Genomic DNA, 230,686 nt, shown 5'->3' on the forward strand with positions numbered 1-230,686 from the left:
AAACTTGGTTAAGAATAATCTTATTTTCCATGATGCATGTGTACGCGAGAGAATTATGTTTCAGTTACGACCGGGTAGCCTGGCGATGGTCATTGGCGCGCAAACGCCTGCCGGGCGCTGTAATATTGGTAAATCTGTAGAGTTATTTGGCCTTTGCCAGCCAGGCGAGATGTTTCTGAACCCGGTCAATGGTGTGATGACGCGCATGCCGCAAAGCGCGAATCGTGCTTTGTGGCTGGTGACGGGTGATGTGCGGTCTTTCGATGGGCAACAAGGTTTCGCCTTTGTTCGTGCCGAACACCTGATGCCTCTCGACCCGGACAGCCTGCCTGAACATCATCGCGAGCAGGTGATTTCCTGATTTATAGCGATTCCAGCCATTCTGCCAGCACCAGCGCATGATTTTGCCTGGTGTCTTTGGCGGCATAGAGCAGGGTGAGAACACCGCTTTGACGCTTCGCATTAAGCGTTTGTCCGGCCTCTCGCTTATCCGCAAGTTCCGCAAGGTATGCTTCCCGAAACGCGGCGAAATCCAGTACATCGGCGTGAAAGGCTTTACGTAAATCGCCCGATGGGGCCAAATCCTTACACCACTCGTCATAGTTCAGATCGGTTTTTTTAACGCCGCGCGGCCACAGGCGATCGACCAAAACCCGATAGCCATCCTGTCCGCAGGCTGGATCATAGACGCGTTTACATTGAATCATCTGTCTGTTCCCTCTCTTCGATAAAGGCGACGAGTTCCGCGATCTGCTGGTGGGAAAACACGCGAATGCCGTTTGCCTCCAGCAGCGCGGCAGCAACACCCATTCCTGGACGTTGAACGCCGCTAAAAGTGCCGTCGTAAATCTGCTGGCTACCACAGGTGGGGCTGCCGTCGGTCAGTAGTGCTGCACAACAGCCTTCTGACTGTGCGGTTTTTAGGGCCAGCCAGGCGGCGAGCTGATAGTGCGCGGTGACATCCTGGCCGCTATCTTCAACAATCTGTGCTGCGCCGCCCATTACATCCTGGCCGTTGCCAGCGCGTATTTCTGCGGGTGAACGTGGAACCGGGAGCCCTGCCGCCAGTTCCGGGCAATGGATCACCAGACGCTGTTCCTCCTGTAAGTAGGCCAGCGTTTGCTGCAATGCCCCTTTTTTAGTGCCGTTATAGCGAACGTTGAACCCCATCAGGCAGGCGCTGACCAGAATTTTACTGCGCATTTTTTCTCCAGCTTCGACGCATCTGTTGCCTTAAGCACCGTTTTTATCGGAATACGGCAAAATATGCCCTGCCATTTTTAATGTGTTGTGATGTAGACGAAAGATCGCTAATGTGAGGTTCCTTATGTTATTCGTTAATTGCTCTGACATAGGGACCCCTTCATGACCCATATTCCCGTTAAAGATACCCTGCGAATTGCCCTCGTTGGTGATTACAATCACGACGTTGTCGCGCACCAGGCCATTCCGCTGGCGATCGACGATGCCGCCGCCGTCCTTGAGATTACCGCAGATTACGACTGGCTGGCGACCTCCGAGATTAAAAGCCGTGATGACCTCGTTGGCTATGATGCAATCTGGGTCGTTCCGGCAAGTCCGTATAAAAATCCCGAAGGGGCCTTTATTGCCATTCAGTATGCGCGGGAAAACGCGATACCGTTTCTTGGCACCTGCGGCGGTTTCCAGCATGCCATTATTGAGTATGCCCGCAACGTAATGGGGGTGGGCGATGCCGCGCATCAGGAAACCGACAGCGCTGGCCGGATGGTGATTGTTCCGCTGAGCTGCTCGCTGGTCGAGCAGGAGGCGGAAGTTGAATTACGCCCGAATACGCTGATTGCCCGTGCTTATGGGCGGGAGAAAATCAGTGAAGGCTACCACTGTAACTACGGTATCTCGCCTGATTTTGCGGCCGAGCTGGAGAAAAGCGATATGCGGGTCACTGGCTGGGATGAAGATGGCGAAATTCGTGCGGTTGAGCTGAGTAACCATCCATTCTTTGTCGCCACCCTTTTCCAGCATGAGCGTAATGCCCTTGCCGGACGCCCGGTTCCGCTGGTGCAGGCGATGCTGAAAGCCGCGAAAGATTGAGTCAATGAAAACAGGCCGCACAGGCCTGTTTTATTATTTATGTCGCCATTTCGCGATCGCGCCCGGCCCATGCCCCAAACAGCGCCATCACTACGGACAAGATCGCGCAGGCGATAAGCGGGATTTGCCAGGAACCGCTGGCATCGTGGATTTTCCCCATCAGCGGGGGGCCGCAAGCCGCCAGCAGATAACCTACCGACTGTGCCATCCCTGACAGTGCAGCGGCCTGATGCGCGGAGCGGGCACGCAGGCCAATAAAGGTCAGCCCAAGGATCATAGTGCCACCCGACCCAAAGCCAAACACCAGCGTCCAGACAACGGCCTGATCCGGCCAGAGCCAAAAACCGGCGGCACTCATTGCGCACAGCAGGGCAAAGAGTACGGCCAGCGCACGCTGGTCACGCAAGCGGTGCAGAATGAGCGGAACCAGAATACCCGGCGCCGCCGTGGCGAGCTGGAGCAGGCCGTGCAGAGAACCCGCACCGGACTCGCTATAGCCATGGCTGATCAGAATTGCCGGTAACCAGCCAATCACCACGTAATAAATCAGCGAGTTAATCCCTAAAAAGAGCGTTACCTGCCAGGCAAGCGCTGAACGCCAGATCCCACGACTTTGCGCCAGCGGGCTGCCTGATAAGCTGGCGGGCTTTGCGAAACGCAACTGTGGTAGCCACAGCAGCATCGCAACGAGCGGGAAGACCATAAGCATCAGCAACGCGCCGTGCCAGCCTGCACCCATCAGCGCAATCGGGACAACCAGTGCAGAACCGAGTGCCGCCGCAGCCCCCATGGTCAGCGAATACGCGCCGGTCAGTTTAGCGATCTGGCCTGCATAATCCCGTTTAATGATCCCCGGTAGCAGCACATTCCCCATCGCGATGCCGCAACCGATAATGGCGGTGCCAATAAAAAGCAGCGCCGGTGCGGGTAGAGAACGTATGGCGATGCCTGCACATATCAGCAGCATGGCGGCAAAAAGGCTACGCTCCATACCCAGGCGCCGGGCAATGCCTGCCGCCAGGGGAGACACAAGCGCAAAGGCCAGCAGCGGCAGAGTGGTGAGCATCCCGGTCTGCGCGGTGGTTAAGCCATAATCATTCCGAATGGAGTCAAGCAGCGGTGCGGCCCCGGTAAAGGTGACACGCAGAGTGGTAGCAATCATCAGGATCCCCGCCATAAGCAGTGCCCCTTGTTTGCCCCGTGAGGAAATCGTCGTGGTCATTGTATTCTCAGGATAAATAGCAGAACCCTACCATACCTGTTTTTCGCGCTGATATAATCAAGCTAAAATGACAATTTATCGCTAAAATCGGACAACATTATGCAGCACGGCCTTGGCCTGGATGGCTTTAATCCTGACAGTCAGCAAGAGGCGGCCCTGGCGTTTAGTATTACCGTCGAGGCCGATGAGCAGCGGATCCCGCGGCATCGTCACCGTAAGGGGCAGCTAATTCTGGCGCTGAGTGGGGCGATCACCAGTGAGGTGGAAAACGCTCGCTGGATGGTGCCGCCTCATCACGCTGTGTGGATACCGGGGCTTGTTGCTCACAGTAATCTCGCGACGCCGGGGGCGAAGCTGTGCTTTTTGTTTATTGAACCTGAGTGGGTCGATATGCCAGCGCAGTGCTGCACGCTGAAAATCTCCCCACTGGTGCGCGAACTGATCCTGACGCTTTCTGCGCGTAGCCATCGCGAACGCCAGCAACCGGCAACTCAGCGTCTGGTGCAGGTTTTGTTTGATGAACTGCCCCGTCAGCCGCAAATGCAACTGCAACTTCCCGTTTCCCCGCACAGTAAAATTCGCCAGATGGTTGAAACCATGGAGCAGGCACCGGCCCGCTGGCAGACGCTGGCGCAATGGGCGCAGGAGTTTGCCATGAGCGAGCGCAACCTGGCACGGCTGGTGGTGAAGGAGACGGGACTGAGTTTTCGCCGCTGGCGGCATCAGATGTTGTTGATTCTTTCCCTGCGCTTGTTGATAAGCGGCGAGTCGGTACAAAATGTCGCCCAGGCGCTGGGTTATGATTCCACCACCGCATTTATTACGATGTTTAAAAAAGGGTTAGGGCAAACTCCCGGACGTTATCTTGCATCGCTTGGCAGTACATAATTATTTTCTGCTGCCAATTCCCTTTATGCTGTGTGGTTTATGGCTGTTTTCACGGTTGGTTGGCTTAGGATAAGTGATTCATATGGCGCTGCTGTTTTTAATAACTTTTTTAGATAATAAATGCACTTTTTGATATTTGTCTGATGATTACGGTTATGTGACTTTAGCCCTGAAATTTTACTAATAACAGGGCGTAAGGATTAGCATGGCAACCACATCTTCTAAAAAAATCGGTGCGCTTACCGCACTGGCATTGCTTTCAACTTTCTCATTTGCCGCTCACGCAGACAAACTGGCCGATATTAAAGCCGCAGGTGTGGTCAAAGTGGCGACCTTTGACGCGAACCCGCCGTTTGGCGCCATCGACCCGCAGAGCCACGAAATTGTCGGCTACGATGTGGATTTCGCCAAAGCGCTGGCGAAAAGCCTCGGCGTGAAGCTGGAACTGGTAGCCACCAACCCGGCGAACCGTATTCCGCTGTTGCAGTCCGGTAAAGTGGATCTGATTGTTGCTGATATCACCATTACCCCGGAACGCGCACAGGTTATTGATTTCTCCACGCCATATTTCGTGACCGGCCAGCAGTTCCTGGTCCCTGCCAGCGCGTCCGACAAACTGGATAGTTACAGCAAAGCGCGTATCGGTGCGGTAAAAGGCACCACTGGCGAGCAGGCGCTGCATCAGCGTTTCCCTCAGTCCCGCGTGCTGGCGTATGACGATATTCCACTGGCGCTGACCGCGCTGCGTAACGGCAACGTGCAGGCGATCACGCAGGACAGCACCATCCTGGCGGGCCTGCTGGCGGAAGCGCCGGATAAAGCCAAATTCAAAATTCTGCCAGACTTGCTTTCTAAAGAGGAGATTGGCGTGGGTGTCACCAAAGGCGAAACCGCGCTGCTCAAAGCGGTGAATGATGAACTGGTGAAACTGGAGCAGAGCGGTGAAGCCGCAAAAATCTACGACGTCTGGTTTGGTCCGCAAACCAAAGCCCCGACTCCACGCAGTTTTAAAATAGAAGCGAAGTAATATGTTGGCAGGTCTCTTTTCTACCTCCGTGGCGCAAGCCCCGGAGGCTTTTCCCGTGCAAAAAGGAACGGTGGAGTTTCGCCAGGCCAGCAAAAGCTATGGCGACCACCGCGTGTTGAAGGCGATTGATTTGCAGGTTGCGGCAGGGGAAGTCATTGCCGTATGCGGGCCTTCCGGTTCTGGCAAATCGACGCTGATCCGTCTTATCAACCAACTGGAAACCCTGACCAGCGGCGAAATTCTGGTGGACGGCAAACCCACCAGCCAGCTTAAGGGGCGCGAATTGCGCAACCTGCGCCGTCAGGTCGGTTTCGTGTTCCAGCAATTTAACCTCTATGCGCATCTGAACGCGCTGGAAAATATCACCCTGGCGTTAACCCGCATTCATGGCAAGTCGGCAGCAGACGCGAAAAAAATCGCTCTGGACCTGCTGGAACGTGTTGGGTTGAGCGACAAAGCCAGCCACTACCCGGCGCAGCTTTCCGGCGGCCAGCAACAGCGGGTGGCCATCGCCCGCACCCTGGCGGCAGGGCCGCATATCATCCTGTTTGATGAACCGACATCGGCGCTCGACCCGGAGATGATTGGCGAAGTTTTGCAGGTGATGAAATCGCTGGCCCACAGCGGGATCACCTTGATCGTGGTGACCCACGAGATGCAATTTGCCCGCGAAATTGCTGACCGGGTGATATTTATCGACGGAGGGGAAATCCTCGAACAGGCCGCACCGGAGGCGTTTTTCACCGCGCCGCAGCATCCGCGCGCCCGACGCTTCCTGCAAAAAGTGCTCAATCCGCTCCATGCTGACGGCAAGGAGCTGTAATGGGGATTCATCTCGACTGGGCGGGCGTCTTTACCGGCCAACCCGCACAATGGCTCACGTCTGGCTTTCTGACCACCATCTGGGTCACGGTGGTGGGGATTATCCTTGCGACCGCCATGACGGTGTTTCTGCTGGCTCTGCGTCTGGCAGGCGGCAAGGTGGGGCGAGCGGTAGTGGCGGGATGGGTTTCGCTGTTTCGCAATACGCCGCTACTGGTGCAACTGCTGTTCTGGTATTTCGCTGCCTGGAACGTGTTGCCGCTGGCATTTCGTCAGTACGTCAACGATGACCACGCCTTTAGTATTTTACCGGGAGATGTCTGGTGGTTTACCCCGGAATTTCTCTCTTCGGCGTGGGCGCTTGGGTTATTTACGGCGGCATTTCTGGTTGAAGAGATTCAGGCCGGGCTGCATGCTGTTCCGCGTGGACAAATTGAAGCGGCAAAATCGCAGGGTTTTAGCGATCTGGCGCTGTTTCGTTGGATACTTCTGCCGCAGGGGCTGGAGAACGCCTGGCAGCCGGTGGTGGGACAGTATCTGAACCTGATGAAACTCTCATCGCTGGCGACCGGCATCGGTTTTGCGGAACTCACCTACCAGACCCGGCAAATTGAAAGCTTTAACGCCCACGCGTTGGAAGCCTTTACGGTGGGAAGTGTGCTGTATCTGGCGCTGGGGCTGCTAATGAGTCTGCTGTTTAACCTGCCGCGCGGATGGCGGGCAATGGTCCGCAAGGAGGCACACCGTGATCGATAATCTTACCGTGATTACCGATAACCTCGGTTATCTGCTGCTGGGACGCGCCGCACAGGGCGAACCGGGCGGCGTGCTGTTATCGGTACTGATGACTCTGGGGGCGGCGGTGCTGGCATTCCCCGGCGGCGTGTTGCTCGCCTGCTGCGCGTGGCGTTTTGCGGGCTGGCCGCGCAAGCTGCTCTTTCTGTGGGCCGAGTTGATTCGTGGGATCCCGCTGATTTTTGTCATCTTCTGGCTGTGGTTTTTGCTGCCGTGGCTCACTGGCGCTGACTTGCCGGGGGCGGTTACTGTCACCCTGGCGTTAGCGTGGTTTACCTCGGCATCGGTCATGTACTCGACGCTGGCGGCGCTTAACGCATTACCGAAGGGGCAATATGAGGCGGCGATAAGCGGTGGGTTTGGCAGCCTGGACATTCTGCGCCTGGTGCTGCTGCCACAGGCGTTACGTAATGCCATTCCGTCTTACATGGGGTTGCTTATTGCTCTGCTGAAAGACACCTCTCTGGCCTTTATCGTCAATGTGCCGGAGCTGACCACGGTGGCCGGGCAGGTTAATAACCGGGTACAGGTTTACCCGGCGGCCCTGTTTATCTTCACCGGTCTGGTCTATTACCTGCTGTGTACTTTACTGGAGCTTGGGGTTAAACGCTGGCAGAGGCGGCATTTACTGCCGACCAATTAACAGCGAAACCAGACCTGCCGCAATCAGTGGCCCTACCGGCACGCCCCGGAACAGGGCCACACCCAGTACGGTGCCCACCAGAAGCCCTGCGACCAGCGAGGGCTGCGCGCTCATCAGTGTCACCCCACGGCCCCCCAGCCAGGAGACAAAAACCCCCACAGCGATGGCTATCAGCGATTTCCAGTTCAGAAAAGAGCTAATCAGCGTTGATGGTGGCAATGATCCGCTGGCGATAGGCGCCATAACGCCAATGGTCAGAATGACAATACCGAGCGTTAAACCCTGCTTTTCGACCCACGGAAAGTAAGCATTGAGCGGCGTGATGCGAATTATGATCAACACCATAACGGCAACGGCGACGGTGGTGTTGTGGCTAAAGAAGCTCAGTGCCACAAGGCCAATAAGGATAAAGAGAGTGGTATCAAACATGGAGAGTGTTTCGTTCCTTGCCAATGAAAAAATAAGCCTGCTTACATTACCTTACGCGGATGCGCATTGTTAAGCAGGCTTTTTATAACGAAACACACGTTTTCAGGCGTTTGCCTTAAATACCGGACAAAAGAGCGGCAGCGTTGCTCCCTTCACGCATAAAGACCGGGATCGTCTCCAGCCCGGCATTGACGGTAATTCGCTGCTGGCCCTGATAGCGCTCGCCATTCAGATCCAGCCAGCCATGATGTCCTGGCAACCAGACTTCACGTTGGCGTTGCCCCGCGTGCAGAACAGGCGCCACCAGAATATCCTCGCCAAACAGATACTGGTCTTCCACCTGCCAGCTTTGTGGCTCATCCGGGTAGTGCCAGAACAGCGGGCGCATCAGCGGATCGCCATACTGGTGGGCATTAGCGAACAGCGCATCCACATAGGGGCGCAGTTTTTCACGCACGGACAGCCAGTGCTGCATGATGGCATAGTTCTCTTCGCCGTAGCTCCACAGCTCATTAGGCGAACCACTGTTGCATTGCGGGATGCCGTTGCGGTAGCTTTCCGGCGGCTGGATTTGCGGTTCACGGTAGCCGTGCATACGCAGTACCGGGCAAAAAACCGCCCACTGGAACCAGCGGATCAACAGTTCGTGGAAAGCCGGGTCGTTAACATTTCCGCCCTGGAAACCGCCAATATCGGTTGTCCACCAGGGGATGCCCGCCAGCCCCATATTTAACCCGGCGGCGAGCTGGTTACGAAATGCATGGAACGATGAATGCACATCGCCGGACCAGGCCAGCACACCAAAACGCTGGCTACCCGCCCAGGAGCAGCGTACAAGGTTAACGATATCGCGCTCACCGCAGGCTTGCAGACCCTCATAAAAACCCTGGGCGAAATCCCGCGGATATTGATTCCCCACCTCCAGTACAGGCCCGGCGTGGTAGCGGTAGTTGTCAAAATCGTAGGCGCGATACTCCGGTTCGGCTTCATCCAGCCAGAACAATTTAATGCCCAGATCGTAATAGTTTTTCCTCACCGTCTCCCAGACAAATTCACGCGCCTGTGGGTGGGTGGCGTCAAAGAAGGTAGTGTTGCCCATAAAATCGAGATTAACCTGCACGCCGCGATCGCTGGTGACCAGTAAACCTTTGGCTTTCATCACCGGAAAGAGTGGGCTGCGTGCTTCCACCGTTGGCCAGACGGAAACCATCAGCTCAATGCCCATCGATTTCAGCTCGTCGACCATCGCCTTCGGATCTGGCCAGTCGATGGGATCAAAACACCAGGTGCCCTGATTCGGCCAGTGGAAGAAATCGATGACCATCACCGAGAGCGGCAGATGACGACGGCGGTACTCACGGGCGACCTCCAGTACCTCCTGCTGGGTGCGATAGCGCAGTTTGCATTGCCATAGGCCGCTGGTGAATGCCGGGGCAGGCGGCGGCGTTCCGGTGGCTTTGGCGTACTGGCGGGTAAGCTGCTGGACACTGTCAGCGGCGGTGATCCAGTAATCCATCTCCTGAGTGACGCGAGCAAGCCAGGTGGTCTGGTTTTTGGCGAAGTTGGCTTCGCCAATCGCCGGGTTGTTCCATAACAGACCATAGCCGAGGCTCGACTGCATAAAAGGGACGCTGGCCTGTGAATTGCGCTGCGCCAGCTCCAGCGCACAGCCTTTCAGATCCAGCCATGGCTGCTGATATTGCCCCATGCCGTAAACACGTTCATCCGGGCGCGATTCAAAACGGACGGTCAACTGATACTTGCCGCCGGGCAGCGGTTTAAATTCACGACCATCGAGTTTCAGGGCGCTGATATATTTGTCCTGGCTTTTTTCACTGGCACCAATACCGACGGTTGAACGCTGCCGCCACATCTCCTCAAGCAACAATTCGCCATGCTGGTTGTAAAACGCCAGTTGGCCTTTCAGATTAAGCACCGCGGTGATGTTACCGTTGCGCAGCGTTAGCTGTTCCGCGCCCGCGGTTATCTGTGACTGACAGGTCTGCGGTGGCAACAGGGCGTGCAGATTGTCGCTAAAGGCCGGGGCGCAGGTGGCACGCACGCGCAGGCTGTGCTCTCCCCAGGCTTCAACGCGCAGGATCTGACGCTCAAAGCGCCATTCAATACTGTCCGGGTGTTGGATAAGTTCGCTCATGAATAACAGGTCCTTTTTACGAGAGACTATGACGGGCAAGATTGATAGATTTCATGGTGTTATCGTCGAGTTTGTACCAGCGCAGGGTGGCAAAAGCGGCCAGCGACAGCAGCCCCGGCACCACGGTGAAGAGGGCAACAATGCAGTACATTGCAACCGATGTCTGTTCTGGCGCATTGGCGACATAGCCGCTCAGCCCTAACGTCCAGCCGACAATAGCGCCGCTGATGGCCATGCCGAGTTTGAGCACGGCGAGAAAGGTCGAGAAAATCACGCCGTCCATGCGTTTACCCTGCAACCATTCCCCGTAGTCGGCGACATCCGCCATCATGACCCACATCAGCGTGGTGGTGGCCTGGTAGAGGGTAGATACCACGAAAGTCAGTGGCACCAGCACGTATATTGATTTCGGCGCGAAGAAGAGGGCGATGCTCAGTACACCGGCGAGGACAGCACAGTAACCGAACATTTGTACTTTGCTAAAGTTGCGGGTCAGGCGTTTTGCCAGCGCGCTGCCTGCTGCTTTACCCAGAATATGTGCCCCCAGCATCCACATAAAATAGCTGGCGCTGCCCAGATAATAAGTGACGAAATACATCATCGCGCCAAGGCGAATGACCCCAAAACCGATATTGGTAATCACCAGCACAGAGACCACGCGCCACTGGTCGTTTCGTAATAAATCGCGTAATTCGCCGAGATAATTGTTGTGGGTTGCAGGCGCTTTAATGCGTTCGCGGGTATTAGCAAAGCAGATCCAGAACATGACGACGGCGGCACTGGCCATTATCGCCATTGCCCAGCGATAGCCGGATAATTTATCGTCACCACCGAGATATTGCGCCAGCGGCATCATAAAGAATGTCGACATTGCACCGCCAAGGGTGGCTAAAAAGAAGCGATACGATTGCAGTGAAATACGATCTTCGTTATTGGGAGTAATGACCGCACCCATTGAACAGTAAGGGATATTGATCGCCGTATACATCAACATCATAAAGGTGTAGGTAATTGTCGCGAACACCATTTTCCCGGTCAGGGTTAAAGATTCAGGCACGGCGTAGGTTAGCAGGCAACTGATGCCAAAAGGCAAGGCCAGCCACAGCATCCACGGGCGGAATTTACCCCAGCGTGAATTTGTCCGGTCGGCAAGATAACCCATTGCCGGGTCAATAATGGCATCGGCGGTACGGGCCAGCAAAAACATGGTGCCAACAAACGCGGCGGGTAATCCAACAACGTCGGTGTAATAAAACGTCAGAAATATAATGACATTATCCAGCCCGACATGGCTGGCCATATCACCGAGTCCATAACTGATTTTCTCTTTACGGGTGATCGTTAAATTCATTGTATTCACCTGGGTTTGTAAGGTTATTTCAGAAGTGCGCTACAGAATAAGGGTGTTGCAAGAATGTATTTATAACAATTGCGAGATTTGTCATCGGAATTATGGAAACTGCTTTTCGTGATACCGGTAACAATTTATTGAGCAGGCAATGCAAACCGTTATTTGGCGCTACGTTTTTAACGTGTTGGCAAGCTGGCGGCAGGAATCGTTTCAGCGCCAGGATATTCATTTGAATAACCCGAAACTGTCATCGAATTGTCACCCAGTAACATTATGAATAAGAAAACCGGGCTAAAAAGAGGCAGGTTGAAAATGAATGATTTTATGCTGACAGATGGCGTTATCATCGCGTCGTCATTTATCGCCATCATGGTGGTGCTGGTAGTTTCTGTTCTTGCGCTGGAAAAAGCGGGCTGGCCGTAGAGAGCGCTTTAATTGTTAGCCATTACAGCCATTTGCTCTCCGGCGGCCTTGTCACGGATACATGCTTTATTGATAGGTCACCGTATATTCCACGCGTCCATTCGCCGTACCGGCATTTACGCTGCTTTCTGTCTGCACATAGCGTGCATAGAGCGGTAGGGTAAGTGTCGTTGATGCGCTATTTGGAATGCTGGTGGTCAATTGTTCGTTGAGATTGATAATCCCTGTCGTGCTTTCAGTGGTAGAAAGCTGAATGCCCACGCCTGTCGCTTTTCCTGTTTCCTCATCAATTTTCATGATCCCTTTTGTCGCATCGACCATACCATTGCGCGGCGTTAATGTCAGCGACACGGAATTAAGGGTGAGCGGGTTGGTTGTGGTAACGCCATTAATGCTGGTGCTTGAATCACCCGTGGGCATATTGCCATAGAAGCGTTGGCAACTAATTAACTGAATGCTGGCGTTTTTCCATGGGCTACCGGTACCCACGCCTTTAAAAACTTTTTTGTTATGTTCGCCCATTTGCACCGACATATTGGTGCTGAGCGGCGCGATATTGCAGGTAGGAGTGTTGACTTCAAAATTTCCGCTGACGCTGAGTTTGGCAATATAAACAAGTTGACCTGATTGCCCGGCAGCAATACGGATACTGGGTAGTTTCGTGGCGGTTATGATGCCCGCCTGTGTCACATTGGCGGTTTTGATAAACTGGAGCCCCATTTTGAATTGCATCGAGGCGGGGATGTATTGTTCCATGCCCACGCCCTCTATATGCCAAAACGGGAAAGAGGGCTCGCTGGCATAGTTGGTTAAATAACGAACACCAATGCCATCCAGATCCGTCTTATAAACATCGCTAAATCCCGGAACCAACGTACCTGGCAAAGTATCGTATAGGTACATGAGATAGAGAGAGTTGCCGGAAGTGCACTTAATATGCCAGCCAGTAGGATTGTTTGACATGTTAATATACATTTTTGAGATTTGCGCGCCGACAGGGAGATCGGGCGGGACCGAGAAAATACGTGAATCAAGTGGCGCGACAACAGAGACCGGCCCGGTCGCCATATAGTCGGGTACTGGCTCAAGCGCACATGTTGCAACAGCCTTGCCCGTAACGCTCAGCAGTAGCAGACCCACTGCGTTTAAAACTATCCTTATCCTGTACATGATGCGGTTTCCTGAAAAGAGGGGATCATGTGGGATGATGGAGCATAGGGGTCGCTAAGAATTGAAATTTTCGCCGCCGGTTGGCCGGACCTACGGTGATACAGGATAACGATAAAAATTAAAAATAAAAATTGTAATAAATCACGCCCAAAGTAATAAATCACAACGTCTCTGCATGCGCTTTGGTACGCAGCAGAGAAACGTTCTTAACCTTCGCGGTGAAAACTCACCAGTTCAGGACGAGCAATGCGCAAATAATCTTTCGTATTGAGAATTATCGACTTTTCCAGTAGTCCGGCGTTGAAGGCAATATCTTCATAACGCGTAAAAAGTAGCGGGTCGGCAACCAGCTTGAGGTCGGGATGGAAACTGAACGGCGGGATCGCACCAAATACGCAAGCCGTTAATGTTTCGACTTCGGCAGGGCTTGCCAGCGAGGCTTTACTGCCGCCAAAAAAAGAGGCCAGCCGTGCTAAATCGGCCTGCAGGTCAGCGGCAAGGATCGCCAGCACATGCATTTTCACGCCATTGCCTTTGATTTTACACACCAGCGCTTTCGCTCCCTGGCCCAGCGCTGTACCTCGAATTTCACTCACGGCTTCACATTTACCGGATGCTTCATGCTCGACGATGCGGTAGCGTGCCTGAGCATTATCAAGGGTTTCAATAAGATGTTGATGGATATTCTGACTGGCAATCTCTGACATCATCACTCCTGGAGAAACGTAATAAAAACCAAGAGTAATTCAGTTACCCGAAGATGAAAATAAAAAAGCCGCCTCAAAAACTGGCGGCTTAAAAGTACTAGCACTTTACAAACGCTTTTATGTGTACTGTTAAAAAAACGACGTTCGCAAGGAACGAAGTAAGAATCGAGTTTGTCTGGGAAGTAATATGCCATATTTGCCACGATGCAAGGGGGCAAATAGCTGCATTTTTGTACCGTAATTTGCGCGTTTGCGGCGAGGAGAAAAAAGCCAGCGCGCAGAGCACTGGCTTTTTTCTATGTTTAGTTGGAGCTGGCGTTCTGTTTGTGGAAAAGCTCGCGGAACACCGGGTAGATATCTTCCTGATCGCGGATATGCTGGATTGCGAAATTATCAAACATCGTCTGCAGATGTTCATATTCGCGCCACAGCGTCTGGTGCGCGCGGCGTGTTATCTCGATATAGCTGTAATAACGCACCACGGGCAGGATTTTCTTCGCCAGAATTTCATGACATAGTGGTGAGTCATCGGCCCAGTTATCGCCATCCGATGCCTGTGCCGCATAGATGTTCCACTGCGCCGGGTCATAACGTTCTTTGACCACTTCATCCATCAGTTTCAGCGCGCTCGAGACAATGGTACCGCCGGTCTCCTGCGAGTAGAAAAACTCATGCTCATCAACCTCTTTCGCCTGGGTGTGGTGACGGATATAGACCACTTCTACGTTTTTATAGGTTCTGCTCAGGAACAGATAGAGCAGGATATAAAAGCGCTTCGCCATGTCTTTTGTCGACTGATCCATTGAACCAGATACGTCCATCAGACAGAACATTACCGCCTGGCTTGAAGGCTCCGGGCGTTTTTCATAATTTTTGTAGCGTAAATCGAAGGTGTCGATAAAGGGGACACGTTCGATTTTCGCGCGCAGTTCGGCAATTTCCTTACGCAGACGCTCTTCTTCCAGCAACTGGGCCGGTTCGCTTTTGGCGACAATGTCCAGGTCACTTTCGAGTTCACGTAGCTGACGACGCTTGCCTGCTGTCATCGCGGTACGGCGCGCCAGCGAGTTTTGTAGTGAACGCACTACGCTAATATTGGCGGGAACACCGTTTGCCGTGTAGCCGGCTCGGTGAGTCTTAAATTCATTGAGCTGACGCTGCTGGTTCTTTTTCAGGTTTGGCAGCGCCAAATCCTCGAACAGCAGATCGAGATATTCATCTTTTGAAATCTGGAAAACGAATTCATCCTGGCCTTCGCCGTCAGCGCTGGCTTCGCCCTGACCGCTGCCACCACCGCCACCGCCCCCCTGAGGACGCTCGATGCGGTCGTTTTGCACAAAATGGTCGTTACCCGGATGGACGCGATGGCGCAGACCGCCGCGTCCCTGATGAAACATCGGTTCGCTGATGTCCTCGTTCGGGATGGAGACGGACTCACCATTCTCCACGTCGGTGACCGAGCGTTTATTGATGGCCTCGGAGATCGACTGTTTTATTTGCGCTTTATAACGGCGTAAAAATCGCTGGCGGTTAACCGTGCTCTTGTTTTTACCGTTAAGACGCCGGTCTATGAACCAGGTCATAAGTCCCTCCCGTACTGCATTTGCCAACTCTATCCATTGTACTTCGTGCCGCCGGTATTGGCTGCTTTCGCTCCACAACGTAGTGACCCTGCCAGTATGTCATGAGCCGCCCGCTTGCCATCTGCCTGCGCCGCGAAAAACGAGGATACGCACAGATTGTTCAGGCCCGGTCAGCGCTGCGCTGCCGGGCCATTTTGGCATTATGATGATTTACGTACACGCAGATACCATTCACACAGCAGGCGAACCTGTTTGCGGGTGTATCCTTTCTCCATCATACGATCGACAAAGTCATCGTGTTTTTTCTGTTCGTCGGTTGAGGTTTTGGCGTTAAACGAAATAACAGGCAGCAACTCTTCGGTATTCGAGAACATTTTTTTCTCGATAACCGTGCGCAGTTTTTCGTAGCTGGTCCAGTTCGGGTTACGGCCGCTATTGTTAGCACGGGCACGCAGCACGAAGTTGACAATCTCGTTACGAAAATCTTTCGGGTTACTGATCCCGGCCGGTTTTTCAATTTTTTCCAGTTCAGCATTCAGCGATTCACGGTCAAACAACTGACCGGTATCCGGATCGCGGTATTCCTGATCCTGAATCCAGAAATCTGCATACGTGACATAACGGTCGAAAATATTCTGTCCGTATTCAGAGTAGGATTCCAGGTAGGCCGTCTGGATCTCTTTGCCAATAAATTCAGCATATTTCGGGATCAGGTAGCCTTTGAGGAATTCCAGATAACGCTCTGCCAGCTCTTGCGGGAACTGCTCACGTTCAATCTGCTGTTCCAGTACATAAAAGAGATGTACCGGGTTAGCGGCGACTTCGGCATGATCGAAGTTAAACACACGTGAGAGGATCTTAAAGGCAAAACGCGTCGACAGACCGTTCATCCCTTCATCCACCCCCGCGTAATCGCGATACTCCTGATAGGACTTCGCTTTCGGGTCCGTATCTTTCAGGCTTTCACCGTCGTAGACACGCATTTTCGAGTAGATGCTGGAGTTTTCCGGCTCTTTCAGGCGCGACAAAATCGAGAAGCGGGCCAGTGTTTCCAGCGTACCCGGAGCGCATGGCGCATGGGTCAACTCACTGTGGTTAAGCAGTTTTTCGTAAATTTTGATCTCTTCGGAGATCCGCAAGCAATAAGGCACTTTGACGATATAGACACGGTCAAGGAACGCCTCATTGTTTTTGTTATTACGGAAAGTGACCCACTCTGATTCGTTTGAGTGCGCAAGAATGATGCCGTTAAAGGGCAGGGCGGAAATACCTTCGGTCCCGTTGTAGTTGCCTTCCTGGGTCGCGGTCAGCAATGGGTGCAACACTTTAATAGGCGCTTTGAACATCTCAACGAATTCCATGATGCCCTGGTTCGCGCGGCACAGTGCGCCGGAGTAGCCATAGGCATCGGGATCGTTTTGTGCGTGGTTTTCCAGTTTACGGATGTCCACTTTACCCACCAGAGCAGAGATGTCCTGGTTGTTCTCATCGCCTGGTTCTGTTTTCGCGATGGCGATTTGTTCAAGTACGGATGGCCAGACTTTGACCACGCGGAATTTGCTGATGTCACCGCCAAAATCATGCAGACGTTTAGCCGCCCACGGCGACATGATGGTACCGAGATAACGACGCGGAACATTATATTCCTTTTCCAGAATCTGCGCGTCTTCCTGCGGATTGAACAGACACAGCGGATGGTCGTTTACCGGGCTGCGTTCGCCATTGGCGCTCAGCACGTAAATCGGTACCCGCTGCATTAAGGATTTCAGGCGTTCGGCAAGCGAGGATTTACCACCACCGACCGGACCGAGCAGATAAAGGATCTGTTTCTTCTCTTCCAGCCCCTGGGCGGCATGTTTGAGATAAGACACAATTTGCTCGATTGCTTCTTCCATGCCATAGAACTCTTCAAACGCCGGGTAGCGTCCGATAACCCGGTTCGAAAAGAGACGGGAAAGCCGTGGCTCCTGGGCAGTATCCACCATCACTGGCTCACCAATGGCCATCAGTAGCCTTTCTGCCGCGTTAGCGTAGGCACTGCGGTCTTGCCGACAGATGGTAAGAAATTCCTGCAGTGTGAACTCTTCGTCCTTGGCAGCTTCATAGCGCTGGCGGTAGTGATCGAATATATTCATGGCATGCCGTCCTTTCGTTTTTTAGCACAGGTAAAGAGCCGTTCATATGAATAGTAGAGGCTCCCGGAAGCGTTAACTGAACGACGCTAAGAGTCATACAGCAACCCTCATGCCAGGTTGCATGTTATTAACAATATGCGGGTTCGTTAAATCATCTTCTTAATTTAAGCGTAGATGGCATTTGCAAAACTTGCATGCCGCCTAAAACTAATTTCAATGACATATCAATAACTCATCCATAAATGCTTTCTTTTGTGATAAGCCTTCCACTCTCAAATCACAGCGGCTTCATAAAACAGTAAGCCCCCTGTCATATACAGACCACAGGCTATAGGGTTTAGTTTTGTAATGGTTAAGTAAAAAAATTTGGGTAGACTGTTCTGGACGGTTAAACTTCACTCCGCCGATTATTGACTACAGGAATTAATGGACTGTGATGAAACTCAAACTCCTGGCACTGGGCGTGCTGATCGCTTCTTCTACTTTTACTGCCAATGCCGAAAGCAACTTCTCCCTGGGCGCGGGCGTGGGCGTTGTAGAAACTCCGTATAAACAGTACGACAATAAAACCTATCCGATCCCGGTTATCACCTATGAAAGTGATGACTTCTGGTTCCGTGGTTTAGGCGGCGGCTACTACCTGTGGAATGATCCGGCCGACCAACTCTCCATCTTTGCCGCATATTCGCCCTGGAGCTTTAAGCCGGGTGACAGTGACAATAATCAACTGCGTCAGTTGAATAAACGTAAGTCAACCGCAGTGGCGGGGCTTTCGTATATTCATAACACCGAATACGGTTTCCTGCGTACGTCTCTGGCTGGTGATGTGCTGGACAACAGTAATGGTGTGACATGGGATCTGGCCTGGCTGTATCGCTATACCAATGGTGGCCTGACGCTGACGCCGGGTATCGGGGTTGAATGGAGCAGCGACAATCAAAACGAATACTATTATGGCGTCTCGCGCGAAGAGTCACGTCGCAGCGGCCTTAATAGCTATGATCCGGACAATAGCTGGAGCCCTTATCTGGAACTTACCGCCAGCTATCGTCTGAACGACAACTGGAGCGTTTACGGCACGGGCCGTTACACTCACCTGTCTGATGAAATTAAAGACAGTCCGATGGTGGATAAATCCTGGGCCGGATTGTTATCGGCAGGGGTAACGTATCGTTTCTGATTGTGCTTTTTTATAGTGCAATCTGTGCATTAAAACAGGGCCATTGGCCCTGTTTTGCTTTACGGTGGTGCATTTAGCGCAGGAGGATGATATGGCAGAGAGAAATGTGGTCTTCGCGGGCGAGGTGACACTGCCTGCTATTGGGCAGGGTACCTGGTATATGGGGGAGAATGACCGCCAGCGCAGTAAAGAGGTGGATGCACTACGGGCGGGCATTGATGCCGGGCTTACGCTTATCGATACGGCGGAAATGTATGCAGATGGCGGTGCAGAAGAGGTGGTCGGTGATGCACTGCGGGGGGGATTACGCGATAAAGTCTACCTGGTGTCGAAAGTGTATCCGTGGAATGCCGGCGGTAAAAAAGCAATTGCGGCTTGTGAGGCGAGTCTGCGCCGTCTGAAAACCGATTATCTCGATCTCTATCTGCTGCACTGGCGGGGAAATTTTTCGCTGACTGAAACGGTGGAGGTGATGGAGAGCCTGATTGCGCAGGGCAAAATTCGCCGCTGGGGTGTGTCGAACCTCGATTATGCCGATATGCAGGAACTCTGGCGGGTGCAGGGTGGCAAAGCCTGCGTGACCGATCAGGTGCTCTATCATTTGGGTTCGCGCGGTATCGAATATGACCTGCTGCCCTGGTGCCAACAACAACAGATGCCGGTGATGGCTTACTGCCCACTGGCGCAGGCCGGGCGTCTGCGTGATGGATTGCTGAATAACAGCGTAGTGACGGATATTGCTCGAGCCCATAACGCGACGGCGGCACAAATTCTGCTGGCCTGGGTTATTAGTCACGAGGGGGTGATGGCTATTCCAAAAGCGGCCACTGTGGCGCATGCCCAGGAAAATGCCGCTGCGTTGAACATTACGCTGAGCGCAGAGGATCTGGCGCGGCTGGATAACGCGTTTCCGGCACCGGGGCGTAAAACACCCCTGGATGTGGTGTAGCGCGTCGCGCATAAGATGCGGATGCTGTTACCCGGATAAGTCGGGGATAGCCCGGGAACACGGCTTACCCGGGCTATCACAATCAGCGTTTAACCACGCGGATCGTCTGCGCCAGGCGAGACGGTTTTTCTTCGGTAGTTTTTTGCGGCGCGGTCGCGCAGGCTGATTCAACACAAACAAATGTTTTATAACCATCATCCGGCATGTCGGTCATGCTGGCGGAGAGCGCCGGACCCGGGTTCCATGCGACAACGTTAGTATGATGGTGATGGATCACTTCAATGGTGCGGTTCAGCGCACTGTCATGGATTACACTGCAGGCTTCCGGATTCAGATAGACGCGATCGGTACGATCCGGGAATGTCTGTACGCCATCGGTCAGTGCATCTTCTTGCGCGTTGTTCACTTTATCAATGAAACGATCGCCCAGACCGCTGACTTTCACCGCATGGATATCGCCGACGTTGAAATAGGTATGCAGAGCTGAGGTGGTTTCGAAATCGCCGTGCGCTTCCAGTTCGATTTCGCAGGTTTTACCCAATTTATAGCGGGCAAACAGCGTGAAATCATGCGGCCAGTATTGGCGGGACGCTTCGCTGCTGTGCAGCTCAAATGTCAGCACAACACCTTTATCATCTTCATTATGCGCTTTCAGTGTCCATGCCAGGTTACGGGCGAAACCGTGAGCAGGCAGACCCTGCTGTGCAGCCGGGCCAAACCATGGCCAGCAGATCGGTACGCCGCCGCGCAACGCCACGCCGTTTTTAAACGGCGTGTTGCCGCTCAACCACAGCGCTTCGTCTTCACCCTGCGGTTTCCAGGAGAGCAGATGTGCGCCCTGCAGAGCAAAAGAAGCTTTAACTTGTGGGTGATCGATAACGATAACGTCCAGTTCGTCCATCAGACGGCGAGAGAGGGCGGAGGAAATTTGTTCAACAACCGGGAGAGCAAAAATTTTGTTTATCATGGTGCAATCCTTCGTTTAGCGAGACACAAAATCATGAAAGCTGCATCGGGACGGCAAGTCTGAGGAGTGCCGGGAGCACAGAGAATTCTGTGGACAGCACCCGCGAGCAGCGCCAGTAAGGAAGCAGCTTTCAGGATGACGCGAAACATAAAAAAAGGCGACCGAAGTCGCCTTTATAGATCAATGTCTCATCTCAACTTATTTGGAGATGTGAGCGATCAGGTCCAGAACTTTGTTAGAGTAACCGGTTTCGTTGTCGTACCAGGATACCAGTTTCACGAAGTTGTCGTTCAGTGCGATACCTGCTTTAGCATCGAACACAGAAGTGCAAACTTCACCGTTGAAATCGGTAGATACAACGTCGTCTTCGGTGTAACCCAGAACGCCTTTCATTGCGCCTTCAGAAGCCGCTTTGATTGCTTTCTTGATTTCTTCGTAAGACGCTGCTTTTTCCAGACGAACGGTCAGGTCAACAACAGATACGTTCGGAGTCGGAACGCGGAACGCCATACCAGTCAGTTTGCCATTCAGTTCTGGCAGTACTTTACCTACAGCTTTAGCTGCACCGGTAGAGGACGGGATGATGTTCTGGGATGCGCCACGACCGCCGCGCCAGTCTTTATGAGACGGGCCATCAACGGTTTTCTGAGTTGCAGTGGTCGCGTGAACAGTGGTCATCAGACCTTCGATGATGCCGAAGTTGTCGTTGATAACTTTTGCCAGCGGTGCCAGGCAGTTGGTGGTGCAGGATGCGTTAGAAACGATGTCCTGGCCTTCGTATTTGTCAAAGTTAGCGCCTTTAACAAACATCGGGGTGTTGTCTTTGGAAGGACCAGTCAGAACAACTTTTTTCGCGCCAGCAGTGATGTGTTTACGCGCGGTTTCGTCGGTCAGGAAGATACCGGTAGCTTCTGCTACAACGTCAACACCGATTTCGTTCCATTTCAGGTTAGCCGGATCTTTTTCAGCAGTAACACGGATGGTTTTGCCGTTAACAACCAGATGGCCGTCTTTGACTTCTACGGTACCGTTGAAACGGCCGTGAGTAGAGTCATATTTCAGCATGTAAGCCATGTATTCTGCGTCTAACAGATCGTTGATACCAACGATTTCGATGTCAGAACGTTCCTGAGCAGCACGGAAAACAATGCGACCGATACGGCCAAAACCGTTGATACCTACTTTGATAGTCATATATTCCACCAGCTATTTGTTAGTGAATAAAAGGTTGGCTGTAAAATTACAAAAACCTTACGCAGCGTCAAGCGGAATCGTGTCAATCATTGCGACAAATCAATCCTCCGCATAACCTTTGTTCGACTGACTCGTCTCACTCTTCCTATGAGCATGCTCCCCATATGGGGACGCCGCCCCGAATTTTAAAGGTCATGCAGGATAAAAATGTGAGAGTGATCACAATTACCCGCCCGGGGATTCGCAGCAAGTAAGTTTAGATCAAAAGTTATCACTTCATTGTTAATGTTTTGTTAGAATCGAAGTGAAGTTGTACGAATTCTTACCGCGAGATGTGAGCTTATGACGACGAAATCCTCTCAGGATGACCTGAAAAAAAATCTGACGGAGATGCAGTTCTACGTGACACAGGATCACGGTACCGAGCCGCCTTTCACAGGCCGTCTTTTACACAACAAACGTGAAGGCGTGTATCACTGTCTGGTTTGCGACGCTCCCCTGTTTCATTCGCAGACCAAGTATGATTCAGGCTGCGGCTGGCCGAGCTTTTTTGAGCCAGTAAGTGAAGAGTCCATTCGCTATATAAACGATTACTCGCACGGTATGCAGCGCGTTGAAATTCGTTGCGGTAATTGTGACGCGCATCTGGGACATGTTTTCCCGGATGGTCCACAACCGACCGGTGAACGTTATTGCGTGAATTCTGCCTCGTTGAGTTTTACCGACGATGAAAACGGCGATCGGACTCTGGGGTGAGGAATCGATTCAGCTATTATTCCAGTGGGGTTAATTTAGCATGGATTTCGAACAAGTCATTAACAGCATGACGCCGGACATCTATCAGCGTCTGGTTACCGCTGTTGAGTTGGGTAAGTGGCCGGATGGCGTTGCACTGACACCGGAACAAAAAGAGAACAGCCTGCAACTGGTCATGTTATGGCAGGCCCGCCATAACACCGACGCGCAGCACATGACCATCGACACGCAAGGACAGATGGTGATGAAAAGCAAGCAGCAATTGAAAGAAGACTTTGGCATTACGCCTAAGCCAATTGCGACGCTGAAAATGCAATGATTCGCAAGATCCCGGCTACGTTTTCCTGCCAGTAGCCGGGTTGAAGTCGGCGGCCCGCAAAAGCCTTATTACCTATGGGTTTCCTGCCAGTCGGCCAGCGTATAGAGCGTTGCCCCTTCGGCGGCCATCTCCATAAAGGCGTGGGCGCTGTCTTGCGCACTGATGTTCACCCCACGACAGCCGTCGGTAATGACGTTGACGCGATAGCCCAGTTTCAGCGCATCCAGGACAGTGAATTTCACGCAATAGTCGGTGGCAAGCCCCATGATGGTTAACTCAGCAATGTCGTGCTGACGCAACCAGTCATCGAGTTCGGTTTTCTGCCGATGCCCGTTATCAAAAAAAGCGCTGTAGCTGTCGATAGCCGGGTTTTGTCCCTTGTGGAACACGGCGTCGATGGCTGAGGCTTTCAACAGGGGATGCAACGCCGCGCCTTCACTGTGCTGTACGCAATGGTCCGGCCAGAAGGTTTGCGCCAGGCCATCAAGCACACCTTGTGAAAAGGGCGCAACCTGGTGCTGACTGGCGAAACTGCCATGGTTAGCCGGATGCCAGTCCTGGGTCGCCAGTACAGGTTCGCCGCGTGCCTGGCACCAGTCGATCAGCGTGTTCGCCACATCGACAGTGCTGTCGCCTTCCGCCGCAGCCAGCGCGCCGCCTGCACAGAAATCATTTTGCAGGTCGACCAGAAGCAAAGCGCGTTGTTTCATCGGCTTTTCCTTATTCGTCTGCGGTGAGCTCACCGCGCAGGTTTTGCGTCATGGCGCTGCGAATCGCCGCGGCGTCCAAATCCTGACTCAACAGATAATGCAGTTTAGTCAGCGTGGCTTCTACTGTCATATCCGCCCCGCCAATCACGCCCGCATGCGCCAGTGCGTTACCGGTGGCGTAGCCGCCCATATTGACCTTACCCGACATACACTGTGTCAGGTTGACCACCACAATGCCGCGAGCGCTGGCTTCCTGTAACTCTTTGAGAAACTCCCCGTTTTGTGGCGCATTGCCTACGCCATAAGAGCGCAAAATCAGCGCTTTCACGGGCTGGCGCAGAAAGTTTCTTACCACGTCTGCCGAGATACCCGGATAGATCGTCACCACGCCAATCGGTTGTGGGGTGATCGGATGAACAACCAGCTCGCCGTTACCGTGCGGCGCAGGCGGGGTATTAAGGCGGCGAATATGTATTCCCGCTTCCAGCAGCGGCGACAGGTTCGGTGAGGCAAAGGCGTCAAAGCCGTCCGCATGTGCTTTAGTGGTGCGATTACCGCGATAGAGGCGGTTGTTAAAGAACAGCGTCACTTCGTTAATCGGGAAGTTGGCCGCCACGTACAGCGAATTGAGCAAATTGATCTGTCCGTCGGAACGCAGCTCTGCCAGCGGGATTTGCGAGCCTGTGACGATAACCGGCTTACTCAAATTTTCCAGCATAAACGACAACGCCGAGGCGGTATATGCCATGGTGTCGGTGCCGTGCAGGATCACAAAGCCATCATAATCCTCGTAGTGGGCTTTGATATCGTCAGCAATATGCTGCCAGTCTTCCGGCGTCATATCGGAGGAGTCCATCAACGGATCATATTCGTGGATGGTGAAATCAGGCATTTCAGGGCGATGGAATTCAGGCATCAACGCCAGTTGACGCTGCAGGTGACCGGAGACGGGAACGTAGCCGTGTTCGGAACGTTGCATACCGATGGTACCGCCAGTGTAGGCAACATAAATCGATTTTTTTTGCATGATTGAAAATGTGTTGTTACAGAGTGGGGGGGATTATATACGCAGTGAATGAATGATACAGCGAAAGCGCAAAGAAAAGGCGGAGCCAGCGTGATGCCGATCTCCGCCTGAATACAAAACGTGCAGTTCGTTAGCGAATGTTGGCGCAGGTCAGGCAAAACGCGTAACGGTTTTGCGGATCGTTAAACGCCGCCAGTTTGTCTGTTTCAGCTTTGACCTGAACTGCCGCATTGGCCAGCGGCGCGGGCAGATATGCCTGCAATGCCTGTGGCAACATGGCGCGTACGGAACCTGACATGCTATCCATCACGCGATCAAAGAATGACGGTTCATCCTGATACCAATCCACATGCCACTGTTTGAGTTTCGCCAGCTCAGCCGCTTTGTTTAGCGCATCGTCGAAATCACCCAGCCCGTCGACCAGCCCGTTGGCTTTCGCATCCTGACCAGTCCAGACATGGCCCTGTGCGATTTTATCAATCTGCTCCGGCGTGCTGTTACGCGACTGAGCGACCAGCGTGATAAAGCGTTTATAGCCGTTCTCAATGCTGATCTGCATCATCTGCTGAACTTCCGGCGGCAGCGCTTTGGTCACGCTGACATCCGCCAGCGGAGACGTTGCCACGCCGTCGGTATGCACGCCAATGCTGTCGAGGCTGTTTTCCAGCGTATTGATGACGCCGAAAATACCAATCGATCCGGTCAGGGTGCTGGCATTCGCCACGATGTAATTCGCAGGCGTTGAGATCCAGTAACCACCGGATGCCGCCATACCGCCCATCGAGACCACGACCGGCTTGCCTGCCGCACGGGCCGCGGCCAGTTCAGAACGGATCACTTCCGAGGCGCTGACGCTGCCGCCAGGGCTGTTAACACGCAGCACAATGGCTTTCACTTTCGGATCCAGACGCGCGTCGCGGATCTGCGACGCAGTGGTATCGCCACCCACGTTCCCCGGGGTTTCGTTACCGTCCATGATCGCGCCGTTCGCAAAGACCACGGCTACGGCGTCGCCCATATCGCTCGGTTTTTTCAGCTGATAATCGTAATAGCTGATGGCGCGGAAATTCTTGTCTTTGTCATCCCAGCCAAACTGTTTGGTCAGCGCTTTTTCCGCATCGGCGCTGGAGCCCAGCTCGTCCACCAGTTTGTTATCCAGCGCGTACTTCGCCGTATCGCCATCTACTTTACGCAGACCGTCCAGCACGCCTTGTGCGCCAGGGAAAATCTGTTGCGCGGTAACCTGACGGTTTGCGGCAATGGTGTTGAGATAATTTTGCCAAAGTTCGCCCACCCAGCGGCTATCGGCATCGCGCGCAGCCGGAGACATGTCGTCGCGGATAAACGGTTCAACGGCGGATTTATAGGTGCCGACGCGGAACACATGGGTGCTGACTTTCAGCTTGTCGAGCAGGGATTTGTAATACAGGCCGTTGGTGGCGAAGCCATGCAGATCAACCACCCCTTGCGGAGAGAGCCAAATTTTATTGGCGAAGCTCGCGAGATAATACTGCCCCTGGCTGTAGTTATCGCCTACCGCATAAACCGGCTTACCGCTATCGCGGAACTCGCGCAGTGCCTTACCGATATACTGCATTGACGGTTGATCCGCCCCGGCAAAGTTTTTCAGATCGAGCACAATCCCGGTGATATTCCGGTCTGATTGCGCCTGACGAATGGTGTCGACGATGTCGAACAGCGAGTTTTCCTGCAGGCGGTCAGAGCTTGCGCCAAAGAACTGACGACCCAGCGCGCCGAGTCGGTTACTGGCGGAGGGTTTATCCACGACCACGCCGGTAATATCCATCAACAACGCACCCCGGCTGGCATGTTCTGCTTTGCTGTCGCTAAACTGCATCCACAGGCCCACGCCGACCAGTACCAATAAAATAAAGAACAAATTGAGCACCAGATTGCGGATAAAGTTCAGCAATCGCCATGTCCACTTAAAAAAAACGGCAATAAAGCGCCAAAGGGTTCGCATGTATTCTCCCTGGTTAGTAACGTTTGCCGCTGCCCTGAGCAGCAAGTGTGGTTATCCTAATTAGCCGGGCTCCTGTTGTCAGCAGGAATCGCTGCCGGTGCTGTAACAAAATCTACGCACGTGTTAATTTTAGGAACAAATTTCAATACAGGAGTTTAACTAATGGATGCACTTGAACTGCTCGTCAACCGCCGTAGTGCTTCCCGGTTGGCTGAACCGGCACCGACAGGCGAACAACTGGACAATATTATCCGTGCGGGGATGCGCGCGCCGGACCATGGTACGCTACAGCCGTGGCAATTTTTCATTATTGAAGGCGAAGGTCTGGCCCGCTTTGGCAAGACGCTGGAGCAGGGTGCTGTCAGCGTCGGGCTGGACGAAAAAGCGGTAGAAAAAGCCCGGACTTCACCGTCGCGCGCGCCGATGATTATCGCCGTGGTGGCGAAGTGTGAAGAGAATCCGAAAGTGCCGCAGTGGGAGCAACTGCTCTCGGCAGGCTGCGCCGTGATGGCGATGCAGATGGCGGCGCTGGCACAGGGTTTCAACGGGATCTGGCGTACCGGTCCATTGACCGATAGTCCGGTTGTCCGCGACGCGCTGAACTGCCGCGCGCAGGATAAAGTCGTTGGTTTCTTATACCTTGGCACCCCGCAACTCAAAGCCTCTACGACCATTAGCACACCGGATACCACGCCTTTCGTCCGTTATTTCTGATACTTGCCGGTAAAACTGTCTGGATTGTGAGCGAACCGCCGCAATTCGGACAGTCACGCTTATCATGCAACGTTTTGGGCGTTACCATAGCCGGATTGTCCTGACAGGAGTTGTCCATGAACGAACAAGGTATTCGTCTGACGCAATACAGCCACGGAGCGGGTTGTGGTTGTAAAATTTCCCCTAAAGTGCTCGATACTATCCTGCATAGCGAGCAAGCGAAGTTTATCGACCCGAACCTGCTTGTGGGGAACGAAACCCGTGATGACGCGGCGGTCTACGATCTCGGCAACGGCACCAGCGTTATCAGCACAACCGACTTTTTTATGCCCATTGTCGACAATCCTTTCGACTTTGGTCGTATCGCTGCCACTAACGCGATTAGCGATATTTTCGCCATGGGCGGCAAACCGATCATGGCGATTGCAATTTTAGGCTGGCCTGTCAACAAACTGGCGCCGGAGATTGCCCGTGAAGTGGTTGAGGGGGGGCGCCATGCCTGCCGCCTGGCGGGTATTGCTCTGGCGGGCGGGCACTCTATTGATGCACCGGAACCCATTTTCGGGCTGGCGGTGACGGGCGTTGTGCCAACCGATCGCATCAAGAAAAACAGTACCGCGCAGGCGGGCTGCCGTCTCTTCCTGACCAAACCGCTGGGCATTGGTGTGCTGACGACCGCCGAGAAAAAATCGCTGTTAAAACCCGAACACATTGGGCTGGCAACGGACGTGATGTGCCAGATGAACCTGGCCGGAGCCGCGTTTGCGGGCATCAGTGGCGTGAAGGCGATGACCGATGTCACCGGTTTTGGTCTGCTGGGGCACCTGAGTGAAATGTGCCAGGGTGCCGGCGTGCAGGCGCAAATCTGGTATCAGGATGTGCCGAAATTACCCGGTGTTGAAGAGTATATTGCGCTTGGCGCAGTACCGGGCGGCACCCAGCGTAATTTCGCCAGCTACGGTCATTTGATGGGCGAGATGCCGGATGCGGAGCGCGATTTGCTCTGCGACCCGCAAACTTCTGGTGGCCTGTTACTGGCAGTGAGCCCCGAAGCCGAAGGCGACGTTTACGCCACGGCGGCAGAATATGGTATTACCCTTGCGGCGGTGGGTGAGCTGGTTAGCGCACGCGCAGGGCGTCCGATGATTGAGATCCGTTAAGCCAATGCGGTTGTTTATTGCCGAAAAACCCAGTCTGGGCCGCGCCATTGCGGATGTGCTACCCAAGCCACATCGCAAAGGCGACGGCTATATTGAATGTGGCAACGGGCAGGTGGTGACCTGGTGTATCGGTCACCTGCTGGAGCAGGCACAGCCGGATGTCTACGACAGCAGGTATGCGCGCTGGAATCTGGCGGATCTGCCGATCGTGCCCGAAAAATGGCGGCTGCAACCGCGTCCTTCCGTGACCAAACAGATTAATGTGATCAAGCGGCTGCTCGCCGAAGCGACGGAAGTCGTGCACGCGGGTGACCCGGACAGAGAAGGGCAGTTGCTGGTTGATGAGGTGCTTGATTACCTCGAACTGTCGCCGCAAAAGCGTCAGCAGGTCCAGCGCTGCCTGATTAACGATCTTAACCCCCAGGCGGTGGAGCGGGCGATCTCACGCCTGCGCGCCAACAGTGAGTTTATTCCTCTGTGCGTCTCTGCACTGGCCCGTGCACGCGCCGACTGGCTGTACGGCATCAATATGACACGCGCCTATACGTTGCTTGGGCGTAATGCCGGGTATCAGGGGGTACTTTCCGTTGGACGCGTACAGACGCCGGTCCTTGGGCTGGTGGTGCGCCGCGACGAAGAGATCGAGAACTTCGTGGCAAAAGATTTTTTCGAAGTGAAGGCGCACATTGTCACCCCGGCCGGAGAGCGGTTTACCGCCCTGTGGCAGCCGAGCGATGCCTGTGAGCCTTATCAGGATGAAGAAGGGCGCTTGCTGCACCGTCCACTGGCCGAGCATGTGGTCGCTCGTATTACCGGGCAACCGGCGAACGTTACCGCGTATAACGATAAGCGGGAATCGGAGCCGGCGCCGTTACCTTTCTCGCTTTCGGCACTGCAAATTGAAGCCGCGAAACGCTATGGTCTGAGCGCGCAGAACGTACTCGACATCTGCCAGAAGCTCTATGAAACCCACAAGCTGATTACCTATCCGCGCTCGGACTGTCGCTATTTGCCGGAAGAACATTATGCCGGGCGTCATGCGGTGATGAACGCAATTGGTGCCCATGCGCCGGATCTTCTGCCGCAGCCCGTGGTGAATGCCGATTTGCGTAACCGCTGCTGGGATGACAAAAAGGTGGATGCCCACCACGCCATTATTCCCACCGCGCGCAGTACAAAGGTGAACCTGAGCGAAGGTGAAGCCAACGTCTACAATCTGATTGCGCGTCAGTACCTGATGCAGTTTTGCCCCGATGCAGTGTTCCGTAAATGCCAGATCGACCTGGATATTGCCAACGGCAAATTTATCGCCAAAGCGCGTTTCCTTGCCGAAGCGGGCTGGCGCACGTTGCTGGGTGCCAAAGAGCGCGACGAAGAAAACGACGGCACGCCGCTGCCGGTCGTGGCGAAAGGCGACGAACTCCTGTGTGAAAAAGGTGAGGTCGTGGAGCGTCAGACGCAACCGCCGCGCCATTTCACCGATGCGACACTGCTGTCGGCGATGACCGGTATTGCCCGCTTTGTGCAGGATAAAGATCTGAAAAAGATCCTGCGTGCGACAGACGGTCTGGGCACTGAAGCCACCCGCGCCGGGATTATCGAACTGCTGTTTAAGCGTGGTTTTCTCAGTAAGAAAGGGCGTTATATCCTTTCGACCGACGCCGGACGCGCGTTGATCCATTCTCTGCCGGAGATGGCTGCCAGGCCGGATATGACCGCGCACTGGGAGTCTGTGCTGACGCAAATCAGCGAGAAGCAGTGTCGTTACCAGGACTTTATGCAGCCGCTGGTTGGCACCTTGCATGAGTTGATTCATCAGGCGCGCAATACGCCAGTGCAGCGGTTTCGGGGAATCAGCGCTCCGGCAGGTGAGAAGAAAAAAACAGCGGGTAAACGCACAACGCGCAAGCCACGTAAAGACGACCCGACACCTCCACAGCCTGCTGCCTGAGGCTCGTTTAGCGGTAAGACATCAGCAAATGCATAAGAAGAGGGGCAGTCACGGTAGAATCACCGTGATTTTGCCCAAAGATGACGTTAACTTGCACAATTCGTAAAAAGACGTGATGGTGTCGTCTTCCTGTCACAGCTAAACGGGATTATTATGCGCGCGAACACAGACCATTGAGTTGCAGGACTGGAAAATGAGCGAGCAAAAAGCAATAGAAAAAAGCGAAGTACGTATCCCCGCCACTGTGCGCAACGCGCATTCCGATCGCAATGAAAAAATGTTCAACGAGCTTACCGCGGATGAGCAAATCGCGATCATTCTTAAACGTCACAGGGAAATTGTCTCATCGCTGGTGGTTAACTGAACGCCTGATGAGATTGCCCGGCGGCTTTGCGCTTACCGGGCATGGAACATGCTAGCCGGGTCGACGCAGCGCCGCCCGGCAAAATGACTTAGATAAGCCCCTGACCGATCATCGCATCCGCCACTTTCACGAAGCCCGCAATGTTTGCGCCACGGACATAGTTAGTCTGCTTCGCTTCGCCGCCATACTCCACACAGGCCTGGTGAATATCCAGCATAATGTGGTGCAGACGCGCATCCACTTTTTCCGCTTTCCAGCCAAGACGTGCGGCGTTCTGCGCCATTTCCAGGCCTGATGTTGCCACGCCCCCGGCATTCGCCGCTTTACCCGGCGCAAACAGGACGCCTGCTTCCAGGAACAGATCGGTTGCCGCAATCGTGGTGGGCATATTGGCGCCCTCTGCCACCGCTTTCACGCCGTTGGCGATAAGCGTACGTGCGGCATCGACATCCAGTTCGTTCTGGGTGGCACACGGCAGAGCGACATCGACCGGCACTGACCAGGGTTGTTGGCCTTCGAGGTATTGCAGGCCAAACTCACGGGCGTAATCCGCTACGCGCCCATGCTGCTGCTCTTTAATTTCAATCAGGCGAGCCAGTTTTTCGGTGGTAAAACCGGCTTCATCAACCACGGTACCGTTAGAGTCAGAGGCGGTTATCACGCGGGCGCCAAAAGCCATCGCTTTTTCGATAGCATACTGCGCCACGTTACCGGAGCCAGAAACGGCCACGCGCAGACCTTCCAGACCCATACCATGGCGTTTGAGCATCGCTTCGGTGAAATACACCAGGCCGTAGCCGGTGGCTTCCGGACGGATTAAGCTGCCGCCGAAGGAGAGACCTTTACCGGTGAACACGCAGGCAGTGTTGTTGGAGAGTTTTTTCATCATCCCGGCCATAAAGCCCACTTCACGCGCGCCCACACCCATATCACCCGCCGGGACATCGGTATCCGGCCCCAGGTGGCGATACAGTTCAGTCATCAGTGACTGGCAGAAACGCATCACTTCCGCATCGCTCTTCCCTTTCGGATCGAAATCGCTACCGCCTTTACCACCGCCCATCGGCAGGGTGGTGAGGGCATTTTTGAAGGTCTGCTCGAAGCCAAGGAATTTCAGGATCGACAAGTTGACGGACGGGTGGAAACGCATGCCGCCTTTATACGGGCCAATGGCCGAGTTGAATTGCACGCGCCACGCGCGGTTAACCTGCACCTGGTTTTTGTCGTCTACCCATACCACGCGGAACTGAATAACACGTTCCGGTTCAACCAGTCTTTCCAGCAGGGAGAGCTGACGGTAGCGAGGGTTTTGTTCGAGAAAAGGCCACAGCGTGGTCATTACTTCACGTACGGCCTGAGCGAATTCAGGCTGATGCGGATCGCGCTTTTGAACGTGGGAAAGAAACGATTCAAGAGAGCATGTCTGTTCCATAGATATAAGAGCCTCTTATGTTGATAGTCAGATTTTATTGGTTGTTGTGAGCTAAAAATTCAGCGTTTTTCGACTATAACATCCGCAATATGGCGTAAAGCAAGCAAAAATAGTCCAGCGGTATCAAATTAATAATGGGTGGCTTGTCATAATAAAAACCGATGAAGAAAGAAAATGCGGTTCGGTAATAGAGATACGTTATAGTGATAAAAGGTTCTATTCAGGAAGAAAATGCTATGAAGCGTTCACTGTGGGTATGGGGTTGTGTACTGATGTTAGTTTCAGCGGGGGCCAGTGCGGAGAGACGCCTGTCGCCGGATGTGCAGGTGAATGTTCCACCGGAAGTGTTTACCTCTGGTGGTCAGCAGAGTTCGCAGCCCTGTAACCAGTGCTGCGTTTACCAGAATCAGAATTACACCGAAGGGGCGGTTATTAAAGCCGAAGGCGTGCTGCTTCAGTGCCAGCGCGATGAACGCACCGTTTCTACAAACCCGCTGGTCTGGCGGCGCGTGAAGCCATAAACGCCTCCAGAAGAGGGATATCGGCAGGCGCAAGCGGCCAGTTAAAGGCTTCCTGTGGCGCGCACCAGATGAGCGCCGCGTGGTGATGACGGGTCAGTGTGCCGGTGAAAGTCGGCACATGCCAGGCATGCAAATTGATTATGCGCCCGGAGACCTCCCGCTGGTGGCTGGCGATGTACGCCGTGGGCACGGCTTCAATGCCCAGCTCTTCGCGAAGCTCGCGTATTAATGCGTCTGACTGGCTCTCTCCGGCTTCTACCTTACCGCCAGCAAATTCCCACAGCCCTGCCTGATCGCTCTGTTCCGGGCGCTGGGCCAGCAAAATCTGGCCATCGCGCTCAATAATCGCGGCGACGACCTCTATCGTTTTAAGCATGGTTATCCATTGTTGTGATGCAAACTCCACTCATACCAGCCGCCATCATATACTCCGATGTTCGTCCAGCCCATGGCGCGCGCGCAGATAAACGCCAGTGAGGCCCGCCAGCCGGTTCCGCAGTAAAAAGCGATGTGCTGGTCTGCGGTAATATTCCACGCTTCCCACATGGCCGTAACGTAATCCGCGCAGCGTAAGGTTGCATCCGGATTAAGGAAATCCTCAACGCCATCTTTACCGCGTCCGCCACGTCCCCAGCGCGCACCGGGGATCTCGCCACAGGCATCAATATAATCATAACCACTGGTCGCGCCGGAAAACTCAGCCCACGAGCGAACACTCACCATCGAAGCATCCTTACGGTTGAGCAGCGCCCGTGCCTGCGGCAGGGAAAGCATCAATTGAGGCTGAGCAGGGAGCGGTGCGCCAAAATCACAAGCGGACGTGATGGGTAGCGCATCGCCGGATGCAACCGGAAAGCCAGCGCAAAGCCATGTTCGCCAGCCACCGTCCAGCAAACGCACATCTTCCACCCCGGCGTACAACAGAATATGGGCCACGCGCGCCGCGGCAAGCGGGGTACGGCTATAGAGAATGACCGTGGTATCGCAGCGAATGCCGTGCGCGGCCAGCACGTCACGCAACGCCTCAGGAGCAACCACGTTCCACAGGGGCTCGATTTCCAGCTCGCCTGTGTCGAGGTAGTCCGCGCCGGGAATATGCCCTTGCCGGAAGGTATCATGCACGCCCCAGCCTGCTTCAATCACCGTCCATTTACCGACGGGTTTTTCGCTGACCTGGCGATGAGCGATCAGCGCGTTAAGCCAGCTTACCGGGACGAGTTGATGAAAACCGGGCAAACGTTCGAGGGGACAAGTGCAGGAGAAGGCGTCGCTGATACGCCATGGCGCATGGAGTCCCTTCTGACGTAACCAGGCCTCTACCGCGGCGTTGTCTTCCGGCGCGCCATAGAGCGCGATGCGGGTTTCGGCGCTTAACGGGCGCAGGGCAGACCAGGCGTCAAACTGTGCGTCCGTCATCTCGCCCAGCCAGGAAGCGGCAAGATTACGCGCACCGGATACATGGCCGGATGTACCGTGCAACGCATCCGGCCAGCCGTTGTACAAGGCGCTATTGCGAGTATCGATAACCACGCCATTGTTCTGGCGGAATTGGGAAAGTGTGATGTTTTGAGCCATAGCGTGGCAGGTCCAAAGAGGGTGGTCATAAACATGACCGCCATAAGGGGAAAATGACGCTTATTCGACGTTAAATGTAGCCCATACCGGAGCATGGTCGGAGGGTTTATCCATACTGCGGATATCATAGTCGATGCCGGTTTCGATGCAGCGCTCTGCCAGCGGTGAGCTTGCCAGCAGCAGGTCTATACGTAGGCCCCGGTTGTCATCAAATCCTTTGGAGCGGTAGTCAAACCACGAGAAGCGCTCGTTATTGTCCGGGTTCGCCGCACGCCAGGTATCCACCAGTCCCCAGTTTATCAGGCGATCCATCCATACACGCTCTTCCGGCAAGAAGGAGCATTTGCCGGTTCGCAGCCAGCGTTTGCGGTTCTCTTCGCCGATGCCAATATCCAGATCGGTGGGGCTGATGTTGACATCACCCATAATCAGCACCGGGTTTTCTTTCTTCAGTTCGGTTTCAATGTAGTTTTGCAGGTCCTGGTAAAACTTCTCTTTTGCCGGGAACTTGGTCGGATGGTCGCGGCTTTCCCCCTGCGGGAAGTAACCATTGATGACCGTGATGTTACCCAGCGGAGACGGAATTTCCGCCATGATGATACGGCGCTGGGCTTCTTCACCGTCGTCCGGGAAACCGCGACGCACGGAAACGGGCGTCGCTTTGGTCAGCAGCGCCACGCCATAGTGCCCTTTCTGCCCATGATAAAAGACGTTGTAACCGAGTTTCGCGACTTCTTCGAGCGGGAACATGTCGTCGTGGACTTTCGTCTCCTGCAGGCCAATCACGTCGGGCTGATGCTGCTCGACAATCGCTTCCAGTTGATGGGGACGGGCACGCAGGCCGTTGATATTAAAAGAGACAAATTTCATAGTCGCCGCCAGATTGCTGTGGGAATGTGGCAGGGATGTTAGCAGATAATGACAACGGATGCCTATGGGATTGGGGTTATCTATGCTTAACTGCTATTGAATAAAATATATATTTAAGTGTAATTTGACTTGCTGCGCAGGGTTTGAGGCTATTAATATACCTTTTGTTCTTTTTTCTCTTTGAAAAAATAAGGTTCCCAGGATGAACGAAGAAGAAAAGGTAGTAAAAGGATTTAAAGAGGTTTTAAATAAATTTATGCCTGAGTTTGAATATTTAAATCAACTGATAGAGTCTTTTGAATTGGTTCATAAGAATAAGTTGCTGGATAAAAACTTTGTTTCTCGTTGCGTTGATGAAAATACTTTGAAAGATAGATTGGCGGAAATTATCTTAGCTAAGAAGTGTTATGCTATATTCGGTGATGATGTCTCTAGTAAAAACAAGGGGCCTGATATAACAATAAAATTTGAAGGCAAAGTTATAAACATTGAATGCATACGTCCTAATAAAGAGGCATTAAAGAAAACAGGGAATTTCACGGTTTTTGATTTTTCACCAGATAAGAGGGAGAACGTAACGTATACAGTACAGGATGAATATGTTGATACACCTGAGTTTTGCCTGCATATAGGTGGTCGAGTTTTAACAAAAACAAAAAAGTATCAAGAATATCTGGACAAAGGGACGATAAAAAAAACGGACATTAACATAGTCTGTGTAAATATTGGCTTCAACGAAAAAATAGATTCGATTTTGATATCAGAATTAAAAAGATTGTTTTATGGAATGCCTTTCATTTGTCTGGAATCTGATTCTGAAAATAACGTTGGAACAAAAATTAAAGCCCATATAGAAGATCGCCCATGTACGTATTATAAAGATTTTGATGTTGGGAAGCCAATCGAAACCGCAACATTTAGCATCGGGAATGACTCTGATTTTTATAGGATAATAGATGGTGTGATAATTTTAAATAAAAACAACACACATGAACTTGGATGTCAAATAAGCAATGATGAAGTGATCTTTGTGAATTTAAATGGCAAGGGAATTCCTGATGAATTCATTAAGAGAATGGGTTTGAAAACTGGGCGTGAAATTGACCCGGAAGATTACACTATAACTAAAGTTAGGGAGTGCGGGTATATGTGAAAATTAAGTACGCAATTGGTTTGTTGTAAGGATGATTATTATCCTGGCGCCCATTTTTTAGGTTGGTGTTTAATTTTTCCTGCGATGAACAAACCACGGTATCGGTGACCTTCGAGGGCGACACACTAAGCGGAACCGGAACGGGCACGGTATTAAGAAACAAACTGAGCGGCAATGACAATATCGGCATTCAGTTGCTTTTTAATGACAGCACGCCGGTAAAAATGACGGAAAAAATTGAAGTGGCGTATAGCGCTCAATCCACGGAACTGTTGAACTTTAACGCGTACTATTACTACAAAGGCGCTAATATCAGCAGCTGCCCCGTCAAAGCCAACACTACCTTTACGTTTGAATACCAGTAATAAAAAGGCTGACCTATGTCAGCCTTTGCTTATTTCACGCCATACTGTTCGCTTCCCCATGCCACCATCCCTTCCAGCATCTGTTTTAACAGCGTCTGCAATTGAGGCGCGCGGGTCTCAGACCAGGCATAAGGTGGCGTTTCATCCATATAATTCACCTGCGCTAATTCAAGCTGCACGGCGTGGATATCGGCAGCGGGCTGTCCGTAAGCACGGGTGATGTAACCACCTTTGAAACGCCCGTTAAGCACGTGGCTGAACTGCGACTGTTGCTGGCAAATCCCCGTCAGCACACCACTCAATTCGGGCGAGCAACTGGCGCCATTATTGGTGCCGAGATTTAAATCGGGTAACTGCCCGTCAAACAACCGCGGGATGACCGACGCAATGGAGTGGGCATCAAACAACAGCGCATAGCCAAACTGCTGCTTAATCCGTGCGAGTTCGGCCTGGAGGCGCTCATGATATGGCTGCCAGATTTGCGCCAGATAATCCTGACGTCGGGCATCGGTCGGGGTCATTCCGGGCTTAAAGGTGTCGCGACCATCAAACAGGGTATCGGGATAGAGGCCCGTCGTTGCCGTGGTGTAGAGCGGTTTGTCATCAGACGGTCGGTTCAGGTCGATAACAAAGCGGGAATAATTGCCGACCAAAATACTGGCCCCGAGCGCACGGGCAAAGTCATACAGGCGGGGGATATGCCAGTCCGTATCGCCCAGTGGCTGTGCCGCCTCGCTGAGGCCTTCGGCGACCTCCGGCGTCAGGCGTGTTCCGGCGTGGGGAATACTGATCAGCAGCGGCGATGTGCCCGCCGTGAAATCATAGGGTGCGGTGATAGCTGAAAGACTCATAGGTCATGTTTTCCTCGTACATTTCCGCGATAGACCACCGTGCAGGGCAGTTCTCCGCCCAGCCAGTAGACCAGCTCAGCCGGTCGCGAGAGCGGCCAGTGGATAAAATCGGCGACCTTGCCTGGCGCCAGCGTGCCGTGAGAATCCTGTAAACCGAGCGCGCGGGCGCCGTGACAGGTGATCCCGGCCAGCGCCTCTTCCGGCGTCAGACCAAACAGCGTGCAGCCCATACTCAGCATCAGGCGTAACGAGAGCACAGGGGAGGTGCCGGGGTTGGCATCGCTGGCCAGCGCCATCGGTACCCGATGCTGGCGGAATAAAGCCACCGGCGGCTGTTGCTTTTCGCGCAATAAATAGAACGCGCCGGGTAACAACACGGCGACGGTCCCGCTGGCCGCCATGGCGATGGCATCTTCTTCGGTGGCATATTCCAGGTGATCGGCCGACAGGGCGCCATGCCGGGCCGCGAGTGCGCTGCCGTGCAGTGAGGAGAGCTGCTCTGCATGTAATTTCACTGGCAGACCCAGGGCTTTCGCGGTGGTGAACACCTTCTCAACCTGGGCCGGGGAGAACGCCAGATGTTCGCAAAATGCATCGACCGCATCGGCCAGTTTTTCCCGGGCGACAATCGGTAACAGGGTGTCGCAGACAAGGCTGATATACGCATCAGCCCGGTCTTTGTATTCGGGCGGGAGCGCATGGGCGGCAAGGCAGGTCGATACAATATCAACCGGCAACCGGGTCGCTAATGCGCGAATCACCCGCAGCATTTTCAGTTCGCTGTCGATGGACAACCCATAGCCCGATTTTATCTCAACGCTGGTGACGCCTTCTGCCAACAGCGGGCGCAGGCGGAATAACGCCGATTCGATCAGCTCCTCTTCTGTCGCCTGACGGGTGGCGTTAACCGTGGAGATGATCCCACCGCCGGCAGCGGCAATCTGCGCATAACTCATCCCGTTCAGCCGTTGCTCGAACTCACCGCTGCGGTTACCACCAAAGACCAGATGGGTATGGCAATCGACAAAACCAGGCGTAATGATCCCGCCTGCAAAATCATGCAACTCCGCGTCGGGGAAGGGAGGACAATCGGCGGACGGGCCGAGCCAGACAATTTTTCCGTCAGAGACAGCAATCGCACCGTTTTCTATCTGGCTGTAGTGTCCGTTTTGCATCGTGACCAGCGTGGCGCCGCGCCAGACGCTATCGCAACGGTCGGGTGGCGTGGCGGAAAACGACAAAGATTCGGCTAACGACATGACAAACTCCGGGTTGGATTTATCTTGTATAGACAATTAAAGTCAACCTAACGCATAACCGGAAACGCGGCAAGGCGAGCAGAAAGAGTTTTTTCTTATTGCTGGTGAGCTTACATATCAGAAGACACAGCGGCCAGAAAAGCCGCTATGGGTAAAGCGGGGTTAGCCGTGGCTGGTGAAGCGGCCAAATAGCTGATAGCGCGAACCGGGGTAAACCAGACGGGCGGAGGTGACAATGCGGCTGCCGCTCCAGGTGCGACGGTGGATCAGCAGACAGGGTTCGTGCTCCTCCAGTTGCAGCAATTCACGCTGCTCGTCGCTGGCGCTTACCGCTTCGACCCGATGTTCACCGGCGGTGAGCGGCGATATTTCCATCAGATAGGTGTAGGGCATCTGCTTATTGAAGACCTGACGCAGATAATCCGGCGCGGCGGCCGGGTTAACGTAGCGGTCTTCGATTTGTACGGGGACATTATTTTCGTAATGGACGATCTGCGAATAAAACAGCGTGTCGCCGGGCGCGATACCCAATTGCATGGCCTGATCGGCATCGGCCTCACGGGCTTCACACACCAGAATCCTGCTGTCGTGGCGATGGCCGCGCTGGGCGATTTCATCGGCAATATTGTGCACTTCGAGCATCGGCGTGTAGGCCTTCGCTTCGGCAACGAAGGTGCCGACACCCTGCATGCGGATAAGAAAACCTTCACTGGTCAGTTCACGCAGCGCACGGTTAATGGTCATGCGGCTCACGCCAATCTCGTTGACCAGTTCACTTTCCGACGGAATACGTTGATGGGGCTTCCAGGCACCGGAGCGAATCTGGCTGATGATAGCCTGCTTCACGCGCTGATAAATCGGGGCAGGGGTATCACTCATGGCAGCGGCAAGCTCAGACAATGCCTGCCGGGTCACGCCGTGTTGTGCGACACCGTTCGGTGAAGGCTCCGACATTTTCTTACCTCTCAAAAAATCCACAGGTATCAGGAACGTTTCCCCAACGTCCGGCTATGTCCACCGCGCAGGGGATAAGCGCACGTTGATGAAAAAACGAAAATAGTAAAAAAACACGCTGCAAGTTTACAGCCAATTCAGGCATATGTATATGTATAGACAAATTGGTCAAAGGTTTGGCAGTGGTCTGCGCAACGGTGCTCAGACATTGCTTTTCCCCGCTCAGGAACAGTGTTATGCCTGCATATTTTGCTCCACGTGTCTTGCTCGCTAGAGGTTGGGCGCACAATGTTCGACTGGAGGTTGATGATGTCGGCATGCTGACCGCCATCACGCCTGATGCTACTCCCGATGGCAGTATCCCGCTTTCCGGCCCGGTGGTGCCTGGCATGCCAAACCTGCACTCCCATGCCTTTCAGCGCGTGATGGCCGGGCTTGCGGAAGTGGCGGGCGACCCGCAGGACAGCTTCTGGACCTGGCGGGATCTGATGTACCGCATGGTGCAGCGTCTGACCCCGCAACAGGTCGGCGTGATTGCCCGCCAGCTCTATATCGAAATGCTCAAAGGCGGCTACACCCAGGTCGCCGAATTCCACTATCTGCACAATGACATCAGCGGCAAACCCTATGCCGATCGTGGTGAGATGACCGCACACCTGAGCGCCGCCGCCGGGGATGTGGGCATTGGCCTGACGTTATTGCCGGTGCTTTACAGCTATGCCGGGTTTGGCGGCCAACCCGCTCAGGCCGGGCAAAAACGCTTTATTCAGGATGCCGACAGCTATCTGGAGCAGCAGGCGATTATTGGGCGGCAAATCAACGGAAAACCGCTGCAAAACCAGGGGTTGTGCTTTCACTCCCTGCGTGCGGTTACGCCTGAACAAATGGAGCAGGTGTTACGCGCCAGTGACCCGACGCTCCCGGTCCATATTCATATTGCCGAACAGCAAAAAGAGGTCAACGACTGCCTGAACTGGAGCGGTCAGCGCCCGATCAGTTGGCTGTATGATCATCTGGACGTGGATGCCCGCTGGTGCCTGATCCACGCGACCCATGCGGATGCCACCGAAGTGACAAAAATGGCCCACAGCGGTGCGGTGGCCGGATTGTGCCCAACCACTGAAGCGAACCTTGGCGACGGTATTTTCCCCGGCGTTGACTATCTGGCGCAGGAAGGGCGCTGGGGCATCGGCTCGGACAGCCATGTCTCGCTCAACGTGGTGGAAGAGTTGCGCTGGCTGGAATATGGCCAGCGCCTGCGCGACCAGCGGCGTAACCGGCTGGTCGCTGCGGGGCAAACGCGGGTAGGGGATGTGCTTTACACGCAGGCGTTGTCCGGTGGTGCGCAGGCCTGCGGTGTCCCGCTGGGGCAACTTTCGGTCGGTTATCGCGCCGACTGGCTGGTGCTTGACCATCAGGACCCTTACCTGGCCGCGGCAAGCGACAACGCGCTACTTAACCGCTGGTTGTTTGCCGGTCATGCCGGGCAAATTCGCGATGTCTATGTTGGCGGCGTGGCGCGGGTTATTGATGGGGTTCATCCTCAGCAACAGGCCGCCGCGGCTGATTTTCTGCATCTGTTGCAACAGCTTTCTCAGGAGAATGCATGAACAACTGGCATCCGTTTTCCCAGGCGGCGTTGCCGGTAAGTCGCTGGCGCAATGGTGGGGGAGAAACCCGCGAGATCATCAGTTGGCCGCAGGGTACGGCGGAATTTGACTGGCGCGCCAGCATTGCCACTATCGCCGCCGATGGCCCGTTTTCCGCCTTTCCGGGTATTGAGCGCTCGATAACCTTACTGAGCGGAGAGGGGGTACATCTGTCCGATGGCGGGCAGCTTAGCCACCGTCTGAGCACGGTCGGCGCACCGTTTGCTTTCAGTGGCGACCTCTCTCTCAGCGCGCATCTGCTGGGCGGTATGACAATGGATTTCAATCTGATGACCCGCCGCCATGTCTGCGCCCCTCGCGTGGTCGTCCTGCGTGAAAGCGGGACAGTCACCGCAGAGAAAGGCGGTGTGCTCTACGCCATTGAGGGTGAGTGGCAACTGCCGGACGGGACCCGCTTTGGCAAGGGCGACGGTTTCTGGTGGTCGACGAGCGACAGACAAGTGCAGGCGCAGTGGGCTATTTCGTTGTGTGCGCAAACCCATCCCGGGCAGGGGCTGCTCTTGTGGGCCGCAGTCACGGACTAACCCGGAGCAGAGTGCACTGAAATAGCGCGCCGGGTGCACTACTTTGATTCGTCAGCCCCACGGTCAGTGGGCGAAAGCAACGATACGGGCGCTCTTCCGGACTGGCACAAAGCTTGCTTTATCTTTCTCGGCTTAATTGTATAGACAAGAATATACAGTAGCGTCATTCGCCGGTGGCACATTGCTGCGCAGGCATTCCCGAGACAGGTAATTTGGCAGGAGTGGCAGATGAGCAACATGATTTCCAGGACTGTACTAAAGCGTTCGTTATCTCTGTTAGGGCTGGCAGTCGCGTTAGGCGGTGCGGCTAATACAGCACTGGCGGCGGATACGCCGGTGGCGATTGGGATTTCCGGCTGGACCGGCTTTGCGCCGCTGACCCTTGCCGATAAAGCGGGTATTTTCAAAAAGAATGGTCTTGATGTCACCCTGAAAATGGTCCCGCAGCAATCCCGTCATCTGGCGATTGCCTCCGGTTCGCTGCAATGCGCCGGGACTACGGTTGAAACCTATCTCACCTGGAATGCCAGCGGCGTGCCTGTTAAGCAAATTGTCCAACTGGATAAATCCTACGGTGCGGATGGGATTGCGGTACGCAGCGGTATCAATAGCGTGGCGGACCTGAAAGGCAAAACGATCAGCGTCGATGCGCCCGGTACGTCATCGTATTTCCTGCTGGCGTGGATCCTCGATAAAAACGGCATGACGATGAAAGATGTCAAGCTCGCCACCTTAGGGCCGGATGCCGCCGCGCATGCGTTCATTGCCGGGCAGAACGACGCTGCCGTGACCTACGAACCGTATCTCTCCAACATCCGCCAGAGCCCGGATAAGGGCAAAATCCTGACCACCACGCTCGACTACCCGATGGTGATGGATACCCTTGGCTGCACGCCGTCCTGGCTGGATAAAAACCCGAAAGCGGCCCAGGCGCTGGTCAACAGTTATTTCGAAGCGCTGGACATGATCAAAGCCGACCCGGATAAAGCCAATGAAATCATGGGCGCGGCGGTGAAAGAGACCGGCAAACAGTTTGCCGAAGAGTCCAGCTATCTGCGCTGGCAGGATCGCGATGCTAACAAAAAATTCTTTAGCGGCGAAATCGTAAGCTTCACCAATGAGGCGGCACGGCTGCTCACGGAGATGAAAATTCTGCGTAAAACGCCGGATATCAATACGTTGTACGACGCGAAGTACGTTACTCAGCCATGAAGGACCATGATATGAACAGTCCTGTCAGTCAGGCCGCGGACTACGCCAGCAAGACCACGACAGACTTACGCGAGCCGGCTCCCCTGCCGGCAAGCAAAAAGGTCTGGCATAACCCGATGATGGTGCCATTACGCCCCGTTGCGCCCCGTCATCGCTGGTTTCTGGGCTTCTGTTTCTTTATGCTGTTTTTCGCCTTGTGGGCGCTGGTGACCTTTACCGGCCTGGTGGCGCCGACCTTCCTCGCAAGCCCCGCCAGCATGGTGCAGGAAGGGGTATTACTGTTTACCGATTTCGATTTCACCACCGATATCGGCATGACGGTAATGCGCGTACTGGGTGGATTTGTCCTGGCCTGCGTTATCGCCGTGCCGCTGGGCATCTGGATGGGCTCGTACAAGCTTATCGAAGCCTTCTTCGAGCCGTTTGTCTCGTTTTGCCGCTATCTGCCAGCCTCCGCGTTTGTGCCTCTTTTGATCCTGTGGGCCGGTATTGGTGAAATGCAGAAGATCCTGGTGATTTTTATTGGCTCTTTCTTCCAGATAACCCTGATGGTCGCTGTCGCCGTAGGTGCCGCGCGTCGCGATCTGGTCGAAGCGGCCTACACGCTGGGGGCGACCAATAAAAGCGTGGTGCGTCGGGTGATTATTCCCGGTGCGGCACCGGAAATCGCCGAACTTTTGCGTCTGGTGCTCGGCTGGGCCTGGACCTACGTCATCGTGGCGGAGCTTATCGGTTCATCCAGCGGGATAGGCCATATGATTGTCAACAGCCAGGCGTTACTCAACACCGGGCAGATGATCTTCGGCATTATCGTCATTGGCTGTATCGGCTTGCTCTCCGACCTGTTGTTTAAAGCGGTCAACCGCCGCCTGTTTGTATGGAGCTCTCTGTAATGAACTATCCGAAGCTGAGCGTTCGCCAGGTAGAGCGTGTTTTCACTGGCCCGAAAGGTGAAAAAACCCAGGCACTGTTGCCGGTGGATTATCAGGTCAATGAGAACGATTTTATTACCATTCTCGGCCCTTCCGGCTGCGGCAAGTCGACACTGCTGCGTATTGTCGCCGGGCTGGATCAGCCTACACGCGGTGAAGTCTGGCTGGATGGGGAACTGGTCGATGGCCCCGGTGCGGATCGCGGCATGGTATTCCAGAGCTATACGCTGTTCCCCTGGCTGACCGTTGAGCAAAATATCCGCTTCGGCTTACAGGAGCGAGGCGTGAGTAAAGCGGCGCAAAAGGAGCGTAGCGACTACTTTATAAATAAGGTCGGTTTGCGCGGTTTTGAGCATCACTTCCCACGGCAACTGTCAGGTGGTATGCAGCAACGTACGGCTATTGCCCGTGCGCTGGCGAATGACCCGAAAGTTTTGCTGATGGATGAACCCTTCGGCGCGCTCGATAACCAGACGCGCGTGATGATGCAGGAGTTACTGCTGTCAATATGGGAGTCATCGCGCAAGACGGTGCTGTTTGTGACGCACGATATTGATGAAGCCATTTTTATGGCCAATAAAGTGGCAATTTTCAGCGCGCGGCCGGGGAGAATCAAAACCGAAGTGGCGGTCAACTTCCCGCATCCGCGTGATTACACCTTAAAGACATCGCCGGAGTTTATGACGCTCAAAGCGCGGATAACGGAAGAGATCCGTACCGAAACGCTGCAAACCCTGGATCATTGATCGCTTTTTTTTGCGTCGTGTTGCCACTTTTTTGTCAGGTTGTGCGTAAGCACCCGGTGGGCCGAGTCCTGACCGGGTATATTTTCAGCTCTACTTGTATATACAGGAATAGATTATGGCTCCTTCATCCACCGATTTCACCCTTTGCCGCCTGCAGCCTGGTCATGTTGATCTGCCTGTGCTGCGCCAGATTTATCAGGGCAATGTTCATCTCGCGCTGGCGGAAGAGGCCCGTGCCGATGTGCTGGCCTCTCAGGAGACGGTCACCCGTATTGTGGCATCGGGGGAAGTGGTGTACGGCATCAATACCGGGTTCGGCAAGCTGGCGCAAACCCGCATTCCGGCCGAGCGCCTGGCGGAATTACAGCGCAATCTGGTGCTGTCGCACAGCGTGGGGACGGGTAAATATCTGGCGGATAACATCGTGCGCCTGGTGATGGCAACCAAAATCCTCAGCCTGTCACGCGGCCATTCCGGCATTCGCATTGAAGTCATTGACGCCCTGATAACCCTCTTCAATGCCGGGGTCTATCCCTGCATTCCCGAAAAAGGTTCGGTGGGCGCCTCCGGCGATTTAGCCCCACTGGCGCATCTGTCTCTGATGCTGATTGGCGAAGGCACGGTGACGGTACAGGGCAACACCGTGTCTGCGGTGGAAGGTCTGGCAAGCGCGGGGATACGCCCGTTCGAACTCGGGCCGAAAGAGGGGCTGGCGCTGCTTAACGGTACCCAGGTGTCGACCTCCCTCGCGCTGTCGGGACTGTTTGAAGCAGAACGCGTCTTTTCCGCCGGGCTGGTGGCTGGCGCACTGTCGCTGGAAGCCATTAAAGGTTCGGTTAAACCGCTGGACCCGCGTATTCATGAAGCCCGCGGACAGCAAGGGCAGATTGCCGTGGCGGCAGCGTTGAGCAAAATCCTTGCCGGGAGCGAGATTGTGACCTCTCATGCGGCCTGTGGCCGCGTACAGGATCCGTACTCCATCCGCTGTGTGCCGCAGGTGATGGGGGCGTGCCTTGATAACTTACATCACGCCGCCCGCATTTTGCGCATTGAAGCCAATGCTGCGTCCGATAATCCACTGGTGTTTGCGGAAAACGGCGACGTGATTTCCGGCGGCAATTTCCACGCTGAACCGGTCGCCTTCGCCGCTGACATTATCGCGCTGGCAGTGGCGGAGATCGGGGCGATATCGGAGCGCCGTATGGCGCTGTTGCTGGATACGGGATTATCCGGCTTGCCGCCGTTCCTGGTACGCGACGGCGGCGTGAACTCCGGCTTTATGATTGCCCAGGTCACCGCCGCCGCGCTGGCCTCAGAAAACAAATCGCTGGCCCATCCGGGAAGCGTCGATAGCCTGCCTACCTCAGCCAATCAGGAAGACCATGTCTCAATGGCGACCTACGCCGCGCGTCGCCTGGGGGATATGTGTTTTAACACCAGCGTAGTGGTTGGCATTGAAGCCATGGCCGCCGCGCAAGGGGTGGATTTCCATCGTCCGCTGCAAAGCTCAAATACCCTGGAAAACGAAATGCAGGCGATCCGCCAGAACGTTGCGTTCCTTGAAAAGGACCGCCTGATGTCACCGGACGTCGAGATGATGCGTCTGTGGGCCTCCCGCGAACACTGGCCCGCAGAAATTGAAGCGCTGTTACCAAGCTTCGCCTGATAACGCTGTGCAAAAAATTCAAATTTAGAGAAGGAAATGAACATGAATGCGCCACACAAAAATGCCGAAGCCCGCGTTGTCCGTGCTCCCCAGGGGAGCGAACTGAGCTGCCAGAACTGGCTGATCGAAGCGGCCTACCGCATGATTCAGAACAACCTCGATCCGGATGTCGCCGAGCGCCCGGAAGATCTGGTGGTATATGGCGGTATCGGCAAAGCGGCCCGCAACTGGTCCGCCTTTGAGGCGATCCTTGAGAGCCTGCGCAAGCTGCGGGAAGACGAAACGCTGCTGGTACAGTCGGGGAAACCGGTCGGTGTTTTTCGCACCCACACCAACGCCCCGCGCGTGTTGATTGCCAACTCCAACATCGTCCCCCACTGGGCGCACTGGGAACATTTTCATGAACTGGATAAAGCCGGTCTGATGATGTACGGCCAGATGACCGCCGGTTCATGGATATACATTGGTGCGCAGGGCATTGTGCAGGGCACCTACGAAACCTTCGCCGAAGCGGGTCGCCAGCATTACAACGGCAGCCTGCGCGGTAAGTGGATTTTAACCGCCGGGCTGGGCGGTATGGGCGGCGCACAGCCGCTGGCGGGGGTACTGGCGGGCGCGTGCGTGCTGGCGATTGAGTGCCAGGAATCGCGCATCGATTTCCGTCTGCGTACGCGCTATCTCGACTACAAAACCAACAGCCTCGACGAGGCTCTGACGATGATTGAAAAAGCCTGCGCCGAGAATAAAGCCATCTCCGTTGGCCTGCTGGGTAACGCCGCCGAACTGATGCCCCAACTGGCGGCACGGGCGAAAGCAGGCGGTTTGCGCCCGGATATCGTCACCGATCAGACCTCGGCGCATGATCCACTCAACGGTTATCTGCCGGAGGGGTGGAGCCTGGAAAAATGGCAGCAGGCGCGCCAGTCCGACCCGCAGTCGGTGGTGAAAGCGGCCCGCGCCTCCATGGCGAAACACGTGCAGGCGATGCTCGATTTCCACGCGATGGGGATCCCGACCGTCGATTACGGCAACAATATTCGCCAGGTTGCCAAAGAGGAAGGGGTGACCAATGCCTTTGATTTCCCAGGATTCGTTCCTGCTTATATTCGTCCGCTCTTCTGCGAGGGTAAAGGCCCCTTCCGTTGGGTAGCGCTCTCCGGCGACCCGGAGGATATCTACAAGACCGACGCCAAACTGAAAGAGCTCTTCCCGGATAACGCCAATCTCATTAACTGGCTGGATATGGCGCGCGAGCGCATTGCGTTCCAGGGGCTGCCTGCACGTATCTGCTGGCTTGGCCTGGGGGAACGCCATCTTGCTGGTCTGGCCTTTAACGAAATGGTGCGCAATGGTGAATTAAAAGCGCCGATTGTCATTGGCCGTGACCATCTGGATACCGGCTCTGTGGCGTCGCCAAACCGTGAAACGGAAGCGATGAAAGACGGTTCCGATGCGGTTTCCGACTGGCCGCTACTCAATGCGCTGCTCAATACCGCCGGGGGCGCGACCTGGGTCAGCCTGCACCACGGCGGCGGTGTGGGGATGGGCTTCTCTCAGCACGCCGGGATGGTCATCGTCTGTGATGGCAGCGAAGAGGCGGATGAGCGGCTGGCGCGCGTGCTGTGGAATGACCCGGCCACCGGTGTTATGCGCCACGCGGACGCGGGCTATGAACAGGCAAAAGCCTGCGCGCAGCGTAACCACCTGAATTTACCTATGATCTGATGATGAATGCCGGACAGGCCGTTCTCGGTTATCCGGCTTTTCCCGAAGGGGGAGTAATGGCTTCAGATGTTGCAGTTTCCGACCCGCGTTTTGCTTTACAACACCAGACGCTCAACAACCTTGCCCGCCCTACGGCACGCAGCCTGGGGCTGTATAACGCCGGGCTGTCGGCAGAGGCGGTACGACAGCAATATGGCGTAACGCATATTGCCAAACTGGCCAGTAATGAAAACCCGTCAGGCGCCAGCCCGCAGGTGGTATCGGCCTTACAGAAGGATGCCGGTTTTAGCGCGGTCTATTCCGATGCCGCCAGCGCCCAATTGCGTGATGCGCTGGCGAACTATACCGGTGTGAGTGCCGACAAGATTGTCACCGGCAATGGTTCAGAAGATATCCTGCATATGCTGGCGCTGGCTTTTCTTAACCCTGGCGACCGCGTTGTCACGCTGATACCTTCCTTTGGCCTGCACGAGATTTTCCCGCGCATGATGGGGGCAGATGTGACCCTGGTCGGGGTGGATCAACGTCAGCAGTTTGACGTTACGGCCTGGGAACTGGCGCTCTCCACGCCCGCGAAAATGGTCATTTTCAGCAATCCGTCAAACCCCGTGGGATGCATGCTCGGCAAAGACGGTTTTGCCCGCGTCATTGCCGCCGCGCCACAGGAGTGTGTGCTGGTCATTGATGAAGCCTATTTCGAATATTGTCAGGACGACCCGGATTATCCCGACAGCCTGGCGGTGCTGGCGGCGCAGCCGCGCCCGTGGATCGTGCTGCGGACCTTTTCGAAGGCTTATGGCCTGGCGGGACTGCGTGTGGGCTATGGCTTAGCCAGTCACCCTGAACTGGTCAATCTGCTTAACCGCGTGCGTACGCCCTTTAATATTAACCGCGCGGCGCAGGCGGCAGCGGTGGCGGCGATAGGCGACCAGGCGCATGTGAAAGCGAGCGTTGCGCTGGTGCGCGGGCAGCGGGAGCGCATGGCCGCAGAGCTTACACGGCTGGGGTTTTACGTGGCGCCCTCACATGCCAATTTCCTCTTCTTTGACTGTGGACGGCCCAGCGGCGAGATGGCGCAGCAGTTGTTGCGCTATGGCGTTATCATCAAGCCGTGGCGGGAGCCAGGCTATGAGCAGTGGATCCGGGTGTCGATTGGCAACGAAGAGGATAATCAGCAGTTTATCGACGCCCTGAAAGCGATCCTCGCGCTGGGGGCGGCGTGAAACGACCTGCGCTGAATATCGAAGAACTGCGCCATCGCGCCAGACGGGCGCTACCGCGTTTTGCTTTTAGTTATCTGGAAGGGGGCGCGGATGACGAGCAAACGTTGCGCGATAACCGCAGTGTCTTTGCCCGCTGGCGTTTTATTCCCCCGGTACTCAACGAGGCGAGCGAACGCGATCTCTCGGTCACCCTTTGTGGGCAGAAACTGGCGGCGCCGCTGCTGATTGCCCCTACCGGTTATAACGGCATGTTACGCTATGGTGCCGATGCGATGCTCGCGCGTGCCGCCAGAGATGCCGGGATTGGCTATATCCAGAGCACCGTCTCGACCGCAGCGATTGAGGATATCGCCGCTGAAAATCTGCCCCAGCACTGGTTTCAGCTCTATGTACTTAAAGACCGCACGGTCACCCTGGGGCTACTTGCCCGTGCAAAAGCGGCAGGCTGCACCACGCTGGTGGTCTCCGTTGATGCGGTACATTTCGGCAATCGTGAAAAAGATAAACGCAATTACCGCCGCCCGATGAAGCTCTCCCTCTCCAGTTTGTTTGATATCGCGTTACATCCGGCCTGGGTGTGGCGCACCATCCGGCCTGCGGGGGTACCGGGGTTTGGTAATTTAACGCCTTATGTCCCGGCGGATAAACAGCGGGGCGCCGGGGGCGCCAGTTATTTTGCCGGGCAAATGGATACGCGTCTGACCTGGGAGACACTGGCGTGGATCCGCAGCCAGTGGTCGGGGCCGTTGCTGGTGAAAGGTATTCTCGCGCCGGATGACGCAACCCGTGCTTTTGCCACAGGCGCCGATGGCATTGTGTTGTCTAACCACGGTGGACGGCAACTGGATGGTTCAGTGAGCGCCATGGAGGTGCTACCCGAGATTCGCCGCCGCTGCGGGACGGAGGCCACAATCCTTATCGACAGCGGTTTTCGCCGTGGTACTGACGTGGTGAAAGCACTGGCGCTGGGGGCAAACGGGGTGTTACTCGGGCGGCCAATGCTCTATGGCGTGGCCGCTGACGGTGAGGCCGGGGCGAAGCAGGCTCTGGCGCTGATTTTGCAGGAAGTTGACCGCACCCTGGCACAGTTGGGATGTACGTCTATTGCCCGGTTAGGGCCACATTTGCTGCGTCCTCAATCCTGACAGAGAAGGGGGCTGGTTTGTTTATCACGGAGAGTCAATTATGCAGGCACTGAATATCATCTTCCCGGCGCAAATTTTACGTGGCGCAGGCGTTATCAACCGCCTTGGCGGGGTGTGCGCCGCGTTGGGCAAACGCGCCCTGGTCATTGGCGGGCATGCCGGGCTGGCAGCGGTGGACACACAGATTCGCCATCAACTGGCGGCCTCTGCGGTCGAACTGGTGGGCATGGAGTGGTTTGGCGGCGTGTGCAGCGAAGAGAATATCCAGCGCCTGGCCCATCAGGTCGAGGTGACAGGGGCGGATCTGGTGATAGGCGTCGGCGGCGGCAAAGCACTTGATACCAGTAAAGCCGTTGCGGTACAGACGCATGTGCCGATTGTTACCATTCCCACCATCGCAGCGACCTGTGCGGCCGTGACGCCATTGACCATTCGTTATCACGCCAATGGTCATTTTCGCGATCTTTTCCCCTTAGCGCAGGCGCCCGCTGCGGTTATTATCGACAGCGAAATTCTGGCCACCGCGCCGCTGCGCTGGCTGGCGGCGGGCCTTGGCGACACGCTGGCAAAATGGTACGAATTCCGTGCTATCAGCGTGCGGCATCAGAACCACAGCGGCGTCGCGCAGGCTTCCAGTGCCAACAGCCGTATCTGTTATGACCTTATTAAGGCCCACGGACCTGCCGCCTGCGACGCCGTGCGGGCAGGCAAACCCAACGCCGCGCTGGAACAGGTGCTGGATGCCATATTTATGTTTGCCGGACTGACATCGCTGATGAGCAGCGGTGCGCATGCCGCCGCCGCCCATGCGATTTATGAAGGCTTTACGGTCTGTGATAAAACCCGCGAATTTGGTCATGGGCTCCTGGTGGGCTTTGGCAACCTGTGTCTGCTGGCGCTGGAAAATCGTAGCGATGACGAATTACTTGAGGCGGTACGTCTGGCGCATGCCTGCGCGGTACCGCTGCGCCTGAGTGATATTGCCGCGCTTGATACCGGTGAGCTTGAGCAAATTGTGCAAATGTCATTGCATGCCCCGGATATGAAAAATATGCCGGATAACGTTACCGCACAGGCGCTCTACCAGGCGATTGCGCGCGTCGAAGCGATGGCAGAGCAACTTTGATTCAAGAACCTGTTACGTCATCGCACTCAAAAAGCTGGCAACGAAGCCAGCTTTTTTGTTCTGTTGAACAGGATAATTGCCCCATGGCAGTGCATGATGCCCCAAATTGTCGCAGGATTTACCGATAAATTTCGCAGACGATCACAGATCCAGAATTATATTTTATCGCTGCATAATCTTTCTGATTTTCCCTCCGCCATCCAGACTTCATCTAATATTATTCACTTTTTATGCAATTTAAGTGAATAGCGACAGGTTTTAACTTATTGATATTTCGTTGTCGGGCCGCGTTTATGCATTTTGATAGCTGGCTGGCACGCCCTGTGCAATATACATTTACAGCGTAAATACTCATATTTTTTAACATATATTCAACCAATTATTTACCGGATGAGGTCGCTATGTCACAGTCAATTACGCGTGAGAACTTTGATGAATGGATGATGCCTGTGTACGCGCCAGCGCCTTTCATTCCGGTCCGTGGCGAGGGTTCGCGCCTTTGGGATCAAAACGATAAAGAGTACATCGACTTTGCAGGCGGCATTGCCGTTAATGCGCTGGGCCATGCCCATCCCGCATTATGCAAAGCGTTGAGCGAGCAGGCTTCGCGCTTCTGGCATACCGGAAACGGTTACACCAATGAGCCGGTATTACGCCTGGCAAAACGCTTAATCGACGCCACGTTTGCTGAGAAAGTCTTTTTCTGTAACTCCGGGGCAGAAGCCAATGAAGCGGCGCTGAAACTGGCGCGCAAATATGCTCACGATACCTATGGCGGCAAGAAAACCGGCATTGTGGCGTTCAAAAACGCTTTCCATGGCCGCACGCTGTTTACCGTAAGTGCAGGCGGTCAGCCTGCCTACTCGCAGGATTTTGCCCCTTTACCCCCGGATATCGCCCATGCCCCGTACAACGACCTGGCGGCGGCCAGTGCGCTTATCAATGACGATACCTGTGCGGTGATTGTCGAGCCGATGCAGGGTGAGGGCGGCGTGGTGCCGGCCAGCACCGCGTTCTTACAGGGGCTGCGTGAGCTGTGCGATCGCCATAATGCGCTGCTGATTTTCGATGAGGTACAAACGGGCGTCGGGCGTACCGGCGAACTTTATGCCTATATGCACTATGGCGTAACGCCTGACGTGCTGACCACCGCCAAAGCGCTGGGCGGCGGTTTCCCGGTAGCGGCGATGCTGGCTCGTGAGAAATATGCCCGCGTGATGACCGTTGGCACCCACGGTACGACCTACGGCGGTAACCCGCTTGCCTCTGCGGTTGCCGGTGCGGTACTGGATATTGTGAACACCCGCCAGACGCTGGATGGCGTCAAACAGCGCCACCAGTGGTTTAACGAACAGTTGCAGGCCATTAATGCGCGCTGCGGCCTGTTCCGTGACATTCGCGGTCTGGGGCTATTGATTGGCTGCGAACTCAACGCTGAATACGCCGGAAAAGCGAAACAGATTTCGCAACTGGCCGCCACTGAAGGCGTCATGGTGCTGATTGCCGGGGCAAATGTGTTGCGTTTCGCGCCTGCGCTCAATATTAGCGAAGATGAAGTCTCTCGCGGGCTGGCACGCTTTGGTATCGCCTGCGATAAATTCCTTGCGGGGTGTCCATCATGATGGTGATTCGTCCTGTTGAGCACGACGATCTTCCGGCGTTGATGGCGCTGGCTGGAAAAACAGGCGGCGGATTGACCTCGTTGCCTGCGGACGAAGCCACGCTCTCTGCGCGCATCGAGCGCGCCCTGAAAACCTGGCGCGGGGAACTGGCGAAAAGCGAACAGGGGTATGTGTTTGTCCTTGAAGTCGTAGAGACCGGCGAAGTGGCCGGGATCTGCGCCATTGAGGTCGCCGTGGGCCTTAACGACCCCTGGTATAACTACCGCGTCGGCACGCTGGTCCATGCCTCAAAAGAGCTTAACGTTTATAATGCGCTCCCCACGCTGTTCCTCAGCAATGACCATACGGGCAGTAGCGAACTTTGCACCCTATTTCTCGACCCGGCGTGGCGCAAAGAGGGCAATGGTTATCTGCTTTCTAAATCGCGTTTTATGTTTATGGCCGCGTTCCGCGATCGCTTTAACGAAAAAGTGGTGGCCGAGATGCGCGGGGTCATCGATGAGACCGGTTATTCACCGTTCTGGGAGAGTCTTGGCAAGCGCTTCTTTTCAATGGAATTTGCCCGTGCGGATTACCTGTGCGGTACCGGGCAGAAGGCGTTTATCGCCGAACTGATGCCGAAGCACCCCATCTACACCGATTTTCTCTCGCCTGAGGCGCAAGCGGTGATTGGTCAGGTACACCCACAAACCGCGCCAGCCCGCGCGGTACTCGAGAAAGAAGGTTTCCGCTACTGCAACTATGTCGACATTTTCGACGGCGGGCCAACCCTTGAGTGCGACATTGATCGCGTTCGCGCAATCCGTAAAAGCCGACTGGTGGAGGTGGTACAAGGAGAGCCTGTGCCTGGGGAATGGCCTGCCTGCATGGTAGCCAACGAGCAATATCATCAATTCAGATCCATGCTTATCTATGCCGACCCGGCAACGGAACGGCTGGTGCTGAGCGCGGCACAACTTGATGCTCTTAAATGTCATCCGGGCGACAAAGTGCGCCTGGTACGCCTGTGCGCAGAGGATAAAAAATCATGACTCAATGGATTAACGGTGAGTGGATTGCGGGGCTGGGTGCCCGACGCATCAAAACGAACCCGGTCAGTAACGAAACGCTGTGGCAGGGTAATGATGCCGATGCTTCTCAGGTCGGTTTAGCCTGCGAAGCGGCACGCGCCGCGTTTCCGGGCTGGGCAAAACTGGCGTTTAGCCAGCGTCAGGCGATTGTTGAAAAATTCGCCGGGTTGCTGGAAGCCAACAAAGCCACATTAACTGAGATTATCGCCCGTGAAACGGGGAAGCCGCGCTGGGAAGCGACCACGGAAATCACGGCGATGATCAATAAAGCCGCCATTTCGGTAAAAGCGTATCACACGCGGACCGGCACTCAGCACACAGAGATGCCGGACGGTGCAGCCACGCTACGCCATCGCCCACATGGCGTTCTGGCGGTGTTTGGCCCTTACAATTTCCCAGGCCATCTCCCCAACGGGCATATTATTCCGGCCCTGCTGGCGGGCAATACCCTGATTTTCAAACCCAGCGAGCTGACGCCGTGGACCGGCGAGGCGGTGGTAAAACTGTGGGAAGAGGCCGGGTTACCGCCGGGCGTGCTGAACCTGGTGCAGGGGGGACGGGAGACCGGCCAGGCGCTAAGTGCCCAGGAAGGCATTGACGGTCTGCTTTTTACCGGCAGCGCCAATACTGGTTTCCAGTTGCATCGTCAGCTTGCCGGGCAGCCGGAGAAGATCCTGGCCCTTGAGATGGGTGGCAACAATCCGCTGATTGTTGAAGACCCGGCGGATCTTGACGCAGCCGTCCATCTGACCCTCCAATCGGCGTTTATCACCGCAGGACAGCGCTGTACCTGCGCACGTCGTCTGCTGGTTAAACGGGGTGAAGCGGGGGATGCGTTTTTGCGCCGTCTGGTGGAGGTCTCCTCCCGGCTGACACCTGCGGCCTGGGATGCGGATCCACAGCCCTTCTTTGGCGGGCTGATTTCGGAACAAGCGGCACAGCATGTCTGGCAGGCCTGGCAGGGCCACGTCGAACGTGGCGGTAAAACCTTGCTTGAACCTCGTCTGCTGCATCCCGGCACCTCACTACTGAGCCCTGGCATTGTTGAGATGTCGGAGGCGCAGAATGTGCCGGATGAAGAGGTCTTTGGGCCGTTGCTCTGTGTCTGGCGGTATGACGACTTTGACGAGGCCATCACGCTGGCAAACAATACGCGTTACGGGCTGGCCTGTGGTTTGATTTCGCCGGACCGTGAACAGTTCGACCAGTTGCTGCTGGAGGCGCGGGCCGGGATTGTCAACTGGAACAAACCGCTCACCGGCGCCGCGAGCACCGCGCCATTTGGTGGAGTGGGTGCCTCGGGTAACCATCGCGCCAGCGCCTGGTATGCCGCCGATTACTGCGCCTGGCCTATGGCGAGCCTTGAATCGGCAGAGCTGGCCTTGCCGCAATCGCTCAGTCCGGGGCTTGATTTCAGCCGGGAGGAGAGGCGATGAAAGCGCGGGAAGTCAATTTTGATGGTCTGGTGGGCCTGACGCACCATTATGCCGGACTGTCGTTCGGTAACGAGGCGTCGACGAAACACCGTCACCAGGTTTCTAACCCGAAGCTTGCGGCAAAGCAGGGGCTGTTAAAGATGAAAGCGCTGGCGGATGCCGGTTTTGTGCAGGCCGTGATCCCACCGCAGGAGAGGCCGAACATCCCGGTCCTGCGCCAGTTGGGTTTTAGCGGAAGTGATGAGCAGGTGGTGGAAAAAGCCGCTGCGCATTCACCGCATCTGCTTTCTGCCGTCAGCTCTGCATCATCCATGTGGGTGGCGAATGCGGCAACGGTCTGCCCCTCTGCCGATGCGCTCGACGGGCGGGTGCATCTGACGGTGGCTAACCTCAATAACAAATTTCACCGGGCCATCGAAGCGCCGACCACCGAAGCGGTACTAAAAGCCATCTTCCGCGATGAGCGTAAGTTTGCCGTGCATCCCGCATTGCCGCAGGTGGCCATGTTTGGCGATGAAGGGGCGGCTAACCATAATCGTCTTGGGGGCGACTACGGCGAGCCGGGTGTTCAGTTGTTTGTTTATGGCCGTGAAGAGGGCAGCAACGCCGCACCAGGGCGCTATCCCGCCCGCCAGACGCTGGAAGCCAGCCAGGCGGTCGCGCGGCTTAATCAGGTCTGCCCACGACAGGTTATCTTCGCCCAGCAAAATCCTGATGTTATCGATCAGGGCGTGTTCCATAATGATGTTATCGCGGTATCAAACCGACAGGTGCTTTTCTGCCATGAGCAGGCGTTCTTGCATCAACAGGCGTTGTTTAGCCAGTTGCGTGCGCGGGTGCCGGGGTTTATGGCGCTGGAGGTGCCCGACGCTGAGGTATCCGTCAGCGATGCGGTACAAACGTATCTGTTTAACAGTCAGTTGCTGAGCCGCGAAGATGGCAGCATGGTGCTCATATTGCCTCAGGAATCCCGTGAGCATCCGGGCGTCTGGCGCTATTTGACCACGCTGCTGGAGCAAGACAACCCCATCAGCGAGATCAAGGTGTTTGATCTGCGCGAAAGTATGTCTAATGGCGGCGGCCCGGCCTGTTTGCGCCTGCGCGTCGTCCTGACGGACGAAGAGGCGCGTGCGGTAAATCCGGCAGTGATGATGAATGATGTGCTGTTCCGCGCACTAAATGAGTGGATTGAGCGTTATTATCGTGACAGGTTAACGCAGGCCGATCTGGCTGATCCGATGCTATTACGGGAGAGCCGGGAAGCACTGGATACGTTGACGCAAATGTTGAGATTAGGTTCCGTTTATCCCTTCCAGCAGTGACAGGAGGCCGTATGGACAATTTTCTCGCAATGACGCTGTCAGGTGAAATGCCCCGCAGGACGGTGGGGGAGGCTGGTGCGATCCACTGGTTATGGCATGAACAGGGCGTTCTGGAGTTAGTGCCCCCAAAGCCAGTAAAGCGCTCTCTGGTGCTTTCCTGCGCGATTCACGGCAATGAAACCGCGCCAGTGGAGATGCTGGATGGACTGTTAAAACAGCTCCTGAACGGGACGCTGACGTTAAGCTGGCGCTTGCTGATCATTATCGGTAACCCGCAGGCGCTGGGAAAGAATAAACGTTTTTTGCGCAGCGACCTTAACCGCATGTTTGGCGCGCGCTGGCAAGGTTTTCCGGCCAGTGATGAGACGATTCGCGCCGCACAACTGGAACGGGCCGTCACCCATTTTTACGCTGAGGACGATGAAGATCGCTGGCACCTTGACCTGCACACGGCGATCCGTGGTTCGTATCATGTACGTTTTGGTGTACTGCCTGCGCGTGCAGAACCCTGGGATGAAATTTTTCTCAAATGGCTGGGCGATGCCGGGCTGGAAGCGCTGGTCTTCCATCAGTCACCGGCAGGAACCTTTACCCATTACACCTGCGAACAGTTTCAGGCCCATTCCTGTACGCTGGAGCTTGGTAAAGCGCTACCTTTTGGTGAAAATGATCTGAGCCAGTTCGAACGTACCCGCTGGGCGCTGGCGGCGTTGCTTGCCGGCGACGTGGTGCCCGAAGCGGAAACCGCACCGATACGCTATCGTGTGGTGCAGCAGTTAACACGGCGCAGTGAAGAGTTCGTGCTTTATATGTCGGACGATACGCTCAATTTTACCCCATTTGCGGCGGGAACGTTGCTGGCAGAAGATCGCGGCGAGCGTTACGTTGTCCAGCGCGATCAGGAATATGTGCTCTTTCCTAATCCAAAGGTCGCGGTGGGGCTTCGCGCGGGATTGATGCTGGAGCGCATCAGTTAGGAAAGTCGCTATCAAGAAAAACGCGCCCGGACATCACGTCGGGCGCGTTTTTTATTGCGAAGTGCTTTGCAATGATCCGTCAGGCGTTAGCCACCTGCGGAATATAGTCATCAGATTGCAGGAAGTGGTTAATCAGGTAGACCATGGTCTCTCCTGACAGGCCGCGCATGCACTCATAGGTTTTGTCTTTTGGACACCATTCAGCAAAGGACACCCCGGTTGTCTCTTTGGGATTTGTGCTCACCAGTCTGCCGCAAGGACCGTAAGCCGGACAGGCAACATCAATACCTAATGCATTCCAACCCTGAGCGCCATTCCTGAACGGTAAACGGTTTTTCGCCTCAATTTGCGAGTAAATAGAAATGATGCCGATCGAGGTCATGCCTGCAAGGGCAACCGGACCGGAGTCACAGGCGATTAATAGCGCGCAATGGCGCATAAAATAGATCGTTTCCATAATTGAAAACGCATTGACGGCGGAAATCGCGTGCGGATTGGTAATGGTCATCAGAGCACGTTTGTGGCTATTGTGCTTGTCGCTGCCAATGATAACCACCTGCCATCCCGAAGCGACCATATGATCGGTTACGGCATTCCAGCCCTCTTCGGTCCAGGTACGATTTGGCGCACCAATGTTCGGATGCACCAGCACCGTTTTGGCCGGGTTAAGGTTATGTTCTTTTATGAAGGCGTCGACACGGGTGGTATCGAGATGGCTTAAATCGAGCTTCGGCTGTAAATCGCTTTCTCGCCACTGACTTCCAAACTCATCCAGAAAGGCCAAAGACATATGTTTGGGCGCCAGAATCTGCTCCCATTTATCGAGAATGTGAATCTTATCGCGCATGCCCACTTTTTCAATGAGCTTGCTTTTCCCCTCTGTAACCGAATTCATTGGCCAGAAGTAGTCAACTGCCGGACAGGCTGACGCCATATCCTCATAAAGCTTATTGGCAATGAGCACAAATTTTTCTGTCGTTTGCGCTTTGAGCGCAGTTAAGGCACCCAATGCAAAAACAACGTCACCCATCGAGGCTGCGCAACGAAAAATACGCAGATTATCAGGCGATAAAAGCGCATCGTTATCAATAAGCTCAAGGCTTTTGGTATTGGCAAAACAGGCGAATTTACCGGTAAGTTGTTCTAAAGGTGTCTCTTCCATGCGCGGCAATGTCAAAATAACTTCATTCCCGTTCATCAAAAACATCTCAGTACATAATTCCCCGGCCATCTTCCCTGGCAGGACATTGCATCTATCAAGGAAGACGAGAGGTATCGTGTTTGGCAGATTTAAAACCTGTAAATCGTCCGGATAAATGACGCTTTTTCTACCACCCCACACGAGGAGTTTATTAATATTACTGTTGAGTGGATTTGCGCGGAATTCGCTAATGATGTTATCGACATTTGCCTGGCAATCGCGAACGGAGTAATCATTTTTAAAGATAATTAATAACGTATTGCTATCAACGAATTCGCGTGCTGTTTCGATTTCAGGGAAAGTAAAGAGTACAGTTTTTAAATTTGGGTCGGTTTCTAATGGAGATATGGATAACCCATCTTCAGTGAGCTGAGTCTTGTCGCATGAGTAGTATTTGGTATCGTAAATTTTCCCAAAAGAATAAGTGACGACAGAATTCCACCCTCTGCTTGATATCAGGTTTTCATTTGTTGTGTATATTTTATCTTGCAAGTGCTGCGCATAAGTACCGATGGCATTTTGACGTTGCGCCGCAGGCAATGCAAGTAACGTATTACGCGTTATAATAGAGAGAGGATCATCTTCATAAATTCGTAAATGCGTTTTATTCGCAGGATGGCGCGATTTGCTCAGGATCGTGCCAATATCTTCTGCATGGCCGGTACCAAAATGCAGATAGACAGAAGGGATTGATTTTTGACTAATACCATACAGGATGTCTTTTACGACATCTGGAAAGTTTGCATAAGTGATATTGATAATGGTGACATTGCTTTTTTCTTTAAATTCGTCCTTGTAATCCAGTGCCTGTCTTAAAATAAATACATGTTCATCAGTCTTTTTTATTGTTTGCGAAATATCACTTGCCTGCATACTGAACGCAGATGGGCTCGTTTCGATATAAAAATGGAACTTCATCTTCTCGATCCTCAATGAGCCATCCCTGACACGTCTGATTTTGCCATCATTCTATTAAATTTTGATCGTAACATTCACCCTATGTTTCTAACAGACGATTAGACACGCTTTTTTTATCATGTTAGACCCATTGCTGGTTCGCGCGGGCGTTAGACTCTGGTCAGGTATCATACTAAAACATATGGCAAATCAATAGCAACAGAGGGCATGATGGCTATTCCTTTTACGATTTCGATTCCCACAGTACATGGTCAAATGCTGGTTAACCGCTACGACGTCAACCAAACCAATTCGTTGATTAAAACCTGCGGCGGGCCTGATATTCTTCAAATCGACATTGCGCAACATATCTGCAATCTGGCACCGGAAAAGAGCGTCATGCTGGATATTGGCGCAAACTTTGGTTCATATGCATTAAGCTGCGCCTCGTTTTTGCAGGGTAAAGGCGGTGTGGTTCATGCTTTTGAAGCACAACGCATCATTTCTTATATGGTGTGCGGTTCCGCTGTACTTAACGGTTATCAGAATTTGTTTGTACATCATGCCTGTGTCGGTAATGATAACACTCCGATTCCTATTCCTCGCTTTGATTATACGAAAGAAATGAACTTCGGTAGCATCGAGTTTGGTAACAGCCAGAAAGAAAAACTGCAACAGCAACGTGGTATTTCAAACGAATTCGTTAAACAAGTTCGTATCGACGATTTTAATTTTGAAAATGTATGCTTTGTTAAAATCGACGTAGAAGGGATGGAGAATAAAGTCCTTGATGGTGCGGTCGAAACTTTCCGTAAATCAATGCCGGTCCTGCAAATCGAAGTTCAAAAATCAGATCTCAAAGAAATCTTTGATAAGGTCAAAGGTATCTCTGATGAATATATTATTTCTCGTTACGGCCAATACGATATTATTTGCCTGAGTAGTGAAAAGATCGCTGCTTATGGTATGGATATCAATAACCTTGAAGTTATCCATTTATAATCAGGTCAATTTTTAATGCCCTCGTTATGAATTGATGCTATTAGAATCGCACTCTTTTGTTGCAAGATGGCGCTGACGCCAGATCAGCAAAAGAGTGCATTGTTTACTTCACGTCATGCCACTGTCTCTGCATAACCAGGCTATCTACCTGCCACGGCCGTAAGCGCACGCACTGAGTGAATTGCAGATTATTCCTGTTGCATTGGCTTGTTATTATTCACCAGCACTATATAATCTCCATTATTACCTGTAAAACTCCCTGCTGTTATATTTGGTTTGCCACTCTCCTCCGTTTATCCATATTCTCTCCATAATTGCTGTAAAAATGTTTTTTACACTTTCATTGTTTTACTGATGCTCTGATTTATTGACGAATAACAGTCTAAAGTGAATATCGTCAACACGGCATACGCCGCAAGAAAACATGAATAGTAAGGAATAATATTATGCGTAAACTCACCGCTCTGTTTGTTGCCTCTACCCTGGCTCTTGGCGCTGCTAACCTGGCGCATGCTGCCGATACCACGACCGCTCCGGCTGATGGCGGCCCGGCAATGCATCATAAAGGCCCACGCGGACCTCATCATGACATGATGTTCAAAGGCCTGAACCTGACGGATGCGCAGAAACAGCAGATCCGTGACATCAGGAAAGGCGAGTATGAGCAAATGCTGCAAGAACGCCGCGATATGCACAACATTATTGCCAGTGACACCTTCGATAAAGCGAAAGCAGAAGCGCAAATCGCGAAGATGGATGAGCAGCGTAAAGCGCACATGCTGGCACATCTGGAAACACAGAACAAAATCTACAATGTTCTGACGCCGGAACAGAAAAAACAGTTTAATGCCAATTTTGAGAAGCGTCTGACAGAACGTCCGGCGCCAGAAGGTAAAATGCCTCAACCTGCTGAATAATTGATTCAGCAACCCTCATCAAGACCGCCGGTCTTGCTCATAGCACGTGTTTACGTTGTGGGCAGGACTGGCGGTTTTTTCTTTTCCGCCCTCTTGTCTGCCGCCTGTATCACGGTATTCTCAAGCAGCTCGTTTTGACGAAAAATTTCCGTGTATCATAACGTTAATTTTTTACATGCTGACAACAGCATCGCTAAGGCATCCTGCTTTGCTGCCGATAATCTTTTAATGGCAGGATGGATGATAATGACACGCTGCCTTTAGAAGCAGCGGCGCGGCGCTTCCATGCTGCGCCATTCAGGAGTGATGATGGAATTCTTTGATATCCGCAAAATGCCGGTAAATCTCTGGCGTAATGGTGCAGGGGAAACCCGAGAAATTTGTTGTTTTCCGGAGGCGACGCGAGATTTCAGTTGGCGGGCAAGTATTGCATCGCTGGCCAGTAACGGTGAGTTTCCGCAATTTCCCGGCGTCGATCGTGTCATTACCCTCATTGAAGGCGGTGAAGTTACCCTGGATGCCGGCCATGAATTCTGTCACACGTTGAAAAAATTCCAGCCTTTTACGTTTCCCGGAGAACAGCCGGTGAAAGTCCAGCTTCATGAAGGGCAGATGTCGATGGATTTCAATATCATGACTCGCCGCGATCACTGCCGTGCAAAAGTACGCATTGCGGACCGGACTTTTACCACATTTGGCACCCGTGGGGGGGTGATCTTTGTACTGAGTGGGGCATGGCAACTTGGCGATAAGCTGCTTACCGCCGATCAGGGGGCTTACTGGAGTGAAGGCCGCCAGACGCTACGTTTGTTAAAATCAGAAGGTCAGTTACTTTTTAGCGAAATTACCTGGCTTCCCGGTCACTGAAGGAACTCACGAATCAGATACTCCCCGGACAGCAATGGCTTGCAGAGTATTTTATAACCATCGTGATCAAACCCGGCGGGCGTGCGGAGCAACTCTGCCGCCTCATCCAGATGGTTTACTGCACCAAGCCACAGCCAGTTATGAATGATATGGTATTGCGTCATCTGTTCACCCACCTCCTGTAAGCTAATTGGCCCGTTCCAGGGCCAACACACCAGACGCATACGCTCCATTGCGGCCAGGAAACGGCCATCGTGGTCGGCCACGGTTTCTTTACCACAACACGCGCCTGCGCACCGGCGCAACGCCGAACGGAAACAGCCGCGACCGCGGGTTAATGACTCCAGACCAAGCAGGCCATAGCAGAGCTTTTCGTCATCGGCGATGGACTGCAAGGTTTGCAGGGCGGCGCGGCGGTTGGCGAACAGGCCGTACAGGCCGACCTCTGAGGAAAAATCCACTTCACGGGCGTAGACCACCTGTGGTTTATCGCCGTTGACTGATAATGAACAAAGCTGTCGATTGCGGCGCAGACGTTTATTAAAAAGCGGTTGTTGCTCTTTAATCAGGCGTGCTTCAAGCAACAGGGCTCCAAGCTCACCTGCGGTACATATCCAGGTGATGCGTCGGGACTGGCGGAGCATCGCCGCTTCGTCGGGAGTACGCAAATGGGAAAGCACCCGGCTACGGATATTCACGCTTTTACCGATGTACAGCGGCATCGCGTCGCTTTCACCATGGAAAAAATAGACGCCTGGCTGCTTTGGCAAGGCTTCCAGCCATGGACGTAAATGCTCGGGATATTCATAAATAGCCGCCGCTTCAAATTCGAGACGCGGGGCGGATTGACGCCTGTTCACTGCGGACTCCTGATACTGTTTAGATATCCAGTGTAGCAGGGTGCGGCAGGTGAAAAAAGAGGCGGCTTACGCCGCCCCTGACATTTATTGCTTTTTCCAGAAATCGTCGAAAACGGTGATCGGTGGGCGACGTTTATGTTCCGTCTTCACATACCAGCCTTCGATGATCTGCGCTGTACCGGCGTCGAGCGTTTTGCCTTCCAGATAATCATCAATGTTTTCGTAGGTAACGCCGAGTGCTGCTTCATCCGGCAGGGAAGGGCGATCGTCTTCCAGATCAGCAGTAGGCGCTTTCTTATACAGATGTTCCGGGCAACCCAGGGACGCCAGCAGTTGTTTACCCTGGCGTTTGTTGAGGCGGAAAATCGGGTTGATATCTGTACCGCCATCACCGTATTTGGTGAAGAAGCCGGTGACCGCTTCTGCCGCATGGTCAGTACCTACGACGACACCTTTCGTCATCCCGGCGATACTGTACTGGGCTTTCATTCGCTCACGGGCTTTTTCGTTGCCGCGAATAAAATCGCTCAGCTCAATGCCTGCCTCGCGCAGCGCCTGTTCACTGGCCAGCACCGCACCTTTGATGTTTACCGTCAGCACGCGATCCGGCTTGATAAACTCGATGGCATCCTGGCAATCTTGCTCATCTGCCTGTACGCCGTAGGGTAAACGTACCGCAATAAACTGATAGCTGGTGTCGCCGGTTTCCTGGCGCAATTCGGAGATGGCGGTCTGGCAAAGCTTACCGGCCAGCGTTGAGTCCTGACCACCGCTGATCCCCAGCACCAGTGAGCGTAAAAAAGGATAGGTCTTCAGATAGGATTTGAGAAAATCAACGCTACGACGAACTTCTTCTTCGGCGTTGATGGTCGGCTTGACGCCCAGTGCCTGAATAATCTCTTGTTGCAGAGTCATTTAACCCCTCCGTCATGTGGCCTGCTGTGCAGGTAGCAAATAGGTGATGCAGCCAAATTAACCCTTTGACGGTAAAACGACAAGGATCACGAATTTGAGTGTCGCATATTACGCCGTTTTAGCAGGTTATCGTCGTTTTATTAGATTTTTCCGAAAGTTATGCCAGTCACGCCGTATAGTTGAAAAATGCAATTTTATATTCCAGGCTTAGATAACACGCTGATACACAAGCGGATAAACAAGAGGATGGAATATGAACAAGAACATCGCAGGAATTCTGGGTGCAGCGGCGGTACTGACTATGCTGGCAGGGTGTACGGCTTACGATCGCGCTAAAGATCAGGTGAGCCAGCCGGTAGTGAAAGATGTCAAAAAAGGGATGACGCGCCAGCAGGTTATGCAGGTTGCCGGTCGTCCTTCTTCCGAAGTGACCATGATCCACGCGCGTGGCACTTGCCAGACCTATATCCTGGGTCAACGTAATGGTAAAACTGAAACCTATTTCGTCGCGCTGGATGAGACGGGTCACGTGATGAACTCAGGCTACCAGACCTGTGCCGAGTATGACACCGATCCGCAAGCGCCTAAGCAGTAACCTTTGATTCTCTTTGCCTGAGCAGATCTAAAACCGGCCCATGGGCCGGTTTTTTTACGTCAGGATCTTTTTTAACGAAGCGAATTATTTGGCCGTAATGTGAAGGGAGTCATGATGCCAGGTCAATGAGAGACAATTGTGGTTTGTAGCGAATTATCCCCTCGCAGCGCGCCAACGTATACTCAATACAAGATCAAAAAACAGATAACACGGCGTCTCGCCACACGGCTTAATCATTGCATTCTTCGATGATAAATGCCGCTCAAGGGAGGTTTTTATGGATAAGAAAATCATCTATTTGTTCTGCTCAGCGGGCATGTCTACCTCGTTGCTGGTATCGAAAATGCGTGCGCAGGCAGAAAAGTATAATGTGCCGGTTATTATTGATGCCTTTCCGGAAACGCTGGCGGCAGAGAAAGGTCCGCAGGCGGATGTCGTCTTATTAGGCCCGCAAATTGCGTATATGTTGCCTGAAATCCAGCGCATTCTGCCCGATAAGCCAGTAGAAGTTATTGATTCTTTGCTCTATGGCAAAATCGATGGTTTAGCCGTTCTTAAAAGTGCCATTGCTGCCATTAAAAAAGCAGCACTTTAAATTTTTATTTTTCCCGTCAAAGAGTAATTTCACACATTCATGCCGCAATTAACGTTGCGGCACTTAAGGGCTTATTTGTATGAATAAAGCGATCAATTCTCTGGAAAAGGTGCTGCTGCCATTCGCGGTAAAAATAGGTAAGCAACCGCATGTCAATGCGATTAAAAATGGCTTTATTAAATTAATGCCATTAACGCTCGCCGGGGCCATGTTTGTTTTAATTAATAATGTTTTTCTTAGTTTTGGCGAAGGGTCTTTTTTCTACTCTCTTGGTATTCGACTGGATGCGTCAACAATTGATTCCCTGAACGGCCTTAAAGCCATCGGCGGCAATGTCTATAACGGTACATTGGGCATTATGTCGCTGATGGCGCCTTTTTTTATTGGCATGGCGCTGGCGGAGGAACGCAAAGTTGATCCCCTTGCTGCCGGGTTGCTGGCCGTGGCGGCGTTTATGACGGTGACCCCCTATAGCGTTGGGGAGGCGTATGCGGTAGATGCCAACTGGCTCGGCGGTTCGAACATTATCTCCGGTATGTTGATTGGGCTGGTGGTCGCGGAAATGTTCGCCTTTGTTGTCCGGCGTAACTGGGTAATTAAGTTACCTGATAGCGTTCCTGCGTCGGTCTCTCGCTCCTTTTCGGCGCTGATTCCGGGCTTCGTGATCCTCTCTGTCATGGGGATTATCGCCTGGGGACTGGCCGGTGCCGGAACGACCTTTCACCAGATCATTATGGACTCCATCTCTAAGCCACTGGCGGCAATGGGCGGCGTGGTAGGTTGGGCGTATGTCATTTTTACCTCGCTGCTGTGGTTCTTTGGTGTCCATGGTTCACTGGCTCTGGCCGCACTGGATAGCGGCATCATGACGCCGTGGGCGCTGGAAAACGTGGCGCTGTATACCGAATACGGTTCAGTCGATGCGGCGCTGGCCGCGGGGAAAACCTTCCATGCCTGGGCGAAACCGGTTCTTGACTCCTATATCTTCCTGGGCGGCACCGGGGCGACGCTGGGGTTAATTATCGCCATCTTTATTGCGTCCCGCCGTGCCGACCACCGCCAGGTGGCGAAGCTGGCATTGCCTTCCGGGATCTTCCAGATTAACGAACCCATGATGTTTGGCCTGCCGATTATCATGAACCCGGTGATGTTTATTCCGTTCATTCTGGTTCAGCCGTTACTGGCAGCCATCACCATGGCGGCTTATTACACGGGAATCATCCCGCCTGTCACCAATATCGCACCCTGGACCATGCCCACCGGGCTGGGGGCTTTCTTTAACACCAACGGCAGTATCGCAGCCCTGTTGCTGGCGCTGTTCAACCTCGGTGTGGCGACACTGCTCTATCTACCGTTCGTCGTGATATCGAACAAAGCACAGAACACTATCGAAGCCGAAGAGAGCGAGGAAGATATCGCCCAGGCGTTGAAATTTTAAGGAACTTCGCCGCGGCCAGTGTACCGCCGCGGCTACAGACGAGGAGTCATCATGTTGGATTTAGATAACCTGCCGGAAACAGACACCGACGCGGACACCCTGGAAGAGGTCGTCATGGGGCTTATCATCAACGCGGGTCAGGCGCGAAGCCTGGCGTACAGCGCATTAAAACAAGCCAAGCAGGGGGATTTTGAGACGGCAAAAACGCTGATGGCGCAATCCCATGCCGCCCTGCATGAGGCACATCGCGTACAGACGCAGCTCATTGAAAGTGATGAGGGGCAGGGTAAGATAAAGGTAAGCCTGGTACTGGTTCACGCGCAGGATCACCTGATGACAGCCATGTTGGCGCGTGAGCTTATTACCGAGTTGATTGAACTGCACGAGAAAATGTGACGATAAAGGAGAAGCCCGCAGATGCAGCCAGAGATAAATGCCACGGACGCGAGAATAGTCAGAGAGCAACAGCTTTTTAATGGCCGGCCTTTTCACGTGTTTATCTACAATAAAGTTGAGAGCATCAGTGGGCTGCATCAGCATGATTATTATGAATTTACGCTCGTCCTGACCGGGCGTTACTATCAGGTGATCAACGGGAAACGGGTGTTGCTGGAGCGAGGCGACTTTGTGTTTATACCCGTCGGTTCAACCCACCAGAGCTTTTATGAGTTTGGCGCAACGCGGATCCTTAATGTGGGGATCAGCCGGCAATTTTTTGATAAGCATTATCTTTCGCTGGTGCCGTTTTGTTTCGTTGCCTCGCAGAGTTACCGCATCAAGGCAACCTTTCTGGCGTACATTGAATCGGTCATAGCATCGCTTAATTTTCGTGATAGTGAACTCGATGAGTTTATTGAAAATGTCACCTTCCATGTTATCAATCGCCTGCGTCATTACCGCGAGCAGCAGGAGGAAGATTGCATTCCGCAATGGTTAAAAATGACCGTAGAGGGTATGCATGACAAACACCGTTTTGCTGAAAACGCGCTGGAAAATATGGTCGCCTTGTCGGGGAAATCTCAGGAATATTTAACCAGGGCAACGCAGCGTTATTATCATAAAACACCGCTGCAAATTATTAATGAAATTCGAATTAATTTTGCCCGTAAGCAGCTCGAAATTTCGAATTTCTCAATCAATGATATTGCATGGGAGGCAGGGTACAGCAGCCCCAGCTTATTTATTAAAACATTTAAACGACTGACCTCATTTACACCGGGTAGTTACCGTAAACAACTGACGAATATTACCTGATTTGCGGGGTTCGTCCCCGCTAACAAACATCACCATTCTATAATTATCGCACTGCGGTAATGACACGGCTTGTCTTAACATCAGGCCTGAGGGAGAAAATATGACGACGAAACTGAAAATTGTCACTATCGGTGGCGGCAGCAGTTATACCCCGGAATTACTGGAAGGATTTATTCTTCGCTACCACGAATTACCCGTCAGTGAATTATGGCTGGTAGATGTGGAGGAGGGGAAACATAAGCTGGATATCATTTATGATCTTTGCTGCCGCATGGTGGACAAAGCGGGGGTGCCATTAAAGATATTTAAAACCCTTGATCGACGTGAAGCGCTGCGCGATGCGGATTTCGTTACCACACAATTCCGTATCGGCCAGCTCAAAGCACGGGAACTCGACGAGCGCATTCCGTTAAGCCATGGTTATCTTGGTCAGGAAACCAATGGTGCCGGTGGTTTGTTTAAAGGGTTACGCACTATCCCGGTGATTTTCGATATTCTTCGTGATGTGGAAGAGCTGTGCCCGCAGGCATGGGTGATCAATTTCACTAACCCGGCTGGCATGGTGACAGAAGCGGTTTATCGCCATACCAACTTCCGTCGCTTTATTGGCGTATGTAATGTCCCCATCGGTATGAAAATGTTCGTCCGTGATGTTCTGCAACTCGCCACGACTGACACGCTATCGATCGATTTATTTGGTCTGAACCATCTGGTCTTTATCAAAGATGTGCTGGTTAATGGCGAGTCGCGCTTTGCCGAATTAATGGATGGGGTCGCTTCCGGGCGTCTGGCGAAATCTTCGGTGAAGAATATTTTTGATTTACCCTTCTCGGAAGGCTTACTGCGTTCGCTCAACCTGTTGCCATGTTCCTACCTGCAATACTATTTCAAATCCAAAGAGATGCTGGGTATCGAAATGGGGGAATATTACAAAGGGGGGACACGTGCGCAGGTGGTTCAGGAGGTCGAAAAGAACCTCTTTGAGATGTACAAAGATCCGGCACTCAATGTGAAACCGAAGGCGCTGGAGATGCGCGGCGGGGCCTATTATTCCGATGCCGCTTGTGAAGTGATCAATGCGATTTTTAATGATAAGCAGACGGAGCATTACGTGAATGTGCCGCACCGGGGCTGTGTAGAGAATATCCCTGCGCAATGGGCGGTAGAAATGACCTGTCTTCTGGGGCGCGAGGGGGCGACGCCGCATCCACGGATCACACACTTTGATGACAAGGTTCTTGGGCTGATTTACACCATTAAGGGCTTTGAGATTGCTGCCAGTAACGCGGCACTGAGCGGTGAACTGAATGACATTTTGCTGGCGCTCAACCTGAATCCGTTGATCCATTCTGATAAAGACGCGGAAAAACTGGCCCGCGATATGCTGCTGGCCAATCAGCAGTGGTTACCGCGTTTTGCTGCGGCAATCGCATCCTTCAAACAGTGAGGGGTTATGCAAAGACTGTTAATCGTCAATGCGGATGACTTTGGCTTAAGCCGTGGGCAGAACTACGGCATCGTCGACGCCTGCCGTAACGGCGTCGTAACGTCCACGACCGCGCTGGTGAACGGTGCCGCTATCGAACATGCCGTTGCGCTGTGCGAGCAAGTTCCGGAACTGGCGGTGGGGCTGCATTTCACCCTGACGCTGGGAAAACCCGTGGGAAATACGCCATCACTGACGCGAGAGGGGCAACTGGGGAAATGGATCTGGGATCTGGCTGCACAAGGTTCCCTGCCGCTCCAGGAGATTGCCGATGAGCTGGCCTGCCAGTATGCGCGTTTTATCGCGCTGTTTGGCAAGCCGCCGTCACACATCGACAGTCATCATCATGTGCATATGATTGGCGCCATTTTCCCGCTGGTTGCGGCGTTTGCCCGGCAGAAAGGCATTCCGCTGCGTGTCGATCGCGATGAGGCCCGGCGCCAGGGAATTGACGCAAACAGGGTATGCAGCACGAGCGGTTTTTCCAGCGCCTTTTATGGCGATGAGATCACGGTATCGCTGTTCACCGCCATTCTGGAAGCCGCCGTGCAGCGTGGCGACAGCTCACTGGAGATCATGAGCCATCCGGCGTTTGTGGATAATCAGCTTATGGCAAGTCAGTACTGTTACCCACGTTTAAAAGAACTGGAAGTGCTGACGCAGCCTTCATTGAAGCGGGTCATTGCCGAATGTGCCTTCAGACCGGGCACTTTTCGGGATCTGTAAGTCACGCACCGCGGAACAGGCCGCGGTGCGCGTTTATCAGGCAGGAATGCTGGCGATTTTACTCATGCGTGACCAAATACGGTGCGCGCGCAATAACCCCAGAAAATCATCCAGGGTGCTGCCAGAGGCATCCTCGGCCTGGATCACACCTTCTTCCCCCTGCGCGCCAACCTGTAAAGCGGCGCTGAACTGACGGGCATCGCCCAGCAGCGTAATGGGTTTTAGATGTTTGTAGGCTTCCAGCAGGTAGTAAAGCGCATCGCCATTATTCAGTAACTGGCTGAGATCACCGCCAGGCACAATGACGCCATCAACCGTCAGTGACGGCGCGCCCGCAAAAGTCCCCGCGACAGGTAAGACGGAGCCATCATCGGTCACAACGCTGCCCATTCGGGAATAGAGCAGTTTCGCGTGTACCCCTTGCGCCTTAAGCGCTTGCAGAATAGTGAGCACATCGTCGGCGCGCGTTTTATCATTTAGCAACACGGCGACGACGCGCCCTTTGATGGCGCCATCCGGGATGGCATACAGGCTGAGCGAGGGATCTTTTTTCAGGCCGTTCACCTCCTTCGGTGGCGCGATGTTGCGTTGTTCTTCACTCAGCGTAATGCCGAGGTTCCCGGCGACGGCATTTGCCAGATGGACGTCAATATGCGCCAGTTGGTCAACCACCCGTTCACGAATGTATTCGCGCACAACTTTACTCAGCTCGAAGCTGAAAGCATCGATAATATGCTGTTGCTCAAATGGCGTCTGGCTGAGCCAGAACAGACGTGGATGCGCATAATATTCGGCAAATGAAGGGCTACGTTCGCGAATTTTGCCGCCTTCGACCCGCTCCTGGTACGACTCAAACCCACCCCGTTTAGGGCCCGGCGGCGTCTCGCGCGGCCAGTTGTCATTAATCGAGTTGGGTTCATAGTTTGCCGGGTTGGTATCAATATCCATTCGATGCATGCCGTCGCGCTGCAAATTATGGTACGGGCAGGTGGGGCGGTTTATGGGGATCTCATGAAAGTTTGGCCCGCCAAGACGGCTAATCTGCGTATCCGTATAGGAGAACAGACGCCCCTGCAGCAGGGGATCGTTAGAGAAATCGAGCCCGGGGACAATATGGCCGGGGTGGAACGCGGCCTGCTCGTTTTCGGCAAAGAAATTATCCGGATTGCGGTTGAGCACCATTTTACCCACCCGTTTTACCGGCACCAGCTCTTCCGGGATCAGTTTCGTCGGGTCGAGGAGATCAAAATCAAATTTAAATTCATCTTCTTCGGGAATGAGCTGTAATCCAAGCTCATATTCCGGGTAATCACCCGCTTCAATCGCTTCCCACAGATCGCGACGATGAAAATCGGGGTCACGACCGGTCAATTTCTGCGACTCATCCCAGACCAGTGAAGCTTTGCCTGCCACGGGTTTCCAGTGAAAACGCACAAACGTGGCCTTGCCTTCGGCATTGATCATGCGAAAGGTATGAATACCAAAGCCTTCCATGGTGCGATAACTGCGTGGGATCCCGCGATCAGACATTGCCCAGATGACATTATGCAGTGTCTCCGGTTGCAGCGAGACATAATCCCAGAAGGTGTCATGGGCACTCTGCCCCTGGGGAATTGCCCAGTGAGGCTCGGGTTTTACCGCATGAACGAAATCCGGGAATTTATGCGCGTCCTGAATAAAAAATACGGGCGTGTTGTTACCCACCAAATCGAAGATACCCTCTTCGGTGTAAAACTTGGTGGCAAATCCACGGATATCCCGCACGGTATCGGCGGAGCCTGCTCCCCCCTGAACCGTGGAAAAACGCACAAATACCGGCGTGATTTTCTCCGGGTCGGAGAGAAAATCTGCTTTGGTGATGGCCGATAAACTTTCGTAAGGCTGGAAATAGCCATGGGCGGCAGAACCGCGTGCGTGGACGATGCGTTCAGGAATGCGCTCATGGTCAAAATGGGTGATCTTTTCGCGCAGAATAAAGTCTTCCAGCAGCGTCGGTCCCCGCGTGCCCGCCCGCAGTGAATTTTGATCGTCTGCGATGCGTACGCCCTGGTTTGTCGTCAGTGGAAAATTTTCGCTGCCCTTACGAAAGGCTTCCAGCGCGGTGAGTTTCTCATTGGCCGTGTTGGGGGCCTTTAAACTGCCTGGGGCCGTGGGTTGCTCGCCGGGCGCGGAGAGATGTGGGGAAGGGCGATGGGAACCGTCTGCCGGCGCCAGAGAATCCAGACCGGGCTTTGACTCACTGGCATCATGCACCGGTGATTGATGATTTGTAGGGTTTTGTTCTTGATCCGACATTGAACACGTCTCCTGTTTTCATTGCTGAAAAATGGTCGTTGCATTGGCAAAACCCTTCTAACTATAGAACAACTCAGGACAGTGCTCAGGCGTAACGGCTATGAGCGCACTGAGAGAGCGGCAAAAATACGCAGAAAGTCAGCCCGGAGGCGACGCGCGGGGTGACGATCGGCTATGATAGGACTTTCGTGTTAGTGGAAATCGTTTTAGTGAACTCTTCGCTTATGAAACCTTTGCGCCATCAAAACCGTCGTGTTATCAGCTATGTACCCCGTATCGAACCTGCACCGCCTGAACATGCTTTGAAGGTTGATGGGTTTCGTGACGTCTGGTTATTGCGCGGGAAATATGTGGCCTTCGTGTTACAGGGCGAGCGTTTTACGCGTTCACCTGTTTTTAGCGTGCCTGAAGCCGCTCAGCGCTGGGCAACTCAGATTCGTCAGGAAGGCGAAATCGACGAATAAAAAAAACCGCCTGCAATGACTTGTCAGGCGGTTTTCGTTTCGAATGACGTCGAAATTAGCGATGTGCCAGTTCGGCGTCGTCTTCGCTGTTCAGAATGGTTTTGTCCGTCTGCTTAAGCCACTGGCTGGTCAACGTACCTGCGGTCATTGAGCCGCTGACATTAAGCGCCGTACGCCCCATGTCGATCAACGGTTCCACCGAAATCAGCAGTGCAACCAGTGTGACGGGTAAACCCATAGCAGGCAGCACAATCAGTGCGGCGAAGGTCGCACCACCACCTACACCCGCAACACCAGCGGAGCTGACCGTCACAATACCGACCAGGGTGGCAATCCACATCGGATCCAACGGATTAATGCCTACTGTCGGAGCAACCATTACCGCCAGCATTGCCGGGTAGAGACCCGCACAGCCGTTCTGACCGATGGTCGCACCGAACGAGGCAGAGAAGCTGGCGATAGACTCAGGTACGCCCAGACGACGGGTCTGCGCCTCCACATTCAGCGGAATAGACGCGGCGCTGGAACGGCTGGTAAACGCGAAGGTTAGTACCGGCCATACTTTGCGGAAGTATTTCAGCGGGCTGATGCCATTCACACCCAGCAGCAGGCCATGCACCACAAACATAATGCCAAGACCAATGTAGGAGGCGATAACAAAGCTGCCGAGCTTAATAATGTCCTGGATGTTCGAGCCGGCCACCACTTTGGTCATCAGCGCCAGAACGCCATACGGCGTCAGTTGCATCACCAGTCGCACCAGCTTCATCACCCAGCTTTGCAGTGTATCAATGGCGATGAGAACGCGTTCGCCTTTCGGCGCATCGTCTTTGAGCAGTTTCAGGGCGGCGACACCCAGAAACGCAGCGAAAATCACAACGCTGATAATGGAGGTCGGGCTTGCACCCGTCAGATCGGCAAACGGGTTCTTCGGTACAAACGACAGCAGCAACTGCGGTACACTCAGATCGGCCACTTTGCCTACGTAATTGGTTTGAATTGCCGTTAAACGGGCCGTTTCGGCGGTCCCCTGAACCAGCCCTTCGGCGGTCAGACCGAAGAGGTTGGTCATCATGACGCCAACCAGCGCTGAAATCATCGTCGTAAACAGCAGAGTGCCGATAGTTAAAAAGCTAATTTTTCCCAGAGAAGACGCGTTGTGCAGGCGTGCAACGGCGCTCAGAATAGAAGCAAAAACCAGCGGCATAACAATCATCTGCAGCAGTTGCACGTAGCCATTACCGACCACGTTGAACCACTGGATAGAATTCTTCAGTACCGGGTTGTCCGAGCCGTAGATAGCCTGTAATGCAAGGCCAAACACCACGCCCAGCCCTAAACCGGCCAGTACTTTTTTTGCCAGACTCCACTGTTTGTGACGCGTTTGCGCCAGCAACAGCAGCAGTGCGACAAACACCACAACGTTTGCGATTAAAGGAAAGTTCATCCCCGTTCTCCTGATCTCATTATAAGGCCGGCATCCAAAGGTCAGCCAATGGCGGAAGGTTAGCAGAAGAGGTCCGCAAGCCTTATATCCAAATGGAATGAATTATGCCGCAAGAGCGGAAAGTGGCGATTTAATGGTCGGTTTGGTGATGAATAAAGCGATTGAACTGGTTTTGCAGCACATTAATCATCTGCGATGACCAGCGCACTGCACTGTTATCGGGCAATGTTTGTGGCATCCACAGCGCCCAGGTGAACAGCGCCATGCATAACACACGCTCCAGTTGGTTACCGCGTTGCGGCGAGAGCAAGGGCAGACGGAATCGCCAGCGGCAGGGCCAGAGAAGAGGGACGCCTGCCGGGGTGATCATATCGGCAAGGATATGGCTCAAATAACCCAGAACCAACCCCTGCAGTGCGTCTGCCGGGATAATCCAGCTATCGGGCACTTTGAGATAGAACAGCGTTAAGCCAATGAAAACGGCCAACAGGCTATGGGTAAAACCCCGGTGACCGAACATGCGGGCCACGGGCTTTGAGATCCATTTTAACCGCTGCCCAAGAAACGACTTCGGGTGGTCAATATCGGGCAGAAGACAGGTCAGAATGGCTGACGGAACAATATGCCACCAATCCCCGTGTGCCAGCACGGGCGTCAATTCGGCATTTTTGGCAAACACCGCGCAGGCAATGGAAAAAAGCAGGTGTCCTTCCGCCGTCATGATAAAACTCGCTAAACTGTCGATGCATACAGTATAGGGTTTTTATACAGTAGGCGGAAGAGGTGACGGTGTAACTCTTTGTCACAAGAATGACATTTAACGCGCCAGCCAGCCACCGTCCACGGCGAGAGTAAAGCCATTGATATAGTCAGAAGCCGCAGAGGCCAGAAAGACCGCCGGGCCTTTGAGATCATCCGGTTTTCCCCAGCGGCCTGCCGGAATGCGATCGACAATCTCCTGGTTACGCTCTGCATCTTCCCGTAACGCCTGGGTATTGCTGGTCGCCATGTAACCAGGGGCAATGGCATTAACATTGATGTTGTATGATGCCCATTCATTGGCGAGCAGACGGGTCAGCCCCAGAACACCGCTTTTAGACGCCGTATATGACGGTACGCGGATGCCTCCCTGGAACGAGAGCATAGAGGCAATATTGATGATTTTTCCGCCGTCGCCCTGGGCAATAAACTGACGAGCGACAGCCTGAGACAAAAAGAAAACCGTCTTGACGTTAAGGTTCATCACATCGTCCCAGTCTTTTTCGCTAAATTCCAGCGCATCGCAGCGACGAATCGTTCCGGCGTTATTGAGCAAAATATCAATGCGCCCCAACTGTGAAACGGTCTGGCTGACGATGTCGTTAATGCTGTCTTGCTTGCTGAGATCAGCCTGGATTGCGAGGAATTTGCGGCCCAGCGCGGTAACTCGCTCGGCGGTCTCCTGTGGTTTTTTACGGCCAACGCCGACGATATGGCATCCTGCTTCGGCAAGCCCCAGCGCCATCCCTTGCCCCAGGCCGGTATCGCAGCCGGTAACGATGGCGACTTTGTTTGCAAGTGAAAAAGCATCAAGAATCATAGTTCCCCCAGGTCCTGGTTATTGTCATCGCGCCTGAGATGAGGATAGGGGCAGATACGGAGAATTACAAATAAAAATGAAACGATGTTTTAAAAATAAAAAACCAGAGACAGTGTTACCCATCTCTGGTGTCAGGAGCTAGCCGCACAAATGCGTCAGGGTGAGCTCTTCAAGGCTGGCTAACTTCACATCGGCTAACGCATAGCGCGGATCGGCACGGTTCTCTTCAGCAGGCACCACAATGGAGCGCATCCGGGCGGCTTTACTGGCGATCATGCCATTGACAGAATCTTCCAGCGCCACACACATAAGCGGGTCAACGCCAAGCTTTGCGGCACAGTCCAGATAAACCTGCGGATGCGGTTTGCTGTACGGCAGTTTTTCGGCGGACGCCAGCGCATCGAAATTATCGCGCAGGCCGAACAGAGAGAGCGTTTTTTCCAGCATATGCAGCGGCGATGCCGAGGCCAGACCCACTTTCAGACCGCTGGCTTTGCACAGAGCAATCGCTTCACGCGCGCCTGGCAGCAACGGGCGCGTTTCTTCCACCAGGGCGATGGCGCGACTGATGATGCGCTGGGTAACCTCTTCGCAGTCCGGGCCGGTCCACGGCTGGCGGGCGAACCACAGGCCAACAACCATATCAATGCGCAGGCCGAGGGTATCCGGTAGCTCATCGCGGCGGGTAATATCAACCCCCAGGCTTGCCATGACATCCAGTTCAGCACGATCCCAGAGTGGCTCTGAGTCCATAATTAATCCATCCATATCGAAAATGGCAGCGAGTATTTGTCGCGGGGCAGACATTCACACCTCTCTTTCTTACGTTAGAACACAGGGAGAAACACTTTTTCTGGTCAGGAGGTCATCATACCGTCTTTAAAGATCGGGCGAAAATGAATATGAGAGGGTAGACTTAGGCGGAAAACGGAACGTCTCACAAGGGGAATCCATGACGTATCAACAAGCTGGACGCATTGCCATACTAAAACGCGTCCTGGGGTGGGTTATCTTTATCCCATCGGTGATTTCGACAATTATTTCAGTACTTAAGTTTATGTACGACCACAGTGAAAAACAGCCGGGCATCAATGCCGTTATGCTGGATTTCGCCCATGTGATGATTGAGATGATGCGGTTTAACACGCCATTCCTCAATTTTTTTTGGTACAACTCACCCACGCCGGATTTCCATCACCAGCTTAATATCGGTTTCTGGATTATTTTTGCGCTGATCTTTGTGGGGCTGGCGCTGCAGGCTTCCGGGGCAAGGATGAGCCGTCAGACGCGGTTTCTACGTGAAAACCTTGAAGATCAACTGATTCTGGAAAAGGCAAAAGGGGCCGAAGGGCTGTCACGCGAACAAATAGCAGCGCGTATCGTGGTACCGAATCACTCCATCTTCCGGCAGATTTTCCCGCTCTATGTCCTGCCTGTTATTTGTATTGTCGCAGGTTACTTCTTTTTCTCTCTGCTCGGCTTCCTTTGAACTAAGGCCACCTCTGGGTGGCCTTATCGTTCCGTCATGCGGCAAGTACCCGCTCCAGCGCTTTTTGCGCCGTTACCAGATGCTGCCCACCGAACAAAATCGCCCGGTTAAAGAGTGTATAAAGCTGATACACGGGCTGACGGTCGAGGAAATCGCCCGGTAAGGGACTCACGGACTGGTAGCCATCATAAATTTGCGGCGGCTGGTCCGGGTGTAACGGGAGCATTGCCAGGTCACATTCTCTGTCTCCCCAGTAACATGCCGGGTCGTAAATAAACGGACCGTCCGGACCAAGCGCACAATTTGCTGACCACAGATCGCCATGAAGCAGAGACGCCTGAGGTTGATGCGAAGCAAGGCGCTGCTGAACATGTTCGACAATGGCGTCGATATTGCCAAACTCCAGCCCTTTTTCTGCCGCCAGCTCCAGTTGCCAGCCGATACGTTGCTCGGCAAAAAAGGTTGACCAGCGACGTTGCCAGGCATTGGGCTGCGGTGTTGTCGACAGGTCATTATCAAAATCAAGACCGAACTGCGGTTGGTCGCTCCACTCATGCAGCCGTGCCAGTTGCTGGCCGAGTAAAAAAGCGCTGTGGGCATCGAGAGGGCGGGCAGGGAGATACTCCATCACCAGGAAGCTGTAATCGCGGTCACTGCCGACCGCCAGGACTTTGGGTACGCGCACCGTATTGCTACGGGAGAGCAGTTCTAGCTGGTCAGCCTCTGCGGTGAAGATGGGCAGTAATTCCCGTTCATCGCATTTTACAAACAAATCCTGACCACCATAACGCAGGTGCCATGCAGCATGGATTTCTCCACCTGGCAACTCGTCACGCTGTTCGATCTCACCAACGCCTAGTTGTTCGCTTAACAGACGACTTATTGCTTGCCACATGATATGTCTCCCATGTTATCAGCCAGATCATAAGGTTAGCGCACTACTGCTATGAAAAAATACGAACCAACGCACACCTGCGCATCCTGGGACGGACAATGGCACTTATTGTGTCTGTTTTTGCCATGCTTCCCAGGTTGTTACGCTAATGTCGGGCTTTGCGCTGACGACGCTATCTGCAAGGCCACTGGCCAGCTCTGTCACCTCTTGTTCGTTCAACGGGCTGATAAGGCCAAAGGTATTTGTCCCGAGGTCGTGCACTTTGCCTTCTTCATCCGTGAGCGTGAGCAGGAATCCGGCACGCGTAAACTGATTATTCAGCTCGTTGATTTCCGCCAGGCTCTGCTCGTGAAATTTCACCGTAACCACGTAGCGGGTAATACCGTCGCTGCTCATAATTCACCTCGTTGTTATCCTGAATTTTTTTAGCATAGTCGGCGAAGGGGATTTGTCGACTGCCGCCAGAGGAGGGAAGGCCCTCGCGGTAAGACGAGGGCGTATTTTCAGAGATTGCGCAGGTAATCGTAGATTTTTTGTGTGTCGGCGCGGGAACACAATTTCGTACCCTGATTAATGGTCGCAGCACTCCCGGCGGCAACACCGAATTTCGCCATATCTTCAAGCGACGCGCCTTCGGCAAGTTTCAGCGTCATCGCGCCGACCATGCTGTCGCCAGCGCCCACGGTACTCTGGCTTTTCATCGGCGGCGGCACAACCTGGACACACTGGCTTTCATCAACGGCCAGCGCGCCCTGTGGGCCGAGAGAAACCACGACCCGCCGCGCTTTGCCCTGGCGAACAATCTCTTTTGCCGCATTCTGAACGTCATCCGGCTGCGTTAATTCCCGACCTACCAGCGCGCTGAGCTCTTTCTGATTCGGTTTGACCAGTTCTATATTACCGATATCAAGTGCCGCGGAGAGGGCATCACCCGAACTGTCGACGATGCAGCGGATCCCTTGCTGTTGCGCGGCCTTAACCAGTTGCGTCAGCTTCGTCACATCAATACCCGGCGGCAGGCTGCCGCTAATCACAAGGATCGCGCCACTCTCAATGGCAAGCACTTTCTCTTCCAGTCGGCGGAATTCATCAGCGGTTAGCGTTGCGCCTGGCATCACAAAACGGTATTGCTCGCCACTGGACTCAACATGCACATGCAGATTTTGCCGGGTCCAGTCATGCGTTTCGACACATTGCGTGGGAACATTTTCATCGGCAAGCAGCGCCGTTAAATGCTCGCCTGTCGCACCACCAGCCGGGAAAATTGCCGTGGCTTTTCCCCCCAGATGGGTGATGGCGCGTGCGACATTAATGCCGCCGCCGCCGGGTTCAAAGACGGGGGCGCTACAGCGGAGTTTTCCTTCCGGGTAAATCTGTGGCGTGAGAGTCGCGCTATCGAGGGAAGGGGCCAGCGTTAGGGTATAAACCGATACCATAATGATCTCCTTTTACGGTGAATGTATTAATCCTGGCATCTGATTCTCAGAAGGCAATGTAAATAAATAGATGATTTAGAATATGAATTTTCGATAAGTCGATGTGAAACTTTTATACATTTAATGTCTATTTGAGATCTGTCTTATTCAAAAAATGAAATAAGAATTCATTGCTATGTTAAACGGGCCTTTTTATAATTTGTTACCTTTCAATGGACCGTCGGTCGTTGATCCACCTGAAAGTTTCCGGGACCGTTATGGTCTCTTTTTTTGTTGTTCGGACTCCTAATAAATGAAGCTTTTTAAGACAGTACCCGTGCTGATTGTTCTCGCGGGAGGCGTGCTTGCGTCGTTGAATGCTGCCGCAGATGACACCGTTTTTACTGTTATGGATGACCCCTCCACCGCGAAGAAACCGTTTGAAGGTAGCGTTAACGGTGGTTACCTGGCCCAGTCTGGCAATACCACAAGTTCTTCTCTGACTGCTGACTCCACCCTGACCTGGTATGGCACATCTACCGCATGGTCTTTATGGGGAACCGCGAGCAACACCTCATCAAATGATGAGCGTTCCTCAGAGAAATATTCCGTAGGTGGACGTAGCCGTTACAACATGACGGATTACGATTATCTGTTTGGCCAGGCAAGCTGGCTGACTGACCGATACAACGGCTATCGTGAACGCGATGTTCTGACCGCTGGTTATGGTCGTCAGTTCCTCAATGGTCCGGTGCACAGCTTCCGCTTTGAATTTGGTCCCGGTGTTCGTTACGACGAATACACTGACGGGGACACCAAAACGCAAGGCCTGGGCTATGCCTCTGGTACCTATACCTGGCAGATGACCGACAACGCCAAATTCACACAGGGTGTATCTGTGTTTGGTTCAGATGACACGACACTGAACTCTGAGACTGCGTTAAATGTCGCTATTAATGACCACTTTGGTCTGAAAGTGGCATACAACGTGACCTGGAACTCTCAGCCGCCATCATCGGCGCCAGAGCATACCGATCGTCGAACCACAGTCTCCCTCGGCTACAAGATGTAACCGCACCGGGCCGGGTTCTCCGGCCCTTTATTTTTCCTCAGATACTGTTTTTGCCAGCGCGATAGCATTGCTAATAGCAGCTTTTGCCTGCGGACTGTTTTTCCAGCACGTTGATCCGACGAGCGCCGCTCCCTGGGCGACGATATCGTCAACGGAAGCTTCACTGAGTTGATCGAGCGAGCTAAATCCCATTTGCTCTAGTCGTTCAATGACTTTCGGGCCGACACCTTTGCAGGCGAGCAGAGCAGTGCGCTCTTGTGCGGTAAATGACATCGACATTTCCTTATTGTGATTATCACCTTGCTGTGGTTATTCAGTATTATTAATGAGTAACAGAAGAACAACAAACCACGAAAAGTCGTGATCACCTCATGGGGGAGTGAATGGGCAGGACAAAAGATGCCGAGTTATATGAAGAAATGTGCCGGGTCGTTGGGAAAGTGGTGCTTGAGATGCGAGACCTTGGCCAGGAGCCAAAACATGTGGTGATTGCCGGGATGGTGCGCACAATGCTGGCGAATCAACGTGTGCCGCGTACGGAATTGACTAAACAGGCCATGGCGGAGGTAATCCGCGCGCTGGGTTTTGAGGCTTCATGATATTCTCTTTTTGTGAGCCAGCAGTAGGACACAGAAAATAGTCAAGGGAACCAATATCAAACAAGAGGTACATTCCCCCTTTTTTTAGTGTTACCATCCTCTGACGCAATGAAAAGTGTGAGCCATGATGGCCTTCATTGACGTAACAGATTACGCGCCAATTTAGCGATTGTTGGTTAGATGGCGGCGTAATTTATTTCGACTAAACAAATATTTACTTCGTATGTGATCTTTCGTGTGGGTCACCACTGCGAATTAAGGATATGAAATGCCTGTAATTACTCTTCCTGATGGCAGTCAACGCCATTTCGATCGTGCTGTGAGTCCAATGGATGTGGCTCTGGACATTGGTCCGGGTCTTGCGAAAGCGACCATTGCCGGTCGTGTGAACGGTGAACTGGTTGATGCGTCCGATCTGATTGAAAATGACGCAACGCTGTCTATCATCACCGCCAAAGACGAAGACGGTCTGGAAATCATCCGCCACTCCTGTGCGCACCTGTTAGGTCACGCTATCAAGCAACTGTGGCCGAACACCAAGATGGCGATTGGCCCGGTCATCGATAACGGCTTCTATTACGACGTTGATCTTGACCATACCCTGACCCAGGAAGATATCGACGCGCTCGAAAAACGTATGCACGAGCTCGCCGAAACCAACTATGACGTCATTAAGAAAAAAGTAAGCTGGCACGAAGCGCGTGAAACCTTCGTGAAGCGTGGCGAGAGCTACAAAGTCTCCATTCTTGATGAAAACATTGCCCATGATGACAAGCCTGGCCTGTACCATCATGAAGAATATGTCGATATGTGCCGTGGTCCGCACGTACCGAACATGCGTTTCTGTCATCATTTCAAATTGATGAAAATCGCCGGCGCTTACTGGCGTGGCGACAGCAACAACAAGATGTTGCAGCGTATTTACGGTACTGCGTGGGCAGATAAAAAAGCGCTCAACGCCTACCTGCAGCGTCTGGAAGAGGCCGCGAAACGCGATCACCGTAAAATCGGTAAACAACTCGACTTGTACCACATGCAGGAAGAGGCGCCTGGCATGGTGTTCTGGCACAATGACGGCTGGACTATCTTCCGTGAACTGGAAACCTTTGTACGTTCCAAACTGAAAGAGTATCAGTATCAGGAAGTAAAAGGCCCGTTCATGATGGACCGTGTGCTGTGGGAAAAAACTGGCCACTGGGACAACTACAAAGATGCGATGTTCACGACATCTTCCGAGAACCGTGAATATTGCATCAAGCCGATGAACTGCCCGGGCCACGTGCAGATCTTTAACCAGGGTCTGAAATCCTACCGTGATCTGCCGCTGCGTATGGCGGAGTTCGGTAGCTGCCATCGTAACGAGCCATCAGGCGCGCTGCATGGCCTGATGCGTGTTCGCGGCTTTACGCAGGATGACGCGCATATCTTCTGTACCGAAGAACAAGTGCGTGATGAAGTCAACGCCTGTATTCGACTGGTCTATGATATGTACAGCACCTTTGGCTTCGAGAAAATCGTCGTCAAACTGTCTACTCGCCCGGAAAAACGTATCGGTAGCGATGAGATGTGGGATCGTGCTGAGGCGGATCTGGCAGTTGCGCTCGAAGAAAACAACATCCCGTTTGAATATCAACTGGGTGAGGGCGCATTTTACGGTCCGAAAATTGAATTTACATTATATGACTGCCTCGATCGCGCATGGCAGTGCGGTACAGTCCAGCTGGACTTCTCGTTACCGGCTCGTTTAAGCGCCTCTTATGTTGGCGAAAACAACGAGCGTCAGGTTCCGGTGATGATTCACCGCGCAATTCTGGGGTCACTGGAGCGCTTTATCGGCATCCTGACCGAAGAATTTGCCGGTTTCTTCCCGACCTGGCTGGCCCCTGTTCAGGTTGTGGTGATGAATATCACTGATTCTCAAGCTGAATATGTCAACGAATTGACCCGTAAATTGCAAAATGCGGGCATTCGTGTAAAAGCGGACTTGAGAAACGAGAAGATTGGCTTTAAAATCCGCGAGCACACTTTACGTCGTGTCCCTTATATGTTGGTCTGTGGTGATAAAGAGGTGGAAGCAGGCAAAGTGGCCGTTCGCACCCGCCGCGGTAAAGACCTGGGCAGCCTGGACGTAAGTGAAGTGATTGAGAAGCTGCAACAAGAGATTCGCAGCCGCAGTCTTCAACAACTGGAGGAATAAGGTATTAAAGGCGGAAAACGAGTTCAAACGGCACGTCCGAATCGTATCAATGGCGAGATTCGCGCCCAGGAAGTTCGCTTAACTGGTCTGGAAGGTGAGCAGCTGGGTATTGTGAGTCTGAGAGAAGCTATCGAAAAGGCTGAAGAAGCTGGAGTAGATTTAGTTGAGATCAGCCCTAACGCCGAACCGCCAGTTTGTCGTATCATGGACTACGGCAAGTTCCTTTATGAAAAGAGTAAGTCTTCTAAGGAACAGAAGAAAAAGCAAAAAGTTATTCAGGTCAAGGAAATTAAATTCCGACCTGGCACCGATGATGGCGACTACCAGGTAAAACTCCGCAGCCTGGTTCGCTTTCTGGAAGATGGCGATAAGGCCAAGATCACACTGCGTTTCCGCGGTCGTGAGATGGCCCACCAACAGATCGGTATGGAAGTGCTTAACCGCGTCCGTGACGATCTGAGTGAACTGGCAGTAGTCGAATCCTTCCCTACGAAGATCGAAGGCCGCCAGATGATCATGGTGCTCGCTCCTAAGAAGAAACAGTAAGGCCTTCAAGTAGCAAAACCTGTGACGCCTTTGGGCTTCACAGGTTTTGTTCGCCTGGGTTTCGTTTATTAACAATGCGAAGTGGAAGTTATTAAAATGCCAAAAATCAAGACCGTACGCGGTGCTGCTAAGCGCTTCAAAAAAACCGGTAAAGGTGGTTTTAAGCACAAGCACGCTAACCTGCGTCATATTCTGACCAAAAAAGCTACCAAGCGTAAACGTCACCTGCGTCCGAAAGCCATGGTTTCCAAAGGCGATCTGGGCCTGGTAATCGCGTGCCTGCCGTACGCATAAGTCGTTAACCTTTTTATTAACTTTTTTATGCCCCCTGTCCGTTTGCATGATAAATGCGACGGGAGAAGGGCACTCAGAATATAGATACAGGAGAGCAACATGGCTCGCGTAAAACGTGGTGTAATTGCACGCGCACGTCACAAGAAAATTTTGAAACAAGCTAAAGGCTACTACGGTGCGCGTTCACGCGTTTACCGCGTTGCCTTCCAGGCTGTTATCAAAGCAGGTCAGTACGCTTATCGTGACCGTCGTCAGAAAAAGCGTCAGTTCCGTCAACTGTGGATTGCGCGTATCAACGCAGCAGCACGTCAGAACGGTATTTCTTACAGCAAATTCATCAACGGCCTGAAAAAAGCCTCTGTTGAAATCGACCGTAAGATCCTGGCTGATATCGCAGTATTCGACAAAGTAGCGTTTACCGCTCTGGTCGAAAAAGCGAAAGCAGCTCTGGCTTAATAAGTCAGTGGAAGAGGGAGCGATGCTCCCTCTTTTCGTTTATACCCGTCATGTCTCGCATTGCATGTGCGTAGGCTGAGGTCTTCACCCGGTTACTTACTTAAGTAAGCTCCTGTGGTTTCACTCTCTCGCCGCTGTTTTGCAACGCGAATTATTTAGGGTATAACACTATCAGAAGATTGACTTTTTTCCGGTGAGCCCTTTCAATAAGGTAATCCACTTTTTACCACACAAGGTAACGCAAGCATGAATGCTGCTATTTTCCGCTTCTTTTTTTACTTTAGCACCTGACTCCGGGAGGCTAGCGCGTGAAAGAAGAAACGGAAAATTAACGCCAAAAGCCTCCAACAGGAGGCTTTTTTTGTGTCTGAATTTTAAGTAAAAAGTCCAACAACAAGGACATAACGAGGAAAATTATGTCACATCTCGCAGAGCTGGTTGCCAGTGCACGGGCAGCCATTAATGATGCCTCAGATGTTGCTGCGTTAGATAACGTACGCGTTGAATATCTGGGTAAGAAAGGGCATCTGACCCTTCAGATGACCACCCTGCGTGAACTGCCGCCAGAAGAGCGCCCGGCTGCCGGGGCGGTGATTAACGAAGCAAAAGAACAGGTCCAACAGGCGCTGAATGCGCGTAAATACGATCTGGAAAATGCTGCACTGAACGCACGTCTGGCGGCTGAGACCATCGACGTATCCCTGCCGGGGCGTCGTATCGAAAACGGCGGCCTGCATCCGGTCACCCGTACTATCGACCGCATTGAGAGTTTCTTCGGTGAGCTTGGCTTTACCGTGGCGACGGGCCCGGAAATCGAAGACGATTATCACAACTTCGATGCATTGAATATTCCAGGCCATCATCCGGCACGCGCTGACCACGACACTTTCTGGTTTGATGCCACCCGTCTGCTGCGTACGCAGACATCTGGCGTGCAGATTCGCACCATGAAAGAACAGCAGCCGCCGATTCGTATTATCGCGCCGGGCCGCGTGTACCGTAACGACTACGACCAGACGCATACCCCGATGTTCCATCAGATGGAAGGTCTGATTGTTGATACCAACATCAGCTTTACCAACCTGAAAGGCACGCTGCACGATTTCCTGAATAACTTCTTTGAGGAAGATCTGCAGGTACGTTTCCGCCCGTCCTACTTCCCGTTCACTGAACCGTCTGCAGAGGTGGATGTGATGGGTAAAAACGGCAAATGGCTGGAAGTGTTGGGTTGCGGCATGGTGCATCCGAACGTACTGCGCAATGTGGGCATTGACCCGGAAATCTATTCTGGCTTCGCGTTTGGGATGGGGATGGAGCGCCTGACCATGCTGCGTTACGGTGTGACCGATTTGCGAGCATTCTTCGAAAACGATTTGCGTTTCCTCAAACAGTTTAAATAAGGGCAGGACAAATAATGAAATTCAGTGAACTGTGGTTACGCGAGTGGGTTAACCCGGCAGTCGACAGTGAAGCGCTTTCCGATCAAATCACCATGGCTGGCCTGGAAGTTGATGGCGTCGAGCCTGTGGCGGGCGCATTTAACGGCGTGGTTGTGGGTGAAGTTGTGGAGTGCGGTCAGCACCCGAATGCAGACAAACTGCGCGTTACAAAAGTGAATGTGGGCGGTGAACGCCTGCTGGATATTGTCTGTGGCGCGCCGAACTGCCGCCAGGGGCTGAAAGTGGCTGTTGCCACCATCGGCGCAGTACTGCCGGGTGACTTCAAAATTAAAGCGGCCAAACTGCGCGGTGAACCGTCAGAAGGCATGCTGTGCTCGTTCTCAGAACTGGGTATTTCCGATGATCACAGCGGCATTATCGAACTGCCGCTGGACGCCACGATTGGTACCGATATTCGCGACTATCTTAAACTTGATGACAACACCATTGAAATCAGTGTGACGCCGAACCGTGCGGATTGCTTAGGGATCATTGGTGTCGCGCGTGATGTCGCCGCACTGAACAAAGCACCGCTGGTTGAACCGGAAATCACCCCGGTTGCCGCCACCATCAACGACACGCTGCCAATCACCGTTGACGCCGCTGATGCCTGTCCGCGTTATCTGGGGCGTGTGGTTAAAGGTATTAACGTAAAAGCGCCGACCCCGCTGTGGATGAAAGAAAAACTGCGTCGCTGCGGTGTGCGTTCTATCGATGCGGTTGTGGACGTGACCAACTATGTTCTGCTGGAACTGGGTCAGCCGATGCATGCTTTCGATTTGGATCGTATCGACGGCGGTATCGTCGTACGTATGGCGAAAGAGAACGAAACGCTGGTACTGCTCGACGGTAGCGAAGCCAAACTGGCAACCGACACGCTGGTGATTGCTGACCATAATAAAGCGCTGGCTATGGGCGGCATTTTTGGTGGTGAACATTCTGGCGTGAACGACGAAACACAGAACGTCCTGCTGGAATCCGCGTTCTTTAGCCCGCTGTCCATCACTGGCCGCGCGCGTCGTCATGGTCTGCACACGGATGCTTCCCATCGCTATGAGCGTGGGGTTGATCCGGCGTTGCAATACAAAGCCATGGAGCGTGCGACACGTCTGCTCATTGATATCTGCGGTGGTGAAGCTGGTCCGGTTGTTGATATCACCAATGAAGCCACGCTGCCGAAACGGGCGACCATCCGTCTGCGCCGCAGCAAGCTGGATCGTTTGATTGGTCATCACATTGCGGATGAACAGGTTACCGACATCCTTAAACGCCTGGGATGCGAAGTCACCGAAGGGCAGGATGAGTGGCTGGCGGTTGCGCCGAGCTGGCGTTTCGATATGGAAATCGAAGAAGACCTGGTGGAAGAGGTTGCGCGCCTGTACGGTTATAACAATATCCCGAACGCACCGGTACAAGCCGGGCTGGTGATGGGTTCACACCGCGAAGCCAATCTGTCGCTCAAGCGCGTGAAAACGCTCTTAAATGACAAAGGCTATCAGGAAGTGATCACCTACAGTTTCGTTGATCCGAAAGTACAGCAGTTGATCCATCCGGGTGAAGAAGCGCTGATTCTGCCAAGCCCGATCTCCAGCGAAATGTCAGCGATGCGCCTGTCACTGCTGACCGGCCTGCTCGGAACTATCGTCTATAACCAGAACCGTCAGCAGAGCCGTGTGCGTATCTTCGAAACCGGCCTGCGCTTCGTACCGGACACCCAGGCGCCTTTAGGTATTCGTCAGGATCTGATGCTGGCGGGCGCCATCTGCGGTAACCGCTATGAAGAGCACTGGGATCTGGCCAAAGGCAGCGTTGATTTCTTCGACCTGAAAGGCGATCTGGAATCTTTACTCGACCTGACCGGCAAGTTGTCCGCGATTGAGTTCCGCGCAGAGGCGAATCCGGCGCTGCATCCTGGGCAATCCGCAGCGATTTATCTGAAAGATGAATACGTTGGTTTCATTGGCGTCGTGCATCCGGAGCTGGAACGTAAGCTCGATCTGAATGGTCGTACGCTGGTGTTTGAACTGGAGTGGAACAAGGTCGCAGACCGCGTGGTTCCTCAGGCGCAGGAGATTTCACGCTTCCCGGCGAACCGTCGCGACATCGCTGTCGTCGTCGCTGAAAACGTGGCCGCGGCAGATATTTTAGCCGAATGTAAGAAAGTTGGCGTAAATCAGGTAGTTGGCGTAAACTTATTTGACGTGTACCGCGGTAAGGGTGTTGCGGAGGGGTATAAAAGCCTCGCCATTAGCCTGATCCTTCAGGATACCAGCCGTACACTCGAAGAAGAGGAGATTGCCGCTACCGTCGCCAAATGTGTAGAGGCATTAAAAGAGCGATTCCAGGCATCATTGAGGGATTGAACCTATGGCGCTTACAAAAGCTGAAATGTCCGAATATCTGTTTGATAAGCTTGGGCTTAGCAAGCGAGATGCTAAAGAGCTGGTAGAGCTGTTTTTCGAAGAGATCCGTCGTGCTTTGGAAAATGGTGAGCAGGTAAAACTCTCCGGCTTTGGCAATTTCGATCTGCGTGATAAGAATCAACGTCCGGGACGTAACCCGAAAACGGGCGAAGATATTCCCATTACAGCCCGGCGCGTGGTGACCTTCAGACCCGGCCAGAAGTTAAAAAGCCGCGTCGAAAACGCTTCGCCCAAAGCAGAGTAATCTGGACTAATTAAAAAGGCCGCAATTGCGGCCTTTTTCTTTCAATACTCAATATCATCTTTAAAATCAACTTACTCAATAACGCATCAATTGAACTGCATGCTGAATTACGCAAAACTCCAACAGCGTCGCAATGGTCAGTGGCTCTGCGGCCTTGCGCTGCTTTTGCTTATCGCGCTGTTTATTAGCCTGTGCGCGGGCGATCAATGGATTGGTCCTGCAAACTGGCTTGATGCCCGTGGGCAACTTTTTGTCTGGCAAATACGTCTGCCCCGTACGTTAGCGGTTTTGCTGGTGGGGGCGGCGCTGGCATTAAGCGGCGCGATTATGCAGGCGTTGTTTGAAAACCCGCTGGCCGAGCCGGGGCTTCTGGGCGTGTCTAACGGTGCGGGTGTCGGGTTAATAGCCGCCGTACTGCTGGGAAAAGGTCTGTTGCCTGGCTGGGCGTTAGGATTATGCGCCATCGCCGGGGCGCTGGTCATCACGCTTATTCTGCTGCGCTTTGCCCGACGGCATATGTCGACCAGTCGTCTGCTGTTAGCCGGCGTCGCTTTAGGGATCATTTGTAGCGCACTGATGACCTGGGCCATCTATTTTTCCACTTCATTCGACCTGCGCCAGCTCATGTACTGGATGATGGGCGGTTTTGGCGGCGTAGACTGGCAACAAAGCTGGCTGATGGTCGCACTGTTACCGGTTATGGGCTGGACCTGCTTTCAGTCGCAGCCACTTAACGTACTGGCGCTGGGGGAGACATCGGCCCGACAACTCGGGCTACCCCTGTGGTTCTGGCGCAATGTGCTGGTGGTGGCAACCGGCTGGATGGTGGGCGTCAGCGTCGCGCTGGCTGGTTCCATTGGCTTTATAGGGCTGGTTATCCCCCATATTCTGCGTCTTTGCGGCCTCACCGACCATCGCGTGCTTCTGCCCGCCTGCGCGCTTGCGGGGGCGACGGCACTGCTTTTTGCCGATATCGTTGCCCGAATGGCGCTGAACGCCGCGGAATTACCTATCGGCGTCGTGACGGCAACACTGGGGGCACCGGTGTTCATCTGGCTCTTGCTAACGGCAAGACGCTAAAAGGCCGGAGGACGCAATGCCCGGATTCACCCGCAGACAATAATTACGTAAAAGTGTGTAACAACAGCACGTCAAAAAAAGAAAAATTACCTAATCCGTTGGTTTTATGCCTTTTTTTGGTAAATGACAGGAGAAGGATTATCGCGCATTATCTGGCTATTATTAATGACTGGCCGGGCGAGAGATCCGGCGTACGAATGAACCGACTAAGGGGATGCTATGCACCAGGATATTTTGAACACCGAGATTACAACAATTGATGGCGAACATATCACGCTGGAAAAATACCAGGGCAAGGTTATTCTGGTGGTGAATGTAGCCTCAAAATGTGGCCTGACGCCACAGTATGAACAACTGGAAAACATTCAGAAAGCCTGGGAGAAAGACGGGTTTATTGTTCTCGGCTTCCCGTGTAATCAGTTTGCCGGGCAGGAACCGGGCAGTGAAGAAGAGATCAAAACCTTCTGCAGCACGACCTATGGGGTGACTTTCCCAATGGCAGCCAAAGTTGATGTTAACGGTGAAAACCGCCATCCTTTGTATCGCAAATTGATTGCCGCGGCACCAAAAGCTGTCGCCCCGGAGGAGAGCGGTTTTTATGAGCGCATGGCCAGCAAAGGGCGGGCTCCGCTTTATCCGGATGATATCCTGTGGAACTTTGAAAAGTTCCTGATTGGTCGTGATGGTCAGGTTGTTCAGCGTTTCTCACCGGATATGACACCCGAAGATCCTATCCTGATGGAAGCGATTAAGCTGGCGCTGGCAAAATAATGCCGTTGCTGCAACTTCATGACCTTGAGGATGCAGGCAGACTGGGGCCGATTACGGCCCTGGTCGACAAAGCGCTAATGCTGCATCTCGTCGGGCCGAATGGCGCGGGGAAAAGCACGCTTCTGGCACGTCTCGCCGGTTTGACGCAGGGAAAGGGCAGTGTGCAGTTAAATGGTCGCCCGCTTGAGCAATGGCATGCGCCGCAACTGGCTCGTCATCGCGCTTACCTGTCCCAGCAACAGACACCCCCCTTCGCTATGCTGGTCTGGCATTATCTGGCACTGCATCAGCATCACCATCCCAACGACCGCGTGGTTGAAGAGATTACGCATAAACTTGGGCTGGCGGATAAGCTGGGGCGCACTGTCAATCACCTCTCCGGTGGCGAATGGCAGCGGGTGCGGCTGGCAGCGGTGATTGCGCAAATTCATCCGGCAGCGAATGCGGATGGGCAACTCCTGTTGTTAGACGAGCCGATGAACAGTCTCGATGTCGCCCAGCAGGCCGCGCTGGATGGCATGTTAAGCGAGCTGGTGGCAGCAGGGATCACCGTTGTGATGAGCAGCCACGATCTCAACCATTCGCTGCGTCGCGCGCATCAGGTGTGGCTATTACGCCAGGGTAAACTGATTGCCAGTGGCCCACGTGATGAAGTGTTAACGCCGCAAAATCTGGCGACCGCATACGGTATGCCATTTCGTCGCCTCGACCTGGCTGGTCACAGGATGCTCATTCCCGAGGTATAGCAGTAAACGGAACTTGCAAGAATTGCAATTCACACGCTAAATTATTCCAGCATAACAAAAATAGAGGTTTTGCTGGATGCGCATCTGGTTTCTTCTGGCGGCATTAATTCTTTCAGGGTGCAGCAGTCATCGGGCACCGCCACCTAACGCACGCCTTTCTGATTCCATCACCGTCATTGCCGGGCTGAATGATCAACTGCGCGACTGGCGCGGTACGCCTTACCGCTATGGCGGCATGAGCCGTAATGGCGTTGATTGTTCGGCATTCGTGATGATGACCTTCCGCGATAAATTTAACCTTGAGCTTCCCCGCGATACGCGTAAACAGGCGGAAGTGGGGACGAAAATCGATAAGGATGAATTGCTGCCAGGCGATCTGGTGTTCTTCAAAACAGGCTCCGGTGATAACGGTCTGCATGTGGGCATCTACGACACCGATAATGCCTTTATCCATGCATCCACCAGCCAGGGAGTCGTGCGTTCTTCGTTAAACAATGTCTACTGGCGCAAGAATTTCTGGCAGGCGCGTCGTATCTAATCCCCTTCCGATAGCAAGCAGCGAATAGCTCACCGGTTCGCTGCTTTTGTGAACTAAACGCAAATTTTGTTATTTTCCTCATCGTTCATTCATTTTTTCTTCAATATTTATTATTTAACTATTCGTTACCTTAAAGGGGGGTCAGTATCGTGGCATACGCTGGTGTGAGCAATTTAACCAGGATAAGCTTGCGCACGAAAATAAGGAATTTTCGACAATATAATGGGAAATGATGAAGTCAGTTTTGTTAAGTTCAACTACGTTGATGCATGTGCGCATTGGTTTTTCGATGCAGGATATCAACCTTAATGCGGGGTTGGCGCCATGATCGTATCGTTTGATGACACCTATCGCTCAGAGTTTTTACTACAGCCTGCGCGCAACGGTTACGGCACGCTTGTCGGAATTGAAATCGTGGTCAATTTCGTTGGGGCGGGTTCTGTACGGGCATCTGCAGAGCGGATAGTGCCACGCCTGAGCCCAGACGAAACGCTGACGCTTTTTTCTGAGCAATTAGAATTACTCGAGTCCTGTAAACTATTCTTTATTCAGCATCAACTACTCGCCTGGATACATATTTCACCGCTTATTGTCGACGCATTGATCTCTAATGCTGAACTTGCCGAAACGGTAGCGAAATATCCTTTTCTTGAATTTACTGTGAATGAGAATTATCCCAACCTGACGAAAGGTAATGAAAATAATTCTCTCGTCTTGTTTAGCGAACGATATCCTTTAATTCTGGGAAATTTTGGTGCCGGGGCAGCGTCCACTCGCGCCATTTTTGATGGGCTGTTTAAGCGGGTGGTGTTGGATAAAAACTTCATCCATCAGCGGCTGGCCTCGCGTTCGTTCGAACCCTTTATGCGCGCGATCGTTTCGCAAATCTCCCCCTATTGCCGTTCGGTAATGATTGACGGTATTGACGATGAAAAAACCTTAAAGCGGGTGAAGCCGTATCAGTTCAGTGCCATGCAGGGGAATTTATGGCCAGCGGTTCCCGCCGCTCAGATCACCAGCCTGGTTCAGGGATAACCTTGCCTTTAACCCGTGTTTAACATCCTCTAAACCCACTACAATAAAGGCAGGAGGTACTATGACCCTGTCTTTTATTACCCGCTGGCGCGATGAGCTGCCTGGTTTTTATACTGCCCTTTCCCCGACACCGCTGAGTAATGCCCGCTTGCTTTGGCATAATGCCCCTCTGGCGAAAACCATGGGCATCGATCCCGCCCTGTTTACGCCGAACGAGGGGGCTGGCGTGTGGGGGGGCGAAACGCTGCTTCCCGGAATGTCACCGCTTTCGCAGGTCTACAGCGGGCATCAGTTTGGCGTCTGGGCGGGGCAACTGGGCGACGGGCGCGGTATCCTGCTCGGCGAACAGCGACTGCCTGATGGTACAACGCTGGACTGGCACCTGAAAGGTGCCGGGCTTACGCCGTATTCCCGCATGGGCGACGGCCGCGCGGTGCTGCGCTCAACCATTCGTGAAAGCCTGGCCTCTGAGGCCATGCATCATCTGGGGATTGCGACGACACGTGCGCTTTCTATTGTCACCAGTGACACGCCTGTTTACCGCGAAAGCGTTGAGCAGGGGGCGATGATGATGCGCATTGCACAAAGTCATATCCGTTTTGGTCACTTCGAGCACTTCTATTATCGGCGCGAACCCGAAAAGGTACGCCAACTGGCGGATTTTGTGATTCGTCATTACTGGCCGCATCTGCAGGATGACGCCAACAAATATGAAGTCTGGTTCCGCGATGTCATTGCCCGTACCGCCGCGCTGATGGCTCGCTGGCAGGCGGTCGGCTTCGCCCATGGGGTGATGAATACGGACAACATGTCGATTCTGGGACTGACGATTGATTACGGCCCCTACGGTTTTCTTGATGACTACCAGCCCGGTTTTATCTGCAATCACTCGGACTACCAGGGACGTTACAGCTTCGATAACCAGCCAACAATTGCCCTGTGGAATCTGCAACGGCTGGCGCAAACTCTGTCGCCGTTTATGAGTGCCGATGTGCTCAATGCGGTGCTGGACAGTTATCAGCCGGTATTGCTGAGCGAATATGGCATATTGATGCGCCAGAAACTGGGCTTTTTTAGCCAGCAAAAGGATGACAATGTGTTGTTAAGCGAGCTCTTCGCTCTGATGGAGCGTGAAGGCAGCGACTATACCCGCACTTTCCGCATGTTAAGCCATACCGAGCAGATGAGCGCCAGCAGTGCGCTACGTGACGAGTTTATCGATCGCGAGACGTTTGACAGTTGGTTTAGCCGCTACCGTGCGCGTCTGGCGCAGGAGACTATTGCGGATGCGCAACGTCAGCAGCAGATGCAAAACGTAAACCCGGCGGTTGTGCTGCGTAACTGGCTCGCACAGCGGGCGATTGAACAGGCAGAGCAGGGAAATACCGAAGAGCTGGAGCGTCTGCACGCCGTCTTGCGGGAGCCTTATACAGAGCGCAACGATGACTATAGCCGTCGCCCACCGGACTGGGGTAAAAGACTGGAGGTTAGCTGTTCAAGCTGAGCCTCTATTTCGTTAGTATCAGTTTCCCGGCGTGCGTCTGTCGCAACAGATATTCTTGTCCCTGATGTTCAATGACAACGCGCGCCGAATCCCCCAACAGGGTCTTGCTGCTGATGCGGCGATCCTCAGGATGAATAGTGGCTGGGCTGGCAGGCAGTTTCTCTGCCGGAGTGGTCGGCTTATCCCTGTTCGACATTTCACGCTAACTGTTTGGATATGACAATGATAATTATTATTAATACCTGCCGTGCGGGCTGCAAGTAATATTTGGAAAACCAATCATTTGGGGTAGGGGGAAGCGTCCCGCCGGGAGACCCGACGGGAAAAAAGATTACAAACGTGAGGAGACTGCCGCAGCGAGCTTATCGAGCAACACTTCGCTGTCTTCCCAGCTCAGGCACGGGTCAGTGATGGACTGCCCGTATACCAGCGGCTGGCCGCTGACGATCTTTTGCGTACCCTCTTGCAGGAAACTCTCTGCCATCACCCCCGCAATTGCCGTGGAGCCATCACGAATCTGCTGACAGATGTCATCGCAGACTTCAAGCTGGCGACGATGCTGTTTCTGGCAGTTGCCGTGACTGAAATCGACGACCAGTTGCTCCGGCAGATCAAACTCACGCAGAGTTGCGCAGGCGGCGGCAATATCGTCTGCGTAGAAATTCGGTTTTTTTCCGCCACGCATAATAATATGCCCGTAAGGGTTACCGCTGGTCTGGTAAATGGTCATCTGTCCGGTTTTGTCCGGCGAGAGGAACATATGGCTGGTTCGCGAAGCGCGAATCGCGTCTACCGCAATTCGGGTGTTACCGTCAGTACCGTTTTTGAAGCCTACCGGACAGGAGAGCGCCGACGCCATCTCGCGATGGATCTGGCTTTCTGTGGTACGCGCGCCAATCGCCCCCCAACTGATCAGATCAGCAATAAATTGTCCTGTCACCATATCCAGAAATTCGGTTGCTGTCGGTACGCCCAGCTCATTTACTGCGAGCAGGAGTTTGCGTGCCAGTTCGATGCCATGGTTAACGCGGTAGCTGCCGTTCAGATCGGGATCGGAAATCAACCCTTTCCAGCCCACTACGGTTCGCGGCTTTTCAAAATAGGTGCGCATTACAATTTCCAGTTGCGCACTGTGCTTTTGCCTTAACCCCTGCAGGCGACGGGCATAATCCATTGCTGCGTCCAGATCGTGAATGGAGCAGGGGCCAATAATCACTAATAGCCGTTTATCTTCACCGTTGAGGATTTTCTCGATACGGCGACGGGATTGTGTGACATGTTCCGCAACTGCAAGGGAAACGGGATGCCGCTGCGCGAGCTCTGCCGGAGTGACCAGACTCTCGATGCGCGCAGTGCGAAGTTCATCGGTTTTGTTCATCAGAATTCTCAAAATTTTGTGCTCAAACGGCCAAATGCCGGAGGCGATGCGCACACCTTAAACCAATCCTTGCTTAATTCAATAGCAGGTTGTGATGCGCATCACATCGAAGGCCAGCATGATAGCAAAATTGTCATCTATGTACTAGTGTCTTAGTACATGCGGCGGTTAAGGCCCATCATGTCGAGAATTTTGGTGGCGATCTCTTCTACCGAATAGTTGGTACTGTTTAACCAGGGGATCTGATTTTTACGGTAAAGCGCTTCCACCTCTGCCACTTCCATGCGGCACTGGCGTAATGAAGCGTAACGGCTATTTTCACGGCGCTCCTCGCGGATTGCGGCCAGGCGCTCAGGATTAATGGTCAGACCAAATAATTTATGCTGGAGCGGCTTCAATGAAACAGGCAGAACGAGATTATCCATGTCATCGGCAATAAAAGGATAATTAGCTGCACGGATACCGAATTGCATTGCCAGATAAAGGCTGGTTGGCGTTTTACCGCAACGGGAAACACCCAACAAAATCACCTGGGCCTGATCCAGGTTGCGCAACGAAATACCATCATCATGCGCCAGCGTGTAATCAATAGCGGCAATCCGCGCATCATATTTCGTCAGGTTGCCTGGATTTAACCCATGGGTACGATGCGCAATAGGTGTCGGGTCGAGTTTTAATTCTTGCTGTAATGGTGCCACCAGTGCCTGAACAATGTCCTGACAGAATCCTTCACTTTGTAAAATAATGGTGCGGATTTCAGGCAGTACGATGGAATAAAACACTAACGGACGTACGCCTGTCTGCTGATAGATAGCGTCAATCTGGTCCTTCACTGCTCTGGCGCGGCTTTCATTCTCCACGAACGGCAGCGTGATGCTATTGATAGCAACAGGGAATTGCGACATCACCGCATGGCCTAATACCTCTGCGGTGATAGCGGTACCATCGGAAATATAAAAAACCTGGCGATCCACAGCGCTGTCCATTTTACCCTTCCTGATTGTCATGCGTAATTATCTGAAAGCATAAATTAAAGTCACCCATCTGCGTAGCGTCTTTTCTGAATTTTTAAAATGAAACGGTATTTTTGTTTTTAATGAAAAGTATGGTTCATTTTTATTATGCGCTTAAAAAAAGAATGACTTTGAGGATTTTCCGATTATCGAATACTGAATCGTTGACGGGAAAGTGTCCGAAAAGACAAAAATTTAAATTGCTTGAACGATTCACCGTTTTTTCAGCCCGAATAATTATGCCAGGATGAAAAGGTAGTAAATGCTTTATTACCCCATTCAAATATCACAAAAGGATTGTTTAGATGTCCAACAATGGCTCGTCTCCGCTGGTGCTTTGGTATGACCAACTCGGCATGAATGATGTAGACAGAGTTGGGGGCAAAAATGCCTCCCTTGGTGAGATGATTACTAATCTGTCCGGTATGGGCGTAAGCGTACCCAATGGGTTTGCTACCACTGCCGATGCGTTTAACCAGTTTCTCGATCAAAGTGGCCTGAATCAGCGCATCTATGACCTGCTGGATAAAACGGACATTGACGACGTTTCCGAGCTGGCGAAAGCTGGCGCGCAGATTCGCCAGTGGATAGTCGATACCCCGTTCCAGCCGGCGTTCGAAGATGCGATCCATCAGGCATATGCCAAACTGTCTGCTGATGACGAGCAGGCATCCTTTGCGGTGCGTTCTTCCGCAACGGCAGAAGATATGCCAGACGCTTCCTTTGCGGGGCAACAGGAAACCTTCCTGAACGTGCAGGGATATGACGCCGTGCTGGTGGCGGTGAAGCACGTCTTCGCCTCCCTGTTCAATGACCGTGCGATTTCTTACCGCGTGCATCAGGGTTACGATCATCGCGGTGTTGCGCTCTCTGCCGGGGTGCAACGGATGGTGCGCTCAGACATCGGTTCTTCCGGCGTGATGTTCTCTATCGACACGGAATCCGGCTTTGATCAGGTGGTATTTGTCACCGCGGCCTGGGGGCTGGGTGAAATGGTGGTACAGGGTGCAGTCAACCCGGATGAATTTTATGTTCATAAGCCAACACTGGCGGCAGGGCGTCCGGCTATCGTGCGCCGCACGATGGGGTCGAAGAAAATTCGCATGGTCTATGCGCCGACCCAGGAGCATGGCAAACAGGTGCGTATCGAGGACGTCGAACAGGCTAACCGCGATCGTTTCTCGCTGACCAACGAGGAAGTGCAGGAGCTGGCGAAACAGGCTGTGCAGATTGAAAAACACTATGGTCGGCCGATGGACATTGAATGGGCGAAAGACGGCCATACTGGCAAACTATTTATTGTGCAGGCGCGCCCGGAGACCGTGCGCTCTCGCGGTAAAGTGATGGAGCGTTATACGCTGCATGCGCAGGGCAAAATCATCGCCGAAGGGCGTGCGATTGGCCAGCGCATTGGCGCAGGCCCGGTGAAAGTGATTCACGATATCAGCGAAATGAATCGCATCGAAGCAGGCGATGTGCTGGTGACTGACATGACCGACCCGGACTGGGAACCGATCATGAAAAAAGCGGCAGCGATTGTCACCAACCGTGGCGGTCGTACCTGCCATGCGGCCATCATCGCTCGTGAGCTGGGGATCCCGGCGGTCGTCGGTTGTGGCGATGCAACAGAGCGCATGAAAGATGGCGATAAAGTGACCGTCTCCTGTGCCGAAGGCGACACGGGCTATGTGTACGCTGAGATGCTCGACTTTAGCGTGAAAAGCTCAAGCATTGATGAAATGCCTGCGCTGCCGCTCAAAATCATGATGAACGTGGGCAACCCGGACAGAGCGTTTGATTTTGCCTGTCTGCCGAATGAAGGTGTCGGCCTGGCGCGCCTGGAATTTATTATCAACCGTATGATCGGCGTGCACCCGCGTGCATTACTGGAGTTTGATGATCAGGACGTGAAACTGCAAAACGAAATCCGCGAAATCATGAAAGGTTATGATTCGCCGAAAGAGTTTTATGTTGGACGTCTGACCGAAGGCATCGCAACGCTGGGGGCGGCATTCTATCCAAAACGGGTGATTGTGCGTCTGTCAGACTTTAAATCCAACGAGTATGCCAACCTCGTCGGCGGTGAACGTTACGAACCGGACGAAGAGAACCCGATGCTCGGCTTCCGTGGTGCCGGTCGCTATGTCTCCGACAGCTTCCGTGACTGTTTCGCGCTGGAATGTGAGGCGGTGAAGCGTGTGCGCAACGAAATGGGGCTGACCAACGTGGAAATCATGGTCCCGTTTGTCCGTACCGTTGAGCAGGCGAAAGCGGTGGTGGAAGAGCTGGCACGTCAGGGGCTCAAGCGTGGTGAAAACGGACTCAAGATCATCATGATGTGCGAGATCCCGTCGAATGCGTTGCTCGCTGACCAGTTCCTGGAGCACTTTGACGGCTTCTCTATCGGTTCAAACGACATGACGCAACTGGCGTTGGGGCTGGACCGCGACTCCGGTGTTGTCTCTGAGCTGTTTGATGAGCGTAATGACGCGGTGAAAGCCCTGTTGTCGATGGCCATTCGCGCTGCCAAAAAACACGGCAAATATGTCGGTATCTGTGGGCAGGGCCCGTCTGACCATGAAGACTTCGCGGCCTGGCTGATGGAAGAGGGGATTGATAGCCTCTCCCTGAACCCGGACACCGTGGTTCAAACCTGGCTGACGCTGGCTGAACTGAACAAATAATCCATTACTCTCTTACGATAAAACCTCACTTTTTCGGAAGTGGGGTTTTTTTATGGCGGAAATCCGGCTGGAATAAGTAAATTCTTAGCTGAAACAAAATGTGTTTGCGCACGCTTACCTTAGAGATGTGTCATCAATCGAATTACACTGGCCTCGTTTTAACACATCTGCACGATTTAAATACCCCAACCCATCCTTTGCAGATGCCTCTGATCGCATGTGCTGCGTCAGATATATTTTTCTGTTCGTTTTTTCAGGGAATTTACGCGACTGCGTATAGCTGTATGAATGTGGCTGCATTGCCATGCTTACGCCTTGCGCTTTTATTTTAGTTGGCTACCAGAACTGCAAAAAAATAACGACAGTCTGCCTGCTGATGGCTACGGATGCATTTTGCTATCGGTCAGTCAGCAGACTTTGCCAGGTTATTTATATCGAGGTGCGTGAATCTGATATTTGCGCATCCCAATGATCTCATTTCAATTAAGGTAAATGCCATGAAACGTTTATTGCTGATTGTGACCGTGCTCTCCTGCATCACGCTTAACGGCTGCGCATCATATAACGAACATATTAAAGCGTGCGACGGAGAGGATGTAAGTACCGCACATCTGGCCTTTGATTATCTGCCGATTGGCGCGCTACTCGATAACGGAACCTGTGCTGTTACCGGCAACGGTGCGCACTTTAGCAACACGGATGGCGCAAAATGAATTTCTATCAAACGGATACGTTAACGGCTGTCGTTGCACGCCTGAAAGAACTTACCCGTGAATATCATGCCTATGAAAATACGCTGGCGCAGTTATGTGATGAGGGGGAAAAGGCCCTCAGAATACATAGCGAAGACGCATATAACACTTTTATGTCTGAGTGTGGTTCAACACTGGCAGCAATTAAGGTGGAACTATGACGCGATTGTTATTATTGTTAATCACCTGTATTTATTCCTGCGCAGTTATGGCTGTTCCGGTTAATGGGAATTGGCTGACGAAGGAATCCGTTATCTGTATTAACGGTATGAGTGTAATAAAATATGATTACACTCATGCTGAATTAGCCAATACCACATTGGATATAGCTGTGAATGGCAAAACGGTTCGTACGATAAAAGGCCTGAATGTCTTTGACCATTGGGACAGCACATTGGATGCCGTCGAATTTGTCCATTTTAAATATGACGGGAAGGCGTACAACATCTATATCCAGGACAGCAAAGGGGAAGGCATCATGCATTTTGACTACACCAGCCCCGCCGTAGACTGTGCTGTCATGACAGGCGCTAATGTATGAGGTGGCTTATCATTATCGGCTTCTTACTATTTGCCGTATGGACGATTCAGGATGCCCCCCGATGAGGCGTGACAGACGTAACCGCGTCAGAGTTCTTCCCCGCAGGTTAACCTGCCTCAGCGCCTGTTTGAAGGATAAAAAAAAGCCCATCGTGGGAGATGGGCAAAGACTACACACAGCAATTCGTTGTTTCACTCAGGGGATTTCCATGCTTATAAATCAAGGTGTTGATTTATAACCGTGACCTTATAGTAGGCCATCCGGGATTTTAGCGTCGATCAGATTCGTCTCATTAGTTAAACGGCGGTTAAGATTTTGCGGGGAAAACGGCGCAAACCTCCGGTCAGGAGGCTTGCGCACGGGAGGGACAGTAAATAAATGATTAGCAGTGCTTCATAATCATCGAGGCTGGCGTATCAGATGCGGGTGTCATCTGCATCGTGCATCTCTTCCAGCGCGTCATTTTCCTCCGGCCCTGGCATGGGAGCTTCGTTAACCCAGGCGGAAAAGAGTCGCCATGAAACGGCCAGTAACACCGGACCAATAAACAGCCCGATCATCCCAAATGCCACCAGGCCGCCAATAACGCCGGAAAGGATCAGTATCATCGGCAGATCGGCACCCATACGAATCAGCATGGGACGGATAAAGTTATCCAGCGTGCCGACCACGCAACTCCAGACCAGCAACACCGTGCCCCATGTTGAGTCGCCGCTCCAGTAGAGCCAGATAATCGCAGGCACCAGCACAACCAGCGGGCCCAATTGCACCAGACACGTCATCAACATAATGACTGTGAACAGCGTGGCGTATGGCACTCCTGTGACCGCCAGGCCAATTCCTCCCAGAACCGCCTGCACCAGCGCGGTGACAACCACGCCGAGCGCGACAGCACGGATGGCCTGCCCGGCCAGCAGAACGGCAGCATCGCCGCGCCTGGCCGCCAGACGATAGGCAAAATGGCGAATCCCCTGTGCGACCTGCTCGCCGCGCCAGTACAGCAGGGCGCTAAATAGCAACATCAGGGCACAATGCAGCATAAAGCGACCGATATGTGCCGCCTGACCGACAAACCATGTGGTGGTAGTGCCGACATAAGGGCGTACTTTGGCAAGTATCGCGCTGCCGCCCATATCCAGCAGGTTGTGCCAGCCGCTATACAGCTTGTCACCGATCAGCGGAATACTGTTCAGCCACTCCAGGGTCGGCGGAGTCATTTCACCCGATGTAATGGCCTGAATGACCGGACCGCTGTTATCCACGAGGCTATTAACCAGTAGCGCGACCGGAAGAATAAACAGCAAAATTAATAATAATGTCATCACGATGACTGCCAGTGAGCGGCGACCAAACAGCGCGCGCTGTACGCGCAGAAGCACCGGCCAGGTGGCAATAACCACGGTACCCGCCCAGGCGAAACCAAGAATAAAAGGCTGAACGATCCACAAACAGGCGATGATCATAAGGGCTAAAAACAGTACCGACAGCATCACCTGCGGTACATCCCGGGACTGCGATTGAAAGGCCATAAAACGTAATCACCTTAAGTGAGAGGATGCGAAATCAGTAAAGATAATGATTAATGATTTCAGCGGTTTTTGACAGTCTGATTCTGCCCGTAATTCTGGTGGGCGCATAAGAAAAAAATGTGATACAACGATGGATGCTGCAAGCAAACGATTAACTATTCACAACTACTAACAGTCAGGCAGGGTCAAGAGTAATGATCCCACAGATTTCTCAGGCACCGGGTGTCGTTCAATTGGTGCTGAATTTTTTACAGGCACTGGAGCAACAAGGTTTTACCGGCGATACCGCCACAAGTTATGCCGACAGGCTGACCATGGCGACCGACAACAGTATCTACCAATTGTTACCCGATGCCGTTGTCTTTCCCCGTTCTACTTCTGATGTCGCCTTAATTTCACGCATCGCGGCGGAAGCGCGTTTTCAGTCGCTGGTGTTCACACCGCGCGGCGGTGGCACCGGCACAAACGGTCAGGCGCTGAACCAGGGCATCATCGTTGATATGTCCCGCTATATGAACCGCATTATGGAGATTAATCCTGAGGAAGGATGGGTGCGGGTTGAAGCGGGCGTCATCAAAGATCAACTCAACCAGTTTCTTAAACCCTACGGCTATTTCTTCGCGCCGGAACTGTCCACCAGTAACCGTGCGACGCTGGGGGGCATGATCAATACCGATGCTTCCGGTCAGGGATCGCTGGTCTACGGAAAAACGTCCGACCATGTCCTCGGCGTGCGGGCCGTGTTGCTCGGCGGCGATATTCTGGACACCCAACCGGTGCCCGTTGAACTGGCGCAGACGTTGGGTAAGGCAAATACCGCAGTGGGGCGCATTTACCGCACCGTGTTCGAACGTTGCCGGGACAATCGTCAACTGATTATCGATAAATTCCCCAAACTCAACCGTTTCCTCACGGGGTACGACCTGCGCCATGTCTTCAATGATGAGATGACCGAGTTTGACCTGACCCGCGTGTTGACGGGCTCGGAGGGAACGCTGGCATTCATTACCGAAGCGCGGCTGGATATCACCCGTCTGCCGAAAGTACGCCGTCTGGTAAATGTGAAATACGATTCGTTCGACTCCGCGCTGCGTAATGCCCCGTTTATGGTGGAAGCGCGCGCACTGTCGGTTGAAACGGTCGATTCAAAAGTCCTCAATCTGGCGCGCGAAGACATCATCTGGCACTCCGTAAATGAACTCATCACCGATGTGCCGGATAAGACCATGCTGGGTCTGAACATTGTCGAGTTTGCCGGTGATGATGAGGCGTTAATTAATGAGCAGGTTACCTCTCTGTGCGCTCGCCTGGATTCCCTGATGGCGGAAGAGGCGGGCGGGGTGATTGGCTGGCAGATTTGTGACGACCTGGCGGGCATTGAGCGTATCTACGCGATGCGTAAAAAAGCCGTCGGCCTGCTGGGCAATGCGAAAGGGGCGGCAAAACCGATCCCGTTCGCAGAAGATACCTGTGTGCCACCGGAACACCTTGCGGACTACATCGTCGAGTTTCGCGCATTGCTTGACAGCCATGGCTTGAGCTACGGCATGTTCGGTCATGTGGATGCGGGCGTATTGCATGTGCGTCCGGCGCTCGACATGTGTGACCCGCAACAAGAGGTTTTGATGAAGAAAATCTCCGATGATGTGGTGGCGTTAACGGCCAAATACGGTGGCTTGCTGTGGGGTGAGCACGGTAAAGGTTTCCGCGCCGAATACAGCCCGGCGTTCTTTGGTGCGGAACTGTACGCAGAGCTGCGCAAAGTGAAGGCTGCATTTGACCCGGCAAACCGTCTCAACCCGGGTAAAATTTGTCCCCCTGAGGGGATTGATGCGCCGATGAAGCAGGTAGATGACGTGAAGCGCGGTAGCTTCGACCGGCAAATCCCGATTGCCGTGCGCTCATCCTGGCGTGGGGCGATGGAGTGCAACGGCAACGGCCTGTGCTTCAACTTCGACGCCAAAAGCCCTATGTGCCCGTCGATGAAAATTTCCGGCGATCGTATCCATTCGCCGAAAGGTCGCGCCACGCTGGTGCGCGAATGGCTGCGTCTGCTGGCCGATCGCGGTATCGACCCGGTGAGGCTGGAAAAAGAGATGCCGGAAAAACGCGCCAGCCTGCGTTCGCTGATTGAGCGTACCCGCAATAGCTGGCATGCGCGTCACGGCGAGTATGATTTTTCGCATGAAGTGAAAGAGGCCATGTCGGGTTGTCTGGCCTGTAAGGCCTGTTCGACCCAGTGCCCGATCAAGATAGACGTGCCGGAGTTCCGCTCGCGCTTCCTGCAACTTTACCACACACGCTATCTGCGTCCGCTGCGCGATCACCTGGTTGCGACCGTGGAAAGCTACGCGCCGTTGATGGCCCGTGCGCCGAAAACGTTCAATTTCTTTATGAGCCAGCCGTGGGTGCGTTCGCTTTCACAAAAACATATTGGCATGGTGGATCTGCCACTGTTATCTGTTCCCTCATTACAACGGCAGATGATCGGCCACCGTTCGGCGAACCTGACGCTGGAACAGCTTGAAACATTGAGCGATGCGGAAAAAGCGACTACGGTGCTGGTGGTGCAGGATCCATTCACCAGTTACTACGATGCGCAAGTGGTGGCCGATTTCGTTCGTCTGGTGGAAAAACTGGGCTACCAGCCCGTTGTCCTGCCCTTTTCGCCGAATGGCAAAGCGCAGCATATCAAAGGCTTCCTGCAGCGTTTTGCGAAAACCGCACAGAAAACTTCGGATTTTCTCAACCGAGTTGCGCAACTGGGCATGCCGATGGTGGGCGTCGACCCGGCGCTGGTGCTCTGCTACCGGGATGAATACAAGCAGACGCTCGGTGAGAAGCGTGGCGATTTTCACGTCATGCTGGTGCACGAATGGTTGCCTTCTGCACTGGAAGGGCGTGAGAATCGCGCCATCAGCGGTGAATCCTGGTACCTGTTTGGCCACTGTACTGAGGTGACAGCGCTGCCTGCTTCTGTTTCGCAATGGACGTCCATTTTTGCCCGTCTGGGCGCGAAACTGGAAAACGTTAGCGTAGGATGCTGCGGTATGGCAGGAACCTATGGACATGAAGTCAAGAACCACGCCAACTCATTGGGGATTTACGAGTTGTCCTGGCATCAGGCGCTACAACGTTTACCGCGTAGCCGCTGTCTGGCGACAGGCTACTCCTGTCGCAGCCAGGTGAAACGCGTGGAAGGAAATGGCGTACGCCATCCGTTGCAGGCGCTACTGGAGATAATAGGATGATCTGGAAACGTGAGGTAACCCTTGACGCGCTCAATGCGATGGGCGAGGGCAATATGGTAGGACTGCTCGATATCCGTTTTATTGCAATTCATGACGACTCGCTGGAAGCAACAATGCCGGTTGATAGCCGCACGCATCAGCCGTTTGGTTTGCTGCATGGCGGCGCTTCTGTGGTGCTGGCGGAGTCGCTGGGTTCCGTTGCCGGATATTTATGTACCGAAAGTGAGAAGAAAGTGGTTGGGCTTGAGGTGAATGCCAACCATATTCGTTCCGTACGGAGCGGGCGTGTGCGTGGCGTCTGTCGTGCACTGCATACCGGTAGCCGCCATCAGGTATGGCAAATTGATATTTACGATGAGCAGGATAAATTATGCTGCACTTCGCGCCTCACCACCGCGGTCATCTGAGATAAATTTGCGACAGGGAAACCTGTCGCAAAAATTCATATTTTCTTCATTCATTTTCACATTCAGACTTGTCCATTCGTGCTATATTGGGCGGGTTTGAAAACCGCTTCGATGACCATCGAAGCCAGACGCTGTAACGCATAAAGACCTAATGAAGTGATTCGTTGTTTCCTTAAGCGCTACTCCCTACAGGCTTACAGGTAACAATAATGCATTCATCGTTTAAACGGGCGTTTTTACATCCACGCCACTGGGGCACATGGGCCGGGCTTGGCCTGCTCTGGTTGCTCGTTCAACTGCCTTATCCTCTTCTCTCCCGTCTGGGAGAAACCCTCGGGAAATTAGCCCGTCCTTTCCTTAAACGTCGCGAACGTATTGCCCGCCGCAATCTGGAACTTTGCTTTCCAAATATGAGCGATGAACTCCGCGAAGCAATGATTGAGAAAAACTTCATGTCGCTCGGCATGGCGCTGTTTGAAACCGGTATGGCCTGGTTCTGGTCTGATAGCCGGGTGCGCCGCTGGTTCGATGTTGAAGGTTACCAGAACCTTGTTGCCGCACAGGCAAGCCAGCGTGGCGTGATGGTCGTCGGTGTCCATTTTATGTCGCTGGAGCTCGGTGGCCGCGTGATGGGGCTGTGCCAGCCGATGATGGCGACATACCGTCCGCATAACAGTGAGTTGATGGAGTGGGTGCAGACGCGAGGCCGTATGCGTTCCAATAAATCGATGATCGACAGACGTAATCTGAAAGGTCTGGTGAGTGAGCTGAAAAAAGGCGAGGCCGTCTGGTTTGCCCCCGATCAGGATTACGGCAGCAAAGGCAGCACCTTCGCGCCATTTTTCTCTGTCGAAAACGCAGCAACCACCAACGGCACTTATGTGTTGTCCCGTCTTTCCGGAGCTTCAATGTTGACGGTGACCATGGTGCGTAAGGCGGATCGCTCAGGTTATTCGCTGCATATCGGCAAGGCGATGACTGATTACCCGGCGAAAGATGAACACGAAGCCGCAAGCTATATCAATAAAGTCATTGAACGTGAGATTCTGCGAGCGCCGGAACAGTATCTGTGGATCCATCGTCGCTTCAAAACCCGCCCGCCAGGAGAAGCTTCGCTGTACCTGTAATGCCTGCCCCCGGTCGGCGCACTGCCGGCCGGTTACTGGTTCGCAAGAACGGACTCCGCCAGTTTTTCTCCTGACAAAAGACGATATCGTCCCCCATCCATCCACGGTGGACCTGCCGATATTACTTACGAAGCAGTGCACTGCGCCTTTCACGAAACGTCAAATTTTCGCTTCGATGGCGTATTAATCGAGCTCCGGAATCGCCACTTTTTTGAGCTTAATGACGAAGTGATTTTCATGACGGGTAATTTTCGCGCCGTCGTCACAATATTCGGTTGAGAGCTGGAAAAACGCATCCGCGTCAACATCGAACGCCAGTTCGATTTCACTGTACTTCCCTGAGTTAAGCATTTGATAAACTTGCTTTAAGCTGTGTGCTTTGGCTATCGACATGATAAAAGAACCTCAGAAGTGATGACGAAGTGGTTAAAACCTGACCATTGGTTTATAGCAGGCAATGGCGAAATTTCCATCCGATAAGCAGGAGGCAGCACGTAACGTTAACAGGGAAATTTTACATCTTGAATAATGTTATATTATAACATAACATCGTTTCTTTTCGTAAACCGAGGGACGGATTTTGATCAACCATTTTGCAAAAACAACAATAGTTCTGGGGACGCTTTTAGTAAGCGCTAATGCCTTTTCTCATGATCACCATTCGCACGGGAAACCGTTGAGTGAAATAGAGGAAAAAGCGGCGAACGGTGAATTTAACGATAGCGATGTCAGGGACAGAAAGCTGACCGACTGGGACGGTATGTGGCAGTCTCTCTATCCTTACCTGCAAAGCGGCGATCTGGATCCGGTGTTGCGGAAAAAGGCAGAGAAAGACAAGCGTAAATCGTTCGATGAACTGAAAGCGTACTACAGCAAGGGATATGCCACCGATATCGATACAATCGGTATTGAAAATGGGGTGATGGAATTCCATGTCGGCGGCAAGGTGAGTGCCTGTAAATATGATTACGCCGGGCATAAAATCCTGACGTATACCTCCGGTAAGAAGGGCGTGCGTTACCTGTTCGAATGTAAAGATGCCAACAGTAAGGCCCCAAAGTTTGTGCAGTTTAGCGATCACATTATTGCACCGCGTACTTCCACGCATTTCCATATCTTTATGGGTAATACCTCTCAGGAGGCGCTGCTAAAAGAGATGGACAACTGGCCAACTTATTACCCTTATCAGCTTAAAAAAGATCAGATTGTTGATGAGATGCTTCACCATTAACGGAAAATCTGTGCCCGTTTCGGCGGGCCTTTTGCGTCTTCCTGCGCTTTAGTTTCTCTGCCGGCTCTTGTAGCATAAGCCGCTCGTCGGCTTTAACGGTATTTGCAGGAGGCAAAGTGTTTGCCGAATATGGTGTCATCAGTTTTTGGTCTTATTTTATTGGGGCGATTTTCATTATCTTAGTGCCTGGTCCGAACACCTTCTTTGTGCTCAAAACCAGCGTGGCGGGTGGGCTGAAAAATGGCTATGTCGCCGCTGCGGGCGTGTTTATCGGCGATGCGGTGTTGATGTTCCTCGCCTATATGGGGGTGGCAACGCTTATCAAAACAACGCCAGTATTGTTCAATCTGGTTCGCTATCTTGGCGCGTTTTACCTGCTCTGGCTGGGGGTGAAAATGCTCTACAGCGCGCTTTCTCGTAAGGGCAAAAGCGTGAGTGAGCATGAGGTACATAAGGGCGATATCTTCAAGCGTTCGCTGGTACTGAGCCTGACCAACCCGAAAGCGATTTTGTTTTATGTGTCGTTTTTCGTGCAGTTTATCGACATCCATTATACCAACACGGGAATGGCGTTCTTTATCCTGGCCAGTACGCTGGAATTAATTAGCGTCTGTTATTTCAGCTTCCTGATTATCTCCGGGACCTATGTGACACAGTTTGTGAAAACGAAAAAGCGTCTCGCAAAACTCGGCAACTCATTAATTGGTCTTATTTTTGTCGGTTTTGCCGCCCGGCTGGCAACGCTGCAATCCTGAATAGCATTAAGGCCTGTGTTTAACGGGCCTTATTGCAATGTCAAGGCAGGCTCCCGATTCCACTTTTTTGATGCCAGGGCCAGGATTAATAGTCGTCATCGGTATCTTTTAATCGGGACCGGATAACGAGGACAGCGAAGATAATGACAATGGCAATGGCAAGAATGCCCAGGAACCAACGCATGATGACGGCCACTTTGGGTAGAGACACTGTTCGGGCATTTTATCATTATAAGACCTGCGTAATGCATTCATTTCGCGTATGAAAAATATGCATAACTGTGTCTTGTCATTTCGCAATACGGAAGGGCAAACTGTTGACCTGTCGTCGGCGCATCACTGTTCTGCGTCGAATTTTTGCTATCTAGCGCGTCGTCCCGGTACTGTTTTGCTGTGTACAACAACAGCGGTTTTAAAAAACATACTGAATTTCATCATTGCTGCATTGACTGCGAGCATTGATTAAATAACGTCGTTTTCCCAACCCTCACTTTTTGTGGTGTGTGATGAAAATCTATCTGGTCCGCCACGGCGAAACCGTCTGGAATGTTGAAAACAGAATTCAGGGGCACCTTGATAGCCCGGTTACGGAGGTCGGTATCAGGCAGATCTCTGCACTGTGTCGGGATCTGGCAGACAAATCCATTACCTCTATCATCGCTTCGCCTTTGGGCCGTTCAGTGACCGCAGCCAGGCAAATTGCCTCGCACTTAGATTGCCCGCTACACCTCAATCCTGCCCTTGTCGAACGTCATTTCGGCGAGTTAGAAGGCAAACGCATAAGCGAACTGACAGAGAAAGAGCGCGCACAGGCTGAGGCGATGCTTTCCGGCAGTTTGGCTATCGGGCCGCAAAATGGCGAAGCACTACAGGATGCCACCCAAAGAGTCCTTGGCGCGCTGTCAGGCTTGTCGGCCCGGCAAGGCAATGTGTGCGTTGTTTCCCACGGGCACGTTATCCAGTCAGTTATCAATACGCTGGTGGGGAATAATGCCGACCATTTTGAGCGGTATGCGCATTTAAATGGCGCTTATTCAGTTCTGTCCTGCCCGGACAAAGGACTCACCGTAGAGAAATGGGGCATATCGACCCATCTTTTTTCCCGAAGTAGGCAATGAGCATTTGTTCTGCTGGCGGTTAAATGTGCCGTATCACGTTGATTATGCGTTTTGTGATGCAGTTAACTTTCTGATATCAGGAAAAGTTTTCGAAGAACCCTTTTTTAGCTCCCTATCTCAAAAATAGGTATTACCTATACATCTTTTACTGACGCAGACAGACCTTCCTTGCTGCTGAAAATAGCTATTATTTATCAAATCATTAAACAATTTTTCACTTATCTGTAAAGCCTTCGTACAGAGTCTATGCTTATACCATGAGCTTAAAAAACGGGCAGTACACGAATAACCCTTCGGAATAGAGGTTGAAGTGATAATCATTATCACTAACATAGTGTTATGTCCTTCATGATTTATGACGTGAGGTAGAACTATGGAATTGCAATCAGAGACGTTCGACCCGGCAGACTTTTCCTGGCGCGGGCTAACGATGACACCCGCCGCCGCAGAACATATTCGCGGATTAACCCGTAAGCAACCCGACCTGCTGGGGGTCCGGCTGGGCATTAAACAGACCGGGTGCGCAGGTTTTGGTTATGTGCTGGACACCGTCACGCAGCCGGATAAAGACGACCTGCTTTTTGAAAATGAGGGTGCACGACTGTACGTGCCGCTCGCGGCGATGCCATTTATTGACGGCACCGAAGTGGACTATGTGCGCGAAGGTTTAAACCAGTTATTCAAATTTCATAACCCGAAAGCCCAGAATGAATGTGGCTGTGGCGAAAGCTTTGGGGTATAGGCGGTACTATGTCTCGTAATACTGAAGCAACAGATGATGTCAAAACCTGGACCGGGAACCTCAACTATAAAGAGGGCTTTTTTACCCGGCTAACCACTGACGAACTGGCGAAAGGCATTAATGAAGATGTCGTGCGGGCGATTTCAGCCAAACGTAACGAACCTGAATGGATGCTGGAGTTTCGCCTCAGCGCATTTCGCGCCTGGCTCGAGATGGAAGAGCCGCACTGGCTGAAAGCCCATTACGCGAAACTCGATTATCAGGATTACAGCTACTATTCCGCGCCTTCCTGCGGAAGTTGTGATGATACCTGTGCCTCGCAGCCGGGGGCCGTTCAGCAAACTGGCGCAAATTCTTTCCTGACGGACGAAGTGGAAGCGGCATTTAACCAACTGGGCGTGCCGGTCCGTGAAGGGCGCGAAGTGGCGGTCGATGCCATTTTTGACTCCGTCTCTGTTGCCACCACCTACCGGGAAAAACTCTCCGAACAGGGTATTATTTTTTGCTCGTTTGGTGAGGCCATTCATGACCACCCTGAGCTGGTGAAAAAATACCTGGGTACCGTCGTGCCCTCCAATGACAACTTCTTTGCAGCGTTGAATGCGGCGGTCGCCTCTGACGGTACGTTTATCTACATTCCGAAAGGGGTGCGCTGCCCGATGGAATTGTCGACCTATTTCCGCATCAACGCCGAAAAAACCGGGCAGTTCGAACGCACCATTCTGATCGCGGATGAAGGCAGCTACGTGAGCTATATCGAAGGTTGCTCCGCACCCGTGCGCGACAGTTACCAGCTTCATGCGGCCGTGGTAGAAGTCATCATCCATAAAGATGCAGAAGTGAAATATTCTACTGTGCAGAACTGGTTCCCCGGCGATAACAACACTGGCGGTATCCTCAACTTCGTGACCAAGCGTGCGCTGTGCGAAGGCGAGAACAGCAAAATGTCCTGGACACAGTCGGAGACCGGTTCAGCCATCACCTGGAAATACCCCAGTTGCATCCTGCGCGGCGATAACTCCATCGGTGAGTTCTTCTCCGTGGCGCTCACCAGTGGCCACCAGCAGGCGGACACGGGCACCAAGATGATTCACATCGGCAAAAACACCAAATCGACCATTATCTCGAAAGGGATCTCTGCCGGTCATAGCCAGAACAGCTATCGCGGGCTGGTGAAGATCATGCCGAGCGCCACCAACGCCCGTAACTTCACCCAGTGCGACTCCATGCTGATTGGCCCGGATTGCGGGGCGCATACTTTCCCGTATGTGGAGTGTCGCAATAACAGTGCGCAACTGGAGCATGAAGCCACCACTTCACGGATTGGGGAAGATCAACTGTTCTACTGCCTGCAGCGCGGTATCAGCGAAGATGATGCCATTTCAATGATCGTCAATGGATTCTGTAAAGACGTGTTCTCCGAGTTGCCGCTGGAGTTTGCCGTTGAAGCACAAAAATTGCTGGCTATTAGTCTTGAACACAGCGTCGGTTAAGAATTAAGGAATACACATGTTAAGTATTAAAGACCTGCGGGTAAGCGTTGAAGATAAAGAGATTCTGCGTGGCCTGAGCCTGGATGTGCGTCCAGGGGAAGTGCACGCGATTATGGGACCCAACGGTTCCGGCAAAAGTACGCTATCCGCAACGCTGGCAGGACGTGAAGATTATGAAGTTACCGGCGGCAGCGTCGAGTACAAAGGTAAGGATTTGCTCGAACTCTCCCCGGAAGATCGCGCCGGAGAAGGGGTGTTTATGGCTTTCCAGTATCCGGTAGAAATTCCTGGCGTCAGTAACCAATTCTTCCTGCAAACGGCGCTTAACGCCGTGCGCAAATACCGTGAGCAGGACGAGCTGGACCGCTTTGATTTTCAGGACCTGATGGAAGACAAAATCAAGTTGCTCAAAATGCCGGAAGACCTGCTGACGCGCTCGGTTAACGTTGGTTTCTCCGGTGGCGAGAAGAAGCGTAACGATATCCTGCAGATGGCAGTGCTGGAGCCTGATTTGTGCATCCTTGATGAAACCGACTCCGGGCTTGATATTGACGCGCTAAAAATCGTTGCCGATGGCGTTAACGCGCTGCGTGATGATAAGCGCTCTTTCATTATTGTGACGCACTATCAGCGGATCCTGGATTACATCAAGCCGGACTATGTCCACGTGCTGTATCAGGGGCGCATTGTGAAATCCGGTGATTTCACACTGGTTAAGCAACTGGAGGAGCAAGGTTATGGCTGGCTTACAGAACAGCAGTAACGCGCTGCAACAGTGGCATCATCTGTTTGAGCAACAGGGCGGGGCACGCTCAGAGCAAGCGCAACAGCATCTGCAACAAATGCTGCGTTTAGGGCTGCCGACGCGCAAACACGAAAACTGGAAATATACACCGCTCGACGGTTTGCTAAATAGCCAGTTTGTCACCACGGCGGGTGCGTTGAGCGCAAAAGAGTGTGATGCTCTCGCATTGCCGGTTGATGCGCTACGCCTGGTATTTGTGGATGGGTATTACAACGCGACGCTCAGTGACGATATAGCCGGTTCTGGCTTCACCGTGACCATTAACGATGACCGTCAGACTTTGCAGGCCCCGGTGCAGCCGGAGGTATTTTTACACTTAACAGAAAGCCTTGCGCAAAGCATCACTCATATTAGCGTCGGTCGTAATCAGCGGGCGACCAGGCCGCTTCTGCTGATGCATATCACCCAGGGGCTGGGCGGGGCTGAGATGAATACGGCTCATTACCGCCACCATATCTCGCTGGCCGAAGGGGCCGAAGCGACAGTCTACGAGCATTATGTCAGTCTGAATACGCATCGCCATTTCACCGGCGCGCGGCTGACCATGGACGTGGCGGCGAACGCCCAACTGCATCATGTCAAACTGGCTTTTGAAAACCCGGAAAGCTACCACTTTGCGCATAACGACATGCGTCTTGGCGCGGATGCAGCGGCGCACAGTCATAGCTTCCTGCTGGGCGGCGCGGTGTTACGCCACAATACCAGTACTCAACTCAACGGTGAAAATACCACGCTGCGCATGAACAGCCTGGCGATGCCGGTGAAATCAGAAGTGTGTGATACCCGCACCTGGCTTGAGCACAATAAAGGTTATTGCAACAGCCGCCAGTTGCACAAAACCATTGTCAGCGACAAAGGTCGTGCGGTATTCAACGGGCTGATCAACGTTGCGCAACACGCCATCAAAACTGATGGACAGATGACCAACAACAACCTGTTGCTGGGACGACTGGCGGAAGTGGACACCAAACCGCAATTGGAAATCTATGCTGATGACGTGAAATGTAGCCACGGTGCAACGGTCGGTCGTATTGACGATGAACAGATGTTTTACCTGCGCTCGCGTGGCATTGATCAGCAGGCGGCACAGAAGATGATCATTTACGCCTTCGCCGCTGAGCTCACCGAAGCGATCAGCGACGAAGCGCTCAGGCAGCAGGTGCTGGCGCGCATTGGCCAACGCCTTGCAGGAGGCTTAGCATGAGTTTTTCCGTTCACAGCGTACGCGCCGATTTCCCGGTCCTGACGCGTGAAGTTAACGGGGTGCCGCTGGCGTATCTGGACAGTGCAGCCAGCGCGCAAAAACCGAATCAGGTTATTGATGCCGAAGCGGAGTTTTTTCGCCACGGCTATGCGGCGGTGCACAGAGGGATCCATACCCTGAGCGCCGAAGCCACGCAGCGCATGGAACAGGTTCGCACGCAAGTCGCCGGTTTCCTGAACGCCCGGTTACCAGAAGAGTTGGTTTTCGTGCGTGGTACCACCGAAGGCATCAATCTGGTAGCCAACAGTTGGGGCAACAGTCAGGTGCGGGCGGGCGACAATATCATCATCAGCGCCATGGAGCATCACGCGAATATCGTGCCGTGGCAGATGCTGTGTGAGCGCGTCGGAGCTGAGCTGCGCGTCATACCGCTCAATATCGACGGAACATTACAACTCGAGGCGCTGCCTGGCTTGTTTGATGCGCGTACGCGGCTGTTGGCGGTCACACAGGTCTCCAATGTGCTGGGAACTGAAAATCCGGTAGCGGAAATGATAGCGCTGGCCCATCAACATGGCGCGAAAGTGCTGATTGATGGCGCGCAGGCCATCATGCATCACACGGTCGATGTGCAGGCGCTGGATTGCGATTTCTACGTTTTCTCAGGCCATAAACTCTACGGCCCGACGGGGATCGGCGTGCTGTATGTCAAAGAAGACATCTTACAGGCCATGCCGCCATGGGAAGGTGGCGGCACTATGATTGCCACCGTGAGTCTGACCGAAGGGACAACCTATGCCAAAGCGCCGTGGCGTTTCGAAGCGGGTACACCCAATACCGGGGGAATTATTGGTCTGGGGGCCGCTCTCGATTATGTCAGCGGCCTTGGGCTGGACGCGATTGCTCACTATGAGCAGACGCTAATGCGCTATGCCCTGAATGCACTGGCGGATGTGCCCGACTTAACGCTCTATGGCCCGCAGGATCGTCTGGGGGTCATTGCCTTTAACCTCGGCAAACATCATGCCTATGATGTGGGGAGCTTCCTTGATAATTATGGTGTGGCCGTGCGAACAGGGCATCATTGCGCCATGCCGCTGATGGCATTTTATAATGTTCCGGCAATGTGTCGTGCGTCACTGGTGATGTATAACACGGAAGAAGAGGTGGATCGTCTGGTGGCTGGCCTGAAACGTATTCATCAGTTGCTGGGCTAACAGAGAGGCATACATGGCCGTTTTACCCGACAGAGACAAACTACTACGCAATTTTGGGCGCTGTGCCAACTGGGAAGAGAAGTATCTGTACATTATTGAGCTGGGGCAGCGGTTGCCTGCGCTCAGCGACGAGGCGCACAATCCGGAAAACATTATTCAGGGTTGCCAGAGCCAGGTCTGGATTATCATGCACCGTAATGACGAAGGCGTGATTGAGCTGGCTGGCGATAGTGATGCAGCCATCGTCAAAGGGCTTATTGCCATTGTGTTCATTCTTTACCAGCAGATGACCGCGCAGGACATCCTGGCGTTCGATGTGCGCCCGTGGTTTGAAAAGATGTCTTTGACTCAACACCTTACCCCGTCCCGTTCTCAGGGGCTGGAAGCGATGATTCGCGCAATTCGCTCCAAAGCCGCCAACATTAGCTAAACTAAATAGACAGCTTTCATCCTGTTACGCGAGGTGCATCCGCGCCTCGTTGGTTATTCAGCTTTCGGCCTCTGCCGTGATACAGGACATCCAGTATGAAACGCGCGTCTACTATAACATTGTCTCTTATTGGCGCTTTTAGCGCTATTCAGATGGCCTGGGCTGTGGATTATCCGCTCCCACCGGCCGGAAGTCGTCTTATCGGTCAAAACCAGACTTATACCGTTCAGGAGAGCGATAAAAATCTGCAGGCCATCGCCCGGCACTTTGATACGGCGGCAATGCTGATTATCGAAGCCAATAACACTATCGCACCGGTACCCAGAGCGGGTACGGTCGTCACCATTCCGTCGCAAATGCTGCTGCCAGATACGCCACGGGACGGGATCGTCGTTAACCTTGCTGAATTGCGGTTGTATTATTATCCACCCGGCAAAGATATCGTTCAGGTCTTCCCGCTGGGGATTGGTCAGCAGGGGCTTGAAACGCCGGTCACAACCACCCGTATCAGCCAGAAGATCCCCAACCCGACCTGGACGCCTACCGCAGGCATCCGCGCGCGTTCGCTGGCGCAAGGCATTGAATTGCCCGCTGTGGTACCCGCCGGGCCAAATAACCCGCTGGGGCGCTATGCGCTGCGTCTGGGGATAGGCAACGGCGAATACCTCATCCATGGTACCAGTGCGCCTGACAGCGTAGGGCTCCGTGTCAGTTCAGGGTGCATGCGGATGAACGCTGCGGATATTCAGTCACTGTTCTCACAGGTTAATACCGGTACGCGGGTCACCATTCTTAACGAGCCGGTCAAATACGCCGTAGAACCCGATGGACGCCACTATATCGAGGTACATCGACCTCTGTCGCAGAACGTCGGGGAGAATACACAGACGCTGCCTATCTCGTTCCCGGCAAATCTGGCGAGTACTATTGAGCAGGGCGGTGGTGACAGGACGCTGATAGACAAAGCGTTATACCGACGTGCGGGTTATCCCGTCGCCATTCCGGCGAACAAAAGCGGCAAGGTAACAACGGAAAGCGTTGTATCGGCACAGAATCGTGATGCCAGTGCAGATGTGAATACGGAAGAAAGCGGGAAGACCGTGATGCAGTAAAAACAGGGAAGGGTAAATCGCAGATAAAAAAATGGCGCACAATGTGCGCCATTTCATCACAGGTACTCTTACTTACGGTAAGAATGAGCCTGGTTATCCAGACGCTGGTTAGCGCGAGCTGCGTCGTCTTTAGCAGCCTGAACGTCGGAACGGATTGCGTTCACGTCGTTGCTCAGCTGGTCAACTTTAGCGTTCAGAGTCTGAACGTCAGAAGACAGCTGATCGATTTTAGCGTTGCTGGAGCAACCAGCCAGCAGAGTAGAACCCAGGATTACCGCGCCCAGTACCAGTTTAGTACGATTCATTATAAATACCCTCTAGATTGAGTTAATCTCCATGTAGCGTTACAAGTATTACACAAAGTTTTTTATGTTGAGAATATTTTTTTGATGGGAATCCACTTAAATTTGATCGTTCGCTCAAAGAAACACCGACTTTGTATAAAACGTTAAAAAAAGTGTGATAAAACAGCAAGCTTCCATCGGATTCATCTTAGATAATAAGCAGTTTAAATAGTGAATTCCGATTTGCTTTTTTATTCGAGGTGACTTCTGATATATAAAAAAAGCGCCCGAAGGCGCTTTTTTAAACACGAATATTCGTCCGGGTATTATTACAGGACGTGTACAGATGCCGTGTTGGTGGTGCCGCTGGAGACCAGTGCGCCGGAAACCATGACCACAACATCGCCTTTCTGCGCCAGACCGCTTTGTACGGCCAGCTCTTTGCCCAGGCGGTAGAAATCATCAGTAGAGGCGATTTCTTCAACCAGTTGTGCGACAACGCCTTTGCTCAGTACCAACTGACGTGCGGTGGTTTCGTTAGTGGTCAGCGCCAGGATGGTGGCATCCGGGAAGTATTTACGTACTGCACGTGCAGATTTACCGCCCTGGGTTGCAACCACGATCAGCGGGGCATCCAGTTTTTCAGCCGTTTCAACCGCACCACGGCACACCGCTTCGGTGATACGCAGTTTACGGCTGTCGTTGTTGAAATCCAGACGGCTGGTCATGACGCGATCGGTACGTTCGCAGATGGTCGCCATGATGGTCACAGCTTCCAGCGGGTACTTACCTTTTGCGGATTCACCAGACAGCATGACTGCGTCGGTGCCATCGAGGATGGCGTTCGCCACGTCGCCTGCTTCCGCACGGGTCGGACGCGGGTTCTTGATCATAGAGTCCAGCATCTGGGTCGCGGTGATAACCACTTTACGCGCGCGGATACATTTCTCGATCATCATCTTCTGCGCGAAGATCACTTCTTCAACCGGAATTTCTACGCCCAGGTCACCACGCGCAACCATGATGCCGTCAGAGGCTTCGAGGATTTCGTCGAAGTTATTCAGGCCTTCCTGGTTTTCGATTTTGGAGATGATCTGGATGTTCTCGCCGCCGTGCGCTTTCAGGTGCTGACGAATTTCTTCCACATCAGAACGCTTACGGATGAAAGAGGCAGCAACAAAGTCAACGCCTTGTTCGCAGCCGAAGATCAGGTCTTGTTTATCTTTTTCAGCCAGCGCTGGCAGAGCGATGGATACGCCTGGCAGGTTAACGCCTTTGTTTTCGCCCAGGTCACCGTTGTTCAGTACTTTACAGATGACTTTGTTGCCTTCGATGGCGGTGACTTCCATGCCGATCAGGCCGTCGTCGACCAGTACCGTGTTACCAACCTGCAGATCGCTGGTGAAACCTTCGTAGGTTACTGCAACGGTTTCCGTGTTGCCGATAACCGTTTTGTCGGTGGTGAAGGTGAAAGTCTGGCCCGCTTTCAGCGAAACATCGTTACCGCCTTCGAGTTTGATTGTGCGGATTTCCGGACCTTTAGTGTCCAGCAGAATCGCCGCTTTTTTACCGGTTTTGCTCATTACGTTGCGCAAGTTCTGGATGCGCTGGCCGTGCTCAGCATAGTCACCGTGAGAGAAGTTCAGACGCATTACGTTCATTCCTGCATCCAGCATTTTTGCTAACATCTCTTCGGATTCGGTTTTCGGACCGATGGTGCAAACAATTTTGGTCTTTTTCATGACAGTCTTAGTCTTTAAGTTGAGAAGGATATGGAAATCACGCTCCGGTTAGTGCGAAGCTTCGGAGTCAAACCTGTGTTGCGAAAGTTGCGATGCCACAGCCTAAGGATAGGTGACATCAAAAAAGCGTGCAGAGTAATGTGTGCCTGTGTTTCAGCCCAGCCGGGAAAGTCATAATGTAATGGTTGAGTTTTACAGTTCAATGAGCTGAAACCATTCAAGAGTGAATAGAATGCCATTATACGACGAAAATCGGGCAAAAGGAAAATGAAAACGCTGTTTCAAAAATCATCTGGGCAGTTTCACAACGAAGTGTTATCAACGTGTTAAGTTATCACAGAATTGAATTTGCCTTGTTGACGTGAAACTAAAACCTTTGCCCACAAAAAGGCAAAGGTTCAGCAAAGGATACGGACAATGCAACTATCGACTTATGCTAACAAATTTGAAACAAATACTCAGGCGTTCGGCATACGATGGCCACAGCTTAACCGATTTAGCTATGAAGCAGTTTCAGCGCATGAGCATGAACCTCGGGGCAACCCGCCGCCAGAATATGCCCGCCCGCCTCAGGACGACCACCGCTTAAAGTGGTTACGACGCCGCCTGCCTGCTCAATAATAGGGATTAACGCCACAATATCATAGGGTTGTAGGGAGTATTCCAGGCAGAGATCAATCTGTCCGGCAGCCAGCATCGCCATGGCATAGCACTCCCCACCGTAACGTGTCATTAGTGCGGCATCATCCAGCGCAGCAAAATTAACCTCCGGGAAACGGGAAACAGGCTCAGGCGAGGTGATATGCAAAATCGCCTGATCCAAAGAGAGTCCTTTTCGGGTGTTCAGTGGAGCGGTTCCCTGTGGGCCACTGCGCCAGGCCTGCCTGCCATCTGCCCAAAAACGTTCACCGGTAAACGGTTGGCTCATCATGCCCAGATGCCCACGGCCTTCAACGGTCAGACCAATGAGCGTTCCCCATACCGGAATACCACACAGGAACGGCCGGGTACCGTCAACGGGATCCAGCACCCACTGTAACGGCCCGCGTCCGGTAATCCCGAATTCTTCGCCCATAATTGAATGGTCAGGATAGCGGGCGTCAATGATGGCGCGAATGGCGCGTTCAGCTTCACGGTCAGCATCGGTCACAGGATCAAAGCGATAACCCTCTTTCGGTTTTGTGTTTACATGCAGATTTAACTGCGAGCGAAAACGCGGCAATGTCTGTTTGTCTGCCGCATCAGCAAGCTCATGCAAAAAAGCGATGTCGGGTACAGCGTGGTTCATGATTGAGTCCTCATCAACGAAATTAGCGTCAGTCTTCCATGCTCGTTATTGCTCGATTGTGCATTTTTACTGATTTTTCTTCAAATAATTCTGATGGGTTTGTTGCGCAATCAATAGAGCCATGAAGTTGCTCGAAATAAAGTGAACATGATCGAGCGTATAGGTTCTTACGGTCTCACCGTTACCGGATGACAGAAAGTGCAAAGCACAGGACATACAGGCAATGGATACTCAAACACCAGACGTCGTGGACGTATGTATCGTCTCAGGACGAATCCTTGTCAATTATGTCAGAACCCGGAGTGATAAAGATGACGATAAAAGTACTTGGCTATGCCGCACAATCGAGTAAGGCTCCCCTTGCTCCGCACTATTTTGAGCGTCGGGATCCCAGAGCGGATGATGTGGTTATCGATATTCTGTATTGCGGCGTGTGCCACTCAGACTTACACCAGGCGCGCAACGACTGGGGGTTTAGCCAGTATCCCCTGGTGCCGGGGCATGAGATCGTCGGCCGCGTCACCCGCGTAGGTCCGGGCGTGAGTAAATTTAAGGCCGGAGATTTAGTGGGGATCGGTTGCATGGTGGATTCCTGCCGTGAGTGTTCCTCCTGTAAGCAGGGGCTTGAACAATATTGCGAAGAGGGCAACATTCAGACGTACAACGGCATTGACCGCCATGACCACATGCCGACCTACGGCGGTTATTCGCGCTCTATTATCTGTAGTGAAGATTTCGTGTTGCGCATCCCGGAAAACCTGGATGTACAGGCCGTTGCGCCGTTACTTTGCGCGGGCATTACCACCTGGTCGCCGTTGCGTCGTTGGGGCGTAAAAGCCGGCAGCAAGGTCGCCGTCATTGGTCTGGGCGGGTTAGGGCATATGGCGCTGAAACTGGCGCATGCGATGGGGGCGGAAGTCACGTTGTTCACCCGCTCACCGGGCAAAGAGGCGGATGCGCGGCAACTGGGTGCGCAACACGTGGTGCTCTCGACCGATCCGCAACAGATGGACGCCGTGAAAGGGCAGTTTGAGCTGATTATCGACACCGTACCTTATGCTCATGATATCAATCCGTATATGCCAACACTGACGCTGGACGGCACACTGGTATTCGTTGGACTGTTAGGCGATATTGAACCGGCGGTCAGTACATTACCGATGATTCTGGGGCGTCGTTCTGTATCCGGTTCGTGTATCGGCGGCATTGCCGAAACACAGGAGATGCTCGATTTCTGCGGTAAGCACAATATCACGGCGGATTCAGAGGTGATTCGCATGGACCAGATCAACGATGCCTTTGAACGTTTGCTGAAAAGCGATGTGAAATACCGCTTCGTGATCGATATGCAGACGCTGGTGGAATAAGGTCATACTAAAGGCTTCGGTCAACGCTGGAGCCTTTTTTGAAAGCTGATAAATAAGAGAGAAGAAAAAAACAGAAGAAACGCTTGAATGGTGCGTCCGAGTGGACTCGAACCACCGACCCCCACCATGTCAAGGTGGTGCTCTAACCAACTGAGCTACGGACGCACTAAAGAGATGGTGCGTTCAATTGGACTCGAACCAACGACCCCCACCATGTCAAGGTGGTGCTCTAACCAACTGAGCTATGAACGCATTGTTGTGCCTGACAACGGGGACGAATATTAGCGGCAGCCTTGTGATGTGGCAAGAAGAAAATCGCTATTTTCTACCGGAATGCGCCCGACTGCGGAACTTTTATACATGAACGGCATATTTCACTGATGTTAAAGGATAATGATTGAGCAGAATGCATTTCCGAAGCATTGCTTTGACGATTATCCGCACAGTACGTGAGTTTGCGTCTTCCCTCTGGCCTGCATTTTAGGGCGCAAAAACCGCAATGCACCATGCCCTTCGCTTAACGGACAGGGGTAAGCACCGGTTGACCTGTAAAATAGGCCTGCAGGTTATCTAACACTAATTTGATTGTGGCTTCTGCCGCCTCAGGTGAGCGCCCGGCAATGTGTGGAGTGATAATCACATTCTCCTGTGCGCTTAGCTCCGCAGGGACGTTCGGCTCGCCCTCCACAACATCCAGTGCGGCTCCGCCAATACGTCCCTTTTTCAGGGCATCAATGAGCGCCGCCGTATCGACCACGCTGCCTCTGGCGATATTGATGAGAAAACCCTCCGGCCCAAGCGCATTTAGCACCGTATCATCCACGAGGTGCCTGGTCATAGCGCCGCCAGGAGTGGCGACCACCAGAAAGTCTGCCCACTGCGCGAGTGTGACAGGCGACGGGAGATAATGCCAGGCGGAATCGGCACGCGGTGTGCGGCTGTGATATGCCACCGACATACCAAAACCGGCAGAACCGCGCCGTGCTATCTGCTCACCGATATTCCCCAGACCTAAAATCCCCAATCTCTTGCCGGAGACCATCGGTCGCAATTGCCGGGACGCTGCCCATTCACCGCGCCTGGCCGCCGCATCAGATTGAACAATTCCCCGCGCGATTGTCATCAGCAGTGCCATCGCATGATCGGCGACGGAAGTATCATTGGTCCCCGGTCCATGGGTGATGGTGATATTTCGCGCTTTTGCAGCCGATACATCAATATTTTCATACCCGGCACCCAGCGCGCAGATGATGTCGAGTTTCGGGAGTGCCGTTATCGCGGAGGCATTGAGGCCGGTTGAACCGTTGGTGAGGACGGCACGGATGCGCTCGCCGTCGTGTTCTACAACCTTCACGCGATCCGACGCTGTGGGGGCATAGTGTATTTCAAAGCCCGCAGCGGCAAGCCGGGAAAGGTGCTCTGATGCAAGTTCAATCGTAACAAGTAAAAGGATCGACATAACGGTGCCTTCGTATACTCAATTGACTTTAAGGGGAGGGTTAACGCATTCAGGAATCTGCGGGAGATATATAGCCTGAGAATGATCCTCATGCTGCACAAAAGCAAGCGACGGCCGGGGCTGTCGCAAGGCAATTGTGTGACAAAAAATCAGGTGAGATAAAACAGATGAATCAGAACCGCGCCAATCAGCAGCCAGCAGGGAAGCGAGAAATAAAAGACGCTTTTATTGTCACGTTCACTTTTCATGACGAGCAACACCGCAAATGCGATGACCAGTAGCGCGATAAAGACGAGTGTGAGTGGCTGGCTGACGGCAATCATCTTCAGTGCGACAAACAGAAGCAGAGTGGAGGCAATGGTAAAAAGCTTGATTTTTCGCGTGAAAGCCACGCAACCTACAACAAAGTAAACTAACGCAACAATGCCAGCCATTAGGCACTCCTTTTGCTGAATCTCTCTCGTTTCACCAGGATGTTTTGCATATTTTCACGCATTGAAAACCGGTCGCCTGGCAAGAAAATGTAGCCGCCCGATGACGGCTACGCTGATATTAACGCGCGGCGCGCTGCAAAATGATGGACGATGGCTGGCGCTGCAGGAAACGCATTCTGAGCATCATCAGAATAGCTGCCGACGTCAGCCCAATGATAAAGCCCATCCAGAATCCCGCCGGGCCCATCCGATCAACCACCAGGTCGGTTAACGCCAGTATATAACCTGCCGGTAAACCCAGAACCCAGTAGGCGGTAAAGGTAATAAAGAAGATAGAACGTGTATCTTTATAACCACGCAGAATCCCGCTGCCGATAACCTGAATCGAATCGGAAATCTGGTACAAACCGGCCAGCAGCATTAATTGTGAGGCCAGCGTGACGACCTCAGGATTGTCGTTATAAAGCAGCGCAATATGTTCACGCAGCGCAACGGTAAAGATAGCGGTCAGTACTGCCATGCATACCCCCACGCCAAGACCGGTATGTGCGGCTGTTTGCGCGTCAAGCGTGGACCCTTGCCCCAGGCGGAAGCCGACACGGATTGTGACGGCGGCGGCAAGCGACATCGGCATCACGAACATCAGCGAGCTAAAATTGAGGGCGATCTGATGACCTGCCACATCCACAATGCCCAGCGGCGATACCAGCAGGGCCACAACGGCAAACAGGGTTACTTCAAAAAAGAGCGCCAGCGCGATAGGCAGACCAAGCTGTACCAGCCGTTTCAGAACGCTCAAATCCGGTTTGCCAGAATGCGTTTCATTGCGAATGTCGCGCATGGACCCCGCCCGTTTAACGTACGAGAGCATGGCGACAAACATCACCCAGTAGACCGATGCCGTTGCCACGCCGCAACCCACACCGCCCAGCTCCGGCATGCCGAAATGACCATAAATAAAGATGTAGTTAACGGGAATATTCACCAGCAGGCCGAGAAAACCCATCACCATGCCGGGTTTGGTTTTCGCCAGCCCCTCGCACTGATTACGTGCAACCTGAAAGAACAGGTAGCCCGGCGCACCCCACAGCAGGGCGCGCAAATAGCCCACGGCTTTATCCGCCAGTTGCGGATCGATGTCATGCATGGCGTGAATGATATACCCGGCATTCCACAGCACGATCATTATCAGAATCGACACCGCCGCGGCCAGCCAGAAACCCTGACGTACCTGATGCGCAATACGCTCGCGACGACCGGAGCCGTTAAGTTGCGCCACCGTCGGGGTCAGTGCCAGCAACAGTCCATGACCAAAAAGGATGGCGGGCAGCCAGATAGAGGTCCCAATGGCGACTGCAGCCATATCGGTGGCGCTGTAACCGCCAGCCATAACCGTATCAACGAACCCCATTGCGGTTTGGGCGACCTGCGCGAGGATCACCGGGATAGCCAGGGCTAGCAACTGGCGCGCTTCTGTAAAGTACTTCTGCACTGAAAACACCTTGGTATAGTTGTTATATGCGATGAATGTTTAATTCATTAAAAATATAGATGTGTCTTCTGGTCCGGGACACTGCGGGGATGGTCAGAAATCCAGCATAGGGTTAAGCATTGCGATCAAATCCTTGTTCATCTTGCTTTTCAGTTTGAGTAAACCAGTCAGGCGATCATGCCCATCGGGTCAGTTGTGAATAAAGGAAAGGCGCCGGGGAAAACCAGCACGAAAAAAGCGTCGGGGTACGGTAACGCGTGCCCGAAAAAGTATCGTCGTCTCCCGTCAGTGCCGGGATGTTAACGCGAAGCGGTTGTTTCTTTATTCTATTATCAGAGTTACAGGCAAATCTTACAGCTTGTTGCACATTTTTGCCACGTTAACGATAAGTGAACGTTATCAGTCCCACTGTTTTTGGCAGGGGAGTACTGTATATCAGTTTCCTTACCCTTTATGTCCAACATTAAAAAAGAGAGGCTGAACATCATGGAATCTGACGCGGCAAAGCAAATACTTTCGCTCTACGAAAAGCATGCTGAAGAGTTCGCCAGGCAGCGCTCTCGTCAGCTATTTGAAAAAAAATGGCTCGACAAATTTATACAGCTACTCCGGCCGGGCGGGCATATTCTGGATATCGGCTGCGGAAACGGAAAACCCATTGCTGAGTATTTTATTGGCAGCGGCTTTACGCTCACGGGCGTGGACGGTTCAGCGGCGATGATTGCGCAGGCGCAGGCGGATTTCCCGACGCAACGCTGGATCCATCGTGACATGCGGCATCTGGCGATGGATGAGACCTTTGATGGTCTGATAGCCTGGGACAGCTTTTTCCATCTGACACAGAACGATCAACGCGCCATGTTTCCCCTTTTTGCAGCACTTAGCCACCCGGTAAGCGTATTAATGTTTACCAGCGGCACGTCGAATGGTACAGCAATGGGGACATTTGCCGGCGAGCCGCTGTATCACGCGAGCCTCGCGCCTGAGGAATACCGGCAGATCCTGGCACAGCACGGGTTCACCGTTGTTGATGTACAGTTTGAGGATCCGGAGTGCGGTTATCACTCTATCTGGCTGTGTAAGAAGGTGAATTGAGATTATCGTGTGGTTTTATACCTCCCTTGCCATCATCCGCCCCGCGAGGCTGGCAACATGATTTTCCTCCTGTTATTGTGCGTTTTAGAAAACGGCGGTGCCGTAAATGACATACAGGAGTGGTAGGCATGTTTACTGGTATTGTACAGGGCACGGCAAAACTGGTGTCCATCGATGATAAGCCCAATTTCCGAACTCACGTCGTCGAGCTACCGGATCATATGCTGGAAGGGCTTGAAACCGGGGCGTCGGTGGCAAACAACGGTTGCTGCCTGACGGTCACGGAGATTAATGGCAGCCATATCAGTTTTGATTTGATGAAAGAGACGTTGCGCATCACCAATCTGGGTGAGCTGGCGGTCGGCGATGCGGTAAACGTTGAGCGCGCGGCAAAATTCAGCGATGAAATTGGCGGGCATTTAATGTCGGGCCATATTATGACCACCGCGGAAATCGTTAAAATCCTGACCTCCGAAAATAACCGTCAGATTTGGTTCAAGGTACAGGATCCGGCGCTGATGAAATACATCCTTTATAAAGGCTTTATTGGGATTGATGGCATCAGCCTGACGGTGGGCGAAGTGACGCCAACCCGTTTCTGCGTGCATCTGATCCCGGAAACGTTGCAGCGCACCACGCTTGGCAGTAAAAAATTGGGTCATCGCGTGAACATCGAAATTGATCCGCAAACACAGGCGGTTGTCGACACGGTTGAACGCGTTCTGGCGGCCAAAGAGGCAGCGGCTGCTGTTGTCAGTAACGACGAATAATCCCGCGAAAAAAAATGAGCTAATAAGGGAGAATATGAAAGGTATTCTCCTTTTTTATGCCAGCAGAAAAGGGTGGGGCGCTGGTTGAGAAGCTGCACGGTCTGACAGAAAGAAAAAACCCCGCAAAAGCGGGGTGGGCTGTTAGCGTGCTACGCGAAGTCCATGTTCAATACCCCGGCTGAATACCACCTGCCAGAGTTGAATATCCCGCGCACGGAAAGCGCCTGCGCAGGCGTTAAGGTAGTAACTGAACATACGTTTAAACCGTTCGGAATAGTTATCGGCGATTTCTGGCCAACTGGCGAGGAATCGTTCATACCAGGCCATTAATGTTTTATCGTAGTCTGCGCCGAAATTATGCCAGTCTTCCATCACGAAATGGGACTCACTGGCATTCGCTATCTGCCGCACTGACGGAAGGCAGCCATTGGGGAAGATATAACGGTCAATCCAGGGATCCACATTATGATCGGTTCGCCGTGAACCGATGGTATGTAGCAGGAAAAGACCATCCGGTTTGAGGTTACGATCAACGACGGTAAAGTAGGTGTCGTAATTTTTAGGACCGACATGTTCGAACATACCAACAGAGACGATGCGGTCGAACTGATCGTTCAAATCGCGGTAATCTTGCAGGCGAATATCGACATCCAGCCCCAGACAACGCTGTTGCGCGTGTTTTTGTTGCTCGGCAGAAATAGTGACACCCACGACGCTGACCGCGTAGTTTTGCGCCATAAATTGCGCCAGACCGCCCCAACCGCAGCCAATGTCCAGCACGCGCATCCCTGGCTTGAGCTGAAGTTTTTCGCAAATCAGGCGTAATTTGGCGATCTGCGCGTCTTCAAGGCGCTCAGCATCTTTCCAGTAGGCGCAAGAGTATTGCATCTGCGGGTCCAGCATGCGGGTAAAAAGATCGTTACCCAAGTCGTAATGCTCCTTCCCGACGATCCATGCGCGTTTTTTGGATTGCAGATTAAATAATCTTGCCCCGGCGATACGAAGGGTATCTTTCAAATGGCGCGGAAGCTGTTTTTCCAGCCCGGCGCGCAAGACTTTCGTAAAAAACACATCCAGCCGGTCACATTCCCACCAGCCGTCCATATAACTTTCCCCCAGTCCGAGCGACCCCTCCTGCAAAACACGTTTAAAAAAATCAGGGTTTTTAACCTGAATATCAGATGCCGACGGTCCATTAACCTGGATACCGGCGCGGCTCAGCAACTCGTTTGCGATACGGAACCAGTTATCATCCCGTACGCTAACCTCTTCTATACACGATGAACTCATAACTTCTCCACCACCAGCAAGTGATCAGAACCTTAAAAGAGCGTAGACGCTTTTTGAGGTATGTGAGAAATCTCACGGTTTGCGCCGTGAGGCTGATATCCGACGTAGAACAGAGGAAGGGAGATGACCCTTGCCAGAAAGGCCTTCCATGGACAAACGGGAGCACTCCGGCTCCCGTTAATACCTAATATTTATCGTATTTGTAACTAGCCGGAAAAGAGTATAGGCCTCAAAATCCGCTGATACAACAGAAAACTGTTAGCAAGCTAATCACTAGACTGTAACATAGTCGCTCATGAAATTACGCGTGCGAGGACGACTCACTGGCTTCATCCGCATGAAAACGCTCACTTTCCTGGCGCTGCATACGGTAGCCAAAAGCGACCAGAGCGACCGTTGACAGCATCACGCTGGTGGTGGCGAGCAGCGGATGGGTAATCAGAGCCGATACCACCAGGCTTGCGACAAAACACAGCCCTAATTGCAGTGTATTCTGCAAGGCGGCCGCCCGTCCGGTAGCCTGCGGGAAGGGGCGCAACGCCTGAGCCACGACAATCGGATAGATTGCGCCATTTGCCATTGCCATCAGACAGAAGGGGATCAGCAGGGCGGTCAGTGAGGCGCCAGGCATTAACCCCACTCCCCAGGTTGCCGCAACGCTCAATGCGAAGGCCAGCAGCAACCACGGTAATAAACGGGCACCAGACCATTTCTGCAAGGCGGCGCGACAGCCGTAGCCCCCCACCAGAAAGGCGATGGTTTGCGGCACATAACTCAGGCCGATAACCGCCGGGCCGTAGCCCATTTCATGAAGAATAAATGGTGAACCGGTAAGCCAGGCAAAAAAGCTGGCTGAGCAGGCGGCATAAATCAGCACGTTGCCACGATAGGCTTTATCGCGCAACAGCGCGGCGAAGGTCAGCGCCTGCGCGGTTTTTGCCGGTTTCTGCGCGCCAGGACGCAGACGCAGTGCCGGCAGCATCAATATAACGGTGATGGCAAATAATGTGGCGAAGATCGCTTGCCAGGAAAAGTGCGCCAGAATCCAGCTACCAAGCAGCGGCGCAAGGGCAGGCGATAACCCCACCAGTGGCATGATGGTGGCAAAAATACGGTTTGTACGCTGCGCCGGATAGTGATCTGTTACCAGCGCCTGCCAGGTCACGGCAGCAGCACAGACCCCGACTGCCTGGACAAAACGCAACACCAGCAACCAGACAGCATCCTGAACCCACAGCATACCAAGGCAGCCGACGGCGAAAATGGCCAGGCCGCTTAGCAAAATGGGTTTACGACCATAGCGATCCGACAACGGCCCCCAGACCAGTTGGGCAACGGCAAAGCCTGCAAGGAACAGGCTCAGCGTCGCGCTGACCGCTGCGGCAGAGGTATTTAAATCTTGCTGAATATCGGCGAACGCCGGCAGGTACATATCGGTGGCCAGAAAGCCCAGTACGCTTAAGCCCGCGAGCCAGACTAAAAATCCTTTTCCAGGTTGCATGGCAGATCTCTTTTTTATGGCAGGTTAACAGGGCTCCAGAGTCTAAGGAGTGCAAGTCGGCTTGTGAAACGCTAATATTTGCGCATTGGTTTCAAAATTTTTGCAGGCAGATTATGTGGTCAGAATATTCTCTCGAAGTGGTTGATGCCGTGGCGCGAAACGGCAGCTTTAGCGGTGCGGCGCAGGAGTTGCATCGCGTCCCTTCTGCGGTCAGCTATACAGTGCGTCAGCTTGAAGAGTGGCTGGCGGTGCCGTTGTTTGAACGCCGTCACCGGGATGTGGAGTTGACGCCGGCTGGCGTGTGGTTTTTGAAAGAGGGGCGTTCTGTTATCAAAAAAATGCAGATCACCCGTCAACAATGCCAACAAATCGCCAACGGCTGGCGGGGGCAGCTATCTATCGCCGTCGATAACATCGTCAAACCGGAACGTACGCGCCAGATGATTGTCGACTTCTATCGCCATTTTAGCGATGTCGAACTGCTGGTCTCCCAGGAGGTGTTTAACGGTGTGTGGGATGCGCTGGCCGACGGGCGTGTCGAACTGGCTATCGGTGCGACCCAGGCGATTCCGGTCGGTGGCCGATATACCTTTCGCGATATGGGCATGCTGAGCTGGAAATGCGTGGTCGCCCGCCATCATCCGCTGGCGACAATGGCATCACCGCTCAGTGATGATACGTTGCGCAACTGGCCCTCACTGGTACGCGAAGATACTTCCCGCTCGCTGCCTAAACGTATCACCTGGCTTTTGGATAATCAGAAGCGGGTTGTCGCCCCGGACTGGGAGTCATCTGCGGCCTGTTTGTCAGCCGGGCTGTGTATTGGGATGGTGCCTGCGCATTTCGCCCGGCCGTGGATCGATCGCGGTGAGTGGGTTGCGCTGGCACTGGAAAACCCCTTCCCGGACGCCGCCTGTTGTCTGACCTGGCAGCAGAATGATGCCTCACCGGCGCTGAGTTGGTTACTGAGTTATCTGGGCGACAGCGAAACGCTGAACAGGGAATGGCTGCGGGAGCAGGAGTGAACTGCTCCCGGCAGGATTAACGGCGATAGTCGCGGAACGGACCATCGGCAACCGAGCGGCGTTCAATCAGGCGCGGATGCACTTCAATCGACTGTGACTCTTCACGTTTGTTCACGATACGGTCAAGCAGCATGTTAAACGCGGTTTCCCCCAGCGAGTCTTTCGGCTGGTGAATGGTCGTTAGTGAAGGGGTAAAGAAACGCGAATTACGCACGTTATCATAACCGATCACCGAAATATCCTGCGGCACGCGCAGGCCCATTTCGTCTGCCGCACACAACGCGCCCATTGCCATAATATCGCCGCCGCAGAACACCGCGGTCGGGCGAGAGGACTGGGTCAGGATCTGTTGCATGGCGCGATAGCCGGACTCCGGCTCAAAGTCACCCTGCACGATCCAGTTTTCCGGCACGGTGATATGGGCCTCTTCCATCGCTTTCATAAACCCGCTCAGACGGCCTGCGCCCGTGTTGCGCTCAAGGGGGCCTGGGATAACGCCAATTTCGCGATGGCCGCGTTCAATCAGGTAACGGCCAGCCATATAGCCGCCGGCAAAGGCATTATCGATGACTGTATCGGTAAAATCGGCTTTTGCTTCGCCCCAGTCCATGACCACCATGGGAATGTGGCGATACTCTTCCAGCATACTGAGTAACGATTCCGGATATTCAGAACACATGACCAGCAGGCCATCCACACGTTTTTGCGCCATCATGGACAGATAGGCGCGCTGTTTTTCCAGGTTATTCCAGGCGTTACCGAGAATAAGGGTATAGCCTTTCTGGAAACAATTTTTCTCGACCGCCTCGATGATCTCAGCGAAATAAGCCGCTTCGCTACTGGTCGCCAGCAAGCCAATAGATTTTGTATGATTGACTTTCAGGCTGCGGGCAACCGCGCTGGGGGAGTAATGTAATTCTTTAATCGCCGCCCAGACGGCGTTACGCGTCTCTTCTGCAACGAAACGCGTCTTGTTAATTACGTGTGATACGGTTGTGGTGGAAACGTTTGCTCGCTTCGCTACGTCTTTAATCGTTGCCATCAGATCTTACTCCAGACCATATCGTAAACTCCTGATAATACATAAGGTAAACGTTTGCCTTCCATCACCCTGTACCCATAGAAGGGATTGCAATACGCCGGGAAAAAGACACTGGACGTCAGGAGGGGAGTCAATGGCCGGTACGCTAATAAATTTAGCGTCGAATTTTGTCTGATCTTGACCAAAAGGGGAAGTGCTAAAACGTGTATCACCCTAAATCCTGCAAGATTTTTACGATTATTTGTGCAAAAATGCGTTACATCACTTTTTGTGTGGAAATTAATAAGGAGAAAAATTGATGAGCACCGACCTGAAGTTTTCTTTAATGACTACCGTGATTGTACTTGCCCTGATTGTTGCTGCCGGGCTGACTGCCGCACTGCATTGATTTATCCCGAGGGAGAGGTTTCTCTCCCTCGTTTCACTCCTCGATTGTCATCAAATTAGCAATAGTCTTTTCCCATTTCGCTAACTTCTGTTTTTTGTGATTAATGTCATACTTTTGACTTCTGTGACGGTGTCGCGCGTCGACACGGCAATTCCGGAGTCTATTTATGAAGATTAATTTCCCACTGCTTGCCCTGGCGATTGGCGCTTTCGGCATCGGTACGACCGAATTTTCCCCCATGGGGTTACTCCCTGTTATCGCCCAGGGCGTGGATGTCTCGATCCCGGCAGCGGGTATGCTTATTAGCGCTTATGCCATTGGCGTGATGGTTGGAGCACCGTTAATGACATTGCTGCTTTCACACCGGGCGCGACGTAATGCGCTGGTGTTCCTGATGGCGATTTTTACCCTCGGCAATGTGCTGTCGGCACTTTCACCTGATTACACAACACTGATGCTCTCCCGCATTATCACAAGCCTTAACCACGGCGCTTTCTTTGGGTTGGGTTCTGTGGTGGCTGCAAGCGTGGTGGCAAAAGAAAAACAGGCAAGCGCGGTGGCGACCATGTTTATGGGACTGACTATCGCCAATATTGGTGGTGTGCCCGCAGCAACCTGGCTGGGCGGGGCGATTGGCTGGCGCATGTCGTTCCTTGCTACGGCGGGGCTGGGGGTTATCGCCATGGTCAGTCTCTATTTTTCCTTGCCGAAAGGCAGTGCCGGCGAATGTCCTGATGTACGTAAAGAGCTGGCGGTCTTAATGCGGCCTCAGGTGGTTTCCGCGTTGCTGACGACGGTACTGGGGGCAGGGGCGATGTTCACGCTCTACACTTACATTTCGCCGGTGCTGCACCGTATTACCGATGCCACTCCGGCCTTTATCACCGCGATGCTGGTGCTGGTGGGCGTTGGATTCTCCATCGGCAACTACCTTGGCGGCAAGCTGGCTGACCGCTCGGTCACGGCGACCCTGAAAGGCTTCTTGCTGTTATTGATCGTGATTATGGTTGCTATTCCCTGGCTGGCACGCAGTGAAATTGGTGCGGCAATCAGCATGGTTATCTGGGGCGCGGCAACCTTTGCGGTAGTGCCTCCGTTGCAGATGCGTGTTATGCGTGTGGCACATGAAGCTCCCGGATTGTCGTCGTCAGTCAATATTGGCGCGTTTAACCTGGGCAATGCGCTGGGGGCCGCGGCAGGGGGCGCGGTGATTTCGGGTGGTCTGGGGTATACCGTTGTGCCGGTTACCGGGGCGATTATTGCAGGGATGGCGTTACTGTTGGTGCTGTTTTCCGGCAGAGCCAGCACAGAACGCACCTGCACAGCAGCAGAGTAAAAAACAGGAGGGTTTCCCCTCCTGATGATTACGCGGCGAGATTCTTCGCGACAAACTCCCAGTTGACCAGCGCCCAGAAATGCTCCAGATAGTTTGGACGGGCGTTACGATAGTCAATGTAGTAAGCGTGTTCCCACACATCCACAGTCAGCAGCGGCGTGGCGTCGGTGGTCAGCGGTGTTCCGGCGTTTGATGTCGAAACAATGGCCAGTTTGCCATCGGCGTTTTTCACAAGCCACGTCCAGCCTGAACCAAAGTTCTTCACTGCGGCATCCGTGAATTTCGCTTTAAACTCAGCAAAGCTGCCAAAGGCTTCGGTAATCGCAGCCGCCACTGCACCGGTAGGTTCACCGCCTGCGTTCGGGGCCAGACAATGCCAGTAGAAGGTGTGGTTCCAGACCTGGGCTGCATTGTTAAACACGCCGCCCTCAGAGCTACGAATAATCTCTTCCAGAGTTTTGCCTTCCAGTGGGCTGCCTTTAATCAGGTTGTTCAGGTTGGTGACATAAGCCTGATGATGTTTGCCGTGATGGTACTCCAGTGTTTCCGCAGAAATGTGCGGAGCCAGGGCGTCTTTTGCATACGGTAATGCAGGTAATTCGAACGACATTGCTTCACTCCTTATTGTTGTAATGCACTCAATAACCTTATTGAGTGTAAGGATAGGGTAGCAAATCGAAAGGGGAGAAAAAAGAGAGAGTTACCTGCCGCATTAGCGGCAGGTACGAGATTAGCGGATGGTTTTTGGCGTAACCACTCTGCGGGCACCCACATAATGACGCTGCCAGTAATCTTCGCTTAATGAGGTAATCTGAATATCCTGGCCGCTGCGTGGTGACTGAATGAATTTGCCGTTGCCGACATACACACCCACGTGGTCAGCGGTACCACGACCCTGTGTACGGAAAAACACCAGATCGCCGCTTTCCAGTTCCGCAACGTTGACCGGAGAGGCATCACGCAGGTGATACATTTCGTTCGCGGTGCGAGGAATGCGGAATTTCACCAGATCTTTATAGGCGTAATAGACCAGACCACTGCAATCAAAGCCGGTCATCGGGGAGGTGCCGCCCCAATGGTAAGGTTTGCCAATCTGATTCATCAGTTTGGACATGGCAGTTTTCTGTACTTTTTGGATGCGGACTTTGTGCGCATCAGAAAGCGCAACAAGTTTGCTGTTTTTCACTTTTACACAGTGCGGTTTATGGCCTTTGCGCTTTGTGCATTTTTCCGTCATAGCGGTAGCGGCGATGGGTTTCGTGCTGGTTTTACTGTGACGGGAGGAATTCTTACTGGTGGTATTTTTGCTGCTGGTTGACGATTTTTTCGTCACTGCCACTTTTTTATTTCCGGCTTTAGCCGTTGTTTTTGTTTCGGTGCGACTGCTTTTCTTTGATGTTTTTTCTGTGGTGGTTTTTTTCTTACTCTCGGATGCTTTCGCCAGATGCGTTGTCTTATGCACGGCCGAACCTCGCGTCTGCTCGGAAGCACTCGCTAATGGCGTGAAAGTCAACGTGGTGAACAACAAAGCACAGAGCGTGATCGAAGCTGTATGAATTCGCGCCACTGAGCAATCCCCTGATAAGTGCAGGCATTCAATAATGCTTGCGTATGATTTAGAACCGCGTCGATTCTAATCTAAAAAAAGCACAAAAGTTAATAGGGTTTTTGCATCTAAAACTGTGTTTCGTTAGCAAGCGCAAAAAAAATCACCAATTGGCTCTGGAAGAAGCTCAAATGTTGAACTAATGGCGTGCGGTGAAACGTGAGATAAGTGATATTTTAAAAGCAACTTATCGCGACAGACGATAAAATAATGAGTGGTGAACAAAATGTTATTTTCGGTTACGCACCTTAACCGTTACAATGACGACTATCTGCCGAAAAGAAGTTGAAGGAAGCAAGACAATGAGCTCTACCCTTGAAAAAATCCAGCGCCAGATCGCTGAAAACCCGATTCTCCTGTATATGAAAGGCTCTCCGAAGCTGCCAAGCTGCGGCTTTTCCGCACAGGCAGTGCAAGCGCTCTCCGCCTGTGGCGAACGTTTTGCTTACGTTGATATTCTGCAAAACCCGGACATTCGCGCCGAGCTGCCGAAATATGCAAACTGGCCGACCTTCCCGCAACTGTGGGTTGATGGCGAGCTGGTTGGCGGGTGCGACATCGTAATCGAAATGTACCAGCGCGGCGAATTGCAGCAGCTGATCAAAGAGACGGCGGCGAAATACAAATCCGAAGAGCCGGACGCGGAATAATCATCGCAATAAAAAAGCGACCTTCGGGTCGCTTTTTTTATGCCTCGCTATCTGCGATGGGTAGCGGCCAGCCGCCCAGCCGTTTCCAGCGGTTAACTATCTCGCAAAACAGCAGTGCGGTCTGCTCAGTGTCGTACAGCGCGGAGTGTGCCTGGGTTGCGTCAAAATTAATGCCGGCGGTGGCGCAGGCTTTCGAAAGCACCGTTTGCCCCAGCGCCAGCCCGCTCAACGAGGCGGTATCGAAAGTGACGAACGGATGGAACGGATTACGCTTAAGGGATGCACGCTCAGCGGCAGCCATCATAAAGCTGTGGTCGAAGGTGGCGTTGTGAGCCACCATAATGGCGCGATTACAATTCTGATCTTTAATACCTTTACGCACCATCTTGAAAATAGCGTGGAGCGCGTCGTGCTCGCTCACGGCACCCCGCAGCGGGTTATTCGGGTCGATACCGTTAAATGCCAGCGCTTCCGGCTGCAGGTTCGCTCCCTCAAACGGTTCAACATGAAAATGCAGGGTGCTGTCAGGCATTAACCAACCCTGGTCGTCCATTTTCAGCGTGATGGCAGCGACCTCCAGCAGTGCATCGGTTTTGGCGTTAAACCCGGCGGTTTCAACATCAATCACGACAGGGTAAAAACCGCGAAAACGGTCGCACAGACCGGTAAGTTGGGCGTTATCGGACATTGGAGTCTCTTGCTAAGGGAAAATGGCAGCGCATTATGGCAAATTTTGCGAAGGGATGTAAAACAGCGGGCGCCACAGGCGCCCGTAAAGCATTAATTGCCCAAACCGCGTCCCGCGTCTTTGGCTTCAATCAGTTCGACTTTATAGCCGTCCGGATCTTCAATAAAAGCGATAACGGTGGTGCCGCCTTTTACCGGACCCGCTTCACGCGTTACGTTGCCGCCATTTTGACGAATCCGCTCACAGGCTTCTGCCGCATTATCCACTTCCAGCGCGATATGACCGTAAGCGCTGCCCAGGTCATATTTATCTACGCCCCAGTTATAGGTCAGTTCGATAACTGCCGTTTCTGTTTCCGGACCATAACCCACAAAGGCCAGTGAGTATTTGTATTCCGGGTTTTCACTGGTACGCAGCAACTGCATGCCCAGCACTTTGGTGTAGAAATCGATGGAGCGTTGCAGGTCGCCAACGCGCAGCATGGTGTGAAGTAAGCGCATAATGTCCTCTTAAGCGTCAATGAATTGTCATTCGAAACAGAGTTTTAGTATAGCGGCGGATCCCTGCCGCTATCAACGAAGTGATTATAAAGAAGGGTAGTCGGTATAACCTTCCGCGCCACCGCCATAGAAGCTTTCCGGGCGTTGCGGGTTCAGTTCTGCTTTGCGCTGCAGGCGTTCAACCAGATCCGGGTTAGCGATATAAGCACGACCAAAGGCCACCGCGTCAATCAAACCTTTCGCAATCAGATCTTCTGCTTTTTCTACCGTGTAGGCGCCAGCACCGATGATGGGGCCGTGGAAACGCTCACGCACTTTGCGACGGAACTCCTCGGTGTACGGCTGACCGCCTGCCCAGTCCGGCTCGGACATGTGCAGATAGGCAATCCCGCGTTTACCCAGTTCTTCAATAAAGTACAGTGCGTCTTCTTCTTCATTCGGGCCGTTATCGGTGTTCTGGAAGGAACCGATAGGGGAGACGCGAATACCGATGCGATCCGCACTCCAGGCAGCGCTTACGGCATCAACAACTTCCAGCACCAGGCGGGCGCGGTTTTCGATGCTGCCGCCATACTGGTCGGTACGCTGGTTGGCAGACGGTGACAGGAACTGGTGCAACAGATAGCCGTGGGCAGAGTGCAATTCGACTAAATCAAAACCGGCTTCACGTGCGTTGATGACGGCCTGACGGAAATCATTGACGATGCCCGGAATTTCGCTGGTTTCCAGCGCTCGCGGCATCGACGTGTCTTCGCGGGTTGCGTTGCCGTTAGCGTCACGCAGGGAGGTACGGGTACCGGAACTGATCGCCGAAGGGGCAACAGGTGCCTGGCCGCCAGGCTGCAGGCTGGTGTGAGAAATGCGTCCGGTGTGCCAGAGCTGAACCGCCATATGACCGTTTTCAGCGTGTACGCCAGCGGTGATTTTTTTCCATGCGGCAATTTGTTCCGGGCTGTGAAGGCCCGGCGCGCCTGCATAGCCTTTCGCCTGTGCAGAGATTTGGGTCGCTTCACTGATGATTAAGCCAGAGCTGGCGCGCTGGCGGTAGTATTCGCCCATCAGCGGAGTCGGGATATCGCCAGGCTCAATGCTGCGCAGACGTGTCAGCGGAGCCATCAGCACACGGTTTGGGATGGTAATCGCGCCAATTTTCAGCGGCGTAAACAAATTGCTGGACATAAATTCTCCTGAATAGACCGGTCGACTAGTAAAGTGGTAAATAAAAACGCCTGTTAAAGAGGCGCTGCAATAATCGTTTTCGCATGGGCCAGCGCACTTTCCAGCGGCACGGCACTGCGTGAAATCTTAGCCTGCAGATTGGCACCCAGCCACAGGGAATAGAGCACCTGCGCCTGGGTCAGCGCATCACCAGTAAAGGTCAGACACTGATCACGGCGGCCGCTTTCCAGCGCCTGTGCCAGTAAGGTGATAATGCCACTGGCACCTTTGTCCATGGCTTCACGCATCGTTTCTGACAGGTCACACACCTCGGCAGAAAGCTTGACGGTCAGGCAGCCGCTGATAATCCCCTGATCACAAAACTGGATGAGTGTCTGCTGATAATACGCGAGCAGGCGATCGCGATAGTTTCCTGCGCCTGTGGCAAAATGATCCGTCAGACGCTGGTGATACCCGGCATAATGACGTTCGAGCATCGCAACCCCGAACGCCTCTTTCGAGCGAAAATAGTGGTAGAAAGAGCCCTTCGGCACTTCCGTTGTTTTCAGTAATTCGCTTAACCCCATGCCCGTAAAACCGCGATGCATGCATAAGCGCTCGCCGGTTTCCAGCAGGTGTTCGCGGGTATCGTGTTCAGTATTTCTGCTCATGGGCACAATCTACTAGACCGATTGGTCTATTGCAAGTAGCAATAGATGCGATCTCAATCTTGCAGGTTCCGCGCGCGCAGTCTTCAATAAAGAGAGACGAATATTACAGGAGGCGATGCGTGCCAGAACAACTGGAGTTTTTCCCCGTCCAGAGCCCGTGCCGGGGAATATGCCAGTCAGATGAGCGGGGATTTTGCCGTGGCTGTATGCGCAGCCGCGAAGAACGGTTCAACTGGCAAACCATAAGCGACGCCCAAAAACAGGATGTCCTGCGCCTGTGTCGTCAGCGTTTTCTGCGCAAATTACGGGCGAATAAAGCCCTCCCGCCTGAAGAACCTGAGCAACCCTCACTGTTTTGACGCCATAATTGCGTATACTCATGGCAAATTATTGCTGAGGAAGTGGTTATGGTTCAGAGAATTACCCTTGCGCCGCAGGGACCGGAGTTCTCCCGTTTTGTGATGGGCTATTGGCGACTGATGGACTGGAATATGTCTGCCCGTCAGTTGGTGAGTTTTATTGAGGAGCACCTGGATCTCGGTGTCACCACTGTCGACCATGCGGACATCTACGGTGGTTACCAGTGCGAAGCGGCTTTTGGCGAGGCGCTCAAGCTGGCTCCCCATCTGCGTCAACGCATGGAGATTGTCTCTAAATGCGGTATCGCCACCACTGCCCGTGCTGAGAATGCGTTGGGCCACTACATCACCAGCCGCGATCACATTATCGCCAGCGCCGAACAGTCATTGGTGAATCTGGCGACCGAACGTCTGGACCTGCTGCTCATTCATCGCCCGGATCCGCTGATGGATGCCGATGAAGTGGCTGAGGCGTTTTTGCATCTGCACCAGAGCGGCAAAGTGAGCCATTTTGGCGTGTCGAACTTCACCCCGGCGCAGTTCTCGCTGCTCCAGTCGCGCCTGCCGTTTACCCTGGCGACCAACCAGGTTGAGATTTCTCCGGTTCACCAGCCGCTATTACTGGACGGTACGCTCGATCAACTCCAGCAATTGCGCATTCGCCCGATGGCCTGGTCCTGCCTTGGCGGTGGACGTCTGTTCAACGATGAGGCGTTCCAGCCACTGCGTGATGAACTGGCGAAAGTGGCGCAAGAACTGAATGCCCAGAGTATTGAACAAGTGGTGTATGCCTGGGTGATGCGGCTGCCGTCGCAGCCGTTGCCGATAATCGGTTCCGGAAAAATTGAACGCGTCCGTTCGGCGCTGGGAGCGGCAAGCCTTGAGATGACCCGCCAGCAGTGGTTCCGCATCCGCAAAGCGGCCCTGGGTTACGATGTTCCCTGATAAGCGCTAAGGTGACTTTCCGCCAAATCTTTTTCCCTGGTTTAAACTTACAGGGCAAAAGCAAAAAACGGAGGTCATATGAAGCGTTTTAGTCTGGCAATGTTGACACTGTTCGTCTGCGCCGGTGCGCAGGCGGCCAGTACCGAAGTGAAGATGAACCTCGTCACTGCCGAGGGGACGGGGCAGTCCGTCGGCACGGTGAACATCAGCGAAACCGATAAGGGGCTGAAATTTACGCCCGATCTAAAAGGACTCCCGCCCGGTGAACATGGCTTTCATGTTCATGCAAAAGGATCGTGTGAGCCTGCGTTGAAAGATGGAAAACCCTCTGCTGCCGAGGCGGCAGGTGGTCATCTCGACCCCGATAAAACCGGTAAACACGAAGGCCCCGAGGGGATGGGGCATTTAGGAGATTTACCGGTGCTGGTGGTTAACAACGACGGTAAGGCGACCGATGCGGTGGTTGCGCCGCGCCTGAAAAAACTCAGTGACGTGAAAGAAAAAGCCCTGATGGTTCATGTTGGCGGCGATAACATGTCTGATTCACCGAAACCGCTCGGCGGTGGCGGGGCACGTTACGCCTGTGGTGTTATCCGCTAGCGGAATCGGCCAGTGTGCCTGCTGCCGGGGCTTGCTCCAGTTGCGATAACGAGCAATACAATCGCCAGATAAGCGATGCCAGTTCCCGTGCGGCAGGTTGATGATGGCGTGCCAGCGCATCACAAATCCGTTGCAGTTCGCTAAGCGTTGCGGCCAGTGGGCGCTGTTGCACGCCGCGTTCACTCATCACATCGCGTAACAGGCTCAGACAGAGATCCCTGACTTTCGACAAGGGATCTGAGCGTGCCTCCCAGTCGCGCAGTTGCCAGACCACATGCGAACAGTTGAGCAAAACCACTCCCCAGCGTAATAACCAGCGGCGGGCGAGTGCATCTTTGCTGTTACTCAACTGACTAATATGGTGATAAACCACCGACTCAAATTCATGCTCGCTCATCGTCGGCATTCGGCTGAGCTGGTCGACAAAACCTCGCCGAAGCGCACGAATATGACGGCGGCTTTTGTGCGCATCTGACCCAGGGCGCAAAATGGCAAACGAGAGCCACGCCAGCGCCACGCCGAGAATTTTCGCCAGATCGTCATTTAAAAAATCCGCCAGGTCATAGACCGGGGGATTGGTCACCGAAATAAACGATCCCATAAAAACGATCAATTGCCCCCACAGCCCAGCCAGTTTGGGCATTTGGAGCTTGAGCAACTGCATTGTGGTCAACAGTGGCAGCAAAAATAGCAAGAACACCCATAAATCGCTGATCTGTACCATCAGACCAAACTTCACGACGAAACTGAATAATGTCAGCAACGCGAGCGTGCGTAGAAGTAGCGTCAATGAATTAAACGGGGCGGGAGAGACCGAATAGAGTACGCAACTGATGGCGGCAAGGGTCAGCGCTGCATCGCCGTACTCCCACTGGCTGGTGATCGTCCAGGCGCCCACCAGACTCAATGCACCAAAGGTACGTATCCCGCTCCACAGCGCCTCGGCGTTATCGGTAAAGCGCGCCAGAGCACGGCTTCTGGGCAGCGTAAATTCGGTGATCGGGGTGGCATTTTCAAGACGCGCCAGCCAACGGCTGCTGGCCAGGTACAGTCGGCAGAAGTATCGCAAACGGTGCCAGAAGGCGCGGTGCCGATAGTCGTCGTCATTCATCGGCGCGAGAGGGGCAATAATGCGCGCTATGGTATAAAAGTGCGCGCCAGGCCGGGCGAGCTCCACCAGCAACGTTTCGAGTATTGCTCGCGTATTCTCAGGCGGATGCGGCCAGTTCAATAGCAGTCGGCGCAGGCTGGAGATAACGCTGGTCAGACGTAATTGCTGATGGAGCAGGTGGTTGAGAAGCCGGTTCTGACGACGAAAACGATAGTGGCTCCAGAAAGCCTGGATGCGCAGCAAATTCATGGTCAATATCTGCCCAATCACATTTTCATGGGCGGTGCGGATGGCGTCGGTTATCTCCTGTTGCCAGAGCAGGCTGGCATGTTCGAGCAGGCGGGCGTGCATCTTTTTCAGCGCGCTCAGCAACGCGGTACCGTCAGACGTGCTCGGCATGATCATCATCATCATGCCGCCACAGCCAATCCCCAGCAGTACTTCACAGACGCGGGCCTGGGCGATATCCCACAGTTCGGTGGTGTCTGTAATATTGACCACCGGAAAGGCAATAATCGCGGCGGTATACCCTGCAAGCTGGAAGGCGTAAGCGACGTTATTACTGAACTGCGCACAGGCCCAGGTACAGAAACCTATCCATGCGGCCATGGCGAACAGAAACAACCACGGATCGTTAAGCGTATGTCCGGCAATGATCATCGCCGCTGTCGCTCCCAGCAGGCTGCCCGCGACACGACCGAGACTTTTACTGATCACCCCGCCCACGGTCGGAAAACTCACGACGGCGGCAGAAGTCATTGCCCAGTAAGGCTCATCCAGATTGAGGTAATAGGCGACCGTCAGGGCCAGGCACATCGCAATACTGTTGCGCATGGCGTACCGCCACTGAGGACGTGTTGCGGTAAGCCAGGGCAGGGGAAACGCAATTTTCACTTCGCGCCGCCGATCGATACCGTGCAGGTGGTGCCGGACACCAGTGTCACATCGGCGGGCAGGGAATTGAACTGAATCCGAACAGGCACGCGCTGGGCCAGACGCACCCAGGGCACATTCGGCTTGATGTCTGCCACCAGACCGCTGTCGGTTTCGACGCTCTGGTCATAAATTGCCCGACCGATACTGGAAACGTGACCCTGTAACGTAATATTGCCGCTGTAGAGAACGATTTGCGCCGCGGCACCTTGACGAATATGACGCAATTTTGTCTCTTCGAAATACCCCACCACATAAAAAGAGTGGCTGTCGATGAGTGCAAACAGCGGTTGCCCGGCGGTGGCGTAGTTGCCGGTGCGGGTGGAAAGATTGGTTATCCAGCCGTCTACGGGGGCTTTTACCTGCGTTTGTGAAAGTTGCCATTGTGCCTGTTGCAGGGCGGCCTCGGCCGCATTGACGCTCGCCTGCATCGCCTTCACATTGATATTTGCGGTATCGAGATCTTCTGCTGAAATATAATTTTTCGACAAATGGCGGCGACGGTTGGCTTCATTATTGGCTTTGGAGAGATCGGTTTGCGCGCGCGCCAGTTGCGCCTGGGCATTCAGCACGGCGATTTTGTACGGCGTGTCGTCGATTCGGAGCAAAATATCGCCCGCTTTAACTAACTGGTTATCCTTTATATTCAGCTCAGTAATGCTTCCTGACACTTGCGGGGTGATACTGACCTGCTCAGCGCGGACTTTACCGTCGCGTGTCCAGGGGGCCTGCATATAGAAGTTCCATAACCACCAGCCAGCGGCGAGCGCCACGGCCAGAACCAGTAACGTCGAAAAGTATTTAAGTGATTTCAGGCGCATAGTTACCACATGATCAAAAAGCCGAGAGACAGACTGATAGCGATCACGAAAAGTGAGAGATCCATCAGGATGGGATGCCAGATATCCCCTGCGTACATCCAGTCACGCAGTAAGCGATGCAAAACCAGCCACACCATAAACCCCAGCAGTACTGCTTTAAAGATAGGGGGAAAGTAGACCGAAGCGCCGAAGATCAGGTCCTGCAGGGGAAATTCCGGGGAGCGAATTGTCAGCGTCAAAAGCGTTAGTCCTTTACAGAAAGGTTCACCGGTTCGTTTTGACGGCGAAGACCGCCAGACGGAGATAGTAAGAATGGGCGAACACGGTGAAGGCAGCAATGCATTTGTTTTAGCAATATAAATGCTGCACACTATTCTAAAATGAGTATAATAACTTAGCAAGCTAATTATAAGGAGATGAAATTGGAATCGCCATTAGGTTCTGATCTGGCACGCTTAGTGCGCATCTGGCGTGCTCTGATTGACCATCGCCTGAAACCTCTGGAATTGACGCAAACGCATTGGGTCACGCTGCATAACATTCATCAGCTTCCTCCCGATCAGTCGCAAATTCAACTGGCAAAAGCGATCGGCATCGAGCAGCCTTCGCTGGTGCGTACGTTGGACCAACTGGAAGAGAAAGGGCTTATTTCTCGCCAGACCTGTGCCAATGACCGCCGTGCAAAACGGATCAAATTGACAGAAAAAGCTGACCCGATCATCGAAGAAATGGAAACGGTGATTAAGCAAACGCGGGGCGAAATTCTTTCGGGTATTTCACCGGAAGAGCTGGATTTGTTGATTAGCCTGATTGCCAGGCTGGAACAGAACATCATTGAGTTGCAGTCGCGAGACTAATGCTCGGTTGTAATTAAAAAGCCTCGCAGATGCGAGGCTTTTTTATCTCTACGTTCAGGTCGTCGCCTGCGAAGGCACTGATACCATTAACGCGGGGATACGGTAACCTGGCGCCCATTGCTTGCCAGTGCGACACGCTGGCCTGCGACGAAACGGGAGTTGCCCTGTTTCTGCACAACCATAATGCTGCTGCCATCGTCTTTACGAATTTCCAGCTCCACACCCTGTGATTTATTCATCGCACCCTGCACGCTCTGACCGGCTACGCCACCCGCCACAGCACCCGCCGCTGTTGCAAGAGAACGCCCGGTGCCACCACCCACGGTGTTGCCCAGGAAGCCACCCAGTACCGCGCCACCCAAAGCGCCGACAACGTTGCTGTCGTCACCGCCCTGGATTTGTACCTGACGAACGTTGACAATGGTGCCGTAAGTGACATTTTGTACTTGTTTGGCTTCTGAAGCGGAATAGACATCTCCGGAAAGAGTACTGTCATTAACACAACCCGCCAGAGTAAATCCAACCAGCGTAACTGCCAGTGCACGTAACATCATCTATGAATCTCCTGTTCACCAAAACATGCTCAGTTGAGCATCCGTCATGGTTAAATTATATGGCATTTAGTCACACCAGGTCACATCTTCTGCCAAAACATAGCAAAAATAATAACAATGATGGATTTAACCGGTCCTAAACAGGCCGATTATAAGCGTCTGCCGCTGTTTTTCCTTCAGTGAGCTCTGATTCGATTGTTAAAAAGTATTTGTAATCGATAGCTTTACAAAACACTTTATGGTGGAGTGAACGTCTAAAGCCCTGCAACGAGGAAGGCGTATGAAATCGGGTCGCTATATTGGCGTAATGTCGGGAACAAGCCTTGATGGTGTGGATGTTGTGCTTGCCGCTATTGATGACAAGATGGTCGCCCAACAGGCCAGTCTCACCTGGCCGATGCCGATACCGCTGAAAGAGGCTGTCCTGAGCATCTGCCAGGGCCAATCGCTCACCCTGTCGCAACTGGGGCAACTGGATACGCGTCTGGGCAAACTTTTTGCCGAAGCTGTCCTTGCACTGATGGCGCAAGAACAACTCAGCGCAAAAGATATCGTGGCCATTGGTTGCCACGGTCAAACCATCTGGCATGAGCCCACCGGCGATGCGCCTCATACGCTGCAAATTGGTGATAACAATCAAATCGCCGCGTTAACCGGTGTGACTGTGGTCGGGGATTTCCGCCGCCGCGATATTGCCCTTGGCGGGCAGGGGGCACCGCTGGTCCCGGCGTTTCATCATGCGTTACTGGCACATCCCATTGAGCGCCGGATAGTACTGAACATCGGTGGCATCGCCAATATCTCACTACTTTTCCCGGCTAAACCGGTCCGCGGATATGACACCGGGCCAGGAAATATGCTGATGGATGCCTGGATTTGGCGTCAACTTGGCAAGCCCTACGATAAAGACGCCCAGTGGGCGAGCGGTGGGAAAGTCGTCCTGCCGCTGCTGCAAAACATGCTCAGCGATCCCTATTTTGCTGCACCCGCGCCGAAAAGCACCGGACGTGAATATTTTAACTATGGCTGGCTTGAGCGTCAGTTGGCGATTTTCCCGGCGCTGGATCCGCGTGATGTCGAAACTACGCTGGTTGAACTGACGGCGGTGACGATTTCCGAACAGGTATTGTTGTGCGGCGGCTGCGAACGGTTGCTGGTCTGTGGCGGGGGGAGCCGTAATCCGTTGTTGATGGCGCGCCTTTCTGCGCTGCTGCCGGGTACTGAGGTCACCACGACGGATGAGGCGGGAATCAGTGGCGATGATATGGAAGCCCTTGCCTTTGCCTGGCTTGCCTGGCGTACGCTGGCCGGTTTACCTGGCAACTTACCTTCGGTAACGGGGGCATCGCAGGCCAGCGTGCTGGGGGCTATCTATCCGGCTAATCCGCGACAGAATCAGAGTTAACTGACTTTCACCCAGGCTGCGTACCGTTAGACTCCGGGGTTTACGGAGGACGTTATTCGCGTCCTCCATGACCAGGACAGTCTCGGGAAAACCTAATGAAAAGAGTGTTAATCGCCTGCCTGCCCGCGCTTCTCGCCGGGTGTAGTTACTACAACCAGTTTGTTGAGCGCATGAATACGGATACGCTTAACTATCAGTGTGACGAAAAGCCGCTGACGGTGAAATTGAACCATCCCCGCCAGGAAGTGAGCTTTATTTATGACAATACCCCGCTGATCCTCAAGCAAGGTCTGTCGGCGTCGGGGACACGCTACACTGACGGTATTTATGTCTTCTGGTCGAAGGGGGATGGCGCCACGGTCTACAAGCGCGATCGCATCGTACTGAATAACTGCCAGTTACAAAATCCGCGGCGTTGAGATTTTCGCAAGGGGGGGGCACAATAGCCCCACCTGATAATTCATCTTGCTAACGCCATGTCTGATAACGATCAATTGCAGCAAATCGCGCATTTGCGCCGTGAGTACACCAAAGGCGGCTTGCGCCGCGCCGATCTTCCCTCCGAACCGTTGCCGCTGTTTGAGCGCTGGCTTGGTCAGGCGTGTGAAGCCAAACTCGCCGACCCGACCGCGATGGTCGTTGCGACTGTTGATGAAACCGGTCAACCTTACCAGCGTATTGTGCTGCTCAAACACTATGACGAGAAAGGGCTGGTGTTTTATACCAATCTGGGCAGTCGTAAAGCCCACCAGATCGAGAAAAACCCGGCTATCAGCCTGCTGTTTCCGTGGCACATGCTGGAGCGCCAGGTCATGGTGATCGGTAAAGCTGAGCGCCTTTCTACGCTGGAGGTGGTGAAGTATTTCCACAGCCGTCCACGCGACAGCCAGATTGGCGCGTGGGTCTCACAGCAATCCAGCCGGATCTCCGCGCGTGGCATTCTCGAAAGCAAATTCCTTGAACTCAAGCAGAAGTTCCAGCAGGGCGAAGTTCCGTTACCCAGCTTCTGGGGCGGCTATCGCGTCAGTATTGAGCAAATGGAGTTCTGGCAGGGAGGCGCGCACCGTCTCCACGATCGTTTTTTATACCAGCGTGAAAATGACGCATGGAAAATTGATCGCCTCGCGCCGTAAACCCTGAAAAATGTTGCGCTAAGCGCTGGTGCTCCTGCATCCGGCGCTTTATTCTATGTAACTTTCGTAACTGGCGAAAAGTCGTGTACCGGCAGAGGTGCAGTCGTTTTAAATGGAGAATTTGATGGCAAGCAGTAACTTGATTAAACAATTGCAAGAGCGCGGGCTGGTAGCCCAGGTGACGGACGAGGAAGCGTTAGCAGAGCGACTGGCGCAAGGCCCGATCGCGCTCTATTGCGGCTTCGACCCTACCGCCGACAGCTTGCATTTGGGGCATCTTGTTCCATTGTTATGCCTGAAACGCTTCCAGCAGGCCGGGCACAAACCTGTCGCGCTGGTGGGCGGCGCGACGGGGCTGATTGGCGACCCGAGTTTCAAAGCCGCTGAGCGTAAACTGAATACCGAAGACACGGTGCAGGAGTGGGTGGATAAAATCCGCAAACAGGTTGCGCCGTTCCTCGACTTCAACTGTGGTGAAAACGCGGCGATTGCGGCTAACAACTACGACTGGTTCGGCAATATGAACGTGCTGACTTTCCTGCGCGATATCGGCAAGCACTTCTCCGTTAACCAGATGATCAACAAAGAAGCGGTGAAGCAGCGTCTGAACCGTGACGATCAGGGTATCTCGTTTACTGAGTTTTCCTACAACCTGCTGCAGGGTTACGACTTTGCCTGCCTGAACAAACTGCACGGTGTGGCGCTGCAGATTGGCGGTTCCGACCAGTGGGGGAACATCACCTCCGGTATCGATCTGACCCGTCGCCTGCACCAGAATCAGGTCTTTGGTCTGACCGTTCCGCTGATCACTAAAGCTGACGGCACGAAGTTCGGCAAAACCGAAGGTGGCGCAGTCTGGCTTGATCCGAAGAAAACCAGCCCGTACAAATTCTACCAGTTCTGGATCAATACCGCGGATGCTGACGTTTATCGCTTCCTGAAATTCTTCACCTTTATGGACATTGAAGAGATTAATGCTCTGGAAGAAGAAGACAAGAACAGCGGCAAAGCACCGCGTGCCCAGTATGTGCTGGCCGAGCAGGTGACCAAACTGGTTCATGGCGTAGAAGGTCTGGTGGCGGCAAAACGCATTACCGAAAGCCTTTTTAACGGCAACCTGAGCGATCTCAGCGAAGCAGACTTCGAGCAACTGGCGCAGGACGGCGTACCGATGATCGAAATGGAGAAAGGCGCAGACCTGATGCAGGCGCTGGTAGACTCGGAGCTGCAGCCATCTCGTGGTCAGGCGCGTAAAACCATCGCCTCCAACGCGGTCACCATCAACGGTGAGAAACAGTCTGATCCGGAATATTTCTTCCAGGAAACGGACATTCTCTTTGGCCGTTATACGCTGTTACGTCGCGGTAAGAAGAACTACTGTCTGGTGTGCTGGAAATAACCGCCAGATACGCGAAACATGAAAAAGGAGTGGGAAACCACTCCTTTTTTTTATGGCAAAAGCGTGGAAGATTAAATCCCTTCTGCGGCCATTGCGGCGGCAACCGCCGGACGAGAGGCCACGCGTTGCATATAGTTGGCAATATTCCCGGCCTGCGGGAAGTTCAGTTTCACCGCTACCGCCCAGCGCAGTACCGTGAACAGGTATGCATCGGCAATGGAGAAGTTCTCGCCGTTAATCCACTGCTGGTCTGCCAGCGCCGCGTCAACATACTCCAGTTTCTTTTCCAGCAGAGCGCGAGCGGTCGGTTTGAACGCTTCTGGCGTATCCGGACGAAACAGGGGAGTAAACCCTTTGTGCAGCTCAGTTGCCACGAAATTCAGCCACTCCAGCGTCTTGTAACGGCTCAGGAACCCCACCGGCGGCAGCAGGTCGCTTTTCGGTGCGCTGTCAGCCACATACTGCATAATCGCCACGCCTTCGGTTAACAGGGTGTTGGCATTAATGGCCAGTGCCGGGATCTGTCCTTTCGGGTTGATAGCCAAAAAGTCATCACCATTTTCCAGGCATTTTTTTGCTAAATCCACGCGTGCCAGTTCAAAGTCTTTACCTGCTTCACGCAGAACAATATGGGAAGCCAATGAGCAGGCGCCTGGTTTATAAAACAGTTTCATTCTTCACTCCGGTGGTTGAATTCGGGCATAGGTTATTACCTGCGGGTATAAAAAAAAAGCCGTTAACGTGCGTTAACGGCTTTCTGCTGAAACTCTGCGCAATCTTATGCTGTCGCGGTTTCCGACGCTTTCGCGGCTTTATCGCTATCATCACTCTGGGTCATGCGGTTCAGTTTCGGCGCGGCGAGGATCATCAGCGCGGCGATAACAGCAGTCACAATACCGATTTGCAGGAAGACGTGACCGTAGACATTAAGTGACATCAGTGGGTCAGTGACGTTTTCCGGGATAGCCATCTGGTTTGCGACGTAGCCTGCGATGATGTTCGCACCGGCGGTCGTCAGGAACCAGCTACCCATGATAAAGCCCATCAGACGCTGTGGAACGAGCTGTGCCACCATGGCGAGGCCCAAACCGGAAATCATCAGCTCACCGATACTCTGCAGCCCGTAGCTCGCAACCAGCCAGTTTACGGAGACGATACCGGCATCAGACGCGAACTTCGCGCCCAGCGGCAGGATCAGGAATGCACCTGAACACAGCACCATACCGATGGCAAACTTATACGGCATCGGCAGGGTATCGCCCATTTTGTTATAGATAGCAGCCAGGATCGGGCTACCAATGATAATCCAGAACGGGTTCAGCGCCTGGAACTGCTCCGGTTCGAACGTGATACCCAGCAGCGTATGTTCAACGTTACGAATGGCGAAGAAGTTCAGCGATGTCGGCATCTGGCTGTACAAGACGAAGAAGACAATGGCCTGCAGCATCAGAATGAAAGCGACGATCATTTTACGACGCGCCGCGCCCTGCAGAGCAAATGTCTCTTTTGCGAAAAGGCACACGATGCACAGTGCAACCACACCCAGCACCATACGTGCGATGCCCTGGTTATGCAGCAGCCATGTGGCGATGGTAATCAGGATAGCAACGCCGACGATGGTCGCCAGCAGGTAGCCCATACGAACCGGCTCGAAGTCAGGTTTAGAACCGTAGTTTTTGACCCAACGCTTGCAGAACGCGAAGTTCACGATGGTGATCAGCAGGCCGACGACGCTCAGGGCAAACGCGGTGCTCCAGCCAAACTCTGCAGCCAGCCACGGGGTAGCCAGCATAGAGAAGAAAGAACCAACGTTAACGGCCATGTAATACATGGTGAATGCACCGTCGAGACGCGGGTCATCTTTTGCGTAGCAGGTGGAGAGCAGGGAAGACGGGTTGGCTTTAAACAGACCATTACCGACGGCGATCGCCGCCATACCCATATACACGATACTGGCATCGTGACCAGACCACGCTACCAGTGCGTAACCGATGGCCAGCACAATGGCCCCCAGCATGATAACGCGCTTTGTCCCCAGAACTTTATCGCCCAGCCAGCCGCCAATAGCGACAAGACCGTAAACCAGCGCGCTAAAAGAGGAAAACAGGGTAATGGAGTCCGCTTCGGACATACCCAGTTGTTTAACCAGGTAGACAGCCATGATCCCCTGCAGACCATAGAAGCCGAAACGCTCCCACAGCTCGATGGAGAAGATCAAATAGAACGCTTTAGGTTGTTTGAAAGCGTTCAGACTCACACTTTCGGTTGGTTTGTTTGCAGTTGACACATAGACCTCTTTTTTTACATCCCATATTAATGGGGTGATTCGAGACGCGATGCCCAGTATTCATCGCGCTTATAATTATTGCGGGAGGGAAAACGGCGGGTAATGTTCCTGATCCTGGGATTCGAGGCAAGACTTTTGTAATGATCTGTTACATTTATCTTTAGCGATATTATAATCCAGCGGTGGAAATGTTATTTAGAGTTAAATTTTGCAGGGTAATTAATGGCAGTTTTTTTCACTAATGCAGGCCGGTAAAATTTGGTCAAAGGTGATATCTTCTGCTGTTAAGCGGTAACGGCAGTTTATCAGCCTGGTCTGATTATAATTAATGGTCTTATGTGTTGGTTTAAACCCTGCGTGACACTCTCTGACCTTGTTTTCGTTCAGCTAAAGATCCTTTTTTTAACACCCTTGCATCAATGTGATAAAAATCACACATCTGTAGAATTTTTTTGTCATAAAAAAACATTGGCTCTGATTAAAAGCTAATAAGCAACAGATAATATGATAAAAATGCGAGTTATGCCGTATAAAGCGCGTTAACAAGAAAACATTACAGGTATGCATTTTTGCTTATAGCTAAGTATGAACAGCAGAATCCATTACTCACGCCTATTGCCTTGTACATCAGAATGCAGTAGATCAATGTTTTTCCTATAAATGAGCAAGTCGATGACAGTGTTACGCGATACTGTCAAATTCCTTCTTACGCAATTCTTTGGAGTCATTTCATGAACGTGCATTCGTGGCTTAACGCACTACATATCATCGCGGCGATCATCTGGATTGGTGGAATTTTTGTCATGGCCACGGCTGCGGCCTGGTGTGCACAGGCGGTGGGCAAAAATGCACCGACGGCGACAGCGCTGGCGGCATTTGTGCGCAACTGGAGTCGTAAAGTCACGACCCCGGCGATGATCGTGCTGTGGGTGATGGGGCTGGCGATGGTGCTGGCACACGGGCAGATACCGCATCTGTGGTTGATTCTCAAACTGGTGCTGGTGGTGTTGCTGTCAGGTATTCACGGAATGTTATCCGCAACCTTACGTCGCCTTGCTGGCGGTGAAATCACGAAGGTGCCGGGGATGGTGCCACGCGCCACGACCATCGTCATTGTGGCCGTGGCAGTCATCATTTTGCTGGTTGTTTTTAGACCGTTCTGAGTAAAGCGAATTCAGAGCTCGGTTTTGCTCTCGAATTCGCATAAGTCTTCGATAATGCAGGAGCCGCAGCGTGGCTTACGGGCGATGCAGGTATAGCGGCCATGCAAAATCAGCCAGTGATGACAATCGACCTTAAATTCCGCCGGGACGACGCTCAGCAGCTTTTCCTCAACCTGCTCAACGTTTTTCCCCGGCGCGAAGTGGGTGCGGTTACAGACGCGAAAAATATGCGTATCAACAGCAATGGTCGGCCAGCCAAATGCCGTATTCAGCACCACATTGGCCGTTTTGCGCCCCACACCCGGTAGCGCTTCCAGCGCGGCACGATCTTCGGGCACTTCGCCGCCGTGTTTTTCCACCAGAATACGGCAGGTTTTAATGACGTTTTCCGCTTTGGTATTAAACAGACCAATGGTCTTAATATAGGATTTGACGCCCTCGACACCCAGCTCCAGCATGGCGTGCGGGGTATTGGCAACCGGGTAGAGCAGGGCTGTTGCCTTGTTCACGCTGACGTCGGTTGCCTGCGCAGAAAGCAGGACCGCAATCAGCAGTTCAAAGGGTGAGTTGAAGTTAAGCTCTGTCGTCGGGTGCGGATTGGCATCCCGCAGGCGGGTGAGGATCTCCCGTCGCTTTGTTTTGTTCATCAGGCCTTCCCGGGCACCGTGTGGGCAGTTTCGTCGGCAACGGTCGCTGCGCGACGTTTCTTCGTTCTCTCGTCAATCAGATATTTAATAGCCAGCAGCATGCCAAGGCCGATAAATGCCCCCGGCGGCAGCATGGCCAGCAGGAAGGACGAGTCCGTATGGAACACTTCAATACGCAAAACTTTCGCCCAGTTGCCCAGCAAGCCATCCGCGCCGTCAAATAAGGTTCCGTTGCCGAGGATTTCACGAATCGACCCTAGTGTAAACATGGTGCAGGTTGCCCCCATGCCGATGGCAAAGCCATCAAGGGCAGACAAGCCAGGGCTTTTTTTGGCAGCAAACGCCTCCGCGCGCCCCACCACGATACAGTTGGTGACGATCAGCGGAATAAAGATACCGAGCGACTGATACAAACCGTAGGCATAGGCGTTAATCAGCATCTGGACGATGCTCACCACGGAGGCGATGATCATTACGTAAATAGGAATTCGGATTTCAGATGGCGTCCAGTGACGTACCAGTGAAATCGTAAAATTGGTCAGCGTCAGCACAAGCGTAGTGGCAAGGCCAAGGCCCAGCGCATTGGTCGCGGTGGAGGTCACCGCCAACAGCGGGCACATACCTAATAACTGAACCAGCGCGGAGTTATTCTTCCACAACCCCTGGACAATAATGTCTTTAATTTCGCTCATGGTTACTCTCCACAGGTCGGTAAACTGGAAAGTTGCGCGGGCAACGTGGGCGCGTACAATCCGGCGCGTTTCACCGCATTGACCACCGCTCGCGGGGTGATGGTCGCTCCGGTGAACTGATCAAAATCGCCACCGTCTTTCTTCACTGCCCAGTGCGGGTCAGTGGCCCCTGCGATTTTCTTGCCCGCGAAATGGGTGATCCAGTCAGAAATACGCAACTCTATTTTATCGCCCAGCCCCGGCGTTTCGTGATGCTCGGTCACGCGGGTGCCAAGAATAGTACCGTTAAAATCGGCGCCTACCAGCAATTGAATAACACCGGAATAGCCGTCGGGTGCCGTCGCTTCAATGACCGCAGCCACCGGCGTATCGTCTCTACGGGCTATATAGACTTTATGTTTGCCTTTCCCAAGCGCCGGGTCATCGACCACGTAACAGCTCTCCTGCAAGGCGTTATTATAGATGTCGCCAGGCAATACCTGACCAAACAATGCCTTTTGCTGCTGCACCGCCTGGTCGGCAATGGTGGATTTGGTTAACTGGTGAATTGCTGCTGTCATTCCGGTTGAGGCCGCCGCGAACAGCGTCAACGTCATGCCGTATTTACGCATGGTATCTAGCATGGCGACTCCTTAACGATGTCCGTACACGCGTGGGCGTGTGAAGTAATCAATTAATGGCACGGTAATGTTTGCCAGCAGCACGGCGAAGGCCACGCCGTCCGGATAACCGCCAAAACTACGGATAAGCCAGACCAGTAATCCCGCAAGCGCGCCGAAAATCAGGCGGCCTTTATTGGTTGTCGAGGCGGTAACCGGGTCGGTCAGAATAAAAAACGCGCCCAACATAGTGGCACCCGAGAGCAGATGCAGTTGCGGCGACGCCAGACTTTGTGGTGAGAAAATCCAGCCCAGCGTTGAACAGACAGTCAGCGAAACCAGGAAGGCTACCGGGATATGCCAGCGAATGGTTTTCTGCCACAGCAGGAAGATACCGCCCAGCAGATACCCCAGATTGACCCACTGCCAGCCCGCACCCGCCAGTACGCCGCTGTAAATGGCCGATTTGAGGATCTCATCGACCGGATGCCCGGCATGAAGCGATGTTTTAAAGGTATCCAGTGGTGTTGCCTGGCTGATGCCATCAATCCCCATCCGCAGGCTATCCATCGTATGGCCGGTGGCTGCATGTCCAGTGAAGATGATTTGTACGGCATCCATCAGGCCTGGAACCGTTTTGGCTATCTCAAAAGGCGGTAACCAACTGGTCATCTGTACCGGGAAGGAGATCAGCAGGACCACATAGCCGATCATTGCCGGGTTAAACGGGTTATGCCCAAGGCCGCCATAGAGTTGTTTAGCAATGATAACCGCGAACACCGTGCCCAGCACCACCATCCACCAGGGGGTAAATGGCGGAACGCTGACTGCCAGCAGTAAACCGGTCAACAGGGCAGAGTTGTCCCCGAGGATGGCCCCGATTTGCTGTTTACGCAGCCGTAATACCAGCGCTTCTGCCGCCAGCGCACTTCCGCAGGCAAGGATAATCTGCAACAACGTTCCCCAGCCGAAGAACCAAAGTTGTGCTGCAATACCGGGCAGGGTCGCAAGCACGACCAGCAGCATAATGCGCGATGTCTGGCGCTGATTATGGGTATAAGGGGAACTGGCAATTCTGAAAACCATTTAATCCTCGTTAACTGCTTGCTGTGCGGCTTTTTTTGCCTGAACCCGGGCGATAGCTGCCGCTACGGCCGCCTTTCGGGGATCGTCATTGGCGGCAGGGGCTGGTGCGGCCTGCTGCTGCAATTTTTTGGCTTTTGCCCGCGCGATAGCGGCTTCGACGGCTGCCTTACGCGGATCGACAGGTTCAGCGGCAACGGGGGCCGGGCTTTCCACCGGCACGACGACGTCGCTGGCGCCTTGCTGCTGTAATTTTTTGGCTTTTGCCCGGGCTATGGCGGCTTCAACGGCAGCCTTGCGCAGGTCGACAGGTTCAGCGGCGACGGGGGCCGGGGTTTCCACCGGCACAATAACGTCGCTGGCCCCTTGCTGCTGTAATTTTTTGGCTTTAGCGCGTGCGATAGCGGCTTCGACGGCAGCTTTACGCGGATCGACAGCTTCGCTGGCGACAGCGTTACTTTCCGGCACATCTTGTTGCTGCGCTTTTTCTGCCTGACGTGCGCGCGCCTGCGCCTTACGCGCCTCGCGGGCGGCAATCACCTCGCTATTATCCGGTACGCTTCCGGCCTGAATCACGATGGGTTGCGCGCTGGTGGTCTGTTTTTCACGCACGCGGACGAGGGCTGCGTCAATTGCCTGCTGATCTTTTGCGGCAGGCTGGACAGCGGCTTTTTTGTGGCGTTCAGCACGGGCGGCTTTTTCCCGCTCCAGACGCGCCTGACGCGCCTCAAAGCGCGCTTTAGCTTCGGCGTTGCGCTTTTCTTCCTGCGCAATGGCGTAAATCTCGGCTTTTTCCTGACGGAAATACTGGACCAGCGGGATATTACTTGGGCAGACCCACGCACAGGCACCGCACTCAATGCAATCGGACAAATTGTGCGCAGTGGCTTTGTCATGCTGTTGGCCTTTACTGAACCAGTAAAGCTGCTGCGGCAGCAGATCCGCCGGGCAGGCATCGGCACAGGCGCTACAGCGGATACAGCCTTTCTCTTCCTGCTGCTCACCCATTTCAGTGGCCGAGGGCGCCAACAGGCAGTTGGTAATTTTCACCACCGGAACATCAAGCCAGGGCAGGGTAAAGCCCATCAGTGGCCCACCCATGATGACCAGTTGTTCAGCGGAGGGACAAAAACCGGCATGTTCCAGCAAGTGACGCACCGGTGTCCCGAGTCGTGCCCAGACGTTTCCTGGTTTGCTGACACTCTCCCCGGTCAGTGTTACCACACGTTCGGTGAGAGGTTCGCCGTCGATAATGGCCCGCTTAATGGCATAAGCGGTGCCGACGTTTTGCATCAGCACGCCAATATCGGATGAACGACCACCGTGGGGAACCTGCTTGCCGGTCAGAATCTGTGTCAGTTGTTTTGCACCGCCGGACGGGTATTTAGTCGGGATGACGCGTAACTGGATGTCATGCGAACCAGCCAGCACCGCACGTAGCATGGAAATGGCCTGCGGTTTGTTATCTTCAATACCGATCAGCACCTGGCGCGGTTGCAGAATATGCATCAGGATGCGCACGCCTTCGACTATCTGCGCGGCGCAGTCCTGCATCAGGCGGTCATCAGCGGTGATATAGGGTTCGCACTCGGCGGCATTGATAATCAATGTCTCGATAAGATCGCCGCCACTTTTCAGCTTCGCGCCGGTCGGGAAACCTGCACCACCGAGTCCGGCAACGCCAAACTGGTGTATACGCTCAATCAGCGCGTCGCGATCGCGAGAGCGATAATCGCTCCAGCCGTCACGTTCAATCCAGCGATCTTCTCCGTCAGCCTCAATAATGACGCTCAGTTCGGGCAGGGCAGAGGGATGCGCGGTAGAGTGAGGGGCAATGGCGACAATATTACCGGAGGTTGGCGCGTGGACTGGCAACATCCGCCCGCGACCACGGGTCAGCGGTTGACCACGAAGCACGCTGTCGCCCACGTTGACGCACAGTTCACCCTCAGCGCCGATATGCTGTTTTAACGGTATAACAAATCGCGTCGCCAGCGGAAGCTGGCGCAGCGGTGTACCACTGGACTGTGTTTTCATCTCCGGCGGATGGATACCGCCGTGGAAATCCCACAGTTTGTCTTTGCGAAAAGCAGAAAATAACTTAAGCATGTTGTTCCACGGGAATAATGCGCACGGGAATGGCCTGCAGGTCCCATTTCCAACTGGCGGTGGTTGTCTCTACTGGACGCAGTTCAATACACTGCGTCGGGCAGGGATCCACACAGAGGTTACAGCCGGTACAGAGGTCACTCATTACCGTGTGCATGGCGCGGGTCGCGCCGACAATGGCGTCGACCGGACAGGCCTGAATACATTTGGTGCAGCCGATGCAGTTCGCTTCATCAATAATGGCGAGCATGCGTACCGGTTCGGGCACGACGACGTCACCGTCGATAGGCTGCGGCTCCACATTTAACATTTCGGCGATTTTCAGCATCACCGCTTCACCGCCGGGTGCGCAGCGGTTAATTTTCTCGCCCTGTAGGCCAACGGCCTCGGCATAAGGGCGGCACCCAGGGTAACCGCACTGCCCACACTGGCTCTGCGGCAAGAGATCGTCAATTTTCTCAACGACGGGATCGTCTTCTACCGCGAAACGACGCGAGGCATATCCCAGTACGACACCAAACAACAACCCGAGCACGCTCAGGGCCGCGATGGCAATCCAGATTGCATTCATTACAACTTCACCAGACCACTAAAGCCCATAAAGGCCAGAGACATCAAACCGGCGGTAATGAGGGCAATCGCATTACCGCGAAACGGTGCGGGCACATCGGCGACGACAAGACGTTCACGGATGGCGGCAAACAGCACCATGACCAGAGAAAACCCGACGGCAGCGGAAAAACCGTACAGCGCGGATTGCAGGAAATTATGCCCGAGGTTGATATTCAGCAATGGCACGCCCAGCACCGCACAGTTAGTGGTGATAAGCGGCAGAAAAATCCCCAGCAGGCGATACAGCGCCGGGCTGGTTTTGCGCACCACCATTTCGGTGAACTGCACCACCACGGCAATAACCAGGATAAACGCCAGCGTACGCAGATAGATGAGATCCAGCGGAATGAGCAGCCAGGTATCGATAATCCACGCGCAGATAGACGCCAGCGTAATAACGAAAGTTGTGGCAAGCCCCATGCCCATCGCGGCTTCGAGCTTTTTCGAAACCCCCATGAACGGGCACAGGCCAAGAAATTTCACCAGTACGAAATTATTGACCAGAACGGTTCCGATAAATAGCAGCAGATAGTCTGTCATTGTTTGGCCTGAAATAAAAAAAGCCGCCTATTATCGGTCAAACAGCACCGGGCGACAACAGGATAACTGTAAGGTTATTACGGGTTCACAAAGGTCGCTTTGACCCGCTGTGAGCGTTTGAAATAAGGCACGATCAGCGCGGCTGCGAGTAATGCCGATAAAAGCCCGCGTACCGCCACATCGTCCGATACGGGGGAGAAGGCAAAAGCTTTCATAGCCAGCAGCACGCTAATCAGTAACCAGATAATCATATGTTTCAGGACGCTACGGCGGCGTTTAAAAAAGGCGATAATCAGCCATAGCGTGTAATACCAGACGCCTGCCGCCAGGGCAAAAGAGGCAAACCAGGTCAACAGTTCCGCCAGTGGTCGTACACCGATGGCGGCAATGACCAGCGGAACCTGAGTTTTAGCGACATCCAGGAGACGTAACGTCTGGCCCAACAACGCGACCAGCAACCAGGCTAAAGGCGCAAGCAGCCAGCCGCCGATTCTTTCTGCAGATGTCGTTATCATGCTTGTTCCTCACGGGCGGTCACTGATTTATCGGCCGAGGAGTATAAAGCATTATGCGCCAGATGCCAGTGGCGTTATTGCACGTAATGCCACACGGACTTGGGTACACGGCCAATATCGAACAGGCGGCCACCGGAAACCAGCTCAGCCCGGCGATGATCGGCGGCGCGATACATGTTAATGATTTCTTCGTTGTCGGTCAGTGTGTAGTTAAGGTGATCGAACAATTTTTCCAGACTTTCAAGTGAACTGATTTTGCGGAATTTTAATAAATAGTCCTGAACGGTCATTTTTAGCGTTATCCATGTTATAAAAAGGCATTAATACATTCGTGGGTAATTCGTTCGAATAATAGTCGGGCTTATCAGGACGTAAATTGTCTCTGAATGTATCGCCATGAAATTAAGAATTTTCTTTAAGGTTAAATGGATGCCAGAACGGCACCCGTCAAGAAGATTAGCGCTCTTCGCCACGCCTGGCAATACGCAACGCAGTACCATAATTAGGTATACCTGCGTTCGCTTCGCATTTTATTTTTTCTGCGCGACGATACTCTGTTCCGGCGGCTGGTAATTATCGATATGACTGGCGAACACCAGAAGAACGGTCGAAACACCCAATACAACCCAGCCTGTTAATTCAATAATCCGATTGATGATAGTGGCCATAACTCTACAACTCCCTTAGGTCTGATTTGGGATGTTACCTGGGCGAACAGCGGACGACAAGGGACCGACGCCTGTTTTTGGAAAATTCCGTATCATTAAAGTAATTGCATGAGGAACCCTGTTTTCACGGTTAAATTCCTTAAACGCATATGTCGCTGTTGTCCCTGAAAGAGAGATGGTGTGAAATACACGCTCCAATAACGAGAGGCCGCTTTATGAATGACAATATCCGGGTCGGACTAATTGGTTACGGCTATGCCAGTAAAACCTTCCATGCGCCGTTGATTGACGGCACGCCGGGAATGGAGCTGGCGGCAATCTCCAGTAGCGATGAGTCGAAAGTGAAGGCGGACTGGCCGGCAGTGTCGGTCGTATCAGAACCGAAACATCTATTTAATGATCCGAAAATCGACTTAATCGTCATCCCCACGCCTAACGACACCCATTTTCCACTCGCCAAAGCCGCGCTGGAAGCGGGCAAGCATGTGGTCGTGGATAAACCCTTCACCGTGACGTTGTCACAAGCAAGGGAACTGGATGCGCTGGCGAAAAGCTGTGGCCGCGTGCTGTCTGTGTTTCATAACCGGCGCTGGGATAGTGACTTCCTGACGCTGAAAGCCTTGCTGGCCGACGGTGCGTTAGGTGAGGTGACCTTTTTTGAATCACACTTTGACCGTTATCGCCCGGAAATTCGTAACCGCTGGCGTGAACAGGCGGGTCCGGGAAGCGGTATCTGGTACGATCTGGCCCCGCATTTACTGGATCAGGCCGTCAATCTGTTTGGTCTGCCTGTCTCGCTGACGGTGGATCTGGCGCAATTGCGTCCAGGCGCACAGGCGACAGATTATTTCCATGCGGTGCTCTCTTACCCGCAGCGCAGAGTTATTCTGCATGGCACGATGCTGGCCGCGGCGGAATCAGCGCGTTATATCGTGCACGGTACCCGTGGTAGCTACGTGAAGTTTGGCCTCGATCCGCAGGAAGAGCGCCTGAAATCGGGTGCAAAACTGCCGCAGGAAGACTGGGGATACGATATGCGCGATGGGGTATTAACCCGAGTCAATGGCGATGCCCGTATTGAAGAAACCTGGCTCACGGTGCCGGGTAACTATCCCGCCTATTATGCGGCTATTCGTGACGCGTTAAACGGTGCGGGAGAAAACCCGGTTCCGGCAAGCCAGGCCATCCAGATAATGGAACTTATCGAATTGGGTATTGAGTCGGCAAAACATCGCTCGACGCTTAATCTGACCTGAATAAAAAAGCCGCTCAGATGAGCGGCTTTTTTTTATCCCTGTAAAACCTTTTCTTTGAGAGCCTGCTTTTCAGCCGCAGAGATAAACGCGATTTCCAGACCGTTGACTTGCGCCTGGCGAATCTGTTCGCGGCTCAGTCCGGCGGCTGGGGCGGCAATCTGATACTCATGACCAATCTCCACACCCTGCACGGCCGGATCGTCTGTGTTAATCGAGGCCAGCACGCCATGCTCCAGGAAGGTTTTCAGCGGATGCCGTGCCAGTGACGGCACGGTGCTGGTCTGGATATTGGACGTCAGGCAGGATTCGATACCGATACGTTGTTCGGCCAGAAATGCCATCAGTGCCGGATCTTCAATTGCTTTGACCCCGTGACCAATACGCTCTGCGCCCAGTTCGCGAATCGCCTGCCAGATGCTTTCCGGGCCAGCCGCTTCGCCTGCATGCACGGTGATATGCCAGCCTGCGTCGCGCGCACGGTTAAAGTGGGGCAGGAACAGACTACCGGGAAAGCCCAGTTCATCCCCCGCCAGATCCAGCGCTGTGATGCTCTCACGATGAGCCAGCAACGCTTCAAGCTCCTGTAAACACGCGGCTTCGCCAAAGGTACGGCTCATGATGCCAATCAGGCGTGCCTCGACACCGAACGCCTGGCTGCCTTCGCGCACGCCGGCAATAACCGCTTCAACCACGCCAGCGACAGGTAGATTGTGCGTCATCGCCATGTAGCCAGGGGAGAAACGCAGCTCAACGTAATGCAGACCCTGGCGTGCGGCGTCTTCCATATTCTCATAAGCCACGCGACGGCAGGCATCAAGGGAGGCCAGCACTTTTACGCCCCAGTCCAGCTTCGCAAGGAAACTCACCAGATCGGGTTCGTTGGCGGTAACCTGCACGTGTGGCAGCAATGTTTCAAGCGTTTGCGCGGGAAGGGGAAGATTAAACTCACGGCCAAGATCGAGAATGGTTTGTGCCCGAATGTTGCCGTCCAGGTGGCGATGAATATCAGTTAATGGCAAGTTGGTATCAATCATGGTCGCACTCTTATTTTAAGTAAAGTGCGATACATTATACCACATGTCAGCAGCGCATTAGCATTAGTGGTAATAGATTGAATTTATGATGAAGTTTTACGCGTGGAAACGTCAGAATGGCCGTGGACTGTTGGCACTATTTTTTACCTCCCCCTGCAACGATTACAGGGGGAGTCATGACGTTATATTTCTATCCATTCAGCAGACTAACGAACAACAAGCACCGGGCATTTTGCGTGGCGGACCACCGCTGCGGCATTTGAACCTAACAAATAGGTGGTCATATCTGGCCGGTGTGAAGCAATGATGATGAGATCCGCTTGAATGGTATCCGCGAGTTTGAGGATCTGATCCTTAGGCGTCCCGGTAACAGCATGCGTCTGCACTTTTTCCATTGGAATTTTAAATGCTTTGACGATTTCATTCAGCCGCGATAACGCCTCTTCTTGCAGGTCTTTTAATTTTGGTAATGCTGCTGAATATGCCAGTCCCAGCGTTGAATAATAAGGATGAGAAGGGATAACCGTCAAAAAATGGACTTTCGCAATATTAATAACGGCGTGTGCCTGAACATACGGGATGACTTGTCGGGTCAGTTCGCTTTCGGAAATGTCGATGGGTACTAATATGGAGCGATACATATAGACCTCCTGTATGAATTCATACAGGTTAAATAGTATGCCATTAGCCACAAAAAAAGTGTGTGATTGGTTTCAGTTCCAGGTAAATAAGGACAATTACGACTTTTGTCGTAGCATCGATTTTATTTTTCAAGCGTAACGGTTGAGCGGCGCATATAGCTGAAAAAAAGCCCCTTGGGTAAGGGGCTTTAGGGTTACTGCTGCGGCACCGCAGGTTCGACAGGAGCGGTCGGATCATCCGGCGTTTCCGGTGAATCTTCCTGCTGTGGCATTGAAGGCAGGCCAAACATGCCGACAAATTCGTCCAACGGCATTTTCTCGCCGTTCAGTGTTACCTGACCGTTAGCGTATTGCAGGCTGGTGCCAATGGTGTTGTTTTCGAGTGTCGTAATACGGAACATCTGACCCATTGCCGCCAGGCCTTTTACCTGCTGGCTTGCCAGTTTGGCTGCTTCATCCTGTTGATAACCTTCCAGCTTCGCAACCTGAGTCATAAACTCAACGGCCATATCCATCGGGATAGTTAGCTTACTGTCCAGCGACTTCACATTTTTGTCCACTTCCTGGGCCAGCGTCTGCGGCGGCGCGCTAACAGCCGTATCGGCGGCCGGATTTTTCAGGAACAGGGAGAGGTTGAATGCCGTTTCGCCTTTGCTGTTCTTCCAGCTCAGCGGAGCAATAGTGATGACAGGCTCACCTTTTAACAGCAACGGGAAGGCATTAAAGAAGGCTTCCGCCGCTTTTTGCTGATAGAGCGCCGGGTCTTTCATGACATCTGGCTGTGCCATCAACGCCTGTGTCTGAGCGTTATACTGCTGGCTAAACTGGTGCCAGGCTTCGCCGTCAATCTGGCCAATCTTCAGCGTCAGGTTGCCACTGCCCATCTCCTGATTCTGGATTTTCAAACTCTGAATGGTGTAGTCGAGCTGGCTATTAATGGTTTTGTTATCTTTCGCGACCTCAGATTTGCCGTTCAGATTCATCCCTTCAATGACCGCCATCTCTTTGTTTTCAATAGAGATAGCCAGCTTGTCCAGCGTCACTTTCTGGCTGCCAACGCGCTCGTTAAAGCTGGCAAGTTGCGTCGTGCCTTCCGTTTTAAGGTTGTTGAGGGAGAGCTGAATTTTCTGACCGTATTCGTTAACCGTATCAACCAGCGCGCTCTGCGCCTCGCCGCTGACGGTAATTGCATTGCCGTCTTTATCGGAACTGATGCGGAATTCACCCCCGCTAAAGGCCACTTTCTCGCCCTCTTTTTCCGAGTTAAGCGGGCGCAGCGTGAGATCCGTACGGGTATCGCCACTGTAAGCGATGCGGGTCTCTGCGACGAACGGCGATTGCCCTTTGGCGATATCAAACAGCGGCTTCGTCATCTCATTGTTGACGAGCGTGGAATGTACCGATGCCATCGACGGGATGACGTTCAGCTTTTTAAGTTGCGCCAGTGGGAAAGGACCATGATCAATATTTTCATGCAGTACGATGGTCTGGCCCGGCTTAAACCATGGGTTTTCCTTACCCTCGACCGGTTTTACCACCAGTTCCATCTGGCTGCTGAACAGGCCCCGATGGTAGTTTTGAGAAGATAACTCCACGCTGGCCTCAGGCGCGGTGCGTTTAATCTGTTCATTCGCCTGGCTGATCATCTCCCCCAGACGGCTTTCAAGCTGTTTCCCCGTGTACCAGGCACCACCTGTCCAGATGATCCCGAGCGCAATAACCACTCCGGCAGCAACCAGCGTTTTTTTCATCGTTATTATCCCTAAAAATAAAACCAGGCGGGATCATCCGCCTGGGTATGTGAAAAGGCTCTGTAGAGCTTAGCAATCCTTGCTAAAAAGTTCAGTAACTAGTTGAGCTTATTGTAGACCCGCGCCAGTCTACCCACGCCGCTTACCGTCACAGGAGATTCGCTGGCACTTATAAATGCCGACTCGCCGGGTTTGAGCGCCAGAGTCTCATCCCCTTTGCTGAGTACGGCTTCGCCTTCCACACAAAACAGGATAGCCGCGCTCTGCTGCGCCACATCGCTACCGGTGGTAGAGAGGTCATGCAGCGAAAATGCAAAATCATCAACCGGGATCGGAAATTCCAGGCTGGAAGCCTGTTTTACGGGTTGGGTCAGTAATTCACTGGCAGGTTTGGGGGTGAATTTCACATTTGCGACCAGTTCCGGAATGTCGATGTATTTCGGCGTCAGCCCTGCGCGCAGTACGTTATCAGAGTTGGCCATGACCTCCAGCGCTACCCCCTGAAGATAGGCATGCGGGGTTTCGGCGAACAGGAACATCGCTTCACCGGGATTAAGTTTCACCACATTGAGCAGCAGCGGGGAGAACAGGCCGCTGTCATCAGGATAAAACTCGGAAATGACACGAATGGTTTCCCACGGTTCGCCCTGCTGGCTATTGAGTGCCGCTTTCAGCACCGCCAGCGCCCGCGATTTTTCATCACCCTTTAAATTCAACAGGCTGGCGAACAGTTGACTCAGGCGTTCCGCGCCGGGTTCTTGCAGAAAATGAGCAATAGCCTGGTTGGCGCCCGCCACCGGTTGTAGCAGAGAGACGATTTCGGAGAACGGACGGAAGGCGTTCATCGCCAGGAAGGGCGTCAGTGCAAAGACCAGTTCCGGTTTATGGTTCGGGTCTTTGTAGTTACGCTCGGCCGCATCGAGTGGAATACCGGCGGCATTCTCTTTCGCAAAACCGATTTCAGAGGCCTGTTTGTTCGGATGCACCTGAATGGACAGCGGCTGGGCGGCACACAGCACTTTAAACAAAAAGGGCAACTCGCCAAAACGTTCGGCGACTGCACTGCCCAGCAAGCCTGCTTTGTCCTGTTCAATCACCTCGCGAAGCGAGTGAAGGTTACCCTGCGCGTCCTGCACTTTTGAGCTGCTCCTGGGGTGCGCGCCCATCCACAACTCGGCCATTGGCTGGTTGTCAGGGTTAGCGACGCCATAGAGTTCCGTTAACGCGTTTTTACTTCCCCAGGCATAGTGCTGCACTGAGTTAATGAGTTTTTGCATTATCCCGCCCTTCATCATGGTCAACTTAATTGCACGTATTAAAGCAATAAATTTGTTCGAAGTAATCAGAGCAGGCAAAAAGTCGTACTAGTCTCAGTTTTTGTTAAATAATTGTGTAGGATATGCGGACTCGCTTTTTTGTGGCAGATGGATGTCCTGCCGAAACAATAACCAGTTCGTGCTGTAAGTGAGAGAACAATGTCGAATAAACCTTTTTATTATCAAGAGCCTTTTCCGCTGAAAAAGGACGAGACCGAATATTATTTACTCAGCAGCGATTACGTTTCCGTCGCCGATTTTGATGGTCAGGAAGTGCTTAAAGTCGATCCTCAGGCGCTGACCCTTCTGGCGCAACATGCCTTCCACGATGCCTCTTTCATGCTGCGCCCGGCGCATCAGCAACAGGTTGCCGATATCCTCAGTGATCCGGATGCCAGCGAAAATGACAAATATGTCGCGCTGCAATTCCTGCGTAACTCCGAGATTGCCGCAAAAGGTATTTTGCCGACCTGCCAGGATACCGGCACGGCCATCATTATGGGTAAAAAAGGGCAGCGTGTGTGGACGGGAGGAGGCGATGAGGCTGCCTTAGCGCGCGGCGTCTATAACACCTTTATCGAAGATAACCTGCGTTATTCGCAAAACGCCCCGCTGGATATGTACAAAGAGGTCAATACCGGGACTAACCTGCCGGCACAGATCGATTTGTATAGTGTTGATGGCGACGAATATAAGTTCCTTTGCATCGCCAAAGGAGGCGGTTCCGCCAACAAAACCTATCTGTATCAGGAAACGAAAGCGCTGATCACCCCGGCGAAACTGAAAGGTTATCTGGTCGAGAAAATGCGTACCCTGGGCACCGCTGCCTGTCCGCCGTACCACATCGCGTTTGTGATTGGCGGTACCAGCGCAGAGGCCACGCTCAAAACGGTCAAACTGGCCTCGACGAAGTATTACGACGGGCTGCCAACCGAAGGTAATGAGCACGGTCAGGCGTTCCGTGATGTGCAACTGGAAAAGGAACTGCTGCTGGAAGCCCAGCAGCTTGGCCTGGGCGCACAGTTCGGCGGCAAATACTTTGCACATGATATCCGCGTGATTCGTCTGCCGCGCCACGGTGCCTCTTGTCCGGTGGGGATGGGGGTTTCCTGCTCGGCGGATCGTAACATCAAAGCCAAAATTAACCGCGAAGGCATCTGGCTGGAAAAACTGGAGCAGAACCCCGGCAAATACATTCCGGAATCGCTGCGCCAGGCAGGTGAGGGCGAAGCGGTGAAGGTCAACCTTAACCGTCCGATGGAAGAGATCCTCGGCCAGCTCAAACAGTATCCGGTCTCCACACGCCTGTCGCTGACCGGGACGATCATCGTGGCGCGTGATATTGCCCATGCGAAGCTCAAAGAGCTGATGGATGAAGGCAAGCCGCTGCCGCAGTATGTGAAAGATCACCCCATCTACTACGCGGGACCTGCGAAGACCCCTGAGGGGTATGCTTCGGGTTCACTAGGCCCCACCACCGCCGGGCGTATGGACTCGTACGTTGACCAGTTGCAGTCGCAAGGTGGCAGCATGATCATGCTGGCAAAAGGCAACCGCAGCCAGCAGGTGACCGATGCCTGCCATAAACACGGCGGTTTTTACCTTGGCAGTATTGGCGGGCCGGCGGCGATTCTGGCGCAAAACAGTATCAAGAGCCTTGAATGTGTGGCCTACCCGGAACTGGGGATGGAAGCTATCTGGAAAATCGATGTTGAAGATTTCCCGGCCTTTATCCTGGTGGATGACAAAGGTAACGACTTCTTCCAGCAAATCCAGTCGGGCCAGTGCGCACGCTGTGTAAAATAAGAACTGCCGCCCTTCGGGGCGGTTTTTTTTGCGCCGGTTAAGCGCACGAAGCAATAAACGTCGTCATAACAAGCATCAATACTTAAGCTTTGTTTGCAGGTGAGCAATGTCGGTACTCAACATCACTTCGTAACAGGGAGAAAGTAATGACAACGCATCGTAGTGAGAAAGATTCGATGGGCGCGATTGACGTCCCGGCAGACAAGCTGTGGGGGGCGCAAACCCAACGGTCGCTTGAGCATTTCCGCATCTCGACGGAAAAAATGCCGGTCTCGCTTATCCACGCACTGGCACTGACCAAACGTGCGGCGGCAAAGGTCAATCAGGATTTAGGGCTGCTGGCGGCGGAAAAAGCACAGGCCATTATCGAGGCGGCGGATGAGGTGCTTGCCGGAAAACACCCGGATGAATTCCCGCTGGCTATCTGGCAAACAGGATCTGGCACCCAGAGCAACATGAACATGAATGAGGTGCTGGCGAACCGTGCCAGTGAGCTGCTGGGCGGCGAACGTGGCATGGGGCGTAAAGTGCACCCGAACGACGACGTCAACAAGAGCCAAAGCTCGAATGACGTTTTCCCGACGGCGATGCACGTGGCAGCGGTGATTGCCGTGCGCGAACACCTGCTGCCTCAGCTTCTGGTGCTGAAAAAAACGCTCAACGAAAAAGCGACTGCCTTCGCCGATATTGTCAAAATTGGTCGTACTCACCTGCAGGATGCCACGCCGCTAACGCTCGGCCAGGAGATTTCCGGCTGGGTGGCGATGCTGGAACATAACCTCAAACATATCGAACTGAGCCTGCCGCACCTGGGCGAACTGGCGCTCGGCGGTACGGCGGTGGGAACCGGGTTGAATACCCACCCGGAATATGCCAGACGAGTGGCAGAAGAACTGGCCGCCTTTACCCGGCAGCCGTTTATTACCGCACCGAACAAGTTTGAGGCGCTGGCCACCTGTGATGCATTAGTCCACGCCCACGGTGCGCTGAAAGGGCTGGCGGCATCACTGATGAAAATTGCTAATGATGTGCGCTGGCTGGCTTCCGGCCCGCGCTGTGGGATTGGCGAAATTTCTATTCCGGAGAATGAGCCGGGCAGCTCCATCATGCCGGGTAAAGTTAACCCCACCCAATGTGAAGCCATGACCATGCTCTGCTGTCAGGTGTTAGGCAACGACGTGGCGGTCAATATGGGCGGCGCATCCGGCAACTTTGAGCTCAATGTCTTCCGCCCGATGGTTATTCATAACTTCCTGCAGTCGGTGCGTCTGTTGGCCGACGGTATGGAAAGCTTTAACGAGCATTGTGCGGTGGGGATTGAGCCGAACCGTGAACGTATCGACCAGTTGCTCAATGAGTCGCTGATGCTGGTGACCGCTCTGAATACCCATATCGGCTATGACAAAGCGGCAGAAATTGCCAAAAAAGCGCATAAAGAGGGGCTGACGCTCAAGGCCTCGGCGCTGGCGCTCGGCTACCTGACGGAAGCCGAGTTCGATAGCTGGGTGCGTCCGGAATCGATGGTGGGCAGCATGAAGCCCGTTTAATCAGCAAGATAGAGGTGCAGCCGGGGGATAATTAACGTCAACGGCTGTGCCTGCGGTTTAAAACGGTGCTGGATATTATCCTCCTGGTAATTCAACAACTCGCCGATGTCCGGCACTTTCCCGCCATGTTCTTCACTCACCAGCGCAATCAGCGGCGTCGGGCAGGCGTACTGCACCTGCTTTTGCGAATCCGCATACCAGACGCGCGCAATCGGCTGCACCTTTACCGGACGTTTGATTTTCAGGCGAGCCTGCTGCGGCAAAGAGGCAATCGCGGCGTACTCTTGCTCAAGACGCTCCTGCCACTGCTCGCGGGTCCACGGCGCGACGGCGCGCGGCGATTTACGGCTTTTATCAAGCAGTGCAAGCACCTCATCGCGGGTGAAATTCTTGATGATATGCTTGTTAGCCCAGCCAAAGCGCAGGGTGGCGGGATCGCGAATGGCGGTTAACGTGCGGTAGGCATTCAGGGTAATCAGACCAGGTAAATGGCGATGCACCCACTCGAAGCGGGCGGTCGGTGCCAGCCCGGAATCGACGGTCACGATGCGTTCAAAGGTCATTTTCAGGGCATTGATGGTGTTAATAGTCTGCTCCAGCCGGGCGCGGGTCGCCATATCCACCTGATAACAAATGACACCCGGCAAACGCACGGCGGCTTTACTGCTGCGGTTTTCCGACTGCTGCTGAATAAACAGATGGGTATAGTGGCGCAGGGCCGCGTCGGCGGCACGCTTGCCCACCCGCTGCTTTACCTGAATGGTGGGCAGCGGCTCGTGCTCCGCGCCTTTGGCGACGTCCGGCAGGGTGAAGACGCGGCCCGCCAGTAAACGGCAATCGGAGAGTTGTCCTTTCAGGACGGCCAGTTCCTGTTCGAGCTGGCGAAAAGTGGTGTTCAGGCGTTCTATCAGGTCGTACGCTGCCATTTTATCATTCCTTTAGTTACAACATGCTTATGTTGTAGCACACCCTTCCACGCCTTAACACTGTGCACGTCACGCTTTTCAGGTGAGGGAGGTGTCGTGCCAGACCGGCCACTGAAAACAAAAACGGGCGCCGCCTGCATCGCTCTCTTCACACCTCACTTCGCCGCTCATCGCCTGGGCGATGGAATGCACGATGGCAAGCCCCAGGCCACAACCGCCCGTCGCACGGTCTCTGCTGGGGTCGAGGCGCACAAAAGGCTCAAACACACGGCTACGCTCATCAGGGGCAATCCCCGGACCGTCATCTTCGACAATCAGGCTTGCCTGCGAGCCTTCAAGCTGTAATGTCACTTTGACCGTTTTCTGGCAGTAGCGCAGGGCATTATTGATGAGGTTATCCAGCACGCGCTCCATCAGGCGCATATCCAGCGAACCATAGTCGCCGGGCTGATTATGGAGTTCTAGCTGGTGGTCGGGGTTGACGTTGCGGGCATCCAGCATATAACCGTCCAGCCATGCGTTGAGATCGGGCGTGGTCAGTTTCAGTTCTGTCTGCGGACGGTCAAGGCGTGCGTAGGTGAGCAGCTCCTGAATAAGTCCTTCGAGTTGCCCGATATCGCGGTTCAGCGCGCTACGTTCGCTATCGCTCAGGTTGTCGCTCATCTCCAGGCGATAACGCAGCCTGACCAGCGGTGTGCGCAGCTCGTGGGCCACGCCATCAATCAACATTTTCTTACTGGCGATCAGGGCGTTGATGTTATCCGCCATCTGGTTAAAGGCAATCCCCAGCCGTTCAAAGCTGGAGGTGCTGTCAAAATGAATGCGCTCTTCAAGATGACCTTCGCCAAAGCGCTGGGCGGCGGATTCCAGCCGCAGCATCTCCTGCCAGTGGGGACGCATCCAGATAAACACCGGGAAAGCCAGTGAGATAGCAATAAACGCCATCAGCGCCATATCGAGCAGACGCATTTCATGCAGATAAAAGAGGTAGGGGACCGGGCCGACAGCCAGGACATAGTGGCTGCGTGGAATACGCTGGATAAAAGTGTATTGCGAATCCAGCGCGACGATATCGCCTTCCTGTAGCCGCTGTTGTGCGGGTGCTTCCAGCGTGAACTTACTCATCGGTTCCACGCGCATGTTAAAGGACAGGTTCAGGTCCAGCTCTTTGAGCGTTTTGTTCCACTGGTGCGGTGGGATTTCACGTAGTTCGCTGCGCATCAGGTACAGCGAGCTTTTCATCAAATCGTCCAGCGACTGTCGCCCTGCGCGCTCAGCGGTGAATTTGTAAACCAGCCCGACCAGCATGGTCATCACCAGAAAGCAGACAAACAGTAACAGATAAAACTGGACGAAAAGTTTTTTCATGGCGACACCCGCGAAGAGGACCGGACTCAGTTATCCCAGGCGTGTGGGGCAAAAAGATAGCCTTTGTTGCGCACGGTTTTAATACGGAAAGGCTCGGTGGCGTTGTCGAGCAATTTTTTGCGCAGACGTGAAATTGCCACATCAACACTGCGATCCATTCCGTCATAGGTCACACCGCGCAGATTTTTCAGTAACGCATCGCGGTCCATAATTTGCCCTGCGTGGGTGGCCAGTTCCCACAGTAGATCGAAATCGGCGGTTGAGAGAACAACCTGCTCGCCAGCCAGCAGCACCTGCCTGTTGACCGGATCGATGGTCAGCGTGCCAAATTGCAGCGTCTTATGCTGCTTTAGCGATGACGGCGCGGACTCTTGCTGTGTGGTTCCTGCCTGCTGGCGTAAATGCAGTCGCAGACGCGCCAGTAAAACCGCAGGTGGGGTGGTTTTAAGAATGTAGTCGTTCGCGCCCATCTCCAGCGACAGAATATGGTTCATATCACTGTCAAGAGAGGTGAGAAGGACGATAGGGCCGGTCCACTGCTGGCGTAAATCGCGGCACAGTGTCATCCCATCTTTGCCGGGGAGCATGATATCCAGAAGAATCAGATCTGGTTTTTCACGGGCGATAACCTCTTCTGCTCGGTCACCACGCGGTTCAACTATCACATCCATATCGTGTTTGCCCAGATAGGCCGCAATAAGTGCGCCCACTTCCGGGTCGTCTTCCACAAAAACGATTTTATTCATATATCATCGTGATGAGTCAAAAAGATGAACATACACTGCCTTTATTGATCCTGCCATTAATCTTTTCTAAACAAGCTCCCCATCCGCTATGCTGTAGGCCTTTGTTGGCATTATGAGAAAGGAAACGTGATGGCGCTGGTGATAAAAGCGGCAATTGGCGCGCTGGTGGTGTTATTAATTGGATTGCTGTCAAAAACGAAAAATTACTATATCGCCGGGCTAATACCGTTATTTCCGACCTTTGCTTTAATCGCCCATTATATCGTGGCGACCGAGCGGGGCGTGGAAGCGCTACGCACCACCATCGTTTTTGGTATGTGGTCCATTATCCCCTATTTTCTATACCTGCTGTCGCTGTGGTATTTCACCGGATTTATGCGGGTGGGATACGCGCTGGGCGCTGCGGTACTTTGTTGGTGCCTCAGCGCCTGGCTGCTCATTTTTATCTGGAGCCGCCTCCACTAGCGCAACGGGCGGCCGCCATCGACGCCAAACGTACGTCCCGTGACGTAGCAACTGGTCAGCAGATAGTCGACCAGATCGATTATCTCTTTTTCGCCCGGGGCGATTTTCATCAGCGATTTATTGAGTGCCTGCTGACGGTATTCCGCGTCATCATCGTCATTAAACAGGATCAGCGCCGGGGCAATGGCGTTGACTTTCACTTCCGGTGCCAGCTTTTTGGCAAAAGAGCGGGTCATATTATCCAGCGCGGCTTTACTGGCGGCATAGGCGATATGTTTGTCGCTTCCGCACTCAACAACATAATCGGTAAAGTGAATAATATCGCCAGCGGCATGCCCGAATCCGCGCAATAATCTTTCCAGCGCATGGTTAAGTAAGTAAGGGGCATGGACGTGGATCTGCAGCATCCGTGAAAGCACATCGGGCAGCGCAACGCCGGGTTTTTCACCCGCCCAGTCGCCCGCATTGTGAATAATTGCCCGCAGCCCCTCGGTTTTCTCCTTCACGATATCGGCGAAGGCCAGCACTCCTTCATCGCTGCTGAAGTCTGCCTGAATGCATAACGCGCCCGCGGCGGTTAACTGTTCAATCGCCGGATAGAGCGTCCGGTAACTGACGATAATCGGCTGCTGTTGGCTGAGAAAATGGTGGGCGAGGGCGAGACCGATGCGACGGCCTCCGCCGGTAATCAATATCGGGCGTGTCTTTGAGTTTCCCATCGAATGCGTTCTCCTTCTCAACGGGGCGCATACGTTGCTTACCCCATCAACTTCCACGTGGCGGGAACGGCGGCGATCAGTAACAGACCAATCAGCACTCTTTCCCGGCGTTTAAGCAGACTGGCTATGTCATGCGTGCGGCGTGCGTAGATAAAGACCAGCAGCCCCGGCGCATAGAGCACAACCGACAACAGCAAATGCATCGGACCGGATGCATACAGTAACCATAAGCCATAGAGGCTGGCGCCGATAGCGACGACACGGTGCAACGGACGACGAGAGATTTTCAGTAAAAATGCCCCGACAAGGAAATAAGGAACCAGAATCATCTCTGACGCAATGGTCAACAGCGTATTGTAATCGGAACCTGTGAGCCAGATCAGCACCAGCGAGACCTGCACGCTGATATTGGTTAACCACAGCGACGCCGCTGGCGCATTATTCTTGTTCTGTCGGGCAAAAATACGTGGAAACGCCTGATGGGTGGCGGCCAGGAGCGGTACTTCCGCTGCCATGATCGTCCAGCTCAGGTAAGCGCCACAAACCGAGACAATCAGCCCGGCGGCAATGACCACATCGCCCCAGGAGCCCATCAGCCTGACCATCAGGCCTGCCATTGACGGATTACGCATCGCCGCCAGTTCCGGGCGTGGCACCACCCCCAGCGACAGCAGTGTAACCAACAAATAGACGCCGAGGGCAGCCAGCACTGCCAGCAGGGTGGCGCGTCCCACATCGTGCTTGTTGCGCGCGCGGGCGGAGACGACCACTGCGCCTTCAACCCCGATAAACACCCACAGGGTAATGAGCATGGTGTTTTTCACCTGCTCCCATACCGGTACACCCAGGGCGATACCGGAGAAATCCAGGCTAAAGGTATCGTAATGGAAGGCCATGGCCGCCAGCACAATAAACAGGCCAAGCGGCACCAGTTTGGCGAGCGTCGCCGCGAGATTAATACTCGCCGCCGTCTGCACGCCGCGCAGTACTAATGCGTGAACAAACCACAGCAGCAGGGATGCACCCACCATCGCCTGCCAGGTGTTACCGTCGCCAAAAAAGCGCAGTTCTGGCGTATCGGTAAAGAAACTCAGCGCAGAGAAGACAATCACTAAATAGGAGACGTTGGCGATAACGGCGCACAGCCAGTACCCCCAGGCCGAACAAAAACCGATAAGTTCGCCAAAACCTTCCCGGGCGTAGGTAAAAATACCGCCGTCCAGGTCCGGGCGAAGACGCGTCAGGATAAGCATGGCGAAGGCGAGCAGTAATATTCCCGCGCCGGTAATCGCCCAGCCAATCAATAAGGCCGCGGGGCTGGCGATTTCCGCCATATTTTGCGGCAGGCTGAAAACGCCCGCACCGAGCATTGAGCTTAATACCAGCGCAGTTAAAGCGCTCAGGCCAAGTTTCTTTTCCATGGGTATCCTGTTATGAACGGGCTCAATCCAGAATAATTATTTTGCTTATGCGCATAAAAATGGTGGATATCACTGAGGCGCGGGATTTTACGGAGAGTCGTAATGGCATGCAATGCGTGACGGCTTAATTTCGCGAAAAAAATAAAAAAGGCGACCCAGGGCCGCCTTTAAGATGAAGGGGTACTTATTTGTACAAATCGGCACTGATGGTGATGTTGCTACCATTTTCCTGCCACTGGCGGGTGATGTGGTAGTACTTGGCACCTTTCGCCGCGGCACGTTTCGCAACCTGATAAGAGATCTCGGTCATGTTGCCGTAGTTACCGGTGAACTTGATGCTGTCAAACGGAACCATCTGCGCAGCCGTGATTTTATTCACTTCTTCGATTTTTTTTCCATCAGGTAGCGTGACAGTGTAACGGTTTGAGGTGGAGGATTGTGTTTCAAAGAAACGCCCCACCTCAGCGCTCGGTGCAGCGGTAGTTGCAACGCCCGGGATTTCTACTTTTTTAGCCTCTTCACCGCCTTTTGCTAAGGCAGCACGGCCTGCTTCAGAATCACGTGGAATGGCATCCGGGCTCTGCAGTACGCGTTTTTTGGCATCAGCTTTATAGATATATGCCGTAATCCGCTGGTTGCCACCTTCGTTGGCATCAACCTGACGGACGATATAGAAAGAGGCTGCCCCTTTCGCTTTCGCGGCTTTGGTGATGGCATCGTTTACTTCCGGCTGTGAGCGATAGAAGCCCTGTACCGTAACGGTATCGAACGGTTCCAGCTCAATAGCTTCGGTCTTCGGCAGCTCAGTAACGCCATTGATGACGCGCAGTTTTGGCGCATCGGCTTTCGGCGCATCGGCTTTATACAGATCCGTGGTGACACGCTGGTTGCCGCTCTCACCATAATCGGAGGTGTCTACAACATAAAACGAGGCCGCGCCTTCTTTATCAGCACGGCTTGAAGCGGCTTTAACGGCATCGCCAATAGAGTTAAAGCGACCGGTGATAACAACGCGATCGTAGGGCTTCAATGCTGACGCTTGCTCCGGCGTTAACTCTGTCGCTGCGTTGACTGACAGGGTCGTAACGGACAAAAGTGCTGACGCCAGGAGGGTGTACTTAAGCTTCATAAAAATGATCCTTCGCCTTGCGCAAACCAGATACTGGTGTTGTTGTTGACTTAAAAACGTCGCTGATTATTGCATTTAATCAACACGACTGTCTGCGTCATTTTTCACTGAGTGTGCTACACGCCAGACGTTTTACGATAACGTTTAGTGATATGTTGAAAAAACAGGCTGTTGACCAGCAAAAGTCATAAAGCATATGAGTTTTTTAAGTTAATACACTGTTAAAAGAGCAATCCGTAGTGGAGATTAATCGTGTTTTGCCGCTTCGCCTGAGCGGAATATCGGCTTGTTTAAATGAATTAAAGGGAAATAACCCTGTCAGCCCTGCTACCCGCCCGGTTTTCACAGATAAAAAGAGAATTTCTGTTTTCTGGCGGTAGATCACAGGCGTTATTTTCAGTAGGTTATAGAAAGTTTGTTACTGTTTTATTTTCCGGGATGCAGTCTGTTTATTTATCTCTGGCAGGCAATGTCATGCCCGGGCATCACTGACAAACCATCATCTAAAATCGATGGAAGGGAAAACTATGCGTATTGGTGTACCAAAAGAACGGTTGGCCAATGAAACCCGCGTTGCGGCGACGCCGAAAACGGTAGAGCAATTGCTTAAATTGGGTTTCACCGTCGCGATTGAAAGCGGCGCGGGCAAACTGGCAAGCTTCGATGACAACGCGTTTACCCAGGCTGGCGCAACCGTGGTGGACGAAAATAACGTCTGGCACTCTGACGTTATCCTCAAGGTGAATGCACCGACGGATGACGAAATCGCCTTGCTTAATCCGGGCACGACATTAGTCAGCTTTATCTGGCCTGCGCAGAATGCGCCGCTGATGGAAAAACTGGCTGCCCGTAATATTACCGTCATGGCGATGGACTCTGTGCCGCGTATTTCCCGTGCCCAGGCGCTGGATGCATTGAGCTCAATGGCCAACATTGCTGGCTACCGCGCCATTGTGGAAGCAGCCCACGAATTTGGCCGTTTCTTTACCGGGCAGATCACCGCCGCAGGTAAAGTCCCGCCGGCGAAAGTGATGGTTATTGGCGCAGGTGTTGCCGGCCTGGCGGCTATTGGTGCCGCCAACAGCCTCGGGGCGATTGTCCGCGCGTTTGATACCCGTCCGGAAGTGAAGGAACAGGTCCAGAGTATGGGCGCTGAGTTCCTTGAGCTGGATTTCAAAGAAGAAGCCGGTAGCGGCGACGGCTACGCGAAAGTGATGTCCGAAGCGTTTATCAAAGCGGAAATGGAACTCTTTGCCGCCCAGGCGAAAGATGTTGATATCATCGTCACCACCGCATTGATTCCGGGTAAGCCGGCACCGAAACTGATCACCCGCGAGATGGTGGATTCCATGAAATCCGGCAGCGTGGTGGTTGACCTGGCGGCGCAAAACGGCGGTAACTGCGAATACACCGTGGCGAACGAAGTCGTCACCACGCCAAACGGCGTGAAAATCATCGGTTATACTGACCTGCCAGGCCGTCTGGCCGCGCAGTCTTCCCAACTTTACGGCACCAACCTGGTCAACCTGCTGAAATTGCTGTGCAAAGAAAAAGACGGCAATGTGACAGTCGATTTCGAGGATGTGGTCGTGCGCGGCGTGACCGTCATTCGCGAGGGCGAAGTGACCTGGCCGGCTCCGCCGATTCAGGTTTCCGCGCAACCGCAGGCTGCGGCGAAAGCGGCACCAGCCGCCGCGAAAGAAGAGGCTAAGCCCACATCGCCATGGCTGAAATACGGCATCATGGCGCTGGTGATTATTCTCTTCGGCTGGCTGGCCGACGTTGCACCTAAAGAGTTTCTTGGTCACTTCACCGTCTTCGCGCTGGCCTGCGTGGTCGGTTACTACGTGGTGTGGAACGTCTCCCACGCCTTGCATACCCCGCTGATGTCGGTTACCAACGCAATCTCCGGCATTATCGTTGTTGGCGCACTCTTACAAATCGGCCATGGTGGTTGGGTCAGCTTCTTAAGCTTTATCGCTGTACTGATTGCCAGCATTAATATTTTTGGTGGTTTCACCGTCACTCAGCGCATGCTGAAAATGTTCCGGAAGAACTAAGGGGTAGCACATGTCTGGAGGATTAGTTACAGCTGCATACATTGTTGCCGCGATCCTGTTTATTTTCAGTCTGGCGGGGCTATCGAAACATGAAACGTCCCAACAGGGTAACCGTTTCGGCGTTGCCGGGATGGCGATTGCGCTGATTGCCACGATTTTCGGGCCTGACACTGGCAACGTAGCGTGGATTATCGTTGCGATGATCATCGGTGGTGCTATCGGTATTCGCCTGGCGCGTAAAGTTGAAATGACCGAGATGCCAGAGCTGGTTGCTGTACTGCACAGCTTTGTGGGTCTGGCCGCGGTGCTGGTTGGCTTTAACAGCTACCTTTACCACGAACCGGGCATGGAACCGATCCTGGTCAATATTCACCTGACCGAAGTGTTCCTCGGCATCTTTATCGGTGCTGTCACCTTTACCGGTTCTATCGTGGCGTTCGGCAAGCTGTGCGGCAAGATCTCCTCAAAACCGTTGATGCTGCCAAACCGTCACAAATTGAACCTTGCGGCGCTGGTGGTTTCTTTCGTCCTGCTGGTGATTTTTGTTCGTACTGAAAGCGTGGGCCTGCAGGCGCTGGCGCTGCTGGTGATGACGGCGATTGCATTGGTGTTTGGCTGGCATCTGGTGGCCTCTATCGGCGGTGCTGACATGCCGGTTGTGGTCTCGATGCTGAACTCCTATTCCGGTTGGGCGGCAGCGGCGGCGGGCTTTATGCTGAGCAACGACCTGCTGATCGTCACCGGTGCGCTGGTGGGTTCTTCCGGTGCGATCCTCTCTTACATCATGTGTAAGGCGATGAACCGCTCCTTTATCAGCGTTATCGCTGGCGGCTTTGGTACTGACGGTTCCTCTACGGGGTCCGATGAAGAGGTGGGCGAGCATCGTGAGATCAACGCCGAAGAGACGGCTGAGATGCTGAAAAACTCACACTCTGTCATCATCACCCCTGGCTACGGCATGGCGGTCGCACAGGCGCAGTATCCGGTTGCTGAAATTACCGAGAAATTGCGTGCGCGCGGCGTCAAAGTGCGCTTCGGTATTCACCCGGTTGCGGGGCGTTTGCCTGGCCACATGAACGTCCTGCTGGCGGAAGCGAAAGTACCGTATGACGTCGTGCTGGAAATGGACGAAATCAACGATGACTTCGCCGATACCGACACCGTACTGGTTATTGGTGCGAATGACACCGTTAACCCGGCGGCGCAGGACGATCCGAAGAGTCCTATCGCAGGTATGCCTGTGCTGGAAGTGTGGAAAGCGCAAAACGTTATCGTGTTCAAACGCTCCATGAATACCGGCTATGCTGGCGTACAGAACCCATTGTTCTTTAAAGAGAATACCCAGATGCTGTTTGGCGATGCCAAAGCCAGCGTCGATGCGATTCTGAAAGCGCTGTAATTCTCTGCGCGTATCTCAACCGCTCTTCGGAGCGGTTTTTTTTGTCTACGTTTATACTTTTTCTCTTCACGGCTTTGATGAGGGAAAGAATGGAATTTTTATCACGTTTCGATTTGATATCTTTAATGATGACGCCATCGTTCTGGATTGCTGTCTTCACGGTCGTCATCATTACGATATTGGCCTACTGGTTGCTTAACCGTTTACTGCGTATCGTTGGTAAAGGCGTGCAGAGCTGGGGCGATAAGCATCAAAGCACGCAGAAAATGCGTCTGGTGCTGAATGATATGTTAGTCAGAACCAGCAAGGTGCTGCTCTTTATCGCCGCGTTTCTTTTTAGTCTGCGTTTTGTTGAACTCCCCACAAATCTCTCCGCGACAATCAATCATGCCTGGTTTTTGGTGCTCGCCATTCAAATGGCGCTCTGGTTTGATCAGGGGATTATCTCCTGGCTGCATCAGTTGCGTTATGAACCCGGTATGCATAAAAACCCGGTGACCCTGGTCATCACCGGACTGCTGCTACGGATGCTGGTATGGACCGTGATGCTGCTGTCAATTCTGGCGAATGTCGGGGTGAATATTACCGCGCTGGTAGCAAGCCTCGGCGTCGGCGGTATTGCCATCGCCCTGGCGGTACAGACCATCCTCAGCGATGTCTTTGCCTCGCTGTCGATTGGTTTTGATAAGCCTTTTGAAATTGGTGATTTCGTGGTGTTTAACGATGTCGCCGGGACGGTTGAGCATATTGGCCTCAAAACCACGCGCATACGCAGTTTGAGCGGAGAGCAGATTGTCTGTGGTAACGCCATTCTTCTGCAGCAGACGCTGCATAACTATAAACGTATGCAAACCCGACGTATCGTCTTTACTTTCGGTGTCGCCTTGTCAACGCCGCCGGATAAACTCCGCCAAATTGGCGAGATGATAAAAACCATCATTAATGACGTCGGGGAAACCAAATTCGACCGCGCTCATTTCCTCGGTTTCGGCACCGATAGACTCAACTTTGAAGTTGTCCATATCGTCAATACAGCAGATTACAACAAATATATGGATATCCAGCAGGAGATTAATATCCGCATTATGGAGCAACTGGCGGCGAACGACGTGCAACTGGCGCTGCCGACTACCGTGGTTAAAGGACCCTGGCCCGCTGGCGTGCCGGATGCCGACAGCCAGCAAGAGACGATGACGGGAACGCGAAGTTAAAACAGGCGTACCCGAAACATCTTACTGACACAGGCGCGCCGTCTGACGGTGGACTACCCGGGCGCGCACTATGTTGTAGATCCAGTTAAACGCCATGGTATAGGGAAGGAAGAAGAGGAAAAAGCCGATCTCCAGTAAAAACGCTTCTACCAGCCCGATGCCAAGCGTCAGCGAGGCTATGGTCACGCCAATCACGATAAACCCCCCTTCAAACCCCAGCGCATGGCAGGCGCGGACCTTCGCAGTACGGGCCAGACGATGAACCGGCCAAAGCCGGTCAAACAGCGCGTTGTAAATCACGTTCCAGATCATCGCCGCGGTGGCCAGTAACAATGTCAGTCCACCCATCTCCAGCACCGGGCGCTGCATTATCCAGGCGCTGGCCGGGGCGCAAATGGCGGTGGCGATCACTTCGAAGCTCACTGCGTGAAAAATGCGCTCAGCCAGACTGCGGCGCTGTACGGCATGTTGCTGCATGATTTTGGGTCCTCTTTGTCGTTTGACGGGTTTAGCTGAGAGGATTTTTATCGTTTTATGAGATAAATTAAAGATAGATACCATCGATAAAATAGATACATCATGCGCTACTCTCCTGAAGCTCTGACTGCCTTTGTTGAAACCGTTGCCTCTGGCTCCTTCTCTGCCGCCGCGCGGAAACTGCGCAAAAGCCAGTCCACCATCAGTACTGCCATCGCTAATCTGGAAGCAGACTTGGGCGTGGCGCTCTTTGATCGCTCAGCGCGTCATCCGGTGCTGACGCCGGAAGGTGTAAGAGCACTCAGCTACGTGCAGGCCATTCTCGCCGCCAGCGATAAACTGGATGAGCTGGCGGTCTGGCTGGCGGGGGAAACGGAAACGCGGCTGACGTTTATCCTTTCCGATACATTGAACCCGGATACGCTGGCGGATCTGTTGGGAGAGTTCGACAAGCGCTATCCCCATACCGAATTTGAGTGTCTGATTGGCGAAAACGAGGATGTCATTGATCTCCTGCAAAAAGGGCGGGCACAGTTAGGCTTAACGGAAGCCCGCAATGCCTATCCGACGGACATCAGCGCGATGCGCCTGCCAATGCAGAGTCAGATGGATATCTACGTGGCGCACGGGCATCCGCTTTCGCAGCAGGGGAGTATCTCTGAGGAGCAATTACGCACCTGGCGTGAGCTGCGGCTTAATACGTATCTGGAAAACCGTAATACGCCTGCGCGCGGCCCGGTCTGGTCAGCGCCGAGCTATCTGTTGTTGCTCAGTATGGCGGAACAGGGTTTTGGCTGGTGCGCATTACCCTGCGCGCTGGTGGATGAGTTTTCCGGGGCAAAAAAATTAACGCGTGTCGATGTGCCTGGCTGGCCGCAAAGCATTCCTGTCGACATGTTGTGGAATAAAAAACAACCGCCCGGTGTTGCCGGAAGCTGGCTACGGCACTATTTGCAGCACTGGCGAGGTCAGCAATGAAAAAGAAAACGCCCGCGAGTGGCGGGCGTTTTGCTGCGTGTTAGGGTTAATCGTCTTCTTCGTCATCCAGTTCAATCGGGCTCTGGTAGTCGTCCGGTTTGATGACCAGCAAGTCGCAGCGCAGGTGGTCAATCACCTGTTCAGCGGTATTCCCGAGGAACGCGGCGGAGATCCCGGTGCGCCCGACGGTGCCCAGTACGACGATCCCCGCCTGTAAATGTTCCGCCAGATCCGGAATGACTTCTTCCGGCAGGCCTTTATTCACATGGGTCACTTTTTCATCAATACCGAATTTCTGCCGTAAGGCTTTCATGGCAATAAGATGTTGGCCGCGAATTGCGTCGTTATAGACGCTCGGGTCAAATTCCGGCAGTTCAATGGCAATGTTAATTGGGGTTACCGGATACGCGCCAACCAGATGAACTTCGGTGTGGTTGACCTGTTCTGCCAGTTGCAGCGTCTCTTTCACCAGCTTTTCGTTCAGCGCGTTGTGATAGAGCTCTTCGCTGGCAAGGTTGACCGCCACCAGCGCTTTCCCGCCTTCCGGCCAGGGCTGATCTTTGACCATCCAGACCGGGCAAGGGCATTTACGCAACAGATGCCAGTCGGTGGGGGTAAAGATAACGGATTCCAGTTTGTCATGCTGGTGGGCCATTTTCAGCAGCAAGTCATGGCCGCCGGACATCACTTCCTGAATGATGGCTTCGAAGGGACGGTTATGCCACACCACTTTAATATCAATAGGGACGCCAGCGTCTATATAGTACTTTGCCTGTTCACGAATCCAGGCCGTACGCTGGCTGATCACGCCTTGTCTCATGGCTGTGCGTTCGTCAGGGGACAGAAGGGTGGTCATCTCGTAAGAGAAATCATAGATCGGCAGGAAAGCTTTAATCCGGCCGCCAATCCGTTGATGTAAATACACGGCACGTCGTAATGCGGGCTGATCGTCCTGGTTAGGATCGATGGCGACCAGCATATTTTGATACTTAGCCATACAGGGTCTCCTTACATCTGTCACCACAGTCTGTAAATACAAGATAACCTATAAGTACTGAATGAAACAGGGAAAACCTTTTGCCAGATCAATAAATCAGAAAAATTTAAGCGTCCGGCAAAAGGTCAAAAGGAGGGTGTAAAATCAGGCGACGTTACGCGAATGTCCGGCAAGCTGAGCCAGGATATCGCTGTTCTCGATGGTGATATATTTGCCTTTCACCGCCAGCATACCGCTCTTCTGGAAACGACCCAGCAGACGGCTGATGGTTTCAACGGTCAGGCCTAAATAGTTACCGATATCGCCACGAGTCATGGTCAGGCGGAACTCACGCGGAGAGAAACCACGCTGGGCGAAACGACGCGACAGATTATAGATAAACGCGGCCAGACGCTCTTCGGCGTTCTTTTTCGACAGCAACAGGATCATGTCCTGATCGCCTTTGATTTCGCCGCTCATCAGGCGCATCATCTGCTGGCGCAGGTTCGGCATTTTGCCTGACAGGTCATCCAGCGTTTCGAACGGGATTTCACAAACCATTGACGTTTCCAGCGCCTGAGCAAAGCTCGGGTGGTGCCCTGTACCGATGGCGTCAAAGCCGACCAGATCGCCCGCCAGATGGAAACCGGTGATTTGCTCGTCACCCTGTTCAGTTATGGTGTAGCTCTTGATCGTGCCGGAACGAATAGCGTAAAGCGATTTCAGTTCATCCCCAGCTTTAAACAGAGTTTGACCTTTCTGGATGGGCTTTTTGCGCTCAATGATGTTGTCGAGCTGATCGAGCTCGTGTTCATTGAGTGTGAAGGGGATGCAGAGCTGGCTAATACTGCAATCCTGGCAATGGATTGCACAGCCGCCAGACTGAATGCGTCGTATAATTCGCTTTTCCGGGATCATAGGTCTGCTCAAGCCGTAATTGATTTTAGTCAATTTTATCATCTTTTTCTTGAACACGTAAGCCTGGCGAAACGTCAATTCAGTAGAATTAAAACAGGTGTGAAAAACGATGAAACAGGGGAGTAGACCATCTCATTGATATTCCATCGTTTCAGTAAGGCTTTTACCACAGAATCCCGCGAAAAAGAGCACAAAGAGCCTCTTTTTTTCACAATAGCAAGTAACCTTCGTGCCGCAACAACCACTCTTTACGTTGCACTCCACCTGCATAGCCGGTCATGGTGCCGTTGCGGCCAATCACCCGATGGCAGGGAACCACAATACTGACCGGATTTGAACCGTTCGCGGCACCAACCGCCCGCGCGGCACCGATTCGTCCGAGTCTCTCCGCTAACTGACCATAGTGCATGACATGGCCACACGGGATCTCGCGTAACGCTTTCCAGACTTCACGTTGAAAGGGGGTACCCGCCGTGGCGGTTGGCAGAGTATCTATCACCGCCAGATCGCCCTCGAAATAGTCCAGAAGCTTGCGGCTCAATCCACCGGGATTCGTGGCAGGAATGCGCGTGTAACCTTCCCTGCGATAATGGATATCCAGCAATTCATTCATGCGGTCACTATGTTCTTCCCACTCAACCGCGCGCAAATGGAATGTTTCGTCGCACAGTACCCACAGTGGACCCAGCGGGGTGGCAATTTTATCCTCAAGTAGCGTAAGCATCGGCAATCCTTTCTCAAATATCGCAATAGCGCAGGGGGAGTGGCGCAATCTAGCACGATCAAGAAAGTGACTCTATACCCCATTAGAGGCGCAATAAATCAAAGAGAATCGAGAAAGGTTATTAATTATTCATGGGGTGAATAGTTTCTGCGATAGAAAATGTGGGATTAATGAATAGATGATATATTCTTTATTATTGTGGAAATAAAAAAATAGAGCCTGCCGACATCCGTCAGGCTCTACAGTACACACAGCAACGCGTCCGTTCGGTAATTATTTTAAACTTCATCCTTGCGCGGTAAATATAGTTATAGTTCCCGCGTCAGATAATTCCAGTATGAAATGGTGATTAGTTTCACGATAATTTAACTTAAATGCTGGAGGTTAATGACAGTAAACTTGTAGTTAAGTGGGGTTAAATAGCACGCGAAATTAATTTTCGATAATTGCTTCAAATACCACACTAATTGTCAGCCATTAATTGAATATCAGGCATTGTGGCGGGCTGCCGCGCCCGCTATAGTAAGTCCCTCAGATGTAGCGGGAGGACTAAACCATGAACCCTGATGACAAATCACTGTTTCTTGACGCCATGGAGGATGTCCAGCCACTTAAGCGCTGTGCCGATGTTCACTGGCATCCGGCCCGAAACACGCGTGCACCACAGCATATCGATACATTGCAACTTGATAACTTCCTGACCACCGGGTTCCTTGATGTCTTACCCCTTGATACGCCGCTGGAATTCCGCCGCGAGGGGGTGCAAACTGGGGTGATTGATAAGCTTCGCACCGGCAAGTACTCTCAGCAGGCCAGCCTCAGCCTGTTACGCCAGCCCGTGGAGCAGTGTCGACAACTGTTATTTCGCTTTGTGCATCAGGCGCGGCAAGACGGATTGCGTAATCTACTAATAATTCATGGAAAAGGGCGTGACGATAACACCCATGCCAATATTATTCGCAGCTATCTTGCCCGCTGGTTAACCGAATTTGACGATGTTCAGGCATTTTGCGCCGCACAACCCCGTCATGGCGGCAACGGCGCATGCTATGTGTCATTACGCAAATCGGCAGAGGCGAAGCAGGAAAACTGGGAGCGCCACGCCAAGCGTAGCCGCTAACCAGCGGCTACTGTGCCAGCGGGATATCCTCAATTCGGGTGGTCCAGGCCGGGGAGAGCAGGTGACGTTTCATTGACCAGGCCGGGGTCACGCCCTGGCCGGCAAACCACATTTTATTACCTTTCTTGTTCATGAGATCCATTACGCACATCAGTGTCTGGCTATTTGGCCGGGGGGCGTACTCATCGAATAAATTAAGTTGTGCAACGCCTTGACTAAAGAAGTCTCCTAATATAACACCCGCTTTTTGATATCGCGGACCTTGCTTCCAGATAATATCCAGGCTACGCGTTGCAGCGGCAATAATATCTCTGGTGTCCTGGGTGGGGGTGAGTAGCGTAATTCCTGCACTATTGCTGTAATAAGGCTCATCGGGATCGTGAGGGCTACTTTTTATAAACGCGCCGATATATCGGCAATATTGATGCTGGGCACGTAATTTTTCTGCTGCTCTGGCCGCCCAGGTACTGATACCTTCACGGACAGAGGAATAATCGCTAATTCGCTGACCAAAAGATCGCGAACTAATAATTTCATGCTTTGCCGGAGAGAATTCCTGAAAACCGAGACAGGGTTCGCCACGCAGTTCGCGAACGGTTCTTTCGAGTACCACGCTGAAGTTTTTGCGGATAAACCATAAATCGCATTTCGCCAGATCCAGCACGGTGGTGATATTCATGGTGTTCAGCTTTTTCGTCAGTCGTCGACCAATGCCCCAGACCTCTTCTACGGGGATGGCTGCCATCAACCGGTGTTGCCTGGCGGGGGTTGAGATATCCACCACGCCCTTGCTCTGCGCTGGCCACCTTTTGGCTGCGTAATTTGCCAGTTTAGCCAGCGTTTTTGTCGGTGCGATGCCCACCCCGACGGTCAGCATGGTGCGTTGATAAACGGTATCGCGAATATATTTACCGAAGCGTTTGAGGTTGGGAATACCGGAAAGATCCACAAACGCTTCATCAATGCTGTATTGATCTACCCGCGGGCAAATTTCCTCCAGCGTCGTCATTACCCGCTGGCTCATATCGCCATATAAGGCGTAATTGCTGCTGAATACCGCCACGCCATGCCGCTGCAACAGATCTTTTTGTTTGAAATAAGGTTCCGCCATACCAATGCCCAGTGCTTTGGCTTCGGCTGAGCGGGACACAATACAGCCATCGTTATATCTGAATGAAACTAACAGTTAGTTGTTAGCAACGATATGATTTATAACCATATTTAACTACTAACTTTTTTCAGTCTTTTCGATTTGGTGACTTGCTTAAGCAAATAGATCCAAAGGCTATGTTGGAGAAGCCCTAAAAGTGGATGGTACAGATTTCAGGGAGAATTACAAAAGCAGGGAACGCTATAGTGAGACCGTAGCCCGGGCAGGCCTATTTAGTTATATACGAACATCTCGATTTAGCTACAAGACCTGACTAACCACTACAAGTATGCACCCTTATGTTAAATACGTATTTATCGTACGGAAGAGAAAAATCACCTATAAATAAGTTTAAATATCTGAAAAACGGCCCTGATTAGGGCCTTTTTATGATCAATAATGGGTTTTATTCCTGCATAAACCCCCCTTGGAAAAACCATGGATCGGCAGACAACGCCTGGTACATTGCTGTTTTCCAAGAGTTAACCTCTAAACTTCTTGAAGCTGCTTCCTTTTTTATTAACGTTCTTTGCACTTCATTTACTCCTCCTGTTCTAAAATCTATCAAAAGCTCTTTCCTGAGGGATGCCAGTTCACTTCCTGCCTGCACTGAAAATCGGTTTGCAAGATCATATTCTCTGAAATGATAAGTTACCCTACCGAAATTTATATCGCTCCACAAAGGTGGCCGCTGTACATAAAAGGTAACAGCTGCCGGAGAAGAATGAACGACAGTGGCAAAAATCCACTGCTCATTAATGAAAATAGGATCACTGAAATAGGGATGTAAGCACTGTTCTCCCTGAGCTACGGCGACATTTGCAAGTTTGCCTTTGTTACAGTCGGTACAACATGGCACTAGATTTGAAGGGAATATTGATAGTAGCGGAAACTTTGATTTTGGAAGATAGTGATCCAAAGTTTTTACATGGCCAAATCCGCAGAAAGGGCAAATACCAAGGGGTGCCAATAGTTTTATATCATCGTAATAGATTCTGCTGGGCTTGTTTGCGGGAACCATCTGTGCAGTATATAGATTTTTGAGTTCTTTTTTTGTAACAGACTCGACCACGACATCATCATCATTGCCTGTGAAGCAAGCCGTCTGAAAGAGATTTGCATGAGTTGCAGCCAGGTCATACGCAACTCCCGCCCTGAGTAGATGAGCTAACGCAGTTTCAAGACGATTGCGTAACTCTTCCGAGTCAATACTGCCAATACAACTGCTAATCAAATCATTATATGTAATTGGAGGTAGATCTACCGATTTCATAATACCACCTTCAATTAAAAGTATTTTTTTTATTAGACAATATAGCTCGAAGGATCGCCTTTCCTTCAAACCCTATTTGATCGCCATATAAATTTATTATATCATCGTAATTAAGCCCACTTTTAGCTTCTGCCGCAAGAACATCATAAAAACCAGAGCTTGATACTTCAAGTCCAAAGACCTCCCGAGTCAGAACCCCCACGTTCTCTCCAAAAGTCTCAATCAATGGCTTATCCACCACACATGACATTCGTGTTCTTCTGATGACCGATACACAACTCTTAGGAGCCTCCTGTAATACCACAGGAGAATGAGTTGCCAGTATAGCAACGCCATTACGATTCAATAATAAATCTGATAATGCTCGTGTGAAAGCGGAAAGCAAAGGAGGATGTAAATGGCTTTCAGGTTCATCAATCAGGACAAGAGTTTTCTCTTCAACAAGCTCAACAAGCCTTGTCAGGGTTAACAGCACTATTGCATGTCCTGAACTCAAACTCTTGAATATAGGTGATACCTTTTCTTCAAAAACACTTTTATCCTCTGTTTCATCAGAATCAAAATCGGATTCAATATCACTTAAGCTGATGTCTGAAAAATTATTATCAGCATCTAACTGATTCAGTGCATTAATCCAACGCTCTCTTTTTCCACTTAGTGACATGCAATTTTTAAGGCTGCTAATCATTTCCTGATGAAGATCTTCAGTAGATTTTATAAGTATTTCATTCCTTCCATTATTTGTGATTATTCTTTTGAGACCCACATAGTTATATCGTGGCCCTTTCGATGGTTCGATTCTTGCGTCAGGTGGTATAAATGGGTCAAAGGCGCTAAATGATACTGAAACAACTGCTGTAAAATAATCTGAATCAATAGGCATATTAAGATTAAATCTTAATTTTTGAAAAAAACCATCAGTCGAGATATCATGTTCCTCTCTGACTATAGCCTTAACCATATCGTTTAATATCGTAGTTTTCCCAACGCCATTTCTGCCTATGAGAATATGAATATTAGTTGAAGGTTTAAGGTCCGGATCAACTTCAAAATGAAGTTCTACTTTAGAATGCTTTTCAGTTTTGTCTCTCTTGAAAAGGAACGAATATGGCGTAAGGGGAATGCCATTTTGTAAAATTCTGGAAAATTGATTTCGAATGACAGAAGCACTTAAGTCTCTGAGCATGGAAACTATATAAACAGACGATTTATTACTATCACTCAAAGACTGAGCATCAGATTCCACTAACGTAAAGAGTTCTTTATCATAAACAATGTCACGCATTGCTTTTAAGTATTTTGAAGATGTTTGCTCACTTAAATCATTCATGATTTTTTGATAATAGTCTGCATCCTGACCTAATGAAAAGAAATTTTCTTCGAATTTATCAAATTTACGTTCTAGCTTTTGTGAAGTCCATCCCTCTGACTGAGATAAATAGCCAATCTTTGCATTGCCGAAGTCATGTCGAGCAGAATGTTCATCATAAAACATAATATGGAAAATTGTTTTATACCCAAAATCATCCCAGTTACTTTCCTTAAGAAAGATTACATCTTTTCCACTTTGGGGAAACTGGTCGTTTTTGCTTAATACTACAAATCTGAGTGACATAGATACCTCTTATGAGATTGAGGCTGGACAACAGTGCCAGCCAGTATTGGATATATGCGATCACTGGCATTTTCTATCCTCAGTTCAAGAGCAATTACCACGTGACAAGCAGCATCATGACCAAATCGAGATAATATCCCACATTCAAATTACCACGCTTAACACACAGTTCAAGTTTTAAAAATAGCTATTCAAGTTTTTATTTTGGAGAATGAAAATTCACAGATAAACAAACCGACATCACTAACTGACGGTTGTATCTAATTCTGGGGGCAGGTCATATCCTCATGCCATGAAACGAAGAACTCGCTACACGCCAGAACACAAGGCGATTATCTGGGACAGATATAAACAAGGTGATTTCCTGCATGATATGCCCAGGATGTTCGACAAATTTCACTCTTCTATTATGCTGACTATCCACCAGACTATAATTTACTCATTCACATGAACACTACCCCGAAGCTTAGCGTTTCCTCAAAACGTTCATAGGAGCCCTTTCTGTGGAGTGTTCGTACACGCCAGAAGTAGAACGACCGAATATCTTGGTTTGGCACATCGGGTATCTCTCGATAGGCTTTACCTTTAGAAACAAGAACCGTGCCGCAGCTTCCATCGAACTGCATTGGGCGAACTGGGCCCCAGCCCGCATTCCAGTAATAAAGGTCGGCGACAACCTCATTATCTAATTTCAACTCCAATTGCCCGTTACGAGGAACGATCTCGATCAGTTCATGGCCAGGCATAGTGGGCAATAACAGTCGTCCTGGGTACAGATCATGTTGGAGGTAACCCAAACGGTCCATACCGATCGGCATAGCTAGAGGCCAAGCTCTACTCCTACTGTCCACTACAGAGTAAAGGGCTGGTGACATCAAGACGGTCATCGTACTTAGCGGCTCTGAAGCATAGCTCTGAAGCATTTGTCCGTTACTCCAAAAGTCTTTCAAATGCTCGGCTAAACTCTCATCCTTGATGCAACCGCCTACCACCTGACTCCAGCGGACGATCGATACCTCTACACAGCGCTCAGTTGACATTACGATGGGCGACGTGAAGGCTATCAGCTCGTCTCCGGGATCTTCGATTGAGGCTTGTTCAATTAGACTGCGTACAGCTGCACCTATTGCCTCGTGGTCACCATCGAAATCATTTACGCAGGGAAACCAAGACGGACGTCGAGGTCTGAGCAACGCAAACGTTGGGTGTACAGGCAATGCCAGCAGAGTCATTTCTTCCGCCAATTCTGAAGGCATGCTCCAGAGCTCTTCTGCAACCGACAATGTGCGGAGATAGGCGGAGATCATCCTTATGGCAGCCCTGGAATAGATGTGGCCAATGAACCCGTCACCAAGTGGCCTAACAAAATGCCAATGGTCACCCTGAAAAGGAGCATCTGGATAGACATTGCTGTTTACTGACCACTCGAATGCTATCTGACGAACGAATGGGAAGCCGCTATCACGCTCAAGGTTAACCATAGTGGTGTGAAAAATCCGTGGAAGATCCGTTCCTTGAACACCGTTAAAATCCTGTGGAATAGCGAAGTTTTCAGTCACCTCTTCCAGACCAGTTATAGAGGGCTCAGCCTGTAGGCCAAGGCTTTCCAGCAATAGATCAGAGAGGATGGAGGGTTTAGGAATGCTTTGCGCCAATTTCTGGCTCGCCTTGTAACGATGCATCTGCGCCGCTATCCAGAAGACACAGAGTGTCTCCACCACTTCTGCCTCAAGCTTACGCGAGTTCAGAAACCTAAGTAACGCAGCCTCCGTTGTAGCTTTCGATGCCGATTCACCCAGCCGGGCGGCAAGTTCCTGCATGGTCCACCATCTTGTAGCAGTTGATGGCCAGCCGAGTCTGGTGATTAGAATACTTAGGTCGTCCATCATTTTCCTATTGTCATCGAAGCATCAAGTTCTGTCGCCCAACGCGGGCGTTCCAGCGGCAAAGTTCGGGTGTCTTCACGCACGCAGTTGACCATCATTTCGGCAAATTTCACGGCATCTGCTACACGCCTCTGCTGCACATAGAAATAGACCATCAGCTCCGTCGGTGCTACACGCGGTGGCTCTGGCTCACTGAACAAGCCGTAGGTAGTAGCAGCAACGAACTCATCGCAACGGCTCGGGAAGTACTTCACTACCATGTCAAACCTCTTACATGTATCTTCCTCTCTCTCCACAAAACTCATCCACCCGCCATTTCGAATCTGCGCCTGGACAAGATATTTCCACGCAGCTTTCGAGCCGCTCAACCTGCGTTTGGTCTCAAAGGCAAGGTCAGAAAGATCAAAGATGCCCTTTTGCCGCCCCTCGTCTGACTGCAGCAAACCATCCAGAACCGCGAGTAAGCGTTTACCCTGCCCGGAGCGATCCCAGTGCTCATACCAAGCCCGAAGCAGTCTCTTCTTTTCGTTGTAGCTTGTTGACAGACTTACTAGCAACTGATCAAGTTGCTCTGGGGCAAAAGTGGTAACATCGCCAGTGTACGGATTGTTGTCGTTATCGTTGCTAGACGACTCAGTGCCCTGCAGCACACCAATGTCCCACCCGACATGCTCCCTAAGAACACGTAGCTGTCCCGCGGCACCATCCTCACCATCGCGTTCAAGCTGTATTAACGCGTCCTTAACTTCGGGATGAACTCCCGTACGCATGAGCGCATCCAGCGGCCAGCCATCCTTGACGCCCTGTTGCACATATACCCGCAAACTGTTCTCTGCTTGCGACCATTCACCTGCGTGCGTATGTTCCCCGTATTTTACGACCAAAGCCATCGGGCTGAGTTTTGCCAGCAGATGGTCCGCAACTTCAAGTAGGTGCCTCGTGCCTTTCCCGTCTGTGTAGTCCAGCACGTGATGGATTTGTGGTGAAAGTAGGCTGAGTAGCCGTCGAGCATCATCTGGTGATGCATCTACTAGGTAGCCAATAGCATCGAGCGTGTTACTCAACGTGGGATCTTTACGGTGCCCATAGCCGGTCGTTAGTTCCCAGACCTGTTTGCAGAGCTCTTGTGCGCTGACGTTTAATCCATGGGCCAAAGTGATGCCACATAACTGAAGAGGCGTCTGTAGATGCACGCTGGTCTCCTCGCGGATATCTGCATCCAGCATGACGCGTTGAGAATGGACGAAAGCTGCGGCCGCCTCATCACTCATCCTTGTCAGCAATCCTGCTGCGTACTGAGTGCGGAAAGATGCACTGTCAAACCACTCGGATGTGGCTGCCGCTGCTAGGGTTGACTCAGTAAGAGCCACATCGTCACGATTGAAGAGCAAGCAGCTTCCAAGCCGAATATCGCAAGCAACACGATGCAATCCTGCCCGGAAGTCCTCTGCTGCTGAACTCATATGGTGATCTTGCCTGAACTGTCGGAACTTGACCGGTTTGAGGAGATTGAATAGCTCATGAAAATCCACAAATTTCCCTTGCCACCAACGCTCTGCAACCTGAGCTGCAATCTCTGAGAGAGCATTAAGGAAATGACTGATGTTCTCCCTTTCCTCGTAACTGGGTGCTCGTACGAACTCGAAGGCGATTTGATCCTCAGCTTTCATGCACAGGCTCAGGTGCACACCGCTGAAGAACCAATGGTGTACCAGCGTGTTTAGATTGTCTTTATGCTCGTAGTAGTTTCCCTTGAGCCACTCGACTGGAATAGCCTCATCTAATGGCTTCGAAGTCCGCTTACAGGCCGCTTCCATCGCCGCAACAAAGGGGGTTCGCATCAGCTTGCTGAAGTCATCGTGGTCGACGATACTTACTCCGGCCGTTGCAGCCGCACGAATGCAGAAGTCACTTAGAACACTCATGTCCGAATCAGGCAGAAGCGAAACAGCCGCTTCCATCAAGTCATCCAGACAACCATCCTGAACCAGCATTCGGGCTCTGGACATCCATACTATTTGGCTGCTTTCTCGAACTAACTGGATAAAAGCTTCTTGGGTCGCCCCAATGGCACCAAGGCTTGTGAACGCATCGACCAGAAACTGGAATTCGTCAGCCCCCGCGTTGGTTGAATACCGATTGGAGAAGCGGCTAAGGCTTCTAAAACGACGCAGAGCCTCTTCACCACAGGTCTCTGCCTGCACAGTTTGGCCACGTGCCCACAAGGCTAAACCGAGCGCTGCTAAGTCCAAAATATCCGTTTCGTGCCGAGATGCCATGGCTTCTTGGACGACCCCTGCATTGGCTGTCAGCGTCAGGGTAAATGACACAAGCCGGGCTATGTCGTCACTCTGCATCTGAAATTCACTGCCGCCCACCATCCGGGATTGCAGGTGTGCGAGTCGATATGCGTCCGCAAATGCGTTTGTCTCCAGCGCAGCGACCAGTGCCTCGGATAGCAGCGTGTCAAAGAGCGATTCGGGATAGCCTTCCTCTAAACGAAGCATGACCCAGTCACGAGTTAATCCAGTAATGAGATTTTCAGGATTACCCAGCCTTGCCTGGACCGTCCAGAGCCAGTTAACGCGAAGAGAAGGTGGCGCCTCAGTTTCCAACCAGACAGCCACAGCTGGCATCAGGTTCTTGATGCGCTCGTCGTAGTCAGATGCCGAGCGCACAAAAACCGCCAGACTCTCATGGAAGACTTTCAGACCTGCAGCCGATGAGTGCAGTAGATGTTCCACTCTGGCGACATCTGGCTGCGGAGTGCCCCTTTTCGCGGTGATCTCCAGAAAAGCTGTTTTAGGCCAAAAAAAGGGAAACGCACATACTAATCGCAACGTATCTTTGAGGCTTGGCGGCAACTCTCCCCACAGCGATGCATAGTAGAATTTTGCCTCTCTGGTCATATCACCCTGTAGCCGCTCGATATTCCAGCTATCCAGCTCGCGACCGGCGTGCTCAAGTTCAGCCGTGGCATAAATGACGTGTAGCGGATGGCCGTTGGTCTTCTTGCGAAGTGCGGTCGCAGCTTCCTGTAGCTGGCGTTCTATCTGCTCCTCATTGATGAACCGAATCAATAGTCTGCCTTCGTCAACCGACTTGTGAAGATAGGACAGGATGGCGTTCTCGGACATCGCCGGCAATGTTCGCCAACTAGCTTTAGGTGCTACTGACAAGAGATCCTTGGGAAGTTGAGCGTCGTCGACCGGCTGTGTGCCTACCAACAGAACCATGTTATCCGGGCAGGGAATAATTTGGGTGAACACATCATCCAGCGGTCGTTTGTCTGCGTAGTTAATTCGCCAGACATGGTCCAGACCGTCCAGAATCAGTACGAATGGCTTGTCCTGATTCTTGTAGTAGGTTGCGCACGCTTCCAGGAGGCCTCGCAGGTTGCTGCCAGGCGCATGAACCTCTGGATGTAAACGTTTGACCTGAGCCTCGATCGATTGCTCAACCACGTAGCTGCTCACGCGGTCTCGTCCCCGTTCGGTGGTCGAAAGGAAGTAGTGGTGCCGCACTGTGGGAACCCCAGACTCAGCAAGCACTTCGCACAGCGCGCTCAAGTATGTGCTCTTCCCACGACCAGGCGGTCCTGTGAGCACGATTGCCTGCCCGGCACCGGCAAGCGTGTCGCGTGTAAACTCGCTGTGGAACGTCTCGTCGGGTACCTCATATCCGAGGGGTACAACAAAATCTTCCGGTAGGGGGGCTGGCGGAATTGCCCGCAGAATAGCGCGGACTTGCTCCAGAGAAATCCACCCTTCTGGCAATGGGAAGTTTTTCTGAATCGACCAGTTCAAGGCGACGTTTTTTAAGTTCGCAACTCCCTCTGGTGTGCCGTGCAAGCGCAGTCGCGCATCGATCTCGTGTTCAAGTGATTCGAAACTCTTATCGCTGTGAACAATTTGCAACTGCTTGAAAAAGACTTCGCATTTCTTTTCGTCGCCGAGTTCGGCGATAACCTCTAATCGCCGTGGCTCTGGAACTTTGGATAAGTCGATTTTTCCATCAGTCAGGCAAGACTCAATGTCGGCATCTGGTCGGCGATTGGTCTTCAACGATAGCTCTCCGACGCGAGCAGAATCCAATTTAACAAAAGCATCAAACCACTTACGCAGCATCGACCTCGATCGTGCAGTCTTTCCGGTCCTCTCCAATATCCACGCCCAATTCAGAGAGTGCTCGGCAGGATTCGGAGTATATTTTACCTGCTGGAGGTCAACGAGATCGTTAGGGCGTTCGGCGACGATATCATCCAGCCCGGTCGGAGCAACAGCCTCGTCGTCGCACTCAAACTTCACTCGGGTATAGCGTGTCGGCGCATCTAGCCAGTCACACAGCAGTTTCAGCCCCTGCCTGTTCTGATAGACATAGCCTGCAGCAGTGATCGCAGTGTTTTTGATTTCTTCAGACATTAAAGGGCCACCTGTAATCTGGATACGCTATCACCGCTCTAGTAGCTGGCCTGCTCTCTGTTTCTGAATGGACAAGACATCGATTCAGGTGCACGCTTTTCAGATGTTTGAGCTGGCAGCTAAAAATTGCATGACGGTTATGCAGAATACTTCATTTTATGATGTAGTTATCGCACATGCACGCCCAATTCCTGTGGATAAACTCGGTGAGAGCCGGTTCTTCATCGAAGAGCAGGGAATTGACGTGGCTTTTCGTCAGAGAGCTATGGTTTCACTGAATTGGAGTTAAATTAAACAACAAAATATATTGGGTACGGCACACCTAAATTATCAACCACTTCAAATGCTTCCAAGAATCGTTAGACAAGCCTCTTGATCCATTTGCACATTCAGTAATACTGTATATAAATACAGTTACTCAGGATCGACATCATGCAGTTCATTCGACCAACCGAAGCTTCTCAACTAGTCATGCTTCCTCTTTTCTCCGAGAAAGTGCCCTGCGGCTTTCCTAGCCCAGCGCAGGACTATGTTGAGGATAGACTCGATCTCAACAAATTATTGATAAGACATCCGAGTGCCACTTACTTCATAAAAGTTAGTGGGGAGTCTATGCATGGTGCCGGCATCAGTGATGGGGATCTTTTAGTGGTTGATCGTTCGCTTTCGGCTGAACATGGTGATATTGTTATTGCTGCTGTTTCAGGTGAATTCACCGTGAAAGAACTTCGCACTCATCCTTATCTACAACTAGTACCTCATAACAATAATTATTCTTCGATTTCATTTCAAAATGCAGACGAATTAGAAATATTCGGAGTAGTGACTTTTAATATTAAGGCGCATAAGTAATTATGTTTGCTCTCGTTGATGTAAATAGTTTTTATACTTCGTGTGAAACTGTTTTTCGGCCAGACTTACAGGGGAAGCCTATTGTCGTTGTTTCAAATAACGATGGCTGTATTATTTCTCGTTCAGCTGAAGCAAAATCTCTCGGTATAAAAATGGGTGAGCCATTTTTTAAAATTAAAAAAAGTACATATAATTCTAAGGTTTATGTATTCAGTTCTAATTATTCTCTTTATGCCGATCTAAGTGAGAGAGTTATGCAAACGCTAACTGACATGTCTCCTTCGGTTGAAATTTATTCAATAGACGAAGCCTTCGTTAACATATCTGGCTTTGTAAATTACATGCCCCTTAATTCCTTTGGCCATGAAATAAGAAATAGAGTATTAAAAAATACAGGCTTGACTGTGGGGGTAGGTATTGCACAAACAAAGACATTAGCAAAGCTAGCTAACCATGCAGCCAAGAAATGGCGAGGCACTGGTGGTGTTGTCGATTTATCGAATATTGACCGACAGCGCAGATTACTGGCACTTATCCCTGTTGAGGATGTTTGGGGCATTGGTAGGCGAATTAGTAAAAAACTTAATTTAATGGGTGTTAATACAGCACTTGACCTGGCTGAAAGTTCATTGTGGGTAATAAGAAAGCATTTCAATGTTATGCTTGAAAGAACCGTTCGAGAACTTCGTGGTGAACAATGTCTTGAACTGGAAGAGTTTTCCCCAACAAAACAACAGATCATCTGCAGTAGATCTTTTGGCAATCGCATAACGCAGTACTCAGATATGCACCAGGCCATTTGTGCCTATGCTGAACGGGCGTCAGAAAAATTACGTAGTGAGCACCAATTCTGCCGTTTCGTTAGTGTTTTTCTTCGTACCAGCCCACACGCAGATAATGAAATATACTATGGGAATCAAGCATCCATGAAGCTATTGACCCCTTCTAATGATACACGTGACATTATCAATTCTGCTACGAATTCCCTGAAGAGGATATGGATTGATGGCCATCGGTATATGAAGGCTGGTGTTATGCTGGCTGATTTTTTCAGTAATGGCGTGGCTCAGCTAAATTTATTTGATGATAATGCCCCACGAAAAAATAGTGCAGCATTAATGGAGGCTATCGATAAGTTTAATCACTCTGGCAAAGGAAAAATCTGGTTTGCAGGTCAGGGCATCGAAAAGTCCTGGGCAATGAAACGTGAGATGCTTTCTCCCGCTTATACGACCCGATATTCAGACTTACCAGTGGCGAAATGAAATTGTTTTCACCAGTCCCCCATTCATTAATAAACCGCGATTTGCGTCCTGATAATGTCTTGTATTATAAGCGTAAAGATGAATTATATCGAAATGAATTTTCCGACTGGAAGAGTAGACTAATATCCCGTGTGGTAGTGATGGCTGGCAGCGCTTCAGCTGGGTTATCAATCTGGTACTGAGTATGAACCAGCATGGAAAGTGCTAGGGTAATGCCGGGGTCGAATAATTCTTCTGCTCATTCAAAAAGAACTGATTAGCTAGTGGAATTCAGATCATCTACGTTGGTTCATTTGTCAGTATGAGGCCTGATGACAGGGAATGTGTTCAAAGAATTTGTGTACATTCAATAGTAGAGTTAAGATAGGCGAAGCATCCCGCCTTCGGGTTGCTACTTACCAAAAATACCAAAGCGGGGCGCTACCCCCGCTTTTTTTGTTTCTGACCATTCCTCTGCTACTGACATGAGTCCTGCAAAAACATGGATCACTGAATTAGTATTTTGGCCTGTACAATGCCAGTAGCGAAAGTTAGCTCGGTATATTTAATCCCCCCGGTTTTTGATTGCATGTCTAAAAGTCTACATCCAGATGAAATTCACTTATGCTTGATCAAAGACGGCTCCAGTGTGGATAGCTTCACCTTCAAAAAGATCAAGTTGACGTATGTGAGCCTCCGCATGCTCAGGATTGACGGTAAAAAGAACAACCGCAAGGTCTTTTAAGGCTCTTGTGCAACTCACATAGAAAAGTCGACGTGTTCGATCCATAGTTGTTTCTTCATCGGCATCCATATGTTTCTGGTCGTTATCTGATGGTTCCTCAAGACCGAGGTATTTTTCGTAGGAAAATTGGAAATGGTTACTTTCGGCGTCATCCAGAACAACAAGCACCCTATCGAACTCAGCACCTTTTATACCCTGCTGAGTCCAAAAGGGAGAACGTTCCGAAATGTAGGTATGGTATGGCAAAAGCTGGCTTGCGGGGCATCCCAAGAAAGCATCCATTGAGGTCATTTCCTTATCAGTTTCACCATCTTCTTGAACATCGTCGTCATTGTTCTCGCCAGCTTCTGGTCCAGGCTGAACAGGAAGAACTGCATTTGGATCCAGATAAGATACCAATCTAGAGTCAAGGACTAGTAAATCGGAGGAGTTTACTTGTTTGAGTAGATCGCCAATTGTTGCACCGGAATTCCCCACTATGCCTGCAGTGATGGAAGTAACAAGCTCGCTGAGTACCTTAAGGCGATCCGCCACATTCACCTCGGCAAGAGACTCTTTATCAAGAAGAAGTGAATGTTCTCGGATTAATCGCATCACTTCAAGTTGTTGGCCATTCGTATGAGCGATAGCGATCGGTATCAAAAATTTTACACACGGCGAAAGAGGCCATGTAGAGCCATCTAAAAAACCATCTTTGAATGCTGATGGAGCCTTAGAATTGAGTGCCGCGTATAGGTCCCCAAATCCTAAACGCTTTGCGGCCATCTGGTGGACAATGACGAGAAGCTTTACTCGCGCTTGGTCATCATCGCCTGGTCGCCAATAATCGTCTCCGGTGCGTGTCGCCATCCATTCACGTACACGAGCGAGATTGGCGTCCCGTGTCTCATCTGCAGGCAAAATAAAAAGATGTGCTGAACCTTCTGGGGTGGGAATGATACCTTCTGGACCTAGACGTTGGCCTGGGGTTTGAACGAGGTCATCACCATCACGGCGAATAGCATTCGCGAGGTTTAAGACCTTAGTTGAGCACCGGAAATTTTCAGGTTTCGGAATGTCAATCCAAGTAGGTTCTGCTTCAACTTGCCCGGTTCCTGTAACGTATATCCGTTGCATCGGATCGCCAAAGAAACCAAGGCAGAATGTGACCCCGGGTTCACGCTCGACGGCCTTCAAAGCCTGCACGACCCCAGGGGTAGTGTCTTGGCTCTCGTCCACAAAGACGAACGGAAACTGGCGTGCGAGAAGGGTTCGGAAGAGAGGGCGCTCGGAAATAAGGTAGGTGACGAGTTTCAGAATGTCGTCATGACCAAGAATACCCTTTGCGTAGTTGCTACCTGTTCCGTATCGGAACCCTTTTACTGTAGCTATCCGCTCTGACTGTCGGCGGAGGCGCTCCAAATCTCGGGCGTCTTTATCCTTCGTACGCTGTTGAACTCTGGGGCCATAGGTTGAGCGTTTTTCTTCAAGTACATCAATTTTTTCCACTATACGCCCGGATACCCAGATACGAATATCGTTTTGGAATGGTTTAGCTAGCAGCCACATAAAGCTGTGGATCGTTGAGACGTGAACCAGAGGATCACTACCAACGTCCCTCCAAATCTCTCCGGCAGCAATCTCAGTATAGGTAATACAAGCAACACGCTGGCGGGTTTTCTTGAGATTATCCCCATGTATTTGGATGACCGATGACAAGCCTTTAATAAGCGAGGTAGTTTTTCCTGAACCAGCACCGGCCTTCATAATGAAGCTACGTGGTGGAACATTTCTCAGGCAGTTCCGTAGGTCCATGTCCGCCTGGGTGTCGGGCTTATTTGCTCGGCTACTCATTGCCCACCTCTCATCACAACATCTTCTTCGGCGATAAGTTCGGGCGGCACGGTTTCGAGTTCGATCCGTATTTCGTCTTTCAGCCAGATAAGTCCATCACGGATATAAGCCGGTACATGCCACGCTTGCTCGTCTTCGGTGAGAACTGCAAGTGCAAACTTTGTTTTATCAAAACTCTTTCGCGAAACCTTTTTATGAAGGCCTTCAGCAAGAGTAGCAGGGCTAACGGCTCCTCCTTTCACAATCAAACCTAAAGGCTTTCTCGCAATAGCTTGGGACCAGTCCGGATTTTCGAGGCCGAAATCTTCTTCAAGCGTACGCCCGCACAGGATTTCGGTGGCTTCGTTCCAGGTAATAGCCCGCTCAGTCTGATAGGCAACGCGAACCTTCGCATCGTTTTCGAATACGTGAGTTTTCTCCGCTTCAGTTGCGTTGCGCAAGTCTTCGATGGTGAGCTTCCTCGGAAGCCATTTGATAAGAGTTTGGTTCGACGTTGCGGCGCCCGGGGTACTTGGTAAACAGGCCTTGCCATATTTCTTCTTCGGTGCAGGAACCATCGGTTCATCGATTGGATCTTGTCCATTGTCCTGGGTCTGGCCTGCAGCATCGTCTTCCGTGTCGGCTGGAACTTCAAATTCTTCGAGTTCTTCCTCCTCCTCAGCATCGTCAACCACCTGAGCTTTAAGAGCAACACTATCAATATCAGTAATGATCAGCGTAGTCAGACCGAGAAACTCGATGAGTGACTGGAAACGGTGCCCAAAGGCACCGCCAACCTCTAAGACGCAAAGGCAAGCTGAACGGAGAGTTTTCGCGCTCTTTCTAATCATGACAGGGAGGAGCAATCTTTCAACGTTACCTTCAACGAGAATAGCGGCATCTGAAAAAAATAGATCACAATGTGTCAGCTTCAGATATCGTTCTAAAAAATCGCGATCACCTGGTTGAGATTGGTAGAACGCCGATAGATTCAGCACTTCTGTTACCTGTGTGGTGCCAGTCTTTTTGCGTCGGAAATAGCGAATCGGCTTGAATCCTCGTTCATAAAGGATGTGCGGCGAATGAGTCGTGATGACCATCTGACTGCCAAAAATGCTTCCGTCGTCGCCCTCTATATTCAGAAGCTCAAGAATATTGCGGATGAATACCTGTTGGAGTTGAGCGTGTAAATGAGCCTCTGGTTCTTCCACAAAAAGCAGATGCAATGGCGGGCGATTTTCCATCGTCGCCCACCTCGCTTGGGAGTCTAGAATCTCTACAACCATGTAGATCAAATTTTTGAATCCAAGTCCGTTATAACTGTCAGGAAGGGTGGCGGTGTCTTCACCATCGCCGATCTGATAATGAACCCGTGCGTCCTGGCTCATGACGTGGGCGGGGTCCAGTGCTGACATTATCTTAAGCCGCGGGTTATTGACGCCTGGATAGCCAAGCTTGGCAAGCCGATCCAGCATCGGTTTAAATACGCCATCCAGGTGAAGGTTGAGCGCTTGCTCAGAGTCGAATAACGCCTTAAGGGCTATGTGATCGTCTTGTCTCTGATTAAGGTTTCGCTTGTAGAAACGGCTTAAGCGTTTCGACAAGTCTTCTGATCTTCCTCCGGCTTCTGGATTAGGATCAGCAAGGTGTCGTTGAGCCCCTAAATTGTCGATGTGAATAAGAGATTTTAGAATCGTTCCGCCACCAGGTTCCCCACCTAATTCATCTGGAACGTAATTGCCAATCTCACGGAAGGTCTCATCAAATTGTGAGCGATCCAAAATGAAGTAGCGCAACTCATATTCGCTTTTGAGCTCTCGCTGGAGATAGTCTGTCATGGAGCGAGGCCATGGAGTATATTGCGAACCTGGCGGCAGTTCTGCTGCTTGTGCAGTTCCTCTTGCTTTAGCTTCCTGGAAGTTTTGAATGAGGGTAGTAGTGCTTTTCGCAGTCAGAGAAACTCGTATACCGACCTTGGTACCTTCCCACGCTGTACTCGGAAGTAAAGGAATCACTAGATATAGGTCTGGTGCTGCAACCTCGAACCAAAGATCGAGATCTATGCTTGGAAGGGAGAAACCTTCGGGTATTGGATCAGCCAAATTGATATTTCCAGCCTCATCGAAACTTTTCCAACATGAGGAACTGAAATCGTAGAGACTGAAACGTTCCCTCCCTCCCGTAACGAATGTATGAATCGCTTGAGTCGCTGAGGTTTTTCCGCTGTTATTCGATCCTACGAATATTGATATATCGTCAGCCAGCTCAATATGAGCATCCTGTAGACGTCGGTAGTTCTTGAGGCGATACGAGTGAAGATGCACGAAAAACCCTCCGTTGTTTTTTAAAATTCACAGCAAACCATATCACTGATATATAAGTAGTATCTTCTAAAACTCCGCTATTTAAAGCCCGGCAACCTCACATTCCCGAGGAAGAATATCGCCAGACTGCAATATATCTGATGACTACAACTAATTACGGGATTTGGACGAAATGGAAACAACATCCCCATTACCTTTTGCCTTCAACTCGGCCATTTCGAACAACAGGCGTTGATTTACAGAAGCAATCTGGGTCAGCTCCTTTAAAAGTTGGTCATTCTCTGCACGGAGCACCCGGTTCTTCTCCTTTTCAATCATCAGCGCCTGATGTTTCGAATCACGCTGGGCGCGAACTGACCTACCCATGAGGATGCGGATTCTCTCCGCCACCGCTGGGTAGGTGTTATGAATGAGTCCTGGTGTAACGCCCGCTGCTCGGGCAACCAAAGTGATGGAAATCTTTTTGTTACCTTCTACAAGGCCATTAATGACTTTCTCAAGAACATCTAGTGTCTTTGACCGCGAACGGGCCGGAGTCTGCCGCTTAATGGATTTCATTGCCATTCCCAGCCTCGTCGGTATTGTCATTGATGGGAGACAGACCTAAGCTCGTGATGACATCCAATGCGACCTGCAAATCGCGTTCTGCTCGCTGTTTTACAGCAGGACCTGCATCCTCGATTTTGAGCAGCTCCTGCTGTTGTGAGTATATGTCCTGCCACGTTCCAGCGAAAAACTCATCAATCACCGCGTTTTTGCATGTTGGACAGCGTGTAGCCTCGTATAGCCCAGCCCCGCCACAGCCCCGCTCTGTTGCAATACACCAGCCATGTCCAGTAGCACGAATGTTCGCATGTGGGGCAGTTTGGGCAAGCAATGCGGCCCTGTCTTTGACTGGAATAGCTCGCATCTTGACTATTTTTTCACCTGCACCACCTGCTAAGGGCCGCTCATCAAGCCATGATTCGATCAAATCAATTTTGTATTCTGTCATCTGCTGTAAGATTTCATCAAAAAGTGCCAAGTCTTGCTGAGGGTTAGACGCGTACAGTTGGGTCATGTTCATGCTACTGTGTTTAAACTGCCACTTGAGAAAAATAAGCGAAGTTCTTCCCATACGGGACTCCACAAAGCACCTTGCATATGTTCTTCTGCATTGATGTGTCTTTAACGGCCAATCACTTCCAGCAGCTTTAGCTAAACGGCCAAATGCAACATTAGAACCTTGGCCGCTAAGCGCTTCAACGTGATAGCCTTCCTTAATTTTTCCTCCTTGGCTGTTTCGTCCCAGAAATAGTTTCTTCGAATCCTTTCGAGCTTTTTCGAGCCTAAGAATGTGTTCGGTTGAATTCGAGCAATTCTGATTTTTTGCAAGCAACCTAATCTCTTGCTCCAACTCCTTTCTGATAGGCGCGGAATATCTTGCTAAAAGATTTAGTGCTTCAAATGTCAGTTTCGGCACAAGATACTCGACTAGCCCTTTGCCTGTTTTATGCTCTATTGTAGCTACCCAGTAAAAGGTGATGCCATTCTTTAACTCCTTACGCCAAGCACCGACCTCAATTCCAATAGCTTCGTCATTGCGCATACCGCTAGTGATTGAAACTATATATAGTACAGCGTCTCTACAACGAATTGACATCTGTTCATCGCTAGGATGATATCCAATGCCACTGACAGCCAACTCAGCCTTCATATCTTGGACAATTTTTTCACAATAATTGAAGATTTTGGATTGTTCATCCGGAGGAATAATATCCGTTCGCCCAACGTTTTTATTTTCTGCATCTAACCCTTTTATATTGGCAATCCCACAAATACGCCACAATGTTGAACTCCCCCAGGGATAATTTTTGAGGGGGAACATCATATCGTTAGAGAATACCCAGAGAAAATCAATAATCCGTAATCGGCCATACAGCGGAAGAGGCCTTAATTTCAACTCACTTTTGCAATAATGAACGTAATTGCTGATATGGATTGGAATGATCTCTGCAAAATTTGAAACGCCCAAATTATTAAGCCAGCGAATAAAAGGCATCACGCTGGCAACAGCAAAAACGGTGATACCCCGTGCGATAGGTGGTTTAGACCCAGGCATTCCTCTCTTAAACCAAGCATAAGCAACAGCTTTACTGTCATCAATGAGCGCCCGAGGCATGCTCATATCCCAGTTGATAAATTTATAAGAATGAGAAACGTTTGCCTGATCAAAAAACGGGCGTAGATCCCACTGCGAATCGCCAAACCGACTAAGAACCAGCGTTTCACTATCTTCATTAACAATAGCACTGATGACGATTGCATCCCGCTCTGCAGAACTTAGTCCATTAGCTGTAGCTGGCTGGGAGATGAGGACATCATATGCCTGCAACATGGCACTAGCGCTTCTTGTGCTCATATTTAACCACCTAGTTTTTTCTTCATGAACTCGATCTTTTTACTCCAGAACAAGTGTGGAGAGGATTCAGCTTTAGTCTTTGCTTGCAAGACCAACGCAAGATCGAACTTTCGGGAGGTAAAATCATCTATCAACTGAATAAAATTAAACTGCCGCCTGCGCCATGCGTCCCACTCATCAGTAAGAAAGTATTTTATTTCGGCATATAAGAATTGTTGGTAGCTGAACAGCCGGTATAAATCCTCCAAAGTTCCTACAATTGCATAGCTAGGACAAGCAAGACAGTGAATGAACTCAGAACAATGATTGATGCCATCCATAGGCGCCAGACTGCCATAAAGACTGTCTTTGCAACCGCCTGATGGGGTCGGTGTAATGGTGGTGCCACGAAGTTTATCAGGGAAAGTCTCACCAATGAAAACCGCGCTCTCAGTCTTGATTTCATCGTTTATTTTCAAATAGTGATTATCTGCAACTTGTGGGGTATGTCCCATGATCGAAGACACTTCGATGATGTCCCCACCACTCAGTTTCCATAGGCGGCTTTCCATTGTTTTCCGCAGACGACTAAGAGTGACATTCAGTCTATTTCCTTGATCATCTTGGAGTGAATGACGCTCACAAATACTTTTGCTACACACGTATAAAGCACCGGGATTAAGAGCAACAATTTTGTTCTCACCCCCACGCTGTCCTGAGCGATATAACCATATATATGAACGAATCTCATCTGATGCCAGCTCCACAAGCGGTTTACTGATTGCAAGCGCCTTATTCAAGACTGCAACCCCATCAAGTGGAATGGAGCTATATTCATCCAGTAGATTTGTTTGACGTATTGTTTTGTTCTGCGCACCTTTGCCACGACGCTTGAGAGTGTTAATTAGTTTGAGATTTGGCAGAAAAGGATGTGGTGTTAAAGCGTCTCTCTCCATCTCTAATAATGGCGTTGTATTAAGACCGGACCTTGCAGCCGTGATTAGCAACAGCACTGTCATTTTCTCAGCTTCATTACCAAGAAACGTGCCTTTATAGATATCAATAAAATCGCATTTTAATGCACTAAGCAACCTCTGCATCTCACTCATGGTAAATGGATCAGCATCTTTTGTATTTTTCGCATTATTGGGGAACGGATTAGGCGGTAGGAGATCGTCAAGAACGTTTTCTATAAACCCATAATCCGCCAGAATAATAATTAGTGATTTGAAGCTTGTATAAAAATTCTTGGCCGTCGAGCCGTTTGGGTATTTAATTTTTAGCCAGGATATATAACGCTCCATGTCGCGTTTTGTCAGAGCACTTGGCGCAGTAGGTGGCGATTCAATTAGATTTGCACTTAAAAACTTCATAAAGTTTCTCAATCCTGTTACCGAATAGCCAATTAAAGTGGCGACAGAAAAATCCCCTCCTTGTAATAATGCCCTGATAACATGAATGCTTTGAATTGCCCAAGCGTCGAAACCCAGACCTAGGTATTGAGAATGATCAATCTGCCTATGGTTTCTCGGGTTTCTTGGCAAGTCAATTTTGATATTTTCAACGGCAGGTTCTAAATTTTTAGTGCCTGGTTGCAGATCTGCCTTATAGTTCTTTTGCTGAGCCAATATATTTACCTCAGTCATGATTAATGGAGGTGGCCATAAACATCATGTCAATTTCATCTTCATACGCAAGTACGGATTGAGCTTCCAGTTGATTGATAAGATGCAAATAGATCATCGTTGTTTGAACATCTGAATGACCCAGCCGATCTCTTACATACATTAGTGGCTCACCTTCAAATTCTTTAGTTTTTCGAAGGGCAAGCAAAGTATAAGTTCCATAGGTGTGACGCAGCATATGGGCACGCACATAGAAACCGCACTTACGTTCGTAGAACTTCATAATGTCTACGACAGCATCTTTTGAGTATTGCTTTCCTTCATTTGTCAGTAATAATGCGGTAACACTTCCATCACCCCTAGAATTACGCATCTCCCGTTGATGAAGGGAATAAGACCACATGTCTTCCATTAGCGACCAAGGCACATCAATGATTCTAGGTCGGTCATACTTAATTTGCATATCTGAAGGCTCAAGAGCAACGCTTATCATCTGCCCACGGCGCAGCCCATTCTTCAATCTGGGATTAAACACATATTTGAGAGGAAAAGACCTGGCTTCACAGGAGCGAAGTCCAGTTCGCACCATGAGGTGGAACAGTATCTGATGGCTTGGATCGGCATCTAAGGCAAGGCATACTTTGACTTGATCTTTGGTCAAAAATTTCATTAGACGCTTTCGCTCGCGGAGCATTATTGAAATTTTACTTCTTTCTTTCCCAGGCCGAGTTACATGGCTTAAAAGACCTGAGTGGGGAACAACATGAGTTTTTTTCTCACCAAAAGGCAGCACCTTTATTAGGTTGTTCAGCTTCGCCCACCGATAAAATCTCACAATCAACGCCAGACGGTTGTTAACAGTACGCGGATTAAGCGCTAGTTCGCCGATTGACCAATCTCTGTATCTCGAAAGAACGCTAAGGCCGTGAGCTGGGGTTTCATCGTTCCAGGCTAGCGTATTGGCTTCCAGGAAAGCGAAGTAGTCATACAAACGCCGACCGTATGCTTCCCAGGTCAGAGTGCTTAGTGATTCACCTGACTCGATGAGGATGTGCCAAAGAAAGGATTGTGCTGGCTGAACTGGCCACCCATCTGCTCCAATCAGCAATGGAAAGCCTTCGAAGGAGCGGTTAGCCAGAGTCAAATCTTGAGTTGCAAATACAAGCCTCATGTCACGCCCACGCCATCAAGAATAAGATGATGTGAACAGCATAGGATTAACTAACGTTTCTCACCACTCAGATCGTTATTTGAGAGCACCACCACCGGTTTACCGCTCAGGTCGGGCCGCCAGACGGTTTCACAACTGGTGTAAAACGAGTTCACGTCAACAAGGGCGAACATGATGATCTGGCCTCTTTCATAAATACTGTTTTTATATACAGTACTTCTGACATTTGAAATGATCAAGTGGCTTATGTGCCAGGGTAGAAAGACCAGAAAATAAAACGACCCTCGGCGCTGTGTCTATCAGCCCCACGCGCTATGTGATCCGCTTACCGGCGTAACGGGGCGGGTACGGTATACGAAGCCCATGCGCCCGCGCTCAACGGGCAGTTACAACATCTTCATGACGATGCGTTACAGCAGATCGCCTCTCTTGAGGGAGCATGACAAGAGACGACGCTGTCAGTGTGAAATTGTAGGTAAGGGCAGGGGGAACCAGACTCATGAGCCTCCTTGTCAACCCCGAAAATTAACAGGTCCGGCGTGCGCCACCATAAAGTTAATGCCTGTCGTGTCGATATATATTGAGCAACTTTGCCTCTTCCCTGGACCATAATATGCTCAAAAATATACGCGTCATCACCGGCATCATCATTGCCTTGTCGGTATTTTGTCTGCTTCAGCTAGTTACCGGCGGGCTTTTCTATTCTGCTGTCAATAATGACAGAGTGAACTTTCAGAACACGGGCATCCTTAGCGCACAGCAGGAAAATCTTGGCGATAGCGTCAATACGCTCATTAAAACACGCGTCACCGTTACCCGTGTTGCGATCCGCTTTTTAAAAAATCAACGCGATCCGGCATCGCTTGCCAGTATCGATAAGCTACTCACTACCGCCACTGAATCCCTCAATAAAGCCGAGGGGTACTTTAACAACTATAAAAATACACCGCGTGTCGCAGGGCAGGATGCCGGGTTAGCGAATGAAGTTTCGCAAAACATCACCAAAATGCACGACGTGTTGCAACAGTCCATCACCTTCCTGAAGGCAAACAACTACGAAGCCTATGGTAACCTGGATGCCCAACAGGCGCAGGATGATATGGACGCCAGCTATGCGAAATGGCGCACAGAAAACAATACCTTCCTGCAGGCCGCCGCACAGGAAAACCAGAGCAGCTTTACCAGTATGCAATGGACCCTGGGCGTAATTCTGCTGGTGGTGATCGCGGTCATGACGGTGATCTGGCTGGGGCTGCAACATCTGCTGCTCAAACCACTGCACAGCGTGATGGGACATATTCGCGCTATCGCCGACGGTGACCTGACGCAGACCATCTCCGCCGAAGGTCGCAATGAGATGAGCCAACTGGCCAGTGGCCTGCACGAGATGCAATCCTCGCTGGTCAAAACCGTGAGCGCGGTGCGTAACAGCTCCGATTCGATTTATACCGGTGCGAGTGAAATCTCTACCGGCAACAACGATCTCTCTTCCCGCACCGAACAACAGGCCTCGTCACTCGAAGAGACCGCCGCCAGTATGGAGCAGTTGACCGCGACGGTGAAACAGAACACCGATAACGCCCGTCAGGCTTCTAACCTGGCGAAAAATGCTTCCGACACCGCAGCACGCGGTGGCCGTGTGGTAAGTGATGTGGTACGCACCATGAGCGAGATCTCCAGCAGTTCGCAGCAGATAGCCCAGATAACCAGCGTGATCGACGCCATTGCTTTCCAGACCAATATCCTCGCCCTGAACGCCGCCGTTGAAGCCGCGCGAGCGGGTGAGCAGGGGCGTGGGTTTGCCGTGGTTGCCGGGGAAGTTCGCACACTGGCCAGCCGCAGTGCGCAGGCGGCAAAAGAGATCAAAGCGCTGATTGAAAACTCCGTTAACCGCGTCAATTCCGGTACCTCGCTGGTGGCCGAAGCGGGTAATACCATGCAAGAGATCGTTAATGCCGTAACGCGCGTAACCGATATTATGGGTGAAATCGCGTCTGCCTCGGACGAGCAGAGTAAAGGTATTGAGCAGGTGAGCCTCGCGGTATCGCAAATGGACAGCGTTACCCAGCAGAACGCCTCGCTGGTGCAGGAATCCGCTGCGGCCTCTGCCGCACTGGAAGAGCAGGCTGAACAACTGCGTCAGGCCGTCGCGGTCTTCCGCGTCAATGGTCACAGCACACTGTTGCAAAGCAAATCCGGTAAACCAACCATCGCCCCGCGCACGGCCGTTGCCTCCGCCGCACCTGCTGTTGGCGACGGTAACTGGGAAACGTTCTAAATTTATCCCGGCGGGTGACCTGCCGTTATGCCCTATCCCTTAAAGGAGATGCATGGCAGTAAACCGCACTGTTCTGGTCCCCTCTCTCCAAAGGAGAGAGGGGACAAACCGCGCCATCCCCACACTCACTCCTGTTTTAATTCCCGCAAAACCGACAACAGGTGCGTGGTCGACATCTCATTTTCCCCTTCTCGCCAGGCTAATCCTAACTCCCGCCACAATGCGGGCTTTAAAGGACGAACCGCGACGCGTTTATCAGCGGAGACGGGCGTGCCCGATTCAAGCGGCAACAGCGTGGCGCCATAACCTGCGCCCACCAGACTTTTTATCGCATCGTTGTAATCAAGTTTGATTCGCGGTACAGGCCGGTGTCCCGTTTTTGCAAGCCACTGATTTGTCAGTTGTGATAAGTGGGTGCCGGAACCATTCAGAATCAGCGGCTTTTCAATCAACCATTGAGGCGACACCACATCCGGCAGATCCCAGTTTGCAGGCAGAAAAGCGACAACAGGATCCCGCCGCCAGGCATCGATTTCCAGGCCATTACCCCGCAGTTGTGGGAGCGCAACAATACCAATATCGAGTGAACCGGATTTCAGTTGCTCAAGCGTTTGTTGAGACGTGAGTACGGTAATCTGTACATCGATATTCGGATGAAGCCGCGCCATTTTTTCAATAGCCTGTGGCAACAGATTGGCGATAGCCCCTGTAGACGCCCCCAGTCTGACCTGTCCGGTCAGGCCCTGCGCCTGGCGTGAGATATCGTCAAGGACATACGCGGCATCAGCGAGTAAGCGGCGTGCATGGGTAACCAGCTTTTCGCCAATCGCTGTCGGTCTGACGTTGCCTCGTGTACGGGAAAGCAATGTCGCCCCCACCCGGCTTTCAAGTTCGGAAATATGCAGGCTGACCGTTGGCGGCGACAAGTGCAGTCGTCCGGCAGCCTCATTGAAAGAGCGGGTATCGGCAATCGTTATCAGTGTGCGTAACTGATCAAGGTTAATCTCACGCATCAACATACCTCAGAAAAACTGAATTTGACGTAAAGATAATTCAACTTTACCCACACTAAAACCTGGCACAACATCAACGGCATAAAATTTTATCCGTGACCGGGAAAACACAATGACTAACGTATTTATCGACGGCGAACAGGGCACTACAGGCTTACAGATTCATGACCGCCTGCGCGGTCGCTCAGACATTACCTTGATGACGCTGCCTGTTTCGCATCGCAAGGACACACGCCTGCGGGCCGGGATGCTCAACAACTGCGATATCGCAATTCTGTGTTTGCCCGATGAGGCCGCTCGCGAAGCGGTAGCTTTGGTGGAAAACCCGCACGTGCGGATTATCGATGCCAGTTCAGCCCACAGGGTTACGCCCGGCTGGACATATGGTTTTCCTGAGATGAGTGCCGACCAGCCCGAACGTATCCGGGCGTCAACGCGCATTACGAACCCTGGCTGCTACCCAACGGGCGCGATTGGTCTTCTGCTCCCGCTGGTCAATGCCGGACTGTTGCCTGCCGATTACCCCCTTTCTATCCATGCTGTTTCCGGCTATTCGGGCGGGGGAAGGGCGGCGATAGAACAGTTCGAAGGCGAGCAGGCCGATTCGGCGCCCGCGTTTCAGGTCTATGGTTTGGGTCTCAGGCACAAACATGTTCCGGAGATTGCGCGCTACGCAGGCCTCTCTGTGCCGCCCGTCTTTATGCCTGCTTACGGCGCGTACCGTCAGGGGATTGTGCTGAGTGTGCCGCTCCAGCAACGCTTGCTGCCCAAAAATGCCAGTGCCGTGGCAATCCATGCCTGCCTTGCAGAGCATTACAGCCATAGCCAACATGTTAAGGTACTGCCTCATATAACAGCGGGTGATGTAGAGCGCATCAACCCGGAGCGCCTGAACGGTACTAATGACATGGAGCTTGGCGTTTTCTCAAACCCCGAAAATGGACAAGTACTGCTGACAGCCGTCTTCGATAACCTGGGCAAAGGGGCATCGGGTGCTGCCGTGCAAAACCTCAATTTGCTCCTCGATAACCATTAACACGCGGCCAGGGTGCCGGGCTTTTACGCCCGGCGCCAGCCCCCCGAGCGGACGCTAAGCCGAACATGACGATGTCTCATGTTGCAATGAAATTAACTCGCTTTCTCTCATCCAGATGCTCTGGCATAAATATGTATTATTAACTTATTGATAACATGAAAACTGCGGAATGAGACACCCGGTCGCTTAATAAAATAAGCCAGTTTTTATGTCAGAACTCAGGGTGCAAAATTACAATGAATAAAGATTTCACATTTACCATTAAAAGCAGTCGCTTCGACGAGAATTATAACCCCTCAGAAAATACCCGTATCACCACTAACTTCGCTAATTTGGCCAGAGGCGACAATCGTCAGGAGAATCTGCGTAATACGCTAGTGATGATTAATAACCGTTTCAATGCCCTGGCCTATTGGGATAACCCGCACGCCAATCGTTATTCTGTTGAACTTGACATTATCTCCGCTGAACTGAATATTGGCGATGAAGGCAATGACATTGCGTTTCCGGCAATTGAAATATTGAAAACGAATATCGTTGATAAAGAAACAAACGAACGCATAGAGGGCATTGTCGGGAATAATTTCTCGTCTTATGTGCGGGATTATGACTTTAGCGTATTGCTCTTAGAGCACAACAAAGGCCAGGGGACGTTCAGTATTCCGGATGATTTTGGCGACTTGCATGGCAAGTTATTTAAGCATTTCGTCAATTCCCATGCCTACAAAGAGAACTTCAAAAAGTCACCGGTGATCTGCCTGAGCGTGTCCAGTAAAGATATCTATCACCGCACGGGCAATCAGCACCCTGTATTAGGCATTGAATACCAGCCCAACGGCACGTCGCTGACGGAGCAGTATTTCAGCAAAATGGGCCTGCAGGTTCGCTATTTCATGCCGCAAAATAGCGTTGCGCCGCTGGCTTTTTATTTCTCGGGTGATTTGCTGCGCGATTACACCAGTCTTGAGCTTATCAGTACCATCAGCACGATGGAGACGTTCCAGAAGATTTATCGACCTGAAATCTATAATGCCAACGCTGTCGCCGGTCACTTTTATCAGCCAGACCTGAACCACCAGGATCATTCATTAACCAAAATTGTGTATGACCGGGAAGAGCGCAGCCAACTGGCTATTGAGCAGGGCAAATTTACTGAAGAACACTTTATTAAACCCTACAAAAATATTCTTGAACAATGGTCCGCTAACTTCGCTCTTTAATTAACCAGGATTAAAAGGTCATTTATTATGAAAACATTGCTTCCCACCTCAACGGCTGGCAGTTTACCCAAACCGTCCTGGCTTGCCGAGCCGGAAAAACTGTGGTCGCCCTGGAAATTACAAAATGAAGAGTTAATTGAGGGGAAAAAAGATGCCCTGAGTTTATCTCTCTACGATCAACTGCGGGCAGGGATTGATATTGTCAGCGATGGCGAACAAACGCGCCAACATTTTGTCACGACCTTTATTGAACACCTCAGCGGCGTTGATTTTGAAAAACGCGAGACGGTGAGAATTCGCAATCGCTACGATGCGAGTGTTCCGACCGTGGTAGGTGCGGTGGCGCGTCAAAAACCGGTTTTTGTTGACGATGCCAAGTTCTTACGGCAACTGACTAAACAGCCGATTAAATGGGCGTTGCCCGGGCCGATGACGATGATCGATACGCTCTATGATGCCCATTACAAAAGCCGCGAAAAACTCGCCTGGGAATTTGCAAAAATTCTCAATCAGGAAGCCAAAGAACTAGAGGCTGCGGGTGTCGATATTATCCAGTTTGATGAACCGGCTTTTAATGTTTTCTTCGACGAGGTGAACGACTGGGGTGTCGCCGCATTAGAAAGAGCCATTGAAGGGCTGAAATGCGAAACGGCGGTACACATCTGTTACGGCTATGGCATTAAGGCCAATACCGACTGGAAAAAGACACTGGGCTCTGAGTGGCGGCAATACGAAGAGGCGTTTCCCAAACTGCAAACATCGAATATCGATATCATTTCACTGGAATGCCATAACTCGCGTGTTCCCATGGATCTGCTGGAACTGATTCGCGGTAAGAAAGTGATGGTAGGGGCGATTGACGTGGCGACTTCGACCATCGAAACGCCTGAAGAGGTCGCCAGTACACTGCGTAAAGCTCTCCAGTTTGTTGATGCCGATAAGCTTTATCCTTCGACTAACTGTGGTATGACGCCGTTATCGCGTCGGGTCGCCAATGGTAAGCTCAACGCATTAAGTGCGGGTGCGGAAATTATCCGCCGGGAACTTGCGGGAAAATAACGTCACCCGTTATTGGTGAATTTAAAAAATACAGTCCGGGTCAGGTGAGGGCATAAATATCGTCCTTGACTGAATAACCGGACTATGCAATATCTGTGGTGGCCGCGCTAAAAGATGTAGCATGGCTACTATATCACTTTTTGATTGCTTAAATCTGCAAGCAGTATTTATATAATATATTTTTGTTATCCCGTTGTGATTGTTGTGCTTGCTCGCCGGATACTGATTTATTTAATGTCTCTCTTTGCGATAATAAACTGTTTTATATGTGATTTTTTCTTTATAAAATAAATAACATTCAAAACTATTTAACTTTACTTAATATTAAGTAAGTGTTCCTTAACTAAAATTTTATCTATTGCAGATATAAAGATAAGCCCACCGGCGCCGATAAAAATAAAACTGTATATGCGCTGACGAGGCTGAACATGACCATTCTTAAGAAATTGACCTTAATATTTATTTTTTCAATTGTGATAATGATCACCCTTGGTGGACTTAGTCTGAAAGCGCTCAACAACGCACAAAACAGATTCGAATATGTGACAACCAATAGTATGCCAAGCATCAGTAAACTCAGTGAGGCTTTGCTACACAGGGAAGAGGCGAGGCGTCAGATTCTCATGTCGTTGCTGGTAAACCAGATAGAAGTATTTGAAAAACACATAGGTACAGCAACCAGTGAGTTAAATAAAGTTCAGAGCATATTAAACGAATATCAATCAAAACTCGTTACAGACCAACATGATGGTGAATTAATTAAAAAAACTATCCGCGCGTTTGAAGACTATAAAGTAAAAGTGATGGACATGAAAAATGTCTATGAGAAAGAAGGTATTGATGCGGCGAGATTAATGGTATCCGATGGAGGAACTACGGCCACAGCTTCTGTGGCGCTTAGCGCGGCGATACAAGAAATGCTGGAATATAACTATAAAATCGCTGTTAATTATGCCGAAGAGAACCACAATCAATATCACGAAACAGTGTGGTTTTTGAGCATCATCATTATTGTTGCGGTGGCACTTATTGCCCTTTTCTCATGGCAAATCCTGACTTATCTGAAAAAAGGGTTACGTACTCTTCAGGAAAGCATGGCAACCATCAGCGATACGCTGAATCTCACCCTGCGATTAAATATTGATAAAAACGATGAGCTGGGTATTACTGCTAAAAGTTTTAACGGTCTGGTTGAAAAAATCAGAGGGGCATTATCAAGCGTAAAAGATGCAAGTAAAGAAGTCGATACCGCTGCGAATGAAATTGCGGTCAGTAACGACGACCTCTCTTCACGGACTGAATCTCAGGCCTCTTCTCTGGAGGAGACGGCGGCAAGCATGAATGAGTTGTCAGTTACCGTCAGTCACAACATGGATAACGCTAAACAAGCGAATGCGTATATTGGGCAGGTCCAGTCGATAGTCAATGAAAGCCACCAGGAACTCGGTGCGCTGAAAGGGTCTATTGACGATATTTCGTTATCCTCAAGCAAGATTGCAGAAATTACATCCATCATTGACGGCATCGCTTTTCAAACCAATATTCTTGCCCTTAACGCTGCGGTGGAAGCCGCGCGTGCCGGTGAGCAGGGTAAAGGGTTCGCCGTAGTGGCAGGGGAAGTGCGCTCTTTATCCCAGCGCTCCTCCGTTGCTGCCCGCGATATTCGCGACTTAATTGAAGAGGCGCTGAAAAATATCAACAAAGGCGTCGTGTATGCGGCAAGTGTGACAACGAAGATGAATAATGCGCTGGGAATGGTGGATGAAACGACACAGCTTATTAATCAGGTAAACCACTCTTCCGGCGAGCAGAGTTATGGTATCGAACAGGTCAATATTGCAGTAAGCCAAATGGAAGGTAACCTGCAACAGAACGCGGCGATGGTAGAGCAGATGGCCACTGCGGCAAACTCGTTAAGTCAGCAGGCCAGTACGCTCTTGAAAGAAGTTGAAGCGTTCCACCTGTAAAGGCCAGTTGATCTGCAATTTACCACCATAGCAGACCTGCATTATGCCCGTGTCGTGTCAGACACTGATAAAGACACGGGGCAGGCCTGCCTACCGGTCAGTTGTTAAAACAGGCAGCGGACACTTGTCGGGTTCAGGGCTAAATTTCCGTACCTGGCGCGCTTTACGCCAAAGATGGCGCCTTTTGAATGTCTTCGCCCGAACTGAAACGTTATGCTGTCATCCGAAACCCTGATGAATATTCCCGTTCGGAAATTTAACAATGGCACGTAACCGCACTTTCTCTCTTGATATTGGCTGGAGAACGCTGCTGAAAGACGCAGGTCTCCAGCCTGAACAAATACTGCGCAAAGCTGGCCTGCCTGACGATCTCTTTTCCAGGCCAGATCGCAGACTCGATACAGACCACTATTTTCGTTTCTGGCGCGCACTGGAGAGGGAAGCAAATGATGCGGCTTTTCCCTTGCGCCTGGTTGAACATGTCTCTGCAGAAATCTTCGACCCTCCTCTTTTCGCGGCGCTGTGCAGTACAAATATGATGCAGGCCGTGCAGCGACTGGCCAGATATAAACAGCTCATTGCCCCGATGGCCCTTGAGACTACCGTGGATCAAACCGGCAGCCTGACCGTGTCTCCGGGGTGGTTGTTCGCCACAGACATCCCCATATCGTTGCAGGTCGCCGAGCTTGCTTTTTTACTCCGGCTGCTACGACTGGCAACCCGCGAACCGGTTAAGGCACTAAGCGTGGCGATTCCACAGCGCCCGGAAGCTGTTTCGGCGCGCCACTATGAGCGCTTTTTCGGTATCGCCATGCAGTATGGAGAAAAGCCGTACATCCGTTTTTCCGCCACGGATGTCCTGCGACCCTTTTTGACGGTAAATGAAGGGATGTGGCAGGTATTTGAGCCTGAATTGCGCCGCCGTCTCAGCCAGTTAGATGAAACGGCTTCCACTGTCGAACGTGTGCGTGCGGTACTTCTGGAACTGTTGCCGGGTAACGAAGCCACGATTGAGAAAACGGCAGAACGTCTGGGGATGAGCAAGCGCACTCTGCAACGCAGGCTTGAAGAAGAAGGGGAAAATTTCCGCGTCCTTATCAATCGCTGTCGGGAAAACCTGGCCCGACACTATCTGAGCAATACCAACCTGTCCGGCTACGAAATTGCCTTCCTGCTTGGCTTTGAAGACCCTAATTCCTTCTACCGCGCCTTTATGGCCTGGACTGGTCAGACGCCAGAAACAGTCAGGGGCTCTCTGCGTCTTAATTAAACTGAACATTTCCCTTCGGCACAAAGCGGTTCTCACCGTCAGATGGCGCGCTTAGCAAGTACTCTGGCGCGTCAGGCAAGAACAATCAGGCATCTGCTCAGGCAAACTGGAGACAGTTCACTCAACGAGGTGCCTATGTTTACTCAAAAAAAGAAAACCGCGCTGGTCACCGGCGCATCGTCAGGCATGGGAAAGGCCATTGCTCGTCGTCTTATTCAGGATGGCTATCAGGTCTACGTGGCTGCCCGCAGTATCGAAAAAATGGCTGACCTTGTCCGGCTCGGCGCACAACCGCTACGGATGGATATTTCCCGCGATGAGGACATCGTATCCGGCGTGAATACCATTCTGGATCAGACTGGCGGTGTCGATGTGCTGGTCAACAACGCCGGTTTTGGTCTCTACGGCCCGGTAGAAGAGATCGGTATGGACGAAGCACGCTATCAGTTTGAGGTTAATCTTTTCGGTGCCGCGCGGCTCACGCAACTCCTGCTCCCCGCCATGCGGGCCAGACGCGCCGGGCATATTGTTAACATCAGTTCCATGGGAGGAAAGATGTACAGCGTGCTGGGGGCCTGGTATCACGCAACCAAACATGCACTGGAAGGATGGTCGGACTGTTTGCGGCTGGAAGTCGCAGAATTCGGCATAAACGTCGTGATCATCGAACCCGGCGTCATAGAGACAGGTTTCGGCGATGCCGCGAGCGACAGTATTGTCAAACGTTCGGCCAGCGGCCCGTACGGACATCTGGTAAAGAAGGTGGCTTCATCAATTAAAAAAACCTACGGGCAGGGGACAGGCAGTGACCCACAGGTCATTGCAGATGTGGTCTCCCGTGCCGTGAAAAGCAACAACCCACGTACCCGCTATGCCGTCGGTAAGTTTGCAAAGATGCTCATCCGCATGCGTGTCTGGCTCGGCGATCGTTTGTTTGATCGGATTATCCTCAGCCAGACACGCTAACAAACGGGCTGCTTTAGTCCGCGAGATAGGGAACAATAGTGACTGTGTTTATGATAACCCCTCTGCGGGTGACTATAAGTCAATCACCAGTTCCCCGGAGTGGCTACGGGAGCAGCACAGCGCGATATGTTGCGCGGCGGCGGATTTCTCTGCTGCCGATTGCACGGTATCCCGGTGATCGACAACGCCGTCGACAACCGGCGTCAGGCAGGCACCACAGATCCCCATCTCGCAGGAAAGCGGTACCGCCACGCCATTGTCCTGTAGCACTTGCGCGATACTCTTATTCGCCGGTACGGGCCATTTCTCCCCGCTGGACGCCAGGGTAATCGTAAAGGTCGCTGCATCTTGCGCAGTCGCAGTCGGGGCAGCAGGCGCAAAGGCCTCGCTGTGGATATGCGTCTCCGCCCAGCCTTTTTTCAGGGCAGCATCCCTGACCGCCGCCATAAACCCCTCGGGTCCACAGGTGTAAATACGCTGTCCGTCGCCGGGTGCGGGAAGCAGGGTCGCCAGCCATTGACGTGGGCTCTCCCCCTCAGCGGAACAGTGCACCACGCAAACACCGTGTTTCAGTGGCCGGGAGAGTTCGCACAAAAATGCGGCTTCTTCACGACGTTTGACGAAATAGTGCAGTATAAATGGCCGGCCTGTGGCCTCCCGTTGCAGCAGCATCGCATACAGTGGAGTGATGCCAATCCCCGCCGCCAGCAGCAGAACCGGGCCATCATCGCGCAGGGCAAACAGGTTGCGAGGTGCGGAAATCAGCAGCCTCTGGCCGGGGCGTAGCGTCTGGTGGATATAGCGTGAACCGCCACGTGATGTGCGTTCCTGCGCCACGCAGATAAGGTAACTTCCCGCTCTGTTGTCACCTGTCAGGGAATATTGGCGGATCAGACCGCAGGGCAGATGCACATCAATATGGGCGCCGGGCTCCCAGCCGGGCAGGGGCTCGCCACTGGCGCTAACCAGCCGCACGGCCAGACTTCTGTCACCCTGACACCATAATCCGTCAACCACCACGTTCAGCATCTCGTTCATGGCGCACCTCAAACCAGGAAAAACTCGCCAAAGCCCATTTTTTTCAGGCCACGGCGATAGGCAATCGAACTTCGGTCTGCCGGAATATGGGCTTCCAGCGTCAGATCCAGCGGCAGCCTTTCCGGGCGTTGGGTTTCGACCATCAGGCGGTCTTCTTCAAATACGCGCAGGTTAAAGGCATGAACATCCTCAACGGGGACATGCAGATCGAAATTACGTGCGATAGGCGCGAACATGCGGGTCATACGTGAAGAGACAGGCGATGCGGCATTCATGATCACCAGCCGTGCCTCGCCGGGAAAATGGATCGTCAGCGTGGCGGTAAACGGCAGATGCATTTCGAAATGGCGCAGCCATTGAAAGCCATCCGGTGCCTGATGTTGGGAGCTTGCCGGATAATTGCCTACCGAACTCCAGTAATCGGCGACAAACCCGAACTCGGTTTCCTGCGGATTATAATCGGGGACGACCTGGTTGCTGGCATCGGCAAAGGTTGCCGTGTGGATCCAGGCGAAGTGGGCCACATCGAGAAACCCTTCTACCTGCCGTCCGGCGAAACCGTTCACTTCAAAAGCGGGGCAGTTGATCTGCTGAAAACCAGCGTCATCCCAGTGCGGCATTGTTGGCAGTGGCTGGGGGTTTTCCGCGTCAAACGCCAGGCACGTCCAGATGAGACCGTAGCGCTCTTCAACCGCATAGGTTAACAGGTTAAGTTTCGCCGGGACCGCCTGGCCGGGGCTGGAGGGGATGCGGTTGCAGCGGCCATCTTCGCCGAAACGAAGCCCGTGGTAGGGGCAGACAATCCCTTCGTCGTCGTGAAAACCGAGCGTTAATGGCACGCCACGATGCGGGCAGACATCGCGGGCGACCACCACCTGACCTTTCACGCGGTAAATCACCAGTTGTTCATCCAGCAGCGTGGCTTTGACCGGCGCGGCGCCAATATCACAGGCGCGGGCGACCGGATGCCAGCATTTTGCCAGACGTAACCAGTCCTCCGGTTCGAAGGTGCAACGGGCGGGTGGGGTGGGGAGTGCTGTATTCATGGTCATCCTTCCTACTCACGGAAAAGCAATTGTTTAATTGTTGTAACTTTATTGTTGTCATATTAGGGTGTGCACATCCATCACCATTAATTCACTGCCCCGTTGCAAAAAAGTGTACAGGTGCTGCATGAGTCCATTTTCGCGTTTCGCCCTCTACTTCGCCGAAGTTGCCCGCAGCGGTAGCCTGCGCCGTGCCGCCGAAAAATTGCATATCTCTCCCTCAGCCATTAACCGACAGATCCTGCAGGCAGAGGAGACGTTTGGTACGCCGCTGTTTGAACGGCTACCGGAAGGCTTACGGATGACCACCGCGGGAGAATTGCTCTACGACAATCTGCTGCGCTGGCAAAAAGAGTTTCAGCTTACCCGGCAGAAATTTGATGAGTTGCAGGGGCTTAAGCGCGGCACGGTTAGCGTGGGGATGGTGCAGGCGCTGGCTGAGGGGAGCTTTGCCAGTGCGCTGGCCGATATTATTAGCGGACAACCCTGGCTGGAGCTGGTGTTACAGGTCGCGGATAGCCATACCGTCAGCCAGAAAGTGCGGCAGGCGGATCTCGATTTTGGCTTGATCCTCGATCCGGAGGGGCAGACAGGGTTAAACGTGCTGGCGTTCGCTGAGCTGGAGATGGGGGTGGTGATGCGCCCGGATCATGAAATGGCCCAGGCATCGGCACTGTCGTTGGGCGAGCTGAGCGAGGCGCGACATATCCTGCCCGGCGCGCCCCTGATTGTGCATGATCGTGTCGGCATGCTCTATCGCCACTACGATTTGGCCCCGGCGAACACCATCAACTGTAACGATATCCGGCTTATCAAATCGCTGGTGTTAAAGGGGAGCGGCGTCACCGTGCTGAGCCTGCTGGATGTACTGGATGAGGTGAAAAGCGGGCAACTGGCGTTTGTCCCGCTGCGTAACAAGCTGTTGCGTCCGCTGACTCTGGCGCTGTGCACCGCCCCCTCGCGCCAGCTTTCCCGTCCGGCGCAGATGGTCATCCAGAAGCTGACCGCCGTGATGGAGGAGATGCAGATTCTGCACCCGCCGTTGGTCTGATCCCCGGTGGTGCTGCCGCTTACCGGGGCAACGGGTTATCGTTGTCTGTGAGCAAATTACCCTAACGGCCCGCCCTGAATGGTGTCGCACAGCCCGTTGATAATGCGCTCACCGCTCTCTTCCTTGAGTTCCTGATACCAGGCCTGTGTCAGCGCCATATCCTTACCGTGTGTAACATCGCAGCGTTTACGCGCTTTGAGCACCAGATCGCGCACCCGGTCACAGCGCTGCGCTTCATACTCTCGCAGCGCGCTTTCAATAGTGGTCTGCGTACGGAAAATCTCCCCCAGCACCACCGCATCCTCCATTGCCGCGCAGCCGCCCTGGCCGATATCCGGCGTCGTGCTGTGCCCGGCATCGCCCAGCAATGCCACTTTGCCCCGCACCAGTTTATCGAACGGCTCGATATCATGGATCTCAATGCGGTTGGTGGTCTGCGGATCAAGTGCGGCGATCAGTCGCTGAACCGGCGGCGCCCAGCCGCTAAAATAGCGTGTTAAATCGTCACGCAGCGTGGTGCGGTCTTCGGCAAGCCCGGCAGGCAACGGCACATCGAAGAAAAAATAAAAACGCCCATCAGAAACCGGCATCAGCGACACCCGTTTGCCTTCGCCGACAAACGTGGTCCACTGCTCGGCCGGGGCAATCGCTTCGTCGATCTTCACCAGGCCGTTCCAGTTGACGTAACCCGCATAGCGGCGTTGCGGCGTGTAGCCCAACACGTAAGGACGCAGCGCCGAATGGCTGCCATCGGCGGCAATCAGGAAATCACCGTGCGCTGTAGTGCCATCGGTAAACCACGCGGTAACGCCGTCGGCGTTCTCTTCCACGTTGCTTACACGCTTGCCAAACTGCACCTTATCGCGTCCCCAGTGATTGAGCATTTCGCGCTGCAACTCTGCGCGCGATACCGGGCACGGGCGACCACCAACCCGCTCAACCAGCGGTGCCAGGCTAAATTGCGTCAGGGTTTCGCCCTGACGGTAATCTTTATAGGCCATAAAGCGCATTGGGCCGCCGTAAGTCTCCATCATCTCGCCCATACCCAGATGACGCATGCATTTCACGCCGTTGGGCCAGATGGAGATCGCCGCACCGACGGGTTTGATCTCTTTTACCGCCTCAAAGACGTCACACGCGATGCCTGCATTTTTTAACGCTACGGCAGCGCTCAGCCCGCCAATACCTGCGCCAATCACCAGTGCTTTCATTCTGATCTCCTTTTATCTGCGTATCAGAGGCTCAGCAATTTGCGTACCAGAATGTGCAGACGCGTAACCACAGGGTAAATCGTGCATTGCACTGTTGTGTTGCACTATTGTTGTGCGTATTTGCATTAGTGTTGCTTTTTTGTGAATCAAAAATTTCTTTAGTGAATATCAGGAATCTAAAGTTTCACAGTGATGGCAGGGATTGTTGACTCTGGCCTGCTTTGTGCATCAAGCCGTTGACGCTCATAAATAACAGGATGCAAGACCATGTCTGATGAAAAAAACAACGGTTTATTGTACGGGCTGGAACAGCGGATCCCGCCGCTGCCCGCTTTTTTCAGTGCGTTACAGCATGTGCTGGCCGGGTTAGTCGGGATCATCACGCCGCCGCTTATCATTGGCGCGACGCTGGGACTGGGCGAGTGGATGCCTTATCTCATCAGCATGTCGTTGCTGGCCTCGGGTATTGGCACGTTTTTACAATCCAACCGCGTATGGGGCATTGGGGCCGGGATGATCTGCATGCAGGGCACCAGCTTTGCGTTTCTCGGCGTGGCTATCGCTGGTGGGATGTGGGTCAAAGGGCAGGGTGGCACCGCCCAGGATGTGATGGCGATGCTGTTTGGTGTGAATGTCGTTGCCGCGCTGGTGCCAATTATTGTCAGCCGTTTTATTGAGCCGCTCAAACGCATCTTCACACCTATCATTACCGGTAGCGTGATTGCCCTTATAGGTATCAGCCTGATTAAAGTCAGCGTGAATAACTGGTGCGGCGGTGTACAGGCGAAAGATTTTGGCAGCATGAGCAATATCGCCCTTGGCGCAGGCACGCTGGCGATGATTGTATTACTGAGCTGTGCGAAGAACCGCTGGTTGCGTCTCTCGTCTGTGGTGGTCGGCATTGCTGTAGGCTGTATTGCGGCGGCGCTTGCCGGTAAGTTTCATTTCAATGGCCTGGGCGATACCTGGTTTCGTTTGCCTGCGCTGTTCCCGTTTGGTTTTCAGTTCAATGGCGCCATTTTCCTGCCCGTGGCGCTGGTGTCCCTGGTGTGTATTCTTGAAGCCGTAGGCGATCTCACCGCCAACTGTCTTATCTCTCACCAGCCAATTGATGACAGCGCCTTTCGCTCACGGCTGAAAGGCGGCATCCTCGCCGATGGCATCAGTTGTATGATCGCGGCGATGCTCTGCGCTTTTCCGAATACGACCTTTGCGCAAAACAATGGCGTCATCCAGATGACCGGCGTCGCCAGCCGCTTTGTCGGGCGCTATATCGGCGTGGTACTGATTCTGCTTGGGCTGTTTCCGCCGTTTGGTGAAATTCTGCGCCAGATCCCACTGCCGGTACTGGGCGGCGCGACTATGGTGATGTTTGGTTGTGTGGTGGCGGCCGGGATCCGCATCATTACCCAGAACCCGTTAACCCGCCGCGACATGCTGATTGTCGGGCTGGCGTTTGGTTTCGGAATGGGCGTCGAAGCCGTACCCGCTTTTCTCGCCCATTTCCCGGCGATTATCGGTAATCTGTTTGGCTCGGCGGCCACCTGCGGTGGTCTGGTGGCGATTGTACTGAATCTGATTATTCCGGAAGAAAAACCCGCTACCGCTGCGAAGACGAGGAGTCACGATGATCGCGCTGAATCACTTTAATCAACTGGAAGCTGATGCCGCGATAGCGCTGTTACAGCCTTGCGTTGCGCTCCCTGGCTGGGCGGCGGCGCTGGTTGCCGCGCGTCCGTTTGCCAGTCTTGCCGCGTTGCACCACACCGCGAAGGCGTTGACGCAATCCTGGGGAGGCGCCGAGCTTGAACAGGCGCTGAGCGCGCATCCACGTATTGGTGAAAAACCTGGCGGGCAGCAGGCGCATGCCGTGTTATCGCGCCAGGAGCAGTCGGCGGTGAACGAAGATGATACGCAACTGGTCGAGGCGCTACGGTTGGGAAATGCAGACTATGAAGCGCGTTTTGGCCGGGTCTTTTTGATTCGCGCCAAAGGGCGCAGCGCTGAAGAGATTTTACACGTGCTCAGGCAGCGGCTGACCCACAGTGATGCCGAAGAGACGGCGGTGGCGCTGGAGCAGTTACGGGAAATTACCTTATTACGACTGGCAGGAGCGATTGGCGAATGAGCAGCCTCAGTACACATATTCTTGATATTTCTACCGGCAAACCGGCACCCGGTGTGACGGTGTTTCTGGCGCGTGATGAGCACGTGCTGGCACAGGGCATCACCGACGCGAATGGGCGAATTGGCGCGTTTCCCGTGCCGCTGACGCCGGGGCGTTACCGGCTGGTGGCGCAGACAGGGGAGTGGTTTGCGAAGCAGGATGTGGTGACACTGTTTCCCTGCGCACAAATTGATTTTGTGGTTGCGCAAGGGGCAGAGGAACATTTCCATCTGCCGTTTTTAATTGCTCCCGGCGGCTGGTCAACCTATCGCGGGAGCTGATTTTGGCTGCGTTTTAACGTGCGGCTGACTCCCCGGTGGCGCTACCGCTTACCGGGGCTACGTTCGGTAGGGTAGCCCGGGTAAGGCGCTTGCGCCGCCACCCAGGAAAGGTATCACTGCGCGGCCTCATTTCCCCATGCACACTGGCCATTAATCCACGTCTCGCTGATATTGCGCTCATCGCCGAGGGTCATCAGCACAAATAATTGCTCATAAATATCCTTGCTGCGCTCGTTACGCAGGCGCTGCAACGGCGTGACTGCCGGGTCGATAAGCACAAAATCGGCCTCTTTCCCGACAGCGAAATTGCCAATTTTATCGTCCAGACGCAAGGCATGAGCGCCGCCAAGGGTGGCATGGTAAAACGCTTCGCTGGCGCGCAGACGATAGCTTTGCAACTGGCCCACTTTATAGGCCTCACCCAGCGTACGTAACATGCTGAACGTGGTACCTGCGCCCACATCCGTGCCAATGCCCATGCGTACCTTGTACTGCCAACTGGCGGGCAGGCGGAACAACCCGCTACCGAGAAACATATTTGAGGTCGGGCAGAACGCCACCGCGGAGCCGGTATCATGCAGACACTGCCACTCCTCATCATGCAAATGGATGCCATGCGCAAATACGCTCCCCTCGCCGGTCAACCCATAATGATGGTAAACATCGAGATAGCGCGCATGCTCTGGCCAGAGATCGTTCACCCACGCCACCTCATTAGGGTTTTCACTTAAATGCGTCTGTAGCCAGGTCTGCGGAAATTCCTCGCGTAAACGGCGCACCGCATCAAGCAGCTCGGGTGTCGAGGTCGGCGCAAAGCGTGGCGTAAGGGCGTAGCCCAGTCGCCCCTGATGTTGCCAGCGCTGGATCAACTCACGTGTTTGCCGGTAACTCTCTTCGGCGGTTTCACTCAGGTAATCCGGTGCATGGCGATCCATCATCACTTTACCGGCGATCAGGCGCATGTTGAGGCGCAACGCTTCGCTAAACAGGGCATTAACCGACTCCGGATGCAGCGTGCAGAACACCATTGCCGTGGTGGTACCGTGGCTTAGCAACTGACCAATAAAGAAACGGGCAATCTCTGCCGCGTAAGCCTCATCGGCAAACTGGCTCTCTACCGGGAAAGTGTAGGTGGTCAGCCACTCCAGCAGTTGTTCGCCAAACGCGCCAATCATCTCCGTTTGTGGGTAATGCACATGGGCATCGATAAAGCCAGGCAGCAGCAGCTTGCCGCGCCTGTCGGTGTAGCCTTTTTGCGCATCCAGATGTTGTTCTCCCTCCTGCCAGGTCATTCGCGCCTGGATCTTTCCGTCGCGAATAAACAGCAGCCCGTCCTCAATAAAACGTGCATTAAGGGCGATATCGTCTGCGTTATCGCAGACCTGGGCAATATCAAACAGCGCACCGCGAATCGCGACATGGTAATCAATCATCTTTTCTGCCTTCATTGTTTCCGTACGGGTAAAAAAGTAATGCAAGATGAGTGCCAGCGTATGGCGAAGCGTGGGGTGTGGAACCCCCCTTACACCGGGCTGTAGAGTAAGCGTGAAAAGCTGGTATTCAGTGGTGAGAAGCGCGCGTGTGCATCTTCCGGGAGTGCACACGGGGTCAGTGCTAACGGCGAAAAGAGACGCTTTAATTACAATTAAAAGCGAGTTGGTTGGGTTTTGTTTTCACGTCGTCAGAGACGCCATGGCAAAAGTCCCTCAAATTTTCGAAACATCCAGCCCGGCTGCTTTCAGGCGATTGACAATTTTAATCATTTTACTGACCACTGTTCTGAATGATTGATTAACCCCAATTCGGTCACACACAACGTCGCTAGGGACATGCTTTAACTCATCAGCATATTTAATAAGTTGCAGGTGCATTTCAGCCGATTTAGCGCGAGGTGGTGCGTCACGCAGAGCCTTTTTAATCTCTGCATAAATATGTTCCTGATTATCCATTAAGTAAGCCTTAATTGTTTCGCTGCTAAGTATTACTGAGAATCATTTACTTTTAACACATATTCAAGTGATAAATGGAAGGTATTGTCTCCACATTATGAAGATATATCCTCTTTGTAAATTTTAGCAGCTTCTTATGCGTTTTCACCCCGTTGTCGGCAGGCCCCTATGGTACAAATTTTTTGTTGTGTCCGCGTTTATAGCAGCCGTTTTTGACAGAAGAACCGCGGTGCTTTGTGGCTTTTGCGCCGCTTGCGAAACCCATCTTACGGTCATGCATGTCGGCATTATGTAAGAGACCAGACAGGGGACTTACGTAACATGGTCGCTAAGAATAATAAAATAAGAATACGTGGGTGAGGACTTTGTATTCATGGTGTGAATATTTGAAATGTTTGAAATAGAGGGTATTAAGCAATACACTCACTCCCCCATTAATTTCCCGGAAGACAGAAAGTGAAATTATTCTCAACACAACGAACTGATGCCTGGTTATTAACAGAAGATTTCGCTGAAAGCTTTCAGTGTTATATCGTGGACAACAGAGACTATTTTTCGCAATTTGAACCCTTACGCGATGAAGCGTACTTTTCCATAGAAAACATTATCGCCAGGATAAAAGCCTCTCATAATGAATTCGAAGAAAAGAAAAATCTGTCTATTGTCTTCACGATGCAAGGCGAGAAGCAAATAATTGGCAACGTCAACTTTACTAACTTTGTCTATGGCGTTTTTCAGGCGTGTTACCTTGGATTTTCAATCGATCTCTCTTATCAGGGTAAAGGCCTGATGCAAGAAGTGCTCAGCGAGGCGATTCACCATATCCATAAACATTATGGTTTGCATCGTATTATGGCAAATCACCTTCCGGATAATCTACGCAGCGCAAATACCCTCAAGCGACTTGGGTTTATTAAAGAGGGGTATGCCAGTTCTTATCTCAAAATAAACGGTAAGTGGCAGGATCACATTCTGAATTCGCTTGTTCTCCCGGAGAATTAATTCACAGGAAAAGTAAAAAGAGAAGCAACGTAAGGATGTGGGCATACCGCTTTACCGCGTTATCAAAGGCCTCGCTGTTCAGCAGGCCTCGCGTTTTTCAGCCCATTTGAGCATTGCATCGAGTGCCGGGCAAAGCGCCTGGCCCCACTCGGTGAGTCGATATTCTACCTTTGGCGGCACCTGTGGATACACCGTGCGCGAGACGAGACCATCGGACTCCAGTTGTCGTAACTGCTGGGCGAGCATCTTCTGCGAAATAGCGGGGATCAGTTTTTCAAAATCGGAATAGCGCTGTACTTTTCCATCGAACAAATGAAAAAGAATAATTAATTTCCATCGGCCTTCCAGAAGGCGCAGAACTTGTTCCACGCCGCTTGCGGCAGTTTCCGGCGTATATAACTTACTCATAATTCAGTAGCTCACTTTTTCGTGCGTACTTGTTAATTTCACAGTCTATGTTGAATATACCCGCACTGTAAATAACGGGAGTCAGAAGCCATGTCTTTACAATTACCGCATGCTATTGCGACCTATTTTGCGATAAGTAATGGCGGCGATATCGCCAGCGTTCAGCACTGTTTTACCGTCGACGCTATTGTAAAAGATGAAGGTAAAACCCATCAGGGGCACGCGGCGATCGCGGCATGGCAACGTGCCGCGCAGGCCGCGTTTGACTACAGCGTT

221 protein-coding genes, 2 tRNA genes, 1 other RNA gene, 3 pseudogenes and 1 other annotated feature (1 of these 228 cut by a window edge) are annotated in these 230,686 nt (G+C 52.4%); of the genes and pseudogenes, 121 read left to right on the top strand and 106 right to left on the bottom strand.

Going from position 1 to position 230,686, the window contains the following annotated elements; all coding sequences use genetic code 11:
- Positions 1–55: 55 nt before the first annotated feature.
- Positions 56–361, top strand: a complete 306-nt coding sequence (locus tag ABU190_RS10665) for a hypothetical protein (protein ID WP_041851679.1) — start codon at positions 56–58, stop codon at positions 359–361.
- Position 362: 1 nt separating this feature from the next.
- Here the strand turns inward: ABU190_RS10665 and ABU190_RS10670 are convergent, their stop codons facing one another.
- Together ABU190_RS10670 and ABU190_RS10675 are read right to left on the bottom strand one after the other, a co-directional pair.
- A complete protein-coding gene (locus tag ABU190_RS10670; RefSeq protein ID WP_296427771.1) occupies positions 363–707 on the bottom strand; it encodes a DUF488 domain-containing protein in 345 nt (114 codons plus the stop codon).
- Positions 694–1,203 (bottom strand): DUF523 domain-containing protein, encoded by a 510-nt coding sequence (locus ABU190_RS10675; protein ID WP_193793713.1) that lies wholly within the window; start codon positions 1,201–1,203, stop codon positions 694–696. Before ABU190_RS10675 ends, ABU190_RS10670 begins: the two co-directional genes overlap by 14 nt.
- Positions 1,204–1,365: 162 nt before the next feature.
- Here ABU190_RS10675 and ABU190_RS10680 point away from each other — a divergent pair, with 162 nt between their 5' ends.
- A complete protein-coding gene (locus ABU190_RS10680; protein WP_354691272.1) occupies positions 1,366–2,073 on the top strand; it encodes a CTP synthase in 708 nt (235 codons plus the stop codon).
- A 37-nt stretch (positions 2,074–2,110) separates the two neighbouring features.
- Here the strand turns inward: ABU190_RS10680 and ABU190_RS10685 are convergent, their stop codons facing one another.
- A complete protein-coding gene (locus ABU190_RS10685; protein WP_354691273.1) occupies positions 2,111–3,295 on the bottom strand; it encodes a CynX/NimT family MFS transporter in 1,185 nt (394 codons plus the stop codon).
- 99 nt (positions 3,296–3,394) lie between these two features.
- Between ABU190_RS10685 and ABU190_RS10690 the strand changes: the two genes are divergently transcribed.
- From ABU190_RS10690 to ABU190_RS10710, 5 genes are all read left to right on the top strand, one after another.
- Positions 3,395–4,183 carry a helix-turn-helix transcriptional regulator gene (locus tag ABU190_RS10690; RefSeq protein ID WP_354691274.1) on the top strand — a complete coding sequence of 263 codons (789 nt, stop codon included), beginning with the start codon at positions 3,395–3,397 and terminating at the stop codon, positions 4,181–4,183.
- 205 nt (positions 4,184–4,388) lie between these two features.
- Positions 4,389–5,210 carry an ABC transporter substrate-binding protein gene (locus ABU190_RS10695; RefSeq protein ID WP_354691275.1) on the top strand — a complete coding sequence of 274 codons (822 nt, stop codon included), beginning with the start codon at positions 4,389–4,391 and terminating at the stop codon, positions 5,208–5,210.
- 1 nt (position 5,211) lies between these two features.
- On the top strand, positions 5,212–6,033 hold the full coding sequence (locus ABU190_RS10700; protein WP_354691276.1) for an amino acid ABC transporter ATP-binding protein: 822 nt from the start codon (positions 5,212–5,214) through the stop codon (positions 6,031–6,033).
- Entirely contained in the window at positions 6,033–6,788 is a 756-nt protein-coding gene (locus ABU190_RS10705) for an amino acid ABC transporter permease (RefSeq protein ID WP_222556760.1), read from the top strand. Before ABU190_RS10700 ends, ABU190_RS10705 begins: the two co-directional genes overlap by 1 nt.
- On the top strand, positions 6,778–7,470 hold the full coding sequence (locus ABU190_RS10710) for an ABC transporter permease subunit (RefSeq protein WP_271849025.1): 693 nt from the start codon (positions 6,778–6,780) through the stop codon (positions 7,468–7,470). Before ABU190_RS10705 ends, ABU190_RS10710 begins: the two co-directional genes overlap by 11 nt.
- Here the strand turns inward: ABU190_RS10710 and ABU190_RS10715 are convergent.
- From ABU190_RS10715 to ABU190_RS10725, 3 genes are all read right to left on the bottom strand, one after another.
- On the bottom strand, positions 7,453–7,899 hold the full coding sequence (locus ABU190_RS10715) for a DUF441 domain-containing protein (RefSeq protein WP_041851670.1): 447 nt from the start codon (positions 7,897–7,899) through the stop codon (positions 7,453–7,455). The genes ABU190_RS10710 and ABU190_RS10715 overlap by 18 nt on opposite strands.
- A 115-nt stretch (positions 7,900–8,014) precedes the next feature.
- Entirely contained in the window at positions 8,015–10,054 is a 2,040-nt protein-coding gene (locus tag ABU190_RS10720; RefSeq protein ID WP_354691277.1) for a TIM-barrel domain-containing protein, read from the bottom strand.
- A gap of 16 nt (positions 10,055–10,070) precedes the next feature.
- A complete protein-coding gene (locus ABU190_RS10725; protein ID WP_071195411.1) occupies positions 10,071–11,405 on the bottom strand; it encodes a glycoside-pentoside-hexuronide (GPH):cation symporter in 1,335 nt (444 codons plus the stop codon).
- Between the two features lie 312 nt (positions 11,406–11,717).
- On the opposite strand from ABU190_RS10725, the gene yoaI reads away from it, so the two are divergent.
- A complete protein-coding gene (gene yoaI, locus ABU190_RS10730; protein ID WP_272879239.1) occupies positions 11,718–11,828 on the top strand; it encodes a small membrane protein YoaI in 111 nt (36 codons plus the stop codon).
- A 66-nt stretch (positions 11,829–11,894) separates the two neighbouring features.
- On the opposite strand, the gene ABU190_RS10735 is transcribed toward yoaI, so the two are convergent.
- From ABU190_RS10735 to yeaG, 4 genes are all read right to left on the bottom strand, one after another.
- Positions 11,895–12,998, bottom strand: coding sequence for a fimbrial protein (locus ABU190_RS10735; protein ID WP_354691278.1), 1,104 nt, complete (start codon positions 12,996–12,998; stop codon positions 11,895–11,897).
- A 206-nt stretch (positions 12,999–13,204) separates the two neighbouring features.
- Positions 13,205–13,705, bottom strand: a complete 501-nt coding sequence (locus ABU190_RS10740) for a YbaK/prolyl-tRNA synthetase associated domain-containing protein (RefSeq protein WP_354691479.1) — start codon at positions 13,703–13,705, stop codon at positions 13,205–13,207.
- Positions 13,706–14,007: 302 nt separating this feature from the next.
- A complete protein-coding gene (locus tag ABU190_RS10745) occupies positions 14,008–15,288 on the bottom strand; it encodes a YeaH/YhbH family protein (RefSeq protein WP_041851666.1) in 1,281 nt (426 codons plus the stop codon).
- A gap of 200 nt (positions 15,289–15,488) precedes the next feature.
- On the bottom strand, positions 15,489–17,423 hold the full coding sequence (gene yeaG, locus ABU190_RS10750; RefSeq protein ID WP_041851665.1) for a protein kinase YeaG: 1,935 nt from the start codon (positions 17,421–17,423) through the stop codon (positions 15,489–15,491).
- A 433-nt stretch (positions 17,424–17,856) separates the two neighbouring features.
- Here yeaG and ABU190_RS10755 point away from each other — a divergent pair, with 433 nt between their 5' ends.
- Positions 17,857–18,603 carry a MipA/OmpV family protein gene (locus ABU190_RS10755; RefSeq protein ID WP_354691279.1) on the top strand — a complete coding sequence of 249 codons (747 nt, stop codon included), beginning with the start codon at positions 17,857–17,859 and terminating at the stop codon, positions 18,601–18,603.
- Between the two features lie 91 nt (positions 18,604–18,694).
- A complete protein-coding gene (locus ABU190_RS10760) occupies positions 18,695–19,552 on the top strand; it encodes an aldo/keto reductase (RefSeq protein WP_354691280.1) in 858 nt (285 codons plus the stop codon).
- A gap of 82 nt (positions 19,553–19,634) precedes the next feature.
- Here ABU190_RS10760 and ABU190_RS10765 read toward each other — a convergent pair whose 3' ends face one another.
- Both ABU190_RS10765 and gapA read right to left on the bottom strand, forming a co-directional pair.
- Positions 19,635–20,519, bottom strand: coding sequence for a D-hexose-6-phosphate mutarotase (locus tag ABU190_RS10765; RefSeq protein ID WP_041851662.1), 885 nt, complete (start codon positions 20,517–20,519; stop codon positions 19,635–19,637).
- A 198-nt stretch (positions 20,520–20,717) separates the two neighbouring features.
- A complete protein-coding gene (gene gapA / locus ABU190_RS10770) occupies positions 20,718–21,713 on the bottom strand; it encodes a glyceraldehyde-3-phosphate dehydrogenase (protein WP_041851661.1) in 996 nt (331 codons plus the stop codon).
- A 342-nt stretch (positions 21,714–22,055) separates the two neighbouring features.
- Between gapA and msrB the strand changes: the two genes are divergently transcribed.
- The gene (gene msrB / locus ABU190_RS10775; protein ID WP_041851660.1) at positions 22,056–22,469 is read left to right on the top strand and encodes a peptide-methionine (R)-S-oxide reductase MsrB; all 414 of its coding nucleotides are present in this window, start codon (positions 22,056–22,058) and stop codon (positions 22,467–22,469) included.
- A gap of 40 nt (positions 22,470–22,509) precedes the next feature.
- Entirely contained in the window at positions 22,510–22,788 is a 279-nt protein-coding gene (locus ABU190_RS10780; protein ID WP_041851659.1) for a YeaC family protein, read from the top strand.
- A 68-nt stretch (positions 22,789–22,856) separates the two neighbouring features.
- On the opposite strand, the gene pncA is transcribed toward ABU190_RS10780, so the two are convergent.
- From pncA to sppA, 3 genes are all read right to left on the bottom strand, one after another.
- On the bottom strand, positions 22,857–23,498 hold the full coding sequence (pncA, locus tag ABU190_RS10785; protein ID WP_354691281.1) for a bifunctional nicotinamidase/pyrazinamidase: 642 nt from the start codon (positions 23,496–23,498) through the stop codon (positions 22,857–22,859).
- A 10-nt stretch (positions 23,499–23,508) separates the two neighbouring features.
- Positions 23,509–24,525 carry an asparaginase gene (gene ansA, locus ABU190_RS10790; protein WP_041851657.1) on the bottom strand — a complete coding sequence of 339 codons (1,017 nt, stop codon included), beginning with the start codon at positions 24,523–24,525 and terminating at the stop codon, positions 23,509–23,511.
- Between the two features lie 130 nt (positions 24,526–24,655).
- On the bottom strand, positions 24,656–26,509 hold the full coding sequence (sppA, locus tag ABU190_RS10795) for a signal peptide peptidase SppA (protein ID WP_071195397.1): 1,854 nt from the start codon (positions 26,507–26,509) through the stop codon (positions 24,656–24,658).
- Between the two features lie 162 nt (positions 26,510–26,671).
- On the opposite strand from sppA, the gene ABU190_RS10800 reads away from it, so the two are divergent.
- The 4 genes from ABU190_RS10800 (at position 26,672) to ABU190_RS10815 (ending at position 30,698) form a co-directional block, all read left to right on the top strand.
- On the top strand, positions 26,672–27,223 hold the full coding sequence (locus ABU190_RS10800) for an NAD(P)H nitroreductase (RefSeq protein WP_354691282.1): 552 nt from the start codon (positions 26,672–26,674) through the stop codon (positions 27,221–27,223).
- A 116-nt stretch (positions 27,224–27,339) separates the two neighbouring features.
- Positions 27,340–28,383, top strand: a complete 1,044-nt coding sequence (selD, locus tag ABU190_RS10805) for a selenide, water dikinase SelD (protein WP_354691283.1) — start codon at positions 27,340–27,342, stop codon at positions 28,381–28,383.
- Positions 28,384–28,387: 4 nt separating this feature from the next.
- Complete coding sequence (locus ABU190_RS10810; RefSeq protein ID WP_271849136.1) at positions 28,388–30,334, top strand: DNA topoisomerase III; 1,947 nt, start codon at positions 28,388–28,390, stop codon at positions 30,332–30,334.
- A 193-nt stretch (positions 30,335–30,527) separates the two neighbouring features.
- A complete protein-coding gene (locus tag ABU190_RS10815) occupies positions 30,528–30,698 on the top strand; it encodes a hypothetical protein (RefSeq protein ID WP_158276515.1) in 171 nt (56 codons plus the stop codon).
- 88 nt (positions 30,699–30,786) lie between these two features.
- Here ABU190_RS10815 and gdhA read toward each other — a convergent pair whose 3' ends face one another.
- Positions 30,787–32,130, bottom strand: a complete 1,344-nt coding sequence (gdhA, locus tag ABU190_RS10820; protein ID WP_354691284.1) for an NADP-specific glutamate dehydrogenase — start codon at positions 32,128–32,130, stop codon at positions 30,787–30,789.
- A 236-nt stretch (positions 32,131–32,366) separates the two neighbouring features.
- Between gdhA and ABU190_RS10825 the strand changes: the two genes are divergently transcribed.
- Positions 32,367–32,651 carry a YnjH family protein gene (locus ABU190_RS10825; RefSeq protein WP_041851651.1) on the top strand — a complete coding sequence of 95 codons (285 nt, stop codon included), beginning with the start codon at positions 32,367–32,369 and terminating at the stop codon, positions 32,649–32,651.
- Here ABU190_RS10825 and ABU190_RS10830 read toward each other — a convergent pair.
- The 3 genes from ABU190_RS10830 to xthA are packed head-to-tail and all read right to left on the bottom strand — an operon-like array spanning position 32,614 to position 35,096.
- On the bottom strand, positions 32,614–33,027 hold the full coding sequence (locus ABU190_RS10830) for a pyrimidine (deoxy)nucleoside triphosphate diphosphatase (RefSeq protein ID WP_354691285.1): 414 nt from the start codon (positions 33,025–33,027) through the stop codon (positions 32,614–32,616). The genes ABU190_RS10825 and ABU190_RS10830 overlap by 38 nt on opposite strands.
- A 2-nt stretch (positions 33,028–33,029) precedes the next feature.
- The gene (locus tag ABU190_RS10835; RefSeq protein WP_354691286.1) at positions 33,030–34,226 is read right to left on the bottom strand and encodes a rhodanese-like domain-containing protein; all 1,197 of its coding nucleotides are present in this window, start codon (positions 34,224–34,226) and stop codon (positions 33,030–33,032) included.
- Between the two features lie 60 nt (positions 34,227–34,286).
- On the bottom strand, positions 34,287–35,096 hold the full coding sequence (xthA, locus tag ABU190_RS10840; protein WP_071195391.1) for an exodeoxyribonuclease III: 810 nt from the start codon (positions 35,094–35,096) through the stop codon (positions 34,287–34,289).
- A gap of 202 nt (positions 35,097–35,298) precedes the next feature.
- On the opposite strand from xthA, the gene ABU190_RS10845 reads away from it, so the two are divergent.
- Both ABU190_RS10845 and ABU190_RS10850 read left to right on the top strand, forming a co-directional pair.
- Positions 35,299–36,249 carry a hypothetical protein gene (locus ABU190_RS10845; RefSeq protein WP_354691287.1) on the top strand — a complete coding sequence of 317 codons (951 nt, stop codon included), beginning with the start codon at positions 35,299–35,301 and terminating at the stop codon, positions 36,247–36,249.
- Between the two features lie 65 nt (positions 36,250–36,314).
- Positions 36,315–36,614 carry a fimbrial protein gene (locus tag ABU190_RS10850; RefSeq protein WP_354691288.1) on the top strand — a complete coding sequence of 100 codons (300 nt, stop codon included), beginning with the start codon at positions 36,315–36,317 and terminating at the stop codon, positions 36,612–36,614.
- Between the two features lie 29 nt (positions 36,615–36,643).
- Here the strand turns inward: ABU190_RS10850 and hutG are convergent, their stop codons facing one another.
- The 3 genes from hutG to hutC all read right to left on the bottom strand — a co-directional run bounded on the left by hutG (position 36,644) and on the right by hutC (position 39,678).
- On the bottom strand, positions 36,644–37,465 hold the full coding sequence (hutG, locus tag ABU190_RS10855) for an N-formylglutamate deformylase (protein ID WP_354691289.1): 822 nt from the start codon (positions 37,463–37,465) through the stop codon (positions 36,644–36,646).
- Positions 37,462–38,724, bottom strand: coding sequence for an imidazolonepropionase (hutI, locus tag ABU190_RS10860; protein WP_354691290.1), 1,263 nt, complete (start codon positions 38,722–38,724; stop codon positions 37,462–37,464). The genes hutG and hutI overlap by 4 nt, the downstream gene beginning before the upstream one ends.
- A gap of 162 nt (positions 38,725–38,886) precedes the next feature.
- Entirely contained in the window at positions 38,887–39,678 is a 792-nt protein-coding gene (gene hutC / locus ABU190_RS10865) for a histidine utilization repressor (RefSeq protein WP_041851645.1), read from the bottom strand.
- A gap of 236 nt (positions 39,679–39,914) precedes the next feature.
- Between hutC and ABU190_RS10870 the strand changes: the two genes are divergently transcribed.
- From ABU190_RS10870 to astE, 15 genes are all read left to right on the top strand, one after another.
- Positions 39,915–41,288, top strand: coding sequence for a formimidoylglutamate deiminase (locus ABU190_RS10870; RefSeq protein WP_354691291.1), 1,374 nt, complete (start codon positions 39,915–39,917; stop codon positions 41,286–41,288).
- On the top strand, positions 41,285–41,872 hold the full coding sequence (locus ABU190_RS10875) for a HutD family protein (protein ID WP_354691292.1): 588 nt from the start codon (positions 41,285–41,287) through the stop codon (positions 41,870–41,872). Before ABU190_RS10870 ends, ABU190_RS10875 begins: the two co-directional genes overlap by 4 nt.
- A gap of 228 nt (positions 41,873–42,100) precedes the next feature.
- Complete coding sequence (locus ABU190_RS10880) at positions 42,101–43,084, top strand: ABC transporter substrate-binding protein (protein ID WP_041851642.1); 984 nt, start codon at positions 42,101–42,103, stop codon at positions 43,082–43,084.
- Between the two features lie 11 nt (positions 43,085–43,095).
- Positions 43,096–43,977 (top strand): ABC transporter permease, encoded by an 882-nt coding sequence (locus ABU190_RS10885; protein WP_354691293.1) that lies wholly within the window; start codon positions 43,096–43,098, stop codon positions 43,975–43,977.
- A complete protein-coding gene (locus tag ABU190_RS10890; RefSeq protein ID WP_041851640.1) occupies positions 43,977–44,762 on the top strand; it encodes an ABC transporter ATP-binding protein in 786 nt (261 codons plus the stop codon). The genes ABU190_RS10885 and ABU190_RS10890 overlap by 1 nt, the downstream gene beginning before the upstream one ends.
- A 115-nt stretch (positions 44,763–44,877) precedes the next feature.
- Positions 44,878–46,428: a histidine ammonia-lyase gene (gene hutH, locus ABU190_RS10895; RefSeq protein WP_354691294.1), complete on the top strand. Its 1,551-nt coding sequence runs from the start codon at positions 44,878–44,880 to the stop codon at positions 46,426–46,428.
- Positions 46,429–46,470: 42 nt separating this feature from the next.
- The gene (gene hutU / locus ABU190_RS10900) at positions 46,471–48,153 is read left to right on the top strand and encodes a urocanate hydratase (RefSeq protein WP_354691295.1); all 1,683 of its coding nucleotides are present in this window, start codon (positions 46,471–46,473) and stop codon (positions 48,151–48,153) included.
- A gap of 56 nt (positions 48,154–48,209) precedes the next feature.
- Positions 48,210–49,376 carry a histidinol-phosphate transaminase gene (hisC, locus tag ABU190_RS10905; RefSeq protein WP_354691296.1) on the top strand — a complete coding sequence of 389 codons (1,167 nt, stop codon included), beginning with the start codon at positions 48,210–48,212 and terminating at the stop codon, positions 49,374–49,376.
- Entirely contained in the window at positions 49,373–50,521 is a 1,149-nt protein-coding gene (locus tag ABU190_RS10910; RefSeq protein WP_354691297.1) for an alpha-hydroxy acid oxidase, read from the top strand. The genes hisC and ABU190_RS10910 overlap by 4 nt, the downstream gene beginning before the upstream one ends.
- A gap of 40 nt (positions 50,522–50,561) precedes the next feature.
- The gene (locus ABU190_RS10915; RefSeq protein ID WP_354691298.1) at positions 50,562–51,647 is read left to right on the top strand and encodes an iron-containing alcohol dehydrogenase family protein; all 1,086 of its coding nucleotides are present in this window, start codon (positions 50,562–50,564) and stop codon (positions 51,645–51,647) included.
- Between the two features lie 401 nt (positions 51,648–52,048).
- Positions 52,049–53,269: an aspartate aminotransferase family protein gene (locus ABU190_RS10920; RefSeq protein ID WP_354691299.1), complete on the top strand. Its 1,221-nt coding sequence runs from the start codon at positions 52,049–52,051 to the stop codon at positions 53,267–53,269.
- Positions 53,266–54,300 (top strand): arginine N-succinyltransferase, encoded by a 1,035-nt coding sequence (gene astA / locus ABU190_RS10925; RefSeq protein WP_108701108.1) that lies wholly within the window; start codon positions 53,266–53,268, stop codon positions 54,298–54,300. Before ABU190_RS10920 ends, astA begins: the two co-directional genes overlap by 4 nt.
- A complete protein-coding gene (astD, locus tag ABU190_RS10930) occupies positions 54,297–55,775 on the top strand; it encodes a succinylglutamate-semialdehyde dehydrogenase (RefSeq protein WP_354691300.1) in 1,479 nt (492 codons plus the stop codon). The genes astA and astD overlap by 4 nt, the downstream gene beginning before the upstream one ends.
- Positions 55,772–57,097 carry an N-succinylarginine dihydrolase gene (astB, locus tag ABU190_RS10935; protein WP_354691301.1) on the top strand — a complete coding sequence of 442 codons (1,326 nt, stop codon included), beginning with the start codon at positions 55,772–55,774 and terminating at the stop codon, positions 57,095–57,097. Before astD ends, astB begins: the two co-directional genes overlap by 4 nt.
- An 11-nt stretch (positions 57,098–57,108) precedes the next feature.
- Positions 57,109–58,074 (top strand): succinylglutamate desuccinylase, encoded by a 966-nt coding sequence (gene astE / locus ABU190_RS10940; RefSeq protein WP_354691302.1) that lies wholly within the window; start codon positions 57,109–57,111, stop codon positions 58,072–58,074.
- 79 nt (positions 58,075–58,153) lie between these two features.
- Here astE and ABU190_RS10945 read toward each other — a convergent pair whose 3' ends face one another.
- Positions 58,154–60,193 carry a glycosyltransferase family 9 protein gene (locus ABU190_RS10945; RefSeq protein WP_354691303.1) on the bottom strand — a complete coding sequence of 680 codons (2,040 nt, stop codon included), beginning with the start codon at positions 60,191–60,193 and terminating at the stop codon, positions 58,154–58,156.
- A gap of 207 nt (positions 60,194–60,400) precedes the next feature.
- Here ABU190_RS10945 and ABU190_RS10950 point away from each other — a divergent pair, with 207 nt between their 5' ends.
- From ABU190_RS10950 to ves, 3 genes are all read left to right on the top strand, one after another.
- The gene (locus ABU190_RS10950) at positions 60,401–61,174 is read left to right on the top strand and encodes an FkbM family methyltransferase (RefSeq protein ID WP_079496486.1); all 774 of its coding nucleotides are present in this window, start codon (positions 60,401–60,403) and stop codon (positions 61,172–61,174) included.
- A 446-nt stretch (positions 61,175–61,620) separates the two neighbouring features.
- Entirely contained in the window at positions 61,621–62,091 is a 471-nt protein-coding gene (spy, locus tag ABU190_RS10955; protein ID WP_041851629.1) for an ATP-independent periplasmic protein-refolding chaperone Spy, read from the top strand.
- A gap of 309 nt (positions 62,092–62,400) precedes the next feature.
- On the top strand, positions 62,401–62,958 hold the full coding sequence (ves, locus tag ABU190_RS10960; RefSeq protein WP_107222826.1) for an environmental stress-induced protein Ves: 558 nt from the start codon (positions 62,401–62,403) through the stop codon (positions 62,956–62,958).
- Here the strand turns inward: ves and cho are convergent.
- Complete coding sequence (cho, locus tag ABU190_RS10965) at positions 62,952–63,818, bottom strand: excinuclease Cho (RefSeq protein WP_354691304.1); 867 nt, start codon at positions 63,816–63,818, stop codon at positions 62,952–62,954. The two genes, ves and cho, sit on opposite strands and share 7 nt — an antisense overlap.
- Positions 63,819–63,902: 84 nt before the next feature.
- Complete coding sequence (gene nadE / locus ABU190_RS10970) at positions 63,903–64,733, bottom strand: ammonia-dependent NAD(+) synthetase (RefSeq protein ID WP_354691305.1); 831 nt, start codon at positions 64,731–64,733, stop codon at positions 63,903–63,905.
- A gap of 253 nt (positions 64,734–64,986) precedes the next feature.
- On the opposite strand from nadE, the gene osmE reads away from it, so the two are divergent.
- The 7 genes from osmE to chbG all read left to right on the top strand — a co-directional run bounded on the left by osmE (position 64,987) and on the right by chbG (position 70,827).
- Positions 64,987–65,328 (top strand): osmotically-inducible lipoprotein OsmE, encoded by a 342-nt coding sequence (osmE, locus tag ABU190_RS10975; protein WP_041851625.1) that lies wholly within the window; start codon positions 64,987–64,989, stop codon positions 65,326–65,328.
- 277 nt (positions 65,329–65,605) lie between these two features.
- Positions 65,606–65,923 (top strand): PTS sugar transporter subunit IIB, encoded by a 318-nt coding sequence (locus ABU190_RS10980; protein ID WP_041851624.1) that lies wholly within the window; start codon positions 65,606–65,608, stop codon positions 65,921–65,923.
- Between the two features lie 79 nt (positions 65,924–66,002).
- A complete protein-coding gene (gene chbC, locus ABU190_RS10985; protein ID WP_296414496.1) occupies positions 66,003–67,361 on the top strand; it encodes a PTS N,N'-diacetylchitobiose transporter subunit IIC in 1,359 nt (452 codons plus the stop codon).
- Positions 67,362–67,412: 51 nt separating this feature from the next.
- Positions 67,413–67,757, top strand: a complete 345-nt coding sequence (chbA, locus tag ABU190_RS10990) for a PTS N,N'-diacetylchitobiose transporter subunit IIA (RefSeq protein WP_354691306.1) — start codon at positions 67,413–67,415, stop codon at positions 67,755–67,757.
- 21 nt (positions 67,758–67,778) lie between these two features.
- Complete coding sequence (gene chbR, locus ABU190_RS10995; RefSeq protein WP_354691307.1) at positions 67,779–68,615, top strand: transcriptional regulator ChbR; 837 nt, start codon at positions 67,779–67,781, stop codon at positions 68,613–68,615.
- 100 nt (positions 68,616–68,715) lie between these two features.
- Positions 68,716–70,062 (top strand): 6-phospho-beta-glucosidase, encoded by a 1,347-nt coding sequence (locus ABU190_RS11000; RefSeq protein WP_354691308.1) that lies wholly within the window; start codon positions 68,716–68,718, stop codon positions 70,060–70,062.
- Between the two features lie 6 nt (positions 70,063–70,068).
- Positions 70,069–70,827 (top strand): chitin disaccharide deacetylase, encoded by a 759-nt coding sequence (gene chbG / locus ABU190_RS11005; protein WP_354691309.1) that lies wholly within the window; start codon positions 70,069–70,071, stop codon positions 70,825–70,827.
- A gap of 36 nt (positions 70,828–70,863) precedes the next feature.
- On the opposite strand, the gene katE is transcribed toward chbG, so the two are convergent.
- On the bottom strand, positions 70,864–73,122 hold the full coding sequence (katE, locus tag ABU190_RS11010; protein WP_110295463.1) for a catalase HPII: 2,259 nt from the start codon (positions 73,120–73,122) through the stop codon (positions 70,864–70,866).
- A gap of 209 nt (positions 73,123–73,331) precedes the next feature.
- Between katE and cedA the strand changes: the two genes are divergently transcribed.
- Entirely contained in the window at positions 73,332–73,586 is a 255-nt protein-coding gene (cedA, locus tag ABU190_RS11015) for a cell division activator CedA (RefSeq protein ID WP_072039777.1), read from the top strand.
- Positions 73,587–73,641: 55 nt separating this feature from the next.
- On the opposite strand, the gene ABU190_RS11020 is transcribed toward cedA, so the two are convergent.
- The 4 genes from ABU190_RS11020 to hxpB all read right to left on the bottom strand — a co-directional run bounded on the left by ABU190_RS11020 (position 73,642) and on the right by hxpB (position 77,419).
- Positions 73,642–75,033, bottom strand: a complete 1,392-nt coding sequence (locus tag ABU190_RS11020) for an L-cystine transporter (protein WP_354691310.1) — start codon at positions 75,031–75,033, stop codon at positions 73,642–73,644.
- A gap of 130 nt (positions 75,034–75,163) precedes the next feature.
- Positions 75,164–75,754 carry a metal-dependent hydrolase gene (locus ABU190_RS11025; RefSeq protein ID WP_041851615.1) on the bottom strand — a complete coding sequence of 197 codons (591 nt, stop codon included), beginning with the start codon at positions 75,752–75,754 and terminating at the stop codon, positions 75,164–75,166.
- A 96-nt stretch (positions 75,755–75,850) separates the two neighbouring features.
- Positions 75,851–76,612 (bottom strand): 2-dehydro-3-deoxy-D-gluconate 5-dehydrogenase KduD, encoded by a 762-nt coding sequence (kduD, locus tag ABU190_RS11030; RefSeq protein WP_354691311.1) that lies wholly within the window; start codon positions 76,610–76,612, stop codon positions 75,851–75,853.
- A 138-nt stretch (positions 76,613–76,750) separates the two neighbouring features.
- Complete coding sequence (gene hxpB, locus ABU190_RS11035) at positions 76,751–77,419, bottom strand: hexitol phosphatase HxpB (protein WP_354691312.1); 669 nt, start codon at positions 77,417–77,419, stop codon at positions 76,751–76,753.
- Between the two features lie 145 nt (positions 77,420–77,564).
- Between hxpB and ABU190_RS11040 the strand changes: the two genes are divergently transcribed.
- On the top strand, positions 77,565–78,101 hold the full coding sequence (locus ABU190_RS11040) for a YniB family protein (RefSeq protein WP_041851612.1): 537 nt from the start codon (positions 77,565–77,567) through the stop codon (positions 78,099–78,101).
- 34 nt (positions 78,102–78,135) lie between these two features.
- Here the strand turns inward: ABU190_RS11040 and ABU190_RS11045 are convergent, their stop codons facing one another.
- The 3 genes from ABU190_RS11045 to pfkB form a co-directional block, all read right to left on the bottom strand.
- On the bottom strand, positions 78,136–78,996 hold the full coding sequence (locus tag ABU190_RS11045; protein ID WP_041851611.1) for a fructosamine kinase family protein: 861 nt from the start codon (positions 78,994–78,996) through the stop codon (positions 78,136–78,138).
- A 105-nt stretch (positions 78,997–79,101) separates the two neighbouring features.
- Positions 79,102–79,392, bottom strand: a complete 291-nt coding sequence (ghoS, locus tag ABU190_RS11050) for a type V toxin-antitoxin system endoribonuclease antitoxin GhoS (protein ID WP_041851610.1) — start codon at positions 79,390–79,392, stop codon at positions 79,102–79,104.
- A 107-nt stretch (positions 79,393–79,499) separates the two neighbouring features.
- Positions 79,500–80,432 (bottom strand): 6-phosphofructokinase II, encoded by a 933-nt coding sequence (gene pfkB, locus ABU190_RS11055; RefSeq protein WP_354691313.1) that lies wholly within the window; start codon positions 80,430–80,432, stop codon positions 79,500–79,502.
- Between the two features lie 292 nt (positions 80,433–80,724).
- Between pfkB and ABU190_RS11060 the strand changes: the two genes are divergently transcribed.
- Positions 80,725–81,483: a YdiY family protein gene (locus ABU190_RS11060; RefSeq protein WP_041851608.1), complete on the top strand. Its 759-nt coding sequence runs from the start codon at positions 80,725–80,727 to the stop codon at positions 81,481–81,483.
- Positions 81,484–81,510: 27 nt separating this feature from the next.
- On the opposite strand, the gene ABU190_RS11065 is transcribed toward ABU190_RS11060, so the two are convergent.
- Positions 81,511–81,756, bottom strand: a complete 246-nt coding sequence (locus ABU190_RS11065; protein WP_354691314.1) for a helix-hairpin-helix domain-containing protein — start codon at positions 81,754–81,756, stop codon at positions 81,511–81,513.
- A gap of 110 nt (positions 81,757–81,866) precedes the next feature.
- On the opposite strand from ABU190_RS11065, the gene fumD reads away from it, so the two are divergent.
- The 15 genes from fumD to selO all read left to right on the top strand — a co-directional run bounded on the left by fumD (position 81,867) and on the right by selO (position 95,355).
- Entirely contained in the window at positions 81,867–82,082 is a 216-nt protein-coding gene (gene fumD / locus ABU190_RS11070; RefSeq protein ID WP_041851606.1) for a fumarate hydratase FumD, read from the top strand.
- A 268-nt stretch (positions 82,083–82,350) separates the two neighbouring features.
- On the top strand, positions 82,351–84,279 hold the full coding sequence (gene thrS, locus ABU190_RS11075; protein ID WP_041851605.1) for a threonine--tRNA ligase: 1,929 nt from the start codon (positions 82,351–82,353) through the stop codon (positions 84,277–84,279).
- Between the two features lie 3 nt (positions 84,280–84,282).
- Complete coding sequence (infC, locus tag ABU190_RS11080; RefSeq protein WP_071845866.1) at positions 84,283–84,825, top strand: translation initiation factor IF-3; 543 nt, start codon at positions 84,283–84,285, stop codon at positions 84,823–84,825.
- A 96-nt stretch (positions 84,826–84,921) separates the two neighbouring features.
- Positions 84,922–85,119, top strand: a complete 198-nt coding sequence (gene rpmI, locus ABU190_RS11085) for a 50S ribosomal protein L35 (RefSeq protein WP_001124225.1) — start codon at positions 84,922–84,924, stop codon at positions 85,117–85,119.
- Between the two features lie 99 nt (positions 85,120–85,218).
- Positions 85,219–85,575: a 50S ribosomal protein L20 gene (gene rplT, locus ABU190_RS11090; protein WP_013366084.1), complete on the top strand. Its 357-nt coding sequence runs from the start codon at positions 85,219–85,221 to the stop codon at positions 85,573–85,575.
- Between the two features lie 241 nt (positions 85,576–85,816).
- Positions 85,817–85,940, top strand: a sequence feature (Phe leader region).
- Positions 85,822–85,866 carry a pheST operon leader peptide PheM gene (gene pheM / locus ABU190_RS11095; RefSeq protein WP_001386830.1) on the top strand — a complete coding sequence of 15 codons (45 nt, stop codon included), beginning with the start codon at positions 85,822–85,824 and terminating at the stop codon, positions 85,864–85,866. Its footprint overlaps the feature before it by 45 nt.
- Before the next feature lie 51 nt (positions 85,941–85,991).
- Positions 85,992–86,975, top strand: a complete 984-nt coding sequence (gene pheS, locus ABU190_RS11100; RefSeq protein ID WP_041851604.1) for a phenylalanine--tRNA ligase subunit alpha — start codon at positions 85,992–85,994, stop codon at positions 86,973–86,975.
- A gap of 14 nt (positions 86,976–86,989) precedes the next feature.
- Positions 86,990–89,377 carry a phenylalanine--tRNA ligase subunit beta gene (pheT, locus tag ABU190_RS11105; protein ID WP_354691315.1) on the top strand — a complete coding sequence of 796 codons (2,388 nt, stop codon included), beginning with the start codon at positions 86,990–86,992 and terminating at the stop codon, positions 89,375–89,377.
- Positions 89,378–89,381: 4 nt separating this feature from the next.
- Positions 89,382–89,681, top strand: a complete 300-nt coding sequence (gene ihfA / locus ABU190_RS11110) for an integration host factor subunit alpha (RefSeq protein WP_006820203.1) — start codon at positions 89,382–89,384, stop codon at positions 89,679–89,681.
- Positions 89,682–89,780: 99 nt separating this feature from the next.
- Positions 89,781–90,761, top strand: a complete 981-nt coding sequence (gene btuC, locus ABU190_RS11115; RefSeq protein ID WP_354691316.1) for a vitamin B12 ABC transporter permease BtuC — start codon at positions 89,781–89,783, stop codon at positions 90,759–90,761.
- A 219-nt stretch (positions 90,762–90,980) separates the two neighbouring features.
- Positions 90,981–91,532 (top strand): glutathione peroxidase, encoded by a 552-nt coding sequence (locus ABU190_RS11120; RefSeq protein ID WP_041851601.1) that lies wholly within the window; start codon positions 90,981–90,983, stop codon positions 91,530–91,532.
- The gene (gene btuD / locus ABU190_RS11125; RefSeq protein ID WP_354691480.1) at positions 91,529–92,278 is read left to right on the top strand and encodes a vitamin B12 ABC transporter ATP-binding protein BtuD; all 750 of its coding nucleotides are present in this window, start codon (positions 91,529–91,531) and stop codon (positions 92,276–92,278) included. The genes ABU190_RS11120 and btuD overlap by 4 nt, the downstream gene beginning before the upstream one ends.
- Before the next feature lie 76 nt (positions 92,279–92,354).
- Positions 92,355–92,816: an NlpC/P60 family protein gene (locus ABU190_RS11130; protein ID WP_071195364.1), complete on the top strand. Its 462-nt coding sequence runs from the start codon at positions 92,355–92,357 to the stop codon at positions 92,814–92,816.
- A 324-nt stretch (positions 92,817–93,140) separates the two neighbouring features.
- The gene (locus ABU190_RS11135) at positions 93,141–93,851 is read left to right on the top strand and encodes an EAL domain-containing protein (protein ID WP_317077331.1); all 711 of its coding nucleotides are present in this window, start codon (positions 93,141–93,143) and stop codon (positions 93,849–93,851) included.
- 61 nt (positions 93,852–93,912) lie between these two features.
- Positions 93,913–95,355: a protein adenylyltransferase SelO gene (gene selO / locus ABU190_RS11140; protein WP_354691317.1), complete on the top strand. Its 1,443-nt coding sequence runs from the start codon at positions 93,913–93,915 to the stop codon at positions 95,353–95,355.
- Between the two features lie 4 nt (positions 95,356–95,359).
- Here selO and hemP read toward each other — a convergent pair whose 3' ends face one another.
- The 3 genes from hemP to ppsR form a co-directional block, all read right to left on the bottom strand.
- Positions 95,360–95,551, bottom strand: a complete 192-nt coding sequence (hemP, locus tag ABU190_RS11145; RefSeq protein WP_354691318.1) for a hemin uptake protein HemP — start codon at positions 95,549–95,551, stop codon at positions 95,360–95,362.
- Between the two features lie 135 nt (positions 95,552–95,686).
- Entirely contained in the window at positions 95,687–96,733 is a 1,047-nt protein-coding gene (gene aroH / locus ABU190_RS11150) for a 3-deoxy-7-phosphoheptulonate synthase AroH (protein ID WP_041851790.1), read from the bottom strand.
- Between the two features lie 152 nt (positions 96,734–96,885).
- The gene (gene ppsR / locus ABU190_RS11155) at positions 96,886–97,719 is read right to left on the bottom strand and encodes a posphoenolpyruvate synthetase regulatory kinase/phosphorylase PpsR (protein ID WP_041851595.1); all 834 of its coding nucleotides are present in this window, start codon (positions 97,717–97,719) and stop codon (positions 96,886–96,888) included.
- Positions 97,720–98,051: 332 nt separating this feature from the next.
- Between ppsR and ppsA the strand changes: the two genes are divergently transcribed.
- The 4 genes from ppsA (at position 98,052) to ABU190_RS11175 (ending at position 101,723) form a co-directional block, all read left to right on the top strand.
- Positions 98,052–100,430, top strand: a complete 2,379-nt coding sequence (gene ppsA / locus ABU190_RS11160) for a phosphoenolpyruvate synthase (protein ID WP_041851594.1) — start codon at positions 98,052–98,054, stop codon at positions 100,428–100,430.
- A 497-nt stretch (positions 100,431–100,927) separates the two neighbouring features.
- Positions 100,928–101,143: a hypothetical protein gene (locus ABU190_RS11165; RefSeq protein ID WP_354691319.1), complete on the top strand. Its 216-nt coding sequence runs from the start codon at positions 100,928–100,930 to the stop codon at positions 101,141–101,143.
- On the top strand, positions 101,140–101,343 hold the full coding sequence (locus tag ABU190_RS11170; RefSeq protein ID WP_354691320.1) for a hypothetical protein: 204 nt from the start codon (positions 101,140–101,142) through the stop codon (positions 101,341–101,343). Before ABU190_RS11165 ends, ABU190_RS11170 begins: the two co-directional genes overlap by 4 nt.
- Positions 101,340–101,723 (top strand): hypothetical protein, encoded by a 384-nt coding sequence (locus ABU190_RS11175; RefSeq protein ID WP_354691321.1) that lies wholly within the window; start codon positions 101,340–101,342, stop codon positions 101,721–101,723. Before ABU190_RS11170 ends, ABU190_RS11175 begins: the two co-directional genes overlap by 4 nt.
- Before the next feature lie 134 nt (positions 101,724–101,857).
- Here ABU190_RS11175 and rprA read toward each other — a convergent pair.
- Together rprA and ydiK are read right to left on the bottom strand one after the other, a co-directional pair.
- Positions 101,858–101,965, bottom strand: an RNA gene (gene rprA / locus ABU190_RS11180) — antisense sRNA RprA.
- Positions 101,966–102,139: 174 nt separating this feature from the next.
- Positions 102,140–103,252 (bottom strand): AI-2E family transporter YdiK, encoded by a 1,113-nt coding sequence (gene ydiK / locus ABU190_RS11185; RefSeq protein WP_354691322.1) that lies wholly within the window; start codon positions 103,250–103,252, stop codon positions 102,140–102,142.
- A 194-nt stretch (positions 103,253–103,446) separates the two neighbouring features.
- Between ydiK and ABU190_RS11190 the strand changes: the two genes are divergently transcribed.
- The 3 genes from ABU190_RS11190 to lpxP all read left to right on the top strand — a co-directional run bounded on the left by ABU190_RS11190 (position 103,447) and on the right by lpxP (position 108,037).
- Positions 103,447–106,503, top strand: a complete 3,057-nt coding sequence (locus tag ABU190_RS11190; RefSeq protein WP_354691323.1) for an FAD-binding and (Fe-S)-binding domain-containing protein — start codon at positions 103,447–103,449, stop codon at positions 106,501–106,503.
- The gene (menI, locus tag ABU190_RS11195) at positions 106,500–106,910 is read left to right on the top strand and encodes a 1,4-dihydroxy-2-naphthoyl-CoA hydrolase (protein WP_354691324.1); all 411 of its coding nucleotides are present in this window, start codon (positions 106,500–106,502) and stop codon (positions 106,908–106,910) included. The genes ABU190_RS11190 and menI overlap by 4 nt, the downstream gene beginning before the upstream one ends.
- 209 nt (positions 106,911–107,119) lie before the next feature.
- Positions 107,120–108,037 (top strand): kdo(2)-lipid IV(A) palmitoleoyltransferase, encoded by a 918-nt coding sequence (lpxP, locus tag ABU190_RS11200; protein WP_041851587.1) that lies wholly within the window; start codon positions 107,120–107,122, stop codon positions 108,035–108,037.
- Positions 108,038–108,220: 183 nt separating this feature from the next.
- Here the strand turns inward: lpxP and ABU190_RS11205 are convergent, their stop codons facing one another.
- Positions 108,221–108,388: a hypothetical protein gene (locus ABU190_RS11205; protein WP_271848968.1), complete on the bottom strand. Its 168-nt coding sequence runs from the start codon at positions 108,386–108,388 to the stop codon at positions 108,221–108,223.
- Positions 108,389–108,617: 229 nt separating this feature from the next.
- Here ABU190_RS11205 and zinT point away from each other — a divergent pair, with 229 nt between their 5' ends.
- The 10 genes from zinT (at position 108,618) to ABU190_RS11255 (ending at position 118,144) form a co-directional block, all read left to right on the top strand.
- The gene (gene zinT, locus ABU190_RS11210; RefSeq protein ID WP_354691325.1) at positions 108,618–109,268 is read left to right on the top strand and encodes a metal-binding protein ZinT; all 651 of its coding nucleotides are present in this window, start codon (positions 108,618–108,620) and stop codon (positions 109,266–109,268) included.
- A gap of 116 nt (positions 109,269–109,384) precedes the next feature.
- The gene (gene leuE / locus ABU190_RS11215) at positions 109,385–110,023 is read left to right on the top strand and encodes a leucine efflux protein LeuE (protein WP_271848966.1); all 639 of its coding nucleotides are present in this window, start codon (positions 109,385–109,387) and stop codon (positions 110,021–110,023) included.
- Between the two features lie 506 nt (positions 110,024–110,529).
- Positions 110,530–111,141 carry a histidine phosphatase family protein gene (locus ABU190_RS11220; RefSeq protein ID WP_354691326.1) on the top strand — a complete coding sequence of 204 codons (612 nt, stop codon included), beginning with the start codon at positions 110,530–110,532 and terminating at the stop codon, positions 111,139–111,141.
- Positions 111,142–111,514: 373 nt separating this feature from the next.
- Positions 111,515–111,883: a Fe-S cluster assembly scaffold SufA gene (gene sufA, locus ABU190_RS11225; protein ID WP_041851582.1), complete on the top strand. Its 369-nt coding sequence runs from the start codon at positions 111,515–111,517 to the stop codon at positions 111,881–111,883.
- A gap of 8 nt (positions 111,884–111,891) precedes the next feature.
- Complete coding sequence (gene sufB, locus ABU190_RS11230; RefSeq protein WP_041851581.1) at positions 111,892–113,376, top strand: Fe-S cluster assembly protein SufB; 1,485 nt, start codon at positions 111,892–111,894, stop codon at positions 113,374–113,376.
- Between the two features lie 16 nt (positions 113,377–113,392).
- Positions 113,393–114,139: a Fe-S cluster assembly ATPase SufC gene (gene sufC / locus ABU190_RS11235; RefSeq protein ID WP_354691327.1), complete on the top strand. Its 747-nt coding sequence runs from the start codon at positions 113,393–113,395 to the stop codon at positions 114,137–114,139.
- On the top strand, positions 114,114–115,385 hold the full coding sequence (sufD, locus tag ABU190_RS11240) for a Fe-S cluster assembly protein SufD (protein ID WP_354691328.1): 1,272 nt from the start codon (positions 114,114–114,116) through the stop codon (positions 115,383–115,385). The genes sufC and sufD overlap by 26 nt, the downstream gene beginning before the upstream one ends.
- On the top strand, positions 115,382–116,602 hold the full coding sequence (sufS, locus tag ABU190_RS11245; protein ID WP_354691329.1) for a cysteine desulfurase SufS: 1,221 nt from the start codon (positions 115,382–115,384) through the stop codon (positions 116,600–116,602). The genes sufD and sufS overlap by 4 nt, the downstream gene beginning before the upstream one ends.
- Before the next feature lie 13 nt (positions 116,603–116,615).
- The gene (gene sufE, locus ABU190_RS11250) at positions 116,616–117,032 is read left to right on the top strand and encodes a cysteine desulfuration protein SufE (RefSeq protein WP_071195351.1); all 417 of its coding nucleotides are present in this window, start codon (positions 116,616–116,618) and stop codon (positions 117,030–117,032) included.
- Positions 117,033–117,127: 95 nt separating this feature from the next.
- A complete protein-coding gene (locus tag ABU190_RS11255; protein WP_354691330.1) occupies positions 117,128–118,144 on the top strand; it encodes a L,D-transpeptidase family protein in 1,017 nt (338 codons plus the stop codon).
- A gap of 68 nt (positions 118,145–118,212) precedes the next feature.
- On the opposite strand, the gene ABU190_RS11260 is transcribed toward ABU190_RS11255, so the two are convergent.
- The 3 genes from ABU190_RS11260 to ABU190_RS11270 form a co-directional block, all read right to left on the bottom strand.
- Positions 118,213–118,449 carry a major outer membrane lipoprotein gene (locus ABU190_RS11260; RefSeq protein WP_007374746.1) on the bottom strand — a complete coding sequence of 79 codons (237 nt, stop codon included), beginning with the start codon at positions 118,447–118,449 and terminating at the stop codon, positions 118,213–118,215.
- Between the two features lie 308 nt (positions 118,450–118,757).
- On the bottom strand, positions 118,758–120,170 hold the full coding sequence (pykF, locus tag ABU190_RS11265; protein WP_041851575.1) for a pyruvate kinase PykF: 1,413 nt from the start codon (positions 120,168–120,170) through the stop codon (positions 118,758–118,760).
- Between the two features lie 496 nt (positions 120,171–120,666).
- A complete protein-coding gene (locus tag ABU190_RS11270; protein WP_354691331.1) occupies positions 120,667–121,458 on the bottom strand; it encodes an inositol monophosphatase family protein in 792 nt (263 codons plus the stop codon).
- Positions 121,459–121,769: 311 nt separating this feature from the next.
- On the opposite strand from ABU190_RS11270, the gene ABU190_RS11275 reads away from it, so the two are divergent.
- A complete protein-coding gene (locus tag ABU190_RS11275) occupies positions 121,770–122,825 on the top strand; it encodes an NAD(P)-dependent alcohol dehydrogenase (RefSeq protein WP_041851573.1) in 1,056 nt (351 codons plus the stop codon).
- Between the two features lie 88 nt (positions 122,826–122,913).
- Here the strand turns inward: ABU190_RS11275 and ABU190_RS11280 are convergent.
- The 5 genes from ABU190_RS11280 to mdtK form a co-directional block, all read right to left on the bottom strand.
- Positions 122,914–122,990: transfer RNA gene (locus ABU190_RS11280), tRNA-Val, on the bottom strand.
- Between the two features lie 10 nt (positions 122,991–123,000).
- Positions 123,001–123,077 (bottom strand) — tRNA-Val (locus tag ABU190_RS11285).
- 265 nt (positions 123,078–123,342) lie between these two features.
- Positions 123,343–124,284 (bottom strand): 2-hydroxyacid dehydrogenase, encoded by a 942-nt coding sequence (locus ABU190_RS11290; protein WP_354691332.1) that lies wholly within the window; start codon positions 124,282–124,284, stop codon positions 123,343–123,345.
- Positions 124,285–124,433: 149 nt separating this feature from the next.
- Positions 124,434–124,718, bottom strand: a complete 285-nt coding sequence (locus ABU190_RS11295) for a hypothetical protein (protein WP_354691333.1) — start codon at positions 124,716–124,718, stop codon at positions 124,434–124,436.
- A gap of 118 nt (positions 124,719–124,836) precedes the next feature.
- Positions 124,837–126,210, bottom strand: coding sequence for an MdtK family multidrug efflux MATE transporter (gene mdtK, locus ABU190_RS11300; RefSeq protein WP_354691334.1), 1,374 nt, complete (start codon positions 126,208–126,210; stop codon positions 124,837–124,839).
- 486 nt (positions 126,211–126,696) lie between these two features.
- Here mdtK and ABU190_RS11305 point away from each other — a divergent pair, with 486 nt between their 5' ends.
- The gene (locus ABU190_RS11305; protein ID WP_354691335.1) at positions 126,697–127,305 is read left to right on the top strand and encodes a methyltransferase domain-containing protein; all 609 of its coding nucleotides are present in this window, start codon (positions 126,697–126,699) and stop codon (positions 127,303–127,305) included.
- A gap of 128 nt (positions 127,306–127,433) precedes the next feature.
- Entirely contained in the window at positions 127,434–128,075 is a 642-nt protein-coding gene (locus tag ABU190_RS11310; protein WP_041851569.1) for a riboflavin synthase, read from the top strand.
- Positions 128,076–128,216: 141 nt separating this feature from the next.
- Here the strand turns inward: ABU190_RS11310 and cfa are convergent, their stop codons facing one another.
- Positions 128,217–129,365 (bottom strand): cyclopropane fatty acyl phospholipid synthase, encoded by a 1,149-nt coding sequence (gene cfa / locus ABU190_RS11315; RefSeq protein ID WP_041851568.1) that lies wholly within the window; start codon positions 129,363–129,365, stop codon positions 128,217–128,219.
- A 301-nt stretch (positions 129,366–129,666) separates the two neighbouring features.
- Positions 129,667–130,866, bottom strand: a complete 1,200-nt coding sequence (gene punC, locus ABU190_RS11320; protein ID WP_354691336.1) for a purine nucleoside transporter PunC — start codon at positions 130,864–130,866, stop codon at positions 129,667–129,669.
- 113 nt (positions 130,867–130,979) lie between these two features.
- Between punC and punR the strand changes: the two genes are divergently transcribed.
- A complete protein-coding gene (punR, locus tag ABU190_RS11325; RefSeq protein WP_041851566.1) occupies positions 130,980–131,891 on the top strand; it encodes a DNA-binding transcriptional activator PunR in 912 nt (303 codons plus the stop codon).
- Positions 131,892–131,907: 16 nt separating this feature from the next.
- On the opposite strand, the gene purR is transcribed toward punR, so the two are convergent.
- The gene (gene purR, locus ABU190_RS11330; RefSeq protein ID WP_041851565.1) at positions 131,908–132,933 is read right to left on the bottom strand and encodes an HTH-type transcriptional repressor PurR; all 1,026 of its coding nucleotides are present in this window, start codon (positions 132,931–132,933) and stop codon (positions 131,908–131,910) included.
- Positions 132,934–133,231: 298 nt separating this feature from the next.
- Between purR and ABU190_RS11335 the strand changes: the two genes are divergently transcribed.
- Together ABU190_RS11335 and ABU190_RS11340 are read left to right on the top strand one after the other, a co-directional pair.
- Positions 133,232–133,321: a YnhF family membrane protein gene (locus ABU190_RS11335; protein WP_193793635.1), complete on the top strand. Its 90-nt coding sequence runs from the start codon at positions 133,232–133,234 to the stop codon at positions 133,319–133,321.
- Between the two features lie 166 nt (positions 133,322–133,487).
- Positions 133,488–134,657, top strand: a complete 1,170-nt coding sequence (locus tag ABU190_RS11340) for an MFS transporter (protein ID WP_354691337.1) — start codon at positions 133,488–133,490, stop codon at positions 134,655–134,657.
- Between the two features lie 28 nt (positions 134,658–134,685).
- On the opposite strand, the gene sodB is transcribed toward ABU190_RS11340, so the two are convergent.
- On the bottom strand, positions 134,686–135,267 hold the full coding sequence (sodB, locus tag ABU190_RS11345; RefSeq protein WP_079498092.1) for a superoxide dismutase [Fe]: 582 nt from the start codon (positions 135,265–135,267) through the stop codon (positions 134,686–134,688).
- A 120-nt stretch (positions 135,268–135,387) separates the two neighbouring features.
- Positions 135,388–136,224, bottom strand: a complete 837-nt coding sequence (locus ABU190_RS11350) for an NlpC/P60 family protein (RefSeq protein ID WP_354691338.1) — start codon at positions 136,222–136,224, stop codon at positions 135,388–135,390.
- Between the two features lie 341 nt (positions 136,225–136,565).
- On the opposite strand from ABU190_RS11350, the gene grxD reads away from it, so the two are divergent.
- Positions 136,566–136,913: a monothiol glutaredoxin 4 gene (gene grxD / locus ABU190_RS11355; protein ID WP_041851561.1), complete on the top strand. Its 348-nt coding sequence runs from the start codon at positions 136,566–136,568 to the stop codon at positions 136,911–136,913.
- Positions 136,914–136,950: 37 nt separating this feature from the next.
- Here grxD and rnt read toward each other — a convergent pair whose 3' ends face one another.
- From rnt to ABU190_RS11375, 4 genes are all read right to left on the bottom strand, one after another.
- Complete coding sequence (gene rnt, locus ABU190_RS11360) at positions 136,951–137,601, bottom strand: ribonuclease T (protein ID WP_041851560.1); 651 nt, start codon at positions 137,599–137,601, stop codon at positions 136,951–136,953.
- A gap of 92 nt (positions 137,602–137,693) precedes the next feature.
- On the bottom strand, positions 137,694–138,101 hold the full coding sequence (gene gloA / locus ABU190_RS11365; protein ID WP_041851559.1) for a lactoylglutathione lyase: 408 nt from the start codon (positions 138,099–138,101) through the stop codon (positions 137,694–137,696).
- Positions 138,102–138,185: 84 nt separating this feature from the next.
- Positions 138,186–139,280 (bottom strand): alkene reductase, encoded by a 1,095-nt coding sequence (locus tag ABU190_RS11370; protein ID WP_041851558.1) that lies wholly within the window; start codon positions 139,278–139,280, stop codon positions 138,186–138,188.
- A 53-nt stretch (positions 139,281–139,333) separates the two neighbouring features.
- Positions 139,334–139,930, bottom strand: a complete 597-nt coding sequence (locus ABU190_RS11375; protein WP_354691339.1) for a TetR/AcrR family transcriptional regulator — start codon at positions 139,928–139,930, stop codon at positions 139,334–139,336.
- Between the two features lie 119 nt (positions 139,931–140,049).
- On the opposite strand from ABU190_RS11375, the gene ABU190_RS11380 reads away from it, so the two are divergent.
- The 3 genes from ABU190_RS11380 (at position 140,050) to sodC (ending at position 141,834) form a co-directional block, all read left to right on the top strand.
- Positions 140,050–140,289: a DUF1289 domain-containing protein gene (locus ABU190_RS11380; RefSeq protein WP_354691340.1), complete on the top strand. Its 240-nt coding sequence runs from the start codon at positions 140,050–140,052 to the stop codon at positions 140,287–140,289.
- Positions 140,290–140,337: 48 nt separating this feature from the next.
- Positions 140,338–141,234, top strand: a complete 897-nt coding sequence (locus ABU190_RS11385; RefSeq protein ID WP_354691341.1) for an aldo/keto reductase family oxidoreductase — start codon at positions 140,338–140,340, stop codon at positions 141,232–141,234.
- 78 nt (positions 141,235–141,312) lie between these two features.
- Complete coding sequence (sodC, locus tag ABU190_RS11390) at positions 141,313–141,834, top strand: superoxide dismutase [Cu-Zn] SodC (protein ID WP_354691342.1); 522 nt, start codon at positions 141,313–141,315, stop codon at positions 141,832–141,834.
- On the opposite strand, the gene ABU190_RS11395 is transcribed toward sodC, so the two are convergent.
- Genes ABU190_RS11395 through ABU190_RS11405 form a run of 3 tightly spaced genes read right to left on the bottom strand, consistent with a single transcriptional unit; the run spans position 141,824 to position 144,938 of the window.
- Positions 141,824–143,839 (bottom strand): FUSC family protein, encoded by a 2,016-nt coding sequence (locus tag ABU190_RS11395; RefSeq protein ID WP_354691343.1) that lies wholly within the window; start codon positions 143,837–143,839, stop codon positions 141,824–141,826. The two genes, sodC and ABU190_RS11395, sit on opposite strands and share 11 nt — an antisense overlap.
- On the bottom strand, positions 143,836–144,699 hold the full coding sequence (locus ABU190_RS11400; protein ID WP_354691344.1) for an HlyD family secretion protein: 864 nt from the start codon (positions 144,697–144,699) through the stop codon (positions 143,836–143,838). The genes ABU190_RS11395 and ABU190_RS11400 overlap by 4 nt, the downstream gene beginning before the upstream one ends.
- Positions 144,700–144,701: 2 nt before the next feature.
- Complete coding sequence (locus ABU190_RS11405) at positions 144,702–144,938, bottom strand: DUF1656 domain-containing protein (RefSeq protein ID WP_041851551.1); 237 nt, start codon at positions 144,936–144,938, stop codon at positions 144,702–144,704.
- A 177-nt stretch (positions 144,939–145,115) separates the two neighbouring features.
- Between ABU190_RS11405 and slyA the strand changes: the two genes are divergently transcribed.
- Entirely contained in the window at positions 145,116–145,556 is a 441-nt protein-coding gene (gene slyA, locus ABU190_RS11410) for a transcriptional regulator SlyA (RefSeq protein ID WP_041851550.1), read from the top strand.
- An 86-nt stretch (positions 145,557–145,642) separates the two neighbouring features.
- Here the strand turns inward: slyA and slyB are convergent, their stop codons facing one another.
- Positions 145,643–146,110, bottom strand: a complete 468-nt coding sequence (slyB, locus tag ABU190_RS11415) for an outer membrane lipoprotein SlyB (RefSeq protein WP_071195338.1) — start codon at positions 146,108–146,110, stop codon at positions 145,643–145,645.
- Positions 146,111–146,390: 280 nt separating this feature from the next.
- Between slyB and anmK the strand changes: the two genes are divergently transcribed.
- The 4 genes from anmK to tyrS all read left to right on the top strand — a co-directional run bounded on the left by anmK (position 146,391) and on the right by tyrS (position 150,047).
- Positions 146,391–147,515, top strand: coding sequence for an anhydro-N-acetylmuramic acid kinase (gene anmK, locus ABU190_RS11420; protein ID WP_354691345.1), 1,125 nt, complete (start codon positions 146,391–146,393; stop codon positions 147,513–147,515).
- A 95-nt stretch (positions 147,516–147,610) separates the two neighbouring features.
- Positions 147,611–147,934 (top strand): C-type lysozyme inhibitor, encoded by a 324-nt coding sequence (gene mliC, locus ABU190_RS11425; protein ID WP_079498085.1) that lies wholly within the window; start codon positions 147,611–147,613, stop codon positions 147,932–147,934.
- 57 nt (positions 147,935–147,991) lie between these two features.
- On the top strand, positions 147,992–148,648 hold the full coding sequence (gene pdxH / locus ABU190_RS11430) for a pyridoxamine 5'-phosphate oxidase (RefSeq protein ID WP_041851546.1): 657 nt from the start codon (positions 147,992–147,994) through the stop codon (positions 148,646–148,648).
- Between the two features lie 124 nt (positions 148,649–148,772).
- Complete coding sequence (gene tyrS, locus ABU190_RS11435) at positions 148,773–150,047, top strand: tyrosine--tRNA ligase (RefSeq protein ID WP_354691346.1); 1,275 nt, start codon at positions 148,773–148,775, stop codon at positions 150,045–150,047.
- A 71-nt stretch (positions 150,048–150,118) separates the two neighbouring features.
- Here the strand turns inward: tyrS and gstA are convergent, their stop codons facing one another.
- On the bottom strand, positions 150,119–150,721 hold the full coding sequence (gene gstA, locus ABU190_RS11440; protein WP_354691347.1) for a glutathione transferase GstA: 603 nt from the start codon (positions 150,719–150,721) through the stop codon (positions 150,119–150,121).
- Positions 150,722–150,825: 104 nt separating this feature from the next.
- Positions 150,826–152,334 carry a dipeptide/tripeptide permease DtpA gene (gene dtpA / locus ABU190_RS11445; protein WP_354691348.1) on the bottom strand — a complete coding sequence of 503 codons (1,509 nt, stop codon included), beginning with the start codon at positions 152,332–152,334 and terminating at the stop codon, positions 150,826–150,828.
- Between the two features lie 731 nt (positions 152,335–153,065).
- Between dtpA and ABU190_RS11450 the strand changes: the two genes are divergently transcribed.
- On the top strand, positions 153,066–153,497 hold the full coding sequence (locus ABU190_RS11450; RefSeq protein ID WP_354691349.1) for a CopD family protein: 432 nt from the start codon (positions 153,066–153,068) through the stop codon (positions 153,495–153,497).
- A gap of 11 nt (positions 153,498–153,508) precedes the next feature.
- On the opposite strand, the gene nth is transcribed toward ABU190_RS11450, so the two are convergent.
- The 10 genes from nth to blr form a co-directional block, all read right to left on the bottom strand.
- Positions 153,509–154,144, bottom strand: a complete 636-nt coding sequence (gene nth, locus ABU190_RS11455) for an endonuclease III (RefSeq protein WP_041851541.1) — start codon at positions 154,142–154,144, stop codon at positions 153,509–153,511.
- Complete coding sequence (locus tag ABU190_RS11460) at positions 154,144–154,836, bottom strand: electron transport complex subunit E (protein WP_041851540.1); 693 nt, start codon at positions 154,834–154,836, stop codon at positions 154,144–154,146. The genes nth and ABU190_RS11460 overlap by 1 nt, the downstream gene beginning before the upstream one ends.
- A 2-nt stretch (positions 154,837–154,838) precedes the next feature.
- Complete coding sequence (gene rsxG, locus ABU190_RS11465; RefSeq protein WP_354691350.1) at positions 154,839–155,459, bottom strand: electron transport complex subunit RsxG; 621 nt, start codon at positions 155,457–155,459, stop codon at positions 154,839–154,841.
- A 9-nt stretch (positions 155,460–155,468) separates the two neighbouring features.
- Entirely contained in the window at positions 155,469–156,521 is a 1,053-nt protein-coding gene (gene rsxD / locus ABU190_RS11470; RefSeq protein ID WP_125124442.1) for an electron transport complex subunit RsxD, read from the bottom strand.
- Entirely contained in the window at positions 156,522–158,627 is a 2,106-nt protein-coding gene (rsxC, locus tag ABU190_RS11475) for an electron transport complex subunit RsxC (RefSeq protein WP_354691351.1), read from the bottom strand.
- Positions 158,620–159,198 carry an electron transport complex subunit RsxB gene (rsxB, locus tag ABU190_RS11480; RefSeq protein WP_041851536.1) on the bottom strand — a complete coding sequence of 193 codons (579 nt, stop codon included), beginning with the start codon at positions 159,196–159,198 and terminating at the stop codon, positions 158,620–158,622. Before rsxB ends, rsxC begins: the two co-directional genes overlap by 8 nt.
- Positions 159,198–159,779 carry an electron transport complex subunit RsxA gene (rsxA, locus tag ABU190_RS11485; protein WP_041851535.1) on the bottom strand — a complete coding sequence of 194 codons (582 nt, stop codon included), beginning with the start codon at positions 159,777–159,779 and terminating at the stop codon, positions 159,198–159,200. The genes rsxB and rsxA overlap by 1 nt, the downstream gene beginning before the upstream one ends.
- Before the next feature lie 77 nt (positions 159,780–159,856).
- Positions 159,857–160,294 carry a DUF2569 domain-containing protein gene (locus tag ABU190_RS11490; RefSeq protein ID WP_354691352.1) on the bottom strand — a complete coding sequence of 146 codons (438 nt, stop codon included), beginning with the start codon at positions 160,292–160,294 and terminating at the stop codon, positions 159,857–159,859.
- Between the two features lie 74 nt (positions 160,295–160,368).
- Entirely contained in the window at positions 160,369–160,584 is a 216-nt protein-coding gene (gene ydgT, locus ABU190_RS11495; RefSeq protein ID WP_041851533.1) for a transcription modulator YdgT, read from the bottom strand.
- 240 nt (positions 160,585–160,824) lie between these two features.
- Positions 160,825–160,950 (bottom strand): division septum protein Blr, encoded by a 126-nt coding sequence (blr, locus tag ABU190_RS11500; RefSeq protein ID WP_169040077.1) that lies wholly within the window; start codon positions 160,948–160,950, stop codon positions 160,825–160,827.
- A 227-nt stretch (positions 160,951–161,177) separates the two neighbouring features.
- Here blr and ABU190_RS11505 point away from each other — a divergent pair, with 227 nt between their 5' ends.
- Complete coding sequence (locus ABU190_RS11505) at positions 161,178–162,218, top strand: oxidoreductase (protein ID WP_041851531.1); 1,041 nt, start codon at positions 161,178–161,180, stop codon at positions 162,216–162,218.
- Between the two features lie 32 nt (positions 162,219–162,250).
- Here ABU190_RS11505 and add read toward each other — a convergent pair whose 3' ends face one another.
- The 4 genes from add to manA form a co-directional block, all read right to left on the bottom strand.
- Complete coding sequence (add, locus tag ABU190_RS11510) at positions 162,251–163,252, bottom strand: adenosine deaminase (RefSeq protein ID WP_354691353.1); 1,002 nt, start codon at positions 163,250–163,252, stop codon at positions 162,251–162,253.
- Positions 163,253–163,458: 206 nt separating this feature from the next.
- Positions 163,459–163,893, bottom strand: coding sequence for a universal stress protein UspF (uspF, locus tag ABU190_RS11515; protein WP_041851529.1), 435 nt, complete (start codon positions 163,891–163,893; stop codon positions 163,459–163,461).
- Positions 163,894–164,087: 194 nt separating this feature from the next.
- Positions 164,088–165,644 carry a YdgA family protein gene (locus tag ABU190_RS11520; RefSeq protein ID WP_354691354.1) on the bottom strand — a complete coding sequence of 519 codons (1,557 nt, stop codon included), beginning with the start codon at positions 165,642–165,644 and terminating at the stop codon, positions 164,088–164,090.
- Positions 165,645–165,742: 98 nt separating this feature from the next.
- Positions 165,743–166,921 carry a mannose-6-phosphate isomerase gene (manA, locus tag ABU190_RS11525; protein ID WP_354691355.1) on the bottom strand — a complete coding sequence of 393 codons (1,179 nt, stop codon included), beginning with the start codon at positions 166,919–166,921 and terminating at the stop codon, positions 165,743–165,745.
- A gap of 198 nt (positions 166,922–167,119) precedes the next feature.
- Between manA and fumA the strand changes: the two genes are divergently transcribed.
- Complete coding sequence (fumA, locus tag ABU190_RS11530; protein WP_354691356.1) at positions 167,120–168,766, top strand: class I fumarate hydratase FumA; 1,647 nt, start codon at positions 167,120–167,122, stop codon at positions 168,764–168,766.
- A 146-nt stretch (positions 168,767–168,912) separates the two neighbouring features.
- The gene (fumC, locus tag ABU190_RS11535) at positions 168,913–170,313 is read left to right on the top strand and encodes a class II fumarate hydratase (RefSeq protein ID WP_354691357.1); all 1,401 of its coding nucleotides are present in this window, start codon (positions 168,913–168,915) and stop codon (positions 170,311–170,313) included.
- On the opposite strand, the gene tus is transcribed toward fumC, so the two are convergent.
- From tus to rstA, 3 genes are all read right to left on the bottom strand, one after another.
- Positions 170,310–171,239 (bottom strand): DNA replication terminus site-binding protein, encoded by a 930-nt coding sequence (tus, locus tag ABU190_RS11540; RefSeq protein ID WP_079498067.1) that lies wholly within the window; start codon positions 171,237–171,239, stop codon positions 170,310–170,312. The genes fumC and tus overlap by 4 nt on opposite strands.
- A 78-nt stretch (positions 171,240–171,317) precedes the next feature.
- Complete coding sequence (gene rstB / locus ABU190_RS11545) at positions 171,318–172,607, bottom strand: two-component system sensor histidine kinase RstB (RefSeq protein WP_354691358.1); 1,290 nt, start codon at positions 172,605–172,607, stop codon at positions 171,318–171,320.
- A gap of 26 nt (positions 172,608–172,633) precedes the next feature.
- Positions 172,634–173,353 carry a two-component system response regulator RstA gene (rstA, locus tag ABU190_RS11550; RefSeq protein WP_271848922.1) on the bottom strand — a complete coding sequence of 240 codons (720 nt, stop codon included), beginning with the start codon at positions 173,351–173,353 and terminating at the stop codon, positions 172,634–172,636.
- A gap of 129 nt (positions 173,354–173,482) precedes the next feature.
- On the opposite strand from rstA, the gene ABU190_RS11555 reads away from it, so the two are divergent.
- The gene (locus ABU190_RS11555) at positions 173,483–173,818 is read left to right on the top strand and encodes a GlpM family protein (protein WP_296414619.1); all 336 of its coding nucleotides are present in this window, start codon (positions 173,483–173,485) and stop codon (positions 173,816–173,818) included.
- On the opposite strand, the gene folM is transcribed toward ABU190_RS11555, so the two are convergent.
- From folM to ydgH, 3 genes are all read right to left on the bottom strand, one after another.
- Positions 173,815–174,537, bottom strand: a complete 723-nt coding sequence (folM, locus tag ABU190_RS11560) for a dihydromonapterin reductase (RefSeq protein WP_079498064.1) — start codon at positions 174,535–174,537, stop codon at positions 173,815–173,817. The genes ABU190_RS11555 and folM overlap by 4 nt on opposite strands.
- Positions 174,538–174,575: 38 nt before the next feature.
- Positions 174,576–175,958, bottom strand: a complete 1,383-nt coding sequence (locus ABU190_RS11565; protein WP_041851519.1) for an amino acid permease — start codon at positions 175,956–175,958, stop codon at positions 174,576–174,578.
- Between the two features lie 184 nt (positions 175,959–176,142).
- Positions 176,143–177,087 (bottom strand): DUF1471 family protein YdgH, encoded by a 945-nt coding sequence (ydgH, locus tag ABU190_RS11570; protein ID WP_165158458.1) that lies wholly within the window; start codon positions 177,085–177,087, stop codon positions 176,143–176,145.
- 527 nt (positions 177,088–177,614) lie between these two features.
- Between ydgH and pntA the strand changes: the two genes are divergently transcribed.
- From pntA to ABU190_RS11585, 3 genes are all read left to right on the top strand, one after another.
- Positions 177,615–179,147 carry a Re/Si-specific NAD(P)(+) transhydrogenase subunit alpha gene (gene pntA / locus ABU190_RS11575; protein ID WP_071195322.1) on the top strand — a complete coding sequence of 511 codons (1,533 nt, stop codon included), beginning with the start codon at positions 177,615–177,617 and terminating at the stop codon, positions 179,145–179,147.
- A gap of 10 nt (positions 179,148–179,157) precedes the next feature.
- Entirely contained in the window at positions 179,158–180,546 is a 1,389-nt protein-coding gene (pntB, locus tag ABU190_RS11580; RefSeq protein ID WP_354691359.1) for a Re/Si-specific NAD(P)(+) transhydrogenase subunit beta, read from the top strand.
- Between the two features lie 89 nt (positions 180,547–180,635).
- Positions 180,636–181,757: a mechanosensitive ion channel family protein gene (locus ABU190_RS11585; protein ID WP_296414621.1), complete on the top strand. Its 1,122-nt coding sequence runs from the start codon at positions 180,636–180,638 to the stop codon at positions 181,755–181,757.
- A gap of 21 nt (positions 181,758–181,778) precedes the next feature.
- Here ABU190_RS11585 and ABU190_RS11590 read toward each other — a convergent pair whose 3' ends face one another.
- On the bottom strand, positions 181,779–182,234 hold the full coding sequence (locus tag ABU190_RS11590) for a multidrug/biocide efflux PACE transporter (RefSeq protein ID WP_354691360.1): 456 nt from the start codon (positions 182,232–182,234) through the stop codon (positions 181,779–181,781).
- 102 nt (positions 182,235–182,336) lie between these two features.
- On the opposite strand from ABU190_RS11590, the gene ABU190_RS11595 reads away from it, so the two are divergent.
- On the top strand, positions 182,337–183,212 hold the full coding sequence (locus tag ABU190_RS11595; RefSeq protein WP_354691361.1) for a LysR family transcriptional regulator: 876 nt from the start codon (positions 182,337–182,339) through the stop codon (positions 183,210–183,212).
- A gap of 46 nt (positions 183,213–183,258) precedes the next feature.
- Here ABU190_RS11595 and uspE read toward each other — a convergent pair whose 3' ends face one another.
- The 3 genes from uspE to ogt form a co-directional block, all read right to left on the bottom strand.
- Positions 183,259–184,209 carry a universal stress protein UspE gene (gene uspE, locus ABU190_RS11600; RefSeq protein ID WP_071195317.1) on the bottom strand — a complete coding sequence of 317 codons (951 nt, stop codon included), beginning with the start codon at positions 184,207–184,209 and terminating at the stop codon, positions 183,259–183,261.
- A 144-nt stretch (positions 184,210–184,353) separates the two neighbouring features.
- Entirely contained in the window at positions 184,354–185,106 is a 753-nt protein-coding gene (gene fnr, locus ABU190_RS11605) for a fumarate/nitrate reduction transcriptional regulator Fnr (RefSeq protein WP_061495443.1), read from the bottom strand.
- A gap of 208 nt (positions 185,107–185,314) precedes the next feature.
- Entirely contained in the window at positions 185,315–185,830 is a 516-nt protein-coding gene (gene ogt, locus ABU190_RS11610) for a methylated-DNA--[protein]-cysteine S-methyltransferase (RefSeq protein WP_354691362.1), read from the bottom strand.
- Positions 185,831–186,386: 556 nt separating this feature from the next.
- Between ogt and smrA the strand changes: the two genes are divergently transcribed.
- Positions 186,387–186,950 carry a DNA endonuclease SmrA gene (gene smrA, locus ABU190_RS11615; RefSeq protein WP_354691363.1) on the top strand — a complete coding sequence of 188 codons (564 nt, stop codon included), beginning with the start codon at positions 186,387–186,389 and terminating at the stop codon, positions 186,948–186,950.
- 7 nt (positions 186,951–186,957) lie between these two features.
- Here smrA and umuC (ABU190_RS11620) read toward each other — a convergent pair.
- The 3 genes and pseudogenes from umuC (ABU190_RS11620) to ABU190_RS11630 all read right to left on the bottom strand — a co-directional run.
- Positions 186,958–188,115 (bottom strand): annotated as a pseudogene (gene umuC, locus ABU190_RS11620) (translesion error-prone DNA polymerase V subunit UmuC); the annotation flags it as partial.
- 391 nt (positions 188,116–188,506) lie between these two features.
- Positions 188,507–189,373, bottom strand: a complete 867-nt coding sequence (locus tag ABU190_RS11625) for an HNH endonuclease signature motif containing protein (RefSeq protein WP_354691364.1) — start codon at positions 189,371–189,373, stop codon at positions 188,507–188,509.
- A gap of 10 nt (positions 189,374–189,383) precedes the next feature.
- Positions 189,384–190,988 (bottom strand): AAA family ATPase, encoded by a 1,605-nt coding sequence (locus ABU190_RS11630; protein ID WP_354691365.1) that lies wholly within the window; start codon positions 190,986–190,988, stop codon positions 189,384–189,386.
- 292 nt (positions 190,989–191,280) lie between these two features.
- On the opposite strand from ABU190_RS11630, the pseudogene ABU190_RS11635 reads away from it, so the two are divergent.
- Positions 191,281–191,418 (top strand): annotated as a pseudogene (locus ABU190_RS11635) (IS30 family transposase); the annotation flags it as partial.
- Positions 191,419–191,431: 13 nt separating this feature from the next.
- Here ABU190_RS11635 and ABU190_RS11640 read toward each other — a convergent pair.
- Both ABU190_RS11640 and ABU190_RS11645 read right to left on the bottom strand, forming a co-directional pair.
- The gene (locus ABU190_RS11640; RefSeq protein WP_354691366.1) at positions 191,432–192,808 is read right to left on the bottom strand and encodes a multidrug DMT transporter permease; all 1,377 of its coding nucleotides are present in this window, start codon (positions 192,806–192,808) and stop codon (positions 191,432–191,434) included.
- A 65-nt stretch (positions 192,809–192,873) separates the two neighbouring features.
- Positions 192,874–197,295, bottom strand: coding sequence for an ATP-binding protein (locus ABU190_RS11645; protein WP_354691367.1), 4,422 nt, complete (start codon positions 197,293–197,295; stop codon positions 192,874–192,876).
- A gap of 103 nt (positions 197,296–197,398) precedes the next feature.
- Between ABU190_RS11645 and ABU190_RS11650 the strand changes: the two genes are divergently transcribed.
- From ABU190_RS11650 to umuC (ABU190_RS11660), 3 genes are all read left to right on the top strand, one after another.
- Positions 197,399–197,584, top strand: a complete 186-nt coding sequence (locus ABU190_RS11650) for a hypothetical protein (protein ID WP_354691368.1) — start codon at positions 197,399–197,401, stop codon at positions 197,582–197,584.
- A 143-nt stretch (positions 197,585–197,727) separates the two neighbouring features.
- Entirely contained in the window at positions 197,728–198,147 is a 420-nt protein-coding gene (gene umuD / locus ABU190_RS11655) for a translesion error-prone DNA polymerase V autoproteolytic subunit (protein WP_354691369.1), read from the top strand.
- Between the two features lie 2 nt (positions 198,148–198,149).
- Positions 198,150–199,412, top strand: a complete 1,263-nt coding sequence (gene umuC / locus ABU190_RS11660) for a translesion error-prone DNA polymerase V subunit UmuC (RefSeq protein WP_354691370.1) — start codon at positions 198,150–198,152, stop codon at positions 199,410–199,412.
- A 601-nt stretch (positions 199,413–200,013) separates the two neighbouring features.
- Here umuC (ABU190_RS11660) and ABU190_RS11665 read toward each other — a convergent pair.
- The 7 genes and pseudogenes from ABU190_RS11665 to ABU190_RS11695 form a co-directional block, all read right to left on the bottom strand.
- Positions 200,014–201,969 carry a UvrD-helicase domain-containing protein gene (locus ABU190_RS11665; RefSeq protein WP_354691371.1) on the bottom strand — a complete coding sequence of 652 codons (1,956 nt, stop codon included), beginning with the start codon at positions 201,967–201,969 and terminating at the stop codon, positions 200,014–200,016.
- Complete coding sequence (locus ABU190_RS11670; RefSeq protein WP_354691372.1) at positions 201,966–204,272, bottom strand: ATP-dependent endonuclease; 2,307 nt, start codon at positions 204,270–204,272, stop codon at positions 201,966–201,968. The genes ABU190_RS11665 and ABU190_RS11670 overlap by 4 nt, the downstream gene beginning before the upstream one ends.
- A gap of 150 nt (positions 204,273–204,422) precedes the next feature.
- Positions 204,423–204,830: a TetR family transcriptional regulator gene (locus ABU190_RS11675; protein WP_354691373.1), complete on the bottom strand. Its 408-nt coding sequence runs from the start codon at positions 204,828–204,830 to the stop codon at positions 204,423–204,425.
- Entirely contained in the window at positions 204,817–206,673 is a 1,857-nt protein-coding gene (locus ABU190_RS11680; protein WP_354691374.1) for a site-specific integrase, read from the bottom strand. Before ABU190_RS11680 ends, ABU190_RS11675 begins: the two co-directional genes overlap by 14 nt.
- Before the next feature lie 2 nt (positions 206,674–206,675).
- On the bottom strand, positions 206,676–208,280 hold the full coding sequence (locus tag ABU190_RS11685; RefSeq protein WP_354691375.1) for a hypothetical protein: 1,605 nt from the start codon (positions 208,278–208,280) through the stop codon (positions 206,676–206,678).
- Between the two features lie 10 nt (positions 208,281–208,290).
- Positions 208,291–209,448 carry a tyrosine-type recombinase/integrase gene (locus tag ABU190_RS11690; protein WP_354691376.1) on the bottom strand — a complete coding sequence of 386 codons (1,158 nt, stop codon included), beginning with the start codon at positions 209,446–209,448 and terminating at the stop codon, positions 208,291–208,293.
- Between the two features lie 71 nt (positions 209,449–209,519).
- Positions 209,520–209,621: pseudogene (locus tag ABU190_RS11695) on the bottom strand (hypothetical protein); the annotation flags it as partial.
- A gap of 440 nt (positions 209,622–210,061) precedes the next feature.
- Between ABU190_RS11695 and ABU190_RS11700 the strand changes: the two are divergent.
- Positions 210,062–211,726 (top strand): methyl-accepting chemotaxis protein, encoded by a 1,665-nt coding sequence (locus ABU190_RS11700; protein WP_354691377.1) that lies wholly within the window; start codon positions 210,062–210,064, stop codon positions 211,724–211,726.
- Between the two features lie 125 nt (positions 211,727–211,851).
- On the opposite strand, the gene ABU190_RS11705 is transcribed toward ABU190_RS11700, so the two are convergent.
- Complete coding sequence (locus ABU190_RS11705) at positions 211,852–212,739, bottom strand: LysR family transcriptional regulator (protein ID WP_354691378.1); 888 nt, start codon at positions 212,737–212,739, stop codon at positions 211,852–211,854.
- Positions 212,740–212,851: 112 nt separating this feature from the next.
- On the opposite strand from ABU190_RS11705, the gene argC reads away from it, so the two are divergent.
- The 6 genes from argC (at position 212,852) to ABU190_RS11735 (ending at position 220,257) form a co-directional block, all read left to right on the top strand.
- The gene (argC, locus tag ABU190_RS11710) at positions 212,852–213,775 is read left to right on the top strand and encodes an N-acetyl-gamma-glutamyl-phosphate reductase (protein WP_354691379.1); all 924 of its coding nucleotides are present in this window, start codon (positions 212,852–212,854) and stop codon (positions 213,773–213,775) included.
- A 236-nt stretch (positions 213,776–214,011) separates the two neighbouring features.
- On the top strand, positions 214,012–214,995 hold the full coding sequence (locus ABU190_RS11715; RefSeq protein ID WP_354691380.1) for a DUF1852 domain-containing protein: 984 nt from the start codon (positions 214,012–214,014) through the stop codon (positions 214,993–214,995).
- Positions 214,996–215,022: 27 nt separating this feature from the next.
- The gene (locus ABU190_RS11720) at positions 215,023–216,054 is read left to right on the top strand and encodes a methionine synthase (RefSeq protein ID WP_071195310.1); all 1,032 of its coding nucleotides are present in this window, start codon (positions 215,023–215,025) and stop codon (positions 216,052–216,054) included.
- A gap of 428 nt (positions 216,055–216,482) precedes the next feature.
- Complete coding sequence (locus ABU190_RS11725; protein ID WP_354691381.1) at positions 216,483–218,021, top strand: methyl-accepting chemotaxis protein; 1,539 nt, start codon at positions 216,483–216,485, stop codon at positions 218,019–218,021.
- 262 nt (positions 218,022–218,283) lie between these two features.
- Entirely contained in the window at positions 218,284–219,291 is a 1,008-nt protein-coding gene (locus ABU190_RS11730) for an AraC family transcriptional regulator ligand-binding domain-containing protein (protein ID WP_354691382.1), read from the top strand.
- Positions 219,292–219,426: 135 nt separating this feature from the next.
- Positions 219,427–220,257, top strand: coding sequence for an oxidoreductase (locus ABU190_RS11735; protein ID WP_354691383.1), 831 nt, complete (start codon positions 219,427–219,429; stop codon positions 220,255–220,257).
- A gap of 72 nt (positions 220,258–220,329) precedes the next feature.
- On the opposite strand, the gene ABU190_RS11740 is transcribed toward ABU190_RS11735, so the two are convergent.
- Together ABU190_RS11740 and hpxD are read right to left on the bottom strand one after the other, a co-directional pair.
- The gene (locus tag ABU190_RS11740; protein WP_354691384.1) at positions 220,330–221,295 is read right to left on the bottom strand and encodes a PDR/VanB family oxidoreductase; all 966 of its coding nucleotides are present in this window, start codon (positions 221,293–221,295) and stop codon (positions 220,330–220,332) included.
- A gap of 8 nt (positions 221,296–221,303) precedes the next feature.
- Complete coding sequence (gene hpxD / locus ABU190_RS11745) at positions 221,304–222,341, bottom strand: molybdenum cofactor-independent xanthine hydroxylase subunit HpxD (RefSeq protein WP_354691385.1); 1,038 nt, start codon at positions 222,339–222,341, stop codon at positions 221,304–221,306.
- A 127-nt stretch (positions 222,342–222,468) separates the two neighbouring features.
- Here hpxD and hpxR point away from each other — a divergent pair, with 127 nt between their 5' ends.
- On the top strand, positions 222,469–223,392 hold the full coding sequence (gene hpxR / locus ABU190_RS11750) for a LysR family hpxDE operon transcriptional regulator HpxR (RefSeq protein ID WP_108701142.1): 924 nt from the start codon (positions 222,469–222,471) through the stop codon (positions 223,390–223,392).
- A gap of 56 nt (positions 223,393–223,448) precedes the next feature.
- On the opposite strand, the gene hpxO is transcribed toward hpxR, so the two are convergent.
- On the bottom strand, positions 223,449–224,603 hold the full coding sequence (hpxO, locus tag ABU190_RS11755) for an FAD-dependent urate hydroxylase HpxO (protein WP_335254818.1): 1,155 nt from the start codon (positions 224,601–224,603) through the stop codon (positions 223,449–223,451).
- A gap of 267 nt (positions 224,604–224,870) precedes the next feature.
- Between hpxO and ABU190_RS11760 the strand changes: the two genes are divergently transcribed.
- From ABU190_RS11760 to uraH, 3 genes are read left to right on the top strand one after another with little or no spacing between them, the layout of a single operon-like run.
- On the top strand, positions 224,871–226,253 hold the full coding sequence (locus tag ABU190_RS11760) for a nucleobase:cation symporter-2 family protein (protein ID WP_354691386.1): 1,383 nt from the start codon (positions 224,871–224,873) through the stop codon (positions 226,251–226,253).
- On the top strand, positions 226,231–226,731 hold the full coding sequence (gene uraD, locus ABU190_RS11765; protein ID WP_354691387.1) for a 2-oxo-4-hydroxy-4-carboxy-5-ureidoimidazoline decarboxylase: 501 nt from the start codon (positions 226,231–226,233) through the stop codon (positions 226,729–226,731). Before ABU190_RS11760 ends, uraD begins: the two co-directional genes overlap by 23 nt.
- Entirely contained in the window at positions 226,728–227,051 is a 324-nt protein-coding gene (uraH, locus tag ABU190_RS11770; RefSeq protein ID WP_132439496.1) for a hydroxyisourate hydrolase, read from the top strand. The genes uraD and uraH overlap by 4 nt, the downstream gene beginning before the upstream one ends.
- Positions 227,052–227,164: 113 nt before the next feature.
- On the opposite strand, the gene guaD is transcribed toward uraH, so the two are convergent.
- Together guaD and ABU190_RS11780 are read right to left on the bottom strand one after the other, a co-directional pair.
- Positions 227,165–228,484 (bottom strand): guanine deaminase, encoded by a 1,320-nt coding sequence (gene guaD, locus ABU190_RS11775; RefSeq protein ID WP_354691388.1) that lies wholly within the window; start codon positions 228,482–228,484, stop codon positions 227,165–227,167.
- 273 nt (positions 228,485–228,757) lie between these two features.
- Positions 228,758–229,000: a transcription factor gene (locus tag ABU190_RS11780; protein ID WP_110295503.1), complete on the bottom strand. Its 243-nt coding sequence runs from the start codon at positions 228,998–229,000 to the stop codon at positions 228,758–228,760.
- Between the two features lie 456 nt (positions 229,001–229,456).
- Here ABU190_RS11780 and ABU190_RS11785 point away from each other — a divergent pair, with 456 nt between their 5' ends.
- Positions 229,457–230,002 carry a GNAT family N-acetyltransferase gene (locus ABU190_RS11785; RefSeq protein WP_354691389.1) on the top strand — a complete coding sequence of 182 codons (546 nt, stop codon included), beginning with the start codon at positions 229,457–229,459 and terminating at the stop codon, positions 230,000–230,002.
- 78 nt (positions 230,003–230,080) lie between these two features.
- On the opposite strand, the gene ABU190_RS11790 is transcribed toward ABU190_RS11785, so the two are convergent.
- The gene (locus ABU190_RS11790) at positions 230,081–230,410 is read right to left on the bottom strand and encodes a helix-turn-helix domain-containing protein (protein WP_271848902.1); all 330 of its coding nucleotides are present in this window, start codon (positions 230,408–230,410) and stop codon (positions 230,081–230,083) included.
- A 90-nt stretch (positions 230,411–230,500) separates the two neighbouring features.
- Here ABU190_RS11790 and ABU190_RS11795 point away from each other — a divergent pair, with 90 nt between their 5' ends.
- On the top strand, positions 230,501–230,686 hold the 5' portion of the coding sequence (locus ABU190_RS11795; protein WP_354691390.1) for a nuclear transport factor 2 family protein. The gene runs 141 nt beyond the window's last position; only the first 186 of its 327 coding nucleotides appear in the window; its start codon is at positions 230,501–230,503; its stop codon lies off the right edge, out of view.

Origin of the sequence: Phytobacter sp. RSE-02 (assembly GCF_040578655.1) — a bacterium.
Lineage (GTDB): Bacteria > Pseudomonadota > Gammaproteobacteria > Enterobacterales > Enterobacteriaceae > Phytobacter > Phytobacter diazotrophicus.

Bases quoted from the DNA above. Each gene is read 5' to 3' on its own strand.
- ABU190_RS11190 (WP_354691323.1), top strand. From the start codon at position 103,447: ATGATCCCACAGATTTCTCAGGCACCGGGTGTCGTTCAATTGGTGCTG.
- hutH (WP_354691294.1), top strand. From the start codon at position 44,878: ATGGCTCCTTCATCCACCGATTTCACCCTTTGCCGCCTGCAGCCTGGT.
- ABU190_RS10825 (WP_041851651.1), top strand. From the start codon at position 32,367: ATGAAGCGTTCACTGTGGGTATGGGGTTGTGTACTGATGTTAGTTTCA.
- ABU190_RS11450 (WP_354691349.1), top strand. From the start codon at position 153,066: ATGAACGTGCATTCGTGGCTTAACGCACTACATATCATCGCGGCGATC.
- ABU190_RS10830 (WP_354691285.1), bottom strand. From the start codon at position 33,027: ATGCTTAAAACGATAGAGGTCGTCGCCGCGATTATTGAGCGCGATGGC.
- ABU190_RS11630 (WP_354691365.1), bottom strand. From the start codon at position 190,988: ATGTCACTCAGATTTGTAGTATTAAGCAAAAACGACCAGTTTCCCCAA.
- pncA (WP_354691281.1), bottom strand. From the start codon at position 23,498: ATGAAACAACGCGCTTTGCTTCTGGTCGACCTGCAAAATGATTTCTGT.
- manA (WP_354691355.1), bottom strand. From the start codon at position 166,921: ATGCAAAAACTCATTAACTCAGTGCAGCACTATGCCTGGGGAAGTAAA.
- ABU190_RS11595 (WP_354691361.1), top strand. From the start codon at position 182,337: ATGCGCTACTCTCCTGAAGCTCTGACTGCCTTTGTTGAAACCGTTGCC.
- ABU190_RS11735 (WP_354691383.1), top strand. From the start codon at position 219,427: ATGTTTACTCAAAAAAAGAAAACCGCGCTGGTCACCGGCGCATCGTCA.
- msrB (WP_041851660.1), top strand. From the start codon at position 22,056: ATGACGACGAAATCCTCTCAGGATGACCTGAAAAAAAATCTGACGGAG.
- ABU190_RS10950 (WP_079496486.1), top strand. From the start codon at position 60,401: ATGATGGCTATTCCTTTTACGATTTCGATTCCCACAGTACATGGTCAA.
- ABU190_RS10980 (WP_041851624.1), top strand. From the start codon at position 65,606: ATGGATAAGAAAATCATCTATTTGTTCTGCTCAGCGGGCATGTCTACC.
- ABU190_RS11310 (WP_041851569.1), top strand. From the start codon at position 127,434: ATGTTTACTGGTATTGTACAGGGCACGGCAAAACTGGTGTCCATCGAT.
- purR (WP_041851565.1), bottom strand. From the start codon at position 132,933: ATGGCAACGATTAAAGACGTAGCGAAGCGAGCAAACGTTTCCACCACA.
- chbC (WP_296414496.1), top strand. From the start codon at position 66,003: ATGAATAAAGCGATCAATTCTCTGGAAAAGGTGCTGCTGCCATTCGCG.
- ABU190_RS11295 (WP_354691333.1), bottom strand. From the start codon at position 124,718: ATGGCTGGCATTGTTGCGTTAGTTTACTTTGTTGTAGGTTGCGTGGCT.
- fnr (WP_061495443.1), bottom strand. From the start codon at position 185,106: ATGATCCCGGAAAAGCGAATTATACGACGCATTCAGTCTGGCGGCTGT.
- ydiK (WP_354691322.1), bottom strand. From the start codon at position 103,252: ATGGCCTTTCAATCGCAGTCCCGGGATGTACCGCAGGTGATGCTGTCG.
- umuD (WP_354691369.1), top strand. From the start codon at position 197,728: ATGCAGTTCATTCGACCAACCGAAGCTTCTCAACTAGTCATGCTTCCT.
- ABU190_RS11130 (WP_071195364.1), top strand. From the start codon at position 92,355: ATGCGCATCTGGTTTCTTCTGGCGGCATTAATTCTTTCAGGGTGCAGC.
- ABU190_RS10835 (WP_354691286.1), bottom strand. From the start codon at position 34,226: ATGGCTCAAAACATCACACTTTCCCAATTCCGCCAGAACAATGGCGTG.
- pntA (WP_071195322.1), top strand. From the start codon at position 177,615: ATGCGTATTGGTGTACCAAAAGAACGGTTGGCCAATGAAACCCGCGTT.
- ihfA (WP_006820203.1), top strand. From the start codon at position 89,382: ATGGCGCTTACAAAAGCTGAAATGTCCGAATATCTGTTTGATAAGCTT.
- ABU190_RS11275 (WP_041851573.1), top strand. From the start codon at position 121,770: ATGACGATAAAAGTACTTGGCTATGCCGCACAATCGAGTAAGGCTCCC.
- argC (WP_354691379.1), top strand. From the start codon at position 212,852: ATGACTAACGTATTTATCGACGGCGAACAGGGCACTACAGGCTTACAG.
- fumC (WP_354691357.1), top strand. From the start codon at position 168,913: ATGACAACGCATCGTAGTGAGAAAGATTCGATGGGCGCGATTGACGTC.
- ABU190_RS10760 (WP_354691280.1), top strand. From the start codon at position 18,695: ATGGCAGAGAGAAATGTGGTCTTCGCGGGCGAGGTGACACTGCCTGCT.
- sodC (WP_354691342.1), top strand. From the start codon at position 141,313: ATGAAGCGTTTTAGTCTGGCAATGTTGACACTGTTCGTCTGCGCCGGT.
- sufD (WP_354691328.1), top strand. From the start codon at position 114,114: ATGGCTGGCTTACAGAACAGCAGTAACGCGCTGCAACAGTGGCATCAT.
- ABU190_RS11025 (WP_041851615.1), bottom strand. From the start codon at position 75,754: ATGACGGCGGAAGGACACCTGCTTTTTTCCATTGCCTGCGCGGTGTTT.
- ABU190_RS11780 (WP_110295503.1), bottom strand. From the start codon at position 229,000: ATGGATAATCAGGAACATATTTATGCAGAGATTAAAAAGGCTCTGCGT.
- mliC (WP_079498085.1), top strand. From the start codon at position 147,611: ATGAAAAGAGTGTTAATCGCCTGCCTGCCCGCGCTTCTCGCCGGGTGT.
- ABU190_RS10815 (WP_158276515.1), top strand. From the start codon at position 30,528: ATGAGCGAGCAAAAAGCAATAGAAAAAAGCGAAGTACGTATCCCCGCC.
- ABU190_RS10720 (WP_354691277.1), bottom strand. From the start codon at position 10,054: ATGAGCGAACTTATCCAACACCCGGACAGTATTGAATGGCGCTTTGAG.
- hisC (WP_354691296.1), top strand. From the start codon at position 48,210: ATGGCTTCAGATGTTGCAGTTTCCGACCCGCGTTTTGCTTTACAACAC.
- ABU190_RS10945 (WP_354691303.1), bottom strand. From the start codon at position 60,193: ATGAAGTTCCATTTTTATATCGAAACGAGCCCATCTGCGTTCAGTATG.
- ABU190_RS11520 (WP_354691354.1), bottom strand. From the start codon at position 165,644: ATGAAAAAAACGCTGGTTGCTGCCGGAGTGGTTATTGCGCTCGGGATC.
- hxpB (WP_354691312.1), bottom strand. From the start codon at position 77,419: ATGTCTGCCCCGCGACAAATACTCGCTGCCATTTTCGATATGGATGGA.
- katE (WP_110295463.1), bottom strand. From the start codon at position 73,122: ATGTCGGATCAAGAACAAAACCCTACAAATCATCAATCACCGGTGCAT.
- gloA (WP_041851559.1), bottom strand. From the start codon at position 138,101: ATGCGCTTACTTCACACCATGCTGCGCGTTGGCGACCTGCAACGCTCC.
- ABU190_RS11490 (WP_354691352.1), bottom strand. From the start codon at position 160,294: ATGATAACGACATCTGCAGAAAGAATCGGCGGCTGGCTGCTTGCGCCT.
- uraD (WP_354691387.1), top strand. From the start codon at position 226,231: ATGATCGCGCTGAATCACTTTAATCAACTGGAAGCTGATGCCGCGATA.
- pdxH (WP_041851546.1), top strand. From the start codon at position 147,992: ATGTCTGATAACGATCAATTGCAGCAAATCGCGCATTTGCGCCGTGAG.
- pfkB (WP_354691313.1), bottom strand. From the start codon at position 80,432: ATGGTATCGGTTTATACCCTAACGCTGGCCCCTTCCCTCGATAGCGCG.
- punR (WP_041851566.1), top strand. From the start codon at position 130,980: ATGTGGTCAGAATATTCTCTCGAAGTGGTTGATGCCGTGGCGCGAAAC.
- lpxP (WP_041851587.1), top strand. From the start codon at position 107,120: ATGCATTCATCGTTTAAACGGGCGTTTTTACATCCACGCCACTGGGGC.
- xthA (WP_071195391.1), bottom strand. From the start codon at position 35,096: ATGAAATTTGTCTCTTTTAATATCAACGGCCTGCGTGCCCGTCCCCAT.
- rstB (WP_354691358.1), bottom strand. From the start codon at position 172,607: ATGAAAAAACTTTTCGTCCAGTTTTATCTGTTACTGTTTGTCTGCTTT.
- grxD (WP_041851561.1), top strand. From the start codon at position 136,566: ATGAGCTCTACCCTTGAAAAAATCCAGCGCCAGATCGCTGAAAACCCG.
- ABU190_RS10705 (WP_222556760.1), top strand. From the start codon at position 6,033: ATGGGGATTCATCTCGACTGGGCGGGCGTCTTTACCGGCCAACCCGCA.
- uraH (WP_132439496.1), top strand. From the start codon at position 226,728: ATGAGCAGCCTCAGTACACATATTCTTGATATTTCTACCGGCAAACCG.
- nth (WP_041851541.1), bottom strand. From the start codon at position 154,144: ATGAACAAAACAAAGCGACGGGAGATCCTCACCCGCCTGCGGGATGCC.
- ABU190_RS11260 (WP_007374746.1), bottom strand. From the start codon at position 118,449: ATGAATCGTACTAAACTGGTACTGGGCGCGGTAATCCTGGGTTCTACT.
- ABU190_RS11170 (WP_354691320.1), top strand. From the start codon at position 101,140: ATGAATTTCTATCAAACGGATACGTTAACGGCTGTCGTTGCACGCCTG.
- spy (WP_041851629.1), top strand. From the start codon at position 61,621: ATGCGTAAACTCACCGCTCTGTTTGTTGCCTCTACCCTGGCTCTTGGC.
- rnt (WP_041851560.1), bottom strand. From the start codon at position 137,601: ATGTCCGATAACGCCCAACTTACCGGTCTGTGCGACCGTTTTCGCGGT.
- pntB (WP_354691359.1), top strand. From the start codon at position 179,158: ATGTCTGGAGGATTAGTTACAGCTGCATACATTGTTGCCGCGATCCTG.
- ABU190_RS11625 (WP_354691364.1), bottom strand. From the start codon at position 189,373: ATGAAATCGGTAGATCTACCTCCAATTACATATAATGATTTGATTAGC.
- ppsA (WP_041851594.1), top strand. From the start codon at position 98,052: ATGTCCAACAATGGCTCGTCTCCGCTGGTGCTTTGGTATGACCAACTC.
- ABU190_RS10885 (WP_354691293.1), top strand. From the start codon at position 43,096: ATGAACAGTCCTGTCAGTCAGGCCGCGGACTACGCCAGCAAGACCACG.
- ghoS (WP_041851610.1), bottom strand. From the start codon at position 79,392: ATGAGCAGCGACGGTATTACCCGCTACGTGGTTACGGTGAAATTTCAC.
- punC (WP_354691336.1), bottom strand. From the start codon at position 130,866: ATGCAACCTGGAAAAGGATTTTTAGTCTGGCTCGCGGGCTTAAGCGTA.
- ABU190_RS10800 (WP_354691282.1), top strand. From the start codon at position 26,672: ATGGATGCACTTGAACTGCTCGTCAACCGCCGTAGTGCTTCCCGGTTG.
- ABU190_RS11460 (WP_041851540.1), bottom strand. From the start codon at position 154,836: ATGAGCGAAATTAAAGACATTATTGTCCAGGGGTTGTGGAAGAATAAC.
- ves (WP_107222826.1), top strand. From the start codon at position 62,401: ATGGAATTCTTTGATATCCGCAAAATGCCGGTAAATCTCTGGCGTAAT.
- ABU190_RS11400 (WP_354691344.1), bottom strand. From the start codon at position 144,699: ATGCGCCTGAAATCACTTAAATACTTTTCGACGTTACTGGTTCTGGCC.
- ABU190_RS11715 (WP_354691380.1), top strand. From the start codon at position 214,012: ATGAATAAAGATTTCACATTTACCATTAAAAGCAGTCGCTTCGACGAG.
- thrS (WP_041851605.1), top strand. From the start codon at position 82,351: ATGCCTGTAATTACTCTTCCTGATGGCAGTCAACGCCATTTCGATCGT.
- hutC (WP_041851645.1), bottom strand. From the start codon at position 39,678: ATGTCGGAGCCTTCACCGAACGGTGTCGCACAACACGGCGTGACCCGG.
- rsxG (WP_354691350.1), bottom strand. From the start codon at position 155,459: ATGCTAGATACCATGCGTAAATACGGCATGACGTTGACGCTGTTCGCG.
- sodB (WP_079498092.1), bottom strand. From the start codon at position 135,267: ATGTCGTTCGAATTACCTGCATTACCGTATGCAAAAGACGCCCTGGCT.
- ABU190_RS10725 (WP_071195411.1), bottom strand. From the start codon at position 11,405: ATGAATTTAACGATCACCCGTAAAGAGAAAATCAGTTATGGACTCGGT.
- ABU190_RS10765 (WP_041851662.1), bottom strand. From the start codon at position 20,519: ATGATAAACAAAATTTTTGCTCTCCCGGTTGTTGAACAAATTTCCTCC.
- ABU190_RS10870 (WP_354691291.1), top strand. From the start codon at position 39,915: ATGCCTGCATATTTTGCTCCACGTGTCTTGCTCGCTAGAGGTTGGGCG.
- rsxA (WP_041851535.1), bottom strand. From the start codon at position 159,779: ATGACAGACTATCTGCTGCTATTTATCGGAACCGTTCTGGTCAATAAT.
- gstA (WP_354691347.1), bottom strand. From the start codon at position 150,721: ATGAAACTGTTTTATAAACCAGGCGCCTGCTCATTGGCTTCCCATATT.
- ABU190_RS11340 (WP_354691337.1), top strand. From the start codon at position 133,488: ATGAAGATTAATTTCCCACTGCTTGCCCTGGCGATTGGCGCTTTCGGC.
- fumD (WP_041851606.1), top strand. From the start codon at position 81,867: ATGGGCAGGACAAAAGATGCCGAGTTATATGAAGAAATGTGCCGGGTC.
- ABU190_RS11680 (WP_354691374.1), bottom strand. From the start codon at position 206,673: ATGAGCACAAGAAGCGCTAGTGCCATGTTGCAGGCATATGATGTCCTC.
- fumA (WP_354691356.1), top strand. From the start codon at position 167,120: ATGTCGAATAAACCTTTTTATTATCAAGAGCCTTTTCCGCTGAAAAAG.
- hutG (WP_354691289.1), bottom strand. From the start codon at position 37,465: ATGAGTCTTTCAGCTATCACCGCACCCTATGATTTCACGGCGGGCACA.
- hutU (WP_354691295.1), top strand. From the start codon at position 46,471: ATGAATGCGCCACACAAAAATGCCGAAGCCCGCGTTGTCCGTGCTCCC.
- rsxD (WP_125124442.1), bottom strand. From the start codon at position 156,521: ATGGTTTTCAGAATTGCCAGTTCCCCTTATACCCATAATCAGCGCCAG.
- ABU190_RS11165 (WP_354691319.1), top strand. From the start codon at position 100,928: ATGAAACGTTTATTGCTGATTGTGACCGTGCTCTCCTGCATCACGCTT.
- gapA (WP_041851661.1), bottom strand. From the start codon at position 21,713: ATGACTATCAAAGTAGGTATCAACGGTTTTGGCCGTATCGGTCGCATT.
- ABU190_RS11665 (WP_354691371.1), bottom strand. From the start codon at position 201,969: ATGAGTAGCCGAGCAAATAAGCCCGACACCCAGGCGGACATGGACCTA.
- ydgH (WP_165158458.1), bottom strand. From the start codon at position 177,087: ATGAAGCTTAAGTACACCCTCCTGGCGTCAGCACTTTTGTCCGTTACG.
- ABU190_RS11645 (WP_354691367.1), bottom strand. From the start codon at position 197,295: ATGTCTGAAGAAATCAAAAACACTGCGATCACTGCTGCAGGCTATGTC.
- ABU190_RS11590 (WP_354691360.1), bottom strand. From the start codon at position 182,234: ATGCAGCAACATGCCGTACAGCGCCGCAGTCTGGCTGAGCGCATTTTT.
- ABU190_RS11290 (WP_354691332.1), bottom strand. From the start codon at position 124,284: ATGTCGATCCTTTTACTTGTTACGATTGAACTTGCATCAGAGCACCTT.
- ABU190_RS11650 (WP_354691368.1), top strand. From the start codon at position 197,399: ATGTTTGAGCTGGCAGCTAAAAATTGCATGACGGTTATGCAGAATACT.
- ABU190_RS11565 (WP_041851519.1), bottom strand. From the start codon at position 175,958: ATGGAAAAGAAACTTGGCCTGAGCGCTTTAACTGCGCTGGTATTAAGC.
- nadE (WP_354691305.1), bottom strand. From the start codon at position 64,733: ATGACTCTGCAACAAGAGATTATTCAGGCACTGGGCGTCAAGCCGACC.
- tus (WP_079498067.1), bottom strand. From the start codon at position 171,239: ATGGCAGCGTACGACCTGATAGAACGCCTGAACACCACTTTTCGCCAG.
- ABU190_RS10695 (WP_354691275.1), top strand. From the start codon at position 4,389: ATGGCAACCACATCTTCTAAAAAAATCGGTGCGCTTACCGCACTGGCA.
- ABU190_RS11175 (WP_354691321.1), top strand. From the start codon at position 101,340: ATGACGCGATTGTTATTATTGTTAATCACCTGTATTTATTCCTGCGCA.
- ABU190_RS11220 (WP_354691326.1), top strand. From the start codon at position 110,530: ATGAAAATCTATCTGGTCCGCCACGGCGAAACCGTCTGGAATGTTGAA.
- aroH (WP_041851790.1), bottom strand. From the start codon at position 96,733: ATGAACAAAACCGATGAACTTCGCACTGCGCGCATCGAGAGTCTGGTC.
- ABU190_RS11505 (WP_041851531.1), top strand. From the start codon at position 161,178: ATGAATGACAATATCCGGGTCGGACTAATTGGTTACGGCTATGCCAGT.
- ABU190_RS11690 (WP_354691376.1), bottom strand. From the start codon at position 209,448: ATGAGGCTTGTATTTGCAACTCAAGATTTGACTCTGGCTAACCGCTCC.
- umuC (WP_354691370.1), top strand. From the start codon at position 198,150: ATGTTTGCTCTCGTTGATGTAAATAGTTTTTATACTTCGTGTGAAACT.
- astA (WP_108701108.1), top strand. From the start codon at position 53,266: ATGATGGTGATTCGTCCTGTTGAGCACGACGATCTTCCGGCGTTGATG.
- ABU190_RS10685 (WP_354691273.1), bottom strand. From the start codon at position 3,295: ATGACCACGACGATTTCCTCACGGGGCAAACAAGGGGCACTGCTTATG.
- osmE (WP_041851625.1), top strand. From the start codon at position 64,987: ATGAACAAGAACATCGCAGGAATTCTGGGTGCAGCGGCGGTACTGACT.
- ABU190_RS11640 (WP_354691366.1), bottom strand. From the start codon at position 192,808: ATGCAGGAACTTGCCGCCCGGCTGGGTGAATCGGCATCGAAAGCTACA.
- ABU190_RS11135 (WP_317077331.1), top strand. From the start codon at position 93,141: ATGATCGTATCGTTTGATGACACCTATCGCTCAGAGTTTTTACTACAG.
- ABU190_RS11000 (WP_354691308.1), top strand. From the start codon at position 68,716: ATGACGACGAAACTGAAAATTGTCACTATCGGTGGCGGCAGCAGTTAT.
- sufS (WP_354691329.1), top strand. From the start codon at position 115,382: ATGAGTTTTTCCGTTCACAGCGTACGCGCCGATTTCCCGGTCCTGACG.
- ABU190_RS10690 (WP_354691274.1), top strand. From the start codon at position 3,395: ATGCAGCACGGCCTTGGCCTGGATGGCTTTAATCCTGACAGTCAGCAA.
- ABU190_RS10735 (WP_354691278.1), bottom strand. From the start codon at position 12,998: ATGTACAGGATAAGGATAGTTTTAAACGCAGTGGGTCTGCTACTGCTG.
- ABU190_RS10740 (WP_354691479.1), bottom strand. From the start codon at position 13,705: ATGTCAGAGATTGCCAGTCAGAATATCCATCAACATCTTATTGAAACC.
- ppsR (WP_041851595.1), bottom strand. From the start codon at position 97,719: ATGGACAGCGCTGTGGATCGCCAGGTTTTTTATATTTCCGATGGTACC.
- ABU190_RS11370 (WP_041851558.1), bottom strand. From the start codon at position 139,280: ATGTCCAGCAATTTGTTTACGCCGCTGAAAATTGGCGCGATTACCATC.
- ABU190_RS11060 (WP_041851608.1), top strand. From the start codon at position 80,725: ATGAAGCTTTTTAAGACAGTACCCGTGCTGATTGTTCTCGCGGGAGGC.
- ABU190_RS11705 (WP_354691378.1), bottom strand. From the start codon at position 212,739: ATGCGTGAGATTAACCTTGATCAGTTACGCACACTGATAACGATTGCC.
- ABU190_RS11270 (WP_354691331.1), bottom strand. From the start codon at position 121,458: ATGAACCACGCTGTACCCGACATCGCTTTTTTGCATGAGCTTGCTGAT.
- ansA (WP_041851657.1), bottom strand. From the start codon at position 24,525: ATGCAAAAAAAATCGATTTATGTTGCCTACACTGGCGGTACCATCGGT.
- pheT (WP_354691315.1), top strand. From the start codon at position 86,990: ATGAAATTCAGTGAACTGTGGTTACGCGAGTGGGTTAACCCGGCAGTC.
- ABU190_RS11725 (WP_354691381.1), top strand. From the start codon at position 216,483: ATGACCATTCTTAAGAAATTGACCTTAATATTTATTTTTTCAATTGTG.
- ABU190_RS10715 (WP_041851670.1), bottom strand. From the start codon at position 7,899: ATGTTTGATACCACTCTCTTTATCCTTATTGGCCTTGTGGCACTGAGC.
- ABU190_RS11790 (WP_271848902.1), bottom strand. From the start codon at position 230,410: ATGAGTAAGTTATATACGCCGGAAACTGCCGCAAGCGGCGTGGAACAA.
- rstA (WP_271848922.1), bottom strand. From the start codon at position 173,353: ATGAATAAAATCGTTTTTGTGGAAGACGACCCGGAAGTGGGCGCACTT.
- ABU190_RS10810 (WP_271849136.1), top strand. From the start codon at position 28,388: ATGCGGTTGTTTATTGCCGAAAAACCCAGTCTGGGCCGCGCCATTGCG.
- gdhA (WP_354691284.1), bottom strand. From the start codon at position 32,130: ATGGAACAGACATGCTCTCTTGAATCGTTTCTTTCCCACGTTCAAAAG.
- ABU190_RS10675 (WP_193793713.1), bottom strand. From the start codon at position 1,203: ATGCGCAGTAAAATTCTGGTCAGCGCCTGCCTGATGGGGTTCAACGTT.
- sufA (WP_041851582.1), top strand. From the start codon at position 111,515: ATGGAATTGCAATCAGAGACGTTCGACCCGGCAGACTTTTCCTGGCGC.
- hutI (WP_354691290.1), bottom strand. From the start codon at position 38,724: ATGTCGTTAGCCGAATCTTTGTCGTTTTCCGCCACGCCACCCGACCGT.
- ABU190_RS11730 (WP_354691382.1), top strand. From the start codon at position 218,284: ATGGCACGTAACCGCACTTTCTCTCTTGATATTGGCTGGAGAACGCTG.
- ABU190_RS10680 (WP_354691272.1), top strand. From the start codon at position 1,366: ATGACCCATATTCCCGTTAAAGATACCCTGCGAATTGCCCTCGTTGGT.
- ABU190_RS10670 (WP_296427771.1), bottom strand. From the start codon at position 707: ATGATTCAATGTAAACGCGTCTATGATCCAGCCTGCGGACAGGATGGC.
- selO (WP_354691317.1), top strand. From the start codon at position 93,913: ATGACCCTGTCTTTTATTACCCGCTGGCGCGATGAGCTGCCTGGTTTT.
- ABU190_RS11040 (WP_041851612.1), top strand. From the start codon at position 77,565: ATGACGTATCAACAAGCTGGACGCATTGCCATACTAAAACGCGTCCTG.
- ABU190_RS11120 (WP_041851601.1), top strand. From the start codon at position 90,981: ATGCACCAGGATATTTTGAACACCGAGATTACAACAATTGATGGCGAA.
- ABU190_RS10700 (WP_354691276.1), top strand. From the start codon at position 5,212: ATGTTGGCAGGTCTCTTTTCTACCTCCGTGGCGCAAGCCCCGGAGGCT.
- ABU190_RS11555 (WP_296414619.1), top strand. From the start codon at position 173,483: ATGGCGCTGGTGATAAAAGCGGCAATTGGCGCGCTGGTGGTGTTATTA.
- ABU190_RS10920 (WP_354691299.1), top strand. From the start codon at position 52,049: ATGTCACAGTCAATTACGCGTGAGAACTTTGATGAATGGATGATGCCT.
- kduD (WP_354691311.1), bottom strand. From the start codon at position 76,612: ATGATTCTTGATGCTTTTTCACTTGCAAACAAAGTCGCCATCGTTACC.
- ABU190_RS10780 (WP_041851659.1), top strand. From the start codon at position 22,510: ATGGATTTCGAACAAGTCATTAACAGCATGACGCCGGACATCTATCAG.
- chbG (WP_354691309.1), top strand. From the start codon at position 70,069: ATGCAAAGACTGTTAATCGTCAATGCGGATGACTTTGGCTTAAGCCGT.
- hpxR (WP_108701142.1), top strand. From the start codon at position 222,469: ATGAGTCCATTTTCGCGTTTCGCCCTCTACTTCGCCGAAGTTGCCCGC.
- sufC (WP_354691327.1), top strand. From the start codon at position 113,393: ATGTTAAGTATTAAAGACCTGCGGGTAAGCGTTGAAGATAAAGAGATT.
- yeaG (WP_041851665.1), bottom strand. From the start codon at position 17,423: ATGAATATATTCGATCACTACCGCCAGCGCTATGAAGCTGCCAAGGAC.
- hpxD (WP_354691385.1), bottom strand. From the start codon at position 222,341: ATGAATACAGCACTCCCCACCCCACCCGCCCGTTGCACCTTCGAACCG.
- ydgT (WP_041851533.1), bottom strand. From the start codon at position 160,584: ATGACCGTTCAGGACTATTTATTAAAATTCCGCAAAATCAGTTCACTT.
- ABU190_RS11205 (WP_271848968.1), bottom strand. From the start codon at position 108,388: ATGCTTAACTCAGGGAAGTACAGTGAAATCGAACTGGCGTTCGATGTT.
- slyA (WP_041851550.1), top strand. From the start codon at position 145,116: ATGAAATTGGAATCGCCATTAGGTTCTGATCTGGCACGCTTAGTGCGC.
- rsxC (WP_354691351.1), bottom strand. From the start codon at position 158,627: ATGCTTAAGTTATTTTCTGCTTTTCGCAAAGACAAACTGTGGGATTTC.
- ogt (WP_354691362.1), bottom strand. From the start codon at position 185,830: ATGCTTACGCTACTTGAGGATAAAATTGCCACCCCGCTGGGTCCACTG.
- folM (WP_079498064.1), bottom strand. From the start codon at position 174,537: ATGGGAAACTCAAAGACACGCCCGATATTGATTACCGGCGGAGGCCGT.
- add (WP_354691353.1), bottom strand. From the start codon at position 163,252: ATGATTGATACCAACTTGCCATTAACTGATATTCATCGCCACCTGGAC.
- pheS (WP_041851604.1), top strand. From the start codon at position 85,992: ATGTCACATCTCGCAGAGCTGGTTGCCAGTGCACGGGCAGCCATTAAT.
- ABU190_RS11255 (WP_354691330.1), top strand. From the start codon at position 117,128: ATGAAACGCGCGTCTACTATAACATTGTCTCTTATTGGCGCTTTTAGC.
- selD (WP_354691283.1), top strand. From the start codon at position 27,340: ATGAACGAACAAGGTATTCGTCTGACGCAATACAGCCACGGAGCGGGT.
- tyrS (WP_354691346.1), top strand. From the start codon at position 148,773: ATGGCAAGCAGTAACTTGATTAAACAATTGCAAGAGCGCGGGCTGGTA.
- uspE (WP_071195317.1), bottom strand. From the start codon at position 184,209: ATGGCTAAGTATCAAAATATGCTGGTCGCCATCGATCCTAACCAGGAC.
- ABU190_RS10745 (WP_041851666.1), bottom strand. From the start codon at position 15,288: ATGACCTGGTTCATAGACCGGCGTCTTAACGGTAAAAACAAGAGCACG.
- ABU190_RS10845 (WP_354691287.1), top strand. From the start codon at position 35,299: ATGAACGAAGAAGAAAAGGTAGTAAAAGGATTTAAAGAGGTTTTAAAT.
- rpmI (WP_001124225.1), top strand. From the start codon at position 84,922: ATGCCAAAAATCAAGACCGTACGCGGTGCTGCTAAGCGCTTCAAAAAA.
- ABU190_RS11585 (WP_296414621.1), top strand. From the start codon at position 180,636: ATGGAATTTTTATCACGTTTCGATTTGATATCTTTAATGATGACGCCA.
- ABU190_RS11675 (WP_354691373.1), bottom strand. From the start codon at position 204,830: ATGAAATCCATTAAGCGGCAGACTCCGGCCCGTTCGCGGTCAAAGACA.
- astB (WP_354691301.1), top strand. From the start codon at position 55,772: ATGAAAGCGCGGGAAGTCAATTTTGATGGTCTGGTGGGCCTGACGCAC.
- guaD (WP_354691388.1), bottom strand. From the start codon at position 228,484: ATGATTGATTACCATGTCGCGATTCGCGGTGCGCTGTTTGATATTGCC.
- hemP (WP_354691318.1), bottom strand. From the start codon at position 95,551: ATGTCGAACAGGGATAAGCCGACCACTCCGGCAGAGAAACTGCCTGCC.
- ABU190_RS11375 (WP_354691339.1), bottom strand. From the start codon at position 139,930: ATGAGCAGAAATACTGAACACGATACCCGCGAACACCTGCTGGAAACC.
- slyB (WP_071195338.1), bottom strand. From the start codon at position 146,110: ATGATGTTACGTGCACTGGCAGTTACGCTGGTTGGATTTACTCTGGCG.
- btuC (WP_354691316.1), top strand. From the start codon at position 89,781: ATGCTGAATTACGCAAAACTCCAACAGCGTCGCAATGGTCAGTGGCTC.
- astE (WP_354691302.1), top strand. From the start codon at position 57,109: ATGGACAATTTTCTCGCAATGACGCTGTCAGGTGAAATGCCCCGCAGG.
- anmK (WP_354691345.1), top strand. From the start codon at position 146,391: ATGAAATCGGGTCGCTATATTGGCGTAATGTCGGGAACAAGCCTTGAT.
- menI (WP_354691324.1), top strand. From the start codon at position 106,500: ATGATCTGGAAACGTGAGGTAACCCTTGACGCGCTCAATGCGATGGGC.
- hpxO (WP_335254818.1), bottom strand. From the start codon at position 224,603: ATGAAAGCACTGGTGATTGGCGCAGGTATTGGCGGGCTGAGCGCTGCC.
- ABU190_RS11700 (WP_354691377.1), top strand. From the start codon at position 210,062: ATGCTCAAAAATATACGCGTCATCACCGGCATCATCATTGCCTTGTCG.
- chbR (WP_354691307.1), top strand. From the start codon at position 67,779: ATGCAGCCAGAGATAAATGCCACGGACGCGAGAATAGTCAGAGAGCAA.
- ABU190_RS11760 (WP_354691386.1), top strand. From the start codon at position 224,871: ATGTCTGATGAAAAAAACAACGGTTTATTGTACGGGCTGGAACAGCGG.
- sufE (WP_071195351.1), top strand. From the start codon at position 116,616: ATGGCCGTTTTACCCGACAGAGACAAACTACTACGCAATTTTGGGCGC.
- ABU190_RS11740 (WP_354691384.1), bottom strand. From the start codon at position 221,295: ATGAACGAGATGCTGAACGTGGTGGTTGACGGATTATGGTGTCAGGGT.
- sppA (WP_071195397.1), bottom strand. From the start codon at position 26,509: ATGCGAACCCTTTGGCGCTTTATTGCCGTTTTTTTTAAGTGGACATGG.
- sufB (WP_041851581.1), top strand. From the start codon at position 111,892: ATGTCTCGTAATACTGAAGCAACAGATGATGTCAAAACCTGGACCGGG.
- ABU190_RS11305 (WP_354691335.1), top strand. From the start codon at position 126,697: ATGGAATCTGACGCGGCAAAGCAAATACTTTCGCTCTACGAAAAGCAT.
- cfa (WP_041851568.1), bottom strand. From the start codon at position 129,365: ATGAGTTCATCGTGTATAGAAGAGGTTAGCGTACGGGATGATAACTGG.
- ABU190_RS10915 (WP_354691298.1), top strand. From the start codon at position 50,562: ATGCAGGCACTGAATATCATCTTCCCGGCGCAAATTTTACGTGGCGCA.
- ABU190_RS11045 (WP_041851611.1), bottom strand. From the start codon at position 78,996: ATGTGGCAAGCAATAAGTCGTCTGTTAAGCGAACAACTAGGCGTTGGT.
- ABU190_RS10890 (WP_041851640.1), top strand. From the start codon at position 43,977: ATGAACTATCCGAAGCTGAGCGTTCGCCAGGTAGAGCGTGTTTTCACT.
- yoaI (WP_272879239.1), top strand. From the start codon at position 11,718: ATGAATGATTTTATGCTGACAGATGGCGTTATCATCGCGTCGTCATTT.
- ABU190_RS11385 (WP_354691341.1), top strand. From the start codon at position 140,338: ATGGTTCAGAGAATTACCCTTGCGCCGCAGGGACCGGAGTTCTCCCGT.
- rplT (WP_013366084.1), top strand. From the start codon at position 85,219: ATGGCTCGCGTAAAACGTGGTGTAATTGCACGCGCACGTCACAAGAAA.
- ABU190_RS11020 (WP_354691310.1), bottom strand. From the start codon at position 75,033: ATGAACTTTCCTTTAATCGCAAACGTTGTGGTGTTTGTCGCACTGCTG.
- smrA (WP_354691363.1), top strand. From the start codon at position 186,387: ATGAACCCTGATGACAAATCACTGTTTCTTGACGCCATGGAGGATGTC.
- ABU190_RS10665 (WP_041851679.1), top strand. From the start codon at position 56: ATGTTTCAGTTACGACCGGGTAGCCTGGCGATGGTCATTGGCGCGCAA.
- astD (WP_354691300.1), top strand. From the start codon at position 54,297: ATGACTCAATGGATTAACGGTGAGTGGATTGCGGGGCTGGGTGCCCGA.
- ABU190_RS11720 (WP_071195310.1), top strand. From the start codon at position 215,023: ATGAAAACATTGCTTCCCACCTCAACGGCTGGCAGTTTACCCAAACCG.
- ABU190_RS10875 (WP_354691292.1), top strand. From the start codon at position 41,285: ATGAACAACTGGCATCCGTTTTCCCAGGCGGCGTTGCCGGTAAGTCGC.
- ABU190_RS11065 (WP_354691314.1), bottom strand. From the start codon at position 81,756: ATGTCATTTACCGCACAAGAGCGCACTGCTCTGCTCGCCTGCAAAGGT.
- uspF (WP_041851529.1), bottom strand. From the start codon at position 163,893: ATGTATCGCTCCATATTAGTACCCATCGACATTTCCGAAAGCGAACTG.
- pykF (WP_041851575.1), bottom strand. From the start codon at position 120,170: ATGAAAAAGACCAAAATTGTTTGCACCATCGGTCCGAAAACCGAATCC.
- rsxB (WP_041851536.1), bottom strand. From the start codon at position 159,198: ATGAATGCAATCTGGATTGCCATCGCGGCCCTGAGCGTGCTCGGGTTG.
- ABU190_RS10880 (WP_041851642.1), top strand. From the start codon at position 42,101: ATGAGCAACATGATTTCCAGGACTGTACTAAAGCGTTCGTTATCTCTG.
- chbA (WP_354691306.1), top strand. From the start codon at position 67,413: ATGTTGGATTTAGATAACCTGCCGGAAACAGACACCGACGCGGACACC.
- ABU190_RS11335 (WP_193793635.1), top strand. From the start codon at position 133,232: ATGAGCACCGACCTGAAGTTTTCTTTAATGACTACCGTGATTGTACTT.